Below are 222,423 nucleotides of genomic sequence, written 5' to 3' on the forward strand. Positions count from 1 at the left end.
GCACGCGGCGCCGACGAAGACGGCGTCGCGTCGCGTCGACCAGACCTCAGCGGCGCGGAACCCGCGGCTCTCTTGGCACGCACTGGACGAGTCGCGCAACGCCTCGGAGAACGCGAACGGGGAGTGACACGACCCGCGGTGAGGGCGAGGACGGGTACCGACCTCGCCGGTCGCTCCCTCGGGTCCCAGGTTCGGACGTGCCGCTCGACGTGATGAGCCGTCCACGACCGCCGGCCGCGACGCTCGCAAGCGAAGCGGTGTGTCGCGTCAAAATCGAAGTAACCGGTCGTCGTCGCCGCCGCGGCGACGCGAAATCGGCTTAGTTGCGGACGACGTTCGTCGCGCGCGGGCCCTTCGGGGCCTGTTCGATGTCGAATTCGATCTCCTCACCCTCCGTCAGATCCGGACCGCCAACGTCCTCCATGTGGAAGAACACGTCGTCGTCCTCGTCCTCGGTAGAAATGAAACCGTAGCCGCCAGTGTCGTTGAAGAAGTCAACCTTTCCGTTTGCCATTGCAAACAAGTGTACAGTCTCTCGCGGGATAACCCTTCCGAGGGTCGTGGTATCACGAGGGTTCGACCCGATCCGATCACGCCGTCCGCGGCCGTCGCCTCAGCGAACGACCGTCACCGGAACCGACGACCGCCGCGTCACCTTCTCGGCGACGCTGCCCATGAGCACGCGGGTGAGCCCCCTGCGCCCGTGGCTCCCCATCACCACCTGATCGATGTCGTCGCCCTCGTCGTCGAGGTACTCGAGGATGGACTGGGCGGGTCCGCCGACCAGCCGGACGGTCTCCACGTCGACGCCGCGGTCGCGGGCGCGCTCGGCGGCCGATTCGAGCAGTTCGTCGCTCGCCTCCTTCGCCGACTCCTCAAGCTCCTTCGAGTAGTACGGGTCCATGCCCTCGCCGTCGCCGGCGGACACCCACCGTGTGGGGTCGACGACGTTGACGAGCACGAGCGTCTCGTCCCCGTGGACCGCCAGCGCGTGGTCCAGCGCCTTCGTGGACTGATCGGACTGATCGAGCGCGACGAGAACGCGTCGTGACATATTCGCGACGACGCGGGGGAGGGACTCGGGCGTTTCGGTCGCGACGGCGTCGATGGCCGTCTTCGGGGGTCGCCCGGCGCTCACACCGCGCCGACGAGGACGGCCGCGAGCCCGACCGCGCCGCCCGCGATGAGGGTGTTGCCGGCGACGAAGGCGACGGCGCGACCGCGGTCGCCGCGGTCCCACAACTGCACCGTCGCCACCGAGAACGACGAGAAGGTGGTGAAGGCGCCGCAGGCGCCCGTCCCGACCAGCAGGAGCGCGTCGCCGCCGACGGGGTGGAAGACGAGCAGTCCGAGCAGGAAGCTCCCGAGGACGTTCACCGTCAGCGTCCCCAGCGGGAACGACTCGCGGTCGACCGCCGAGCCCAGCAGGTACCGGGCGACGGCGCCGACGGCGCCGCCGACGGCGACGAGCGCGGGGTCGGGAACCGCCGAGAGCCCGGCCGTCTGGAGGGCAACCCCGAGCGCGGTCGACTGGAGGACGCCCCCCAGCGCGGTCGTGTCGAAGGCGGCCCCGAGCGCGGCGGCGGTCGCGGAGCTCATACCCGCACCTCCCGGTCGGCGCGCGGGTCGACCCTGGCTGCGAGGTCGCGGCCGACGAGCGCGGCCGCGATCCCCAGTCCGTAGCTGGCGAGGAGGTACGCGACGCCGACGACCGGCTCCGCCCGCGCCGTCTCGACCATGAAGGTACTGTAGGTGGTATACGACGAGAGCACCCCCGTTGCCAGCAGCGTCCGCGTCCGGTCGCCCATCCGGTCGGTGCGAAGCGCCTCGTACAGGAGAACGCCCAGCAGCAGGCTCCCCGAGACGTTCGCCGCGAGCGTTCCCCACAGCCCCGGGAGGGCCCCGCCGACGGCGCGGCGGGCCGACGCGCCCGCAGCGCCGCCGACCGCGACGAGCGCGAGCGTGAGCACCCGAGGGTCCCGCGACATACGCGTCGCCTCTCGCGTGGGTCGTATCGGGTTATCGGTTCGCCGCCCGCAACCTGTGGCAACTAATACCAAATAAGGGCTTCTCAGGGGTAAAAACCCGTTATAGAATATTATCATTATAGTTCGTTACATTTATTGTGTCCTCCCGACTCGACGCAGGTGAGGCGACACAGCATGGGTGTACATCACCGCAAATCCGCAGCAGGACACGCACAGGCCGTTACGACCGACCGCGACCCGCCGACGCCACCCACACCACCCGAACGACCCACACCATGACGTTCAACCCGAACCCGAAGACCGACCTCGACGAGATCGACGACCGCGAACTGAGCCTGTTCTCCACGGAGGGCGACGACCGATGAGCCGTCGCGCCACCCGCCCCGCCGGCGGCACCCGGCCGTCCCGGGAAACCGACGCGCCGCTGGTTCCCGACCTGGGGACGCGAACGGGCCGCACCGACACGACGACCGACACCGCAGACATCGCCGACACCGCAGACAGCCGCAGCGACCGCGCCGAGCGCCGCCGTCGCCGCGACCCGTTCGAGATCGCGCTCATGGAGGACTCAGAATAATGCACCCCTCAGAACTCGACCAGGACGTCTTCACGAAGGACATCGACAACCCCCAGGGCGCGAAGCTGCGCCGGATGCTCGACGAGCAGGACTACGTCTTCGCCCCCGGGATGTACCACGCGCTCGACGCCCGGCTGGCGGAGATGGCCGGCCTCGACGCCGCGTACATGTCGGGCTACTCCACCGTCCTGGGGCAGTTCGGCTTCCCGGACCTGGAGATGGTGACGATGACCGAGATGGTCGAGAACGCCAAACGCATGGTCGAGGCGACGAACCTCCCGGTCATCGCCGACTGCGACACCGGCTACGGCGGCACCCACAACGTCCGCCGCGCCGTCCGCGAGTACGAGAAGGCCGGCGTCGCGGCCGTCCACATCGAGGACCAGACGACGCCCAAGCGCTGCGGCCACATCGCGGGCAAGCAGATCGTCTCCCGCGAGCAGGCGCGCTCGCGCTTCGAGGCGGCCGTCGACGCCAAGCAAAGCGAGGACACGGTCGTCATCGCCCGCACCGACGCCTACGGCTCGGCCAACGGCGACTGGGAGGAGCACCTCGAACGCGGGCGCATCTACGCCGACGCCGGCGTCGACCTCGTCTGGCCCGAGATGCCCGACCCCTCGCGCGAGGACGCCGTCGAGTACGCCGAGACGATCCACGAGACGCACCCCGACCTGGATCTCGCGTTCAACTACTCGTCCTCGTTCGAGTGGGGCGCCGAGGAGGACCCGCTCACGTTCGAGGAACTGGGCGATCTGGGCTACACCTACCAGTTCATCACCCTCTACGCGCTGCACTCGGGCGCCCACGCCGTCTACGAGGACATGCAGAACATCGCCGAGAACGGCGCCGAGGCGCAGTGGGACCTGGAGGAGCGCTACATCGGCCACGAGACCGAGAGCCACCACGCGCTCTCGTTCGTCGACCGCTACCAGGACATCGAGACGCAGTTCGACCCCGAGGCCGAGGAGCGCATCGAGGAGTCCGCCGGCTTCGCTGAGGACCGCTCGGAGCCGATCACCTCGAACGACGACGACTGACCGCGGCGCGCCGTCCGTTCCCCACCCTCACCGTCTTTTTCGGTCCGTTTCGTCCCCGCTGCGGCTCCCACCACCGCCGGAACTACGTGCACCCGCCCTCAGACCCGACCGATGACCGACAGCGACGCACCGGGGCGCCGACACGACGACGGGGGTGTTCCGGACGATGACGGGGATGCCCCGAACGAACCCGATCCTACCGGGGCGACTGAACCGACCGTCGAGGACCTGATCGAGGACCTGGAGACGTTGGAGGGGGTCGTCGACGACACGGACGAGCGCCGGAAAGTGCGCGAGGCGATGCGGACGGCACGGACCCTGTCGCCCCCGAGGTCCTCGGTGTTCGGGAAGGTCGTCCGCGGGTTCGACCGCGGCGACATCGCGGAGGCGTTCCTCGGGAGCGTGCTGTTCGGGGTCCCGATGCTCGTCGAGGGCGGGACGACGGAGGTCGGGGCGTACCTGGCCGCCAACCCGGCGTATCTCGTCGGAACCGCTGTGGTGACGGTCCTGTTGGTCGTCGGTATCATCTACGTCGCGGACTTCCAGGACGTGCGCGTCCACCGGCCGATCCTCGGCGTCGTCCCCCGGCGGCTGGTCGGCGTCCTCGGCGTCGCCGCGCTCACGGCGGTCCTCGGCCTGACCGCGTGGGGGCGGGTCGACTGGGCCGACCCCGCGGTCACGCTCGGGAGCGTCCTCGTCGCCGCGGTTCCGATGGCGGTGGGTGCGGCGCTGGGGGACCTGTTGCCGGGATAGTCGCGGGGCGTGGGACCCGCCGCGTCCGTCGCGACGCGGGTCGGGAGAAAGCCGCGCCGGTCCGTTACGCCTCGATCGGGTCGGCGCGGTCGCCGTTGATCCGCGTGAGGCCGTAGTCGCAGTCGTTGCAGCGCCACTTCGTCTTCTCGCCCAGGTGCAGCGTCATCGCGGCGACGCGCCAGAAGTCCTGCGGTTCGCCGCAGTCGGGGCAGTGGAACTCCATCTCGAGGCTCATATCTCCCGATCTGTGTGCGGACACTTTCAAGACACCGGTCCCAGCCGACGCCGCACCCGTGGTCGCGGAACGATAGCCCGAAATCCCCGGCCGCCGACCACCGCGTATGACCTTCGAGACGACGGTTCCGGTCCGCTACCGCGACCTCGATCCGATGGGCCACGTGAACAACGCCGTCTACGCGACCTACTTCGAGGCGGTGCGCACCGCCTTCTTCCGCGAGGTGGTCGGCATCGAGCTCGCCGACTCGCAGGCGGCGCTGGCGTCGCTCTCGATCGACTTTCGCGCCCCCATCGAGGGGACCGGGACGGTCCGTGCGGTCCTCGACGTGACCGACGTGGGGACGACCAGCCTCACGTTCGGGTACGAACTGCACTACGAGGACCGTCTCGTCGCCGAGGGCCAGACCGTCCAGGTCGCGGTCGGCGAGGACGGCCCCGAGCCGCTTCCGGAGTCGGTTCGCGAGGCCGGCGAGCGGCACCTCGTCGAGTAAGCGGCGCCCCCGAGATCCGGCGTCGATCAGGCTATGAACCCCGCCCGACCGGTGAACGCGAGATACAGCGAGAACGCCGTGATGAGGACCGCGAGGGCCATCTCGGCGTACAACACGATCCGCCCCCACCGGTACCAGTCGTCGGCCTCCGGGGCGGAGTCGCCGTCCCGTTCGGGCCCCGAATCGGCGTCCAGTTCGGGCCCCGAATCGGCGTCGACCATCAGTCGTCACCTCCCGCGGCTGCGACGCCGTCGCCGTCACGGTCGCCGAGCCAGCGCCGTGCCGAGCCGATCCCGTGATCGCGCGGGTCGTCGTCGTGGCGCATCGCCCACACGTAGAAGGCCATGATCGGGACGAAGAAGACCACCGCCACGACGGCGTAGCCCGCGTGGATGTTCGGGACGTAGCCGTACACGAGCGGGTAGACGATCCCGCCGCTCGTGGAGACCCCGCCGACGAACCCCGAGGCGGTGCCCGGGCGGTCCTCGAAGAGCACGGGCACGATGGCGAACACACCGCCGGTGCCGAAGCTGACGGTCACGCCGAAGACGGCGAGCACGACCACCGAGACGGGCAGCAGGCCCGCCAGCCCGGCGGCCGTCAGCGCCAGCATCGCGACCGTGATACAGATCAGCGCCGTCATCAGCCAGTGGACCCGCGGCGAGTACTCCTGGCTCGTCGAGAGAACTGGGTACGGCGTCCACCCCTTGCGCTGCCACAGGTCGGACATGTACCCCGAGAACGGCCGAAACAGCGAGGCGTTGAACGACTGAACCGCCGCGAACGTCCCCGCGGCCGTCTGGACGGCCGCGACGCCCTCGAAGCCCAGATCCGAGATGGGGCCGGCGAACCCGTCGGCGTAGTAGGTGGGGAGCCACGAGTTCATCGCGATCTCCAGCCCGAACGACATCGCGTACGCCAGCATCAGCCCGACGGCGGCGTAGCGCGTCCAGACGTACAGCGTGTCCCCGAGCGACGTGTTCTCCCTGGCCGTCTCGGCGGTCGCACGGTCGCGGGCGGCCCGCCCGCGCCACTTGTAGACCACGGCGATCCCGATCGCGACGAGCCCCAGATGGAGGAACGCCTCCGAGAAGTTCGTCCCGTAGATACGCGGGAGCAGCAGCGCGCCGACGCCTGCGCCGACGTTGCCCGTCCCGGCGTACAGCCCCTCGGCGGTGCCGATCTCGTGTTCGTCGAACCACTGGGCGACGTGCTGGATGCCGACGACGAAGGTCGCGCCCGCGCTGGCGACGACCATCCGCTCGACGAACAGCACCTCGAACGCCGAGAGGAACGCCACCTCCGAGGCGTACGCCGACAGCACCGAGACGCCGCCCGTCGCCGCCAGCACGAACGCGAAGACGTTGTGCGCGCCGAAGCGGTCGGCGGCCCAGCCGGCGAGCACGCGCCCCGGCGGCGACAGCCAGATCGCCGAACTCGCCAGCAGCGCCAGCTGTCCCGTCGTCAGCCCGTAGAACTGCCCGATGCTGGGCGAGAACGCGGCCGTCGAGAACCACATGAGGAACGCCCAGAAGAACGCGACCGTCGCCAGGATCAGCTGCTCGATCTTGTTAGTCATCGCCGATCACCTCCGGGTCGGCCGCGGCGGCGTCGCGCGCGGCGGCGTCGGTCGACTCGCCCGTCCCGGACGCCGCCGGCGCCAGCCGAACCGCGCACTGTTTCAGGTTCGGCTCGTCGGACTTCGGGTCCGTCTCCGGCAGCGTCAGCTCGTTCGTGCGCGGGTGGTGGATCGGCAGCCAGACCAGCCCGCGCGGGACCGCCGGGTCGGCCTCCGGCCGCACCGGCACCGCCCCGCGGCGCGAGGCGACCGTCGCGGTCGCGTCGCCCTCGGCGGTATCGTCGCCGTCGGCGGTCGCATCGCTGTCGACGGTCGCGTCCCCGTCCAGCCCCGCCTCCGCGAGGGTGTCGGGATGGGCCCGCGCGAGCGGCGCGGGGTCGGTCACGTCCCCGCGCGAGCGGACGCCGGTGTTGTAGCCGTCGGCCTCGCGGGCGGTGGTCAGCGTGAGCGGGTAGTCATCGTCGACCGGCTCCGCCAGCGCGCCGTCGACGGCCGAGGAGAAGCGCGCGCGACCCGAGGGCGTCTCGAACGCCCAGCCGGCGTCGTCGCTTCCGGCGTCCTCGCCCCTGCCTTCGTCGCCGTCACCGTCCCCGTTTCCGTCGCCGTCGCGGTAGCGGTAGCCGCCCTCCGAGCGCGCGTCGGGTGCGGGCCACCGCACCGCGCCGGCGTCGTCGAGGCGGTCGTAGGAGATACCCGAGCAGTCGGCCGGGGTGCCCGCCGTCAGCGCGGCGAACTCATCGAAGACCGCCTCGGGTTCGGTCGCGGGGAACAGCCCCGGGGCGAGGCGCTCCCCGAGCGTCGTGATCGTGTCGAGGTCGGTGCGCACGTCCGGCGGGAGGGCGGTCGCGGGCCGCACCCGCGACACCCGCCGCTCCATGTTCGTCGTCGTCCCCGAGGACTCCCCCCACGTCGCCGCCGGCAATACCACGTCCGCGAGGGCGGTCGTCTCGGTGTGGAAGGCGTCCTGCACGACGAGGAAGGCGTCAGAGAGCCGCTCGCGCACCGCGCCCGCGTCGGGCATCCCCGCGACCGGGTTCGTCGCGACCGCGTACACCGCCTCGACGGGGCCGTCCTCGATGGCCTCGACGGTCCCGACCGGGCCGGGCCCGGGGTCGTCGGGGAGGCGGTCGACGGGTACGTCCCACGCCTCGGCCAGCAGGCGGCGCTCGGCCGGGTCGTCGAACGGGCGCTGGCCGGGCCAGGAGCCCTTCGAGGAACAGATCCGCGTCCCCATCGAGTTCGCCTGTCCCGTCAGCGAGAACGGACCCGTTCCCGGGCCGAGGTTCCCCGTCGCGAGACAGAGATCGATCAGTGCGGCGGCGGTGTCGGTGCCCTGCACGCTCTGGTTCACGCCCATCCCCCAGTAGATCAGGGTGGGGTCCGTGAGGGCGGCGGCGAGGTCGTCCACGACCGCGGGGTCGAGGCCGGCAGTCGCGGCCGCCGACTCGACCGACGGGAGCGACTCCCGTAGGGACTCGAAGCCGGTCGTCGCCCCGGCGACGAACTCCTCGTCCACCTCGTCGCGCTCGACGACCCGGGCGAGCACGGCCCGCGCGAGCGCGAGGTCCGTCCCGGGATCGGAGGCGACGTGCGCGTCGGCGACGCCCGCGGTCTTCGTTTCCACCGGGTCGACGACGATCAGCCGGGCGTCGTCCTCGCGGGCGCGCTGTTCGATCCACCGGAACATGACCGGATGGGCGACCGCGGGGTTGGCGCCCCAGACGACGTGAGTGACCGCGTCGTCGATGTCGTCGTAGGTGCATGGCGGCGCGTCGCTGCCGAAGGCGTCGTAGTATGCCGTCACCGCGCTCGCCATGCACAGCGTCGTGTTGGCGTCGTAGTAGCGCGTGCCGAGGCCGCCGCGCGCGAGCTTCCCGAGCGCGTACGCCGCCTCGTTCGTCTGCTGGCCGCTGCCGAGCACGGCGACGCCGTCGGGGCCGCCGCCGCTGGCCGCACGCAGCCCCGCGACCGCGCGGTCGAGCGCCACGTCCCACGTCGTCGGGTGCAGGTCGCCGTCCTCGCGCACGAGCGGCCGGGTGAGCCACTCGCCGTCGGGGTCTGCCGACTCGCTGATCCCGCGCTGGCACGCGAGGCCGCGGTTCACGGGGTGGGACACGTCGCCGCGGACGGAGTCGACGCCGTAGCCCGCGTCGACCCCGATCTGGAGGTGGCCGCAGCCGACCGCACACCGCATGCAGGTCGTGGGGACGGGATCGGTCACGCCTCCTCCTCCGTCGATGGCGCCGTCGTCGTCGGCCCGGTCGCATCCGCGGGGGTCGTCCCCGTGTCACCGCCGCCGAACAGTTCCGGCGCGGCGTCGGCGGGCGCGTTCGTGGGCGCCCTGCCGTCGCTGTCGGCCCCGCGGGCGTCGGCCGCCGGGGCGTCGTCCTCAGTCATCGCTCGGGAGGGGGTCGCCGCTGGCGTCCGTCGGGGCGGGGCTCTCGCCGTCGGCGAAGGGGTACCAGGACTGCTTCGCGTCGGCGAGGCAGGGGTCCTCGTAGTCGGTCTCCTCCGGCTCGGCGAGTTCGACGAGCGTCTCGTGGCCGGTGGCGTCGACCCACTCGCGGAACGACTGCCCCTCGGTGCGCAGCGCGGCGAACGCCTCCACGAGGTTCCGGATCAGCCCCGGCACCTCGTCGGCGGGGACGCGCTGGCGCGTCCACTCGATGAACGACGGCTCCGGCCCGAGGCCGCCGCCGACGCCCACGTCCATCGCCTCGACCATCTCGCCGTCCTTGCGGGCGCGCATCCCCTGCAGGCCGATGTCGGCGGTCATCGCCTGCCCGCAGTCGGCGGTACACCCCGAGAAGTGGACCTTCAGTTGTGTCACGTCCTGGGGTACCTCCACGTTGCGCCGGAGCCACCGGAGCATCACGGCCATCCGCGCCTTCGTCTCGGTGAGCGCGAGCGAGCAGAACTCCGTCCCCGTGCAGGCGACGGCGCCGCGGTCGAACAGCGTCGGCTCGGGTGTGTGCGTCTCCAACAGCGGCTCGTCGAGCAGGTCGTCGAGCGCGTCGTCGGGCACGTCCACGATCAGGGGGTTCTGCCGGCGGGTGAGCCGCACCTCGCCCGAGCCGTACTCGTCGGCCAGATCGGCGAGTTCGATGGCCTCCTCGGCGCCCATGCGGCCGACGGGGACCGACAGGCCGACGTAGTTGCCTCCGTCCGCCTGCCCGTGGACGCCGACGTGGTCGTGTTTGCCGCGCGCGGGCGACCGCCCCGCGTTGTAGGTGTACTCGTCGCGGAGGTTCGTCCCCGCGTGTGACAATTCGACGTCGACGCGCTCGGCGAGCGCCTCGCGGATCGCGTCGGTGCCGTGCTCGTCCACGAAGAAGCGGCCGCGGTTCTTGTTGCGGTTCTCGCGGTTCCCCTCCTCGTGGTAGTACTCGACGAACGTCCGGACGACCTCGTAGGCGTGCTCGGGCCGGACGAACACGTCGAGCGATCGGGCGCGACGCGGCTCGCGCCCGCCGAGCCCGCCGCCCGCGCGGACGTTGAAGCCGCGGATCTCCTCCCCGTCGATCAGCTTCCGCGCGGGCTCCAGCGCCACGTCGTTGATCGCGTCCTGCGCACAGCCCTCGCGACAGCCCGTCACCGAGATGTTGAACTTCCGGGGCATGTTCGCGAGCGCGTCGTCGTCGCGCAGGTCCGTCTGGATGCGGTCGAGCAGCGGCCGCGTCTCGACGTACTCGCCGGCGTCCTTCCCGGCGACCGGACAGCCGGTGACGTTGCGCATGGTGTCGCCGCCGGCCGAGCGCGAGGAGACGCCGACTGCCTCCAGCTTCTCCCAGATCTCCGGGATGTCCTCCAGCTTCAGCCAGTGCAACTGGATCGACTGGCGCGTCGTGAGGTCGACCCACGCGTCGCCGAACTCCGGGTTCGAGACGGGGCCGGACGCGTACTCGCGGGCCACCTCGCCGATGGCGCGCAGCTGCCCCGGCTCCAACACGCCCCCGCAGTTCGTCAGCCGCAGCATGAAGTAGCTCTCCTGGCCGCCGCGGTGGTGGAACACCCCCCAGAACTTGAACCGCGAGAACCACTCCTCGCGCTCCTCCTCGGGGATCGACTCCCACCCCTGCTCGGCGAACTCCTCGATCTTCTCGCGCACCGCGTCGCCGTACAACTCGTCCTTCCAGCGTTCTTTTTTGTTTGACATGGTCGAGTGCCCGAACAGTCGGGAATAGAGCGCGATTGCGCCCGAACGTATTCGATGTACGGATAATTCGGGCACGATCGTCGGTAAAAAGTCCTGTCCTGTACCGTCCTTAATCACATCCGATGACTTGTGATCCGCCACCGAACGGACGATCAACGGTACGTATTACCATGACTAGTCGATGATGAACACGGATCGTCCAGTTCTGTGGGTACCCGACCGCCGGTTCGCGACCGTCCGTTGGATCCGGCCGCCGTCGACGCCGCCGCCGGCACGGACAGCGCCCGTGTGTCCCAGACCCACGACGCTCAGTGACGCACGGAACCGCGGTACGGAAGGGTTATCAGTACTCCTCGTCTCGAACGGGTATGGCGAAAGGGAAGGTCGACTTCTTCAACGACACTGGCGGCTACGGTTTCATCGCGACTGACGACTCCGACGACGACGTCTTCGTCCACATGGACGACATCGAGGGCGGCGATCTGGAGGAGGGCGAGGAGCTCGAGTTCGACATCGAGACGGCCGAGAAGGGCCCGCGCGCGACGAACGTCACCCGACTGTAAGGCACTACCCACGAACGACCGCGCCCTCGGGCGCGACCCGATTTTCGGTTCTTTCACACTCCACAGCAGCGGCTCGCTCGGCGGCCTCGACGCCGGCCATACAGTTATCGCGAGCGACGGCGACGGTGTACGCGACCGACCATGAGTCACGACACACAGCGGGCAAGGGCGCGGGCGTTTCTGGATCTGCACACCGACACAACGGACGGACCGCTCCTGCTCGCGAACGCGTGGGACGCCGCCAGCGCCGTCGTGTTCGAGCGCCTCGGCGTCGCCGCCGTCGGCACCTCCAGCGCCGGCGTCGCGGCGTCGCTCGGCTACCCCGACGGCGAGCACGTCCCGCGCGAGGAGATGATCGCGGCGATCGACCGGATCGCCGGCAGCGTCGCCGTCCCCGTCAGCGCCGACATCGAGGCCGGCTACGGCGACACGCCCGAGGCCGTCGCCGAGACGGTCGCGCGCACGCTCGACGCCGGCGCCGTCGGCGTCAACCTGGAGGACGGCACCGGCGACCCCGAGAACCCGCTGCGGCCGACGGCCGAGCACGCCGCCCGGATCCGGGCGGCCCGCGAGGCCGACGACGACGTGGGGGTCCCGGCGGTCGTCAACGGCCGCACGGACGTGTTCTGGGCCGGCGTCGGCGACGAGGCGGACCGGCTCGACCGCGCGGTCGAGCGCGCGAACGCCTACGTCGACGCCGGGAGCGACTGCGTGTTCGTCCCCGGCGTCGCGGACGCGGAGACGATCGATGCGCTCGCGACGCGGATCGACGCGCCGCTGAACGTCCTCGGGGGCCCCGGCGCGCCGTCCGTTCCCGAGCTCGGCGACCTGGGCGTCGCGCGCGTCAGCGTCGGCTCCGGCCCGATGCGTGCGACGCTCGGGAAGCTGGAGTCGATCGGCGAGGAACTGCTGGAAACCGGGACCTACGAGGGGATGGAGGGCGGGGTGCCGTACGGCGACCTCGCGGAGTTGCTGTCGGCGGCGCGGGCGCGACGCGAGGAGTGAGCACCGGGGTCGGGCGGCATTCGATGTCGCCGCCGTGCGTGGTTCGTCTCAGTCGCTCGGTTCGCTCACTCGTCTACGCTCTCCGTGGGCGGCTCGGCACAGAGACCTCGCCGCCGTTCTCCGTTGCCTCGCTCACTCACTTCGTTCGTTCGCGTCGGCAACGCTCTCTTCCTGCGTCTCGAACCACTCCGTCACCTCCTCGATGCGATGGGTCGCCCGCTTGGGCGTCCCGATGTTGTGGTGCTCGTTCGGGTAGATCACGAGCTTCGCGTCCACGCCCTGCTTGCGCACGCTGACGTACAACTGCTCGGCCTGCGTCGGCGGACACCGCCAGTCCTCCTCGCCGGCGGTGATCAGGAGGGGCGTGTCGATCTCGTCGACCCGGGTGATCGAGGAGATGTTGCGGTACAGCTCCGGGTTCTCCCACGGCATCCCGAACTCCCACTGGTGCCAGTTATGGTTGTCGTCGGTCCCGAAGTTGCTGTAGAAGTCGTAGATGCCGTGCTCGGGCGCGGCGGCCGCGAACATGTCCGTCCGTGTGACGGCGTGCGCCGTCGTGATCCCGCCGTAGCTGAAGCCCGTGCAGAACAGCCGGTCGGGGTCGGCGACGCCCTCGTCGACCAGGTGCTCCATCGCCGCGATCACGTCGTCGGACTCCAACTCCCCGCGAGTGCCCTTCAGCGACTCCGAGAACGCCCGACCGTAGGAGGTCGACCCCCGGTAGTTCGGCTTCGCGACGACGTACCCCTTGGTCGTCCAGTAGGTCACGTCGAACCGGAAGCCGGGCGCGTCGTAGCTCATCGGCCCGCCGTGGATCGCACAGATCGTCGCCGCGGGGTCGTCCGCGTCGGCGTCGAAGTCGGCGGGGTAGTAGACGACCGCCTCGATCTCCTCGCCGTCGGGGTTCTCGTAGGCGACGACCTCGCAGTCCGGGAGCGCGTCGGCGCGCTCGTCGAACCACTCGGCGTTGAGCGCCGAGAGTCGCTTCGTCGGGCCGCCGGCCTCGTTCTCCCGCAGTTCGGCCCCCGGAACGGTGTACACGTCCGGCGGCTGGTCGGCGGCCGTGAGGCCGAGCGCGACGGCGTCGCCGGCCATGTCGAACGCCGTGATCGTGCGGTCGCGACCCTGCCGGGAGAACGCCCGCCGCGGCTCCCCGTCGAGCGGGCACACCGCGAGCCGGGTCCACGCCTCGTCGGCGATCGGCACGACGACGGTGTCGCCGTCGAGCCAGCGGGGGGCGGCGCCGCGAGCGAGCGTCCGGTCCAACGCGGCGGAGACGGACCGGACGTCGGCGTCGGCCTCGTCGGGCGCGACGTACGCCTCGTTGGGCTCGTACCAGTTGTCGTAGTTGCTGCCGTCGAACGCCAGCCGGTCGCCCTCGGGCGACCACGTCGGCGAGGCACACCGGAGGCTCCCGTCGGTGACGACCCGGCGGTCGGAGCCGTCGGGGGCGATCGTACACACGTCGTAGGCGCCGGAGTCGTCGGGGTCGTCGTCGACGCAGGTGGTGTACGCGATGCGGTCGGTCGGCCCCCAGGCGGGCTGGAGCCCCGCGAGCGGCTCCGCCGAGCCGGCGCCGTAGGCGTCGTCGAGGCGCTCGAACTCGGCGGCGTCGGCCCCGTCGGCGTCCACGTCGCCGACGAACAGGTAGGTGGTCACGTCGTCGAGCCAGCCGGCGCCGTCGCGCTTGTGCTGGAGCCGCGTCACCTCGATGGGCCCGCCGTCCTCGCGCCGGTCGAGGTACTCCTCTTCCTCCTCGGTCGGGTCGCGGGCGGCGACGACGAGGCGGTCGCCGTCGGGCGCGAGGTCGAACTCCTTCACGCCGCGTTCGAAGGCGGTCAGTTGGCGCGCGTCGCCGCCGCGCGCGAGATCGAACGCCCACACCTGCGGCTTCGGCTTCTCGTCGCCGTTCCCGCCGTCGCCTCCGTTCCCGCCGTCGCCTCCGTTTCCGTCGTCACCGTCGTCCTCGTCGGACTCCGCCTCGTTCGTCTCCTCCGTCTTGTCACCCTCGTCGTCGCGGCCGCGTGTGCGGTCGAGGTCGTCGTCGCGCGCGGCGATGAAGGCGAGCGTGTCGCCGTCGGGCCCCCACGTCGGCGACGAGGCGGACGACGCGCGGGTGAGCCGGTGCGGGTCGCGACTCCCGTCAGCCGGCGCCACGTACAGCCCCGTTCGGTGTTCGTCGGCCGTCGGGTCCGACTCCTGAGCGGTGAACGCGACGCGCTCGCCGTCGGGGGAGACCGACACCGCCGCGAGCTGTCGCAGGTCGTAGTACGACTCGAGATCGATCCCGTGCTGCATACGCGCCGGTGTAGTGAGGATCACTTCACCGTTCGGGAACCGGCCGGGGGCGCGGTCGACCGGCGCACGCCGCCGTCGCTCCCGTCCGCGATGCAGTCGGGGACGCCGGCCGTGACAAGCTACTTGCCGGCAGCGACCCACGGTCCGGACATGTCCATTACGCTGTACGCGCTGGACGGCTGTCCGTGGTGCGAGAAGGTCCACGACGCGCTCCAGGAGGCCGATGTCGAGTACGAGACGATCTGGACCGAGGCCCTGCACTCGAAGCGCGACGAAGTCGCCCGCGTCAGCGGGCAGCGCGGCGTCCCCGTGCTCGTCGACGAGGAGCGCGGCGTGACGATGAACGAGTCGGCGAACATCCTCGAATACGTCGAGCGAACGCTCGCCTGAGGCCCGATCCGATGCCCATCTACACCGGCCGCGGCGACGAGGGTAAGACCGACCTCCGCGACATGTCGCGGGTGTCGAAGACCTCCCCCCGCATCGAGGCGTACGGCACCGTCGACGAGGCGAACGCGCTCATCGGGACGATCCGCCCGACGGGGTACGACGACGTGGACGAGATGTTGCGCGCGGTGCAGGACCACCTCCACGTCCTCCAGGCGGACTTCGCCAACCCCGACCCCGACGAGGGCGACCCGGTCGTGCGCGAGCGCCACACCGACCAGTTGGAGGAGTGGATCGACGAACTGGACGAGGAGCTGGAGCCGCTCCGGAGCTTCGTGCTCCCCTCCGGAAGCGAGGCGGGCGCGAAGCTCCACCATGCGCGGACGGTCGTGCGCCGGGCCGAGCGGCGCGCGGTCGACCTGGCGAACGACGAGCCGGTGAACGCCGAGGCCGTGGCGTACCTCAACCGTCTGTCGGACGCGCTGTTCACCTTCGCCCGGGTCGTCAACGCCCGCGACGGCGTCCCCGAGGACGCCCCGGACTACGAGTAGTCGAGAGCGGGTTCCGCCGCTCACCATCCGTCACACCGCCCGCCGCCGGCCGCGACCCCCACAAACGATTTATTCGTCCTCCGGCAACGAACAGATATGTCCAAGCACTTCGAGGACGCGCGATACTACCTCGGCCGTGCGGCGGACCACGCGAAGGAGGGGGTCAAAGAGGAGCTCGAACCGGTCGAAGACCGCGTTCGCGAGATCGTGGGCCGCGAGAAGGAGCCGGAGCCCTCGCGGCTCGACCGGCTCGAAGCGGACCTGACGGAGCTGTCGAAGAAGGCGGAGGGCGAGGCGAAGGAGGCCGTCCAGCAGGCGCGCGAGCGCCTCGACGAGTACCGGTCCGGTCGAAGCGCGGAGTAACGCGGTCGCTCTTTCGCGGTCGGCGTCGAATTCGGGTCGGTCGATCGAGAATCAGAAGGTCGGCTCGTCGCCCATGTCGTCGTCGAGGGCGGCGGGGTCCTGTTGTTCGTCGATGGCGTCGGTGAAGAGGTCGCCGTCGGCCTCCCCGTCGCTGCTCGGGTCGTTCTCGACGTCGTACGCCTTGAGGCCGCGGGTGAGGAAGTCCTCGATGGCCTCCTTGCGGTTGAGGAACTCCCCCTGCTCGGCGAGCCGCGAGATCTCGCTGTCGATTCGGTCGGGCAGGTCGACTTCGATCTTCGTCACGCCCGCTCGTCCGTGGTCGGACGGGATTAATCCTCGGGTCGCTCGCGGCGACGCCGACACGGACGGTAAGCCTTAAGCGTGCCACCGGGATACGTTTCGATGCGGGTTGGTGGTCTAGTCCGGTTATGACGGCTCCTTCACACGGAGCAGGTCGGCGGTTCGAATCCGCCCCAACCCAGTTCTGTCGACACACCGACTGCGAGCGATGGCGAGCGGTCCGTGCCGACTGGATCGGTCTCGGGGGCGATTCGAATCAGGGAGTGAAGCGAGCGACCGCGAGTGGAACGACCGCGGTTCGAATCCGCCCCAACCCAGTTCTGCGGCGGCACGTCGCGACGACGACTCGCTCGTGAGTCGACGAGCCGTGCCGTCGGACACCGACCCACTCGTACTCCCGACGCGACTCACCGACAACAGCGCCGTCGCGTCAGCGGGATTTACTACCCCGGTCCCGGTGCGTTCGCACGATGCCCGGGCCGTCGACGATCGATCTCGCGGGCGAGACCGTCGCCTACGATGTCCGATATAGTGCGCGCGCCGAACGCTCCCGCATCGACGTGGGGCTCGCCGGCGTGACCGTCGTGATCCCCGACGGCGCGGTCGTCGACCCCGCCGAGGTGCTCCGCTCGCACGCCGAGTGGGTCGTCGACCGCGAGCGCGAGGCCGCGGCCCGGCGGGCGGACCTCCCGGACCGCCGCTTCGAGCCCGGGGCGGCGTTCCCCTACCTCGGCGTCGACCGCGAGGTCGTCGTCGAGACGCGGCCGTACTCGGTCGTCGACGGCGCCACGATCCGGCTGGCGGCCCACCACGTGGACGAGACCTCGGTGAAGCGCGCGCTGGAGACGCTGTATCGGCGGCTCGCTCGTGAGCGGTTCGAGTCGCTCGCCGAGCGCCACGCGGCGGCGATGGGGGTCGACTACGACCGGATCGAGGTGCGAAACCAGCGGACGAAGTGGGGAAGCTGCTCGACGACGGGGACGATCAGCCTCAACTGGCGGTTGATGCTCGCGCCGCCGCGGATCAGCGAGTACGTGGTGGTCCACGAGCTCGCGCACCGCCGGGAGCTGAACCACTCCGAGGCGTTCTGGTCGATCGTCCAGGAGCACGACCCGACGTACGAGGTCCACCGCGAGTGGCTGCGTGAGAACGGCCTCCGGCTGGTGTTCGATCCGTCCGACCTGTGACTCCGGGTACCCGGGCTACGACGCGAGCGCGCTCTCGACCTCCGAGCGCAGCGTGTCCTCCTCGACGGGCTTCGTGACGTAGCCGTCGGCGCCCGCCTTCACCGCCTGCTTCATCTGGTCGCGCTGTTCGACGCTGGTGCACATCACGACGCACGTGCCGGGGTCGCGCTCCTTGATGTCGCTGGTCGCCTCGATGCCGTTCACCTCGGGCATCATGATGTCCATCGTGACCAGGTCCGGCCTGGTCTCCTCGAACAGCTCGACCGCCTCCGACCCGTTCTCGGCCTCTCCCACGACCTCGAAGTCGTCCTCGAGGATCCCCCGGATGAGCGTGCGCTGGAACCCGGAGTCGTCCACGATGAGGATCCGTCTCGCCATGGACGACACTCCTCCGTCCCGCGGATAAGCGTTCACCCGACGGATCCAGGCGTGAGATTTTGGACGGGCCGAGTCGGGTCGGGACGAGTCGGGACGAGTCGGGTCAGGCCGGGCTGGATCGGCCACGCGACTCGACCGCGTCGGCGACTCCCTCGGCCGACTCACGGACGGCCCCGGCCGATGGTACGGAAAGCTTAGTAACTCAACCGCCTTCAGTTAATACATGGGCGTCGTCAGCGTCTCGATGCCGGACAGCCTCGTCGACCGGATCGACGAGTTCACCGAGGAACACGGCTACACCGGGCGAAGCGAGTTCCTCCGGGAGGCGGCCAGGGACCTCCTCGGGGAGTTCGAGGACCGCAAGCTCGAGGACCGCGAGCTGATGGGGATCGTCACCGTCGTGTTCGATTACGAGGGCACGGCAGTCGAGGAGCGCATGATGCGGCTGCGCCACGAACACGAGGAGATCGTCGCCTCGAACTTCCACAGCCACGTCGGCGATCACAACTGCATGGAGCTGTTCATCCTCGAGGGGAACCTGGAACAGATCTCGACGTTCGTCGGGAAGATCCGCGCCACGACCGACACCAAGACGGTGGACTACTCCGTCACCCCCATCGGCGACGCCGAGGGGATCGTCTGAGCGCGCGGGCCGACGCGACGAGTGTGGGGGATGAGAATTGTGGATTTGACGAATAACTGCGTCCGCGTGCGACGAGTTCTCGTGGGCATCCCCGATCCGGTTCACACGCGGTAGTGTCCGGGTTTCGGATGATCTCCCCCGGGATATCCGCCCCGATCAGGTCGCTGTCGGCCGATCGTTGCGATCGCATTGCTATTCGATCACACACCGCCAGTCGCCGGGATCCGAACCAACCTTCAATATCAGGGGGATCGTATCCCCGTGATGGAGTTATGGACATTTCAAACATCGCCGTGCCGGAGTTCGTCGAGGTGGACGCGGGCAAACGACTCGGAAAGATCCGCTCCATCTTCGAACGCGAGAATCCGAAGGGAATCATCGTGATGGAGGACGGCGAGTACGCGGGCGTCATCGGCGAACGGGAGCTGATCAACTCCCGCGTCGACGACGACACGCGGGCTGCGGCGCTGATGAAGTCCGCCCCGGAGGTCGCCCGCACCGAGGACGTCCGCGAGGTCGCGCGCGTGCTGGTCGAGGGGAACGTCAAGGTCGCGCCCGTCTACGAGGGCGAGAAGCTGTACGGCATCGTCACCGTCGACGCCATCCTCTCGGCGGTCCTCGACAACCTGGACGCGCTGACCGTCGACGACATCTACACCGAGGACGTGGTCACCGTCACGGAGGACGCCCACGTCGGCCAGGCGATCAACCGCCTGCGCGAGAACGGCATCTCGCGGCTCCCGGTCGTCAACGAGAGCGGCCGCCTGGAGGGGATCCTCACGACCCACGACATCGTGGACTTCGTCGTCCGCGACGGCGAGCGCCAGGGTCGCGGCGACCGGCGTGGCGACCTCGACCGCATGCTCGATCTGCCGGTGTACGACATGATGTCCTCGCCGGTGCGCACCGTCACCGCCGCGAAGTCGGTGCGCGAGGCGGTCGAGCTGATGATGGACAACGACATCAGCGGCCTGGTCGTCACACCGGAGGAGCGCGACGACCTCGTCGCGGGCGTGCTCACCAAGACCGACGTGCTGCGCGCGCTCACGTTCACCGAGGAGGACGCGATGGACGTGCAGGTGACGAACGTCCGCCTGCTGGATACGCTCTCGCGCGAGGACATCCGCAACTCGATCGGCCAGGTGTCGGACAAGTACCAGGAGATGCGCGTGCTGCACGCGCACGTCCGCTTCCACGAGCACAAGGAGAAGCTCCGGGGCACGCCGCTCATCCAGGCGCAGATCCGCCTGCGCACCACGCACGGGCAGGTCGCCGGCTCCGGCGAGGGGTACGGCGCCGAGCACGCCTTCCACGTCGCGCTCGACAAGCTGGAGCGCAACGTCCTCGAGGTGAAGGGCGTCACCGCCGACGAGCGCTACCGCGGCCAGCTCCTCCGGAAGCTCGGCGAGCTGTAAGCCGGTAGCCCCCACGAGCCGAACCAGCACGGCGAACCCGCGGCGGCACGGTCCCCGCCGTCTCTCGCTTTCTCGCTCTCTCGGTCTCGCGTCCGCCGAGGGGTCCGTGTCCTCGCGTTGCCTCGCGCCCTACCGACCGAACAACCGCTGTAGCGTCCCGCTCGTCCGCTCGTCCCCGACCCCGGCTTCCGCACGGAACCGCTCGATCGCGTCGTCGTCGACGCCGCCGGCATCGACGCGGAGCGTGTCGGCCTCGCCCTCCGTCTCGACGACGACCTCGCGGCCCCGGGTTCCCGCGTACACGCCCATCAGCGCCACCCCAAGCAGCAGCGAGACCGCGCCGGCGACCCGGAGCGCGTCGTCGACGAGCGAGAGCACGGAGAGCACGCCGTCGACCATCGAGAGGAGCCCGCCGACGCCCGTCGCGCCGGCGCCGTCGGGCGTCGTCGCGCTCATCGAGTCGAGCGACACCATCGAGCCGCCCAGCACCATCGCGAGCCCGCCGATGACGGTGTACGCGATGGGGCGAACGAGCCAGTCGGTCGCCGTCGACGACGGCGACACGTCCGTCACGTTGACGCGGTGGACCGCGCGGAGGGTTGCGCGTTTCTCGGGGTCCGCCTGGGGCGCGTGTGCGAGTACTCGGTGGCTCGTCGCTACGAGTCGTCCGTCCGCGACGGGGAGGCTCGCGCGGACCTCCTCCCCGGCGTACAGTAGCGGCTCGACGGGGTCTGACTCAGCGGTCGGAACCGTACCGTCGCCGCCGGCGTCGTCAGGTCGCTCCCCGCTTCGGTCGCGGTCGCTGACGGAGTCACGTGTCGAACCGAGAGAACCGGGGTCGTCGAGCGGCGACGGCTCGGCGGGCGAGACGACCGTGTCGGCGCCGTCGGTGCCGTCGGCGCCGAACGAGACGCCGTCGTCGGCCGGCGGGTCGCGGTCGTCGTCCGCGTCGCCCCCGAAGTCGAAGCCGCCCATCGGCCCCTTACTGGCCGGCGAGCTTCTCGGCGATGCGCCGAGCGCCCTCCGCGGCCGCGAGGTCGGGCTCGTCGGGCACGACCACGTTCACGTCGCGGTCGAGCTCCGCGCTGAGCCGGCGCTCGAACTCCTCGGCGAGGCCTGGGATGCACGCCATGCCGCCGGTGACGGCGATGTCGTTGTTCAGCGAGAGCTGGTACACCTTCATGTAATCGTTGGCGAGTTCGGGGAGGAACTCGTTGGCGACCTCGTCGACGGCGGCGTCGAGGTACCAGTCGAGGGCGTCGACGACGCTGTCCTCGATGGTGAACTCGTGGGAGCCGCCGCCGGGCTGCTGGATCACGTCCGAGAACGGCTCGAACTCCCCGACGTTGCCGTGCTCCTCCTTGTACTCGCGGGCGGTCGTCAGGTCGACGTGGACCCGGCCCTGCGTCTCCTCCTCGACGTTGGCGACGATGCGGCGGTCCACGTCGTTGCCCGTCACCGAGCCGGTGGAGAAGGGCACGAGCTGGTCGCCGCGGCGGTACGCGCACGCCTCGAGGTTCGTCGACCCCATGTTCACGGAGATGAACACGTCGTCGACGGCCTCGACGCCGTCGCCCATCGCGGGGATGGCCCCACACAGCGACTCGGGGTACGCGCGCATGGTGTGGGCGCCGATGTCCGAGGACTCGATGACCTCGGTGAGGTTCTCCAGCCCGGCGTCGTTGTCCATCGTCGGGATGGCGTACACGACCGCCGAGTCCGAGGGGACGCCGTTGGCCGAGAGCAACTCGCGGAAGAACCGGCCCGCCAGCTCCGCGCGGTCGTCGTCCTCCGGCAGTCCGGAGCGGAGCATGTACTCGACGCGGTCGGGGTACTCGGCGGCGGCCTGCTCCCCGAACAGGGCCTTCTCGCTCCCGGTGATCGCGTCCTCGTACAGCGCGAGACACGTGAGCGTTCGCACCGTGGTGAGGTCGTCGCTCTCGGGCTCATCGGGGTACCGAAGCACGGTCCGCGTGGACCCGAGCTTCACGCCGATGGGGGTCGGATTACTCGACTCGAAACTGTCGTCGTCTGCGGATTCGGATTCTGCTGCCATGGTTATCGGAGCGCGGCGAGGCGGGCGACGAACAGCAGGCTCGTGCGATGGTGGCCGACGGTGAGCCGCGAGCCGTCGGTGTCGTCGAAGGCTTCGAGGTACGCCGCGAGGGCGTCCTCGACGGACTCGTCGAGCCACTCCACGTCCCGATAGAAGGCGAGCGCCTCGCGGGCGCGTTCGCGCCCGCCGACGCCGACGAGGTAGCGTAACCAGTCGAGCACGAGCTGGGTCCCGACCACCGAGTCCGGAAGACTCGGCAGGTAGGGCCTGCTCGCGCCGCCGGCCGCCGCCTGAAGGAGGAAGGCGTCTTCCACCTGCGCCGCCCGCACGCGCGCGTCCGCTCGACCGAGGAAATCGTCCGGCTGCGTCCACCGGTCGGGTTCCTCGTCGGCGTGCGTCGGCGCCGCCGCTCCCGTCAACGCTCGCAACTCCTTCGGGTCGTAATCGCTCGGTCTGAGCATGTCCTGGTTCGTCCGCACTCCCTGTGCCGCTACCCTCCCCTATCCGGAAACGGTGTAAATATGTACCCTCCCGAATATCACGGTTGAAATCGTCGGTGCGTCGGCGTCGTCGCCGCTCCCGATCTCCTTACGTGTCCGCGAGCGTGAACTCCACGCGTTCCTTCTCGCCGCCCTGCGTCGTCCGCCCCTCGACGGTCACCTCGCCGATCGCGTCGGTCGCGTCGACGTGGGTGCCCGCGCAGGCGGTCCGGTCGAACGGGGCGTCCGCGTCGCCCGCTCGCGGGTCGGTCCCCTCCCCGCTCGCGTTCCCCGGGGCGCTTCGCGCCCCGCCGATCTCCACGATCCGAAGCTCCGTGATCGAACTCGGGAGCAGATCGATCCGGGTGCGCTCGGTGTCCAGTTCAGCCTCCGCGACCTCCCGGTCCATCGTGTAGTGGCGCACGGGGAGCGCGTCGTCGACGAGGGCGTTCATGCGCGCCTCGATGTCCGCCAGGTCGGTCTCGGAGAACTTCGGGTACTCGGCGTCGAGGCGCGCGCGGTCGACGTACAGCTGGTTGCCGACCGTCCGCGCGTCGAACTCGTCCAGCAGGACCGCCGAGAGGAGGTGCTGTGCGGTGTGATACCGCATGAGAGCGTGCCGGCGGTCCCAGTCGAGGACGCCGCGGACGCGCGCGCCCTCGGGCGGCGCCGCGCCGTCGAGGTGGTGATAGACGGTGTCGGTCTTCTCCACGTCGGTGACGGCGAACTCGTCGCCGGCGGCGTCGTTGGCGACCTCGGCGCCGCCGCCGTCGCCATCGTCCCGATTCGCGTCGCCGCCGTCCCGATCCGCGTCGTCGCCGCCCCCGTCGAGCACGCGGAGCGTCCCCGTGTCGTTGGGCTGGCCGCCGCCGGTCGGATAGAAGTGCGTCCGGTCGAGCACGACGCGCTCGTCGAGCGCGCGCTCGACGGTCGCCTCGAACTCCCCGACGGTGCTGTCGGCGAGATACAGCTGTTCGGTCACGGCCGAACGTGGGCGACGGGCGCACTTAGCGGTTCGTGAGCCGGCCGTCCGGGCCGCGGCCGGCGTCGGCTCGCCGGGTCCGACCTGTCGTAACGACTAAGGACGAAACAGGCCGTATCGTTCCGTAATGAGAACGACATTCGTCTCTTCCCGACTCGATCTTCACAGGGGGTGGCCGCAGTGGGCGTCGAAATAAAGGGCTCGAGCGTCACCGCCGAGGAGTTCGCGGACATGGAGCACTTCGTCCGCGAGTACCTCGCGGCGTCCGTCGAGAGCGAGGACGACGGCGGCCGCATGCGGTGGTACCCGTGGCACTCCGCGGAGTACCGATTCAACCACATCCTGAACGTCGTCGACATCGCCGAGCGGATCGCGGCCAAGGAGGGCGCCGACGCCGACGTGGTGCGCGTGGCCGCGCTGTTTCACGACGTGTCGAAGCTGGAGGCCGATCAGGACGTCCACGCCGAGGAGGGCGCCCGCGTCGCCCGACAGTACCTCGAAACCCACGGCGACTACCCGGAGTCGTTCGTCGCCGAGGTGTGCTCGGCCGTCGAGGACCACTCCTACCAGGGGCCGCTGTCGGACCTGTCGCTGGAGACGCAGTGTCTCATCGAGGCGGACCTGCTCGACAAGGTCGGCGCCAACGGCACCGCGCTCATGATCCTCCGGATGGGCTACGAGGCGCGCACGCACATGGACGCCGCCGAGATGGTCCAGCGCGTGCTGGAGCGCGGTCGCGAGCACGCCTCGCGCGTCGAAAGCGACACCGCCGAGTCCATCGCCCACGAGCGCATCAAGCGCGTGAAGTGGTTCCGCGAGTGGCTGGAGGACGAGGTGAGGGAGATGAGCCACGAGCGCGAGTTCGACGAGGTCTGAGGCGGCGACGGAGGCGAGGCGGAGGCGACCGCGCACGCACACGGCCGCCGGTGCCTCCGCCGTCCCGCGAGCGCGCCGCCGTCAGCGACGCCGGAAGCACCGTCGTCAGCGACGCTTGAATCGCCGTTGTCAGCGACGCTTGAATCGCCGTCGTCAGCGACGCTTGAATCGCCGTCGTCAGCGACGCCGAAAGCGACGGCACTGCACTCACAGCGTGTCGAGCACGCCGAGCACGCGCTCCTCGGCCTCGCGGCCGGGGTCGTGTTCGCTCCCGTCGCGGTCGCTCTCGCGGTGCTCGGCGACGGTCCGCTCCATCGCCTCGCCGAGGGGCGTCGACTCCCAGCCGAGCGCCGCGAGCTTGTTCGTGTCGAGGACGTGCGGGTACTCGCGGTAGAGGATGAAGTCGTCGGGCGAGAGATCGGCCGCCGCGAGCTCGCGCTCGCCCGCGTGGACGACCTCCACGTCGGCGCCGCCGGCGTCGGCGATCAGGTCGACCATCTCCTCCATCGTCACGAGCCGGCGGTCGCCGACGTTGTACGCCTCGCCGGGCTCGCCCTCCTCGGCGACGACCCGCAGGGCGCTCGCCACGTCCTCGACGTACGCGCGGTGCCAAAGGTTCTGGCCGTCGCCGGGGACGACCACGCGGTCGTGGTTCAGCACGCGGTCGATCCAGTAGTCCAGCCGCTCGGTGTAGTCGTGGGGGCCGTAGACGATGCACGGGCGGACCGCCATCGCGTTCACGCCGTCCTCGGCGGCCGCGAAGATCTCGCGGTCTCCCTCGGCCTTGCGCGGGCCGTAGGAGTCGTGGGAGTCGTCGGTCGCCTGCTCGTCGGTGCACTCGCACAGTTCCGTCTCGCCCTCGCGCTTGGGGATCTCCTCGACGCCGTAGGCCGCCCCCGATGAGATGTACGCGTAGCCGTCGACATCGGAGAACACGTCGGTCGCGACGCGCACGTCCTCCGGGTAGTAGGCGACGCAGTCGATCACGATGTCGGGATCGACGGAGAGCGCCGCCGCCTTCAGGTCCGTGTCGTCGCGGCGGTCGCCCTCGACGTGAGTCACTTCCTCGCGCTCCTCGAACGGGTTCTCGTGGGTGCCGCGGTTGAAGATCGCCACCTGGTAGTCGTGGTCGAGCAGGTCGTCGACGACGTGTCGCCCGATGAATCGGGTGCCGCCGATGACGAGCGCGGTGTTTACCATACGCGGGACGTCGCGCGCGGCGGTCGAAAAGGCCGCGATCCCGGGCGGGCTCGCCGGTTCGTCGTGGTCGTGTCGGCGGGGCGAGTCGGTCGCGGGGGCGTCCCGCGAACCGGGGTCGGAGCCTCAGATGATCGAGCTCCAGATCGGCTCGACGAGGAAGAACAGGGCCTGGTACCCGGCGTACGCGATCACGAGGGCCGAGGCGACGATCGCGCTGTTGGGTTTGTCCATCTCCAGGTCGTTGCGCGCCTCGACGCGGCGGGACTCGTACTCGAAGAAGTCGGAGATGACCATCCCGACGACGAGCACGGACAGCACCATCCCCCCGTGCGGTTCGACGATCATGAACGCGAACGACAGCAGGACGAGCAGGCCGTTCACGATCTCGTGGGGGAGGAACCGGCTCAGCGCCTCGTCGTCGTCCCCCTCGGCGGCGGCCCGCTCGAAGCTCCGCTGTGCGAGCAGCCTGGTGACCACGTTCACGAGCACGACCGCGAGGATGGCGAACGGCAGCACATCCGCCACGGACTCCAACGCCCCGAGCGGGACGAGGAACTCCAGCGGTGACGGTAACATAGAGGGAAATCGGTCCACGACTCATTAGAAGCTTTCCAATCCCGTGCGGGGGGACGCGTCCCCCTCAGCGCCGCGTCCGCCGGGGTCGTTCGGAGAGCGGCACCCGGAGGAACGGCACGGCGCCGTCGACGGCGACGCGGACGTCCGCGTTCGGCTCGACGACGCCGACGGCCTCGCCGTCGACGATCAGGCGCACGTCGCAGTCGTCGCGCTCGACGCGCAGGACGACCTCGTCGTCGAGCACCCACGTGTCGGCCGTCGTCGCGAACGGCGAGACGGGAACCACCGACAGTCCGGCTCCGGGCGAGAGCACGGAGCCGCCGGCGGCGCGCGCGTATCCGCTCGACCCCGCCGGCGTCGCGACGACGACGCCGTCCGACCGGACGCGGGCGACCGGCTCGGGGTCGTCGTCCGCGAGGACGGCGTACTCGGAGATACGCGCCGGCTCGGCCGTCATCAGCGTGGCGTCCAGCACGGCACGCGCGCGTCGGTCGCCGCCGACGGTCACCGACAGCGTCGCCCGCGACTCCGTCCGGCCCGCCCCCTCCGCGACGGCCGCGAGCGCGGCTTCGGCGTCGACCCGCGGGATCGAGTGGCGGCCGCCGCCGCCGTCGACCGGCAGGATCGGCGCCCGCGGGTCGCCGAGCGCCGCCTCGACGAGCGCGCGCTCGCCGAGGGCGACGACCGCGTCCGGGTCGGCGTCGGCGGCGACGACCGCGCCGCCGGCGGCCTCGACGGCCTCCCGAAGGGTCCCGTCGTCGCCGGCCAGCGCCGCGCGGAAGTCGGTCATGGTGTCGGGGGTAGTTCGGGTGTGGACTTAACCGACGGGGTATCCCCGCGGCGGGTCACCCGACGACGTTCCCGTCGTCGTCGTAGGGCCAGTCGCCGATCACCTTCATTCCGGTCGCCTTGTCCTCCGCCTCCAGTGCGGCGGCGATCTCGCTCGGATCGCGGCGCGCGATTTCGGTGTCGGCATCCGCGAGATCGGCGACGAGCGCGGTCAGCAGGATCGCCTGCTCGCGGAGGTTCCGGCTCTCCAGCTTCTCCAGCGTGTCCGCCTCGGTGTGGCCCCATCCCCGGCCGCTCCCCTCGGTCTCGCCGGCGACCATGTAGCCCGGGACGCCGTGGATCACGAACGGCCAGTGGTCGCTGTGGGGGACCAGCTCCTCGCTGGTCGAGATCGGGTGATCGAACCGGTCGGCGAGGCGGTCGGCCGCCGCGGCGAGGTCGTCGAACCCGTGGGTCGACAGCGACAGCGTCCGGCCGAAGACGTTGGAGTCGACGTTGACGATCGCAGCGATGGCGTCGCGGTCCGCCCGGTCCGCCTCCACCGACGAGCCGACGAGGCCGACCTCCTCGGCGCCGTAGGCGACGAATCGAACCCGGGTGTCCAGTTCGTCCTCGATCCCGGCGAGCGCGTTCGCCACCTCGACGATCGTGGCGGTTCCGGCGCCGTTGTCCATCGCGCCCTCGGCGATGTCGTGGGCGTCGACGTGCGAGGAGACCAGGATCTCCTCGTCGGTGTCGGGGCCTAACTCGGCTATCGCGTTGCCGCTGGTCGCCTCGGGCGTCTCGCAGTCGACCGCGACGGTGACGGAGTCGCCCTCGGCTCGGCGCGCGAGGCGCGCGCCGACCTCCGAACTCACGCCGACCGCGGGGATCTGCCCGATCGGGTCGTCGTCGGTGCCGACGGAGCCTGTCGGCGGGAGACACCCCTCCACGTGGTTGCGGAAGACGAACGCCGCGGCGCCGTGCTCGACCGCGTAGTAGTACTTCTCGCGGCGGTGGATGAAGCGGTCGACGTCGTCGGGCGTGTCCGAGGACACCATCACGACGTTGCCGTCCACGTCTCCCTCCTCGAAGTCCGACGGGAGGCCGTAGCCGAGGTCGACGAGCTCGGCGGTCGCCTCGCCCGCCGGGGAGCGCGGCAGCGCGATGCAGCGCTCGTCGCGCCCGGCGGCGCGGAGGCCCGAGTCGCCGCGCTCCCACCCCTGCAGGTCGAACTCGTCGATCCGGGCGTCGCGACAGCCGGCGTCCGCGAGGGCGTCGCATACGAGTTCGAGCCCCTCGCGCTCGCCGGATTGGCCCGCCATCCGGTTGCCCACGTCGACGAGGTCCTCCAGCAGGTTCCACCCGGCGTCGCTCGTGAACGCGTCGCCGATCCAGTCCGTCCGCTCGCTGAGGTCTGTCACGCTCGTTCCCTCCGCGTGTCCGGGCAAAGAGGTTCGGAAGCCGGCCGGCCGGGCCGGGAGTCGCGGGTCGTCGGCGGTGCGGTCGGCGAGCGACGACGCGCCTGGACGCCGCCTCCCACGGGCGACGCGGAGCCGTTATCGCGCGACGCGGACGAACTCGTAGGCGTACACCCAGTTGAGCAGCACGTAGGTGACGACGCCGAGCGTCAGCGAGACGATCCACGTGCCCGCGGCGACCCGGCCAACGCGCCTGTGGGGCGTCTCCGTGCGCAGTTCCTCGGGGGTGTGGGTCCACCCGAGCACGATCGCGTACAGGACGACGGGGACGGTCACCACCGACAGCAGGATGTGGATCGCGAGCATCGCGAGGTACGCGACCTCGACGGCGCCCGCGTACGCGCCGAGGAACGCGGTTTCCCGGATGACGATGTGTTTCTCTCCCGGGCCGCCGCCGACCCGCGCGAGGTACATGACGAGAAACACCATGATGAGGCCGAAGGCGGTGCTCATCGCGGCGGCGTGCTTGCGCACCTCGCCCGCGCGGATCCAGCGCCACCCGAGCACGAGCAGCACGGTCGTCACGGCGTTGACCGCCGCGATCGCGTGGCTCAGGATGTTCACCTCCCCTTGCGTGAGCGACGGGAACACGGAGTCGGGGACGACGCCCGCGAACGTGCCGATGACGAGCGCGTAGCCGACGACCGACACCACCGCGACCGTCGCGCGCGGGTACTCCTTCACGGTGCCGAGCGGGCCGCTCGCGTCCGCTGTTTCCATTGGCCGCGGTTGGGTCGGCACCGACTTGCGTCTTCGGGTTCGGGTCGCCGACGCGGGCCGGTCGTCGCGACGGCGGCCGCGATCCCGTCTCCGGCAACCGTGATCCCGTCTCCGAGGACCGTGACCACGCCCCAGGCGATCGCGAACCCGATTCCGGCGAAAGGCCTACACGCGCCGGCGCGGACTCGACTCCTGTGTCCCCCGCTCCTCCGATCTCGTCGCCCGCCCTCCCCTCCCCGCTGCCGGCGACGCTTTCGTGGGCGGCCGACTGGTGGGAGCTGTGGGCGCTCATCGCGGCCGGCTTCCTCGGGGTTCGCCTCGCGCCCGTGTTGGTCTCGCGCACCGAGCGACCGGACGCGCTCCCCGACGAGGTCGCCCGCGCGGTCGGACGCGCCGGCGTCCCCGCCGACCGGGTCGGCGTCCTCCGACGCGACGGACGGGTGGTCGCGTACGCCGCCGGGTTGACCGCCGGGCACGGCCGGGTGTTCGTCTCGACGGGCCTCCTGCGCGAGCTCGATCCCGAGGGCGTCGCGGCGGTCGTCCGCCACGAGCACGCCCACCTCGCCCGGGGGCACGTTCCGATCCGGGTCGGCATCCCCTGCGCGTACGCGGTCGCGTGGGCCGTCGACGCGACGCTGTTCGGGCAGGCGGGGCTCGTCGCCGGCGCGGCGCTGGCGATCCCGCTGGCGTACCTCTCCGTGCGAGTGGCGCGTTGGACCGAGTACGACGCCGACGCGGTCGCCGCCCGCGGGACTGGCGACGACTACCGGGAGGCGCTCGCCCGGCTCGCGGCCGGCGGCCACCTCGGCCGACACGCGCCGGCCGGCGGGCGGCTCCGGCGGCTGCTCGCGTCGCTGTCGATGCATCCGCCGCTGGGCGAGCGGCTCGATCGCCTGGACGACAGGGGGGGTACCCGGGCGGACGCCCGGATCCCGGCCGGCCCGACGACGCGCGCGACCCGCGGCGACGACTAGTCGCCGGCGTCTCGCGACCGCGTTTCCTCTCCTCTCCTCTCCTCTCCTCGCTCTCGCTCGACTGCCGAACCTCAGATGACGCCCGTGAACGACGCGACCTCGATGGCGGCGTCCTCGTTGACGCCGTCGCCGAGGATCGTGTAGCGGTCGCGGATGGTGTGTGCCGTGGTCAGCGCCTCGATCACGGTCTCGTCGTCGATGCCGAGCTCGGCCGCGGTCGTCGGCGCGCCGATCGCCTCCAGGGCGTCGCGGATGGCGCGCCACTGGCCGTTCTCGCCGGTGTGGAGGAACTCCGTGAGGATGGAGCCGACGCCGACCTGATGGCCGTGCAGCGCCGGCGACTCGGCGATCCGGTCCAGTTGGTGGGAGAACAGGTGTTCGGCCCCCGACGCCGGACGCGAGGACCCCGCGATCGACATGGCGACGCCCGAGGAGACCAGCGCCTTCGAGACGATCCACGACGACTCCTCGAGCCCCTGTTTGATCGAGTCGGCGTTGTCGACGAGCATCTCGGCGGTCATCTCCGAGAGCGCGCCCGCGTACTCGCTGTACTCGACGTTCTTCAGCCGGCGCGCGAGGCGCCAGTCCTTGACGGCGGTGTAGTTGGAGATGATGTCGGCGCAGCCGGCGGTCGTGAGGTCCCACGGCGCGTTCGCCATGATCTCGGTGTCGGCGATAACCGCCAGCGGCGGGTCGGCCGCGACCGAGTGGCGCGTGTCGCCCTCGGGGATCGACGAGCGCCCGGAGACGATACCGTCGTGGCTCGCGGCCGTCGGCACCGAGACGAACCCGACCCCGAGCTCGTCGGCGGCCATCTTGGCGAGGTCGATCGGCTTGCCGCCGCCGAGCGCGACGAGGAACGTCGCCCCGGCGTCCTCGGCGGCCTCGACGATCTCCGCGACCGCGCCGAAGCTCGCCGAGTCCACCGTGACGGTCTCGGCGCCGTCGAACTGTGCCCGCAGGCGGTCGCCCGCGAGATCGTTCGGGCTCGGCGAGGTGACCAGCAGGGGCGACCCGGCCAGCGACAGCTCCGCGACGGCGGTCCCGACGTCGTCGAGCACGCCGTGTCCGACGAGGACGTTCCGTGGGAGCTTGATCCACGTCGACTTCGCGAACATGACCGGTGGTTCCGCGTGGGGGTGTAAAGGGGTTGCCGTGTCGCCGGGATTCGGCGACCGTCGACGCCACGAGCGACCGTCACGGGACGAGGGTTTATCGCCGATGACGGGGCCAGCGTCGCCGATGCGGTGACGAGCGACCCGGCGCGCCAGCGGGTGTGCGACCACGCGCGTCGGGGCGACCCGGTCGCCTGTCCGCCCCTATCCCACGCAGCGACGGCGCTGGCCCCCGCGTCACTAGTATCACGTCACACTACTCGCGACACGTCACACCAGCGGGCCGAGCGTGCGCGCCGCATCGAGCAGGAACGCGGCGCCGAACCCCGCCAACAGCAGCGCCGATAGCGCGGCGACCGCGGGCGCGAGCGACTCGACGCGCCGTTTCGCCGCGACGAGCGCGCCCGGGAAGCCGGTCACCCACAGGCCGATGCCGCCGAAGAAGCCGACGATCAGCGCGGGGCTCCCCGTCTCGACGACGAGCGTTCCCGCCAGCTCGCTCACCTCGGCGGCGCCGAACACGTCGATCTCCCCGGGTTCGAGCAGTCCGACGCCGACGGTGAGCCAGAACAGCACCTGGTAGGGGTTCGCCAGCGCCAGCGCCAGCGCCTTCCGGAACCCCGCCGACTCCTCGTCCACCAAGTCGGTGTCGACGTTGAGGAAGGAGCCGCCGATCTCGCGGGCCGCGCCGTAGGCGTAATACAGCATGAGGACGCCGCCGACGCCGACCATCGCCCCACGGAGGAGCGGCGCGTCGTTCAGAAACCCGACGACGCCGACGAGCGACAGCACCAGGAAGATCGCGTCCGCGGTCGCCGCACCGAGGCCGGCACGCACGCCGGCGGTCCACCCGCGGAGCACGCTCTCCTCGGCGATGACGGCGTTCATCGGTCCCGGCGGCGCGGCCAACGCGAGGCCGAACACGACGCCGGCGGCCAGCGAGGCGACGACTGTCACGTCCGGTATCGAGGCGCGCTGCCGTGAACAATGCGCCGGTTCGTGCTCGCCCCGTCTCGACACGCTCCGACCGCGCTACACGAGCGCCAGGACGGCCGACGAGACGGCACCGACGACCGTCTCCCAGACGGAGAACCCGGTCGCCAGCGCCAACACCGTGTCGAGCCCGAAGAACGCGAATAGCGCGGCGCCCGCGAGGTGCGCCTTCCGCACGTCGAAGCGGTGGCTGAACCGGTGGAACAGGTACGCGTTCGCGAGGCTCACCGGGATGATGACGGCCATCTCGCCCACCCAGATGGCCGGAGCGGCGCCGTACTGCGCGGCGAGGCTGATCGTCACCAGCTGCGTTTTGTCGCCGAACTCGCCGGCGGCCATCATCGAGAAGATGGAGAGGAAGCTTCCGAGCCGCCCGGATATCTCCCGGCCGAACAGGTTCACCGATCCGTCGACTCCGGGCAACACCTCCCCGCCGTCGGTCTCGACGGCGTGTACGCCGGCGTCGGCACCGGGCGCAGACCGGAACAGCAACACGGCGAACACGAGGAACATCGCGGCCGTGAACGCGTCCAGCATCGCTCCCGACAGCATCGACTGGAGCGCGGCGCCGAACCCGATCTCCAGCGCCGTCCAGCCGGCGAACGCCGTCCCCGCGGCGCCGACGACGATCGCCGGGCGGTACCGCGTCGACAGCCCGGCGATGATGAACTGCACCTTCTCGCCGGGGAGCACCGCCAGCTGCGCGACGGCCGCGACGACGACGATCTCCCAGAAACTCACGCCCCGCCCACCCCCGCGTCGGTCGCGGCGGTGCCGTTCACCTCCTCGACCGGGCGGACACGGACTGCGGCGGCGATCGTCTCGGGGAGGCTCTGTTCGCGGTCGTCGCCGTCATCACCCGTGTCGCCGCCGTGCGACTCTCCGACGGGCTCGACGGCGACCGTCACCATCCCGAACGGCGCGATATCGACCACCTCGACGGTCGTTCCGGGGGTTATCCCCGCGCGGTCGAGGTACTCCAACTCCTCGTCGTCGCGGTCGCTGACGCGTGCGATGACGACCCGCTCGCCGACGGCGACCTCGGTGAGCGGGCGGGCGTCGTCGTCGGCCGGCGGCTCGAGATCCGCACCCGGGATCGGGTCGCCGTGCGGGTCGACGGCGGGGTCGCCCAGCGCCGCGGCGACGCGACGCTCGAACTCCTCGCTGATGTGGTGTTCGAGCGCGTCGGCCTCCTCGTGGACCTCGCTCCACGAGTAGTCGAGGTGCTCCGCGAGATACGCCTCCAGCAGGCGGTGGTGCCGCAGCACCTCCAGCGCGACGGTCCGCCCCTCCTCGGTCAGCTCAGTCCCCTTGTACTTCTCGCGTTCGACGAGCCCGCGCTCCTCCAGCGTCTCCAGCATGCTCGTCACCGTCGGCGGCGTCTTCCCGACGCGCTCGGCGATCGCCGAGGTCGACACGGGCGGCCCGTTTTCGGTCTGGAGCACGTAGATGGCCTTCAGATAGTCCTCCATCACGTCGCTCAACATCGGTTGCGGAAATTAGACGTGTCTAACTGATATATGCTGTGGCTCGAATACACGGGACGGCGGCCGACGGCCGGCGGTCGGTTGTCGGCGGCAGCCGGCGGTAGACGACCGGCGTCCTGCGGATCGGTGGATATCCGGCGACCGTCGATTTCCCGGTCAGATCCCCTTGCCCATGAGGTGGCTCCGGAGCACGTCGGGCGTCTTCACGCCCGCGTCCGGGTTCACGACGACGACCTCGTCGTCGGGGCCGAGTGCGCCCGACTCCGCGAGCTGCCAAGCGCCCGCGAGAGCGACGCCGCCGGCGCCGCCGACCTCGATGACCTCCGTCTGCGCGACGGTGACGGCGCTCTCCAGCGCGTCGTCGTCCTCGACGGTCAGGGCGTCGCCGTCGACGCGGTCCAGCGCCGCGAGCGCCAGGTCGCCCCCGGCGGGCTCTTCGATCTCCAGCTCGCCGACGATGGTGTCGGGGCCGGTCCAGGCCTCGACCGCGTCCGCGCCGGACTCGAACGCGGTCGCGATGGGCGCACAGCCGGCGGCCTGCACGGCGTACACGTCCGGGACTTCCTCGGCGAGTCCGAGGTCGAGGAGGTCCTCCAGCCCTTGGACGACCCCGACGACGAGTTCGCCGGTGCTCGCGGGGAGGACCACCGCGTCCGGGAGCGGGGAGTCGACCGCATCGAGGAGTTCGTACGCGACCGTCTTCGCCCCGTCGTGGCGGTACGGCGTCGTGAACTCCTGTAGCGAGTGGTACTCGGCGGCCAGTTGGTCGTCGACGGCCGCGGCGGCGTCGCCGTAGCGCCCGCCGACGACGCGCATCTCCCCGCCGTGGACGTTCACCATCGCCTTGTTCGAGAACGCCGTGCGCGAGGGGACGAACGCGTACGAACGCAGGTCGGTGCGGCCTGCGTAGGCGGCCGCCGACTGCCCGGCGTTGCCGGCGGCCGCGAGCGCCAGTGGCTCCAGTCCGCGCTCCGCGGCGGCCGTCACCGCGGGGCTCATTCCGCGGTCGACGTAGGTCCCCGTCGGGTTGCGTCCCTCGTCTTTCACGTACGCGGCGGCGACGCCGAGCTCCTCCGCGAGGCGGTCGGTCCGCACGAGCGGGGTGGCGCCCTCGCCGGCGGTGATCGCGGTTTCGGCCGGGAACGGGAGGAGGTCGCCGAAGCGGTACTGTCCCGGGCCGTCGCGGTCGCCGAGGGCGTCGGCGTCGACCGCGTCGAGGTCGTACGTCGGCGACAGCGGCGCCCCGCAGTCGGGACAGCGGCCGTGGTCGTCGACGCCGAACGACTCCCCGCAGCCGGTACACGACAGGCCGTCGAACGCGTCCGTCGTCTGCATTTGCTCGCGGTTGGGACCGCCGCCGCATGGATGTGCTGGTTCGGGCCGGCTTCGAAGGCGGCCGGCGACGCGGCGACGACACGACCGGGGGCGACCCGGCGACGCACCCCCGAGGATCCGGCGACGCGACCGGGTACGCCTTTGTGTCACCCGAACCAAGCGCGGGTATGTCGGATTCCCCGAACGTCGTCGTCGCGGGCGCGGGACTCGCGGGGCTGGTCGCAGCGCGGCACCTCGCCGACGCGGGCACCGAGGTCACCGTCTACGAGCGCCGCCCCGTGGTCGGCGGCCGCGTCCGGACGCGACACGAGGACGGGTTCACGCTCGACCGCGGCTTTCAGGTGCTGTTCACCGGCTACCCCGCGGTGCGGCGCGAGCTCGACGTGGGCGCGCTCGACCTCCGCGAGTTCCGCCCCGGCGCCGTCATCTGCTCGACGGGCGAGGGCACCCGAAGCGTCCTCTCGGACCCCCTCCGGGACCCCCGATCGCTGGTCGAGTCGGCGTTCAACCGCCGGGTGACGACGAGCGACAAGCTCCGGACGCTCGCGCTCCGCCAGGACCTCTCTGGGCGCGATGAGTCGTGGTTCTTCTCGGGCCCGGACGCGAGCATCCGCGAGTACCTCCGCGACTGGGGGTTCTCCGAACGGTACGTCGAGAACTTCGTCGCGCCCTTCTACGGCGGCATCACGCTCGACCGCTCGCTGTCGACCTCGAAGCACGTCTTCGCGTACACCTTCCGCGCGCTCTCGGAGGGCCGGATCGGCGTCCCGGCCGAGGGGATGGGCGTGATCCCCGAACAGCTCCGGGCGTCGGCTGAGGCCGCCGGCGCGACCGTCGTCACCGGCGAGGGCGTCGAGGGGATCGAGCGCGGCGGGGCCGGTTCGGGTGCGGGCGTCGGGAGCGACGGTGCCGCGGGGGTCACCGTCGAGACGACCGACCGCGCCGTCGACGCCGACGCGGTCGTCGTCGCCACCGACCCGAAGGCCGCCCGCGACCTGACCGACGTGGACGCGATCCCGACCGAGGGCGCCCCGTCGACGACGCAGTACTACCGGCTGTCGGACGCGACCCCGGTTTCGACGGGGAAGAAGATCCTGCTCAACAGCGACGAGGCGTCGCCCAACGTCGTCGTCCCGCTCACCGACGTGGCGCCGGAGTACGCGCCCGAGGGCGAACAACTGCTGTGTGCGACGTTCCTCGGCGACGACGCGCGCTTCCGGGACGCCGAGGACCTCGCGGCCGACACGCGCGCGGCGCTGTCCGCGTGGTACCCCGAGCGGAGCTTCGGCGGCCTGGAGCCGATCCACACCGACCGCATCGAGTTCGCGCAGTTCGCCCAGCCGCCTGGCGTCCACGCGGAGCTGCCGGACGCGACGGATCCGGAGGGGCCGGTGTACCTCGCCGGCGACTACACCGAGTGGTCGTCGATCCAGGGGGCGATGAAGAGCGGGCGCGTCGCCGCCGAGGCGGTTCTCGACGGGAGATAACACGAGGGGATCGCGCTGGACCGCGCCGGTCGGGAGCCGACCGGGTCCAACCTGCTCCGACAGGCTCCGGTCGGGAGCCGACCGGACCGAGCCGGACTACTTCTCGATCGGCCGCGGCGACACGTCGAACGTCGTGAGGAAGCGCTGCACCGCCTCGTCGGTGCCGACGATCACCAGCCGGTCCTCGGCCGCGATCGTCCGATCGGGATCGAGGCTCGTGGTGAGTTCGCCCTCGTGTTCGAGGGCGATGACGCGACAGCCGGTTCGCTCGTAGATCCCGCTCTCGGCGAGCGTCTTCCCGGCGAACGGCTCGGCCGACACCCGGTCGATCCGGATCTGGCTGCCGGCGCCGAGCACCTCCTCGCCGCGAAGCTCCCGGGCGACCATCCGGGCGCTGATCCGCGGGACCGAGAGCACGTAGTCGGCGCCGGCGCGAAGCGCCTTAGTCGTCGCCTTCGCGTCGCTCATCCGCACGAGGATCTCGATGTCCGGGTTCAGCGACCGCGCGAGCACCGCGGTCAACAGCGCCGTCGAGTCGTTCGGGACGCACACGAGGATCACCCCGGCGTCCTCGATGCCCGCCTCCCGGAGCGTGTCGCGGGAGCTCACGTCGCCGACGACGTCGACCTCCGGACCGTCGTCGATATCGATCGTCGTGGCCGGGATGTCGCCCTCCTCCTCGACGACCGACAGCGCCGCCCGTCCGACCTCGCCGAGTCCCGCGACGACGACGCCCTCCTCGCGGCCTCGGGGCCGGACGGGGCGGGCGGTCTCCCCGAGTTCCTCCAGCGCCTCGTGGTCGCCGGACACGAGCAGCACCGTGTTCGCGCCGATGACCGCGTCGGGGTCCGGCGGGAGCTGGAGCTCGCCGTCGATCCACGCGCCCACGACGTTGGCGCCCGTCCGCTCGCGGATGCGCGAGTTCCGGATGCTCGTCCCCTCGAGGGGGCTGCCGCGGCTGACGGATATCTCTGTCACCTCCAGCCCCTCGGCGATGCCGACCGTGTCGTGCAGCTCCGAGGTGTACAACGACATTGCCTTCCGCGCGAGACGCTGGCCGAGGACCGCACGCGGGGAGACGACGCTATCGGCGCCGGTCGCGAGGAGCACGTCCCGCAGGGTGCTGTCGTCGGTCAGCGTGATGATCTCCACGTCGGAGCGGACCGACCGAACCGTGAGGATCGTGTCGACGTTGGCCTCGTCGGCGTCGGTGATGACCGCCCGGGCGCTGGCGATGCTCGCGCGTTCGAACGTGGCTTCCTCCTGCGGCGACCCGTGGATCGCCGAGTACCCCTCGTCGGAGAGGTCGATCGCCTCCTCCTCGTCCGAGGAGATGAGCACGTAGTCGATCCCGAGCTGTTCGAGCTCGTCGAGCAACACCGCGGAGTCCCGGTCGTACTCGCAGATGACGACGTGGTCGTTCTTCGGCGACAGCCGGCTGTCGAGGTCGACCTCGGCGCCGGTGAACAGCGGGATGACGATCACCCGGAGCGTGAAGAAGCCGACGCCGATGCCGCTGAGCTGCATGAACACGACGAAGAGGTTCATGATCGGCGTCTCCCACGGGGAGTCGGCGCCGTACCCAGTCGTCGTCATCGTCTCGGTGACCGTCTGGAACGACCGGAAGATCGACTGCGGCCGCCCCTCCAGCACGCTCATCCCGGTGTTGTAGATGACCGTGTACGTCAACACGAGCGCGGTCAGCCCGATCAGGTAGTAGATGACAAGCCGATGCCGGCGCGAGAGGTCGCCGGTCCGGATCGAGCGAGGGAGGAGCGACATGACGCGTTGCCCTCGATTCAGGGTGGGGCCACGAAACGTTTTCTGTCGATCCGCCCGGCACGGTCGTCGGCCCGGGGGGCGGTTCGGTCGCCGGCCCCCCGACTACTCCTCGCGCAGGAACGCGTCCTCGCCGTGACGCTCGATCGCCGCGAGCAGCCCCTCCCGCTGGCGCTCCAGTTCCGGCGTCGTCTCGGCGTAGACGTCCGCGAACATGTCCGCGGGGTCGGCCTCGAAGTCCTCGGCGGCGTCGATGACCTCGGCGACCCGGTCGTCCGCCGCCTCGCGTACCGACTCGATCAGGTCGTCGTCGGCGATCCCCTCACGGCGGAGGAACCCCTCCATCCGCGGGATCGGGTCCCACGCGCGCCACGGTTCGGCCTCCTCGTTCTCGCGGTACTGGCTCGGGTCGTCCGCCGTGGTGTGGGCGCCGAAGCGGTACTCGACAGTCTCGACCAGCGTGGGTCGGTGGCCGTAGCCGCCGGCGTCGGGGTTGTCGTCGGCGCCCTCGGCGTCCGCGGTACCCGGGCCGTCGCCGCCGGCTCGCGCCTTCCGGGCCGCCTCCGCGACGACCGCGTATACGGCGAGGGGATCCATCCCGTCGACGCGGACGCCCTCGAAGCCGTAGGCTTCGGCCTTCTCCGCCAGCGTCGGGCTCGCGGTCTGCTCGTCGCGGGGGATCGAGATGGCCCACCCGTTGTTGTGACAGACGAAGACGCTCGGCGGGTCGAACACGCCCGCGAAGTTCAGCGCCTCGTGGAAGTCGCCCTCCGAGGTCGCGCCGTCGCCGAAGTGGGCACAGGCGACGCGGTCGTCGCCGCGGTAGTCGAACGCCATCGCCGCACCCACGGCGTGCGGGATGTGCGCGCCGATGCCGATGTTCAGCGGGAACACGTCGATGTCCGCGAGGCCGGCGGTCCCGGACTCGTGGCCCATCCAGTAGGCGAGGTACTCCGGCGGGAACCCGCGGGCGATCACCGCGCCGTGTTCGCGGTACTGGTAGAAGATCGGGTCGTCCTCGCGCAGGGCGTGCGTGGCGGCGACGGAACTGGCTTCCTGCCCCTCGATGGCGGCGTAGGTGCCGATCCGTCCCTGTCGCTGGAGGCTGATCGCCCGCTCGTCGAAGCGGCGCGCGGTCACCATGTCGCGGTAGATGTCGACCAGCGTCCCCTCGGGGAGGTCCGGCACCTCGCCGACGACCTCCCCGTCGGGGCCGAGCACGCGGTACACGTCGCCCATCGGGTCCGGCGGGGCGTCGGTGTCGCTCTCCCCGCCCGAACCGGATCCGGCGTCGGCGTCGCTCATACGGGCGTGTCAGAGTGCAACAGGGTAGCCGTTTCGGCACCGGCACCGACTGACCGGCGCCGGTACCGTCCGGGAGAGTGCCTCGCCTCAGGGGGTGATGACCGCCCGCCCCTCGATCTCGCCGTGTTCGAGCCGTTCGGCGACGGTGTTGATCTCGTCGAGCGGGTAGCGACTCGTCCGCAGCTCGACCTCGCCGCGGTCGACGAGCGCGACGAGTTCCTGCAGCTCGGTGTAGCGGCCGACGAGCGTCCCCTTGTAGCTGAACTCGCCGTCGACGAGCGACTGGGCGGGCTCGTGAATGTGGCCGCCGTAACCGATCACGTGGTGGTCGCCGCCGGCGGCGACGATGTCCGGCGCCAGCGCGGTCGTCTGGTCCGCGCCGACGAAGTCGAGCACCTGCTGGGCGCCCACGTCGTCGGTGAGGTCGGTGACCACGCCCGCAACGTCCTCGTTCGCTGGATCGACCGTGTGGCGTGCGCCGAGTTCCGCGGCCAGCTCCCGCGCCGACTCCTTGAGGTCGAGCGCGACGATGTCGGCCGCGCTCATCGCGTCGAGACACTGCAGGCCGATGTGACCGAGCCCGCCGACGCCGATGACGACGGCGGTGTCGCCGGGGTTCAACTCGCGAACGGCCTTCTTCGTCGCGTGGTACGCCGTGATCCCGGCGTCCGCGTGGGGTGCGATGTCGGTGGTGTCGACGCCGCCCGGGAGGGGGATCACCGCGCGCTCGTTCGTGTGGAGGAACTCCGCGAAGCCGCCGTCATGGGTGAGCCCCGGGAAGCGGACGTTCTCGCAGTACATGTCCTCGCCCTGGCGGCACGGCCGACAGGTCCCGCAGGTCATCACCGGGTGGCAGATCACGCTGTCGCCGACCTCGACCGTGTTCACCTCCGAGCCGACCTCGACGACGGTGCCGGCGTTCTCGTGGCCCAGCGTGAGCGGAAGCTCCTGCGGAACGTACTCCTGCCACATCCCCTCGATGATGTGATTGTCAGTCTGACACCACCCCGCGCCCTCCACCTCGACGATCACGTCGTCGGACGCCTCGGGGGCCGGTCGATCCACCTCGTCGATGCTGAGGGCGGTCGCCATGTCGTCGGTGTAGTCGTGGAGTCTGGCTGCTTGCATCCTGTTAGCACCTATCAGGGGTTCGAAAGCTGAGACCAAAAAGCCACGCGGTCGTGTGAACCGCGCCTCCGTCCTCTCGGGAGCGTCGCGGTTCCGGCCGACGAGGTCGGAGCGTCGGCGACGGGCGTCCGCCCCGATAACTGTGCGAAACAATCATGATGTATGGAAACAAGTCACATACGGACCATGTACGTCACCGACGACGGGGAGGAGCTGTTCGTGATCGACTCGCACGTCCACCTGTGGGACGCGAGCGAGGAGAACATCACCCACGAGGGAGGCGAGCAGTTCATCCAGTGCTTCTACGACTACCACACCGGGTTCACGCCGGAGGAGAAGCAGTGGGACCTCGACGAGTACCGGCAGTACGGCGCCGACCGGATGGCCGAGGACCTGTTCGGGAACGCGGCCGTCGACATGGGGATCTTCCAGCCGACGTACCTGAACGACTTCTACGCGGACGGGTTCAACACCATCGACGACAACGCCGAGTTGGCCGAGCGCTATCCGGAGCGGTTCGTGCTCAACGGTCGGTTCGACCCCCGCGACGGCGAGGCGGGCATGCGGGAGCTGGAGCGCCAGAAGGAGGAGTACGACATCCAGGGCGTGAAGCTGTACACCGCCGAGTGGAACGGCGACTCGAAGGGCTGGCGCCTCGACAGCGAGGAGTCGTTCAGGTTCCTCGAGAAGTGTTCCGAGCTGGGCATCGAGAACATCCACCCGCACAAGGGGCCGACGATCCGCCCGCTCAACCGCGACGCCTTCGACGTGGCCGACGTGGACGACGCGGCGACCTCGTTCCCGGAGCTGAACTTCGTCGTCGAGCACGTCGGGCTCCCCCGGCTCGACGACTTCTGCTGGATCGCCGCCCAGGAGCCGAACGTCTACGGCGGGCTCGCGGTCGCCGCGCCGCTGGCGGTCCACCGGCCGCGCAAGTTCGGCGAGATCATGGGCGAACTCCTCTTCTGGCTCGGGGAGGATCGGTTGCTGTTCGGCTCCGATTACGCGCTGTGGAACCCCGACTGGCTCGTGGAGACGTTCATGGACGCGGAGCTCACCGACGAGCAGCGCGACGAGTACGGCGTCGAACTCGATATCGAGACGAAGCGGAAGATCCTCGGCGAGAACGCCGCCGAGCTGTACGACATCGACATCGAGGCGAAGAAAGAACAGTTCCGCACCGACGGCGTCGCCGACGACTTCGACCTCGGGGACCACTACGCGGGCGGAACGAGCGCAACGCCCGCGGACGACTGATGTCCTCGGAGCACTCGCCGTCGGAGCACTCGCCCTCGACCGACACGGAGCCGGCCGCCGCGACGACGCCGGCGGCGGTCCGGGAGCGACTCGACCGCGTCACCGACCCGGAGCTGGACACTTCCATCGTCGAGCTGGACTACGTCGAGGAGATCCAAATCCACCCCGCCGGCGACGAGGGGAACGCCGACCGCACGGGGGACGCCGACGGCGACGAGGTGTTCGTCGCGTTCACGCTCCCGACCGCGTGGTGTTCGCCAGCGTTCGCCTGGATGATGGCCGGCGACGCTCGCACCGAGGTCGAGTCGCTTCCCGGCGTCGCCCGCGCGGCGATCGAACTCCGCGACCACATGCACGAGCGAGAGATCAACCGCGGCATCAACGAGGGGCTTCCCTTCGAGGAGGCGTTCCCCGACGCCGACGGAGGCGTCGAGTCCGTCCGGCTGGAGCTGGACCGCAAGGCCCGCACCGCCCGCCAGCACGACGCCACCGGCGCGCTGCTGGAGGCGGGGCTGACCCGCGAGCAGCTCGCCGGGGTGACCCGGTCGGACCTCGACTTCGGGGACGCGCCCGAGGGCAGGGTCCGCGTGTGGGTCCGCGAGGGCGCGGTCGCGGTCGAGACGGACGCCGACCCCGTCGAGCGATACCTGCGGAAGGCCGAGGCGACCGGCGTGCTCGACGACGAACATCCCGAGCTGTTCCGGACGCCCGAGGAGGAGCCGTTCGACGGCGACGAGGTGGAGCTCGTGCGCCAGCGGACCCGGCTCGCCGGGGTCAACATGGGCGGACAGGGGACCGTCTGCGACGCGCTCAACGACGCCCGCCACGCCGAGGACCGCCCGCCGCTGTCGATGCGTGAGGGTACGCCGGTTCGCCCGAGCGAGGAGGACCGGGCGGACGCCGACTGATCAGAAGCCGAGCAGTCCCTTCGGCCCCGGCGGCGGGCCGCGCGATCCCCCGTCGCGGTCGTCGCCCGCGCCGTCACGGTCGGCGTCGCCCCCGTCCTCCGGTTCGCCGTGGCCCTCCTTCGCCAGCCCGTAGCGCCCGCGCTCGCTGAACTCGGCCGGGCTCCACCCGCACTCGGGGCAGTCGCCGTCGCTGTGGTCGAAGTCCACGCCGCACCCGAGGCACTCGTTGATCGCGGCCATCGGTAGCACGTGACATGCCTCGACGCAAAAGCGTTGCTCGCACGGCGCGCTCACCGACGACTCACAACAGTCGCCGGAACTCGCGGAGCGGCGGGAACGTCATCGCCTCGCCGTCCTCGCGGGCGACAACGGGGCACAGCGCGCCGGCGTCGGTGACGAACGGCGACTGGAACTCCCGGGCGGTCATGCCGTTCACCGTGACGCCGGCGGCGAGGCGTGTGAACGCCGGGAGCATGAGCACGTCCGCGTCGCGGAACCCGCGCTCGGCGTAGAGCCAGCAGGGGTGGCGCTTCCCCTCGATCTCGATGGTCGGGTGGTCGTGGCCGACGACGTACAGCCCCGCGGACTCGTCCTCCGGAGGCGCCTCGTGGCCGTGGCGGACGACCACGGGAGCGCCGCGAACGTTCCCGTCGAGCTCGTACGCGTCGTGGACGGGGGCGTCCCAGGCGTTCGAGGCCGTCGCGTCGCCGACGGCCGTCCCGCCGAGAGCCCCGTCGTGGTTGCCGCGGACGAACACGGGTCGCGCGCCGGCGTCCCGGCAGACGTCGACCAAGCCGGCGAGCGACCGTTCGGCGGCGACAGAGACGCGGTCGAAGCGGTGGAGCGCGTCGCCGGCGACCACGACCTCGCTGGGCTCGAACCGATCGAGCAGCGATCGGAGACGGCCCGACAGGTCCGACGCCTCGCCGAGCGGGTACGACACGTCGGAGGCTTCCGCGCGACCGACGTGGAGGTCCGCGACGACGAGCGTGTCGGCCGCCCGAATGTACGCGCCGCGGTCGTGGAAGGCGGCGTTCAACACGGGATACCGTCCGGCGTGCTCGGGGGTAGCGTTGACGGCTCCGGGCCGCAGCGGTATCTCACCCGTTGGACCGCTGGTCGGCGTCCGGTGGCCGGTCGGAGTCTGGTTCGCCGCCGTTCCCGTCGTCAGTTCGGGGTTCGCCGTCGAGCCGGTGATCGTCGCGACCGCCTCGGTCGCCGCCGTCGCCCGCGAACGAATCGGGGGGCACCGCGTCGGCGTCGACTCGGCGGACGACGAAGTACGCCGCCACGAGCACGCCCAACAGCAGCGCGAACGCGACGGCGGCGACGAACGCGTCATTGATGTTGGCGTACTCGCCGGGCCGGAACGAGATCACCTTCCGGGTGATCGCGATCAGCGCGGCGCTGATGACGATCCGAACGACCGGCTCGTCGCGCGAGAACGCCACCACGGTCTGGTGGATCTCGACGATGATCAGCAACACGAGCACGGTGTCGATGATGTCGATCACCTGGCTCGGGTCGGTGAACTCGCCGCTGGCGAGCAGCTCGACGAGCACGAGGATGAGATCGAGAAAGCCGATGGCGAACAGCACCAGCAGGAAGTACGCCGTCCCGACCTCGAGCAGCTTCATCCCGCGCTCGGACGGTTCGACGGCGTCTTCGATCCGCACACCGGCTCATCGGACTCCCCGCGAGTAAACCCTACGGGCCAGCGAAGCGACACGCGCTTGGCCCTCGGGCCGGTTGCATCGAGCATGGACGAGCCCGACGACGAGCCTGACGCCGTCGACCCGTGGGCCGGCGACGGCGACGACGATTGGGTCGAAACCGCGGACGGCGCCACGACCGACCCCGACGGAACCGCAGCCGACGCGGGATCGGCGGACGCCGCGGGCGCGGAGGACGTCGCCGACGGTTCGACCGGCGCCGGCTCGGACCCCGCCGCATCGACGGACGCCGACGGCCTCGGCCCCCGACGCTACCGCGTGCTCGACCGCGCCGACGGGTCGCTGGTGTTCGTCGATCTCGACACTCCCGAACCCGGACCGGGACCGGAACCCGACGAGGGGTTCGAGCCGGTTCGGGTCGCCGCCGACAGCGACGCGGCCGACCGCGACGACGAGTCCGTCGCCGACGCGGTCGCGGAGCTGGAACCCGGGTACGTCGTCACCGCGACGCTGCGGTGGCCCGACTCGACGGCCGGTGGCGACGGGGCCGCCGACGGCGACAGCCCCCTCGCGCGCGTCGAGTCGCTGACCGTCGAGCGCGAGAGCCGCTACCGCTTCATCGACGACGCGGAGCCGATGTTCGAGGCCGCCCGCGACGCGTGGCGCGACGCCAATGCCGCCGGCGACGGCATGGGCTCTCGCGTCACGCGCGACACCGACGGCGAGCCCAACGGCGCGCTGTACGTGTTCGGCGAGGCCGGCGCCCGCGACCTGTTCGGGGAGTTCCGCTCGGGGACGACGCCGCTGGAACCGCTGGTCGAGCGCGTGAACGACGACCTGGACGACGACCCACGCGAGGTGTTCGTCCTCCGCCCGCCGGACGGCGCGTTCGTCGCCGTTTATATCGCCTTCGAGAAGGACGGACTGCTCGCGCGGACCGTCCGCGACACGTATCTGTGAGCGTCGCCGGCTGCGTCGAAGCAGGGGTGGCCTGACGCTCCTCGCAATGCGCCGCTACAACTGGGCCCAGAGGGATTCGAACCCTCGACCGCCCGGTGTCCCATCCGACGGCCGAAGCCGATCGGAGTATGAGCCGGGTGCTATACCAGACTAAGCTATGGGCCCTCGTCGCCGTCATTGTCGGGCCGCAGTCAAGTAGTTTCCCTTCCGGCGAGCGCGTGCGCGTGTCGGCCTACCTCCGGCTCACGGGTCGGAACGAAATCGAGGAAGCGCCGAAGCCAGGACTCGAACCTGGGACCACCTCGTTTCTGCGGGAGACAGGGGACCTGAATCCCGTAACAGCGAGGCGCTCTACCAGCTGAGCTACTTCGGCTCGCACCTGCATATACTGGAGTGAATTTGAAAGTGCTTTCGTTTCGCCCCGACGCGAGCGGGTGATTCGCACACCGATTCGGTCCCCGGGTTCAACGGGCTGTGCGCCCCTCGCCGCGCGACCGACACGCTCGTTACCCGTCCGGCGGAACCCCGTCGTATGACCGACCCGGACGCCGAGGCCGACGGCGACGTGGACGCCCACGATCCCGGCGACGAACCCGCCGCCGGCGACGACCTCGACGCGGTGCTTGCGGCGGTGTGCGAGCGGGTCACCCCCGACGCCGACGAGCGCGCGCGGATGGAGGCGGCCGCCGCCGACCTCGCCGAGCGCGCCCGCGACGCCGTCGCGGAGCTCCCCTCGCCCGCCGACGAGGCCGACGTGCTCACCGTCGGGTCGACCGCCCGCGGCACGTGGCTCGCGGGCGACCGCGACATCGACCTGTTCGTCCGGTTCCCGACGGCCCTCTCCCGGGAGGACCTGGAGCGGCTCGGCCTGCGCGTCGGCCACGCGGTGCTCCCCGACGGCGAGGAGGAGTACGCCGAACACCCGTACGTCGTCGGCGCCGTCGACGGCTTCGACGTGGACCTGGTCCCCTGCTACGGCGTCGACGCCGCCACCGAGATCCGCACGGCCGTCGACCGAACGCCGTTCCACAACGAGTACCTCCGCGACCGGCTGACCGACGACCTCGCGGACGACGTTCGCGTCCTCAAGGCGTTCCTGAAGGGCGTCGGCGTCTACGGCAGCAACCTCCGTACCCGGGGCTTCTCCGGGTACCTCACCGAGCTGCTCGTGCTCGAACACGGCGGCGCCCGCGGGACGCTGGAGGCGGTCGCCGACTGGCACCCGCCGGTCCGGTTCGACCCGGAGGACCACGGCACCGCCGAGTTCGACGACCCGCTCGTCGTCGTCGACCCGACCGACCCCGAGCGCAACGTCGCGGCCGTGCTCTCGGGCGACAACCTCGCCCGTCTCCAGCATCACGCGCGCGACCTGCTCGCGGACCCGCGGACGGACCCGTTCTTCCCCGAGCCGACCGAGCCGATCTCGCCCGAGGAGGTCCGCGAGCACGTCCGCCGCCGCGACACCGCCCCCCTGGCGGTCGCGTTCGACGCGCCCGACATCGTCGACGACCAACTGTACCCGCAGCTCCGCCGCTCGCTGGCGGGTATCGAGCGTGAACTCGACGGACTGGGGTTCGACGCGCTCCGGTCCGCGACGTTCGCGGCCGAACGCGACGACGCCGGCGGCGACCGGCGCGCGGTGCTGCTCGTCGAACTCGCCGACCGGGAACTCCCGGCTATCGAGCGCCACGAGGGGCCGCCGGTCCACGTCCGCGAGCACGCCGCCGGGTTCCACAGGAAGTACGCCGACGACCCCGACGCGTACGGCCCGTTCGTCGCCGACGGCCGCTACGTCGTCGAGCGCGAGCGCGACCCCGCCGAGCGCGACGCGGTCGCCGTCCTCGAATCCGGGCGGGTCTTCGACGCCGCCCTCGGCGCGCGCGTGGAGTCGGCGCTGGAGCGCGGGTACGACGTGCTCGCCGGCGAGGCGGTCGCGACGCTGGCCGACGAGTTCGGCGCGGACCTGCGAGAGTACTTCGAGCCGTCGGTGTAGCCAAGAGGCGGCTACGGCTGCTGTCGCTACAGCGGCCGCATGGGTCGACCCGGCGGGATCGACGGATCAGTCCAGATCGAACCGCTCGCGCAGGTCCTCGACCAACGGTGCGCTGCTCGACTCCGGCTCTTTGTCCGGCTCGATCGGCGGCCGACCGTCGAACGTCTCGTGGACCATCGCGACGCCTTCCGACAGCGTGTCGAGCCCGTAGCCGCCCTCCAGCACGAACCCGAGGCCGGCGTCGACCTCCTCGGCGATGGTACGCACGCGATCGGTCATCAGCGCGTACCCCTCCGAGGAGACGCGCATCCGCGAGATCGGGTCGTGGCGGTGGGCGTCGAAGCCGGCGGAGACGAGCAGGAGGTCGGGATCGAAGCGGTCGAGCACGGGGTCGAGCAGGTCGTCGATCGCGAGCAGGAAGTCCGCGTCGCCGGCGCCGGCGGGCAGCGGGACGTTCAGGGTCGTCCCCTCGCCGTCGCCCTCACCGACCTCGGTTTCGTCGCCGGTGCCGGGGTAGAGGCCGTCCTCGTGGATCGACGCGTACAGCACGTCGCCGCGGTCGTAGAAGATGTCCTGCGTCCCGTTGCCGTGGTGCACGTCCCAGTCGAAGATCGCGACGCGGTCGGCGCCGGCGTCGTCGAGCGCGGACTGGGCGGCGACGGCGGCGTTGTTGACGAAACAAAAGCCCATGGCGTCGTCGTAGACTGCGTGATGGCCCGGCGGCCGGCCGAGCGCGAACGGGGTGTCGCGGCCGGGGGCGCCGGCGTCCGCGAGCGCCTCCTCGGCGGCCCACTGCGCCTGGCCGGCTGCCGCGCGGGCGGCGTCCCAGGTGCCGCCGGAGGCGACGGTGTCGGGGTCCCAGTTGCCGCCTCCCGATTCGCAGAAGTCGACGACTTCGTCGACGTAGTCGGACTCGTGAACCGCGTCGATGGCGGCCCGCGAGGCGGGGTCGGCCTCGACGTACTCGACGCCGTGTTTGCGCTTGAGCCCCTCCCTGATCGCGCGGAGGCGGTCCGGATTTTCGGGGTGGCGATCCCCGGTGTCGTGGTCGAGACACGCCTCGCTGTAGCCGAACCGCATCGCTACCCCTCGAACAGCGCGAAGTACGTCTCGATGTCGTCGGCCTGGACGGTTCTGCGGTCGGCGTGGCGCGCGAGGAGGGCGGCCGCGCGGGCGACGTTGTCGGCGTAGTCCTCGAGGATGTCCGCGAGCGCGATGCGGGCGTCCATCGAGACGCGGTAGGAGTCGTCGATGTCGAGGCGCGCGATCCGGTCGACGGGCGCGATGGGCAGCGTCAGCGTCGAACGCTCGACCACCTGCTCGACGCCGAAGTCGGCCGGCATCAGCGTCTTTCGTCCGTCCGCGGCCGCCCGCTCGGCAGCGTCGGCCGCCAGCGACGCCCCGTGCCGTTGCACGCGTCCGGCCAACTCCTCGGCCGCGCCGGCGCTGACCCGGAGGTCACCCGCGTTCCGTCGGATGACGTCGTCGACGGGCGCGAACGGCAACTCGACAGTCATACACATACGCCGGTGTGTGGCGTGTATAACGCTTTCCGTTGGCGTGGTTACCGCCCCCACGCGGCCGGCGGATCCGACGCGGCGAGTCGCAGACCCAACTCAGAACACGTCGTCGGCGTCGATGGTCCCGTCGCGCTCGACGCCGCGGACGGTGACCTCCTCGCCGAGACGGAGGTTCGCCGAGGTCTCGACCGACCGCGTCTGCGTCCCGTCGTCGAGGACGATCGGGTCGCCCGCCTGCACGACCGTCCCGGTGAACTCCACGACGCCGCCGTCGTCGCTCGCGTCCGCGCCCGTCGCCTCGTCGCCGTCGGCCTCGGCCGTCGCCGCGGCGGTCGACTCGGACGAACTGTCGGCGGACGAACCGGTCGACTCGAAGGAATCGAGGCCGCCCTGACCCGCGTCGCGGCCGCTCGCCCCAGCCGCGTCGTCGGCGGTTCCGCCGGCGGCGTCCTCCAGCACGGTCACCGAGGAGCGCCAGCCGGCGGAGGCTTCGAGGTCGTCCTGCCAGCCGTCCTGGACCTCCACGTCGGTGAAGACGACGCGGTCCGCGAGGTCGATGTCGCGGTCGGCCTTGTCGCCCCACAGGGCCACCCGGATCTCGCCGGTGTCGTCCTTGATTCGGACGTTCCTGACCTGTCCCTGCGAGCCGTCGTCGCGGTCGAACGTACGCTTCTCGCTCGTCTCGATGACGCCGCCGGCGATGTCGACCACGTCCTCCAGCTCCAGGTCGTCGATGTCGGTCGTCTCGGGGACGTACTCCACGTCCTCGTCGACCTCCTCGATGGCGCCCCGGGAGCCGACGTGGAGCTCGAGGTCGCCGTCGCGCTCGCGGACGTAGCCGTCGACGACCTCGACCGTCGTGCCGGCCGCCAGTTCCTCGACGCGGTCGGCCATCTCGTCCCACATGGTGACGCGCACGCGGCCGGTCTCGTCGCCGACGGTCATGTTCGACACCTTCCCCTCGGTGCCGTCGTCGCGGTCGAACGTCCGGACGGTGTCGGTGTCGAGGATCACGCCCAGCAGGTCCACGTCGGAGGCGCCCATCGTGAGGTCCTCGACGCGGTACTGTTCGACCGCCTCCACGTCGACCTCGGCGTCCGGGTCGGGTTCGACCTTGTCGACGGCGACCTCCAGCCCGCTGTACCCCTCCTTCGGGCGACCCATGATCCGGAGCACGTCGCCCGCCTGGAGGTTCTCCTTCGCGTCGACGGCGACCTGGTCCCACAGCGAGATGGTGATCCGGCCGGACTCGTCGGCGACCTCGACGTTGAGGACGTGGCCGTCCTCGTCCTCGCCGTCGCGCTCGAAGGTGCGCACCTCGCCGACGGTCATCACCTTCGCGAGGAACTTCACGTCGTCCATCCCCGGCTCGATGTCGGCGACGCTGTTGACCTCCTCGTCGCGCAGCTCGTGGGCGATGAGCATCGCCGCGGTCTCCTCGTCGGCCAGCCCGCCCATGTCCTCGACCTTCTGCTCGACGGCGGCCTCGAACTCCTCGAAGGGGACGTCGGCGTCCAGGTCGTCGTAGACGTCCTCGATAGCGCCCATAGTCGTACCGGGACCCAGGCAACTCCCGCGCATAAGGGTTCTCGTTCGTCCGGATCCCTCGCTCGCGCTGTCGGCCCCGGCGTCGTCGGCGGCACCCGCGATCGGCGACTCGTCGGTCATACGCGGGCTGTGTCGGGATCGTATTTGAGGCTACGCGCTCACCGCGTCACGTCGGTCACGGTTCGGACCTCGTCCATCGACTCGTGTTCGACGACGACGCTCGCCGGGAGGCCGCCCTCGAAGGCGACCGTCGCCTCGTAGCCGCGGTAGACGATCTGCTGGGTGCAGACGTCCCCGCCCTCCCGGACCGTTTCCACGCGGACGCGGAGTTCGTCGGCGTCGGCATCGTACTCGGCCGCCTTCAGCGACGCCTGCATGCAGCCGTTCTTGCCCGAGATGACGCCCGACACCGTCACCGCGTCGTCGCCGAACGCGACGCTGGCGGACTCGCCGGGCTCGCTAACGTCGCCGGTGCGGGCGAACGACCGGTCGACGACCGACGGCGATCCAGTCTCCGTGCCGGTCGGCGTCCCCGTCCCGATCGGCGTCTCCGTGGGCGACTCCGACGGTTCGTTCGTCGGCTCCTCGCCGCCGCCCGATCCACCGCCGCCGGTGCAGCCCGCCAGCGCGGTCGACCCGGCACCGGCCACGAGCCCGAGGACGGTGCGTCTGTCCATGTTTCACCGGTCATCGGCTGAACGCAAAAGTCCGACGTAGGCACAAGCGGGCCTTTGTGCCACGGCGGTCGGTCGCACGGGTCGGTCGGATCGGAATCCCTTTACGTGGCCCCGGCGTCGGTTGAGTTGAGTCCGGGTAGGGTAGTGGACTATCCTCTTGGCTTGCGGAGCCAGGGACCGGAGTTCAAATCTCCGTCCGGACGTTTTCGAGGCGCAACGACGACGAGCGAAGCGAGTCGTCCGCGCCGAATTTTAGTCTATACACGGAGATTTGAATCGAACAGTCGCAGCCCGCGAGCGAGGCGAGCGGGACCGTCTGTTCAGAGTTCAAATCTCCGTCCGGACGTTCCTTCACTCACTTCGTTCGTTCAGTCACGTCCGGCCGTGTTCACACTCGCTCGTTCACGGGTCGCTTCGCTCCCCGTTCACAGTCGCGGTCTCACTGCGTTCGACCGCGCACCGCTCGCGTGAACTCCGTCCGGACGTTTTCGGCGAGACAACGCGACGAGCGGAGCGAGGAGCCGTGTCGCCATTGGAGTCTATACACGAGTTGCGCACCGAACGAGCGACCGCCACGGACAGACTGAAACGCGCGCCCGTCCGAGTTCCGCTGTGACCACCAGCGACGCCCCGGCTCCGGACGACTCCGCTCGCGTCGCGGCGCTGCGTGCCGGCCTCGCGCTGTACGCGGCCGGCGAGTACCACGCCGCCCACGACCCGTGGGAGGCGGTGTGGCTCGACATCAGGAGCGCCGTCGCCGGGGCTGGAGACGACGCCGGCGACCCGGACGCGTCCACTAACACCGCCGATGACGCGGCGACCGACACACTCGCCAGCGACGAGGCGCTGTTCCACGGGCTGATCCAGTTCACTGCAGCCCAGTACCACGCCCGCGAGCGCAACTGGTCGGGGGCGGTCGGCCTCGCCGAGAGCGCCCGCGGGTACCTCGCCGACGTGCCGGACGACTACCGCGGCGTCGACGTGGCGGCCGCGCGCGACGCGCTCGCCCGACTGCGGGCCGACCCGGAACGCGTCGAACGCGAGACCGCGCCCCATCTACCCCACGAGGGCGAGCGCGTCGCCGCCGAGTCGCTGTCACTGACGGCCGTGGGACTCGCGGCGGAGGCGCTCGCCGAGGAGCACGGACTCGACGCCGACGCGGTCGCGGACGCGGCGCGGTTCGCCCGCGTGGAGGAGGCGGCCGGCCGCTCGCGGTTCGCGGCGCTGCTCTTCGACTTCGTCCGCGCCGGCGACGCGGGATCGCGGGGGATCGTGTACGACCGGCTCACGGGGCTGGTCGAACAGGAGCGGCGCAAGGAGGAGGACGTGGAGGGACTGTTCTGAGCGTCGTCGCGTCGGGGATGGCGGCGCGGATCGAGGGCGACTACGCCGAGTCCGGCTCGACTTCCTCCCGCGGCTCCCCGCCGAAGGTGTACTCCGCGGAGTTGTCCTGCGGATCGTAGCCGAGCACCTCGCGGGCGCGCTCGATGGAGTAGTACTTGCGGTCGTTGTCGGAGATGCCGTAGACGATCTCGTAGCCGTAGTCGGCCGCGAGACAGCGGTCGAACAGGTGCGCGCAGTCACGGTGGGAGAGCCACATCGCCTGTCCGCGCTCGTACTCCTTCGGCGGGTGACCCTTCGTGAGGTTGCCGATGCGGACGCACGCGACCGTCAGGTCGTGCGTGTCGTGGTAGTAGCGTCCGAGCGTCTCGCCGGCGGCCTTCGAGACGCCGTAGAGGTTCGACGGTCGGGGAAGCTCCGAGCCGTCCAGGCGGAACTCGTCGTCCTTGCGGTACATGTGGGGGGTCCGGTCGTCGGTCTCGTAGGCGCCGACGGCGTGGTTCGAGGAGGCGAAGACGAACCGGTCGACGCCGGCGTCGACGGCGGCCTCGAACATCGTCTGCGTGCCGTCGATGTTGTTTGCGAGGACGGAGTCCCACGGCGCGTTCGGCCGCGGGTCGCCCGCGAGGTGGACGACCGCGCCGACGCCCTCGACGGCCTCGCGGACGCCGGCGTCGTCGGTCACGTCCGCGACGAACACGTCGTCGTCCGTGACGCCGTCGGGCAGCGCGTCGGCGGCGACGGGCTCGCGGTCGAGGAGTCGCCAGTCGTACGCCTCCCCGATGCCGGCGAGGATGGCGCGGCCGACGCGGCCGCCCGCCCCGGTGAGCAGTACCGGTTCGTCCATTCGGTGAGATATCCGACGAGCGCGGGTAAGTAAGGTGCGGTTCGACCGGCGTTCTCATCCCGGCTGACACGTCGCTCGGACGGACGACCCGCGGGTTCGGACGCAGTCACTCGGTACGCCTTTGCCCGAGCCCCGTCCACCGTCGGCCATGGCTACCGACGCCCAGCAGGCGTGTTTCGAGGCCGGCATTAAGTTCGGCTCGCTGTACCATCAGTTCGCGGGAACACCCGTCTCCCCCCGAAGCACGCGCTCGCTGGAGACGGCGATCGCCGAGTCGATCGAGAACCAACCGTACTGCGAGTCGGTGACCGTCGCCATCGACGACGACGCCGTCGCGGCGGACATCGACCACGAGAACGGCTACACCGAGCTGTCCGGCCACCTGATGGAGGTCGAGATGCGCGTCGCGTACGAGGGGGTCACCGTCCGCACGCGCATGGAGATGGAGGACGGCTACCCGCTGATGAAACTCGTCGAGGTCGTCGAACCGGACGACTGACCCGCGGATTCGACCGGCTCGGTCCGCGCCGCCGCCGATTTCACTTTCACTTTCGGGCGACCGCTTAAGAAGGTCCCCGGCGAACCCGGAGGTATGCCGCAGTCTACCTTCGACGACGACGACCTGTTCGGGGAGGCGGCCGACGAGATGCGCGAGGACGTGGAGACGCACCTCCGGGCCGCGAAGGCGACGCTGCCGGACGCCGACGCCGTCTGGGAGACGGACGCCGACAACGTGCTCGGCGCCCTCAACGGGCTCCGGTCGGCGCTGGACACCGGCGACGCCGTCGAGGAGCTCCGACAGGCGAAAAAGCAGTACGTGCTGGGCGAGCGCGCCGGCGCCTTCGAGGACGACGAGGAACTGGCCGCGGAGATCGACGAGCTGCAGGAGCTGGTCGAGACGCTGGAGGAGGCACACGAGCAGGTCGGCGAGCTGACGAGCGTCGTCCCGCAGATCAAAGGCGACCTGGAGGACGCCCACGCCGAGGGCGTCGACCCGGACGCGGACGCCGACGACGTGGAGGAGGCGGAGGCGTAACCGTCGACCCTCGGCCGGCGGTCCCCGCCGTTCTCAGCGCTCCCGGTCGACGACCGCACGGGCGACATCACACAGCGCGTCGCTCGCACGCTCCAGCAGTTCCGCTCCGAGCTCGGCCGTCCCCTCCGTCGGGTCGCCGACGACGCCGTTCCCGGTGAACTCGTCGCTGTCGTGCGCAAGGTTCACCCCGCGAACCCACTCCCCCCAGCGGTCGCTTCCCCCGTCGCGCGCCTCCTCGACCCGGTCCTCGCGGACGAGATCGGGGGCGACGTGGCGCACCATTGCCGTCTCCAACGGCCCGCCGTGGCCCATCCTGCTCGCGTGCTCGCCGACGGCCTCGAACCACGTGAACGAGACCGCGTAGGCGTCGGTCGCGTCGTCGCGCGAGACGCGGCGGGCGACCTCCGCGAGCGCCTCGACGTTGCCGCCGTGGCCGTTGACGAGGACGACCCGGTCGATCCCGTGACTCGCGAGGCTCTCCACGGTCTCGCGGACGTACGCGCGGAACGTGTCGGGCGACACCCACAGCGTGCCGTCGAACGCGCGGTGCTCCTCGGCGACGCCGACGTGGACCGGCGGCGCGACGAGCAGGTCGCCGCCGGCGACGGAGTCGTCCGCGTCGCTCGGGTAGCTGTCCGTGTCGCTCGCGCGGTCGTCCGCCCACTGCACGGCGGCCGCGTCGGCGACGACCTCGGCGGTCAGTGCGTCGGTTCCCAGCGGCGCGTGCGGGCCGTGCTGTTCGGTGCTCCCGACGGGGAGCAGCGCGGCGGCGAGGTCGGCGTCGCGGACCGCCGTCCACGTCGCCTCCGAGAGCTTCATGTCCGTCCCTCCGTCCCGGTCCGACTTGTAGGCGGCTATGCCGAGCGATGCCGACGCGCGCGTCGCCCGGATCTCACGTTCCCTCGCCCGGACGGGGTTCCGTGGGGGTTATGACCGGCCCGTCCCAACGCGAGCGCAATGGGTATCCTCGAGGACAAGGACAACGCGCGGCTGTTCTACCGGTACTTCTCGCGCGTCTACGACACGATCAACCCGTACATCTGGGACGACCGGATGCGAAACCAGGCGCTAGAGTGGTTCGACGCCGACCGCGACGACCGCGTGCTCGACGTGGGCGCGGGCACCGGATTCGCCACCGAGGGGCTGCTCAACCACGTGGACGAGGTGTACGCCCTCGACCAGTCGCGCGGCCAGTTCGAGCAGGCGTTCCGGAAGTTCGGCAAGCACGGGAAGGTCCACTTCCACATGGGCGACGCCGAGCGCCTCCCGTTCACGGACGACAGCTTCGACAAGCTCTGGTCGTCGGGCTCCATCGAGTACTGGCCCGACCCCGTCGCCGCGCTGCGGGAGTTCCGCCGCGTCGTCAAGCCCGGCGGGACAGTACTCGTCGTCGGCCCCGACTACCCGAAGCTGCGCGTCTTCCAGAAGCTCGCCGACGCGATCATGCTGTTTTACGACGCCGAGGAGGCCGAGGAGATGTTCAGCGAGGCCGGCTTCGAGGGGACCCGCCACTTCATCCAGCAGCGACACCGCGGCGCCCCGCGGGCGATCACGTCCGTCGCGACGGTGCCGGAGTCTGACGAGCCGAACGACGGCTGAACTACCCGTCGCGCGTTCGCTCACGTCGCCGCCGCGGTCGGCGCGGCCAACCGGTGGGACCCGACGAACAACGTCACCTCGACGGTCGTTCCCGGCCGGATCCGCGGGCGGTTCGTCCCGGCTGGCGTCACCGTCGTGGACTCCCCGGCTGACCACGCGTGGTCGCTGGCGAGGTTGAACGGCCCCGTCGGCCCGCTCACGAACCCCCGCGCCGCGAAGAACGGCACCGGCGGCTGGTGACGGAGGCGCGTTCCGTCGACACGGATCACGACGCGGAGTCGGCGCACGTCGAGAGTGTCGCCGCCGCGGTGCGTGAGCGTGATCGTTCCGTCCGCGACCGTGACTCCGATGACGGCGGCGACCGGGGCCGACCGCGGTTCCGACGCGGCCGGATCCCCCGATCCGTCCCCCGTGGTCGCTTCGCCGACCCCGGCGGTCGACAGCGTCGCCGCCCCGACCGTCGCCGAGAGCGCGACCGCGGCGAGTACTAACAGGACGACGCCGACCGAGGAGGCGGCGGCTCGCCGGTCACGGTCGCCCGCGGAACCGCGTGCTGTCGAACCCGCCGTGGCGTCTCGATCCATCGACGGCCGAAGGTGGTGCCGGTATCGGTGATAAACGATCGCCGCGGACGACGAACACCCGGGCGTCGGTTGTCACCCGGTGGCGTTCGACGATCCGGAATCGTCGGCGGAGGTGAACGCCTCGTCGACGGTGACGGCGTCGGTCGGGGCGACGTTGATCGTCGACACCTCGGTCGAGCCGACCTCGACGACGGTGACGACGAACTCTCCACGGGGAGAGACCGTCCAGAGGACTCCGTCCGTGCCCGTCGTCCCGACGTCGGTGCTCTCGCCGCCCTCGCGACCGATCTTCACGACCGCGTCGACGGGCTCGCCGGTCTGCGGGTCGGTGACGGCGACGCGAAGCGGGCCGCCGGGGAACGTCCGATTCACGGTCAGCGCGAGATCGAGCGTTCTCGTGACGGCCTCGCCGCCGGAGACCGCCGCGAGGTCGACGCGCTGGTGTTCCATGAACACCCGCTCGGTCCCGCCGCCGACGAACGCGGTCAACGTTCCGTTCGGGTACGAGAGATCGAACAGGAACGTCCCGCCGGACCCCTGCCCGGCGACCGAGCCGCCGGTGGCGGCCCACACCTCCGGGTAGCTCCGCGCGGTGACGTTCTGGGCGGTCTCCTCGTCGATGCTCGTGTCGTCGCGTTCGCGGAGGTCGCCGCGGAACGCCTCGCGAACGTACCGGCCGTCCGCGACCGTCGAGAGGACGATCCCCGACTCGGTCGCCTCGACGTACACCCGCGTCGACGCCCCGGGCTCGCCCTCGAGCGCCGCGGTGGTGCGCGAGCGTACGGGCCCGTCGAACGTGCGGAGGTCGTACACCACGGGGAACACGCGGCTGTCGTCCAGGGCGAAGTCGTCCGTCTCCTCGGCGAGCCGGTCGAGCATACGCACCCGATCCTCGAGGACCGCCGCCTCGGCGCGGACACGCGCCAGCTCGATGAGGAACTCCCGCGCGGAGATCTCGCCCGCGTGGTAGGCGGCGACCGCCTCGCGGTGACGGCTGTGGAGGGTGATGAGGTCCTTGTCGACCTCGTTCAGCCCGTCGAGGATCCGTATCTGGCGCTCGTCGCTGGTGTTCGCGCTCGCGATCCGCTCGCGCAACGCGATCGTCTCGATGCGTTCGGCCGAGGCGTTCGCGCCGAAGGTGGTCGCGGTTCCCGCGTCGACGGTCACCACGTCGATGTCGGAGGCGACGCTGCCGTTGCCCTCCAGCGAGAGGACGCGGATCGGCGCCGTCCCGTTGATCGCGGCCACGGTGGCCGTGGACGCCGATTCGGCCGCGTCGGGCGTCTCGGTCGCCGTTGTCGTGGTCGGGCTGTCGGGGACGGCGGATGTCGTTCCGCCCCGGTCGGGGACCGCGAGCGCGCCGCCGACGGCGACGGACACCAGGAGGACCGCAACGAGGACGGGGATGACTCGCATCGGTGGTGAGTACCGAGTCATCCGATAAAAAACCGGTCCACACGAACGGGGATGGGGCCAAGACCGACGGCCGCCCGGGATCGACGTCCGTCGTCACCCTTCGGCCGACAGCCCGGAAGTCGGTGGTGGCGCCGCGATCGCGACCCCCGATGGAAAGGGTTTTGCCAAAACGCCAAGAGTCGCATACACAGCATGCGGTACGTCGCCCTCCTCGCCGCGCTCGCCCTTCTCGTCTCGCTTGTCGCGGGCGCGACGACCGCGGCAGCCGTCCAGCCGGCGAATTCGCCGCCTCCCGCGGACCTCCACGCCGGCGGGGCCGATGCCGGCCACGCGATCGCGCCGCCGGCGGACGGCACGCCCTCCCAGCTCGCCTCGACCGTCGGCGCGCCGCGAACGAACTTCACCGTCTCCCTCCGGGAGGACGGCTCGGCCCGGTGGACCGTCGAAACGCGGGTCCGGCTCGACGACGAGCACGCCCGCGACGCCTTCCGTGAGTACGCCCGCGCGTACGAGGCGGGCGAGGCGGCGGGTGGACCGACGGTCGAGCCGTTCGAGAACGCCGCGGCCGCAGCCGCGGAGGCCACCGGCCGCGAGATGTCGATCGAGCGGGTGAACCGGACGGCGACGCTGGCGAACCGATCCGGCGTCCTCAGGCTGCGGTTCACCTGGACGAACTTCCTCGAAACGGGCGACGACGGCGTCCTCGCGCTCGGGGACGCGTTCCGGACACCGAGCAACGGCACGTGGTTCGGCTCGCTGTCGGCCTCCCAGCGGCTCGTCATCGAGCCGCCCGCGGACTACGAGGTCAGCGACGTATCGCAGGGATTCAGCTACTCGATCAGCGACCGCCGGATCGTCGCCGAGGGTCCCCAGCAGTTCGAGGCCGACGACATCTCGGTCCGGTACGAGCCCGGCGATCCCGAGCCGGAGTCGTCGTTCCTGCTCGAACTGCTCGCCGGGGCCGGCGTCGTGCTGCTGTTCGCCGTCGCGGTGTTGGCGTACCGCCGCGGCGGCGTCGCCGGCGGGAGCACGGACGCCAACGCCGACACCGGGACGGGATCGACGCCCGAAGGCGCCCGTCGCCCGACCGAGGGCGCCGCCACGGACGGGCGCGATGGTGGATCCGCGGGCGCCCCGCCCGATCGAGCGGAGGGCGGCGAGGGATCGCCGCGCAGCGCCGGTACCGGCGGCGCGACCGCCGCGAGCGACGGGACGGACCGCGACGGTACTGCCGCCGCCGGCGCGGACGGGACCGACGGCGCCGCGGAACCCGAGGAGGATCTGGAACTCCTCTCGGACGAGGAACGCGTCGAACGGCTCCTCGACGCTCACGGCGGTCGGATGCGCCAGGGGACCATCGTCGACGAGACGGGGTGGTCCGACGCGAAGGTGTCGCAGCTGCTGTCGGCGATGGCCGACAACGGCCGCGTCGAGAAACTGCGGCTCGGCCGGGAGAACCTCATCTCGCTGGTCGACGACGACGGTGGCGACGACGACGGGGAGAACGGGAACGGCGATGACGGGTCGGGCGGGGACGGATCGGACGGTGACGGACCTGACGGGAACGGAACGGCGAGATAACGGGACCGTCGACCTCGACCGACGCCTCGCCCGTTGCCGGCGGTTCCGAAACTGTTTACCCCCGACCATGGCAACGTTTGCGCGATGAAGATCCTCGTCACGGTCAAGGAGGTCGCGGAGGCGGCCGACGACTTCGAGATCGAGGGGACAGACATCGGGGAGCAGTTCCTCGAGTACGACCTCAACGAGTGGGACGACTACGCCGTCGAGGCGGCCGTCCAGCTCTCGGAGGAGTACGACGACGTGGAGGTCGTCTCGGCCACCATCGGCCCGGAGCGCTCCGAGGAGACGATCCGGATGGCGCTCGCGAAGGGCGTCGACCGCGCGATCCGCGTGTGGGACGACGACGTCGCCGCCGCCGATCTGGACGTGGCCGCGAAGACGCGGCTGTTCGCGTCCGTCGTCGAGGAGGAGGAGCCCGACCTCGTGCTCTCGGGCGTGCAGGCGGCCGACGACGGCTTCGGCGCCACCGGCGTCTCGCTGGCCGACGAGATCGGCTTCGACTGGGCGGCCGTCGTCAACCGCCTCGACACCGACGACGACCTGTCGACGGCGCACGTCCACCGCGAGCTCGAGGGCGGGATCGAGGAGCTGACCGACGTTGACCTCCCCGCGGTGCTCACGATCCAGACGGGGCTGAACGAGCCGCGATACGCCAGCCTGCGCGGCATTCGCCAGGCCCAGGGCAAGGAGATCTCCGAGTTCGGCCTCGCCGACCTCGGCCTCGACGCCGACGCGGTCGCCTCGCCAATCGAGCGCACCGCGATGTACGAGCCCGAGACGGAGTCGGACGCGACGTACTTCGACGGCTCGGCCGACGAACAGGCGGCGCAGTTGGCTGACGTGCTCCGCGACAAGGGGGTGGTGTCGGAATGAGCGACGTGCTCGCGGTCGCCGACCACCGACGCGGCGAGCTTCGGGACGTGAGCTTCGAGATCGTCCGCGCCGGACGCGAGCTGGCGGCCGACCTCGGCGGCGACCTCCACCTCGCGGTGATCGCCGGCGACACCGAGGCGTTCGCCGACCGGCTCTCGCTTGCGGGCGTCGACGCGATCCACACCGTCGACGCGGGCGCCGAGTTCAACCACGACCTGTACGCCGGCGCGACGGCCGCGCTGTTCGAGGAGCTGTCGCCGACGGCGGTCCTGATGCCCAACTCCGTCAACGGCCTCGACTACGCGCCCGCGGTCGCCAACCGGCTCGACGTGCCGCTGGTCGCCGACGCGGTCGGCCTCGCGTACGACGGGGGGTTGGAGGCGACCCGCGAGATGTACGGCTCGAAGGTGGAGACGGCCGTCGAGGTGAGCGAGGAGCCGTTCGCCGTCACCGTCCGCGGGGGCGAGTGGGCCGCCGTCGAGGAGACGGCCGACGTGCCCGTCGAGACGTTCGACTACGAGTTCGACGAGTCGGCCTCCGGCGCCCGCGTGCAGGGCTTCGAGGAGGTCGGTGCCGGCGACGTGGACATCGCCGACGCGGAGTTCCTCGTCTCGATCGGTCGCGGCATCGAGGAGGAGGAGAACCTCGAACTCATCGAGGAGCTCGCCGAGGTCACCGGCGCGACGCTGTCGTCCTCGCGGCCGATCGTGGACAACGGCTGGCTCCCGAAGAACCGGCAGGTCGGCCAGTCCGGCAAGCAGGTGACGCCGGACGTGTACCTCGCGATCGGCATCTCCGGGGCCGTCCAGCACGTCGCCGGGATGAAGGGTGCCGAGACGATCATCGCGATCAACACCGACCCGAACGCGCCGATCTTCGACATCGCCGACTACGGGATCGTCGGCGACCTGTTCGACGTGGTGCCGGCGCTGATCGAGGAGTTCAATTGAACCTCTTTTCTGACGGGGGTTTCCTCGCTCGCTGACGCTCGCTGCGGGAACCCCCGTTGAAAACCCGTTCATGTCGTCGGATTCCGCAGGAATCCGACTGCTGACGGGAAATCTTCGATTTCCCGTAATGCCAAAACTACCGCTCGCTCGCCAGCCTGGCGGCTGGCTCGCTCGCGGTGCAGCGCGTAGTGTCACCGCCGACCGCGACCGCCGGCGACCCCCGCTCCCGCATCCGGTACCCTCTTTTCCGACCGGACCCGAACACGCGTCAATGGAGTATCTGGAGCGTCGGGTCGCGATGGCCGACGAGCGCCTCGCGGAGGTGACCGGGGCGATCGAGCCGTCGGAACTCGGCGAGGAGATCGAGCACGTCGCGCTCGCGGGCGGCAAGCGCGTCCGCCCGACCGTGACGCTCCTGGCGTGTGAGGCCGCCGGCGGCGACCCCGAGGACGCCGTCGACTTCGCGGTCGGGGTCGAGCTCGTTCACAACGCCTCGCTGGTCATCGACGACATCATCGACCGCTCGGACGTGCGCCGCGGCACCCCCTCCGCGTGGGCGGCGTTCGGCTACGGTCCCGCGATCGTCGCCTCCGACGGCATGCTGGGGGAGGCGTTTCACCTCTTCTCCGCCAACGAGCAGGCGATGCAGGTCGTCGCCGAGGCGATGGTCGAGCTCGGCGAGGGCGAGGCGACGGAGCTGGTCGCGAAGCCCACGAACGAGGAGGAGTACATGACGCTCGCGCGCCGCAAGACGGGCGCGCTGTTCCGCGCGGCCGCCGAACTCGGCGCCGTCGCCGCCGGCGCCGACGGCTTCACGATCGAGGCGTTCGGCGAGTACGCCGAGCGCGTCGGCGTCGCCTTCCAGATCCGCGACGACGTGCTCGACGCGACCGCCGACGCCGACGAGTTGGGCAAGCCCACCGGCGTCGACGAGGCCGTCGACCGCCCGTCGCTGCTACAGGTGACGGACCTCACCCCGGAGGAGGCCGACCAGCGCGCCCGCGACCAGGCCGATGCGGCGCTGGAGGCGCTGGAGACCGCGGGGATCGGCGAGTCGGACGCTCGCGGGTACCTGCGGGATCTGGCGGAGTTCGTCGTGGTTCGGGAGCGGTAGGCCCCGGGCCGGAATCGCGACGGCCGAACTCCCGTCGTACCGGGGAGAAGACACCGCGGATCGACGGTGCGAGGGATCTCCCCGGGTAGGAACGGGTAGCCCATGCACCGTCGTTTAAGCATAGACCGTTCCAGTGTCCTGTATGGGTCCGTCGGCGCCGAGTCCGAAGTTGAACTCCGGCCTCGTCTCGGCACTCTGTTGGGTTCGTGGCCACGACTGGCCGGACGACGCCGACGGCGACGAGTGTCCTTCTCCGGTCCGGTGTCGGTTATGTAACAAACGAAAGCAGTGACGCGGTCGAGGGAATCGCCGGCAGAAGGTACTGTGAACCACGAGATCGGGCGATCTATCGACCAGTACTCTCGGAATTCAGCGGAGCCCCTACGTACCGTACCGCGAGCGAGCCAGCCGACAGCTGGCGAGCGAGCGGCCTTTTGATCATCATCAGAATCGCTTCGCGATTCTGATTAGCAGTCGGATTCGAAGAATCCGACCGCATCGACGGGTTTTGGCGGGGGTCGAGCGCCGAAGGCGCGAGGCCCCCGTGAAAAGTGGTCGGTTAGTAGAACTCTCTCACGAGGTCCATCGCGCCCTCGGGGGCGCCCTCGTGGTCGATGTCGCTCATGTTCGAGTCGAGGCCGTGGGTCTGCTCGTACGACTGGCTCTCCTCGTCCTGATAGAGCACGCCCATGTACTCCTTGTCGGCGTCGAGAACCTTCTCCTTGGCCGCCTCGCGGTCGGTCGGGTCGTAGTCCTCCTCCCCGAGGTCGACCAGCGAGTCGCGGAAGTAGTCGTAGGTGTCCACGTCGTTGAACGTGACACACGGCGAGAACACGTTGACGAAGCCGAAGCCGTCGTGCTCGATCGCCTGCCGGACGATCTCCTGGTGACGCAGGGCGTCGCTGGAGAACGACTGGGCGATGAACGTCGCGCCCGAGGCGAGCGCGAGCGCGAGCGGGTTGACGGGGGGCTGCTGGGGCCCCTCCGGCGTCGTCGAGGTCTCGAAGTCCTCGCGCGAGGTCGGCGAGGCCTGCCCCTTCGTCAGCCCGTAGATGCGGTTGTCCATCACGACGTAGCTCATGTCGACGTTCCGGCGGACGGCGTGGACGAAGTGCCCCGCGCCGATGGAGTAGCCGTCGCCGTCGCCGCCCGCGACCATCACTTCGAGGTCGGGGTTGGCCATCTTCACGCCCGCGCCGACCGGGAGCGCACGGCCGTGGACGCCGTGGATCGCGTAGCTGTGCATGTACGTGCCGATCTTGCCCGAACAGCCGATGCCGGCGACCACGAAGGTGTTGTCGGGGTCGTTGCCCGTCTCCGCGAGCGCCTTCATCATGCCGTTCATCGTCCCGAAGTCGCCGCATCCGGGACACCACGTGGGCTGCTTGTCGGATTTGAAGTCGGTGAACCTGACCTGGGAACTCATGCTTCCACCTCCTGGCCCTCGTCGGGGGCCAGGGTCTCCTTGATGTCGTCGGCGAGCTCGTCCGCCTTGAACTGCACGCCGTTGTACTTGTTAACCCGTTTCACGCGCTGGAGCGTGTCGTGCTCGACCACGTCGGCGAACTGTCCCGTCGCGTTACACTCGACGACGACGACCTCGTCGGCCGCCTCGAACTCCTCGGTGAGATCCGGACGCGGGAACAGGTACGGCACCGAGAGGATCCGCACGTCGATGTCCTCCTCCTCGAGGAACTCCAGCGCCTCGACGAGGGTCCCCTCGTTGGACCCCCACGTGACGACGAGGTTGTCCGACTCGGGGTTGCCGAACTCCCGCGGCGAGAAGTCCTCGCGCTCGCGGGCGGTCTCGACCTTGCGGTTGCGCTTGTCGACCTGCTTGACGCGCATCTCCGTGTCCTCGGTCCGGCGGCCCTGCTCGTCGTGCTCCAGGCCGGTGGACATGTGCGCGCCGCCCTCCGTGCCGGGGAACGCGCGCGGGGAGACGCCGTCCTCGGTGAGCTCGTGCGGCTTGAAGCCGCCAGACTCGGTCTGGTGGTCCTCGATCGTGTCCTCGTCGACGACCTTGCCGCGGTCGATCTCGACGGCGTCCATGTCGAAGGCGTCGGGCTCGAACGTCTGCTCGGTGACCGCCATCGCGAGGTCGGCCGCGAGGTAGACGGGCGTCTGGTACTTCTCGGCGAGGTTGAACGCCTCGACGGTCTTCCAGAAGCACTCGTCGACGGTCGTGGGCGCGACGACGAACCGCGGGATCTCGCCGTGCCCGCCGTACAGCATCATGTTGAGGTCGCCCTGCTCCTGCTTGGTCGGCATCCCCGTCGAGGGACCCGAGCGCATTACGTCGACGATGACCAGCGGCGTCTCGGAGGTCGCGACCAGGCCGAACGTTTCGGTCATCAGGTCGATGCCGGGCCCGGAGGTCGCCGTCATCGAGCGCGCGCCGGCGCGCGCGGCGCCGAGCGCCAGGTTGATCGCAGCGAGCTCGTCCTCCGCCTGGACGACGTGGCCGCCGAAGTTCTCGATGCGGCCCTTCAGGTACGTCATCACGTCCGTCGCGGGCGTGATCGGGTAGCCGGCGTAGTACTTGCAGCCGGCCGCGATGGCGCCCATGCCGATCGCCTCGTCGCCGTTGAGCAGGACGTAGTCGTTGTCGGTGGTCTCCAGGTCGTAGTCGAACTCGATGTCGGAGTACTCCTCCTGAACGTACTCCTGGCCGAGGCGGGCCGCCTGCTTGTTGTTGTCGACGAGCGCCTGTCCCTTGTCGCCGAAGCGCTTCTTCAGCGAGGAGTCGAGGTGCTCGATGTCGAAGTTCGTCGCCTCGCAGGCGGCGCCCAGCGCGACGACGTTGCGCATGATGGCGCCGCCGGCGTCCTCCGCGAGGCTCTTGAGCGGCACGTCGAGCCCGATCATCCCGTCCGGGATCTCGACGTCGGCCATCGTCGTCCGCTCGCCGTCGTAGATGATGACCGAGCCCTCGTGGAGCTCGTCGAGGTTCTCCTCGATCGTTCGGGGCGTGAGCGCGACGAGGACGTCCAGCCGGTCGACGACCGACCGGACCTTCTCCGTGGACGTGCGCACCTTGTACGCGGTGTAGCCGCCCCGGATCCGGGAGGCGAAGTCCTTCGACGTGAAGACGTGTCGACCCGCCCGGGAGAGCGCCTGCGCGAAGATCTTCCCGGTGGAGTCGATGCCATCGCCGGCCTCCCCGCCGATGGCCCAGTTGAAGTCCGCTGGCATACTGGTCACACCTTCCCACGGTCGGTGGAAAAGCCTTCTGAATGGGGGGAGGACGGGACACTTGTGGATCGTCGGATAGTTCACCGCTTCAAACGACGAATGTAAGTTCTTCTCGGCTGATAGCGGCGATTCGACGGACGAACGATCGGTTTTCGTTGTCTCGCGGCACGGGTCGTGCCCTCGGGCGAACGCCCCCGATTCCCGGTACGACAGGCGTATTAGCGGGGTTCGACGGGTGACGACGATCCGGCGACGGTGCACGGGATACCCGGACCGGGGATCCGGGATCGGGGATCGGGACTCCCGCCACGTGGCGTCGGGGCTCCGGAAGCGACACCTTCGGGTACCCCCGCGCGCAACCGACGCGCATGGACGCCACAGTCGCGGTGCGGTCGGTCGCGGAAGTCGGTCCCGATACGGTCGCGGTGACGCTCGATTCGCCCGCGGAGTTCGACGGGAGACCGGGGCAGTTCGTGAAGCTCACCGCCGTCGTCGACGACGAGGAGGTGTCGCGCTTCTACACGATCTCCTCGCCCGACACCGACGGCGAGTTCGAGACGACCGTCGGCCTCGACGGCGGCGACTTCTCGGCGTACCTCGCGGCCCTGGAGGCCGGCGACGAGATCGAGATGGCCGGTCCCTTCGGCGACGACTACTACCGGGGCGAGGCGCGCGCGGTCGTGCTCGCGGGCGGCCCGGGCGTCGGCCCCGCGGTCGCCATCGGGGAGGCGGCGCTGGAGGCTGGCAACGAGGCCGCCGTCGTCTACCGGGACGACGCGCCGGCACACACCGAGCGCCTCGACGCCCTGCGCGAGCGCGGCGCGAGCGTCGTGGTCACCGACGGCGACATCGCCGACGCGGTCGCCGAGGCGATCACGGGCGCCGACGGCGAGCAGGCGTTCGTCTACGGCTTCGCCGACTTCGTCGACACGGCGACCGCGGCGCTCTCGGCGGCGGGGTACGCGGGCGACGCGAAAGTCGAGAACTTCGGGTAATCGAAAACGTCGGATACCCCGTCGGTCGACGGCCGACCGACTCAGACGAGGCTGGCGCCGTCGAAGTCCGCGCGGGCGTAGTCCACGTCCATCAGGTCGAGGATAGTCGGCGCGATGTCGAGCAGGTCGGCGTCGGCGATCGTCGCGTCGGGGTCGTCGACGAACAGGGTCGCGTTCTCGAAGCTGTGCATCCCGTTTCGCGGCCCCGTCGAGAACACGCCGTCGTCGTGGGGCTTGAACTTCGCCTTCAGGTCGAAGCCGTGGTTCGGAATGATCGTCAGGTCCGGCGCGATGTCGTCGTGGTCGCCGCGGAACGCCTCCTCCTTCTCGACGACGCGCTTGGCGACGGGCGTGCCGTCGGGGCCCTCGAGCGCCTCGATGTCGGCCTTCAGTTCGTCGCGGACCGCCTCGTAGTCCTCCTGGGGCACCGACCCGCGGGGCTCGCGGCCCTCCAGGTTGAGGTACAGGCGGCCGGGAATGAGCGAGTACGCGCGCGCGCTGTCGGCGATGTCGCCCAGTTCCTCGTGGTCGTCGTCCTCGAACTCGAGCCACCCCTCGTTCTGGAGCCACCGGTTGATCTCGACCTCGTAGTCCTGCACGGTGAAGCCGTGGTCGGAGGCGACGACGAGCGTCACGTCCTCCGGGAGCAGCTCGCGGATCTGCCCGACGTAGTCGTCGACCTTCTCGTAGAACTCCATGAACTCCTCGTAGTACTCGCCGTCGCGGGCGTAGTCCTCGAACAGGAAGTGGTTCACCCGGTCGGTCGTCATGAACACGCCGAAGAACAGGTCCCAGTCGTCCTGCTCGATGTAGTGGGTGAACGCCTCGAAGCGCTTGTCGAGGGTCTCATGCGAGACCTCGAGGAACTCGCTCTTGTCGTCGTTGTGCCCGAGCTTCGCGTTCGTGTCGATCCGGTAGTCGATCGACTCGAGGTACTCCCGGAGGTCGTCGGGGTAGGCCGCCTTGTCGACGCCCGGCGAGAGGAACCCCGAGACCATCCGCTGGACGTTGCGCTGGGGCGGGAACGTCACCGGGACGTTCAGCACGCTCGCGTCGCGGCCGTCCTCGGCGACCCGGTCCCAGATGCGCGTCGCCTGCACGTCCCGACCCATCGGGACGTACGTGTCGTAGCTCCCGACCTCCCGGTCCTGGAAGCCGTACACGCCCGTCTCGCCGGGGTTGACGCCGGTCGTGAGCGCCGGCCAGCACGCCGACGACTCCGGCGGAACGATGGAGTCGATGGCGGCGGACGAGCCCTCGTCGGCGAGCGCGGCGAAGTTCGGGAACCGGTCGGGGTGTTCCGCCAGCAGCGAGTTGGGCACCCCGTCGATACCGATGAACGCGACTCGGGGATCGTCGTCCCCGCGGAGCCGGTCGAATAGTCCCATAGGGGGCTCATCTGCGGGGGCGCGTAAAGTAATTCAGGTTCTGTCGGTCGGTGCCGACGCTCGCCGACGCCGGCGATTCTCGCCGGTGGGGGCGCGGCGGTGTCGCACCGATCGCCGCACGCGGTCGGCCGTCGCGACCGCGGGCGACCGCGGGCGATCACAGCCGACCGCACCCGGTACGGTTTTGCACCCGCCACCCGCAGTCGTCGGTGATGCCGGACGATTCCGGGGCGGGCGTCGACGCGCCGACCGACACGGACCCCGAACCGGACCCCTTCGACTCCTTCCGGCAGTTCGCCGCCCTCCCGGGCGACGTGTTCGTGCTCTCGCTTGCGATGTTCGCGTTCAGCCTCGGCTTTCAGGCGACCGGACGGTACCTGCCGCAGTATCTCGCGGTGCTCGGCGCCTCCAGCCTCGCGCTCGGCGCCTACGGCTCGGTCGGCAACCTCATCTCCGCGGTGTTCCCGTACCCGGGGGGCGCGCTGTCGGACCGCCTCGGCTCGCGCACGTCGCTGACGCTGTTCGGCCTCGCGTCGACGCTCGGGTTCCTCGTGTGGTGGGCGGCCGACCCGTTCCGGACGGTGCCCGTCGGCCCGACGAACCTCGCGGTCGTCATGATCTTCCTCGGGCTGTTCCTCTCGCAGGCGTGGAAGTCGTTCGGGCTGGGCGCGACGTTCGCGGTGGTGAAACAGTCGGTGCCGACCGACCGGCTCGCCTCCGGGTTCGCCGCCACGGAGACGTTCCGGCGGACGGCGTTCCTGCTGGGGCCGCTGCTCGTCGCCGGCGTGCTCTCAGTGTACGCGTTCACCGAGGGGTTCCGCCTCGTCCTGCTGGGCGCGGCCGTCGTCGGGGCGATCGCGACCGTCGCGCAGTTCGTCCTCTACGACGCCTCGAACGACTCGATCGGCAAGTCGTTCCAGGGCGTCGGCATGGTACTCGAAGACCTTCGGTCGCTGCCGGAGACGCTCGGCCCGCTGCTCGTCGGCGACACGCTGGTGCGGTTCGCCAACGGGATGGTGTACGTGTTCTTCGTGCGCGTCGTCGTCGACGTGCTCGCCGTGGGCGCGACGCTCCCGGTCGTGGGCGAGCTCTCCCCGGAGGCGTACTTCGGCGTCCTGCTGGGGATCGAGATGGCGGTCGCCCTGCTCACGATGGTGCCGGTCGCACGCCTCGCGCGGTCGGTCGGCCTCAAGCCCGTGGTCGCGCTCGGGTTCGCCGTCTACGCCGTGTTCCCCGCGATGTTGATCTTCGCGCCGCCGGACGCGACGGTGCTGGCGGTGCTGTTCGCGTTCTCGGGGCTCCGGTTCGCGGGCCTGCCCGCGCACAAGGCGCTCATCGTCGGGCCGGCCGAGGCCGACGCCGGCGGGCGCGTGACGGGCACGTACTACCTCGTCCGCAACGTGATCACCGTCCCGAGCGCCCTCGTCGGCGGCTGGATCTACGGCCGCTCGCCTGAGGTCGCGTTCGCCCTCGCGACGGTCGTCGGCCTCGTCGGCGTCGGATACTTCCTCCTGCGCGGACGCGAGTTCGAGGCGTACGCGAGCGCCTGAGCCGGCTCCGACGGCTTACGACGATCCGCTCGGTTCGGTCCCGTCGGTCGCCGTCGCCCGCGACACGGTCCGGACGAGTGCATCCAGCGCGTCGAGGCCGTGACGCTTCGAGATGGTCCCGTCGACCCCGGCAACGTCGTCGAGGTCGTCGAGGGCGCCCGAGAGCGCGACGACCGGAACGCCGTCGTCGACGCGGCCGACCGCCGTCGCCACCTCGGCGGCGTCGGTCAGAGGCGGGCGATGGTCGGTGACGACGCAGTCGACGCCCGACCGGGCGGCCGTGAGCGCGTCGGCGACGCCGTCCGCGTGTACGAGTTCGATCTCGGGGTACGACCGTCGGAAGTACGCGTCCGTCAACGTCGCGAACTCCTCGTCGGATTCGACGTGCACGACCCGGAGCGACCTCGCCGTCCCATCGTCGCCCCGGCTCTCGGCGCCCCGGTCCGCCGTCCCCGTTCGGGTCGAGTCGTCCGTCGACATCCTTGGGACGCTCCCCAATGCCATGGCACTACTTAACATGATCGGCACCGTCAACCGCTGCGGGAACTGGCGCGGCGACCATCGGTGTCCGTGCCGTGGGGCGATGGGGATTTGAGGCGGGGGCCCCAACGCGGGTCGTGAGCGAGCAGTCACGTGATACCGGCGACGAGTCCGCCCCCGCCGAGTCGCGCCCGGATCGTCCCCCGATCACCGGGCTGGTGGAGACGCTGTCGGTGAAGCGAAACGTGGCCGTCGGGGCGGCCGTCGGCGTCGCGCTCGCGGTCGCCGTGTACGCGGTGCGTGCGCTCGAACTGCTCGGCCCGGTCGGCGGCACCCGCGAGTATCCCGTGTTGGGTCCGGACGGCTACTTCCTGCTGCTCGCGTTCGTGCTCGCGTCGTCGACGACGCTGCTCGTCGCGTCGGTGCTGACCGTCGTCTCCGCCGTGCGCGCGCTCCGCGCGCCCGACACCTCCTGAGGGACGCGACGGGCCGGCTGAGAGACGCGACGGGCCGGCGCCGTAACGATAAGGGCTGTGCGGTGCGTGATCGATCCGCATGGCCGCGAGCACGGCCGAGGCTACCGTCCGGCTCCTCCTCACGGGGGTGTTGTGTCTCGTCCCGACGGTCGCGTACCTCGGGCTGCTTCGGCTCCTCGACCGGCTCCGAAGCGACGTGCTCGTCGAGCACACGATGCGGATAGCCGCCGAGGAGGAGGCATCCGAGGTGGCGGGCGACGACTGGGACGACCCGCGACGAGCCCGTCGGCTCGTGTTGTGTTCCGACTGCGCGACGCTGCGCTCGCCCCGTCCCGGGTCGTGTCCGACCTGCGGAGCGTCGCTCGAGGAGGTCGCCGATCGGCCGGCTTTCGACCGCGGCCCGCGGGGTTCGTGAGCGCGGCGTCAGTCCACGTCGAACTCCTCGGGCGAGCCGGCCATCGCCGTGAACCGCTCGGCGCCCGCGCGGGTTCCCTTCGCGATGAGTACGTCGCCGGCGCGCAGTCGCGTCCCCGCGCCCGGCGAGACGATCCACTCGCCGTCCCCGTTCTCCTCGTCGTCCGATCCGTCGGCCGCGTCGCCGTTCGCACGGCCGTTCACGTCGCCGTCGGCGGATCCGTCGCTGTCGCGGTCGTCCCGACGACCGCGGCGGACGGCGATGACGCGCATGCCCGTCGCGGTCTTCACCTCGCGGTCGCCCAGCGTCGAGCCCGCGAGTTCCGATCCCGCGGCGACGACCGCGCGGACGATCACCTCGTCGGACTCCTCGACGGCCTCCGCGATGACCGGGTGCGCGTCCAGCCCGCGGAGGACGCCCTCGCTGATCTCGACGGCGGCGTCGCTGATCTCCTCGGTCGCGACCGCGAGGTGGACGAGCCCGCGGAGGCTGACCGGGTCGTCGACGCGCGCGGCCGCCCGGAGCGTCCACGCCTCGAAGCGCGACTTCAGCGCGTCGACCTCCGCCTCCAACTCGGCGACCTCCTCGGCGACGCCGCGGCTGTCGAACAGCACCGCGCCGTACGCCAGGTCGACGGCCAGCTCGCTCATGTTCTTCATCAGGACGATCGAGTCGACGGCGCGCTCGAGGTCCTCGACGGCGGGGTCCGGCGACTCCGGTGACTCGTACGCGTCGCCGGAGGCCGCCTCGTACACCTCCCGCAGCCCCTCCTCGAATCCGCGGAGGATCAGCGTGTCGCCCGTGCGGAGGTCGGTGTCGCGGTCGGGGTTGGTGATCCAGCGGGCCTTCCCGGTGGCCTGATCGCGGCGGACGGCGATGACGCGAACGCCCGTCTCCGTCTCCATGTTGATGCCTGCGAGGGTCCGACCGACGTACGGCGACCCGTCGGCGACGGGGACGCGAACGAGCGTCTCGACGGCCTCCGGCAGCGCCGCGCGCATCGCCTCGGGGAGGCCGACCTCCTCGAGAACGATCTTCGCGATGTCGCCGGCGGCGTCGCTGATCGTCTCGGCGGCGCCGACGACGCCCAACACGGGTGCCAGGTCCTCCACGTCCTCCGGCGAGCGCGCGGCCATCATCACGCTCATGCGCGCCTGCAACTGGAGCACGTCCATCCGGGACTCCAGCGCCAGCACCTCCGCCGCCAGGTCGGGGCTCCCGTGGAGCACCGCCGAGTACGACAGGTCGATGAGCAGCTCCGCGGTGTCCTTCATCTCGGCCAACACGGCCTTCACGCTCACCGGCTCGTACTCGACGGGCTCGTCTCGGTGCATCCGATGGTGGAGCGGTTCGACGGGCCGGCGGAAAAGGGTTGCTCGGGGCTATTCCCGGTCGGCGTCCCGGAACAGCCGGTAGGAGGTGCGGCCGACGGCCACGTCCTTCTGCTCGCCGTCCGGGGCGACGCTGGAGACGAGCGTGTCGGTGAAGCCCATCGAGCCGCCCGCGCGCAACACCTCCGCCTCGACGCGGAGGTCGTTCGTCGCGGGACGGAGGTAGGTGACGTTGAGGTCCGTCGTCGCCAGCGACCCGGTCGTCGGCTCGTCGAACGTCGACCGCAGGGCGAACCCGGAGGCGGTGTCCACCAGCGTCGCCGCGATCCCCCCGTGGATCGAGCCCACCGGCGACCCGGGATTGACGAGCTTCTCGTCGTACGGGACCGACATGACGATGCGGCCGCGGTCCAGCTCCTCGACGGTCAGATCGAGCCACGAGAGGAAGCCGTGGCTCTCGATGAACGCCTGCAACAGGTCGACGTGGTCGTCGTCGATGTGTGCGGGGTCGTCGCTCATGTCCCGAGTGGCGCCGTCGCAGCACTTCACCGTTCGGTTCGGCCGCGACGACGCGGACTCCGTTAGCCGTGGTTCAGTCGTCGGACCCGGCCTCGGTCACGTCGCTCAGGCTGGTCTCGTCCGGCGGTGACCTGCTTTCCCCCTCGCCGAAGCCGGCCGAGAGAATGCGCGTGAGCGCCTCCTCGACCTTCTCGTCGGTCTCGGTGAGGTCCTCGGATTCGATCTCCATGACGAAGCCGGTCGTGATGTTCGGCGCCGTCGGCATGAACACGACTTCGCGGCCGTCGGCGGTCGTCTTGCCGGTCTTGAACGCGGTCATGCGCATCCCGTTCCACGGCTCGATCTTCACCGGCGTCTGGAGGTCCTCGGTCCCCGTGAGCGCGGTTTCGACGGCCAGCTTCGAGGCGTTGTAGATGACGCGCAGCCCCGGGACCCGGTTGATCGCGCCGTCGATCACCCCCTCCGCGAGTCGGCCGGCGGTCGTCCGCATGAGATACCCCGCCGAGAACACGAGCAGAACGAACACCACGAGCGCGGTGATCACCTCCGCGAACTCGTACAGCGCGAGGTAGTCCGGGTTCGGGTTCTCGGGGGTTATCGTGGGGACGAACGGCAGCGTCGACAGGAGGTTGTACAGCCAGTTCGCGACGAAGAGGATGACGAGAAGCGGCGTGACGACGACCAGTCCGCTCGCGAAATCGCGCTTCCACGTGGACATTCGAGGTTCACCCGTTCATCGGGGACGAGGGCATATCAGCCCTTCTACACGGGGATGGGCGAGCCTGTCGGGGTCCCCGTACCGGAGACTGCCGCTACCGAGGCGCTCGCGGCCGCTCAGACGCCGACGATCGCACGGATCGCGAACAGCGCGTTCTCCTTGCGCTCGCGAACGCGGCGGTAAAAGTACGACATCCACTTGTCGCCATAGGGGGCGTACTGCCACGTCTCGACGCCCTCGTCCGCCAGCCGGCGCTGTTCGACCTCGCGGACGCCCATGAGCATCTGCACCTCGTAGTCGGCGCCGTACTCGGCCGACAGTTCGGCCGCGAGGGAGATCATCTTCGGGTCGTGGCTGCCGACGGCGATGCCCCCCTCTCGCTCCTTGAACAGGAACTCGAGGTCCTCGCGGTACGCCTCGTTCACGTCGGCCTTGTCGGTGTAGGCGATCGACTCGGGCTCGTCGTAGGCGCCCTTCACGAGCCGTATCTTCCCCGGAACGTCCGCCAGCCGGTCGAGGTCCTCGCGGGTGCGACGGAGGTTCGCCTGCACGCACTGCCCGACGCCGCCGTCGAACTCGCGGGTCAGCTCCTCGAAGGCGTCGAGCGTCGCGTCGGTCGTGTCGGCGTCCTCCATGTCACACCAGACGAACACGCCGTGTTCGTCGCCGGCCTCGACGACCCGGCGGAGGTTCCCGTGGAACACGTCGTCGCCGATGTCGATCCCGAGCTGGGAGGGCTTCACCGAGACGCAGGCGTCCAGGTCCGATCCGCCGATATCGCGGATCAGGGAGACGTACGCCTCGGCGTCGGCGGCGGCGGCCGAGCGCTCGCGGTAGTGCTCGCCGAGGAGGTTGAGGATCACCTTCACGCCGTCCTCGTTGGCGCGGCGAACGTGGTCGAACGCCGCGGCCGGCGTCTCGCCCGCGACGAAGCGGCTGGCGATGGGCGGGATCATGTCGGTGGCAACGCTTGCCGGTCGCGTGTCTTGAGTTCCGCGGATCCGCGTCGACCGCCGGTGCCGCGAACGTGGCGTCGACCGCCGCGCGGGTCGACGGTGCGGACCCGCGACGTTCGTCACACGCCGGCGCCCCGGAACCCCGCCCACTTAACACCGAACGCGAACCAGCCTCCGACGATGGCCGGACTCGTCGAACTCGTCGCGGGCGCGCTGTGGGCGATGTTGCCGGCGTACGTTCCGAACAACGCCGCCGTGCTCGCGGGCGGGGGCGCGGCGATCGACGGCGGGCGGACGTGGGGCGGCCGCCGCGTGCTCGGCGACGGGAAGACGTGGCGCGGCACCGCCGTCGGCACGCTCGCGGGCGTGGCACTCGCGTTCGCACTCAACGCGGTCGCGGACCCCGTCGGCGCCGCCGTCGGCGTCGACCTCCCGACGTTCCCGCCGCTGGCGGCACTCGGACTCGCGCTGGGCGCGATGCTCGGCGACATCGGCGCCTCGTTCCTCAAGCGTCGGTCGGGTCGCGAGCGGGGCGCCTCCTTCCCCGGGCTCGACCAGCTCGACTTCGTCGTCGGCGCGCTGGTGCTCGCGCTGGCGCTGGCGCCCGCGTGGACGCTCGCGACGTTCACGCTCGAACGCCTCGCCGTCGTGCTCGTCGCGACGCCGCTGTTGCACGTCGCGACGAACGTCATTGCCTACCTGATCGGCGTCAAGAACGAGCCGTGGTAGAACCCCTGTAGTCGACGCGAGGACGACGCCCAACCCGAATTCACTCGTGAGAATCGGGCCGGTGCGGTTTTGAGGGCTCCCCGCGGCGGTCGGGACGTGAGCGACTCGGACGTCTCGGAGTCGAGCGACCCTCCGGAGGGAGTCGAGGAGGAGGGCGAGCTGTCGCCACGCGAGCACGTCCGGGTCATGTTTCCGAGCATCGCGCTGGCGTTCATGTTGCTTGCGGCCGCCAGCGTCGCGGGGATCGGCGGCGTCGTCGCGACGGGTCTCGGCGGCGAGCCGATCGACCGGCCCGAGGGGTTCTCCTTCTCCGTCGACGGCGAGGGTGACGACACGGCCATCGTGGTCACCCACCCCGACGGCGCCGTCCCCTCCGAGGAGCGCGTCGTCGTCGTCGACGAGGCGGGCACGAAGGTTCCGTGGACCGACCTCCGGACCGACACGGGCGAGGCGGAGATCACCGGCCGCAGCGCGCTCGCGTGTCCGACCCAGGGGGCGACCTACCGCGTCGTCTTCGAGGGTCGCGCGGCCGACCACACGGTCGGCGCCTACGAGGTCGACGCGCCCATCCCCGCGAGCGTCGTCGAGCGGTGCGAGGCGGCGAACTGATAGGCCGAGGCGGCGGACCACGGTCCCGCTGCGACGACCTTCGGTGGCGGCCGCGGACCGATAGCCTTTCGCGGCGGCGCGCGCCTCACTCGGGTATGCGCGACTCCACCGACGACGCCGTCACGGACGCGGAGCTGATCGCCGCGCTTCGGGAGGCGGAGGCCGTCCTGTTCGGCGAGTTCGAGCTCGCCCACGGGGGGACGAGCGACTACTACGTCGACAAGTACCGCTTCGAGACCGACCCCACCTGTCTGGGGCTCGTCGCCCGGGCGTACGCCGAGCGCGTCGGCGACGCGAAACTCGCGGGCGTCGCGCTCGGCGCCGTCCCGCTCGTGGCGGCGACCGCCGTCGAGACCGGCTCGCCGTACGTCATCGTCCGCAAGGCCGCCAAGGAGTACGGCACCGGGAACCGGATCGAGGGGGCGGTCGACGAGGGCGAGGAGGTCGTCGTGTTGGAGGACATCGCCACGACGGGGAAGTCCGCCCTCGACGCCGTCGAGGCACTGCGCGAGGCGGGCGCGACCGTGAACAGGGTGCTCGTCGTCGTCGACCGCGAGGAGGGCGCCGCGGAGCTGCTCGCGGACCACGACGTGGAGCTGGAGTCGCTGCTGACGGCGACGCGCCTGCTCGAGGACAGGTAGCGTCCCGCCGCGCCGGAAGCGTTTCTTCGCCGGAATCTCGCTCGGGGTTCGTCTCGTCAGCCGTCGTACCCGGTCGGTGTCGCCGGTCCACAGCGAGGTAGCCACACATACGCAAGACTGGCTGATCGAGGAGTGATCGAATTCGAAGTGTTCATACTTGCACGAACGAGCATAGATCTATGAACAGGGCCGAGAAGGCCGCCCTGCAGTTGCAGGCGGTCGCCGTGTTGCGGACGCTGAAGGAGACGCGAACGTACGACGAACTCGCCGAGGTGACCGGCCTGCCGGCGGGCGACCTGAACCGCTACGTCAACGGGCACGTCCTCCCGGGCGCCGAGCGCGCCCAGGAGGTCGTCGGCGGCATCGGTCACGAGACGCTCGCGGCCGAGCTTGAGGCCCGCATCGGCTTCGACGACGAGGGGTACGTCGACAACTCCGGTGTCGTGTTCGACCAGCCGTTCCTGGACCTCGTGGCGCCCGTCGCCGCCGAGTCGTTCGAGTTCGAGACGCCGGACGTGGTGCTCACGGCCGCGACCGACGGGATCACCCTGGGCGCGGCGATGGCGAGCCACTTCGACGCCCGCGTCGCCTACGCGAAGAAGTCGAAGGAGACGGCAGTCGAGGAGTTCATCGAGTCGCGCCAGCGGCTCGCCTCCGGGATCGAGCTGACGTACTACCTCCCCGCGGGCGCCATCGACGCCGGCGAGTCCGTGCTCGTCGTCGACGACCTCATCCGGTCGGGCGAGACGCAGGAGCTGCTGCTCGACATCGCGCTTCAGGCCGACGCCGACGTGGCCGGCGTGTTCGCGCTCATCGCCGTCGGCGACGAGGGGACCGACCGGGCGTCGGAGATCACCGACGCGCCGGTGGGTGCGTTGACGCGGTTCGAGTAGGGCGAGGCGCGAGCGAAGCGAGCGCCTCGGACAGACGGCGGCGAGGTCTTCGTGCCGAGCCGCCCAGAAAGGAAGCGAGGCGCGAACGCTCCGCGTCGCTGTCGGCGTCGCCGCCACAGTCAGTTTGTTTCGTGTCGCCGTCGGCGAGACGGACGGATCGGGACAACGTACTGACGCTTCCCCTCCGACTAATATCCACATTAGTGCATATATTGTCGTGAAAAAGCCGAACGCTTAAGCCAAATATGCACAAGTGTGGCGACATGGGGCTGCAACAGCAGTTGGCGGAGTACTTCAACTTCGACGAACTCGGGACGGATCTCCGGACCGAGGTCGTGGCCGGGATCACGACGTTCCTGACGATGAGCTACATCGTCATCGTCAATCCGAGCATCCTCGCGGTGGCGATCGTGAACGGGCCGGGGCCCGACATCGGCCGGTCGTTGCCCGAGGTACAGCAGATGATCGCGGTGGTGACGCTCATCTCCGCGGCGGTCGCGACGCTCGTGATGGCGCTGTACGCGAAGCGGCCGTTCGGGCAGGCGCCCGGGCTCGGCCTGAACGCGTTCTTCGCGTTCACGGTCGTGCTCGGGCTCGGCGTCCCGTGGAACACCGCGCTCGCGGCGGTCGTCGTCGAGGGGATCGTGTTCATGCTTCTCACCGCGGCTGGGGCGCGTGAGTACGTGATCAAGCTGTTCCCCGAGCCGGTGAAGTTCGCGGTCGGGGGCGGTATCGGGCTGTTCCTCGCCATCATCGGGCTGGAGGCGATGCGCGTCGTCGCCTCCGACCCCGCGACGTACCTCCAGTTCTCGCCGGTGTTCGCGCAGGACCCGGTCGCCGTGTTGTCGGTCGTCGGCCTGTTCCTCACGTTCATGCTGTACGCCCGCGGCGTCCCGGGGAGCATCGTCTTCGGGATCCTCGGAACGAGCGTGCTCGGCTGGATCGTGTCGACGCTCGGCTACTCGGCGTACTCCGTTCCCGACGACGCCGGCTTCGTCCTCGCCGACGCGTCGCTGTCGCCCGCGCTGGACACCCTGACGTACTCGGCGGCTGGCTATGACATCTCGCCGCTCGTGGGGGCGTTCCTCTCCGGGTTCTCGAACGTCGACGCGTTCGCGTTCGCGCTGATCGTGTTCACGTTCTTCTTCGTCGACTTCTTCGACACCGCGGGGACGCTCGTCGGCGTCTCGCAGGTGGCCGGCTTCCTCGACGAGGACGGCAACCTCCCCGACATCGACAAGCCGCTGATGGCCGACGCGGTCGGCACCACCGTGGGCGGCATCCTCGGCACCTCGACGGTGACGACGTACATCGAGTCCGCCGCCGGCGTCGAGGAGGGCGGTCGCTCGGGCATGACCGCGCTGGTCGTCGCGGTGCTGTTCGTGTTCTCGCTGGCGGCCGTGCCGCTCGCGGCGGCCGTCCCGATCTGGGCGAGCCACATCGCGCTCGTCGCCATCGCGGTGCTCATGCTGCGCAACCTGGTCGACATCGACTGGGCCGACTACACCAACGCGGTGCCCGCCGGGCTGACGATCCTCGTGATGCCGTTCACCTACTCCATCGCGTACGGCATCGCGGCGGGCATCGTCTCCTACCCGCTGGTCAAGGTCGCCGCCGGCGAGTACGACGACGTCCGCCCGGGCCACTGGGTGCTCGCGACCGCGTTCGTCGCCTACTTCTTCGTCCGGACGGGCGGCGTCCTCGGCGGCGCGCTCTGAGGAGCGAACCTCGGCCAGGGTCGGGACCCCCGACCCGATTCCCGCCGCGCCGTGACGGAGCACAAGAGTTTCCACCCCGCACCCCTCCGTTCGCAGTATGGCTACCTCCCTCCCCGTCTCCCGGCGGACAGCCGCGCGGGCGCTCACCGCGCTCGTCGTGCTCGGGCTGTTCGCGCCCGCTGCCGCCCAGGCGATCGCCCCGGGCGACACGGGCACGCCGGGAACTGTCGGCCTCGAGTCCGGAACGATCGACTCGGAGGCGGACAACTCGACCGTGGTCGCGATCCAGGGCTTCCACTTCCAGGGACAGGGCTCACAGAAGAAACCCGCCCGGCTCGTCCAGGTGACGCCCGACGGCTCCACCGACTGGGTGTACGACGGCTCGAACCTGAACGCGCGGTGGTTCTACGACGTCGACCCGTTGGCGAACGGCAACCTGCTCGTCGTCGGCACGAACCCCACCGGGACGGTCGTCGCCGAACTCGACCGCGAGACGCGAGAACCCGTGTGGACCGAGCGCTTCGACTTCCACGACACGCACGACGTGGAGATGCTCCCGAGCGGGAACCTGCTGATCGCGAACATGCGCAACTGGAACGAGGAGGAGCAGCGCTCGGACGACCGCATCCTCGTTTACAACCGCTCGACCGAGGAGATCGACTGGGAGTGGACGTTCCGGAACCACTACCCCAACTCGACCGACGGCGGCTTCAGCGAGGACTGGACGCACGTCAACGACGTGGACCGCATCGGTGAGGGACAGTACCTCGTCTCCCCGCGTAACTTCGATCAGGCGATCGTGGTGAACCGCTCGACCAAGGAGATCGATTACCGCCTCGGCGAGGACGACGACCACGATATCATGAACGAGCAGCACAACCCCGACTGGCTCGTCAGCGAGGACGGCAACCCGACGATCCTCGTCGCCGACTCCGAGAACGACCGCGTCGTCGAGTACGAGCGCCGCGACGGCGAGTGGGTCGAGGTGTGGGAGGTCGGCACCGGCCAGCTCTCGTGGCCCCGGGACGCCGACCGCCTGCCGAACGGGAACACGCTCATCACCGACTCGCTCAACCACCGCGTCATCGAGGTGACGCCGCAGGGGGAGATCGTCTGGGAGTACTACGCCACCTGGGGCCCGTACGACGCCGAGCGCATCGGCACGGGCGCCGAGTCCAACGGCCCGACGATGGCCGACCAGGGCGTCTCCGGGAGCTACCAGATCTACGGCTCCGCGGGCCTCATCGAGGGCACGGGCGGCTCGCTGACGTTCGCCGGGGCGGTGCAGAACACGTTCGCGGGCACCCCCCTGGGCGGCCCGGCTCAGGAGTTCGCGACGCGGTGGGCCCACGTCACGCCGTGGATCCGCCCGGCCTGGATGGGCTCGTGGGCGTTCGCCGGCGCCCTCGCCGGCACGATCCTCCTGTTCGGCTGGGCATTCGGGGAGGCGTTCGCCGAGCGCGACTCGATCCGACGGGGCATGCAGAAGGCGGCGCGAGACATCCGCGCGCGCTGAGCGCAGGCGGCGCGGTATTCGGTCGTCTCGGCCGTTCGCTCCGCTCACTCGCTCGACGACGCTCACTTAATGGGCGGCTCTCCCACAAGCTCGACGACGCTTTCTCTGTGGGCGGAGCGGCACAGGGACCGCTCCGCCGTTGGTCGTCGTTTCGCTTCGCTCACGGCTCACATTCGTTCGCCGTTCGCTTCGCTCGACGACGCACACTTGATGGGCGGCTCGGCACGGGGACCTCGCCGCCGTCCCCCGTCGTCTCGCTCGTTCGCTCCGCTCACTCGCTCGACGACGCACACGACGCACGCGTTCCGCAAACACCTTATATCGACGTGGGCAAACCCACAGACGACGAGTATCCATGCCGAGACCCGAAGTTCTCGAACGCGTGAAGGAGGCCGAAGCCGATGCCGAGGAGATCGTCGCCGAGGCCGAGGCCGACCGCGAGGCGCGGATCTCGGAGGCCCGGTCGGAGGCCGACGAGATCGTCGCCGAGGCCGAAGCCGAGGCCGACCGCATCGAGCAGGAGCGCCTCGACGAAGCGCGCGAACAGATCGAGGAGAAACGGGAGGAGACCATCGCGGCGGGCCGCCGCGAGCGGAACGAACTCGTCGACGAGGCGAGCGACCGGATCGACGAGGTCGTCGAGTTCGCGGTGGAACGGTTCGAGGAGGCGGTACATGCTCAGGCCTGAGCGGATGAGCAAGGTCTCGGTGACCGGCTCCAAGGCGTACATGGAGTCGGTCATCGAGGCGGTTCACGAGCTGAACCTCCTGCACGTCACCGAGTACGGCGGCGGCTGGGAGGGGTTCGTCCAGGGTAACCCGCAGTCGGGCGCGGAGGACGCGGCCGACAAGCTGGTCACCGTCCGGTCGCTGAAGTCCATGCTCGGCGTCGAGGACGACGAGGCGGGTCCGACCCGCGTGCTCGACGACGACGAGCTGACGGGCGAGCTCGAGGAGCTCCGCGAGGAGGTCAACGCGCTCGACGACCGGCGCGACGAGATCCGCTCGCAGCTCCGGTCCGTCGAGGAGCGCATCGAGGCGGTCGAGCCCTTCGCGGAGCTGGGTATCGACCTCGACCTGCTGCAGGGGTACGACTTCCTCCAGGTCGCGGTCGGCGAGGGCGACCGTGACGCCGTCGAGCGCGCCGTGCTCGACGCGCCCGGGCTCACCGAGTACCAGGTGTTCGGCGACGACGTGATCGCCGTCTTCGCGCGCCCCGAGCGTGACGCCGACGAGAGCGCCCTCACGGACGCGCTGGTGAGCGCCGAGTTCGCCGCCCACGAGGTACCCGACGTCGAGGGCGACAGCGTCTCGCCGGAGGCGTACGTCGACGACCTGGAGAGCCAGCGACAGTCGCTGGAGTCGGACCTCGAATCGGTCGAGGCCGAGATCGAGGCGGTGCGGGCGGACGCGGCCGGCTTCCTGCTGGCCGCCGAGGAGAAGCTCGCTATCGAGGTACAGAAGTCGGAGGCTCCCCTGTCGTACGCGACGACGCGCAACGCGTTCGTCGCCGAGGGGTGGATCCCCACCGACAGCTACACCGAGTTCAAGTCGGCGGTGCAGGACGCCATCGGTAGCCACGTCGAGATCGAGGAGATCGAGCGCGCGTCCTTCGGCGCGGACGGCGAGGTGCAGGTCCGCGAGGACGTGCCGCCGGCCGTCGAGGACGCCGGTCCCGAGGAGGGCGCCGAGGCGACCGCCGACGGCGAGTCCGAGCAGCGACGCGCGGTCGCGGACGGCGGCGGCTCGGTCGTCATGCGCAACGACGACCCGCCGGTCGTCCAGGACAACCCCGGGCTCGTCTCCCCGTTCGAGGTGCTCGTGCAGGCGGTCGGGCGCCCGAACTACCGCGAGTTCGACCCGTCGGTGATCCTGTTCCTCACGTTCCCGGCGTTCTTCGGGTTCATGATCGGCGACCTCGGGTACGGGATCCTCTACACCGCGATCGGCTACTTCCTGTACTCGAACTTCGACTCGAAGGCGTTCAAGTCCATGGGGGGCGTCACCATCGCCGCGGGGCTGTTCACCGCGGTGTTCGGCGTCTTCTACGGCGAGTTCTTCGGGCTGCACGTCATCTCGACGTACTTCTGGGAGGGCGTCGTCGGCCTCTCCAGCGCTCCGATCCACAAGGGGCTCCAGCCCGCTGACATCTACTGGGCGCAGGCGTGGCTCGTCGTCTCGACGGTCGTCGCCCTGTTCCACCTGAACATCGGGTACGTCTTCGGCTTCCTCGAGGAGCTCGAGTTCCACGGGGCGAAGGCGGCGATCACCGAGAAGGGCTCGTGGCTGCTGGGCATGAACGGCCTCTGGCTGTTCGTGTTCAGCCGGCTGTACGAGGCGAAGAAGCCCGCGTTCATCTTCACCGTCTTCGACGGCTCGGGCGCGGCGCCGGAAGCGTCCGGCGAGTTCGCCTCCACGGCGTTCGCGCTCGGCTTCAACGGGTTCTCGCCGACCGTCGGCATGCTCGGGCTCGGGCTGTTCGCCCTGGGCGCGCTCCTGCTGGTGCTCGGCGCGCCGGCGGAGATCCTCGAGATCTTCGACGTGCTCGTGAACGTGCTGAGCTACACTCGTATCGCCGCGGTGCTGCTCGCGAAGGCGGGGATGGCGTTCGTCGTCAACCTCCTGTTCTTCGGGGCGTACCAGACGGCCGACGGCGAGTTCCACTTCATGCTCACCCACGGCCCCGAGTACTACGCCGCCGAGTACGGTCGCGAGGCGATCATGTTCGGCGGGCTGGTCCACGGCGGCGCGGCGGCGCTCGTGGGCGGCCTGGTGATCCTCGTGCTCGGGCACCTGCTCGTGCTCGCGCTGGGCGTCACCTCCGCCGGCCTACAGGCGGTCCGTCTCGAGTACTACGAGTTCTTCTCGAAGTTCTTCGAGGGCGGCGGCACGGAGTACGAGCCGTTCGGCAGCGAGCGGCGCTTCACCGTCAACGAGTAAGCGTCGCGTCGGGGGTCGCTCCCGAGGCGACCCGCGCCCACGTTGCGGCTTCGGTCGGGCCGATCGGATGGGGTTGGTTGACACGGTAGCGACGCGTGACGACCGTGTATTCGGCCGTCTCGTCGTTCGTTTTGGGAAGCTTTATGCACTCCACAGGTGCAACCACGACTTGTCCGGAGTTAGGCATCCGCCTACCGAATACCATGCTCGAAATCGCACCCGAACTCGCTAACGTTGTACTGCAGGAAGGTAGTAACGCCCCGGCCATCCCGTCCGCGTCCGCCGCGGCGCTGGCGGTCGGTCTGGCCGCCTTCGGCGCCGGCTATGCCGAGCGCGGCATCGGCTCGGCCGCCGTCGGCGCCGTCGCCGAGGACGAGGACCTGTTCGTCACGGGCCTGATCTTCACGGTCCTGCCCGAGACCCTCGTCATTCTCGCACTGGTCACTATCTTCCTGGTCTAAACCGCCCCCTCCCTTTCCACCATGAGTCTGGAGACAGTCGTCGAAGACATCCGAGACGAGGCCCACGCGCGTGCGGAGGACATCCGTGAAGAGGCCGAAGAGCGCGCCCAGGAGATCGTCGCGGAGGCCGAGGAGGAGGCCGAGAGTATCGTCGAGGAACGAGAACAAGCGGTCGAGCGGCAGATCGAACAGGAGCGTGAGCAGACGCTCTCCGCGGCGAAGCTGGAGGCGAAACAGCAGCGACTCGAGGCGCGCCGGGACGTGCTCGCCGACGTGCGCGAGCGGACCGAGGCGGCCATCGCCGACCTCGAGGGCGAGGAGCGCGAGGAGCTGACCCGCGCGCTGCTCGATGCGGCGGCCCCCGAGTTCGACGACGGCGAGACGGTCTCCGTCTACGGGCGCGCCGACGACGAGGACCTGCTGACCGACGTGCTCGACGACTACGACGGCTGGTCGTACGCCGGCGAGCGAGAGTGTCTCGGCGGCGTCGTCGTCGAGAGCGAGGAGTCGCGCGTCCGTGTGAACAACACGTTCGACTCGGTCCTCGAGGCGGTCTGGGAGGACAACCTCAAGGAGCTGAGCGACCGACTGTTCGACGATGAGTAGCCGCGCCGGCACGTCGAACCCCGAGTACGTGAACGCCCGCGTCCGATCGCGACGGGCGTCGCTGTTCGAGGAGGACGACTATCGGAAGCTGGTCAGGATGAGCCCGGCGGAGATCGCCCGGTTCATGGAGGAATCGCCGGCGTACGAGGAGGAGATCAACGCGCTCGGGTCGCGGTTCTCGGGCGTCGACCTCATCGAGTACGCGCTGAACGCGAGCCTCGCCGACGACTTCGAGGACATCCTCCGCTGGTGTGAGGGTGAGCTGTACGGGCACGTCGCCCGCTACCTCCGCAAGTTCGACGCGTGGAACGTGAAGACCGTTCTGCGGGGCATCTACTCGGACACCGAGCGCGAAGCCGTCGCCGACGACCTCATCCGCGCCGGCGAGTTCGACGACCGGCTGCTCGACCGGCTCCTGGACGCGGGGAGCATCGAGGAGGCCGTCGAGGTGCTCGATCGGACCGTCTTCGGCGACTCGCTCGCGGCCGCGCTCGACGACTACAAGTCGTCTGGCGTGCTGGTGCCGCTGGAGAACGCGGTCGACCGCGCGTACTACGAACTGCTCCGCACGGACGACCTCTCCGGCGAGGCGCTGTCGGAGTACCGCGAGTTCCTCGAGGCGGAGATCGACTTCCGCAACGCGATCAACGCCCTGCGGCTGGCCCGCTCGGGCGCCGACCTGAACCCCTCGCAGTACTTCATCGAGGGCGGCGTCCTGTTCTCGGCGTCCGAGCTCCGCCAGCTCGCGTCCAACACCGACGAACTGATCGCCCGTATCCGCGAGTCGCGGTACGGCGAGCAGCTCTCGGACGCGTTGACCGAGCTCGAGGAGGCCGAGAGCCTCATCGGGTTCGAGCACGCGCTGGAGGCGGCGCTGTTGGAGTACGCGGACTCGCTCGGGCTGGTCCACCCGCTGTCGGTGACACCCGTCGTGTCGTACGTGCTCGCGAAGGAGCGCGAGGTCGACAACATCCGCGCCATCGCGCGCGGGAAGGAGGCCGGCCTCGGCCCCGAGGAGATCGAATCCGAGCTGGTGATCCTATGAGTCAGGAGATCGCGGTAATCGGCAGCCCCGAGTTCACCACCGGCTTCCGGCTCGCCGGCGTCCGAAAGTGTGCGAACGTCCCCGAGGACGAGAAGGACGACCGCCTCGACGAGGCCGTCGAGGAGACGCTCGCGGACGACGACGTCGGCATCGTCGTGATGCGCGACGCTGACCTCGACCACCTCTCGCGGACCGTCCGCAGGGACGTGGAGGGGAGCGTGGAACCGGTACTGGTCACGCTCGGCGGCGGCGCCGGGAGCGGCCTACGCGAACAGATCAAGAGAGCCATCGGGATCGACCTGATGGACGAGGACGAGTGAACACATGAGTCAGGCAACCGAAACCGAGACGACCGAAGGAACCGGACGCATCAAGAGCGTGAGCGGCCCGGTCGTGAAGGCCGTCGATCTCGACGCCCGGATGAACGACGTCGTCTACGTGGGCGACGAAGGGCTGATGGGCGAGGTCATCGAGATCGAGGGCGACGTCACGACCATTCAGGTGTACGAGGAGACTTCCGGGGTTGCCCCCGGCGAGCCCGTCGAGAACACGGGCGAACCCCTCTCCGTCGACCTGGGCCCCGGCATGCTGGACGCCATCTACGACGGCGTGCAGCGCCCGCTCGACGTGCTGGAGGAGAAGATGGACAGCGCGTTCCTCGACCGCGGGGTCGACGCGCCCGGCATCGACCTGGAGAAGGAGTGGGAGTTCACTCCCGAGGTCGAGGCCGGCGACAGCGTCGAACCCGGCGACATCGTCGGCGTCGTGCCCGAGACGGTCACCATCGACCACAAGGTCATGGTGCCGCCGGACTACGAGGGCGGCGTCGTCGAGAGCGCCGAGGAGGGCGAGTTCACCGTCGACGACCCCGTCGTCACGCTGGAGAACGGCGAGGAGATCGCGATGCGCCAGGAGTGGCCGGTGCGCGAGCAGCGCCCGACCGTCGAGAAGCGCACCCCGCGCACCCCGCTGGTGTCGGGCCAGCGCATCCTCGACGGCCTCTTCCCCATCGCCAAGGGCGGTACCGCGGCGATCCCGGGGCCGTTCGGCTCCGGAAAGACGGTCACCCAGCACAGCCTCGCCAAGTTCGCCGACGCCGACATCGTCGTGTACGTCGGCTGCGGCGAGCGCGGCAACGAGATGACCGAGGTCATCGAGGACTTCCCCGAGCTGGAGGACCCGAAGACGGGCAACTCGCTGATGGCCCGCACCTCGCTCATCGCGAACACCTCGAACATGCCCGTCGCCGCCCGCGAGTCGTGCGTATACACCGGCATCACCATCGCCGAATACTACCGCGACATGGGCTACGACGTGGCGCTCATGGCCGACTCCACCTCGCGGTGGGCGGAGGCCATGCGCGAGATCTCCTCCCGGCTGGAGGAGATGCCCGGCGAGGAGGGGTACCCCGCGTACCTCGCCGCGCGCCTCGCGGAGTTCTACGAGCGCGCCGGCTACTTCGAGAACCTCAACGGCACCGAGGGCTCCGTGTCGGCGATCGGCGCGGTCAGCCCGCCCGGCGGCGACTTCTCCGAGCCGGTCACCCAGAACACGCTGCGTATCGTGAAGACGTTCTGGGCGCTGGACGCCGACCTCGCCGAGCGTCGGCACTTCCCGGCGATCAACTGGAACGAGTCGTACTCGCTGTACCAGGACCAGCTCGACCCCTGGTTCAAGGAGAACGTCGCCGAGGACTGGCCGGAGAAGCGCCAGTGGGCGGTCGACGTGCTCGACGAGGAGGGCGAGCTCCAGGAGATCGTCCAGCTCGTCGGGAAGGACGCCCTGCCGGAGGACCAGCAGCTCACCCTCGAGATCGCGCGCTACCTGCGTGAGGGGTACCTCCAGCAGAACGCCTTCATCGACGTGGACATGTACTGTCCGCCCGAGAAGACGTACGCGATCCTCTCGACGATCCAGACGTACAACGACGAGGCGTTCGACGCGCTCGACGCCGGCGTCCCGATCGAGGACATCACGTCCATCGACGCGGCGCCGAAGCTCAACCGGATCGCCACCCAGGAGGACTGGGAGGAGTTCGTCGAGGAGCTTCAAGCAGACATCACCGAGCAGCTCCGCTCGCTCTACTAACCATGAAAGAGTACCAGACAATCACGGAAGTCAGCGGCCCGCTGGTGTACGCCGAAGTGGACGAGCCCATCGGCTACGACGAGATCGTCGAGATCGAGACGCCGAGCGGCGAGACGAAACGCGGCCAGGTCCTCGAATCCGAGGAGGGTATCGTCGCCATCCAGGTGTTCGAGGGCACCACCGGCATCGACCGCAACGCCTCGGTTCGGTTCCTGGGCGAGACGCTGAAGATGCCCGTGACCGAGGACCTGCTCGGTCGCGTGCTCGACGGCTCCGGCAACCCGATCGACGGCGGCCCGGAGATCGTTCCGGACGAGCGCCGCGACATCGTCGGCGCCGCGATCAACCCGTACAGCCGCGAGTACCCCGAGGACTTCATCCAGACGGGCGTCTCGGCCATCGACGGGATGAACACGCTCGTGCGCGGCCAGAAGCTCCCGATCTTCTCGGGCTCCGGCCTGCCGCACAACGACCTCGCGCTCCAGATCGCCCGCCAGGCGACCGTCCCGGAGGAGGAGGGCGAGGGCGACGACGACGAGTCGGAGTTCGCGGTGATCTTCGGCGCGATGGGTATCACGCAGGAGGAGGCCAACGAGTTCATGCAGGACTTCGAGCGGACGGGCGCACTGGAGCGCTCGGTCGTCTTCATGAACCTCGCGGACGACCCCGCAGTCGAGCGGACGGTCACGCCGCGGCTGGCCCTGACGACCGCGGAGTACCTCGCGTTCGACAAGGGGTACCACGTGCTCGTCGTCCTGACGGACATGACCAACTACTGTGAGGCGCTCCGAGAGATCGGCGCCGCCCGCGAGGAGGTGCCCGGCCGGCGTGGCTACCCCGGGTACATGTACACCGACCTGGCACAGCTGTACGAGCGCGCGGGTCGCCTCAAGGACCGCGAGGGCTCGGTGACGCAGATCCCGATCCTCACGATGCCCGGCGACGACGACACCCACCCGATCCCGGACCTGACCGGGTACATCACGGAGGGGCAGATCATGATGGACCGCCCGCTCCACAGCCAGGGCATCAAGCCGCCGGTCAACGTGCTGCCCAGCCTGTCGCGGCTGATGGACGACGGTATCGGCGAGGGCCTCACTCGCGCCGACCACGCCGACGTGTCCGACCAGATGTACGCGGCGTACGCGGAAGGTGAGGACCTCCGTGACCTCGTGAACATCGTCGGCCGCGAGGCGCTCTCCGAGCGCGACAACAAGTACCTCGACTTCGCTGACGCCTTCGAGGAGGAGTTCGTCCAGCAGGGGTTCGACACCGACCGCACGATCGACGAGACGATCGAGCTCGGTTGGGACCTGCTGTCGACGCTCCCGAAGACGGAGCTCAACCGCGTCGACGAGGAGCTCATCGAGGAGCACTACCGCGAGGACGCCGCGGCCGCCGGCGACGAGGCCGAGGAAGTCTCCGCGGACTGACGAGCGAGCGCGAACACCGCGGACACCGACTTCGGTTCACTTCTTTCGACCGCCCGACCCGCGAGCCGCGGCCGTGTCGTCGACCGACCGCCTCACGCGCGCACGCCGACTAACAAGGATTAACACCCTCGCCGCGCAACCGTCTGGCAAGACTATGGCGGAGGACGTCAAGCCGACCCGGAAGAACCTCATGGAGATCGAGGACCGCATCGATCTGTCCGAGCGCGGTCACGACACGCTCGAACAGAAGCGCGACGGGCTCATCATGGAGTTCATGGACATCCTCGACCAGGCGCAGGACGTCCGCGACCAGCTGGAGTCCGACTACGACACGGCCCAGGAGAAGATCAACAAGGCCCGCGCGATGGAGGGCGACGTGGCCGTCCGCGGCGCCGCCGCGGCGCTGAAGGAGCACCCCGAGATCACGACCCAGTCGAAGAACATCATGGGCGTAGTCGTCCCGCAGATCGAGTCCTCGAAGGTGCGCAAGGACCTCGACGAGCGCGGTTACGGCGTGCTCGGCTCCTCCGCCCGCATCGACGAGGCGGCCGACGCCTACGAGGAGCTGCTGGAGTCGATCATCCTCGCCGCGGAGGTCGAGACGGCGATGAAGAAGATGCTCGAGGAGATCGAGACGACGAAGCGCCGCGTCAACGCGCTGGAGTTCAAGCTCCTGCCCGAGCTCAACGAGAACAAGGAGTACATCGAGCAGAAGCTCGAGGAGCAGGAGCGCGAGGAGATCTTCCGCCTCAAGAAGATCAAGGCCAAGAAGGAGGAGGAGGAGAAGGCCGAGGAGGAGCGCGAGGCCGAAGCGAAGGCCGAGGCCGAGGCGCTGGAGGCCGGCGTCGCCGAGAGCGACGACTGACGGCGCGACACCGTCCCCTGTCGACGGAGCGCTCGTTTCGGTTCCGTTCGCTTCGTTCCATTCGCTTCGTACCGTTCGCTTCGTTCCATTCGCTTCGTACCGTTCGCTTCCGTTTCTCGTCGTTTCGACCCCCATCGTCTCTCCCCGATGTTTATGAGCCGGCGGGGGTCACGCGGTGTATGAACTGTCCCCACTGTGACGCCGCGGTCGTCGCGTTCGCGGTGCCGGCGGACCTCCGCGAGCACGCCCCGGAGTCGGCGTCGACGGCGACCGTCTGTCCGAACTGTCTCGCCGTCGAGCCGGCGAACGCGGACACCGCCGAGGCGGATCCCGAGTTCTCTCGAGTGCACGACTCGTTCCCCGACGGCGACGGCGGCGTCGCGTTCGCGCTGTTGATCGGAACGCTACCCTCGATCGTGTTGAACAAGGCGTCCGCGCGGGCGCTTCGCGAGCGCGCCGAACACGAGGGCGTCGACACCGCCCTCGCGTTCGACCGCCTGATCGACGCCGTCCACGACGCCGAGATCGTGCCCGAGTTCGACCTCCAGCGGCGGGTCCGACAGCTCGACTCGCTGTTGGACCGTTCCTGAGCGGGCGCGCCGGTTCCCCGCCCCCGATCGGCCGAGGTGTTGGACCGTCCCCCAATCGGACCGGGGCGAACGGCAAGACGTATCCCGGCGGTCGGCCTCCGATCCGAACACGAACCGATGGACAGCGACAGGGTCGGCAGTCTCCTCGTGCTCGCGTCGGCGGCCGCCTTCGGCACGCTCGGCGTGCTCGGCGAGGTCGCGTTCCGCGAGGGGCTGTCCGTGCCGTCGGCGCTCGCCTTCCGCTTCGTCCTCGGCTCGTTCGTCGTCTGGGTCGGGGTTCTCGGCTACCGCGCGACGACCGGCGGCGACGCCCCGGCGCTCGGGTTGCCGCCCCGCGAGGCGGTCACCGCGATCGCGTTGGGCGCGGTCGGCTACGCGGGCGTCAGCTACGGCTTCTTCGTCGGCGTCGAGCGGATGAGCGCTGGACTCGCCGCGGTGATCCTCTACACGTACCCGCTGTTCGTCGTCGCGCTGGCGGCGACGTTCCTCGACGAGCGCGTGGGCCTCCGGACCGCCGTCGCTGCGGGGCTCACCCTCTCGGGGGTGGTGCTGATCTCGTGGACCGGAGCGGGAGCGTTCGACCCACTCGGCGCTGCCGCGACGCTCGCGGCCGCGGGGCTGTACGCGGCGTACATCGTCGTCTCGCGGGTGATCTTGGAGTCGGCCGACGAGCGCGTGCTCACGGCGTACGTCGCCCCGGCGGCGGCCGCGTCGCTGGCGCTCGTCGCGACCGCGACGGACGCGGTCACGTTCCCGACGACCGCCGTCGGCTGGGGGGCCATCGCCGCCCTCGGCGTCGTCGCCACCGCGTTCGCGATGTTCGCGTTCTTCGCCGGGCTGGCGCGCGTCGGCGCCGGGCGCGCGGGCGTGCTCTCGACGGCGGAGCCGACGGTGGCGGTCGCGCTGGGCGCGGCCTTCCTCGGCGAGCCGGTGACGCCGGCGATGCTCGCGGGCGGATCGCTGGTCGTTGTCGGCGTCGTGCTGGTTCAGACTGCCGAGGAGTGAGAGCGACGCGGGTGAGGGGGACGAGGAGGGGTCAGTCGTCGGGGGTTACACGCCCGTGGAGTAGCGGAGAATGCCGGCGACGCCGCCGAAGGCGTCCATGAGCTGGTCGCCCTTCTCGAAGTCGGTGGAGATGAACTTCGTCTCGGTGCCGCGCTGCTCGGCGATCTCGATGAGGTGCTCGACGATGTCCTCGCGCTCGCCGGCCTCGTTCGCCGAGACCGTCTCGCCGCACTCCCCGCACTCGTGGTCGGGGGTCGAGTGGCGGCGCTCGACGACCTCGCGCTCCTCGTGGCCGTTCGGGCACTCGTAGGTGATCACGTCGTGGTGGAGGTCCTCCGAGAGGAGGAGGCGCTCGACCGAGCCCATGATCAGGTTGCGGCGGGTCTCCTCGAAGCCGTAGGTGGCCTTGTCGCCGCTGTGGAGGTTCTCGAAGAACTCCTCCATCTCCCGCTTGTCCTTCATCACTTCCTGGTCGGCGAGCACGTCGCTCGCGGCGTCGACCAGGTCGTACAGGCCCGACTCGTCGGTGTATGCCACGTCGAACTTCCCGATGACGTGGTCCTGCAGCTCGTGGTGGAGGTAGTCGCCGTCGAGGAACTCGTCCTTCGTGGGCGAGGGGCCGCCCACGAGGATGCCCTCGAGGTCGTGGCGCTTGTCGACCATCAGGTCGTTCGCCATCCCCGCGACCTCCTGATAGAAGTTGTCGATGGCCTCCAGGCGCAGGCGGGCGAACCGCTGTGCCGACTGACCACCCTTCCGCTGCTTCCCGGGCACGAGCGAGGAGGCCGACTTGACGGGCTCGACGCGCTTGCCCTTGAGCCAGCCGACGTTCGCCTCCCGCCGGTCGAGGACGATGAGCCCGAACAGGCCCTTGTCGGTCATCATGTCCTCCAGCGGCCCGGTCAGGAAGTTCGAGTCGCAGTGGTAGCGGAACGACTGGATCGGTTCGGGCGGCGACTCCAGCACCTTCGTCACCATCTCGGTTTGTCCGCCGCCGGAGTCGACCGCGCCCGAGAAGATCACGATGCCGTTGTCCGGCGGGTAGACGTCGTAGTAGCGCAGGCGGTCCTTGATGCTGGTGAGCGCGTCCTGCACGGCCGTCCGGGTCTGCTTGGACTTGATGTTGGACGCCTCGCTGTGCTCCTGGGTGACGTGAGCGACCACGTCGGAGATCTGCTTGTCGTCGGGGATGTAGATCGTGACGAGCTGGGTGCCCGAGCCCTCGAAGTCGTCGAGCTCGTCGAGGACCTTCCGGAACTCGTACTTCCGGCGGTCCTCGCTCGCCTGCCCCTCCTGGGCGTCGCTGCTCATTACGCTCTAGTTCGCCGGCCGCGGGGTAAGTACCTGTTGAATACCACGGTGACACACCGCATGCGCGCCGCCGCCGGCCGGATCGTCGGCCGCAGATCGTGAAGCCGCTCCGGCTCCGGGGGAGAGCGACGGGACCCACATTTATCACGTGTGACCGCAGTAGCAACGGTAAATGCCGAAGATCTACGCCGTCGCGAGCGTGAAGGGGGGTGTCGGCAAGACGACGACGGCCGCCAACCTCGCGGCCACGCTCGCGGCCGCCGGCTACGAGACCGTCGCGGTCGACGCCGACCTCGGATCGGCCAGCCTCGGCCCGTCCCTGGGCGTCGACCCGGAGGGGACGACGCTGCACGACGTGCTCGCGGGCGAGGCCGACCCCGCCGAGGCGACCCGCGAGGGGCCACACGGCCTCGCGGTGCTCCCCGGGGGCGACAGCCTGGAGCACTTCCGGAAGGCCGAGCCGAGCGAGATCGTCGACGTGCTGGAGGAGATCACGGGCGTCGACTACGTGATCGTCGACACGGGCGCCGGGTTGACCCACCAGACGGCGCTCCCGCTGTCGGTCGCCGACGGCGTCCTCCTGGTGTCGACGCCGACGCGCGACGGACTCGCGAACACCCGCAAGACCCAGGACCTCACCGAGAAGCTTGAGGGCGAGGTCGTCGGCCTCGCACTCAACGAGGCCGAGGGCGACGAGGAGACCGGCGACATCGACGTGCCCGTGTTGGGCGCGATCCCGGACGATCCCCTGGTCGCCGAGGCGCAGGCGGCCGGCAGTCCCCTCTCGGCGTACGCCCCCGGCAGCGACGCCGCGGCGGCGTTCCGGTCGCTGGCGTCCTCGCTCACCGGCGAGCCGATCCGGCCCGCGGTGACGCCGGACAACTCGGAGGCGACGCCGGAGGACCCGGCGTACGACACGATCCCCGCGGCCGACGAGGCACCCGAAGCCGCGCTCGACCTGCCCGAGGTCGACGAGGAGGCGGACTCGGCGGATGAGACACCGGAGGAGACGCTCACGGAAGCCGAGTCAGTCGTGGAAGCCGAGTCGGACGTGGAGGCCGACGCGGAAGCGGAAGCTGACGCGGAAGCGGAAGTCGACCCGGACGCGGACGCCGAAGCGGAAACCGACGCGGACGCGGAGGTCGACCCCGAGCCGGATGTCGACGACGCCGTCATCCTCGACGACGAGCCCGCCGGCGACGACGCCGAGGACGACGCGGCCGTCGCGGCCCGGACGACGGTGCTCGACGAGGCGGAGTACGACGCCCGCCGGAACGACGACGAGGACGAGGTCGCGACCGTCGAGGACGCCGAGTCGGGCGAGTCCGCCGACATCGGCGAGGACGTGATCCCCTTCGCCCAGCAGAGCAAGGAGCGCACGGAGGAGGCGAAACAGCAGCGCGACGGCGACGAGAAGGATGAGAGGGACGACGGCCGCGACGGGGGCGGCTTCCTCGGTCGGCTGTTCCGGTCGTCGTAGGCCGCCGCGGGAGGCGGATCGGGAGTTTCTTTTCGTCGCCGCCACCTCTCGGGAGTATGAGCGAAGCAGGCAACGACTCCGTGCCGATCTGGTGGATCCTCGTCTTCATCGTCCTCGCGCTCGGGCTGGGCGCTATCGCGGTGCTCTCGGTCGGCGGGAGCCTGATCGATCCGGCGATGCTGCTGCCGCTGGCGTAACGACGAACCCAACGACGACCGGAACTGGCAACGACGGCTACGACGACGACTCTTTCCCCCGTCTCACTCGGAGATATCGCCACGAGAGCACGAACGCGACGCCGCCGGCGAGCCCGGCCACCGCGACGGTCGAGGCGACGCTCGACAGCAGCGCGTCGGCGACGACGAACACGAGCAGCCAGATCGTGACGACGGCGAGCGACTCGCCGGAAACCAGTTCGGAGGACACGCCATTCGCGCCGGGGTCGGTCATGCCGGCGGCACATCAGGAGGCCGTATCAGCTTTTTGGCCTGCCACCCCCGTCTCGCCCCGCCTTACATCGACTCCGGCGCCTCGACCCCGAGCACGTCGAGGGCGTTGGCGACCGTGTGGCGCGCGGCGGCGACGAGCGCGAGGCGCGCCTCCCGGGTCGCCTCGTCGTCGGCCGTGAGCACCGGACACTCCCGGTAGAAGGCGTTGAACGTCTCCGCGAACTCGCGGGTGTAGGTGGCGATCCGGTGGGGTTCCAGGTCCTCGGCGGCCTCCTCGACGACCGCCGGGAAGCGCGCGACGACCTTCAGCAGGTCGCGCTCCTCGGGCGTGGACAGCGCCTCCGGGTCGACGGCGGCGTCAGGGGCCAGTCCCTCCTCGCCGGCTTCCGAGACGATCCCGCAGCAACGCGCGTGGACGTACTGGACGTACGGCGCCGACTGGGCCTCGAAGTCGAGCGCACGGTCCCACTCGAAGGTGATCGACTTCGTGGGCTGCTTGCTGACGATGTCGTAGCGGACGGCGCCGATGCCGACCTGCCGGGCGATGCGTTCGACGTCCTCCTCGCTCAGGTCGTCGTCGCGGATGCGGTCGTCCATGCGCGACTCCACCTCCTCGCGGGCGCGGTCGATCGCCTCGTCGAGCAGGTCGTCGAGGTTCACCGCCGTGCCCGCGCGCGTGGACATCTTCCCCTCGGGGAGGTTCACGTACGAGTAGAACATCGACTGCAGGCGGTCGGTGTCGTTGCCGAGGAGCTCGAGCGCGGCCTGAAGCTGGCCGGCCTGGAGCTTGTGGTCCTCGCCCAGCACCGTCACCGCGCGGTCGTAGTTCTCGAACTTCCACTCGTGGTGTGCGAGGTCCCGCGTCGTGTACAGCGAGGTACCGTCCGAGCGGAGGAACACGAGCTTCTTCTCGTAGCCGTGCGCCGAGAGGTCGACCTGCCAGGCGCCCTCCTCGAGGACGGACTCGTCGAGGTCCTTCAGGCGCCGTGCCACGTCGTCGCAGGAGCCGTCGCGGATGAAGCGCGTCTCCTTGACGAACTGGTCGAACTCGGCGGGCAGGCGCGCGAGCGACGCCTCCATCCCCGAGAGCACCGTGTCGACGACCTCGCCGACGCGCTCGTAGGTGTCCTCGTCGCCCGATTCGAGCCCCTGGAGGATCGAGGCGATCTCCGCCTCGGCCGCCTCCACCGTCTCCTCGTCGCCCTCCTCCAGCACCTCGTTGCCCTTGCGGTAGTAGCGCACGAGGTCGTAGTCGGGCTTGTCGCGGGCGGGCTCGGGGAGGTCGGACTCGTCGAACGTCTCATAGGCCCACGTGAAGATCGCCATCTGGCGGCCGGCGTCGTTGACGTAGTAGTGGCGGTCCACGTCGTAGCCGGCGTATTCGACGGCGTTGGCGACTGCGTCGCCGATGATGGGGTTGCGCGCGCGGCCGACGTGAACCGGGCCAGTCGGGTTCGCGGAGGTGTGCTCCACGACGACGGACTCGTCCTTCCGCGGGAGTCGGCCGAACTCGGCGTCACGGGCGGCGTCGAGCGTGTCCGCGAGGTAGGCGTCGTCGACGAAGAAGTTCACGTACGGGCCGCTGGTGTCGACGCGCGCGAGGTACTCCGTGGCCGCCACGTCGACCGCCTCGGCGACCTCGCCGGCGACCTGCGGCGGCGGCGCGCTCGCCTCGCTCGCCAGCCGGAAGGCGACGCTGGAGGCGAGCGTCGCGTCGACGCCGTCGGGCGGGTCCTCGATTCCGAGGTCGTCGGTCGGGTAGCCGAGGTCGGCGAGCGCGTCCGAGAGCGCCGCCGCCACGGCCGACCGGAACTGTCTGAACATGCGCGTGGCTTTCCCCGCCGCCGATAAATGGGTTTCCGAACCGCACCGCCGACCGCGGCGGCAACCGCGTCCCGTTCTCGTTCCCGTTCACCGGACGCGACCCGGCTCGCCGGCACCGACGCCTTTTGGTGTATCGCGCCCACAGCATCGGTACGAATCCCGGTCGCGTGACGCTCCGTAACGATTCTGTTATGCATACCGAATTCGGTATGCTTTTGGGTCGCGCCCCCCGAACTGTGGGCAATGAGCACTTCCACGACCGCCGTCGGCCACGACGAGGTGGCCGCGCTGAAGACGGTCGCGCTCCGGGGCGGGCTCCGCGAGCCGGTGAAGGTCTCCTGTTCGACGCTCGGCGAGCGCCTCGACGCCTCCAGCCAGACGGCCTCGCGGCGGCTCCAGCGGCTCGAATCCGCCGGACTGCTCGAACGCGACGTCGTCGGCGACGGGCAGTGGGTGACGGTGACCGACGCCGGCGAGCGTCGCCTGCGCGGCGAGTACGCCGACTACCGCCGCCTGTTCGAGGGCGAGGCCGGCCTCTCGCTGTCGGGGACGGTCACCTCCGGGATGGGCGAGGGCCGCCACTATATCCAGCTGTCGGGCTACCACGAGCAGTTCGTCGAGCGCCTCGGCTACGAGCCGTTCCCGGGCACGCTGAACGTCGAGCTCTCGGAGGCGGCCGTCCGCGCCCGCGCGGGGCTGGACTCCGTCGACGGGATCCCGATCGACGGCTGGGAGGACGAGGAGCGCACGTTCGGCCCGGCGACGTGTTACGCCGCCGAGGTGCGCGCCGACGGCGACGCGTTCGCGCCGGCGCACGTGATCGTGCCCGAGCGCACCCACCACGACGAGGACCAGCTCGAACTCATCGCGCCCGCGAAGCTGCGCGAGGAGCTGGACCTGGCCGACGGCGACGAGGTGCGCGTGCGCGTCACCGACGCCGAGCGCGCCGACGAGCCGGCCCCGTCGGCCGAGGCCGCTGACGCCGGGGGGTCGGCGTGAGCCGGCAGGCCGGCCGGTTGGACCGCGCGCTCGCCGCCTTCCGCGCTGGCGAGCCGGTGCTCGTCCACGACTTCGACGACCGCGAGGGGGAGACGGACCTCGTGTACCCCGCGGGCGCCGTCGAGCCGGCGGACGTGGCGCGCATGCGCAACGACGCCGGCGGGCTGATCTGCGTGGCCGTCTCCGACGCCGTCGCCGACGCCGCCGACCTCCCGTTCCTCGAAGCGGAGATCGACCACCCGGCGGCCGCGAGCCACGACCTCGCGTACGACGACCGTTCGTCGTTCTCGCTGCCGGTGAACCACCGCGACACCTTCACCGGGATCACCGACGACGACCGCGCGCTGACGATCACGGAGCTAGCCTCGATGGCCTCCGCCGTCGAGGCGGGCGTCGAGTACGGCCCCGACGAGTTCGCCGCGGAGTTCCGCGCGCCCGGCCACGTTCACGTGCTCCGGGGCGCCCCCGACGGGCTCTCGGACCGACTGGGGCACACCGAGCTGGGGCTCGCGATGGCCGCCGAGACCGGGCAGCCGCCGGCGGCGGTCGTCTGTGAGATGCTCGACGACGAGACCGGCCGGGCGCTGTCGACGCGGGCGGCCCGCGAGTACGCACAGCGCCACGGGTTCCCGTACGTCGAGGGCGAGGAGCTGGTCGAGGCGCTGCGGTAGCGTCCACGTTCCCGCCGCCGGCGACTCAGCCGAGCAGCCCGAACAGCCCGAGTACCCATCGACCGATCTCCGACCCCGCGAACAGCGCGCCCTCCGGACGGGAGAGCCGTCGCCCGGTCCACAGCGCGGCGACCATCAGAACCGTGACACCGGCCAGCCACGCTAACGTCTCCAGCGCGTTCGCGGACACGGCCAGCGGCCGGACGAGCGCCGCCGCCCCCATGATCCCCGTGATGTTGAACACGTTGCTGCCGACGACGTTGCCGACGGAGACGCCGAGGCTCCCCCGGCTCAGCGCCACCAGCGACACCGCGAACTCCGGAGTCGACGTGCCGGCGGCGACGATGGTCCCGCCGATCACCCACTCGGAGATCCCGGCCCCGCGCGCGAGCGTCGACGCCGCGGCGACCATGTAGTCGCCGCTCACCAGCACCAGCGCCAGCCCGCCGACGAGCACCAGCGCGTCGCGACCGCGGAACGACACTCGCCCCGTGATGTCGGTCGTCGCCGCGTCGCCGGGGAACGTCCCCGGATCGGATCCGGGTTTCACGTCCGAGGGGGCGGAGCCCGCCTCGGGCTCCACTTCCGGCTCTTCGTCCTCGGTCTCCGCTCCCGCCGCCGTGGACCCGCCTTCGGCCCGGAGCAGATAGGCGGTGTACGTGACGAACAGCCCGGCGAGCACGGCGCCCTCGACGCGGGAGATGGCGAGGTCGACCAGCGCGATCCCGCCGACGGCGGTGCTCGCGAGCAGCGCGAGGCCGTCCCGGTGAACCAGCGTCTCGGCGATCGGGATCATTCGGATCAGCGCGACGACGCCGAGGACGAACGCGAGGTTGTAGACGTTCGACCCGAGGACGTTCGCGACGGCGATGTCGCCGAGGCCGTTGGTCGCGGCGTCGAGCGAGACCGACAGCTCCGGCGTCGACGTGCCCATCGCGACGACCGTGAGGCCGATGGCGAGTTCGGAGAGCCCGAACCGCCGGGCGAGCCGTATCACCGCGTCCACGAGGAGGCGCGCGCCGATCCACAGCCCCAGCACCGACACGACGATGACCCCGACCTGCACGAGCGTCCCGCCCTGTATCATCGTTCGACCGTACCGTCCGGATGTCGAGGAATCAACCTTCGGGCCGGGGGAGCGTGGTCGCCGGTCGAGATCCGGGACCGGGCGGTCGGAACGCCCGCGTCGTTCCCGGGGGACCCCTCCGGTCGACCTTGTGTCGGTTATGGGCGGAGCGGCACAGGACCGCTCCGCCGTACTCCGAGACGCTCGGCTTCGCCTCGCGTCGCGCCCGATTCGTGCGCGGCTCGGCCCGAAGACCTCGCCGCGGTTCTTCCGAGACGCTCGCTTCGCTCGCGTCTCGCCTCAGTCGTCCGCGGGAACGGCCCCCGCCGGCGCCTCCGTCGGCGTCGTCGCCCGCCCGGCCAGCGCGAGCCCGACCAGCGCCAGCACCGACAGCGGCCCGAAGAAGTAGTACGGGACGAACGCCCACGACGACTCGAAGCCGAGCGCGGCCGCCATGAAGACCGCGCCGGCGTGCCACGGGAACAGCGGTCCGGTGGGGGTGCCGGCGGCCTCGACGGCCCGCGAGAGGTCACGCGAGTCGAGCCCGTACTCGTCGTACAGCCCCCGGAGGCTCACGCCCGGCACGACGATGCTCATGTACTGCTGGGCCGTGAACGCGTTCGTGAGCAGTGCGGAGGCGCCGGTGCCGACCACGAGGGAGTTGCGTGACCACACCACGTCGGCCAGGCGGTCGGCGACGACCGCGAGCACGTCGGTTCCCTCCAGCAGCCCGCCCAGCGCCAGCGCCGCCACGACGACGGCGATCGTCCAGCCCGAGCCCGCGAGCCCGCCCGTCGCCAGCAGGCCGTTGACGAGCTCGCTTCCCGTCTCCGGGGCGGTGCCGTTCAGGAAGGCGTCCCAGGCGGCGGTAAAGGAGCGCCCCTGCGCGAGCACTGTCGTCCCGGCGCCCGCGAACACGCCGGCGATCAGCGCCGGCAGCGCGGGGTACCCCCGGACGGCGAGGCCGAACGTGACCACCAGCGGAAGGAACACCAGCGGGCCGAGCGCGTACGTCGACGCGAGCGGCCCGGTGATCGCCGAAGGGTCGCCGCCGGAGCCGGTCACGGCGTACGCGCCGAGGACGGCGTAGCCGACGACCGAGAGGCCGAACGCGACGGCGGTGCCGAGGCGCATCGCGTTGATGTGGTCGTACAGGTCGGTGTTCGTCACCGCGGCCGCGAGGTTCGTCGTGTCCGACAGCGGGCTCTGCTTGTCGCCGGCATACGCGCCCGAGACGATCGCGCCGGCGGTCATCGGCGCCGACACGTCCAGTCCCGAGCCGATGCCGATGAAGGCGACGCCGAGCGTCCCGACGGTCGTCCACGACGAGCCGATCGCGAAGGCGACGACGGCCGCGAGCACGGCCGTCACGGGGAGGAACACCGCCGGCGACAGCAGCCCGAGCCCGTAGTACATGAGCCCCGGGATCGTGCCGGCGCTGGTCCACGTCGCGATCAGCCCGTAGATGACGAACAGGATGAGGATCGCCTGCATGCCCATCCGCAGGCCGCCCTCGGCGGCGTCGTACACGCCGTCCCAGTCGTAGCCGAGCCGGTAGCGCGCGAACAGCCCGGCGAAGGCGATGCTCCACAGCAGCGGTCCGTGCGGGGCCAGGCTGAGCAGCCCCGAGCCGACGGCCAACGAGGCGACGACGACCGCGAGCGGCACGAGCGCCTCCCCGAACGTCGGCCGCCGCGCGTCGCCGTGGGGCTCGTCGGCGCGTGGCGGTTGCGTATCCATCACCGGTCCGTAATTCACTGAGGTAATTAAACTACACGTCTTTATTATTCATGGTCGTAAATGGGGGTCGTTGCCGGCGAAACCGGGACTGTGTCGATGCGGTGACGGGGAAGTGACGGAGCGGCGAGGCGGCGACGGAACTGTGACGCCGCGGGGACGCCGCGGCGGCGACGCGGGCGGGGGAGACGAGCAGGGGGTGGACGCCCGGTGTTTCTGTGGTATTTATTGTCCGGCAAATCCTGCGACCGCGTATGGCTGGCTTCGCGGAGATGGACGTCGACACCATCTGGCAAAACGGCGAGTACGTCGACTGGGAGGACGCGACCACGCACGTCCTCACGCACGGATTACACTACGGCACGGGCGTCTTCGAGGGCGCGCGCGCGTACGACACCGAGAAGGGGACGGCGGTGTTCCGCTGGGAGGAGCACCTCGACCGCTTCTTCGAGTCGACGAAGCCGTACGACATGGAGATCCCCTACTCCCGGGAGGAGCTCACCGAGGCGACGATGGAGGTCATCCGCCGCAACGACCTCGACTCGGCGTACGTCCGCCCCATCGCCTACTACGGCTATCACAGCCTCGGCGTCTCGCCGGGCGACTGTCCCACCGACGTGGCGATCGCGGCGTGGCCGTGGGGCGCGTACCTCGGCGACGACGCCCTGGAGAACGGCATCAAGGCGATGGTGTCTTCCTGGCGCAAGCACTCCTCCTCGCAGATCCCGACGAACGCGAAGACGACGGGGCTGTACGTCAACTCCCTGCTCGCGGGCGAGGAGGCCCGCCGCAACGGCTACAAGGAGGCGATCGTCCTCAACAAGGAGGGCAACGTCGCGGAGGGTCCCGGCGAGAACATCTTCCTCGTGCGCGACGGCGAGATATTCACGCCCGGGCTCTCGGAGTCGATCCTCGACGGCATCACCCGTAACACGGTGATCGAGCTGGCGCGCGAGCGCGGCTACACCGTCCACGACAACGTGAGCATCTCCCGGGGCGAGCTGAACACCGCCGACGAGCTGTTCTTCACCGGCTCGGCTGCGGAGGTCACCCCGATCCGGCAGGTCGACAACGTCGAGATCGGCAACGGCTCGCGCGGGCCGGTCACCGAGGAGCTGCAGACCGCGTTCTTTGACCTCGTGGAGCGTCGCACCGACGACCACGAGGAGTGGTTCACGTACGTGTAGATCGGGTCCCTCCGATCTCGGTCGAGGTCACGGCCCCCTCAGCGTGACCGACCGATCTACCGCTCCAGTTCCTCGTCCACGCACTCGCGCACGGGCTCGACCAGTTCGTCGGCGACCGTGTACGGGTCCGTCTCCCTCGCCAGCACGCGGTCGGCGAGCGCCTCGATCCCGCCGCGGGCCTCGATCACCTCCTCGAGCAGGCCGGCGGTGTCCGCCCGCACGAGCTGTCGGATCTCCTCGGCGTACCGGGTGCGCGCCCGCTCGTCGATCCGGCCCGTCTCGTGGAGCCACTCGGCGTGCTCGCCGAGCGTGTCGAGCAGCTCGTCGACCCCGGTGGCGTCGGTGGCGACCGTCTCGACGACCCGCGGGTCCCACGCCTCCTCGTCCTGCTCGTCGAGCGCCACTTCCGCCATCTCCTCCTCGTCGACGGGGCCGTGGTGGCCCGTGTCCAGCCCCGCTGCGGGGTTCTCGCGCATGTGGATCATCTCCTCCAGCTCGGCGACGGTGCGCTCGGCCCCGTCCATGTCGGCCTTGTTGACGACGAACACGTCGCCGATCTCGAGGATGCCCGCCTTCAGCATCTGCACGTCGTCGCCCGACCCCGGCTGGACGAGCACGCACACCGTGTCGGCGGTCTTCACGATGTCGACCTCGTTTTGCCCGGCGCCGACCGTCTCGATGATCACCTTGTCCTTGCCGAAGGCGTCGAGCGCCTTTACCGCGTCCGCGGTGGCCGTCGAGAGCCCGCCGAGGGTCCCCCTCGCGCTCATCGACCGGAAGAACACGTCCATGTCGCCGACGTTGGAGGCCATGCGGATGCGATCGCCCAGCACCGCCCCGCCGGTGTACGGCGAGGAGGGGTCGACCGCGATGACGCCGACCGTCTCGCCGCGGTCGCGGTACGACTTCGCCAGCTTGTCGACGAGCGTCGACTTGCCGGCGCCGGGGCTGCCCGTGATCCCGATCACGTCCGCGGTTCCGGTGTGGGTGTGGAGCGCGGAGACGATGTCGCGGTACCCCGGCGAGCGGTTCTCGATCTTCGTGATGACGCGCGCGAGCGCCCGGTGTTTCCCGTCCAGCAGGTCGTCGACCAGCGACGACTCCGTCCCTGTGACCGTCATCACTCGCGGTCGTGGACGTTCTCGCGGACGAACTCGATCGTCTCCTCCATCGGCGTCCCCGGCCCGAAGACCGCGCCGACGCCCATCTCGAGGAGCTCCTCGCGGTCGTCGTCGGGGATGATGCCGCCGACGAGGATCAGGGTGTCCTCGAAGGCGTCGTACTCCTTCAGGCCGTCGACGATCTTCGGGACGAGCGTGTTGTGCGCCCCCGAGAGAATGGAGATGCCGAGGACGTCGACGTCCTCCTGGACGGCCGCCTGGACGATCTCGTCGGGCGCGCGGTGGAGCCCGGAGTAGATGACCTCGAAGCCGGCGTCGCGGAACGCCCGCGAGATGACGTGTGCGCCCCGGTCGTGCCCGTCGAGGCCGACCTTCGCGATGAGACAGCGGATCTGGCGCCCCGTCTCTCGTTCTTGCGTACTCATGCGATCCGGTTGGACGCCGCCGGTGTTGACTTTAACGGACGTCCATGACGTGTCGCCGGCGGGGAGTCGTCCGGATCGGCGGCCGTCCGCCGGCCCCGCGTGGCGTCCTACGGGAACTCCACGTCGGCGGCGTACAGCCCGAACGCGGCGGTCTCGACCCCCGAAAGGGGGATCGGGACCGCGCCGACGATCAGGTCGGCCGGTCCGTCGGTCGTCTCGCGTGTGATGTCGCGGTGGACGACCTCGTCGGGACCGTCGAAGCCGAACAGTTCCCGTTCGGTCTCGGTCGGGAACCCCTCCGACACCGGGTTGCCGACGCCGTCGGCGCCGAACAGCGCCTCGTAGGCCGTGTTCACCTCCACCAGGACGGGCTCGTCGCCGTCGGTCGACTCCACGTACACGGCCGGCGATTTGATCCCGTCGAAGAAGTAGTGGAGGCGGTCGCGTTCGACGCGGAGGTCCGCCTCCCGCTGGAGTCGCGCGAGCGCCTCCGCCGCGTGGGAGGCGACGATCTCCAGGAACTCGGCGTCCTGCTGGTCGAATGCCCCCTCACGATCGGTCGTCACCTGGAGAACGCCGTGGTCGCCGACGGGGGTACTCAGCACCGAGGCCACGTCGTCCGCGTCGCGGATCTTGTCGGGGTCGGCGTCGTACTCGTTGACGATCTGCGTCTCCTCCGTCCGGTACGTGCGTCCGATGACCCCCTCGTCGGTGTCGGCCTCGACGTCGTAATCGTTCGGGAGCGTATGGCCGTACGGGAAGAACGTCCCGTCGTCGAGCATGGCGAGGACGACCTCCTCGTGGCCGAGGGCGTTCGTGACGGCCTCGACCACGGTGTCGCTCACCTCGCGGACGGTCTCACAGCCGGTCAGCTCGCGGGTGTACGTGTTGAGCGCCGAGAGCTTCGTGTTCGCCTCGGCGAGCGCGTCGCGTTCGCGGGCGCGCTCGATGCGCTCGGAGACGCGGCGCGCGAGCAGGTCCGTCCCGCCGTCGGTGGCGACGACCTCGTCGACCGGAACCGACGGCACCTCGTCGCCGTACACTACCAGCGGCACCTCCCCCGCCGCCGGCGCCAGGTTCTCGACGCACGACGACCGGTCGGACACGGCGACGACGCAATCGAGCGTCGGCCCGAGCTCGCGGAGGTACTCCGTGGCGACGGAGCCGCGCTTGCTCAGGACGGTCGCGTTCAGACCGGCTTCGATCGCCTCGACGACGTCCCCACCGTAGTCGCTCGGCGTCCGATCCGACACCGCGACGAGGACGCGCGCGTCGTGTACGGTGGCCATCGATCGTCCCGTCGCTAATGAAGGATCCCAAAGAGATAACTCATTCGTCTACCCGGGCTCGCGCCGACCTGCCGCCGGCGGTCGTCCGAATCCTCACACGTGCTCGTTCAGGAACTCCACGATCGCGCGGTACGCCTCGATCCGGTTCTCCAGCTTCGAGAAGCCGTGTCCCTCGTCCTCGAAGATCAGCTTCCGCGTGGGGACGTGCTCGCTGGCCTCCTCGACGATCTGTTCGGCCTCGCCGACGGGAACCCGCGGGTCGTTCGCGCCGTGAAGGACGAACAGGGGCGCCGCGATCTCGTCGACGTGGTTGATCGGCGAGACCGATTCGAGGAACTCCCGGTCGTCCGCCAGGCTGCCGTACTCGGCCTCGCGCAGCTCGCGGCGCCAGTCGCCGGTGTTCTCGAGGAACGTCACGAAGCTGGCGATGCCGACGATGTCGATCCCGGCGGCCCACAGGTCGGGGTACTCCGTCATCGCCGCGAGCACCATGAACCCGCCGTAGCTGCCCCCCATAGCGACGATCCGCTCGGGGTCGACGACGGGGTGATCGTGGAGCCACTCGACGGCCGCCTCGATGTCGGCGACCGAGTCCATCCGGTGTTCCACGTCGTCGAGGTGGCTGTACGCCTTCCCGTACCCCGAGGAGCCGCGGACGTTCGGCTCGAACACGGCGTAGCCGTTGTTGAGGAAGTACTGCTTGACGGCGTTGAACGACGGCCGGCGCTGGCTCTCGGGCCCGCCGTGGATGTCGACGATGACGGGCGTGTCGCCCTCGCCGGCGTCATCGGGCGTCGAGAAGAACGCCGGGATGTCCCGCCCGTCGAAGGTCGGGTAGTGGACCAGCTCGGGCTCGACGAACGTCTCCTCGGGGATGCCCGCGGTCGCGGCGTGGGTCCACCGCGTCGCCTCGCCCCGTTTCACGTCCACGACGTACGTGTTCGTGTTCACGGTGCTGCCGGTGACGGTGACGGCCAGCCGGTCGGCGTCGGGGCCGAAGGAGACGCCGCCGGCGACGCCCCTCGGGAGGTCCGGCTCGGCGAACGGGTCGATGCGGTCGGGCGCGGTGAGCTCCCCGACGGTGATCTCCGTGTAGCCGTCGACGTTGCGCGAGTAGGCGACGCGGCCGGTGTCCTCGTCGACCGCGACGCCGTCGACGTTCCAGCCGTCGCCGTCCTCGACGACGAACAGGTCCCCGAGGGTCCCGCCGCCGTCGGCGTCGCTCGCGCCGCCGGCTCCGCCGTCCCCGTTGTCGCCGGTTCCGTCGCCATCCCCGCCGCCGGTTCCGCCTCGGTCGCCGCCGGCCTCGTTGCCGAGCGCGATCCGCTCCAGCCGGAGCGTGTCGGAAGCGTGGTCGGTGCACACGTACACGCCGTCGCCGTCGGGCGCCCACTCGGGGCTCTGGAACCGTGCCTCGGTCGCGTGCGGCGTCAGATGGGTGAGTTCGCCGGTCTCCACGTCGAGCACGTGAAGGTCGTGGTCGAAGCTCGCGTGGGCCTCGTGGACGAGCACGCGCGTGTCGTCGGGCGACCAGCCGGCCACCGAGAGCCAACCGTCGCCCTCGTACACCAGCTCCGCCTCGTCGCCGGTCTCGTCGCGCCCCTGCACGTACACGTCGAAGACGGACTCGTCGCGGCGGTTCGAGGCGAACGCGAACCGCTCGCCGTCGTGGGACCAGCCGCCCCAGCGGTGTTTCGCCTCGGGCATCCCCGTCAGCTCGGTGACGACGCCGGAATCGGGGTCGAGCCGGTACAGCTGCATCCGCTCGTCGCCGCCCTCGTCCATCCCGAAGGCGAGTTCGCGGCGCTCGGGCGACCAGTCCACGAACGTGACGCGCTCCTCGTAGAAGGTGTGCTGCTCAGGCCAGGCGGCCGGCTCGTCGAGGCTCCACACCTGCGGCGTGCCGGTGGTGTCCATCAGGAACGCGAGGGTGCCGTCGGGGGCGAACGCGGCGCCGTGGGCCGAGCGCACGTTGAGGTAGCGCTCGATGTCGTAGGTCGGGTCGCTCATGGCGTAGTAGTCCCCGCCGCGCATCGAAAACGTTCGGGTCGGCGAACAGGTTCGGTCGCGCCGGCAGGGCGCCGCCGGCGGCCGCCCGACCCCGGGGGAGTATCGCCTCCCTTTTTATTCCCCCACCGGTACCGGATCGCACAATGCGCGTCGCGGTGGTCTCGATGGACACGGTGGCGACGCGGGACGCGCCCGCGGTCCGCCGGACGCGCCGCGTCGCCGCCGGGCTCGCCGCCGCCGGACACGACGTCCACTGGCTGTGTGCGCAGTGGTGGGGCGGCGAGATCGAGCACTTCGAACAGGACGGCATCGAGTACCACGCGGTGACCGATCGTCCCTCGTCCGGACGGTTCCGGTCGAAGCTCCCGTTCGTCCTCCGCCGCGTCGACCCGGACGTCGTCCACGCCGTGTCGGTGCCGCCGGGTCACGCGACGACCGCCAAGACGACCGCCGCGATGCTTCGGGTCCCGGTCGTCCTCGACTGGTGGGAACGCGACCCCGACCGCGGTTCCGGCCGACAGTACCGGAAGGCCGCGACGCGCGCCGACCGGGTGATCGCGCCCTCCGAGACGGTCCGCACCGCCGTGCGCGAGCACGGCGCCAGCGACGTGAACGCCCGGGTGATCCCCGAGAGCATCGACATGGACCTGGTGCGGTCGGCCGACGCGGACGACCGCTTCGACATGGTGTGGGGGCGCGACCTCGACGGCGACGCCAACGTCGGCGAGTTCCTCCTGGCGCTGGCGGAGCTTCGCGACCGCGACTGGACGGCGGCGATCGTCGGCGACGGGCCCGCCCGCGACGACGCCGAGCGCATGGCCGCCGACCTCCGGATCGACGACCGCGTCCGGTTCCTCGGCGACCTGGACGAGGCGGAGTTCGTCCCGGTGTTGAAGGGGTCGCACGTGTTCGCCCAGACGGCGACGTACGAGCCGTTCGCGACCGGGTTGCTGTGGGCGCTGGCGTGCGGCTGCGTCGGCATCGTGGAGTACCAGGCGGGCTCGTCCGCCCACGAGCTCGTCGAGGGGCTCGACCGCGGCCGGCTGGTCACCTCCCCGCAGGAGTTGGCCGACGAGATCGTCGCCTGCGGCTCGCTGCCGGAGTGGGAGACCAACGACGGGTTCGCCGGCTTCGACCACGACGAGGTGCGCTCCGAATGGGTCGAGTGCTACGAGGACGCGATCGAGGGGCACGGCTGGCTCTGAACCGCTTTTCACGGGAGCCTCGCGCGCCTCCGGCGCGCTCGACCCCCGCCAAAACCCGTTCATGATCAAAAGGCCGCTCGATCGCCAGCCTTTCGGAAGACTCGCTCCGCTCGTCTTCCGTACTCTCGTTCGCTTCGCTCACGAGAGTGCCGGCTGGCTCGCTCGCGGTATAACTGCCAGTGACTTCCGCACCGCATCCGCATCGCCGCGTCCGCACCGTTGCCGCCACCGCCGCCGCGCCGCCACCGTTCCGCCTCTCCGCCGTCCCGCCACGGATTCGATCGACGGATATACGTTCGGGAGACGCCAAGCCGCGTGCATGGAAGACGACACGCTCAGCCGGCGGAGCTTCCTCCGCGGAGCGGCGGGCGCGACCGCCGCCGCCGGCGCGGTCACCGCGGGATCGGGGACCGCCGCCGCGCAGGCGACGGCCGACGGCTCCGGCACCGTCGAGGTGGGCGCCGGCAGCGACGGCCTCAAGTTCACCCCCGGAACCGACGAGCCCCTGTACGTCACGCCCGGCACGACCGTGACCTTCGAGTGGGTCTCCGGCGGCCACAACATCGCCGTCGACAGCCAGCCGGAAGGCGCCTCCTGGGAGGGTCACACCCCGATCGAGGACGAAGGCTTCTCCACGGAGTTCACGTTCGAAACGGTCGGCGTCTACGAGTACGTCTGCGAGCCCCACGCGTCCGTCGGGATGGTCGGGACCATCGAGGTCGTCGAACAGCTCCCGACGCCGACGGCGACGGCCGCCGGCCCGCCGGAGGTCCCCGACTCCGCCAAGAGCCTCGGCATCGCCTCCTTCATCGCGATGGTGTCGACGCTCGGCCTCGCGTTCTTCTTCACCAAGTACGGCGGCGACTACGAGCCGCCCGAGGAGTAACCGAAGGGACCCGCCGTCGGATTCGGCCGACGGTACACATCGTTCCGACCGCCGTTCTCGATCCCGCTCTCGTCGACGAGAGACCGGGCCCCCTGATGCGACACGGAGAGGCGTCAATCGTCGTCGCCGGCGGCCACGCCGACTCCGTCGCCGACGCGCGACCCGTCGTCCGCGGCGGTGTCGGCTCGTCGGACGGCCGCCCGGAGTCCGGCCTCGGCGATCGCCGCGCCGTGGTCGGCGGTCCGGCCGACGGCGTTCACGGCCGCGGTCAGCCGGGGGTCCGCCCTGTCCGACTCGAACAGCCGGCGGTCGAGCGCCTCCGTCGCCTCGCGGAGGTCATCGCGCGCGACCAGCGCCTCGCGGGCGGACGCGATCCCCCGCTCGTCGACGACGGCGTCGACCGCCGCCTCGACGACGCCGCGCGCGTCGCGAGCGCACTCGCGGAGGTCGTCGGCGACGCGCTCATCGACACAGTCGTCGAGCCGGCGTGCGGTCTCGGCCAGCTCCGTCGCGCGGCTTGCGACGCGTTCGAGCTCCCGGCTCGTCGTCCACAGGTCGAACAGCTCCGGCCGGGTGAGCCCCAGCGCGTCCACCTCGTCGAGCCGCGAGAGGCTGCGGCGGAAGTGCCGGTCGACCAGCGCGTGGAGGCGGCGCGCCTGGTCGCCGCGGTCGACGACGGCGTCGTTGCTCCCCCCGTCGAGCACGGCCGCCGTCGCGTCGCGGTGCGTCGACAGCGCGACGAACGACAGGTGGCGCACCGACTGCCGGATCGACACCTCCGACGGGTCCAGCGGCGTGGCCGCGGTGATCGCCGAGTCGGTTCCGTCGGCGACGGTCGTCCCCGTCAGCCCCCTGGCGGTGCGTTCGAGTTCGCGGCGCGTCTCGACGGAGAACCCGTCCTCCGCCTCGATCGTCGCCCGGTCGACGCCCGCGGCGTACGCCGCCCGGAGGAGCCGCCCCGCATGGGTCGGATCGGCGCCGTCGACCGGGAGGTCGACAGGGCCGCGGCCCGCCGGCTCGTCCGCCGCCGCGTCCGTCTCCACGACGAGCACCCCGTCGAGGTGGGCGTGCAGCGAGACCTCGTCGCCGGGGTCGACGCCCTGCGACTCCGCCCACGCCTTCGGCAGGGAGACGCTGTAGGTGCCGCCGCCGACGAGCTGGATCTTGCGTCTCGTCATCCGTCCGGGCGGAGGGTGTCGGTCGGCGCGGTCGAGCGTGGCGAGCCCACGGCGATCACCCGAACTTGCCGCTGATGTACTCCTCGACGCGCTGTGACTCCGGGTTCTCGAATATCTTGTCGGTCGCGTCGTACTCGACGAGTTCGCCGCCGGTGAGGAAGACGGCGGTCTGGTCGGAGATGCGCGCCGCCTGCTGCATGTTGTGGGTGACGATGACGACCGTGTACTCCTCGCTCAGGTCGTCGATGAGGTCCTCGATCTTCGCGGTCGCGATCGGGTCGAGCGCCGAGGCGGGCTCGTCCATCAGGATGACCTCCGGGTCGACCGAAAGACAGCGGGCGATGCAGAGCCGCTGTTGCTGCCCGCCGGAGAGGCCGAGGGCGTTGTCGTCGAGGCGGTCGTTCACCTCGTCCCACAGGGCCGCATCGCGCAGGCACCGTTCGACGAGTTCGTCGCGTTCCTCCTGATCGGAGCGACCGAACAAGCGCGCGAGCAGGCCGGTTTCGAGGTCGCCGTGCTTGCGCGGGCCGTACGAAATGTTCTCCTCGATCGACTTCGGGAACGGGTTCGGCGACTGGAACACCATCCCCACGCGCTTGCGCAGTTCGACGAGGTTGACGCCCTCCTGGTAGATCTCCTTGCCGTCGAGCGACACGGAGCCGTCGACGCGCGCGGACTTGACACGGTCGTTCATCCGGTTGAGACACCGGAGGAACGTCGACTTCCCGCAGCCCGAGGGGCCGATGAGGGCCGTGACGCTGTTCTCGGGGATGTCCATCGAGACGTCCTTGAGGGCGTGGTCCTCGCCGTAGTGGACGTTCAGGTTCTCGACGGAGAGCTTCGTCGCTCCGTCGAACTCGAACTCGCGCCACTCCTCGCGGACCCGCTCGTCCGTCTCGCCGCTCGTCGTCTCGATCCCTTCGCCGGTCCGTTTCCGCTCGGTGTCGATGTCGCTCGGTTTCTGTGTGGGTTCGCTCATTGGTTGAGTTCCCTCCTGAAGTAGTATCTCGCCGCGATCCCGATCGCGTAGAACGACAGGACGACGACCAGCAACACGAACGCCGTCGCCCACTTGAACTCGTCCGGGTTGCTCACGTTGCCCGAGGCGCCGACGCCCGCCGAGATGAGGGCGTACAGCTGGTACGGAAGCGCCGACGTCGCATCGAGCAGGACGGGGTTCTCCACGAACGGCGGCGAGCCGGTGAACCGGAACCCGCCGATCACGTCCGCCGTCTGGTTGCCCGGGACGAACACGCCCCCGGCCATCGTCAGCAGGATGGGCGCGGTCTCGCCCGCGATGCGGCCGACGCCGAGGATGATCCCCGTCACGACGCCGGGCAGCGCCGCCGGCAGAACGATGCTCCGGATGGTCTGCCACTTGCTCACGCCGAGGGCCGCGCTGGCGTCGCGATACTCGTCGGGAACGGCGAGCATCGCCTCGCGACTGGTGATGACGACCAGCGGGAGCAGCATGAACCCGAGCGTGATCATCCCCGCGAGCAGCGACTTGCCGTTCCCGAACCGGGGAATGAGGAACGCGAAGCCGAACAGGCCGAAGACGATGCTCGGGGTCGACCACAGCCCGTTGGTGGCGACCTCGACCACCTGCGTGAAGCGCCCGCGCTCGGCGTACTCGGTGAGGAAGACGGCCGCGCCGACGCCGAGCGGGACCGCGAACAGCACCGCGCCGACGACGAGCCACACCGTGCCGACGATCGCGGGGAGCACGCCGTTGAACTCGTTGGTGAGGCCGACGCCGTTCATCACGAACGGGAGGTAGAACGGCCACTCCCACGATATCGCGGTGCCGAACAGGACGACGGTCGACTCGGGGCCGACGCCGGGGCCGACCGCGAAGCCGTTGACCGCGCCGCTGAACCCCTTGTACACGGTGAACGCGACGAGCAGGAACAGCACCCCCACGATGGAGAGGGCGTTGAGATACACCAGGACGTACGCCCCGGTGTGTCGCCCGCGGGCGCCGAACCCGCCGTACGCCTTCGCCGCGGCCCAGCCGGCGATGAGCGAGACGAACAGCGTGATCACCGGGACCGTGAACTCGCCGGTGAAGGAGGCCTTCTGGGCCCATCCGAGGTTCCACACCCACCCGGGAGCGATGGCGCCTGTGAGGAAGACCAGCCCGGCGAACGCGGAGAGCGCCCCCGCGGGCAGCGTCGATCCGACGTCCTCGCGGGTCGCCGTCGACACGACGAAGACGCCGACGCCGACGAGCGCCGCCACGAGGAACCACCCGACGGTCCCGAGGCCGAGGGTCTGTGAGGCCACCAGGCCCGCGGCGACGAACCAGACGAACGCGAACGCGAGGCCGGCGACGATGCCCGCGCTCGCCTGCGGCTCCGTCTCGACGTAGCCGAGCCGGGAGCCGATCCCGAACGCCATCACGGCGCCGCCGAGCGCCACCAGCGCCCCGCCGGCGAGGGTGACGAGCGGGACGCCCGCCACGGTCGTGGTCAGCGCCAGCGCCTCGAACAGCGAGGCCAGCGAGAGGGCGAACAACACCGCCGAGAGCCCGACCGCGCCCGCCGCGACCGCCCCGGTCCCCTCGGTGCCGTCCTTGACCAGCGGGTCCCGAGTTCGCGTCCCAGTTCCGGTATCCGTTCCGATCGCCATCACTGCTCACCCCCGAGCTTGCTGCGCATCCGCGCCTCGATGTACTGCGAGCCGATCGAGAGGAACAATACGGTGACGAAGAGGATGATGCCGGCGGCGAACAGGGCGCTCAACTGGAGCCCGTCCGCCTCGCCGTAGTTCCGGGCGATGAGCGAGGTGAGCGTCTCCTGTCCGTAGAAGGCGTTGTAGATCGGGTCCGTGAGCCGGGGGACGCCCCGGAGCATCACGGTCGCGGCCATCGTCTCCCCGATCGCACGCCCCACGCCCAGCAGTACCGCGGCGGAGACGCCCGAGAACGCCGCCGGGAGCGTGATCGAGGTCATCGTCTGCCAGTCGGTGGTGCCCATCGCCAGCGAGCCGGACTTCATCGACTCCGGGACGCTGCCGATGGCGTCCTCGGCGACCGAGACGACGGTCGGCAGCGCCATCAGTCCGACCACGACGCCGACGAACAGGTACGTCCCCTGTCCGAGGATACGGAACTGGTCGGAGGCCCACGGGCTGAGGATGGTGAAGCCGATGAACCCGTAGACGATCGACGGGATGCCGGCGAGGATCTCCACGCCGGGCTTGACGGCCTCGCGAACGGGTCCGGGGGCGATCTCGGAGATGAACAGCGCGGCCGCGATCCCCAGCGGCGCCGCCACCGCCGTCGCGACGAGCGTCACCATCACGGTCCCGTGGATCATCGGCACCATCGAGAACCGGATCGGCGGGGAGACGGCGTCCCAGTTCGGCTGGATGAACATCCGGAGGCCGGGGACCGAGACGCCGAAGACGCTCGTTCGTTCGTACAGGAAGACGGGGATCGCCTCCCTGAAGATGAACGTCGTGATGAGGATCAGTATCAGGATCGTCGACACCGTCATCGCGAGCGCGAGCGTCTTCGCGGTCAGTTCTTGATGTCGGATCCAGCCGTAGCCGGCGGAGAGGACGAGTACCGCGACCGGGACGATCGTCAGCGAGGAGGCGACCAGGAATCCGGCCAGCGACACGAGCATCGCGCCGGCAACGACGCCGACGGTCGCGACGGCGGCCGGCTCCTCGTTGGCCAGGGAGTCGCGGACGCCCCGTAGGGTTCGGGCGACCCGTTCGATCCCCAGCTCGGATCTGTGTGGTTGTGCCATCGTGGGAAGTGTCGTATGTGTCGAAATTATGAAACAAAGGCGATGTGAAGGCGAGACGGAACCGACCGCGAGCGCCGTGACTACGGCCTCAGACCTGGTCGGGCAGCTTCTCGAACTCGTTCTCGATGTCCTTCGTCGGAAGCGGGATGTAGTTGTTCGCCTCGACGAACACCTGCTGGCCGAAGTCGGTCAGGAACATGTTCATGAACGCCGCCTCGCGCATGTCCGTTCCGCTCGGCGTGTCCTCGGTGATCTTCGTATACTGGTGCAGGTCGCGGTTGAGCGGATACGAGGAGTCGAAGATGGTGTTCTCGGCGTCCTTGTCGGGCTCGTACAGCGTGCCCTCGAACTCGATCCCGATGGGGCGGACGGACTCGCTGGTGAACGCCAGCGCCATGTACGCGATGGCGCCCTCGTTCTGCTGGACGGCCTGCGCGACCTGCTGGTTCTGGCCGAAGCGGGTGTCGACGCCGGGCATCGGCGCGTCGGCGGAGCCGAGCATGTTGAGGCGGAACGCGGTGTCGGTGCCCGAGCCCTCGGCGCGGCCGATGACGTAGATCTCCTGGTCCGGACCGCCGACCTCGCTCCAGTTGGCGATCTCGTCCTGATAGATCTGGCGGACCTCCTCGCCGGTGAGCTGCGTGACGCCGGCCTCGTAGATGTCCGAGGAGACGACGACCGGCTGGCCGTCGCGCCCGAGGACGTGGTCGACGACTTCCTCGTTCGCCTTCTCCTCGCTCCAGTCGAGTTCGGCCGTGATCGGACCCGAGGAGTTGCCGATGTCGACGAGGCCGTCGACGACCGACTTACAGCCGGTGCCCGAGTGGCTCAGGCCGACCGAGGTGGGGTACGGCGGCGTCGCCTGCTGACCCGTCGGTTCGAACCCGTACAGGCTGGCGAAGTAGTCCGCGAGGCGCATGTCCTCGGCGCCGTTCTCGGCGAGGGAGTCCCAGCCGGGGACGGTGTTGCCCTCCTCCTCGTTGCTTCCCCAGTACTCGCCGTCGCTGGCCGGCGGGTTGGAGTTCCAGTACGAGCTCCCCTTGTTGGCGATGGGATACACCGTCGAGGAACCCTCGGCGGTGAGCATCTGCACCGGGGAGCCCGAGCCGCCGTCGGAGCTTCCCTGGTCCGAGCCGCCGGAGCCCCCCGATCCGCCCGACCCGTCCGAGGCATCGGTGTTGGACCCCCCGCTGGAACCGGAACAGCCCGCGAGCCCAGTCGCGCCGGCCGCGCCGGCGGCGACGAGGAATTTCCTCCGCGAAACGAACTCGCTTCGAGCCGCTGTCTCCTTCGTCATCACCTGAACGCTTCCGGGATTAGTAAAAAGGGGTTTATAATAGGGGTACCCGGACCCGGGTACTCCGCCGGAGGACACGGGTGCGGTAGGTATCGATGAGAGCACCGCGTCCCGGTCACGTGGGATATATAGGACTCGGTGGGTGACGGAGTCGGTACGTATCCGAACGTATACACGTCAACTACACAAAATATTTGTCGCGGTAGCGGCGAGCCTCGACCGAGCATGGAACGTGCCGAGCGGTCCGAGGACGGCCGGATCGGGAGTCGAGCCGTCGAGGACATCGCCGAGACGGTCGCCGCGACGGACGGGACCGACGCGGGAGACCCCGAGGAGATCGCGGCGACGCTGCGGGGAGTCGCCGCCGACGGCGTCCTCACCGGGGAGAGCGTCGACTCGGCGATGGCGCACCTCTCGAAGGTCGTCTCGACGCCCGCCACCCGGGTGGAGCTGTCGGGGATGGAACTCGATTCCGCGCGCGAGGACGCGACCGAGATGGCCGACGTACCGAGCGTCGCCGCCCGGCTGGACGGGTTCGCCGCACGCGTGGGGTCGATCGAGTCGGACGTGGAGACGCTGGACGCGGACCTCCGGAACCTCATCGACCGTGCCGAGGACACGGCCGTTCCGGCGGACCCCTCCGAGAGCGAGGGAGTCGAACTGTACCGGATCGCCGCCGAGGATCGACGGATCCACGCCGAGGCGACGCGACTCCAGGGGGAGGCGGACGAACTGACGACGGAGATCGAGTCGTTCGGACGGTGGATCGCGCGGCCCTCGGTCCGACACGACGAACTCCGGACGGACGTCGAGGAGCTGACCGCCGCGGTCGGGGCACTGGAGGACGATGCGGCGTCCCTTGCCGACGCGGTGGACGCGGTCGACGCTGACGACGCGCAGGACGCCGCCGACGCTGACGAGGCCAACGATGCCTCCGACGCTGACGGCGACGACGGCGTCGACGACACCTTCGCCCGAACGTGGTTCGACTGCACGCTCCGCCGCCGCGTGTTGGAACTGCAGGCCGCTGACCTGCGCGCGGCGGCCGCCGATGTGGCGACCGTCGACGAGAGACTCGGGGCCGAGCCCGAGGCCCCCGCCCACGAGGCCGTCCGGGACCTGACGGCCGACCTCGAGGACCGCCTCGCCGCGACCGCCGACCGCCTCGACGAGCTCGCCCGGCAGTCCTGGCACGACCGGTACGACCGGAACTTGCGGGCGATCGACGAGGACATGGCGACGGTCGAACCGCCGGTCGAGTGGGGAAGCGTGCTAACGGCGCTGGAGGAGGCTCGGGCGAGCTAATCGGGAGTTTCGGCCACCGTCGTGACGATACTCGATCGACATCCGGAAACTACTGTCTCAAAAACAACACGTTCATGAGCGAGTGCCCGAACGGTCGGTCGGGGGGAGAAGGAGGGTTCACGGGGGGATCCGGGAGTTCACGGGGGGCGGGGAGTTCACCGAGGGACCGGGAAGTTCACTGGAGGCACCCGACGTGCCGCCGACCGATCAACCGGGGGGATCGGTCGCGGCGGCCTCCGTCGGAGCCAACCGGTCCGCGTCGGTTCACCTAGAGCGAGTAGTCGTGGCCGCCGTCCTCGCTCGCGAGGAACGCCGTCAACAGGTCGATCGTCGAGCGGATGTCGTCGCCGTGGGCGGTCTCGGTGACCGTGTGGAGGTACCGCGTCGGGATCGAGATCGCGCCGACGGGCTTCGCGCCGTTGGCCTTCTGGAAGGCGGCGGTGTCGGTGCCGCCCGAGGGAAGCACTTCGAGTTGGTGCTCGATCCCCTCGGCCTCCGCCACGTCGCGCAGGCGGCGCGTCACCTTCGGGTTCGTGATCACCGAGCCGTCCTTCAGTTTCACCGCCGTGCCCTCGCCCAGCCGGGTCACCTGTTTGTCCTCGGCGACGCCGGCGGTGTCGGAGGCGATCGTCACGTCGAGCGCGACCGCCAGATCCGGGTCCACGTCGACGCCGAGCGCCTGAGCGCCCCGGAGGCCGACCTCCTCCTGGACGGTCGCACAGAAGTGGACCGTCGCCTCCGGGTCCTCCAGTTCTCGGGCGGACTCCAGCATCGCGAACAGGCACACGCGGTCGTCGAGCGCCTTTCCGGTGACCGTATCGCCCATCTTCACCGTCGACTGCTCCATCGTGACGAGGTCGCCGACGGCGACGATCTCCTCGACCTCGTCGGCCTCGCGCCCGAGGTCGATCACCACGTCCTCGACGGCGTCCTCCGTCTCGCGTTCCTCCTCGGAGAGCGTGTGCGGCGGCACCGAGCCGATGACGCCCGTGAGGTCGCCCTGCTGGGTGTGGACGCGGACGCGCTGGGCGCGCAGCACGCGGGCGTCCCAGCCGCCGAGCGCGTCGACCTTGAGGAAGCCGTCGTCGGTGACGTGTTTCACCATGAAGCCGATCTCGTCCATGTGCGCGGCGACGGCGACCTCGTAGTCGCCGGAGCCCTCGACGGTCCCGATCACGTTGCCCATCGAGTCGGTGCGCACCTCGTCGACGGCCCCCTCGAACACGGTCCGAACGCGGTCGCGGACGCGGTCCTCGTAGCCGGGGACGCCGCTCGCCTCGGTCAACTCGCGCAGCAGGTCGAAGTCGAAATCGAACGCCATGGCCGCCCGTTCGGCACGGCCCCGATTAATCGCGGGGGTTCCGGCCCGGACCGCCGGGTGTGGGAACTCTCCCGGAGTTTCCTGTGGTTCCGGAACGTTTTTGCGGTCGTCGCCCCGCGGTCTGGGTATGTCAGACGACGTCGAAGCCGACCTCCGCGAGCAGTTCACGGACGCGTTCTCGGGCGCCGACTTCCCGGTGTCGAGCCAGATGGACCTCGTGCCCGCGCTGCCGCAGGGCCCCGGGACGAAGTTCGAGTCCGGCGACTTCTCGGTCACCGCGATGGAGCTGGCGGCGAAGCTGGGCTCCAGCCAGGACTTCCCCTACGATGACGTCGAGTCCCTCGTCGACGACGTCATCGAGGGCCTGAAGGACAACGGAATGATCTGAACGGCGACGACGACCCGCCCGTTTCACGCTGTCTCGATCCCGCGCTGGCGACGGCGTCGGCTATCGCGCCGGTGACCGCGTGGGCGACCGCACCGGTGACCGCGTCGGAGGTCGCGCCAGCGACCGCGTCGGCGGATCGGCCCGGCCCGGCCCGGCCCGGACCGGCGAGGGGTTCAATAGCGACCGTCGCCAATCGCGGGTGTGATCGGTGAGTGGCTCGCGGCGCTGCCGGGATGGCTCGTATGGGGCGTCGCCGCCGGCGTGGTCGCCTCCGCCGGCGTCGCGGGCGTCTTCCTCGCGGCCAACCGCCTGTTCCCGGACCCCCCCGCGCGGACCGGTTCCCGCGACCAGGGGTCGCTCCGGCGGAAGGCCGAGATCCGCGACTACCTCCGGCGCATCGACGAGCGGTTCGTCGAGAACGCCGACCTCGACGGCACGCGCGTCGAGTTCTACCTGCCCGAGCGGGACGTCGCGCTCACCTTCGACGTCCACGCGTACTTCGGCATCCGCGACGACGAGGACCGACACACCCGCGTGATCCTCTGTGAACACGAGATGCCGGGCCGCCACCTCGGGCGGCGCCTCCCGTTCGAGGTGCCCGACCTCCACCTCGGCCCCGACCCGACGGCGAGGCCGGTGACCGCCGCCTTCGACACGCTCGAACTGCCGGCCACCGCCGACGAGGAGTCCGTCGAGCGGGCCTACCGCGAGAAGGTGAAGGAGACCCACCCGGACCAGGGCGGGAGCCGCGAGGCGTTCTCGGAGGTCCGGGAGGCGTACGCGACCGCGCTGGATCACGCCGAGGAGTCGTCCGGGACCGGTCGCGGACGCGCCTGACCGAGCGCTCGTCCTACCGCGAGATCCCGCCGTCGCCCTCGGCGACGACGCGCTCGACCTCCTCGGGGGTGACGACCGCGAGGTCGCCGGCGATCGTCCGCTTGAGCGACGCGGTCGCGGCGCCCCACTCCAGGGCGGCGTCGATGTCGCCGCCGATCGCACGTTTCGCGAGGAAGCCGCCGACGAACGCGTCGCCGGTGCCGATGGCGTCGAGCGTGTCGGCCTCGTACACCGGCTGCTCGAACACCTCGCCGTCGTGGAGCGCGAGCGCGCCGCGGTCGCCGCGGGTGACCACGACGGTCTCGAAGCCGAAGTCGGTCGCCAGCCCGTGGGCGACCTCGACGGCCTCGCCGTCGCGGTCGAGTACCGCCTCCGCGTCGCGCTTGGCGACGAACAGCGCGTCGACGTGCTCGAACAGGGCCGTCAGGGTCTCGCGGGCCTCGGCGTGGCTCCAGAGCTTGCTCCGGTAGTTCAGGTCGAAGCTCGTCGTCGCGCCCGCCTCGCTCGCGCGTTCGAGCACCGCCCGGGTCGTCTCGGCGGCGGCATCGGACAGCGCCGGCGTGATCCCCGTGGTGTGGAACGCGGTCGCGTCGTCGAGCACGCCCAGCGGGATCTCCTCGGGCGCGACGGTCGTCACCGCCGAGTCCGCGCGGTCGTAGATGACGTTCGTGCCGCGGGGCTCGCCGCCGTGTTCGAGGTAGTAGGTGCCGAGGCGCGCGTCATCGTCCCACGCGACTCCGGTGCGGACGCCGTGGGCGCGCAGTTCGCTCACGACCCGGCGGCCGAGCGGCGAGCGCGGGAGCTTCGACAGCCACACCGAGTCCAGTCCCAGCGACGCGCCCGCGACGGCGACGTTGCTCTCGGCGCCGCCGACGCGCACGTCGAACTCGTCGGTCGTCTCCAGCCTGGTCCCCTGCGGCGGGGAGAGTCGCAGCATCGTCTCCCCGAACGTGACGAGGTCGGTCATGCGCGAGGCGACGGCGGGGGCCACCAAGAAGGGTCTGGAAGCGCGGCGGCGACGAGTCGATCTACTCCGCGCGCCGGCCGCCGTGGCCGGGATAGTCGCGCTCGAACCGATCTTCGATTTCCCCTCGGCCGAACTCCACGAGCACGGGCCGTCCGTGCGGGCATGCGTATGGGTTCTCGCAGGCGTCGAGCGCGTCCAGCAGGTCGGCGACGCTCCCCTCGGTCAGCGAGGTGTTCCCGGTCACGGACGGGTAGCAGGCCAGGTCGGCGAGCAGCGCGTCGGCGACCTCCGAGACGGGCCGGTCGCCGGCGGTCACCTCGTCGGCGAAGGCAGCGAGCACGTCCCGCAGCAGGTCCGGGTCCAGCGTGGCGTCGAACACCGCCGGCACCGCCGTCACCGCGACGACGTGGGTCGGGGGGTCGTCGCCGCGGTCGCCGTCGGAACCGCCATCGCCGCCCTCGTCCCCGCCGCGCTGCTCGACGCGCTCCGCCCGGAACCCGACCTCGCGCAGCGCCTCGCGGAACGTCTCGAACAGCTCCGACTCGCGGGCGGTCAGCTCCAGTTCGACGGGCGTCGCGAGCGTCTGTGCGGGCGCGCTGTCGCCGACGGCGTTCCGGAGCCGCTCGTAGTTGACGCGCTCGTCGGCCGCGTGCTGGTCGACGAGGACGAGGCCCTCGTCGGTCTCGCAGACGACGTACGTGTCGTCGTACTGCCCGAGCACCCGCATCGACGGCAGCCTGTCGCGCTCGGTTCGATCGTCGGTGGTGCCCCCCGCCAGGGTCGACTGCGAGGGCGCCCCCCACGTCCGGGATCGATCCGACGGCGTCGCTTCCGAGGTGCCGGGGTCGGAGCCGGCGCCGTCGGCCGGCCCGTCCGCGGGCTCGCGGTCGTCCGCCCCGTCGTCGGACTGCCACGCCCGCGGCGACGGCGCCCCGCCGGCGGTCGCGTCCGTCCGTCCGCGCTCGGGGTGGTCGGTCGGTCGGTCGTCGTCGGTGCTCCCGCCGAGGTCGACGCGCCAGGCCGCGTCGTCGTCGGTCGCGGCGTCCGTGTCGGTCGCGTCGGCCATGCCGTCCGCCCCATCCGCGTTCGTGTCGCCCGTGCCGTCCTCCGGCGGCGTCACGCCGTCCGTCGGGGCGTCCGCCGGATCCTCGGGCGTCGAGTCGTCGGGCCCGCCCCAGGCGTCGAGTACGGAGGAGGTGGTCTCGGCGCCGGCGCTCGTCGCGTCGGCGGTTTCGGGGTCGGCGTGGCCGTCGTCGGGGTCGGTGGTTCCGTGACCGCCGTCGTCACTGTCGTCGTCACCATCGTCGTCCTCCCGGCGCTTGCGCGCGGCGTGTTCGTGGTCGGTGCCGGCCCCGCCGACGATCTCCGGGTCGACGGCGGCCTCGTCGGGAGCCGAGCGCCCCCGCGGTGCCGACGAGCGCACGAGACCGTGCTCCAACAGCGCCGCCCGGACCGCCTCGCGGACGGTTCCGATCACGTCCGCGTCCTCGTCGAAGCGCACCTCCGTCTTGCGCGGGTGGACGTTCACGTCGACGGCCGGCGCGGGCACGTCGACGAACAGGACGGCGAACGGGTAGCGGTCGGTCGCCAGTTGACCGCCGTAGGCGTCGACGACGGCGCCGCGGAGATCGCCGTCGCGCACCCAGCGGTCGTTCACGTACGTGGTGAGGTACTCCCGGCCCACGCGGGTCGTCTCCGGATGTGAGACGAGCCCCGAGACGGACACCGCTCCGGAGTCGGACTCGTATGCGACGTCGACCATCGACTCGGCGACCTCGCGGCCGTAGACGGCGAGGACGGCCGAGCGTCGGTTGCCGTCGCCGGGGGAGGCGAACACCTCGCGGCCGTCGTGCTCCAGCGAGACCGCCACGTCGGGGTTCGCGAGCGCGTACGCCGAGACGACGCCGCTGACGCGGTCGAACTCCGTGGCGGGCGTCTTGAGGAACTTCCGGCGCGCGGGCGTGCGCCCGAACAGGTCGCGTACCTCGACGGTCGTCCCGACGGGGCAGCCCGCCGGCTGCACCTCGCGCTCGTCGCCGTGATCGACGACGAGTTCGGCGCCGGTGTCGGCGTCGGGGGTGCGCGAGCGCACGGTCAGTTCCGCGACCGCGCCGACGGAGTGGAGCGCCTCCCCGCGGAACCCGAGCGTCGCGACGCCCGAGTCGAGGTCGTCCATGCCGTCGAGCTTGCTGGTGGCGTGTTTCGCCACCGCCATCGGGATCTCCTCGGGGGGGATGCCCGCGCCGTCGTCGCGCACGCGGATGCCGTCGATGCCGCCGTTCTCGACGGCGACGGCGACGCGGTCGGCGCCGGCGTCGAGGGCGTTCTCGACGAGCTCCTTCACGACGGAGGCGGGTCGCTCGACGACCTCGCCCGCCGCGATCTCCCGGACGGTGCGGTCGTCGAGCGCGCGGATCTCCCCGGTCATCGCTCGAACGCTCGGGGTCGAGGGGTATCAATCCCGTGTTCGGACGCACCCCCACGTTCGACCCGCGACCGACCACGAATTCCCCGTCACCGAAATTCTACGCGCTGAGAACTCCGGCGGACTGATTAAATACACCGTCCGCATCCGAGGGGATACGCAGATGAGCAGGAGTGGGACGCAGGAGGGAGTGGGACCCCGAGCGGTCGAGCGGGAGCGCTCCTCGAAGGCCGAGTTGGTGTTGACGCCGCCGGGACCGGACCGACGAACGATGCTGAAGCGCCAGGCGGTCTCGGGGTACGTCGATCACCCCACGGTCGTGGAGTTCACCTACGACTCCGATCCGGTGGCGCTGCACGAGCGCTGGCGCGCCGAGGTCGGCGCGCCGCCGTGTCATATGATCGTCGACGCGTCCGGAACCGGCGAGGTCCCCGGGCCGCGCGTCGCCGCCGACGGCGGATCCTTCGCCGTCGAGGGCGCGCACCCGCGGGATCTCACGGGACTGTGCATGAAGTGGCAGGACGCGCTGGCGGAGGCTCGCGGGCAGGGGAACCTGTTCGTCGCGTTCGACTCGGTGACCGCGCTCCTCCAGTACGCCGATCTCAGCGTCGCCTATCGGTTCCTCCACACCCTCGTCGCCGGCGTCCACCGCGTCGGCGCCCGCGCGCAGTTCTATCTCGACCCGGAGGCGCACGACGACCGGACGGTCTCGACGATTCAGGGGCTCTTCGACGCCGTCCGACGGATCGGCTGACCGGACGGCCGCACTCGCGACACCCTGATAGACCGTCCCCGCGTTCGGGACGGTATGGATCTCCGACGACGATTCGCCGACCTCGACGTGTTCTGGGAGCGCCACGCCAACCCCAAGAGCGGGTGGTCGCGGCTGCTCGCGACTCCCCTGATCCTCCTCGCCGTGTACCTCAGGAGCAAGCGGATCCTCGCCCTCGCGCTCGGGTGGACGGTCGTGAACCCGGTGCTCTTCCCCAGAGTCGACCGGGAGGTCGACCACCCCTCGATCATGACACGCGGCGTCGACGCCGAGCGCGCGTGGCTCCGCGGCGACCTCGACCCCGGCGCCTGGGAGCGACTCAACGGGCTCTCGGCGGCGCCGTTCGCCTACGCGCTGTACGCCGCCTACCGCCGGCAACCCGTTCGCGCCGCGGTCGCGGGCGCGGTCTCGATGGCGCTGAAGCTCGCGTTCGTGTTCGGGATCGCCCGGCGCGACGTGAGGCGACTCGACGCCGCGCGCGACGACTGAGCGCCGGTCGGCGCGGGCGGGGCGAGCCGCGCCGGCGACACCCTCCTGTGACCCTTGACGAACCGCTGGTGTTTACCGCGGAAGTTCCACTTCCTCCCCGTCTCGCGGTTTCACCGCTCACGGGTCACTCCGTCCCCGTTCGCTTCTCGTGGCCTCTCTTCGGTCGGCCACGCACCGCTCGACTTACGGGAGGTCTACGACCTCCCCCGCTCACGGCTCCGCGGCTCACGGGTCACTCCGTTCCCCGTTCGCCTTCTCGTGGCCTTCCTTCGGTCGGCCACGCACCGTTCGCGTTATCGAGGAAGTTCCACTTCCTCGCCGTCCGCCCACACGGTCGGCTCCGTCACGATCCCGTCGAGATGCAGCGGCGCGTCCGTGTCGCCGCCGATGCCCGCGTCGTCGCCGATGGCGATGTGGACCGTGCCGGCGGCCTTCTCGTCGAGCAGCACCGACCCGACGAGATCCGTGACGCCGACGTTCGTCCCGATGCCCAACTCAGCGAGGTTGTACGCGTCGCGGCCGACCTCCTCGGCGGCGGCCTCGACCTGCTCGCGAACCTCGTCGTCCGAGATGTCGGTGACGAAGCCGTCCTCGACCTCGAAGCGGAGCTCCCGTCCCTCCAACAGGCCGTAGGGCATCATCGTCCCGTCGACGACGTAGGTGCCGTTCGCGTCCTCGGGGCTGACGAACACCTCGCCCGCGGGGAGGTTCGAGAACGAGCCCGCCTCGCTCACGTCGCCGGTGTCCGCCAGAAACTCCCGGTCGCCGGGCTCGAAGGTGATGTCGGTGCCGGCCTCGGTGGTCACGCGGATCTCCTCGGCGTCGCCGACCTGCGCCAGCACCTCGTCGCAGTGGCGGGCGATGGCGTCGTAGTCGGCGTCGAGGCCGGTGACGAACACCTCGCGGGTGATCCCCGGGAGCGTCGCGCCGCGGGCGCCGGCGTCGCAGGCGGCGCCGCGGGCGCGGGTGTGACTCAGGCTCTTCGTCGTCGGCGCGAGGAAGGCGTCGGCCTCACGCATCGCGGCGGCGACGGGCGCGGGCGGCTCCTCGCCGTGCTGGCTCGCGGGCGGATAGCGGACGATACTCGCGTCGTCGGTCACCTCGCTGGCGACCGCGTACAGCGCCTCGCCGATCTCGGCGCGCTTGTCGTCGGTGACGACCGCGAGCGACTCGTCGTCCCCGAGATCGAGACACTGGTGGATCGCCGTTTCGGCCGCGGCACGGAGGTCGTCGTCCATACCGACGCTGCGACCCGATCCCGTTTGGGCCTGTCGGAGCGACAGCGACGCCGATATCGTCGGAGCGATTCCGCCGAATTCGGGGCGCTTACTCGGTCTGTAGTTGTTTTCTGGTTATTCGACCCGTAACGATTAACCCCGGGCACGAAGGAGCATTTTACAATGATCCAGGTGGGCGTCAACGGGTACGGCACGATCGGGAAGCGCGTCGCCGACGCGGTGGCCGCACAGCCCGACATGACGCTGACGGGCGTGGCGAAGACCCGCCCGAACTACGAGGCCGAGGCGGCGATCCGGAAGGGGTACCCGCTGTACGCCGCGATCCCCGAGCGGGCGGACCTGTTCCACGAGGCCGGGATCGACCTCGCGGGCGAGGTCGAGGACATGGTGATGACCGCCGACGTGGTCGTCGACACGACACCCTCCGGGATCGGCGCCGACAACCGGGACCTGTACGAGCGCTACGACACGCCCGCCGTCTTCCAGGGCGGCGAGGACGCCGACGTGGCCGACGTGAGTTTCAACGCCCGCTCCAACTACGACCTGGCGAGGGACGACGACGTCGAGACCGCCCGCGTCGTCTCCTGTAACACGACCGGGCTCTCGCGGCTGCTCACGCCCCTGATCGAGACCTACGGCGTCGAGAAGTCGCGCGTCACGCTCGTCCGCCGCGGCGGCGACCCCGGACAGACCTCCCGCGGCCCGATCAACGACATCCTCCCGGACCCGGTCACGGTGCCCTCCCACCACGGCCCGGACGTGAACACGATCCTCCCCGACGTGGACATCGACACCCTCGGCGTGAAGGTGCCGGCGACGCTGATGCACCTCCACTCGGTGAACGTCACCCTCGATGCGTCACCGTCGGCAGAGGAGGTTCGCGAGCTGTTCGGGGACGAGCCACGGCTGTTCCTCGTCCCCGAGGAGACCGGCATCGACGGGACGGGGAAGCTGAAGGAGTTCGCGATGGACACCGGCCGCCCGCGCGGCGACCTCTGGGAGAACTGCATCTGGGAGGAGTCCATCTCGATGGAGGGGAACGACCTGTACCTGTTCCAGTCGATCCACCAGGAGTCGGACGTGATCCCCGAGAACATCGACGCGGTCAGGGCGCTGCTCGACTGGGAGGACCGCGGGACGAGCATGGCGACGACCGACGAGACGCTGGGCGTGGGGCTGGAGTCGCTGTTCGACGGCCAGCGCCAGCGCGTGGTACCGAAGCACAACGGCGACGATTGAGGCGAGACGCGAGGAAGCGAACGTAGTGAGCGACTGAGCGTCTCGGAAGAACGGCGGCGAGGTCGTCTGGCCGAGCCGCCCACAAATGAGGCGAGACGCGAGGAAGCGAACGGAGTGAGGCGACGGGAAACGGCGGAGCGGTCCCCGTCCCGTGCTTGTTATCCCAGGTCGCGGACGGTTACGTCCCCGGACGCCGTATCAACGAGCATCGCCGTGGGCGCCTCCTCGCGGCCGGGGATCGGCACGCCGCCTGGGTTGAGGTGGACGGTCCCCTTGTGCTCCTCGTGCACGCGCTCGTGGGTGTGGCCCCGGAGGACGTAGTCGTAGCTCTCGCTGGCGATCAGGGCGTCGACGATCGGCTCGCTGGTGCCGTGGTAGACGGCGAACTCGGTTCCGTCGAGCGTCAGCGACGCGAACTCGCCGTGGTAGGTGCCGAACCCGCCCACGGCGTCGGCGAGCGCCCACTCGCCGTCGTTGTTGCCGCGGACGGCGTGAAACTCCCAGTCCGCGTCCGAGCCGTCGACCGCGTCCGGGTCGAACGGCGTCGCGGAAAACGGCGCGACGATGTCGCCGCAGTGGATCACGGCGTCGGCGCCCGCGTCCGCGAACGCCTCGACCGCGGCCTCGACGTACTGTGCGTTGTCGTGGGTGTCGGAGACGACGCCGACGAGCATGGACGGGGCGTCACTCCGCGGGCTAATCAACTGTCCGCCCGCACCGCGGGGCATGGCGACGCCGGATCGGCGAACCTACGCGTCGCGCTCGGCGCTCCGGATCAACAGTTCGACCGCGGGCAGCGGCTCGCCGGTGAGCGCGCGGATGTACGCGCCGCCGGCGATGGAGACGTGCGAGAAATCGTCCTCCGCCATCCCGTACATCGTGATCGCGCGGGAGGTGTCGCCGCCGCCGACGACCGAGAAGCAGTCGGTGTCGGCGATGGCCTCCAGCACGCCGACGGTGCCGACGCTGAAGCGCTCGTCCTCGAAGACGCCCAGCGCGCCCTTCACGAACACGGCCTCGGAGTCGCGGATCGCGGGCTCGTAGTCCGCGACGGTCCCGGAGCCGATGTCGAGGAACGCCTGCGTCTTCTCCACGATGTCGTCCATGTCAATCTCGGCGCGCTCGCCCTCGGCGTCCTCGTACGCCAGATCCGACGCGAGCGTAACCTGCTCGCGGCGCTCCTCGAGCACCGACCGGATCGTCTCCTCGTTGGCGTCCCACTGCTCGTCGAACAGCTCGGTGTCCACGTCCTCGCCGACGGGGTAGCCCGCCGCGCGAAGGAACAGCTCGCCGGCGACGCCGCCGAGCAGGAACCGGTCGACTTTCTCGTCGAGCGCCTCCATGACGCCGATCACGTCGGTCGCCTTCGTCCCGCCGACGACCATCGTCACGTCGCCGTCGAACTCGCGCTCGGCGATGGCGGTGTTGGCCTCGTACTCGGTCTGCATCACGCGGCCGGCGTAGCTCGGCAGCCGGAGCGGGAACCCCACGAGCGACGCGTGCTTTCGGTGTGCGGCCGAGTAGGCGTCGTTGACGTAGGCGTCGAACTCCGGCGCGAGCGTCCGGACGAAGTCGCTGTCGGCGTGCTCCTCGGGCTCCTTCTCGGGCAACTCGTCGTCCGTCATCCGGGTGTTCTCCAGCAGGAGCACGTCGCCCGCGTCGAGGTCGCGGACGGCGGCGAGCGTCTCGTCGCCGAACGTGTCGGCGACGAAGTCCACGTCGACGCCGGCGTGCTCGGCGAGGATGTCGGCGTGCTGTTCCAGCGAGACGAAGGTGTCCCTGCCCGGGCGGCCCTGATGGGCCATGAGCGCGATGCGGTGCCCGGTCTCGGCCAGCTCAGAGACGGTCACGGCGTGGCGGGAGAAGCGTCGGTTGTCCTGTACGACGCCGTCCTCGACCGGGGAGTTGAGGTCGAGGCGGACGAGGACACGCTGCTCGGCGGGCAGGTCGTCGAGGGTGCGGAAGGAACGCATCACGCGGACAGTCGCCCGACTGCTACTTAGAAGGTGAGGACCCCCCGACGCCGACGTCGCAGGGTCACGGTTTCCCGCCCAGACCGAGCACCGCGAACCGACCCAACTCGCCGTCGACCTCGACGATCACGTCCGGGAGCTTCGTTCCCGTGATCGGGGTGTCGAGCGGCGTCATCCGGTACTCGTCGGCGAGGTCGCCGTCGAGGACCCCCCTGACGGTGTAGCGGCCGACCGTCAGGGTCGGGCCGTCCCGGTCGTATCGCTCGCCGGCCGGCATCTGGATCGCCTCGTGGAACCGCTCCGTGCCGTCGTCGGCGACGATCGACAGATCGACCTCGTGGTCGTCGTCGTCGTGATTGTTGACGTGGATCCGGACCGCGTCCTCGAACAGCCCGGTCCGCCACAGACAACCGGCCGTTCCGGCGATCCCGATCGTTCCGACGGCCGCGGCGACGGTCCGTCTGGAGGGCATTGCGAGCGCGTTCTCGTGGGCGGCGCAAAAACCTACGCCGCGGCCTCGAGCTCCCTCGATCACGTTGAGCGCGACGGCGACCCGACCGCTCGCCGCTGTTCCCGTGATCTTCTCGCCGTCGCCCGTCGGCCTCACGTTGTTCGTGGGCGGCTCGGGTCGCGCGGCGCCGGCCTAATCGTCGCTCGCTTCCGCCTCGGTTCGGGAGGCGCGCTTCGCCGCGCGGTCGATGAACTCCTGGGGCAACTCGTCGATCTCCCCGGCCTGCACGCCCCACAGGTGGGCGTACAGCCCGTCCTCGTTCAGCAGCTCCTCGTGGGTGCCGCGCTCGGCGATCTCCCCCTCCTCGAGAACGACGATCTGGTCGGCGTCCTTGATCGTCGAGAGGCGGTGGGCGATGGCGAAGGTGGTGCGGTCCGCGGTGAGTTTGTCGATGGAGCGTTGGATGAGCATCTCCGTCTCGGTGTCCACGTCGGAGGTCGCCTCGTCGAGCACGAGGATCTCGGGGTCCTTCAGGATCGCGCGGGCGATCGAGAGCCGCTGACGCTGGCCGCCCGACAGCTTCACGCCGCGCTCGCCGATCTCCGTGTCGTAGCCCTCCGGGAGGTTCGTGATGAACTCGTGGGCCTCCGCCGCCTTCGCGGCCTCGACGATGTCCTCCTCGTCGGCCTCGAAGGTGCCGTAGGCGATGTTGTCACGGACCGTCCCGTAGAACATGAACGTGTCCTGGCTCACGTAGCCGAGCGACCGCCGGAGGCTCGGGATCGTCACGTCGCGGATGTCCTGTCCGTCGATCTCGATGCTCCCCTCGTTCACGTCGTACATCCGCAGGAGCAGCTTCAGCACCGTCGACTTCCCGGCGCCGGTCGGGCCGACGAGCGCGAGGGTGTCGCCGCCGTCGACCTCGAAGGCGATGTCGTCGACGATGGTCTCCCCCTCGTCGTAGCCGAACGTCACGTCGTCGTAGACGACCGTCCCGTCGTCGACCACGAGGTCCTCTGCGGCCGGGTCCTCGACGATCCGCGAGGGCGTGTCCATCAGGCCGAACAGGCGCGCGCTGGATGCGCGGGCGCGCTGGTACATGTTGATGATGGAGCCGAACTGGGCCATCGGCCAGATGAACCGCTGGGTGTAGAGGATGAACGTAGCGAACGTCCCGGGGCGCAGTTCAGCCCCGCCCGTCAGCCACAGGGGGGCCAGCCCGAGCACCCACAGGCCGCCCACGGCGAAGGTGATAACGAAGCCGACCCCGGCGATGACCCGAAGCGCGGGGAAGAACTTGATCCGAGTCGTGATGGCGTCCCAGTTGGCGTCGTAGTACTCGCCGGAGACGTCGTCGACGCGGTCGGACTCGAAGCTCTCGGTGTTGAACGTCTTGATCACCTTGATGCCGCCGAGGTTGTTCTCCAGCCGGGAGTTCAGGTGGCCGACCGTCTTGCGCACGTCGGCGTACTTCGGCTGGATCACGTCGATGAACTTCCACGTCGTCACCGCGATAATGGGGACCGGGATCAGCGAGATGAGGGCGAGGCGGGGGTTCAGCCAGAACATGATCCCGGCGATCCCGAGGACCATCACCGACAGCCGGAACGCGGAGTTCATGCCGTCGTTGAGGAACCGCTCCAACCGGTTCACGTCGTTCGAGAGGACGGACATCATCTCGCCGGTCTGTTTCTCGGCGAAGAAGTCCATGTTCAGCCGCTGCATCTTGTCGTAGGTGTCCGTCCGGATGTCGTGCTGGATGTTCTGTGCGAAGGAGTTCCAGCCGAAGTTCCGGATCCAGTGGAACACCGAGCCGCCGAAGAACGCGAACGCGATGATGCCGACGCTGAACATGAGCTGACCGCGCGGCTCCGGCGGGATGACGCTGTCCGGAACCAGCGGTAACTCGAACGGTGCGTTCTGCAGGAAGATCGCGTCGATGGCGAGCCCCAACAGCAGGGGCGGGAGGAGGTCGAGGATCCGCGCGGCGACGCTCCCGAAGAATCCCAGCCCGAAGAACCGGGAGTTGGGGACGCCATACTCGGAGAACAACCGCTTCATGGGATTATCCGTCTTCTCACGGATATCCTCGAAGGGGTCGTCCTCGTCGGAGGGATGGCTCATTACATACTCTCAGCGACACCAGTACCCTAAACGGTTCGCTTCGAATCGAAATACCCGGAGACGGCGCAGTCGGCGCCCGTCTCCGTCGGTTCTCCCCGCCGCGGCTCAGTAGTCCCCGGCGATCTCGACGGTGTCGCCCTCGCACACGTCGTGATCGTTCGTCCAGCCGTGGGGCACTTCGAGCACGTACTTCCCGGTGCCGCGGTACCGCCGGAGCTCGGAGTCGTTCGTTCCCTCCGGCGGGAGTTCGGCGTGGTGGATGCGGGTGATCGTGCCGTTGGCGGCGATGAACACGATGTCGATCGGGAACGACATCTCGCGCATCACGTACGCGTACCGGTCCTCCTCGTCGTGGACGAACAGCATCCCCTCGTTCTCGCCGAGCGATTCGGTGTCGGAGAGTCCGGTGTAGCGCTTGCTGTAGGTGTCGGCGACGCGCGCGTCCACGGCGCCGAGTTCGGCACCGTCCTCGTCGACGACGGTGACGGTCGTCCGGTCGTACTCGCCGTCGTTCGCGACGTTGGTGACGGCGCCGGTGCAGCCGGCGAACACGACCAGCAGCGCGAGGAGGGCGACGGCGGGGAGACGGCGCGCGGCCATGGTATCAGTGTGGGGCGGGCGGCGGGAAAGGGTATCGGGCAAAAGGTAAGCGTTATTCGAACGCGGGCGGTGTATCCGGGTACGGGCTCGTGGTCTAGTGGTTATGACGCTTCCCTTACAAGGAAGAGATCGGTGGTTCAACTCCGCCCGAGCCCAGTTCTGCCGCCGACACGGCGAGGAGCGGAGCGACGAGCCGTCGTCGGCGTCTGGCGTGTCAGGAGTTGAACCCTGCAAGTCGCGCGCAACGAGCGAAGCGAGTGAGCACGTCTTGCTCCGGTTCAATTCCGCCCGAGCCCATTCGAGTGCCCGAGCCGGTTCTGCCGCCGACACGGCGAGGTTCCGGCTAAATGAGCTACTGCGCGGGGGCTGGGGCGTGGGTCGCCTCGGCGTACGGGAAGTTCTCGATCGTCTCCTCGCGGAACGCCTCCTCGTCGAAGGAGTATTCGCCGTCGAAGAAGTCCATCAGCGTGTGCGTGTCGCGCATCGCGTTCTTCAGGCACGTCGAGGCGCCGGGCGACGGCGTGATGTTGAAGATGATGTCCTTGCCGACGATCTTCGCCTCGCCCATGTCGAGCGAGCGCTTCTCGGTGTCGACGATCTGCGGGCGGACGCCGCCGTAGCCCTCGGCGCGCTCGATGTCGTCGAGCTCGACGCTCGGGACGACCTTCCGGACGTGCGGGAGGAACTGCTTGGGCCCGACGGACGGGAGGTCGTACACGAGGTTCCGCAGGACGTACGGCAGAAGGATGCGGTCGGCGAGGATGTTGGCGTAGCTGAGGAACGCCGCCACGTTGAGCCCGAACACGTCGAGGAAGTCGGGCACCGTCGAGATCCGCCCGCGTTCGAGCGTGGGGACGAGCTTCGCGGTCGGACCGAACCGCGTGACGTTGCCGTCGTGCACGTCGGCGTCGCCGTGGACGGCCGCGAAGGGGAGCTTCTTCATCTGCAGCGTGTAGACCTTCCCGTTCAGGAGGTCGTCGGCGAGGAAGAAACTGCCCGCGACGGGGAGCAGGACCTTGTTCTGGCCGTATCCAAGCTGCTTCGCCATCTGAAGGCTGTGGGAGCCGGCGGCGACGACGGCCGCCTCCGACTCGATAGTGCCGGCGGTCGTCTCGAACGAGTAGCCGTCGGGCGTCGGCTCGACGGATTCGACGGCCGTCCCGGTTCTCACGTCGACGGTCGCCTCCTCGCGGGCCTGCTCGACGAACGACTTCGTCGTCTCGCCGTAGTCGACGACGTAGCCGTCGGGCGTCTGCAGCGCGAACATCTCCGTGTCGGGGTCGCGTCCCTCAACGACCTTCGGCTCGATCTCGGCGATCTCGTCGCGGCCGATCGGCCGAAGCTTCGGGAAGAGGTCGCCGAATCCCTCGTCGTGGTACCGCTGCTCCAGCTTCTCGACCTCCTCGTCGCCGACCCCCAGCACCATCTTGCTGCGCTTGGCGTGCATCTCCCGGTCGGCGTCCTGGTTCTCGAGGTAGCCGGCGAGCAGCTCGGCGCCCTCCTTGACCTCCCCGGCCTTCTCCAGGGTGTAGTTGGTCTCGATGTCCCCGAAGTGAAGCGTCTGGGAGTTGTTCGTGTGGTGGGAGTTGATCGCGGCGATCTCCGGCTCCTTCTCGATCAGCGCGATCGACTCGATATCGGTGAACTTCGCCGTCGTGTACAACAGCGACGCACCGCTGATACCTCCGCCGACGATAACGAGGTCGTACGTGTCGGACATTGTGTGAAGGTGCTACCTACACTGCGATACTGGAGGCAGATAACTCATCTTCTTTGCGTCCGTCTTCGTCCCCCCGCCGTCGGCCACCGGACGGTGGTCCCTCGGCCGTATTCTCTCATATTTCGTCCGAGATACGATTTACACCGGTTCGAAGGAATCTTCTGTGTCAGCGGAATCCCTCCGGACGAACTATGAGTGACCGAGAGACGTGGACGTCACGAGTCGGCTTCATTCTCGCCGCCGTCGGCAGCGCGGTGGGGCTCGGAAACATCTGGTCGTTCCCCTTCCAGACCGCCTCCAACGGCGGTGCGGCGTTCCTCGTCGTGTACCTGTGTGCGGTGTTCCTGCTCGGGTTCCCCGTGATGCTCGGCGAGTTCGTCATCGGGCGACGGAGCGAACGAAACGCCGTCGAGGCGTTCCGGTCGCTCGGCTTCGGCGAGTGGTCGGTCGTGGGCGGCCTGGCGGTCGTCTCGTCGTTCGTGACGCTGGCGTTCTACAGCGTCGTCGGGGGGTGGGTGTTGAGCTACATCGTCGGCAGCGTCACCGGCGGCTACCTCGGCGACGCGGGCGCGTACTTCGGCGCCGTCTCCGCGGGTCCGATCGCCGTCGGCGCCCACGCGGCGTTCATGGCGCTGACGATCGGGATCGTCGCGCTCGGCGTCACCGACGGCATCGAGCGCGCGACGAAGCTGATGGTGCCCGCGATCTTCGTCCTCATGGGCGGGCTCGCCGTCTGGGTGAGTACCTTCGAGGGCGCGGCCGCGGGCTACGCGTACTATCTCTCCCCGGACGTGGGCGTGATCGCGGACAACATCGCCGGGATCGTTCCGCCGGCCGTCGGACAGGCGTTCTTCACGCTCTCGCTGGGGTTCGGCGTGATGATCGCCTACTCCTCGTATCTCGGACGGGACGACAGCCTCCCCGCGGACGGGTCGGCGATCGTCGTCGTGAACACGCTGGTCGCCCTCATCGCGGGCTTCGTCGTCTTCCCCGTGCTGTTCGCCATCGAGGGGTCGGTTCCGGACTCGGGCGGGGCCGGCACGGCGTTCACCGCACTCGCCGGCGCGTTCAGTCAGATCCCGGGCGGCCAACTCATCGGTCTCGGCTTCTTCGTCGTGCTCCTGTTTGCCGCGCTCTCCAGCTCGATCAGCCTCCTCGAGGTGCCGACGGCCTTCGTCGCCGACCGGACCGGGTACGATCGGACCGCGACCGCGGTGGGCCTCGGCGCGTTCGTCGCGCTCGCCGGCGTGCCCACCGCGCTCGACACCGGCATCCTCGGTTGGTACAACGACATCGTGTTCGAGCTCCTGTTGCCGCTTGCGGTGCTGTCCCTCTCGCTGTTCGTCGGCTGGGTCGCCGACGACCAACTGGCTGTGGAACTGAACCTCGGCAGCTCGTTCGGGAGCGGCTTCTCGACGGTCTGGCTGTGGTGGATCCGGATCGTCATTCCGGTCGCCATCGGGGGAACGCTGTTGCTCGGGATCCAGTCGCTGCTCGTGAAAGCGGGGATCCTCGCGGCCCCGATCGTCCTCGGGTAGCCGGTCGGTCCCCCGTAGGCTCGCCTCGACGACGCGCTGCCGTCCCCGTCTTAACTTCGGGTTACTTCGAGTTGAGTCGACTGAACAGCCACCCCTCCTTTTGTTCGTCGGGACGGTACGGGCGCTCGATGCACGAACGCATTCGCGGGGGGAAGCCACGATGAGCCTGAAGACCGTCGCGGTCGTCGGCGCCGTCGTCGCGGTCGTCGCCGTCGGCGGCGCGGCGGCGTTCATCGCCGGGATCGGGCCGCTGGGTGATCTCGGCGGCGGCCAGTCCGACACCGTGACGGAGACGCCGGAGTCGACCGGGACGGTGTACGACGGCTCGGGCGGATCGTCCGGCGGTGGCGACGGCGGAGGCGGCGAGGGTACCGCATCCGACGGGTCCGGCGGCGACTCGCTGCCGCCGTACACGTTCGCCGTCACGTCGATCGAGGAGTGCGGGCAGACCTGCCGGGACGTGACCGTTCGCCTCGACAACAACCGGGACGAGACGGCGACGGGGATCAGCGTGTACACGCGGATCTTCGCCGGCAACTCCACCGCCTCCAGCGACAAGGTGTGGGAGGAGAAGCGCGACGTGGGGAGCCTCGAGGCCGGCGGATCGACCACGGAGACGAGTCGCGTGAAGCTCTCGTACTCGGAGGGGTTCCAGATCCAGCAGGAGGACGGGTGGATCACGATCCTCACGACCGTCGAGTCGGACGACGTGACGATCACGTTCAAGGAACGACGCGACGTGCTGTGACCGCCACCCGACGTGGCGATTCGAAACGCTTTTTCATACTGCCGGGGTTCGTTGAGATGCGCCGCCTTAGCTCAGATTGGGAGAGCACTCGACTGAAGATCGAGCTGTCCCCCGTTCAAATCGGGGAGGCGGCATTTTCCGAACCATCGTCGCGAGCGAAGCGAGCGACCGGATTCGGAAAATCCATCGCGAGTCGATTTGAACACGAACGTCACAGCCCGCGCATCGACGGAGGAGCTGCCGTCCCCGTGAATCCGCTCCCGAATCGGGGATCAACGCTTTTGCACTGGTCGCCGAGCGTCTGTTCGAATGACCGACGACTCCGACTCCGAACTCGCTCGGCTGAAACGCCCGCTCCTGTACCTGATGAGTCTGCTCTACGTCGTGGCAGGCGTGGCGCACTTCCTCGCGCCGGCCCCCTTCGAACGGATCGTCCCCCGGGAGTTGCCCGCGTCGCGCGCGCTCGTATCCCTCTCCGGGTTCGCCGAGGTCGCGCTCGGGATCGGCGTGCTGATCCCGCGATCGCGCCGGATCTCTGCGAAGGGACTGATCCTGCTCCTGCTGGCTGTGTTCCCGGCGAACGTCAACATGGCCGTCCGCGACGTGGGCGCGAACCCCCTCCCCGAGCGCGCGGAGGGACTCTACGACGCGGCGCTGTGGATCCGACTCCCGCTCCAGGGCGTCCTGATCGCGTGGGCGTGGTGGTACGCGCGGGGTGACCCCGGAGCGTCGGCCTGACGCTGTCGCTCGGAGCACCCTCTCAGGCGGGTGGTCGTCCGGCCCCACGTCTCTTATCACCTCGCTCGCCGAAGGCGAGCCCGACCATGACGAAGCTCGCGATCACCCTCGATCGAGGCGAGGACTGGACGGTCGAGGAGTTCCGAGAGTACTACCGGGAGGAACACGCGCCCCTCGCGGCCGACCTGCCCGGACTCGAGCGGTACACCGTCTCGTTCCCGGCGGACCCCGAGTCGGCGTCCTACGACGCGCTCGCGGAGCTGTACTTCCCCGACGACGAGACCATGGCCGCGGCGTTCGACTCCGAACGCGGCCGGGAGGTGACCGCCGACGCCGAGACGTTCGCCGACATGGATGCCGCCGAGCGCGTCGTCCTCGACGAGGAAGTCGTCGTCGACTGACCGCGTCGTTCCCCACGAGAGGACCGTCGGCGACGGGAAGAGACGGATATATCGGGCGGTAGGAACCGACTCGGGGACGATCTCGGCGCCGCGAGTGGGTCGTTCACACGCGCGGCGGCGACTCGGAAGGGTTAACCGTCGTCCTCCGCTCGTGTCGTGTATGGCAACTGGGAAGGTCGACTTCTTCAACGACACCGGCGGCTACGGATTCATCGAGACTGAGGACGCGGACGAGGACGTTTTCTTCCACATGGAGGACGTCGGCGGCCCCGACCTGGAGGAAGGTCAGGAGGTCGAGTTCGATATCGAGGAGGCCGAGAAGGGCCCCCGCGCGAAGAACCTGCAGCGCCTGTAAGGCTTCGACGAGTCGGTCGCGAGACCGAGCCGCAGTTTTCACCGTTTTTCACCCGACAGCGAGCGACCGCGCCGCCGTTCGGTTCGGCCGAACGCGCCGGCGTCGGATCGCTCGCCAGCGGCACAGATGGCGACACCGACGCGTCGCCGGAGGGTCGCCGAAGCGTCGCCGGCGCGACACCGGGACATCGCCCGAGGATCGTCGGCGCGTCGCTTATTTCCGCCCGCGCCGAACCCGTCGACGTGAACACGGTTCGGCGACCGTCGCGTCGGCGGTGGTCGCGGTGACGGCGACGACGCTCCACGAGCCGGCCCACCGCGAGGCGCTGTGGGAGCTGGAGGCGGCGTTCGACCGCGGCGACCTGGTTACGCTGTTCGGCACCTGCACGGTCGAGTACGACGGCCGCGCCGCCTCCTCGCTGGGGCCGGGCGCCCGCCTGCTCGTGCTCAAGCCGGACGGCTCGGCGCTGGTGCACACCGACGAGGGGCGCACGCCGGTAAACTGGCAGCCGCCGGGGTGTGAACACCGCGCGGCGGTCCGCGACGGGCGGCTGCGAGTACGCAGCGTGCGTACGTCGCCCGCGGAGACGCTGGACGTGCGCTTCTCGGCCGTCGACCAGCTCGCCGCCTACGGCGTCACCGGCGGCCGGTCGGTCGAGGTCGTCGGCAGCGAGGCCGACCTCAAGCGGCGCGTCCTCGACGACCCCGAACTCGTCGAGCCGGGGTTCGAGCCGCTGGCGACCGAGCGAGCGTCCGACGCCGGACCGATCGACGTGTTCGGTCGCGACGCCGAGGGGCGGCCGGTCGTCGTGGAACTGAAGCGCCGACGCGTCGGCCCGGACGCGGCCGGCCAACTCGCGCGCTACGTCAACGCCGTCGAACGCGAGGAGCCCGACGGCACCGAGGTCCGCGGGGTGCTGCTCGCGCCGTCGATCACCGACCGCGCTCGCGACCTGCTCGACGACGAGGGGCTCGAACACGTCGCCGCGGGGCCGCCCGAGGGCGACGCGGCGGACGACCCCGCCGGCGACGACGCGTGACCTGCGAGCCACGGGTGGACACTCGACCGAGGCCGCGTCGGACCGATCCGATCGCCCGTGAGGAGCGGCCACACGCGCGGCGGGCGAAACGTAGGCTTTAACCACGCCACCGCCGTCGACTCTGACAAGTAACCATGTCCGACAAGCCGGCTTCCATGTACCGGAACATCGACAAGCCGTCGTACACGCGACGGGACTACGTCACCGGTATTCCGGGCTCGAAGATCGCACAGCACAACATGGGCGACCTCTCCTCCGACCCCGAGGACTACCCCGTTCACATCTCGCTGGTCACCGAGGAGGACGTCCAGATCCGCCACGGCTCGCTTGAGTCGGCGCGCCTGTCGGCCAACCGCCACCTCATCCGCGAGCTGGGCGAGGGTAACTACAAGATGGTCCTGCGGAAGTTCCCGCACCAGATCCTGCGCGAGAACAAGCAGGCGACCGGCGCGGGCGCGGACCGCGTCTCCGACGGGATGCGCCAGGCGTTCGGCAAGCCGGTCGGCACCGCAGCCCGCATGGGCGCCGGCGAGACCGTCTTCACGGCCTACGTCGACGTCGACCAGGCCGACGCCGTGAAGGAGGCGTACCGCCGCGCGTACAACAAGATGTCCCCGCCGTTCCGCGTCGTCGTGGAGAAGGGCGAGGACCTGCTCGTCCGGTAACTCGGACGCGTCGCGGTCGGAGCGGTCGTTCTCACCGCGTTCACCGTTCTCATCCTCGCGAGCGACGGCGCCGTCGTCCGCGACGGCCGGTTTTCCCGTCGACAAACGACAACCCGAATCCGAGTGAAAACGCCGTGCTTCGGCGGCGAAAACGCGAAACTCCGGCAGGTCTTTGGCCCGCGGGCGAGCATCCACACCACATGACAGGAGTACGAGTCGCGGGGGTCGGGCTGACGCCGTTCGGCGAGCACGCCGGGCGGACGGGCCGGGACCTGTTCGCGGAGGCGGCGCTCGCGGCGCTCGACGACGCCGGCGTCGCCGGCGACGACGTGGAGCACCTCAACTACGGCAACTTCATGGGCGCGCTCGCCGAGCGCCAGGGCCACCAGGCGCCGCTGATGGCCGAGGCCGCGGGGCTGCGCTGTGCGGGCACCCGGTACGAGGAGGCGTGCGCCTCCGCCGGCGTCGCCGTCCGCGAGGCGGTCCGCGCGGTCCGCTCGGGCGAGAACGACGTGATGCTCGCCGGCGGGATGGAGCGCATGACGAACCTCTCGACGGCGGAGGTGACCGAATCCCTGGCGGTCGCCGCCGACGAGCTGTTCGAGGTGCGCGCGGGCGTCACCTTCCCCGGCGCGTACGCGCTGATGGCGCGCGCCTACTTCGACGAGTACGGCGGCGGCCGCGAGGACCTCGCGCACGTGGCCGCGAAGAACCACGCCAACGCCGTGAACAACGAGTACGCGCAGTACCAGCGGGAGATCACCGTCGAGCAGGCGCTCGACTCGCCGGCGGTCGCCTCCCCGCTGCACCTGTTCGACGCCTGCCCGATCACCGACGGCGCGAGCGCGCTCGTGCTCGTCTCCGAGGAGTACGCCGAGGAACACGATCTGGACGCGCCGGTCGCGATCACCGGGACGGGACAGGGCGGCGACCGCGCCGCGCTCCAGGACCGCACCGACATGGCCCGGACGCCCGCCGCCGCCGACGCGGCCGCCGAGGCGTACGGCGACGCCGGTGTCGCCAGCGACGAGGTGGACGTGGCGGAGGTCCACGACTGCTTCACCATCGCGGAGGTGATGGCGCTTGAGGCGCTGGACTTCTTCGACCCCGGCGAGGGGATCGGCGCCGCGCGCCGCGGCGACACCACCCGCGACGGCGACCTCCCGGTGAACCTCTCGGGCGGGCTGAAGGCGAAGGGCCACCCGGTCGGCGCCACCGGCGGCTCGCAGATCGCCGAGATGACCCGCATCCTGCGCGGCGACCATCCCAACAGCGACGCCGTGCCCGACGCGACCGTCGGACTGACTCATAACGCCGGCGGGACGGTCGCCAGCGCCGTCGTCCACGTGCTGGAGGTGGCAGAATGAGCGACCCGGATCCGGACGCGCCCGCCGACACGGGCTACGACGAGTGGGCCGACGCGCTCGCCGAGGGCGGTTACTACATCGAGTGTGCGAACGGGCACGGGAACCTCCCGCCGCGGCGCGTGTGCCCCGACTGCGGGAGCACCGACCTCTCCGAGGAGCCGCTGCCCGACGTCGGCGCGGTCGCGACGTTCTCGGAGGTCCACGTCGCGCCCTCCGGCTTCGGCGAGGAGCCGCCGTACGTCACCGCTGTCGTCGATTTCGGCCCCGTCCGCGTCACGGGGATCGTCCGGGAGCTGTCGGCCGACGAGATCGAGATCGGGACCGCCGTGCGGCCGGACGTGGAGCACAACGACGCGACGGACAAGCGCCTGGTCGTGTTCCGGCCGGCGTAACCGTCGGGATCGCGTTCGTCCGTTCCGCCGGATCGCCGACCACCGACCGGGGAACTCAGAACTGATTCCCCGAGGGGAACACCTATGTCGGACAGCGACGCCCGCTCGCTCGTGTCCCTCCGGAACGCCGTCGGGGTGCCCGATCGGACGAACCGCCGGATCGCGGCCGAGCTGTCGACCCTCACCGCCGCGCTCGTCGGCCTGTCGCTCTGGCAGCGCGCCGTCTCGGCGGCGTTCGCGTCGTCCCCGCCGTTCGGCGGAGTGCTGGTGGGCGGCCTGGTCGCGGGCGGGGTCTTCGTCGCCGGCGTCGCGGCGTTCGCCGGCGCGTACGCGTCCGTCCGCGGGATCGGTCCCGGCGTCCGGCTCCCGTCGCGGCGCGATCTGCCGCTCGCGGCGGCCGCGGTCGCCGTTCCCGTCGCCCTCGTCGCCCTCACCGAACTCGTCGGCACGGTCACCGGCGTCCCGTACAACTCGTTGACGAAGACGTCCGTCGCCGCCGACGCGTCACTGACGCCGGTGGTGCTGGTGACGGCGGTCGGGGCCGTCGCCGCCGTCCCCGCCCTCGTGATCGTCTGTCACGTTCTCGTCCAGGGGAGCCTCGCACGTGCGGTCGACGACGGCACGGCCGTCGTCCTGACGACGCTCGTGGCCGGCTTCGTGCTGGTCGGCGGGACCGGCGGACTGGTCCCCGTCCCCGACACGGGCAAACTCGTCGGCGCGGTCCTGTTCACGCTCCTCGTAGGGGTCGGGGTGTTCGCGGCCGACCGCGTCGAGCGCGAGCGGGTCAAGTTCCTGGCGTACGTCCCGCTCCTGTCGTTCGGGGCGGTCGTTCTCCTCTCGGGGGTCGCCGGGATCGGGTCGGTCGCGGGCGGCATGTTCGCGGGCACCCGGCTCGCGGTTCTCGGCGTCGCCGCGTACACGTACGACCGCACCGACTCGCTGCTCGTTCCGGCGCTCGCGTACACCTCTCTGCTGGCAGCGGACCGAGCGGTGGTGGTCGTCCTCGAGGCGGGGATGCACAGCTGGTGAGGCCGCCGCGAACCCGGTATCAGCCGTGGCCGACGGACCCGCCGGTGGCTCTCGGGCCAGCGGTCGATGTATCGGGCGGCTACGCTCCCTCTCCCTGCTCGACGGTCACCGTCTCGTCGGGGCGGTCGCCGGCGACGACGCCGACGAACTGCTCGCCGAACTCCACGTGCGGGAGCAACATCGCGTCGTCGAACACGACCAGCTCGCAGCCGGCGGCGTCCGCGAGGTCACGCCCCTCGGCGAGCGGCGGGAGGTCGGCCTCCCGTCCCCACACGATCGTCGTCGGCGCCTCCAGCGCCGCGAGCGCGTCCGCGAGGTCCACGTCGCTGTTCAGGAACCCGGAGACGAACGACGCGGGGGCGAAGCGCGCGTTCTTCTGGTGGGTCGTGCGCCACTCGTAGTCGGGCCAGTCGTCGCCGGCCTTCTCGGGGTCCCAGTAGCCGTGGTCGGCGTTGAAGTAGGCGATGGAGGGCTTGGAGGCGAGCAGCCCGAAGACCGCCTCGCCGACGATCGGCGCCCGGATCAGCTCCCGCACCGCGGTCTTGGGCGGCTCGGGCCCCGCGACCGCGGTCGGGCACACGAGCGTGAGATCGGCGAGGTCGAGGCCGTCGGCGACGGCGGCGACGTACGCGCCCGTCAGCGACGAGGCGACCACGCGCGGCTCGTCGTACTCCGCGAGGAAGTCGCGGACGAAGTCCTCGTACAGCGCCGCCGAGTACCGCAGCGGCGGGCGATCGGAGCGCCCGAACCCGGGGAGGTCCGGGGCGACGACGTGGTACTCCTTCGAGAGCGCGGCGAAGACCTCGCGCCACTCGCCGGCGGAGCCGGCGGCGTTGATCCCGTGAAGGAGGACGAGCGTCTCGTCGTCCCCGTCGCCGGCCTCGGTGTAGGCGATGTCCATCCCGCGCCAGCGATAGGTGCGCTGGACGCCGCGAAGCGGCGGTTCGAGCTGACCCGCCTTCGCGCGCAGCGCGCGCGTCGCCGCGACTGTGATCCCCGCGCCCAGCGCGACGTACTTGATCGTCGAGGAGAGCTTCGATCGAAGAGTCATGGAGGATCGTAGGACCGCCGTGAACTTAGTTCGCGTGGCAGCCGACCGACATGGCGGTCCGCGCCGGCGACACGGCGATCGGACCCGCCGGCGACCCGATATCGACTCGACGACGACGCGACGACGACTCCGCGATGGACGGTCGATCGGTCGGCCGGGTCTCGCGGAGTTACAACGGCTCCTCGCCGTCGACGATCCGGAGACACCGCTGTGCCAACGCCGGCACCCGCGTCTCCATCGTCGGGTACAGGGGGTCGTCGCTGTTGCCCTCCAGGTATCGCCGGTAGAACATCTCCCCGAGGGCGGCGAGCTTGTACACCGCGAGCGTCCGGTAGAAGCGGTCGTGCTCGTAGGCGATCCCGGTCGCGTCCTCGTAGCGCGTGACGAGGTCTCGGCGGCTCGGGTACCCCTCGCGCTCCATGACCGTCGAGGTGAGTTCCGGCGTCGCCGGCGCGGGGTCGCCGGGGTCGCGCCAGAAGGAGAGCATCCAGCCCAGGTCCGTGAGCGGGTCGCCAAGCGCCGACAGCTCCCAGTCGAGGACGGCGACCAGCTCCGGCGGCGTTCCGGGCGCGAACATGACGTTGTCCAGCTTGTAGTCGCCGTGGACGAGCGCGTGCTCGTGGTCGGCTGGGACGTTCGCCTTCAGCCACTCGGTGACCTCGGCGATCTCGGGCACCTCACGGTCGTCGGCGGTCACCTCGAAGGCCCACTGGAACTGCTTCGCCCAGCGATCCACCTGCCGCTCGGTGAAGCCCGCGGGGCGGCCGAACTCGCCGAGGCCGACCGCACCGGGGTCGACCGCGTGGATCGCCGCGAGGGCGTCGACCAGCTCCCCCCCGACGCGACGGCGGTGCTCGGGCGCGGCGAAGCGCTCGGGTTCGTCATCGCGGAGCACGTCGCCCGGAGTGCGCTCCATCACGTAGAAGTCCGAGCCGAGCACGTCGTGGTCGTCGCACCCGAGCACCGTCTCCGGAAGCGGGACGCCGGTGTCCTGGAGCGCGTCCATCACGCGGTACTCCCGGAGCACGTCGTGGGCGGTCTCGGCGGTCTCGCCCGGCGGCGGCCGGCGGATCACGAGTTCGCGGTCGCCGTGGGTGACGAACAGGGTCTCGTTGGAGTGGCCCTCCGGGTGGCGGCGCACGTCGAACTCGTCGGCCGGGTCCAACTCGGCCGCGAGGTACGAGCGGAGGCGCTCGGGGTCGACGAGGCGTCGGACGTACGCCTCGGAGTCGTCGGACATGCGAGTCGGTTGCACACCGGCCACGAAAAACGCCGGGGGTCGCGAGCGCGCGGCCGTCGCCCCGCCCCGTCGGGCGGTTCGGGTTGACGGTTCGGGCGGGCGATTCTGGCGGGCGTTCGGGGGTAGTGTTTTGCCTCGGCGGTCGGACCCCGTGGTATGGAATACGACGACAGCGAGGCGGCGCGCGCGCTCGCCGAGCGAACCCGGGAGTTCGTCGACGAGGAGGTCATCCCCGTGGAACGGGAGGTGCTCGGGGACGGCCCCGTGAGCGACGAGCGGCTCGCGGAGCTCCGCGAGGCGGCCCGCGAGTACGACGTGTTCTGCCCGCAGATAGACGAGGAGTTCGGCGGCATGGGGATGGCCTTCCGCGACGTGCTCCCGATGTTCGAGCAGGCTGGACGGTCGCTGTTGGGCGCTGCGGCCTGCCGCGTCGACGCCCCCGACGAGGGGAACATGCACACCCTGGAACTGCTGGGCACCGACGAGCAGCAGGAACGGTGGCTCCGCCCGCTCGTCGCCGGCGAGGTCTCCTCCGGGTTCTCGATGACCGAGCCGATGCAGGGCGGCGGGTCGGACCCGAAGATGATCCGGACGACGGCCGAGAAGGAGGACGACGAGTGGGTCATCGACGGCCACAAGTGGTGGACCACCGGCGGCACCGAGGCGGACGTGCTCATCGTGATGGCGCGCACCGACCCCGACGCACACCCCTACGAGGGAACCTCGCTGTTTCTCGTCCCCGCGGACACGCCGGGCGTGAACGTCGTCCGCGACATCCCCCACGTCGGCGGCGGGGTGACCGGCGTCGGCCACGCGGAGATCGAGTACGACGGCGTCCGCGTCCCCGAGGAGAACCTCCTCGGGACCCTGAACGAGGGGTTCGCCCACGCACAGCAGCGTCTCGGCCCCGCCCGGCTCACGCACTGCATGCGATTCGCCGGGATGGCCGAGCGAGCGCTCGACGTGGCGAAGGCCTACACCAGCGAGCGCGAGGCCTTCGGCGGCCCGATCGCGGACAAGCAGGCCGTCCGCCACGACGTCGCCGACGCGGAGACGGAGCTGCACGCCGTGCGGACGATGGTGCGCGACGCCGCCGACCGGATCGACCGCGGCGAGGAGGCGCGCGTGCAGGTCGCGATGAGCAAGACGTTCGCCGCCAACACGGTCCAGGACATCGTCGACACCGCGCTCCAGCTGTGCGGCGCCAACGGTATCGGAAAGGACCTCCCGATCGGGGACTTCTACGAGTCGGTCCGACAGTTCCGCATCATCGACGGCGCCGACGAGGTCCACCGGCGCGTCATCGCCCGCGACGCCTTCTCGGACGTGGACGAGTCGGAGTTGGCGAACGCGACGCGCTACGGCGAACCGAACGGGTAGGGATCCGGCGAAAAACCGCCCCCGACCGGAAGCCGCCGCGGCCGAACCGTCGCCCCGATTTTTGTCCCCCGCGGGCGACGGGGCTTCCATGGTGACAGTCGACGCGGACCACGAGGCGTGGACGGCCGCCCAGTCGGAGACGACGGCGGTCGTCGACGGCCGGGAGCTGGACGTGGCGTACTACGAGGCCGGCCGCGACAACGGCGGTCCGCCGGCGATCTTCCTCCACGGGATCCCGACGTGGTCGTTCCTGTGGCGGGGGATCGCCCCCGCGGTCGCCGAGGACAGACACGTGATCGCCCCCGACCTCGTCGGCTACGGCAACTCCCAGCGTACCGACGACTTCGACCGGTCGATCCGCGCGCAGACGGGCGTGCTCGCCGAACTGATCGCCGACGCGGGGTACGAAGAGGTCGACCTCGTCGCCCACGACATCGGCGGCGGGGTCGCGCTGCGGTTCGCCGCCGCCCGCCCACGACAGGTGCGGAAGCTGGTGCTGTCGAACGCCGCGTGCTTCGACTCGTGGCCGGTCGAGTACATCAACTCCCTCGGCGTGCCCGGCGTCGTCGAGGGCTGGGACGACGCGGAGTTCGAGGAGAACATGGAGTTCCTGTTCGCCGAGGGCGCCCACGGCGACGCCGACCCGTCGTTCGTCGCGGGGATGCGGGCGCCGTGGGCCCGCGAGGGCGGCCGGCCGGCGCTTGCGCGGGCGGCGGTCGCGACGAACACCAACCACACGACCTGCATCAACTACGGGGCGATCACCGCCGAGACGCTGTGTCTGTGGGGCGCCGACGACGTGCTCCAGCCGATCGACAACGCAGAGCGCCTCGCCGACGCCGTCGCCGGCGACGCCGAGGTCGTCGGTCTCGACGACGCCTACCACTGGGTCACTCACGACCGCACCGAGGCGTACCGCGAGCGGGTGCGGACGTTCCTCGCGGACTGACCCGAACCCGTTCGCGGCGCTCGCGGACGGACGGGAACCGGCGGTGGCTATTTAGCGATGGAAACTCCAGAGCCGCCATGTCGTTCCAGCTTTCGAGCGAACAGGAGGCGATCCGCGACGTGGTCCGGGAATTCGGGGAAAACGAGATCCGACCCGTCGCGCGCGAACACGACGAGTCGCGCGAGTACCCGCACGACCTCGTCGAGCAGGCCGCACAGTACGACCTGGTGGCGCCGACGATCCCCGAGGAGTACGGCGGCGCCGGGATGGATCTCCTGACCTCGGCGGTCGTTACCGAGGAGCTGTGGCGCGCGGACCCCGGGATCGGCTCGGCCATCGGCTCGCGCGGCTTCGGCACGACGATGATCCGGGAGTTCGGCGACGAGTGGATGAAAGAAGAGTGGCTCCCGAAGGTCGCTGCCGGCGACGCGGCCACCTGCTCGTGCATCTCCGAGCCCGCGCACGGCTCCGACGTGGCGGGTATCGAGACCCGCGCGGAACTCGACGAGGAGGCCGGCGAGTGGGTGCTCGACGGCGACAAGATGTGGATCACGAACGGGACGATCGCCGACGTGGCGGTCGTGATGGCGAAGACCTCGCCCGGCGAGCGCCACCGGGGCATCACCGCGTTCCTCGTCGAGGCCGACCGCGACGGCTTCGAGCCGACGAAGATCGACAACAAGCTCGGTATCCGCGCCTCCGACCTCGCGGAGATCCGTCTCGACGACGTGCGCGTCCCCGAGGACAACGTGATCGGCGCGGTCGACCAGGGCTTCTACCAGCTGATGGCGTTCTTCGCCGGCGGGCGCACCTCCGTGGCCGCGCAGGCCGTCGGCGCCGCCCAGGGCGCGCTCGACGCCGCCGTCGAATACGCCGGCGAGCGCGAGCAGGGCGGCAAGACGATCCAGGAGTACCAGGCGATCTCCCACAAGCTCGCCGAGATGGCTACCGACGTGGAGGCGGCGCGGTCGCTGACGTACCGCGCGGCGTCGGTCGTCGACGCGGACGGCAACGACCAGCTGGCCGCGAAGTTCGCGTCGATGGCGAAGCTGTTCGCCTCCGAGCGCGCCGTCGAGGTCGCCGACGAGGGGATCCAGGTCCACGGCGGCGCCGGCTTCGTCACGGACCACCCCGCCGAGCGCTTCTACCGCGACGCACGGATCACGAAGATCTACGAGGGGACCTCCGAGATCCAGAAGAACATCATCTCGGATCAGCTGCTGTGAGCGCGCGAGGAGGGAGCGGTCAGACGGACGGTCGCAACGGTTCGTCGGCACGTTCGCGGACGAGTGCCGCCCGGCATCGGCCGGGGAGCATCAGCCTCAGACTCGGCCTCGGTTTCGGCCTCGGACTCGGATACGGCGCCGAGAGGGGTGGGGAATGAGCGACGACGCCGGCGACCACCCCGGCGGCGACGCCCCGGACTGGGACTTCTCCGAGCGCGACGTGGCGATCCTCGAGGAGGTCGCCGACAACCCGGGCATCTCCTCGCGGGAGCTGTCGCGGGTGCTGGAGGCCGATTACGGCATCGAGGTCTCGCACGTCACCGTCAGCGAGACGCTCCGGAAGATGCGCGAGCGGGGCGTGTTCCGCGACGCCATCGTCCCGAACGAGGACTACTACGCCTTCGGCCTGTTCGAGTTCAAGTTCGACCCCTCCAACTTCGCGGAGGAGTGGCGCGCGGCGATGGAGTACATCCGCGACGATCCTCACACGCTGCTGTACTTCCTCTCTGACGGCGAGTACCAGTGGAAGTCGGTGATGATGTTCCCCACCCGGGAGGCCCAGTCGAAGTGGATCCACGAGTTCTACAAGGAACACGGCGCGGTCGTCTCGAACCTCCGGAACCACGTCGTCCACAACGTCCTCAAGTTCCGCACCGACCCGGAGATCTTCCGGACCTTACGCGAGGAGTAGAGGACTGGACTGTCGTCCACCCTTCGACCCGTCGCTCGTTATACCACGGGGACCCGAGGGCCGACCGATAGGTGTACCGCCGCGAGCTTACCAATGGTAAGTTTCGGCCGGGTTCGCCCCCCGGGATTCATGGGATTCCGCCCCCGACCCACTGTCGATGACACGACACACTGACCCACACGACGCGGAATCGCATCACATGGACACACACGACACGGATCCCCACGGAAATCCCCGCCCTCCCGCCCGCACCCGTGCGACGACCCCGACGCCCTCGTCCGGCGGGTGGTCGGCGTGAGCGACCCCGGCGACGACGCCGCCCGCCGGATCGCCGACCGCTTCTCGCTTTCGGGCGAGGTGGCGGTGGTCACCGGCGCCTCCAGCGGGATCGGCCGCGCGATCGCCGAGGAGTTCGCCGCCGACGGCGCCGACGTGGTCGTCTGCTCGCGCGAGCAGGGGAACGTCGACCCCGTCGCCGAGGCGATCAACGAGGCCGCGGAGGCCGACGCCGACACGGACGGCGATGCCGAGGGTGACGACGAGCCGGGTGCGGACCCCGCTCACGGTCGCTGTCTCGCCGTCGAGTGCGACGTGACCGACCGCGACGCCGTCGACGCGCTCGTCGAGGCGACCGTCGAGGAGTTCGGCGGGCTCGACGTGCTCGTGAACAACGCGGGCGCGTCGTTCATGGCGGCCTTCGAGGACATCTCCGCGAACGGGTGGGAGACCATCGTCGACATCAACCTCCACGGCACGTTCCACTGCACGCAGGCCGCCGGCGACCATCTCGCCGACGGCGGCGGCACGGTGGTCAACCTCGCGAGCGTCGCGGGCCGACGTGCCGCTCAGTACATGAGCCACTACGGCGCGGCGAAGGCGGGCGTGATCAACCTCACCGAGACGCTCGCGCTGGAGTGGGCCGGCCGGGACGTGCGCGTCAACTGCATCGCTCCCGGGTTCGTGGCGACGCCGGGCGTCGAACAACAGATGGGCGTCTCCGCCGACGAGGTCGACCGCGGCGACGTGGACCGCCGGATCGGTACGAGCGAGGAGATCGCCGACATCGCCCGCTTCCTCGCGAGCGACGCCGCCAGCTACATGACCGGCGAGACGGTGGCGGCCCAGGGCGTCCCGCAGGGCGAGGAGCTCCCGCAGCAGTAGCACGACCCGCTCGATTGCGGGTACTACGCGCTCTACTGCGAGTCCCCGGACGGCCTGAAGGTCGAGGTCGTCGCCCCGGGTGCGTAGCTCACAGCGCGATGCTGGCGAGGCCGAGCGCGGCGACGGCGGTGACCGCGAGCACTGCCGCGGTCGCGAGGCCGAGTCGGACGCGAACGGCGGTCTCGGTGCGCATACCTCGACCTCCGGGACGGACTACTTCAACCTACGCCGCCGGTTATCGGAAGTGAAAACATCTACGGCTCGCGGGACGCGTCGACGACTTCGTAGGAGACGGCGGTCTCGCGGAGCCCCTCGGCGTGTGCCGCGAGGTCGCCGGCGACGACGACCAACAGCACGTCGAGCCCGCGCATGGCGGCCTCGCGGACGGCGTCGACGGTACCGAAGCGCACGTCCGGGTCGCGGTCGATGCGACCCAGTGCAGCCAGCGCCTCGGTCCCCGCGGCGACGACCAGGTCGGCGTCGCCGGCGAGGTCCCGCAGTCGGTCGGGGTCGATCGCGCCGCTCCCGCCGTCGCGGACGCCGGGGACGGTGACGGCCGTGACGGCGCCCAGCTCGTAGTCGACGACGCCGTCGAACTCCGCGACGCCGACGTCGTCGCCCGACTCGCCGGACGTGACGGCGACCGCGGTGGCGCCGGCGTCGTCCGAGCCGCCGGACGCGGCGTCCGTGTCGGGAGCGTCGCCGTCCGCGTCGGCGACCCGGCGCGCGTGGAGGACTCCCTCGCGCATCGAGAGGCCGACGTGATCACCCTCCTCGACGGGGCCGTCCGCGAGAGCAGTCTCGACCTCCACGTCGCCCAGCACGTCGTTCGTGACGTGATCGAGGTACTCGCTGAGCTCGTCGGTCCGGGAGATGAGCCAGTCGACGCCCTCCTTGGTGACGCGGTAGCGCCCGCGACCCTCGCGGTCGACGAAGCCGCCGTCGGCGAGGTCGCCGAGGTGTTCGGAGACCGCCTGGGCGGTGATCCCGATGGCGTCGGCGATCTCGCGCTGACTCACCGCCGGTTGGCGCTCGGCGATCTCGACGAGGATGCGGTACCGCGTCGCGTCGCGCTTGTGTCGGAGGACGCCGAGGTCGGCGTCGCCGTCCGTACCGTCGCTCACGGTCGATATACGGGGACGAACACAAATAGAGTTGCGGTCCCCGTCCGGAGATCGCGGCCGAGGGCCGATCACCCTCAAGCGGAGTTGTGCTCGCGGTCGGGTGGGTGCCCGCGATCAGACGCCCTCTAAGAGCCGCTGGAGGTGCTCCGGCGGCACCGCCCCCCGGGCGGCGTGGCCGTCGGCGACGAACGTCGGCACGCCGGTGACGCCGCGCTCGCGGGCCGCCTCGAACTGCGACTCCAGTTCCTCGGCCAGCCGCTCGTCGTCGACCGCGTCGCGGACCTCCGCGCCGTCGAAGCCGACCGACTCGGCCAGCTCCGCGAGGGTGTCGAGGTCGTCGATCTCGCGGCCGTCCTCCCAGTGGGCCTCGAGGACGGCGTCGTAGAACTCGCGGAACGTGTCGAGGTCGTACGACTGCTTGACGTACAGCGCGGCCTGCTGGGCGTCCCAGGAGTCGGCGTCGTGCACCTCGTCGAACGCGAGCATCTCCTCGGCGTCGTACTCCTCGCGCAGGCGCACGACGTTCTCGCGCACCTGATCGTAGTAGTCCTCGTCCTTGCCGTCGTTCACGTCGTCGCGGATCTCGCCGTCGGGGCCGCGCTTGTGCCCGCGGAGGTCGAAGAACTGCCACTCCACGTCCACCTCGGGGAGGTCGCGCTCGGCGCGGTCCTCGCGGTACTGTCGCAGCGACGCCCGCCCGAGATAGCAGAACGGACAGACGAAGTCGGAGTAGATCGTGACCGGTCGTCGCTCGCTCGCGTCGTCGGCCGGGTCGTCGGCGGATGCGTCGTCGGTGCTCACGGCCGTCCAAAGGACGCCCCCGGTTTAGGGTTCGTCGCTCCCGGCCGTTCTCCGCGCACGACCGGGGCCGGGGCGGCGACGGAGCCACGGCCGGGTCCGCGGTACCGGCGGGTTTTTCACGGGTGGGCCACCCCTGTGGAGGTATGAATCTCCCCCGTCTCGGCGGCCCGACGGGTCGCAAGCGACCGTGGCTCGCGGTCCTCCTCGCGCTCGCGGTCACCGGGCTGGGTCACGCGTATCTCCGCCGGTGGCTCCGCGGGTTCGCTTGGCTGGCTGTGACCTTTGCAGCCGTTCTTCTGTTTGCACCAGTTGACATGTTTGAGTCTGTTGTGGTTTCAGACCCCCAAACATATCCTATGATGCCTCCTGAAGTCACACTGGTAGTTATTGCTAGCGTAGTAGATGCGTATTTTGTGGCCCGGAGAATCAATTCTACCTCTCAAAGTTCTAAACCTGATATAGAAAACGAGTACCAATCCGAAGAAAATTCGCTAACATGTCCCAACTGCGGGAAGGACCTCGACGCCGACCTCGACTTCTGTCCGTGGTGTACGGCCCGGATCGACTGGGGCGGTCCCGGGACGTCCGAGGCGGCCGGCGGCCCCGACGACGGGTCGAACCCGTAGGGCGCCGCCGTCGGCCCGAGCCGCCGTCACGCTTTCCCCGACGGCCGACGGACTCGGCGCATGGTCGCAGCGATCGACTCGCTCGTCGTCTTCGTCGTGAGCGCGCTGGTGGGGGGAATCGGCATCCACGCGGGGGCGCTGGTGTTGTCGGACGCCCGGAGCTACGAGCACGCCGTCTGGACGGCGCTCATCGGGGCGCTGGCGTGGGTCGTCGCGAGCGCGCTGTTCGGCTGGCTGCCGTTGCTCGGAACCGCGCTCACGTACCTCGCGTACCTCGCGGTGATCAAGTGGCGCTACAGGGGTGGCTGGATCACCGCGGCGGGGATCGCGCTCGTCGGGTGGCTCGCGGCCTCGCTCGTGTTGTCGCTGCTGTCGGCGGTCGGCTTCGGCGGCTTCTCCGCGCTCGGGATCCCCGGGGCGTGAGTTGCCGCGGCGGGTCGTGAGCCGCCCGCGGGACCGGCGGGTCCCACATGCTTTCGAGGCGAAACGTAGAAGCGGCCCCCGAAACGCAGTAGTGACCGTCGCCGCTTCTCCGCGGGCGTCGGGTAGGGGCGTCGCCCCGGGCCGCGGCGGCGATACCGTCGGCGAAGCGGGACCCGTAGCGTTTTACCCGGACACGGCACCATCATCGACCAGACAATGACGACCGACGCCGGCGGCATCGTGGGCGAGTTCCTCTCGCTGAAGGAGTCCACGGACGCGGACGTGCTCGCGATGCAGTGCGGCGACTTCTACGAATTTTTCGCCGACGACGCCGAGCTCGTCGCCGACGAGTTGGATCTCAAGGTGTCCCAGAAGTCGAGCCACGGCTCCTCGTACCCGATGGCGGGCGTCCCACTCTCGGAGCTGACGCCGTACCTGACGGCGCTCGTCGAGCGCGGCTACCGCGTCGCCGTCGCCGAGCAGTACGAGACCGACGACGGCCACGCCCGCGAGATCGAGCGCGTCGTCTCCCCGGGAACCGTCGTCGACCCCGACGGCGCCGAGGCGCGCTGGCTCGCGGCCGTCGAACACGACGCCGGCGCCGACGGCGCCGACGACGAGCCGTGGGGCGTCGCGTTCGCGGAGGTCACCACCGGCCGGTTCCACGCCGCCGCCGTCGCCGACCTCGACGACGTGCGCGCGGAGCTTCACCGCTTCTCCCCGGTCGAACTGCTCCCCGGGCCGGGCGTCCGGGACGAGGACGCCCGGCTCGCGGATCTGCGGGAGTCGACTGACGCTCGCCTCACGCTCCACGAGGCCGAGGCGTTCGCGCCCGGTCGCGCGCGGCACCGCCTCGGCGACCACTTCGGGACGCAGGCGCTCGACGCCGTCGGACTCGACGCCGACCCCGCGGTCGCCGCCGCCGGCGCCGTCCTCCAGTACGTCGACGACACGGGCGCGGGCGTGCTCGCGTCGATGACCCGGCTCGGCGGGCTGGACGCGGGCGGCAGGGTCGCCCTCGACGCGACGACCCAGCGCAATCTGGAGCTCGTCGAGACCATGCAGGGCGAGCACACCGGCACTCTGCTGGACACCCTCGATCACACCGAGACGGCCGCCGGCACGCGCCTGCTGCGCGAGTGGCTCACCAGACCCTGGCGCGACCGCGGCGAGTTGGAGCGACGCGGTGCCGCCGTCGAGGCGTTCGCCGGCGCGGCGCTGGCGCGCGATCGCCTGCTCGACACCCTCGACGGAACCGCCGACCTCGAACGCCTGGCCGCGCGCGCGACGAGCGGCTCGGCCGGACCGCGGGATCTGGTCGCCGTCCGGTCGGCGCTGGGGCGGCTCCCGGAACTGGCCGCCGCCATCGACGGCACCGAGCTCGCGGACTCGCCCGTCCCCGACGTGCTCGCGCGCCCCGACCAGGCGGCCGCCCGCGACCTCCATGACGAACTGCGCGAGGCGCTGGCCGAGGAGCCGCCGGGGAGCATCGGCGGCGACGGCGGCGTCATCGCCCGCGGATACGACGAGGAACTGGACGAGCTGGTCGAGGAGTACGAGGAGGCCCTCGAGTGGCTCGACACGCTCGCGGAGCGCGAGAAGCACCGACACGGCCTGAGTCACGTGTCGGTCGACCGCAACAAGACGGACGGGTACTACATTCAGGTGGGCAAGTCCGTCGCCGGGCAGGCGCCCGAGCACTACCGCGAGATCAAGACGCTGAAGAACTCCAAGCGGTTCGTCACCGAGGAGTTGGAGGAGCGCGAGCGCACCGTCCTCCGCATGGAGGAGCGCCGCGAGGAACTGGAGCGGCGCATCTTCGAGGAGGTTCTCGAGCGGGTCGCGAGCGAGGCGGAACTCCTCCAGGACGTGGGGCGCGCCCTGGCCGAGTTGGACGTGCTCGCGGCGCTGGGCCACCACGCCGCGACGAACGACTGGACGCGCCCGGAGTTCACCGACGGCGACGAGCTTCACATCGAGGCCGGGCGACACCCGGTCGTCGAGCGGACGACCGACTTCGTGCCCAACGACCTCCGGATGGACCGCGAGCGCGGCTTCCTCATCGTGACCGGGCCGAACATGAGCGGGAAGTCCACGTACATGCGCCAGTGTGCGCTGATCTCGCTGCTCGCGCAGACCGGCTCGTTCGTCCCCGCCGATTCAGCGACGCTCCCGCTCGTCGACGGCGTCTACACCCGCGTCGGCGCGCTCGACGAGCTCGCGCAGGGACGCTCGACGTTCATGGTCGAGATGCAGGAGCTGTCGAACATCCTCCACTCGGCGACGGAGGACTCGCTTGTCATCCTCGACGAGGTCGGCCGCGGCACGGCGACGTACGACGGCATCTCCATCGCCTGGGCCGCCACCGAATACCTGCACAACGAGGTGCGCGCGAAGACGCTCTTTGCGACCCACTACCACGAGCTGACCGCCCTCGCGGAACACCTCCCGCGGGTCGCGAACGTCCACGTCGCCGCGGAGGAGCGCGACGGCGACGTGACGTTCCTCCGGCGCGTGCGCGAGGGGCCGACCGACCGCAGCTACGGCGTCCACGTCGCCGACCTCGCGGGGGTACCCGACCCCGTCGTCGGCCGCGCGGACGAGGTGCTCGACCGCCTGCGCGAGGAGAAGGCGATCGAGGCGAAGGGCGCCGAGGGCGGCGACGGGGGCGGAACCGGGACGAAACAGGCGGTGTTCGACCTCTCGGCGGGCGAGTTCGCGTCCGGCAGCGGGGACGCCGGGGCCGCCGGGGACGCCGGCGACGCTGGGGCCGAGGGCGACGCGGACCGATCGGCGGCTCGTGCACCCGCCGGCAACGGGGCCGCCGCGGCGACGGCCGACGCTGACGTGGAACTCGACCCCGAGACCGAGGCCGTGCTGTCGGCGCTGCGGGGGACGGACGTGAACGAGACGCCCCCCGTCGAGCTCATGGCGAAGGTGCAGGAGTGGCAAGACCGGCTCGACGGGGGGTAAGTTGGGGCGCGACCGGTCGCGCCCGGATCCCGCTTCGACCTACTCGGCGCCGTTTCACCGCCCCTCCGGGTCGTCCGGCGGCCGGTTGAACAGCATCGTGATGCGGTTTCCCTTCCCCGGACCACAGTCGAACCGGATCTCGCCGTTCGAGAGGTCGACCAGCCAGTGGACGAGCCAGAGTCCGAGCCCCGAGCCGTGATTGAGGCTGTCGATCTCGGTGTCGCCGGCGAGGACGGCGTACTCTCCCTCGGGGATCGGGGGACCGTCGTCGGCGACCGCGATCCCCACGCGGTCCCCCTCCTCGACGGTCGAGACGGACACCCGCGGTCGGTCGGTCTCGGCGTGATTGACGGCGTTCGTCAGGAGCTCCTGCACGGCGATCGCGAAATCCGGCAACGCGATCGCCTCGTGGCCCTCCTCGACGCTCGTGGTGATCGTCGCCTCGGGATGTTCCGCGCGGACCTCCTCGGCGGCGAACCGGACGGCCGCCGCGAGATCGACCACGACGCGTTCCTCGGTCTCGGCCAGCGTCTCGACGATGAGTCGCTCCTTCTCGGCGGTCGCGAGGAGCGACTCGGCCGTCTCGACGATCGACGCCACGCTCGCGTCGGTCGGGACCTCCTCGCGGTGTTTCAGTAGCTCGACCCGGCCGAGGATCACGTTGAGGTCGTTGCGGAGGTTGTGCCGGAGGAGCCGCCCCATCACGCGCAGGTGTTGCTCGCGCCGGCGTCGGTCGGTCACGTCGCGGACGAAGCCGACGATCCGGACGACCTCGCCGTCCTCGAACACGGGTCGACCCTGCACCCACACCCAGCGCCGGAAGCCGGTGTCGGGGGCGACGCGGTACTCGATGTCGACGGCCTCGCCGGCCGACAGCTCCCGCATCGCCGCCCGGACGCGGTCGCGGTCGTCCGGGTGGACCCCCTCGAGGAAGACGCGGGGGTCCTCGCGGAGCCGCTCGACCGGGATCCCCCAGAGGTCCTCGAAGGCGTCGTTGACGAACAGCACCTCCGACCAGTCGGCGTCGAACATCCACAGCACCTCCGTCGTGTTCGCGGCGAGCTCGCCCAGCCGCGACTGGGCCTCCTCGTGCTCGGCCTCCGCACGTCTGCGTTCGGTCACGTCGGTCGAGCTGACGACGTAGCCGTCGAGGCGGTCGTCCGTCGAGTTCATCACCCGGCTCCGCAGCCACACGTACCCCCCGTCGGCGGTGCGGTGGCGGTACTCGACCTCCGTCGTCGCGCCCGGGTCGTCGCCGATGACTGTCTCGAACGTCGACCGCACGCGGTCGCGGTCGCCCGGGTGGACGTACGCGAAGCTGGCCGTCCCCACGATCTCCGACGGCTCGTACCCCACGACCCGCTCGGCCGCGGCGTTCGCGTACCGGTAGACGCCGTCGTCGTCGATGACGACGATCTTGTCGTGGGCGTTGTCGAGCAGCGCGACCAGCTCCTCGGACCCGTACACGTTCGGTACCGTGGAGGCCACCACACAAAAAACACGGCTCGCCCCCGATACGCACGCGACGCTCGCGGTTCGGCGCTCTCGGTATTCCGGTAGGGCGGACGGTGCCGGTCCTCCAGTCGGTCGGGCAGTTCCGGATCCCCGCGCCGTCCCCGACCGCTTCTGCCCGTCCGCTTCGTTCCCGCCCCCGCCGGTTCCGACAGCCGGCGGGGGAACGCCCTCCGCGCGGTGAGTTTAACAGGAGTCGGGAGGTAGACTCGGACGGAACACATGGACATCGACGCACACGCCGAGGAGCTCGCCTCCGCTCTCGGCGAAGACACAGAGGAGGTCAAGCGCGACTTGGAGAATCTCCTGGAGTACAGCGTTCCCATCGACGAGGCCAAGCAGTCCGTGCGCCGGAAGTACGGCGGGGGGGGCGGCGGCGACGCGGCGCCCTCGTCGGTCGACATCGCCGAGATCACGCCCGACTCGGGCAACGTCACGGTCACCGCGCGCGTGCTGACGGTCGGGCGGCGGTCGATCCGCTATCAGGGCGACGACACCGTCATCCGCGAGGGCGAACTCGCCGACGAAACCGGGACGATCAGCTACACCGCCTGGCAGGACTTCGGCTTCGAGGCGGGCGACACCGTCACCGTCGGCAACGCGAGCGTCCGCGAGTGGGAGGGCGAGCCCGAACTCAACCTCGGGGAGTCCTCGTCGGTCGCGATGGAAGGGGAGACGCTCGAGGTACCCTACGAGATCGGCGGCGAACGCGACCTCGTCGACCTGGCCGCGGGCGACCGCGGTCGCACGGTCGAGGCGAAGGTGCTCGAACTCGAACAGCGCACCATCGACGGCCGCGACGGCGAGACGACGATCCACTCGGGCGTCATCGGCGACGAGACCGCCCGGCTCCCGTTCACCGACTGGCAGGCCCGCGAGGCGGTCGTCGAGGGCGCCGAGCTCCGGATCGAGGACGTGTACGTCCGGGAGTTCCGCGGCGTCCCCTCGGTGAACCTCACCGAGTTCACCGAGGTGTCGCCCGCGAGCGTCGAGGTGAGCGACGAGGCGCCCCGCGTGAGCGTCGGCGAGGCGGTCACCTCCGGCGGGATGTACGACGTGGAGGTGCTCGGCAACGTGCTCGAGGTGCGCGACGGCTCCGGGCTCATCGAGCGGTGTCCCGAGTGCGGCCGGCTCGTCCAGAACGGCCAGTGCCGCAGCCACGGGCAGGTCGACCCCGAGGACGACCTCCGCGTGAAGGCGATCCTCGACGACGGCACCGCGACCGTGACCGCCATCCTCGACCGGGAGTTGACCGAGGAGATCTACGGCGGCACCCTACAGGATGCGCTGGAGGCCGCCCGCGACGCGATGAGCCGCGAGGTCGTGGCCGACGACATCGCCGAGACGCTCGTGGGGCGGGAGTACCGCGTGCGCGGCCATCTCTCGGTCGACGAGTACGGCGCGAACCTCGACGCGACCGAGTTCGAGCCCAGCGAGGACGACCCGGCCGCGCGTGCCGCGGACCTCCTCGCGGAGGTGGACGCGTGAGTTCGAGCGACGGCGACGACGACGGGGGCGACGGGGGCGACCCCGGACCGGGCAGCCGCGAGGTCGCCCACCGGCTGTTCGCCACGGAGTTCGACGACGCCGACCTCGAACACTCCGAGAGCGACGAGGAGCGCGCGCCCAACTACGTCGTCACCCCGACGGGCCTGCGCGTGAACCGGCTGTTCGCGGTCGGGGTGCTCACCGAGGTCGAATCGGTGAACGAGCAGACGCTTCGCGGACGCGTCGTCGACCCGACGGGCGCGTTCGTCACCTACGCCGGGCAGTACCAGCCCGACGAGGCGGCGTTCCTCGACCGGACGACGCCGCCGGCGTTCGTCGCGCTCACGGGGAAGGCACGCACGTTCCAGCCTGAGGACTCCGATCTGGTGTACACCTCCGTGCGCCCGGAGAGCTTCGCGACCGTCGACGCCGACACGCGCGACCGCTGGGTCGTCTCCGCCGCGGAGGCGACGCTCCGGCGGGTCGCGGTGTTCGCCGAGGCGCTCTCGATGGACGAGCGCGGCGACCGCCTGCGCGCCCGCCTGGAGGACGCCGGCGTCCCGACGGCGCTGGCGGCGGGGGTCCCGCTGGCGATCGACCACTACGACACGGGGACGCGGTACCTAGAGGCCGTCCGGACGGTCGCGGTCGACGCGCTCGAGGTCGTCGCCGACGAGCGCGAGGAGGTGCGCGCGCTCTCGGCCGATCCCGGCGACCGCGGCGAGGCCGACCTCGGCCCGCTCCCCGAGGTACCCTACGACTTCGCGGGCGCGACCGCGCCCGACCCCGAACCCGAGTCCGAGCCCGTCGAGTCGGCCGAGTCCGTCGACGCGGCGGATGCGGACGCGTCGGAGGCCGACACGGGAGCCGCCGACGATCCGGCTGCGGCGGGGACCGACGCGGCGGCCTCGACGGCGTCGACCGTCGACGAGTCCGGCGCCCACGACCCAGACGAGGCCGGCGAACCGGCGGAGGCGGCTGACGCGACCGACGACAGCGTCGCCGTCGCGGAGGCCGATCCCGGCGCGGGCGCCGAACCGGAGCCCGTCGAGTCCGCCGACGCCGGCGCCGAGGTGGACGGGGCTGACGACGACGAGCCGACCGCGGCCGACGCCGCGGACGAGGGCGACGGGGACGCCGCCGCGGCGACCGAACCCGCGGACGCGGCCGGAGACCCCGACACGGAGGCGTCGGTCGCCGAGACCGATCAGGGCGCGAGCGCGGAGCCGGAGCCCGCCGAATCGGGTGGCGTGGACGATCTCGGCGACTTCGAGGACGCCGACGGCGACCTCGGCGAGTTCGACGCGGAGGCGGACGACTCGGCCGTCGACGCCGACGCGGACCCCGAGGACTTCGAGGACGCCCTCAGTGACGAGGAGCGCCGCGAGGTCGAGGAGGAACACGGCGTCGAGTTCTCCACGGGGAGCGAGGTGCCCGACGCCGGCGAGTCCGGCATCGAGACGCCGGAGCCGGACGACGACGGAACGGACCCCGCGGAGGCTTCCGAGCCGGCCGCCGATTCGACGGACGGATCGGCGGACACCGGTGCCGCCGAGGACGCGTCCGCCGGTAGCGACGACGTGTCCGCCGGTAGCGACGATGCGTCCGCCGACGGCGACCTCGGCGAGTTCGATGCGTCCGACGAGGAGGACGCCGCGACCGACGGGGAGGACGACGCCACCGCGGACGTGGACCTGGAGGACGCCGTCGTCGACCTGATGGCGGAACTGGACGAGGGCGACGGCGCCGACCGCGAGGCCGTCGTCGCGGCCGCGGTCGAGCGCCACGGCGTCGACCCCGGGGACGCCGAGGACGCCATCCAGGAGGCGCTGATGAGCGGCAAGTGCTACGAGCCGGCCGACGGGGCGCTCAAGCCGATCTGATGGCCGGGGGCGCGGACCGGGACCCGCCGTCGGACCGGCGGTCGTCGCCGCTCGTCGAGCCGGTGCCGGACGCGCCCGCCGCCGTCGCCGACTTGGGCGGGGAGACCGGACTGCTGATCGCCGACTACCACGCCGGCATCGAGGCCGGCCTCCGCTACGAGCGCGGCGTCGAACTCGACAGCGCCGGCGACGAGCGTCGCGAGCGCGTGCTCGACTTGCTCGCGCGCACCGGCGCCGACCGGCTCGTCGTCCTCGGCGACCTGAGTCATCGGGTCGGCGGCGCCGGCGACGCAGAGCGCGAGGAGCTGGCGGCGTTGCTGTCGGCGGTCGGCGTCCCCGTGACGCTCGCGCCCGGCAACCACGACACCGGGATCGCCGAGTCGTTCGGCGACCGGATCGAGACAACGCCGCCCGGCGGCGCCCGTCTCGGCGACGTGGGCGTGCTCCACGGCCACACGTGGCCGTCGCCGGAGGTGCTCGGCGCGATGGTCGTCTGTATGGGCCACGAACACGTCGCCGTCAGGCTGGAGGACGATGTCGGCGGCGCGCGCGCGGAGAAGGCCTGGCTGCGCGGACCGCTCTCGCGTGCGGCCTTCGACGGTAGTGTTGATCTCGCGAGCGCCGATGTGGAGTGGCGGGACCCGGAGTTGATCGTGTTTCCGGCGTTCAACGACCGATCGGGCGGCACGTGGGTGAACGTCGAGGGGAAGGGCTTTCTCGCGCCGTTCCTCCCGGACGCGCTCTCCGACGGCGAGGCGTACCTCCTCGACGGCACCCGGCTTGGTTCGTATCGCCGGATCTGACGGAGGACGCCCCGTCGGAACCGGATCCGCCGCGTTCAGATCCGCCGCGTTCAGATCCGCCGCGTTCGGATCGGCCGGTTCCGGATCGGCCGAACGAGCCCCGGCGTGTGAGCGGATCACACGTTCCCGGCGGTATGAGGGCCCCTACCACGCGTTTTCGCCCCGAAACAGCGAAGGAGTTATATACGGAAACCGTATATGTACAGGTACCAGAACGCCTTCGGGCGTGGTGGCATCGATCGCTGAATGACACGGTGTTTTCACCCCCAGACGGACGCAGGCAGTCGCAGAGCGTCCGCTGAGTCCGAAGCAGTATGGTGTCGAGGTAACGAACCATGGTAACGAAAGAGGAAGTTCTCGAAGAGTACGGTCTCGATCAGTTGGATGAATCACGAAACGTCTCCCTTTCCGAGGAGGAACTGGAGAACGATTCGAAGGGCCAGCTGATCAAGAAGGCCGGTCAACTCCGCGACCGACGTAACGAGCTCAACCAGATGGCGTCCGAGCGCGCATCCAAGCGCGACGACCTGAACGCGAAGACACGCGAGAAGGTCGACGAGGCGCAGGAGCATCGCGAGATGCGCGACGAGCTCAACGAACAGGTCCAGGAGCACAAGGAGTCGCGCAACGAGCTGAACGCCGAGGCGAACGAGCTGTTCGACGAGGTCGAGGAGATGAAGCAGGACCTCGAGCTCGGCTCGGGCAAGTCCATCGAGGAGCTCAAAGAGGAGATCGAAGACCTCGAGTTCAAACAGCAGACCGAAGTCCTCGGCACCGACGAGGAGCGCGAACTCATCGAGAAGATCGAGAACAAGCGCGAGAAGCTCGCCGAGAAGAAGGGCAAGGTCGACCAAAGCGACGAGCTGGAGGAGCTCATCGAGGAGGCCGAGGAGGTCCGCTCGGAGGCGTCGACGCACCACCAGAAGGTGACCGAGCTGGCCGACGAGGCCCAGGAGCACCACAACCAGATGATCGAGGCCTACCGCGAGGCCGACGAGATCCGCGACGAGGCGGACGCCATGCACGAGCTGTTCGTGGAGGCACAGGAGTCGGCCGACCAGCACCACGAGGACTTCGTCCGCGTCCAGAAGCGCCTGCGCGAGCTGGACAAGGAGGAGGAGGAGGAGAAGAAGGAGGAGCGCGAGGCCAAGATGGAAGAGGAGCGCGAGGAGGCCGAGGAGATCTACCAGAAGTTCAAGGAAGGCGAAACCCTCGACACCGAGGACCTGATGAAGCTCCAGAAGACCGGGCTTCTCTGAGCGCGGGATCCGACGCGCCGACGGTCCGAATCGCGATCTGACGTTCTGCGGTTTTCCCATACCCGAGAGCCGCCGCGCCCGTTCGCCGGCACCCGACCTTATTTCGCTCCCGTTCGAAGCGAGGCCATGGCAAACACCACTGGGAGATCCGTCCTCGGCGTGGCCGTCCTCGTCGCCGCCGCCGTGATCGCGGCGCTGGTCGGCTACGTCCTGTTCGTGGTCGTGCCGGGCGACCTCGCGGAGTTGATCGGGGTCGTGCTCACCATCGCAGTCGTCGCGGTCGCGCTCAAGGTCGCCGGCGGGACGCTGGCGTCGCGCTTCGCCGACTACACGGTCGCCGAGGTCGCCGTCGAGGGACCGATCACCCGCGACGGGGGCGGCGGCGGGCTCCCCTCGTCGCCGACGACCCCCGGCGCCGACGAGGTCGTCGACCAGATCGAACGCGCCGACGATGACCCGAACGCCGAGGCGCTGCTCGTGAAGCTGAACACGCCCGGGGGCCAGATCGTCCCCAGCGAGGACATCCGGCTGGCGGCCGAGCGCTTCGACGGCCCGACGGTCGGCTACGCGACCGACACCTGCGCCAGCGGCGGCTACGCGATCGCGGTCGGCTGCGACGAGCTGTGGGCCCGCGAGGGCAGCGTCGTCGGCTCCATCGGCGTCATCGGTTCGCGCCCGAACGTCCACGAGCTGGCCGACCGCCTCGGCGTCAGCTACGAGCAGTTCACCGCCGGCGAGTACAAGGACGCCGGCCTCCCGCTGAAGGAGGTCACGCCCGACGAGCGGGCGTACCTCCAGGGCATCGTCGACGACTACTACGACCAGTTCGTCGAGCAGGTGGCCGAGGGTCGCGACATGGACGAGGAGGCGGTCCGCGAGACCGAAGCGCGGGTGTTCCTCGGAACCGAGGCGCACGAGCGCGGCCTCGTCGACGGGCTGGGGGACCGCGAGGCCGTGCTCGACCGGATCGAGGAGTTGACCGGACACGAGGCAGTCGTCGAGGAGTTCACGCCCAGCTCGGGGCTCATGGGACGCCTCCGCGGCGGCGCCGCCGCGACGGCGTACGCCCTCGGCGCCGGCGTCGCCGACGCCGTCGCCGGGGACGGGAGCACGGGCGGGAACGGCGCCGGCGATATGCGCTTCCGACGGTAAGTCGCTGCGGCGGTCCGGCAGTCCGGCGCTCCGGCGGTATCCACGTCGATCGTGAACCCCCGCCATGGTGGCCTTTTTCACCCGGGGGGCCATCCCGACACACGTGACGACGCTGGTCCTGTGCGTGGACCGTTCGAACGACGTGGGCCGGAAGGCCGGCGTCGACACCCCGGTCGTGGGGTGGGAGGCGGTCAGATCGCTCGTGACGGATCTCGGCCTCGCGGACCCCGAGGACGCCGGCGTCAACTCGCTGCTGGAATCGCTCCGGGTCGCCCGCGACCTCTCCGACGAGGGCGAGGAGGTCGCCGTCGCGGTCGTCTCGGGCGCCGGCGACTCCGCGGTGCGGGCCGACCGCGCGCTCGCACGCCAGCTCGACGACGTGCTCGCGACGAACGAGTTCGACTCCGCGGTCGTCGTCATCGACTCCGCGGCCGACGAGCGCGCTGTTCCGATGATCGAGTCCCGGCTGCCCGTCGACGCGGTCGACCGCGTCGTCGTCCGGCAGGCGCGCGACCTGGAGTCGACGTACTACCTCCTCAAGCAGTTCATGGCCGACGAGGAGCTTCGCGAGACGGTGCTGGTGCCCATCGGTATCGGCCTGCTCATCCTCCCGGCGCTGCTCGTGTACTTCTCGCCGGCCATCGCGGTGGCGGCCGTGACGACGCTGCTGGGCGCGACGCTGTTGTACTACGGAATGGGGATGGACGAGGCCGTCGAGTCGGCCCCCGAGCACGCCCGCGAGGCGCTGTACTCCGGGCAGGTGTCGGTCGTGACGTACGTCGCCGCGCTCGGGCTGTCGGTCGTCGGCGTCTTCCTCGGCGTCCTCTCGGCGTCGCCAGTCGAGGGCGCGGAGTTCGTCGCCACACTCCAGTTCACGTACGCCGCGGTGCCGTGGCTGGCGCTGGCGGCGTTGACGGCGTCGTTCGGCCGGCTGCTCGACGAACTCATCCGCGACGAGGGCGTCCGGACACCGTACCTGAACCTCCCGTTCGGCGTGCTCGCCGTCGGGTTGCTGTTCCGCGGCTTCTCCGGCTACTTCCTCGAACAGGAGGCCGGGAAGGAGCCGCTCGTCCTCCTCGGGTACGCGCTGACGCCGACTCAGCGGCTCGCGGTGTTCATCGTCGGCGGCATCGCGCTCGCGCTCGTCGGCGTCCGCGTCGCCGCCAGCGTCTCCGACGAGACGCTCGACGAGGTCATCGACGAGACCGGATCCGGATCGACCGGCGACGCCAACATCGGCGGAAACCGCGGCGACGGCGGTCGTGGATGATCGCAACCGGACGCGAGTGATCGGAACGAGGTGAGCCTTCTCGTGGTCGGTCGCCGCCAGCCCGGTCTGCGGTCCGGGGTCGACCGCTGCCGGCCGTTCAGATCCGCGCGCTGGTTCCGGTCTCCCGCTTCGGCCGGATCACGTCCGCGAGCGCGACGAGCAGTCCGAACAGCCAGCCGACGGGCACGGAGATGCCGACCCACATCAGCACGTAGGCGGTGCCGCGCAGGTCGAACCGCGCGCGGATGAGTTCGTTGAGCCCGCCGACCGCGAGCGGCCCGTCGAGGATCCACACCGCGAGCGACGTGGTGTTCGGGAAGACAACGTCCGCCAGCGCCGGGGAGTATAGCGCCGCGACGACCGGCGGGAGGAGGAACGCGGTCACGGCTGCGGGGTAGGCGACTAGGACGCTCGTCCCCCGGCCGCCGACGCGGGAGGCGCCGACGGCGACCGCCGCGGCGACGGTCGCGACCGCGCCGGCGGCGCCGACGGCGATCAGGCCGCCAGTCGAGAACTCCCGAACCCAGGCGGCGACGGTGAGCGCCCCCCACGCGACCAGCGAGAGGAGGACGACGCCGACGACGCCGAGGCGCGTCGCCGCCGAGTCGACCCTGTTGACGTAAACGCGCGCGGCGAACCCGAACAACAACAGCGGGTAGCCGACGGCGACCAGCGGCACGCCGACGGCCGCCCAGAGATAGTACGCGACCGACTGCGGGGTCGTCTCGGGCGTCCACTTCCCGACGACCCTCCCGGGGTCGAGCTGGCGGGGGAACGCAAGCTCCATCCACGTGGCGTGGAGCCTCGCGATGTCGATCCGGACGGCACCCAACAGCCCCGTGGAACGTTGCTCCATCGAGCGAGGGATTCTCCGGCCGCCGATTGAAAGTTTCGCTCGTCCGCGGTTCCTCTCACACTTCCGACGCTTCCGACGCTTCCGACGCTTCCGACGCTTCCGACGGTTCGACCGTGAGGAGCCGGGGACCGGAAGGCCGGGCCCGTCGCCTCAGTTCCAAGGCGCGAACCCGGGGTCGACGCGGCGGTCCTCGCGGTCGATGGCGTCGATGGCCGCCACGTCCTCGTCGTCGAGCGTCACGCTCAGCGACTCCCAGTTGTCGCGGATGTGCGCCTCGCTCGTCGCCTTCGGGATGGCGGTGACGCCCTTCTCGCGCAGCCACGCGAGGCTCACCTGCGCCTCGCTGGCGCCGTGTTTCTCGGCGATCTCGGTCAGCTCGGGCACGTCGAACACCTCGCCGCGCGCGAGCGGCGAGTACGCGACGACCTCGACGTCGTGCTCGGCGCACGCCTCGCGCAGCTCCGCCTGCTGGAGCAGCGGGTGACACTCGAACTGGTTGGCGAACACCGGCGCGTCGCTGATCTCGACGGCATCGGCGACCTCTTCGGGCTCGAAGTTGGAGATCCCGATGCGGTCGATCAGGCCGTCGTCGTACAGCTCGTTGAACGCGTTCAGCGTGGGCTCGGGGTCGTACTCGCGCGCCGGCCAGTGGACGTACATGAGGTCGACGGCGTCGACGCCGAGGCGGTCGAGGCTCTCCTCGGTCGTTCGGCGCACGTCCTCGGGCGCGAGGTTGTCGATCCACACCTTACTCGCGAGGAACACCTCATCGCGGTCCACGTCGGCGCGGGCGATGCCGTCGCCGACCTCCGCCTCGTTGCCGTAGATCTGGGCGGTGTCGATGTGACGGTACCCCATCTCCAGGGCGGTCGCGACGGCGTTTCGACACGCCTCGGGGTCGGTGTTCTCCCAGGTGCCGAGGCCGAGTCGCGGCATGCCGTTGGCGGACGGAACGTCGTCGGGACCGAACGACTGCTGGTCTGTCATCGATCGATCGGAGGCGACTCGCGCGAAAAGGCGTTGTGGCAGGCGCGCGGGCTGCCGGTATCCGGGCGGGTCACGACCTCGCCCGACCGTGTCGCGAGGACGCCGCCACCGGGCCGTCGTCGCCGCGCCGGCGTCCGATCGGCCCCTCGTCAGCCGATGTAGCGCAGCTCGTCCTCGCTGGGCATCCCGCCGCCGCCGCTGCCCTGCATCTCCTGGATCTTGCCGACGACCTCCTCCATCTCCTCGGCACGCTCCTCCAGGTCCGAGAAGTCGACCTCGATGTCGAGCAGGTTCTGCAGCACTTCGAGCACGGCCTGCGCGCTCTTGGGGTCGACGAGGTAGCCCGAGGTCTCGCCCATGAGACACGCCGCGGAGAGCCCGCGTCGTGTGCCCAGCCCGAGCACCAGCCCGGAGACGCCGACGATGCCGCCGGCGGGCTCGTTCTCGCGGAACTCGACGCCCGCGGCCTCCAGCTCCTCGCGGTCGGTGTCGCCGGTGCGGGCGGCGAGCACGTCGTACTCGTCGTCCTCGATGAGCTCGCCCGTGGGCACCCCGCCGAGGGCGAACGCGCGCCCGCAGCCGAACTCCTCGGCGATGTCGAGGAACGCGGTCGTCAGGGTATAGTGGCCCTCGTTGCTCGCGGCCTGGTGATCGCCGGTCAGAACAACGAGATCCTGGCCGTCGGCGTCGACGTGGTGGAACTGCGCGTGCGTCAGCTCGGCGACGCCGTCGTCGTCGACGGTCACCTGCGGCGGGAAGTCGGTCGTGTACACGCGCCTGACGAGCTCGCCGTCGAACTCCTCGACGAGGTGCTCGGCGACGAGCTTGCCGACGTGGCCGACGCCGGGCAGCCCCTCGATGAAGACGGGGTCGGTGAGATCGGGATCGCTCACGACCTCGATGTCGATGTCGTCCATGCTCGTTGCTGGCGGGCGGGGGAGGTAAAGACGCGTCGGCTCGATCCGTTCGATCCGTCGGGACCGGCACTGTCGATCCCGACTGAGACGTGACGACGACCGCGGAAGCCCCCGTGGCTGTCGGCTCGGGCGACTCGCTGCGCGTGGTTCGAAAGGCGCTTCGCGCCTTTCGTCATCACGAGAGACGCGAAGCGTCTCTCGAACGACTTCGCTCGCGCCTCCGGCGCTCGCTCCAGTGCTTGCGTCGTCGGCCGTCGCCGACAGCCACGGCCCCTTCCAGTCCCACCCGTAGTTCTGACGGGCGTCGTCGCACCCGTTCGCGCGGTGTGCACGCCCGCGGCTGGTCGGGGTCGTTGTCGCCGAAAATCGGCCCTCGCTACTCGTCGTCGCCGTCGCGGTCAGCGTCGCCGTCGCGGTTCCGCACTCGCGCGCGCCGTCGGTACTCCCCGTGGGGGTCCTCGGGATTGAACGGCGCGGGCGCGGAGTTGACGGCGTCGGCGCCGCACTCGGGACAGGCGTCGCCGAGGGTGTAGACGGGCCGCTCGTGGGCCGTCTCCCAGTCGCCGCACACGCGGATGTCGGACTTCACGCGTCGGGAACGGGGTTACTCGTCCTCGGTCTCGCGCTCGCGGTGGAAGCGGCCGGTGCCGCCCTTCGCCTCGATCGCCTCGCGGGCGCGCTCGGCGGACGCCTCCAGCTCGGTCTCGGCGGTCTTGTAGTCGGGCGCGCGCACCTTGATGCGGTACTCGGGGGAGCCGACGTACGACACGTCGAGTTCGATCTCGTCGGGGACCTCGCCGTTGCCCTCGGCGGCCTCCAGCGCGGCGCGCACGTCGTCGACGCCGTCGTGGCCCGGCGACGAGAGGTCGACGTAGCCCGTGACGTTCACGTACGGGACGGAGACGTTCTCGCGGGCGGTCTCGACGATGGCCTCGATCTGGTCGTCGCTGAGGTCGGTGTCCTCCAGCGCCTCCTCGCCGTGGATCGCGGCGGCCTCGAAGCCGTCGTACATCGAGCCGAACTCGGCGTACAGCGCCTCCGCGACGGCGGTGTAGGTGTCGTCGTCGACGTCCTCGCCGAAGGCGATGCCCATCCAGTTGTCGGCCTTCCGCTCGTTCTTCCACTCCTGGATCTTGTCCGAGCGCTGGTGGTCGTTGACGTCCTTGATCGACAGGTCGATCTGCTGGCTCGATTTGTCGACGTCGAGCACCTTCGCGACGACGCGGTCGCCGACGTTCACGTGGTCGCGGATGTTCTTGATCCACCCGGAGGCGACCTCCGAGACGTGACACAGTCCGCGCTTGTCCTCGTACTCGTCGAGGTCGACGAACACGCCGAAGTCCGCGATCTCGTCGATCTCTCCCACGACGAGTTCGCCTTGCTCGGGCCAGCCGGTGAATTTCATACGCGAGTGTTCCCGACCGAGCCTAATACCGTTTGTCAATCGAGGGGCCGATACCTCGCGGTGCGGGCTGTCGGATTGTCGGGTTGTCGCGTTGTTGGACCGCCGTGTGGGACTGAAACGGGCCGGCAGGAGGGTTCGAGGACGGCCTATCAGAGGCTAAGCACAACAGAACTCAGCGCCGATTGCACGACGGGAACCCTCACTCGAACAGACGGGCAGTCGATACTCGATCGAAGAACGACTTCAGCGGCCCTGCTGAATACACAGCGCGAATCGGCGATCGGTTGGTCGCCACCATCGGTCGCGATGAGTAATGGTGACTGTCCCACGTTCTCTCTGAGTGAAGGCTACTCGAGGCTGTACTCGTTTGACCAGTAGGCGATGAGTGGGACACCGAGGAGGGTCGGCCAGAGCCACGCCGACACGCCGATCAGTGGCGTCAGATTGACCGCCGAGACCGCACTGACTGTCGCGATGAACGCGGCGATCATCCGCTGAAGGTGGCTTACCATCCACTCGTCCGTCCCGTCGCTGCGAAACGCTCGGATATCGATCGCGCCGAACACGATCCCGATCGCACCGAACACCGCCATCACGATCCCGAACGACCGCCCGTCGAGATACCAACTGAGGCCCCACACGCCCAGGACGAGACAGGCGAGAACGACCGACCCCGTCGCGATCCAGTCGATCGAGTGTGCCCGGTGGCTCGGTCGCTTCCGGGAGAGCGCCCGATATCCCGAGAACGCGAGGTAGCCGCTGAAGACCGCGACGAGCGTGAGAACGATCCGGAGTGTTGTCGGATCGAACGCCAGCAGGACGAACACGGTCGCAACGACGACGCCCATCGCCAGCAGGAACACCTTCCCGGCCGTGCGATGTCGCGTCCCCCCCTTGGCCGTCACGAGCGCACCGACTCCGGCGAAGACGGCGACCGCTCCCGCGGCGATGTGCAGCCAAAGCGTCCACGCTTCGACTGCCGCCATATCGACACCTGTGGCGGGTATTTAACTAAAGGTGTGGGGCTTTCAGAGTGATCCCGTTCGTTCGGTATGAGCCCTCGATAGATACGCACGCAACTCGTCTCCACTGTGGGGGTTCAACCGAGCCGAAGGCATCGCCACTCCGCACCGACGAGAAACCGCGAACCGCAGAACCCGACGTTACCGCGCTTCGACGGTCTCGACGACCTCGCCGGCGAACTCGGCGTCGCCGCCGGTGGGTCGCGCGAGCGTCGTCCCGCAGACGGCGCAGTTGACCTCGCTCGCGGCCTTGCCGAAGACGACCTGCTCGTTCTCACAGTCCGGGCACGTGACGCGGAAGAAGCTCCCTGCCATGCTTACTCCTGGAAGGTGAGCCGACCCGCGCGCCATCCCTCGCGCATGTGGGCCTTGCCGCAGTCGCCGCAGCGGTACTTGAGGTGGGTCTTCTTCGTGGGCTTGTCCCCGCCGGGCACCTTCGAGAACTTGCCGGCGTTCCCGATGACGGACGTGCCGCGGGCCTGCTGGCGGTCGGTCCACTTCATGCCGGTCTGGCGACCGGTTCGGACCTTCTCGACCTCGTGTTCGTGGTGGGCGTTGCAGTGCGGACAGTACGTGTTCATCCGGCGTGGCATCTCCATAGCGGAATCTCCTCTTGGAACACCGTTCAGTGTCGGCGCTTAAAACCCATACGGTACGGAGTTGCCGCGGGCGGGAGGCCGTCACAGTCGCCGCCGGGGAGATTCGGGATGAAACCGCGGAAGAACTGCGAGGGTGAACTGCGAGAGAACCTGCGGAAGAACAGCGAACGGGAGCTGCGGCGAGGTGGGGCCCCGAACGGCGTCGGTCGTCAGTACTTCGGATCCGCGCCGGAAACCGCGTACAGGTCGTCCATGAGCGAGTCGCGCTGCTCCTGCCAGCCCTCGAACCCGCCCGGTCGCTCCGGGTAGCGGTCGTAGTGGTCCTTCAGGTCGCCGGCGATGCCGCGGACCTTGTACAGCTCCCGCAGCGTGTCCCAGTGGCCGTACGTGTCGAACACCGTCTTCAGCTTCAGGCGCAGGCTCATCGAGGTCTCGCCCTTGGTCATCGCATTCAACAGCTGTTGGGCCGGGAGCGTGGTGATGATGTCGGTGAGCTCGTCCACCTCGTGGGCGGTCCCCCAGATGTTGTACACGTCCATCGCGGCGAAGCGCTTCCCGAAGTCGGTCATCACGTCGTGGTTGTACCGCCAGAGGCGCTCCTCGGTCGCGTCGCCCTCGACGACGGCGTCGATCGCGCGCTTGACCGCCCAGTGGGCCGACTTCGCGGCGCCCGGAATGCCGCCGCCGGTGGTGGGGTTGACGTGGCCGGCGGCGTCGCCGACGGCGACGAAGCCGTCCGCGACCGCCGAGTCGTACGGGCGCCGGGTGGGGAGCGCGGCGCCGAGCTTGTCCTTCACTTCCGCGCCCTCGAACTCAGGACGGCGGCTCATGTCGCGTTTGAGCACCTCCACGAGCTTCATCGGCGGCTCGGTCATCTGGAAGCCGAGGCCGGCGTTGATCTCGGTGCCCGTGCGCGGGAAGTACCAGAGGTAGCCCAGCTCCTCGGTGGGCTTGAACACGATGGCGTCCTCGTAGTCGACCGGTTCGGGCACCTCGACGACCTCGCGGTAGGCCGAACAGAACTGCGAGTACGAGACGTTCGTGTCGAAGCTCGCGTCGCCGAACTCGCCCTTGTCCTGGAGGATCGACAGCGCGCCGGCGGCGTCGACGGTGAGCTCCGCCTCGTAGGTGAGGGGGTCGCCGTTTCGCTTCGCGCGCACGCCCGTCACCTTCCCGTCGTCCGCCTGCACCACGTCCTGAACGACGGTGTCGTAGTGGATGTCGGCGCCGGCGCGCTCGGTCTCCTCGAGGATCACCTCGCCGTAGCGCTTTCGGTCGACCACCGCCCCGGCCTGGCCGAACGGCACGTCGAGCTCCTCGCCGGTCTTGGGGTTCTCGAACACCGCGCGGCGGATGTTCTGGTTGGTGAACGACTCCTCCCGGAGGTAGTCGAGGTCGATCACGTCCGGGAACGTCGACTTCCCCTTGATCGCGTCGCCGCAGGCGATGTGGCCCGCCTCCTCCTCCGGCTTTCGCTCGAGGACGACGACGTCGAGCCCCTCGCTGGCGGCCGTCGAGGCGGCGAAGGCTCCCGCCGTGCCCGCGCCGACGACGACGATATCGTACGAGTCCGATGCCGCAGACATAGCCTCCCCTTCCGAATCGGCCCCCAAAAAAGGCGCGTATCCGCCGCGGCCCGAACGGGTTCGGGTCCGGATCGACCCGTCCCGTGTTCGGGTCCCCGGCCTCAGATCGCGCCCGTCTCCCCCTCGCGGTCGCCGTCGCCGTCGGGCTCCTGCGGGAACCACGACTCCGCGACCGCGAACGTCAGCGTCGAGAGGACGCCGATCAGCGTCCCGGCGGTGAGCGCCAGCGCGAGCCGCGCGAGCGACAGCGGCGCCGTCCCCGCGTCCGGCACGTCGGGGAGGAAGTACCCCGACAGCCCGTACAACACGATCGCGATCGCGGCGACGTAGAACGGGGCGTTGAGGTACCGCCAGCGGAACCGCTCGGCGAGGTACTCGTCGGTCACCTGCCCGAGCGAGGACGTGACGCCCGCGGCCGCGGCCCACTGCACGGACGCGTGAACGAACACCGCCAGCCGCTGGGCGATCGGGATCTCGCCCGTCTCGGCGGCCTCGGCGACCGCCAGCGCGTCGAGCCCCTGGACCCCGCCGATGACCAGCAGCGCCAGGGCGACGAGGTAGGTGACGATCGTGACGCGCCCGGCGTACAGCCCCGTGCGTGCGCGCTCGGCGATCCCGTCGACGGTCTCCTCCAGCCCGAGGCCGCGCCACAGCGAGTACAGCCCCAGGAGCGTGGATATCGAGCCGAACACGACGGCGCCGGGCAGCTCCAGCATCCCGGCGATCACCGAGAAGGGGTACACGAGCAGGAGGACGCCCAGCGGGATGAGGATCGTCCCGCGGGTCTCCGGGTCCGACAGCACCTGCTTCATCGTGTAGTAGATCGATTCGAGGTCCTGCGCCTGCCGGACGACGACGCGGCGGACGCCGTCCAGCGGGACCCGCGAGCGGATCACCGGGAGCACCGACTCGTCCTGTGCGCCGTCGGTGATGACGATCGCACGGACCTCCTCGCCGGTCGACAGCGCCGCGAGGACGGTGTCGATCTCCTCACCGACCGCGCGGTTCGCCTTCACGTCGCCCTCGTTGACGCCGGTGACGGCCGCGACGGCGACCTCCTCGTCGACGGTCGGGTCTGCCCGGAGGTCCTCGTAGGCGTTGATCGCCTGAAAGAGGACGTTCACGTCGGAGTCCTCCGGGTCGGCCGTCGCGAGCTGCACCGCCGCGTCCTCTACCTCGTCCCGGCCGATGACCGGCGTGCGGACGCCGGTCTTGCGGCCGAGGTCGTCGTCGAGGTCGACGGGGAGGACGAGGATCATTGCCGTGCGGCGGATTGACTCTCCGGGTATATCTGCCTTCGGGCGATCGTCGGGATCCGTTGACTGGACGGTGGTCGGGTTGACCGTGGCGGCGACCGTCACAACCAATCCGACGGTGGCCTCGAAAGCCCCTGCCGGCCTCGTGGGCTGCGGCTCGCTGCGCTCCTCGGTTCGCTCCTTCCAGTCGCTCACCAGCGGTGCTTGCGTCGCCTCGCCTCACGAGACCGGCAGCCCCTTTCAGTCCCACCCGACCGCACCGCACCACGGCCTCCCCAGCCGACTCGCTCGGCTCACGCTGTTCGCCTCGCTCGCCCCTCGCACGCTTCCGGCGGGCACAGAGGCCCGCCGCCGCGCGCCACCGCCAGGTGCGGTTCGTGCACACCGTGCAGCGGACTACGACGCTCGACCCGTCCGAGCCACGGGCGGGAATGAAAGGGGCCGCGGCTGTCGGCGAACCCCGGTCCCTCAAGCACCGGAGCGCGAGCGAAGCGAGGCCGACCGCAGGGAGGCCTCGAAATGCGAACGGCGAACGGGGTGAGCCGTGAGCGAAGCGAGCGCGAGGAGCGCAGAGTGGACCGGGGCTCGCCGACAGCCGCGGGGGCTTTCGGGGCCTGCTGCTTCGTGTTCCCCCTCTCACAACCGAAGCCCGATGATCGCAGGAACCGACGCAGTCAACACGCCGCCCGCAGAACCAACGCCCAACGATCATGAGAGCGGCGCTCGTCATCCTCGACGGCTGGGGCCTCGGCGACCACGACCGACGCGACGCGGTGAAGGCCGCCGACACCCCGAATTTCGACCGCCTCCGCGAGGCGGGCGCGTTCGGGACGCTCACCGCCCACGGCCGCGACGTGGGGCTCCCGAACGACCAGATGGGTAACTCCGAGGTCGGCCACATGAACATCGGCGCGGGCCGAACCGTCTACCAGGAGTACACCCGGATCAACGACGCGATCGAGGCCGGCGAGTTCGTCGAGGGAACCGCCATCGAACGCGCCTTCGAGTACGCCGACGCGAACGACGGCCGCGTCCACCTCCTCGGGCTCGTCAGCGACGGCGGCGTCCACAGCGACCAGGCGCACCTCCATGCGCTGATCGACGCCGCCGCGGACAGGGGGATCGAGGCGGTCACCCACGCGTTCACGGACGGCCGCGACACCGCCCCGAAGTCCGGCCGCGACTTCCTCGCGGATCTGGAGGCGCACGCCGCCGCCCGCGGCACCGGCGACGCCGCTACCGTCTCGGGACGCTACTACGCGATGGACCGCGACCGCAACTGGGAGCGCACGAAGCGCGCCTACGACGCGATCGTGAACCGCGAGGCCGACCACGGCGCCGCCTCCGCGGTCGACGCCATCGAGGCGAGCTACGGGCGCGGCGACACCGACGAGTTCGTCGAGCCCACGGCGGTCGACGGCGAGCCGGGGATCGAGGACGGCGACGGCGTCGTGTTCTTCAATTTCCGGTCGGACCGCGCGCGCCAGCTCACCCGGATGCTGGCCGGCATCGACCCGGAGCTGTGGGAGGCCGAGGGGATCGAGACGAGCCCGCCGGAGGTGGAACTCGTGACGATGACCGAGTACGACGAGGAGTTCGGGCTGCCGGTCGCGTTCCCGCCGACCCAGCCGGCGGACACCCTCGGGGAGGTGCTCTCGGCGGCCGGCCTCACGCAACTGCGGATGGCCGAGTCCGAGAAGTACGCCCACGTCACCTACTTCCTCAACGGCGGCCGCGAGGTGGAGTTCGACGGCGAGGTGCGGCGGATCATCGAGAGCCCGGACGTGCCCACCTACGACGAGACGCCGGCGATGAGCGCCGAGGAACTCACCGACACCGCGATCGACCTGATCGGAACCGAGGACCCCGACGTGCTCGTGCTCAACTACGCGAACCCGGACATGGTCGGCCACACCGGCGACTTCGACGCCGCCGTCGCCGCCGTCGAGGCGGTCGACCGGGAACTCGGACGGCTCGCGGAGTCGATCCGCGTGGCCGGCGGTCACCTGCTCGTCACCGCCGACCACGGCAACGCCGACGACATGGGGACGCCGGATGACCCGCACACGGCCCACACGTTCGCACTCGTGCCGTTCATCTCGGTCACACCCGACGGCGACGACGGCGGGCAGACCGTCCGCGGCGGCGGGTCGCTGATCGACATCGCGCCGACGCTGCTCGCGCTCGCGGGCGTCGAGAAACCGGCTGCGATGACGGGCGAGTCGCTGCTGGTCGAGGCAGTCGAGGCCGGCAACGAGACGTAAGCCGACTCGGCGTCGCCGACGTGTTCGCGGTCGACTACGCCGACAGCATCCGGTCGGCGGTGACGACGCGGACGCTCGCGGGTCGTTTCACGTACTCGCCCTCCGAATCGGCGACGATCTGGTCGATCCCGCGCTGGGCGGCGACGTCGAGCACCCGCTGGGAGAGTTCCCCGTCGAGCACCAGCGCGACCGGCGACCCGTCGGCGTCGGAGACGGCGTCGAACACGTCGGCCGCGGGCACGTCCTCGAGGACGCCGCAGTCGGCGTCCAGCAGCCGCGCGCGGTTCGTCCCCTCGCCGACGACCGCCGCGACGTGGTCCCGCAGGGACCGGGGTCGATCCGTTTCGCGGGTGGATCCGTCGGCGGACTCGGCGTCCGCGGCGTCGGTGTCCGCGGTCTCTGCGTCGGCAGCCGCTCCACCGCTCGCGTCGGCGTCGGTCTCGCTCGTGTCGTCGCCGTCGAGTTCATCGGCCCGTTCGTCGCCGTCGCGTTCGTCGCCACCGAGGTCGTCGCCGTCGACGAGCTCGTCGGGCACGCTCGGCGCATCGGGCGTCGACACGCCCTCCGGGGACTCGCCCGCGGCGGACGGGGGGGCGTCCGGAGCGGGCGCCGCGCTGCCGTCGGTGGCGACGCCGAGGCCGGACGCGTCGGCGTCCTCGCGGTCGTCCGCGGACGCGTCGAGATCGAGGGAGTCGAACGGCACCTTCTCGCGGAGCGCGGCCATCAGCTCGTGGCGGGAGAGGTCCTCGACCGAGTGGCCCTCCGGGGCGAACGCGACGTAGTCCACGTCGCCTACCTGCGAGAGCTCCCGGAGGATGAGCTCGCCGCCGCGGTCGCCGTCGAGGAACGCGGTGACCGTTCGCTCGGCGGTGAGGTCGGCCACGGCGTCGGGGACGTTCGTGCCCTCGACGGCGACGCCGTTCTTGATGCCGTACTTCAACAGCGTGAGCACGTCCGCGCGCCCCTCGACGACGACGATCGCGTCGGAGTCGTGGACCCGCGGACCGGCGGGGAGCCCCCGGTACTCGTCGATGCGCTCGACGCGGTTGGCCTCGCGCACCTCCGAGAGGATCTCGGTGGAGTCCATCACCGACTCGTCGAACGAGGAGGTGAGCAGCTCCTTGGCTCGCTCGACGACCTCGCGGCGCTTGGCCGTGCGCATGTCCTCGATGTCCGAGACCTCGACGCGCGCCTCGCAGGGGCCGACGCGCGTGATCGCCTCGAGGCTGGCCGCGAGGATGGAGGTCTCGACCTTGTCGAGGCCGGAGGCGATGGTGATCTCCCCGAAGCTCTGGCCGTTCTCGCTGTCTATCTGTACGTCGATACGTCCGATCTTCGACGACTGTTGGAGATCGCGGAGGTCCAGCTCGTCGCCGAGCAGGCCCTCCGTCTGTCCGAACACGGCGCCGACCACGTCGCTCCGCTCGACGACGCCGTCGGCCGTGATCCTGGCGTGAATGAGGTATTTGGCTGAATCGTCCATGTGATGTCCCCTCCATGGGGCTGATGGTGATGTGAGGGCGGCGGGAACCGCCGACGAGTATATAAGTGCCGCGGGGTGGAAATACCTGTCGTCACGCCCGCCCTCCTGCCCGAACGGGGAGTCGCGGTCGCCCCACGCGAGCCGTTCTGGACGAGCGATCACCGACGGACCCCCGGACGAAAGAGCCATACGCGGAGGATTCGTCCCTCCGGCATCGACAGAACCGGCCGATCCGACCGCCGGCCGGCGCCGAACCCATGAACGAACCACACCTCCAGTCGCTGTGCGATCAGGAGACGATGATCGAGCGAGCGCGGGCCGACGACGCGCCGGAGTGGCTCACCCGCCACGTCGAGACGTTCACCGGCGCGCTCACCGGCGAGCGAAACGGGACCCCGTTCCCGTGTCACTTCGGGACCAACGCCGTCGAGCGCGGGGACCTCCTGTACGCCGCGGTGCCGTCGCTCACCGACCCGGACGCGCTGTTCGGGTTCCGGGACGCGCTCTTGGAGTACCTCGACACTTACCAGTCCCACGCCGAACTCGCACCCCTGGTGACGTTCTTCGCGCCGCCGGAGGCCGTCGGGGAGGGCGGGGGGGTCGAAGCCGTTCCGGAGGCCGACTGGCACGAGGCGCTGTGGCACGTGCTCCAGTTCCTCCACGTCAACGACCCCGAGCCGTGGCCCGAGGACGTCCCCACCGATCCCGACGACCCACACTGGGAGTTCTGCTTCGGCGGCACGCCCATGTTTCCGACCTCACGGGCGCCCTTCTACGACGACCGCCGGAGCCGCTACTGCCCGGTCGGGCTGGAGATCACGTTCCAGCCGCGGGACGTGTTCGACGGCCTTACCCACGACACCGAGGCCGGCGCCCGCGCCCGCGAGGTGATTCAGGGCCGCCTCGGCGACTACGACGGCGTCTGTCCGCACGCCGATCTGGGCGACTACGGCGTGGAGGGCGACCGCGAGTGGCGCCAGTACCTCTTCTCGGCCGACGAGTCGCAGTTCCCCGACGAGTGCCCGCTCACGGTGACGCGGGAGGTGACGGCGCTGGACGCCGACCCCGGCGGCGTCGGGGCCGACTGATGGGGGCAGACCTCCCCGCGCTGCTCCTGGTCGACCTCCAGACCGGGTTCGACGACCCGGGATACGGCGAGCGCAACAACCCCGACGCGGAGGCGAACGCCGAACGACTGCTCGACGCCTGGCGCGAGCGCGACGGGGCGGTGTTCCACGTCCGCCACGACTCCACGGAGCCGGACTCGCCCCTGCGCGGCGACGCACCCGGGTTCGCGTTCAAGGAGCCGTTCCGCCCCCGCGAGGGCGAACCCGAACTCGTCAAGCGCGTCAACTCGGCGTTCGTCGGCACCGACCTCGAAGCCCGGCTCCGCGAGGGCGGCCACGAGCGACTGGTCGTCGCGGGGCTCACCACAGACCACTGCGTGTCGACGACGACGCGGATGGCGGAGAACCTCGGCTTCGAGCCCACGGTCGTCACCGACGCGACGGCGACGCACGCGCGGACCGGCCCGGACGGCGAGCGGTTCGACCCCGAGACGGTTCACCGGACGGCGCTGGCGCACCTGCGCGGCGAGTTCGCGTCGATCTCGACGACCGAGGAGCTGCTGGCGTCGCTGGCGGCGGAGTGAGCGTCGTCCCCGACCGGGCCGCTCAGCCGTCGTAGCTGATGAAGCTCGCGGCGTCGTCGGCGAAGGCGACCGCGTCGGGGCCGAAGGAGTCCGCATAGCGGACGACGAGCGCGATGACCGCCTCCGGTCGGGCGACCCGATACCCCTCCTCGGTGTCGAGCAGGCCGGCGTCGGCGAGTTCGCCCGCGTACGTCGAGACGGTCGGCCGCGACACGTCGAGCGCGCGCGCCAGGTCGGCGCCGGAGGCGTCGGGCGTGCGAAGCAGCCCGAGGATCATCCCCCGCGGCGTCTCGCGCCGGAGGTACCCGAGCGCGCGGCGTTCGAACGCGGAGAACCGGCCCGCCGGGAAGTAGCGGCGGTAGTCGCCGTCCTTCTGGGAGATCACCTCGCCCCCGGACTCCAGTCGCTTGAGGTGGTGCTGCGTCTCGCCGGTCGCCAGCGAGAGGTCGTCCCGGAGCTTCGAGAAGTGCGCGCCGGGCGTCGTGGCGAGGTAGCCGCGGATGGCGTCGCGGGCGGCGGAGTCGTCGTCGCCGTCGGCGGCAGCGTGCGTCCGGCCGCCGGCCGCCAGGGGCGTCGCGGCCCCCAGCGCGGCGAAGCGCCGAAGGGTGGCGCGCTTGTCCGCGTCGACCTCGCGTGTCACACCGAACCGTAGCGAGGTGCCGGGCAAAAGGGTGTCGTTGTGGCAGGCGGTGACAAGCCGACTGACGCGCGGTAGCGAGCCTGCAACAACCGGATCAGCGATCGACGGCAACCGAGCCGACCGCGACGGGCACCGGCGTGGCCCCCGGCGACGGTCCGTTCACTCCGTCTCGGTCTCCGGCTCCTCGCCGCCGGCGCCGTCGTCGGCTTCCGCGACCACGTCGTCCGCGGATTCCATCGTGTCCTCCTCGTCGGCCTCGGCGACGACCTCGTCGGCGGACTTGATCGTGCCGCCGATGTCGCCCTCCTTCACCGCGGCGGCCTCCTGTTCGAGCGCCTCGGTGTCCATCTGGGCGGCCTCGTCGATCTCGCCGAGGATGTCCTCGATGTCGTCGAGCCCGAGCATCTCGCGGGTCTCGCTGTCGAAGTCGAGCGAGTCGAGCCCCTCGGAGTCCTGCACGTCCGAGCCGGTCAGCTGCTTGCCGTAGCGGCCGACGAGGCTCGTGAGCTCCTGCGGGAGGACGAAGGTGGTGGAATCGCCCTGGCCGATGCGCTCCAGCGTCTCCATCCCCTTGTCGATGATGGCGCGCTCGCCCATCGACTCGGCGGACTTCGCGCGGAGGACCGTCGAGATGGCGTCACCCTGCGCCTCCAGGATCTGGCTCTGCTTTTCACCCTGGGCGCGGATGATGTTCGACTGCTTCTCGCCCTCGGCGGACTCGACGGCGGAGCGGCGTTCACCCTGCGCCTCGAGGATCATGGCGCGGCGACGGCGCTCGGCGGAGGTCTGCTGCTCCATCGCCTGCTGGACGTCCTTCGAGGGATTGACCTCGCGCACCTCGACGGACTCGACGCGGATCCCCCACTCGTCGGTGGGCTCGTCGAGCTCCTTGCGGATCCGCGCGTTGATCTCCTGGCGCTTGTTCAGCGTGTCGTCGAGCTCCATGTCGCCCAGCACGGCGCGGAGGGTCGTCTGGGCGAGGTTGGAGACGGCGACCTTGTAGTCCTCGACCTCGAGGAACGCCTTCTTCGCGTCCATCACCTTGATGTAGACGACGGCGTCGGCGGTCACCGGCGAGTTGTCGCGGGTGATCGCCTCCTGGCGAGGCACGTCGAGCGTCTGCGTGCGCATGTCGAAGGTGTACGTCCGCGAGACGAACGGCGGGACGATGTTGATACCCGGTTCGAGCAGCTTTCGGTACTCGCCGAACACCGTGAGGGCCTTCTTCTCGTAGGCGTCGACGATGACGATCGCCTGATAGACGGCGACGATCGCGACGATCAGGAACAGCAGTCCGACGATCGCCGGACCGATCCCGACGATCTGCAGTGGGAGGACCATGGCTAGCGCTTCGACCGTCGGGGCTTAAGGGTTCTCCCGCTGTCACGCTCCGAGTGGCCGACGGCGGCTCACTCGCGCTCGGATTCGGTCTCCCGCTCGGCCTCGTCGTTCCCCTCGTCGTCCGCGGCTGGGTTCGGGTCTACCTCCACGTCGTTGGCGTCCGCGCGCTCCGCCTCCCGGCGCCCCTTCGCCAGCTCCCGGTCGATGTCGTCGACGCCGCCCGCCAGCGACTCGACGGTGAGAACGTTGCCGCCGCCGGGGTCGACGACGAGCACCTCGGTTCCCTCGGCGATCTCGCCGTCGACAGAGCGCGCCGAGTAGTACGGATTGAACCCGCCTTCGTCGAGCTTCACCTCGCCCCCGGTGGGCGTGACGGTCTCGGTGACGCGGGCGGTCGACCCCCGAAGCGACCGGGAGTCGGAGGTCTGCGCCTGGCCCTTCCCGCCGTACAGGTCGAACTCGTGGTAGCCGTAGAACGCGAGCGCGCCGAACACGAGCACGAGCAGGCCGAGCACGAACGGCCCGGCCAGCGGCCCGAGCGCGAGCCCGACGAGCCCGGCCGCGAGCAGCGCGACCCCGATGACGACGAAGTGTGCGCCCGGGGCCAACGCCTCGGCGATGGACAGCACGAGCCCGGCCGCGATCAACACGAGCGGCAGGGTCTCCGGGGCGACGAGGCCCGATTGGAGCAACATGGGCGGGTCTTGGGGACGGCGGGGTTAAAGCGTCACCGAGAACACCAACAGGAGCGTCCCGAGGACGCCCGCGACGACGAACAGCGCGTTCTCGGCGTCGATCGACTCCGGCTCGATCGGCGGGTTGCGCGCGGCCTCGCGTGCGGCCTCCGCCTCCGGTCCGACCTCGTCGATGGCGAAGCGCCACTGCTCTCCGTCGTCGCCCGAGTCGCCGTCGGGATCGACTCGGCCGCCGGCGTCGGTGCGGGGATCGTCCGACATGAACCAGGCTAGCCGTCGCGGTGGTAAAGAGGTGTCGGGGACGGCGAGAGCGCGAGCCGCGTACGGTCGTCAGTGGTCGGCGGCGGTCGTCGCCGGTCGGCGACGGCTCACTGCCGTCGCGCGTGCCCGATCACGTCGCCCTCGTAGACGACCCCGCGCTCGGCGTCGACCGTCACGGTCGTGTCGTCGACCACGTCGTCGGCCAGCGGCGCGCCCGACACCATCGGGATGCCGACCTCGCGGGCGACGAGCGCGGGGTAGCCGGTCATCCCCGCGCGGGCGTCGATGATGCCCCCGAGCGCCCCCGTGTCGCCGACGAACTCGGCGTCGAATCCCGCCGGGAGGTACGCGATCGTTCCCTCCGGCACGTCGGTGAGGTCGCCGTCGGGGAGCCGGCGCAGCGGCCCGGAGACGCGCCCGCCGACGACGTGGCGCCCGGTGGCGATCGTCTCGGCCGCGACGTGGAGCTTCAGCGTGTTCGTCGTGTTCGTCCCCTCAAGCTCGGTCATCATGCCCGAGAGGACGACGATCGTGTCGCCCGACTCGGCGGCGCCGGTCTCGAGGGCGGCCGAGACCGCCGAGTCCATCACCTCCTCGATGCTGCTGTGGTAGTCGGCGTACATCGGTCGGACGCCCCACGAGAGCGCGAGCTGACGGCGAACGCGGTCGCTGGGCGTCGTCGCGACGACGGGCACTGCCGGCCGGAACTTCGCCGTCTTGCGGGCGGTGTAGCCGGACTCGGAGGCGGCGACGACCGCGGCCGCGTCGGTGTCGCGAGCGAGGAAGCGCGCCGAGCGCGCCAGCGGCTCCGTCCGCGACTCCGTCTGCGCCAGCGGGACGCGGTCCTCGCGCGTCTCGGCGTACTCGTCGCTCGCCTCGATCCGGCTGACGATCCGGTCCATCGTCTCGACGACGCGAACCGGGTGATCGCCGATCGCCGTCTCGCCCGACAGCATCACCGCGTCGGTGCCGTCGAGTACCGCGTTTGCAACGTCCGAGGCCTCCGCTCGCGTCGGGCGTCGCGAGTGAACCATCGAGTCGAGCATCTCCGTCGCGGTGATGACGGGGGTGCCGGTCTCCATGCACTTGCGTATGATGCGCTTCTGGACCATCGGGACGTCCTCCAGCGGGCACTCGACGCCGAGGTCGCCGCGGGCGACCATCACGCCGTAGGCGGCGTCGACGATCCCGTCGAGGTTCTCGACGGCGTCGGCCCGTTCGATCTTCGCGACGACCGGTATGTCGCTCGCGCCGCGCTCCTCCAAGGCGTCGGCGACGGCGTACACGTCGCCGGCGTCGCCGATGAACGAGGCGGCGACGAAGTCCACGTCGTGGTCGACGACGAGGTCGAGTTCGCGCTCGTCGGCCGCGGTGATCGTCGGGAGATCGAGGTCGACGCCGGGGATGTTGACGCCCTTGCGCGAGCCGAGTTCGCCGCCGGAATCGATCCGGGCGCGCACGCCGTCGTCGGTCACCTCGATCACGGTGGCCTCGATCCGCCCGTCGTCGAGCAGCACTCTGTCGCCGGAGTCGGTTTCGACGAGCGCGTGGGTCACGCCGATCCGCTCGGGGGTCGCCGTGTCGTCATCGACGAACAGCACCTCCGAGCCGGTCGCGACCTCGATCGGCTCGTCGATCTCGGCGGTTCGGACCTCCGGTCCCTGGAGGTCGAGCATCGCCGCGAGCGGTTCCTCGGTCGCGTCGTCGACCGCGCGGATACGGTCGATCACCTCGCCGCGGTGGTCGGTGTCGCCGTGGCTCGCGTTGAGCCGGGCGACGGACATCCCGGCGTCGGCGAGCGCCCGAATCGTCGCTCGGTCGTCGGAGGCGGGACCGAGCGTACAGACGATCTTGGCTCGTCGCATAGTCTTACCCGGAGGTGACGCGCGCCAGTATAAAGGGCTGCGGAGAAAACTCGGGTTCGAGTGAACAGTTGACGAACGTCGATCCCGTTACTGCGTAACCATCCAGGTCGTGCCCGAGGAGTAGCCCCACTTCTCCACGTCGATGTCGACGGCGGCGTCGACGACCGCGGACATGTTCGCGCCGACCTCCTTCGCGGAGAGGCCGAGCTCCTCGGCGATGAGCCGGGACTTGAAGTACGTCTGCTCGGCGGCGTGCTCGCGGAGGTACGCGAGGATCCGGTGTTGCTTGTCGCTGAGGTCGGCGCTCGCCTCGACGGCCGCGGTCTCCTCGGTCCCGATCGACTCGACGGTGCTCGTCGCGCTCATATCTCCGTGAACGAGCTATCGGCTCATAGGGGGTTTGGTACGCGGGGTTAACACGCCGCAGTCGGGCGATCGTCTGATCGTGTCGACCGCGATCGGCGTCCCGAACTCGCCGCGTCGGTACGGTCGCCTAACATGGTCGCGCCCCGCCGGAATGACAGAAGGTTCTTACCCGGTCGACGGCCACCGAGAGGGTAATGAGTAGTCCGGACGGGCGCCCCGATCCCGACCCCGACGGCGTGGACCGCGCCGGCGTCGGCACCGCCGCCGGCGACGCCGCCGCCGACGGGATCCGCGTCAGCGTCGTGCTCCCCGCGTTCAACGAGGCGGCGACCATCGAGGGGACCGTCCGGACGACCGTCGGGACGCTGGAGGGGTTCCTCCCGAACGACGCCTTCGAGGTGATCGTCGCCGAGGACGGCTGCGACGACGACACTCCCGAGATCGCCGACCGGCTCGCCCGCGAGGACGACCGGGTGCGCCACTTCCACAGCGACCGGCGGCTTGGTCGCGGCGGCGCCCTGGAGTTCGCGTTCGAGCGCGCGGCCGGCGACACGCTCGTGTACTTCGACACGGACCTCGCGACGGACATGGGCCACCTGGAGGAGTTGGTGGCGAAGATCGACCGGGAGGGGTACGACGTGGCAACGGGGTCGCGGTGGATCCCCGGCGACGAGGCCGACCGCCCGGCAAAGCGCGGCGTCCCCTCGCGCGGGTTCAACCTCATCGTTCGGACCGTCCTCCGGTCCCGGCTGCGCGACCACCAGTGCGGCTTCAAGGCGCTCTCACGGGAGGCGTTCGAGGAGCTCCACGAGGCCGTCGAGGACGACCACTGGTTCTGGGATACGGAACTCCTCGTGCGCGCCCAGCGCAGGGGGTTCCGGGTCGCGGAGTTCCCCGTCGAATGGGAGCCGCAGGGCGACTCGAAGGTCGACCTCGTTCGCGACGTGTTCGGCATGGGGAGCCAGATCGTTCGGCTGTGGTGGCAGCTGTCCGTGTCGCCGCGGATCACTCGCACCAGGACGGTCGCCGCCGGCGTCGTCCTCACGGTCGCCGCGCTCGCGCTGATGACGGTGTACCTCGACCCCTCGGCGGTGCTGGCGGCGTTCGAGGGCGCCGACCCCGCGCCGGTGGCCGCCGCGACGCTCGTGTACCTCCTCTCGTGGCCGCTGCGGGGGCTGCGGTACCGCGACATCCTCACGGAACTCGGCTACCGCGAGAAGCTCGGGTTCCTCACGGGCGCGGTGTTCATCAGCCAGACCGGCAACCTCGTGTTCCCGGCGCGCGCCGGCGACGCGGTGCGCGCGTACGTCGTGAAGGCGCGCCGCGGGATCCCGTACCCGACGGGCTTCGCCTCGCTGGCGGCCGAGCGCGTGTTCGACCTGCTCACCATCACCGCGATGGCCGGCGCGGTGCTGGCGGGGCTGCTCGTCACCGACGGGACGAGCGCCGTCGCCGCGGCGGTGTCGGCGAACGTCCCGGGCGTCCCGCCGGCCGCCGTCTCGCGGGCGATCCAGGTCGCCGCCGGCATCGGCGTCGTCGCGGTCGCCAGCCTGTTCGTCATCGTCGCGACCGCCCGCAGCGACCGCAACTACGTTCGGGACGTGGTCTCCCGGTTCTCCTCCGATTCGTACGTCGACTACGTCGCCGGCGTGATCGAGGAGTTCACCGCCGGCGTGCAGACGGTGGCGGGAACGCGCGCCTCCTTCGCCCGCGTCGGCGGCGTCTCCGTGGTCGTGTGGACCCTCGACGTGGTGACGGCGCTGCTCGTGCTGGCGGCGTTCCCCGCCGCGGTCGAGTCGATGACGGTCACCCAGCTGGTCGTCGTCGGCTTCTTCGCCGTCTCCGTCGGCAACCTCGCGAAGGTGTTGCCGCTGTCGCCCGGCGGCATCGGGCTGTACGAGGCCGCCTTCACCGCGCTCGTGGTCGGACTCGGCGGCGTGCCCGCGGCCGTCGCGTTCGCGGCGGCGGTGCTGGACCACGCGGTGAAGAACGCCGTCACGGTCGCCGGCGGCGTCGTCTCGATGATCGGGTTCAACGTCTCGCTCACCGACGCCGTCGACGAGACGGCCGAGCTGGACGAGGAGGGCGAACCCGAGGGGAGCGAGTTCCCGAGCGACGACGACTGAGCACTCGACTCTCGGTCCGAGCGTTCGCGACGCCGCTCAGTACAGGTCCGTCACGAACGGGCCGAGCGCGCCCGCGACGGCGGTCCGAAGCGCGTCGGTCCGGTCGACCCGTCCGTCGGTGAGCGCGCCCGCGGCGCCCTGGTTTCTCGCCACGTCCGACTCCCCGAGCACGTCGTCCATCACCGGTCCGAGTTCCTCGCCGTCCCGGACGCGCGCGGCGATGGATCCCGGCAGCGCGAGGCTCGGGCCGGTGCCGACCCCGACGCGCTCGCCGTCGGCGACGGCCGCCCACATCACGAGAAAGAGCCCGTCGCTCCCGGCGTACTCCGCGACGCCGCCCTCGATCCCGACGCCGAGATCGTACGCCCCGGCGTCCGCATCGAGCACCGCGTTCGCTCGGTTCACCGCCCCCGTTCGGGTTTCGTCGTGCCCGAACGGCTGCTCGGAGACGCCCGAGGGGACGGGACACGCCTCGACGACCGTGCCGTCGCCGAGGCCGTCCGCGTCGCCGGCGAGGCCGTCTCCGTTCCCGCCCGAGCCGCCCGCGCCCGCTACCGCCCGTTCTGTCGCCTCGCGTTTCACCGGATTGCCGGAGCCGACGCCGATCCGCATACCCGCGGGTTCGCGTCGCGGTACGTGTGTCTTGCCTTCCGCCGCGACGGCGTACGTCGGCGAGGGTTGATGTACGATGCCGAGGCCAGTCCCGGCGATGGCCGGACAGTCCACCGCCGCCGAGCACGTCCGCGAGACGCTTCGGGCCCTTGCGGTCGGTCCGCCAGAGCACACTGGGGGCGCCCGCGGCGACGGCGCCGCGCGGGAGGCGACCGCCGAACAGCGCGACCTCGTCAACGAGGCCGAGCGGGCGCTGGCGAGCGTCGAGGCCGCAGCGGCGTTCGCGGACGACGACGGGTTCCGCCGGACTGCGGGGGTCGCGGAGACGACAGTCGACCCGGCGCTGGCTCGCCGGGCCCGTGCGGTCACCGAGACGATCGAACGCTACCGGGCGGCGTACCGGGACGCGGCTCCCGGTGGTGTGACGACTTCCGCAGGCGTCGCGGACCACTTTCACTCCGGTCGCGATAGGCATATCCCGACGGCGGAACAACCCGCCGACAACTGATGACGCGGGTTATCCACACCGGCGACACCCACATCGGGTACCGCCAGTACCACTCGCCCGAGCGGCGAGCGGACTTCCTCGACGCCTTCGAGCGGGTCGTCGCCGACGCGGTCGACGACGACGCGGAGCAAAGCTCCGCGAGCAGCCGGACGCAGTCCGGCGACGACGTGGACGCGGTGGTCCACGCCGGCGACCTGTTCCACGACCGCCGGCCCGACCTCCCCGACCTGCTCGGCGTGCTCTCGGCCCTCCGGACGCTGGACGACGCCGACATCCCGTTCCTCGCGGTCGTCGGCAACCACGAGTCCACGCGCGGCGGACAGTGGCTCGACCTGTTCGAGTCGATGGGGCTGGCGACCCGGCTGGACGACGAGCCCACCGTGATCGGCGACACGGCGTTCTACGGGCTCGATCACGTCCCGGAGAGCAGGCGCGACGAGCTCGACTACGAGTTCGCGCCCCACGACGCCGACGCCGCCGCTCTGGTGAGCCACGGCCTGTTCGAGCCGTTCGCGTACGCCGACTGGGACACCGAGGAGCTGCTGGAGCGGTCGACCGTCGACTTCGACGCGGTGTTGCTCGGCGACAACCACACGCCCGACACCGCGCAGGTGTCGGGCACGTGGGTGACCTACTGCGGGTCGACCGAGCGCGCGTCCGCCAGCGAGCGCGACCCCCGCGGCTACAACCTCGTCCGCCTCGGCGCCGACGCCGAGGCCGGCGACGACGCGGTCGACATCCGCCGCCGGGCGCTGGAGACGCGCCCGTTCGTCTTCGTCGACGTGGAACTCGCAGACGGCGAAGGCCTCGACCGCGTTCGTGACCGTGTCCGCGAGCGCGATGTCGAGGACGCGGTCGTCATCGTCCGGGTCACCGGCGACGGCGAGCCGATCGCGCCCGCGGCCGTCGAGGAGTTCGCCGCCGAGCGCGGCGCGCTCATCGCCCGCGTCACCGACCGCCGCGAAGTGGAGGCGGAGACGGAGCTGTCTGTGAGTTTCGCCGACCCCGACGAGGCGGTTCGCGAGCGCATCGGTGAACTCGACCTGTCGGAGGCCGCCCGCGAGGTCGACGACGTGGTCCGCGGCGATCTCCCCGACTCGAACGTTCGCGAGGAGGCGAAACGGCGGATCGAGAACCGACTGGACGGCGGCGACGCGGCGGACGGTGCCGACGACGGGGCGGCCGCGGACGAGGCAGGCGGCGACGACGGTGCCCAACCGGACGACGCGGCGGCCACAGACGATGAGGCGGCGGCGGACGATGGTACGGTCGCTGACGACGCGACCGGCGGGGACGGCGATGCCGCGGAGGAGGGACCCCCGCCGGCCGACGCCGAGGGCGACGACGGGCAGCTCACCCTGGGTGATTCTCAGTGAGGTTCGACCGCCTGCGGCTGCGGAACTTCAAGCCGTACGCCGACACCGACCTCCGCCTCTCGGACGGCGTGACGGTCATCCACGGGCTCAACGGCAGCGGGAAGTCCTCGCTGCTCGAGGCGTGCTTCTTCGCGCTGTACGGCTCGAAGGCGCTCGACGGCACCTTGGAGGACGTGGTGACCAACGGCGCAGAGGAGTGCGAGGTCGAGCTGTGGTTCACTCACGACGGCCGGTCGTACCACGTGCGCCGGGAGCTGAAGCGCTACGGCGAGCAGATCCAGACGACCACCTGCACGCTCGAATCAGACGACGAGACGGTCCACCGCGACGGCGCGACCGACGTTCGGTCGTTCGTGGCCGACCTGCTGCGCATGGACGCGGAGGCGTTCGTCAACTGCGCGTACGTCCGGCAGGGCGAGGTGAACAAGCTCATCAACGCCACGCCGACCGAGCGCCAGGACATGATCGACGACCTCCTCCAGCTGGGCACGCTGGAGGAGTACCGCGAGCGCGCCGGCGACGCGCGCCTCGGCGTCGAGGACGTCCGCTCGACGACGCGGGGCGCGCTCGAGAGCGTCGAGGAGCAGGTGGCCGAGAAGGAGGACCGCGACCTGCACGGACGGCTCAACTCGCTGGAGTCGACGCTCGCGGACGTGGACGAGAAGATCGAGAACTACGAGCAGCAGCGCGAGAAGGCGGCGTCCACGCGCGAGCAGGCCCGCGAGGTCCTCGACGAGTACGAGGAGCGTCGCGAGGAGCTGTCGGAGCTGGAGTCGGACATCGAGGACCTGGAGGCGACGATCCGCGAGGACGAGGCCGAGCGCGAACGGCTCGGCGACCGGGTCGCCGACCTCCGTGACCGCGTCGAGGACGCCGAGGCGACCCTGACGGAGCGGCTCTCGGCCGTCGACGTCGACGACGCGGACCCGGAGACGCTCGACGCGCGCCGCGAGGAACTCGACGACCGCGAGGACGAGTTGCGGGAAAAGCTTCGGGAGACGCGCTCGCGGGTGAACGCCCTCACGAACCAGTCGACGAACCTCGCGGAGAAGGCCGAGGAGGCGGCCGAGCGCGCCGACGAGAAGCGCGCCCGGGCGACGGAGCTCGACGAGGAGGCCGAGGCCGCGGCGGAGACGCTCGCCGAGCGCGAGGAGTCGCTGGCGGAGCTGGAGACCGAGCGCGAGCAGCTCCGGGCGAAGTTCGATAACGTGCCCGTCTCGGTTGGCGGGGCGTCCGCCCACCGCGAGTCGATCCGCGATGACCTCGAGGCGGTCCGCGCGGAGATCCGCGAGACGAGCAACGAGGTGAGCGCCGCACGGTCGAGCGTCGAGGAGGCCGAGCGGCTGTTGGAGGAGGGGAAGTGTCCCGAGTGCGGTCAGCCGGTCGACGGCTCGCCGCACGTCGACGGCCTCGACGACGAGCGCGAGCGCGTCGCCGAGCTGGAGGCGGAACTCGACGACCTGACCGAGCGCGAGACGGAGCTGGAGGAGGCGCTCGACCGGGCCGAGGAGCTCGTCGAGGCGGAGAACCGGCTCGGGCAGATCGCGGACACACACGAGCTGATCGAGGACGGCATCGCAGAGAAGGAGGCGGAGATCGAGCAGGCGGGGGAGCGCGCCGCCGAGCTGCGCGAGGACGCCGACGATCTGGAGTCGCAGGCCGAGGAGAAGCGCGAGGTCAGCGAACGGAAGGCCGAGGAGGCCGAGGAAGCGCGAGCGGACGTGGAATCGTTGGAAACGGACCTCGAGGCGGTCGAGACCGCCCGCGACCGGATCGACGCCGTCGAGGCGGCGCGCGAGGAGGTCGCCGACGCCGAGTCCGAGATCGAGCGGTTAACCGAGAAGCGCGCGGACATCGCCGACCGCAACGACGAGCGCCGGGAGTTCCTCGCGACGAAGCGTGACCGGCGCGACGACCTCCGCGACGCGTTCGACGACGAGCGGGTGGCGTCCGCCAGGGAGCGCCTCGAGAACGCCGAGGAGTACATCGAGAAGGTCGACGACGCCCTTTCGGACCTGCGCGAGCGACGCGACGACCTCACGAGCCGGATCGGCGCCGTCGAGAACGAACTCGACGAGCTGGAGGCGCTGCGCGAGCGACGCGACGAGCTGGCCGAGCGGGTCGCCGAGTTGGACGCGCTCCACGAGGAGACCGAGGAGCTGGAGACGATGTACGGCGACCTCCGGGCGGAGCTTCGCAGGTCGAACGTCGAGAGCCTCGAACGGATGCTCAACGAGACGTTCGAGCTGGTGTACGGCAACGACGCCTACTCGCATATCGAGCTCGACGGCGAGTACGAGCTCACCGTCTACCAGAAGGACGGCGAGCCGCTGGACCCCGAGCAGCTCTCGGGCGGCGAGCGCGCGCTGTTCAACCTCTCCTTGCGCTGTGCCATCTACCGGTTGCTCGCCGAGGGGATCGAGGGCGCGGCGCCGACGCCGCCGCTCATCCTCGACGAGCCGACGGTGTTCCTCGACTCGGGGCACGTCTCGCGGCTGGCGGACCTGATCGACGAGATGCGCGGCTTCGGCGTCAGGCAGATCCTGATCGTCAGCCACGACGACGAGCTCGTCGGCGCCGCCGACGAGCTCGTGCGCGTCGAGAAGAACCCCACGTCGAACCGGTCGACGGTCGAACGGATGGCCGATCCGTCGCTGTCGGCGGTCGAGCTTCCGACGGGCGAGGCCGAGCACGCCGACGACTGAGAGGCCGGATCGCCGGAGTCGGGAACCGGCGCCGGTCAGTCGCGGAACCGTTCGACGACTCGCAGCGCCGCCTCCGTGGGCTCGTAGCCGCGCTCGCCGGCGACGGTGGTCTCCGCGAGCAGCCCCGCGGCTTGAAACTCCGCGAGCACCCCGTGGAGGTCGGATTCACACAGGTCGTAGGCGTCCAACAGGGTTCGAACCGACACCGGCCCCCGGTCCGCGAACTCCACGAGCAGCCCGAGCGCGCGCTCGTCGCGACACGCCAGCACCGCCCGGCGAAGTTCGGACGGTAGGCCGTCGGCGGCCGCCGACAGCGGCGACTCGCCGTCGGGTTCGAGGTCGTCGTTCGGGACGTAGCGCTCCTCGCCGGTCGCCGGGTCGCGCACGAGACTCGACTCCGACGACCGCTTGACGATCAGGTACCGGGTTCCGTCCGCGTCCCGAACCGACTGCATGGGTGGCGAAAGCGGCCGCACGCGAAAAGTCGTGTCGGTGGCGGCGGGTAGTGGAGCGGTGGCGTCGGTGGCGGCGGGTAGTGGAGCGGTGGCGGTCGTCAGTGGATGGTGACGGCGGTCAGCGGTCCTCGGAATCGGGAGTCGCGACCGTCGACGCGGGAGCGTCTTCGTCCGCGCCGGCATCGGTATCCTCGTCCGTGTCACGCTGTTTGAACGAGCGAACCGTCTGATAGACGCGAACGCCGGCGAGTACGCCGATCACGATAGACGCGCCGCCCAGTCGCCAGTCGCCGCGGAACCCGACCAGCATCAGCCCCAGCGAGACGCCCAGCAGCGCGACGTTGGCGTACACGACGGCCGTGACGAACGCCCGCTGGATGGCGGGATCGACCGTCGACGGGTCGGGCAGCGAGTCGGACGGGTCGTCGACGGACGGAACATCGACGCGGGGGCCGCGCCCTTCGGCCTCGCTGGCCTGTCGCTCGAGGTCGAACAGCTCCCCGTCGTCGTCGTCCTCGCCGAGCACGTCGCTCGGTTGGCGATCGGCGGGGAAAAGGGTTGTCAGACCGCGCGGTTCACGGTTGTCTCGGAGGGGATATCGGCGACGTTACGCCGCGTCCGCGAGCGTGACCGCCTCGCTCGCCTCCACCCACGCGAGGGGGTTCTCGGCGTCGTACAGCACCGTTCGCCCGTCGTCCTCGTACGCCTCGACCGTCTCGACGGCCTCGTCCGGGCTCGAGCCCGAGCGCTCCAACGGGGTATCGGATGCGTGGGTCATCTCCGAACCGTGGTATGTAATGGCACGGTATATGCCTTTCCGTGGCGGTGTTCCTCGCCATCGCCGCCCCGGCGTGCGGATCGTGGACGAGATCGGGACCACGTCGGCGACCGAGTACGGCGGCCCTACCGGGGCGAAGGCCGACGTATTCGGTCGGCCTCGCCGACGCCGGCCGTCCACGGCGAGGACCGGTGCACGAAAGGGAGGTTTTTACCGGCGAACGGCAAAGACCCGTCAATGAGCGATTCGCAGGCGGGCCTCGACCAGTTCGCCGGCGGCGGGGACGCCGACGACGGGAGCGGCGACCGCCCCGCCGCGGAGGCGGCGCACGTCGCCGGCGCGGGACAGGGGCGAGTGAGCGCGGTCGTGGACCGCGAGGACATCGTCGTGCCGGACTCGACCGGCACGGTCGAGTTCATGGTTACCGCCGTCGACTACACCGTCGAGGGGAGCGGCGCCGAGGAGTACCCAGTCGTCCACGTGTTCGGCCGCACCGCCGACAACGAGCCCGAACACGTCCGCGTGCTCGGGACCGAGCCGTACTTCTACGTCCCGACGGTCGACATCGAGGGCCGGGAGCTCGTCGAGGAGTACGACGTGATCCTCGACACTCGCGAGGAGGGGCCCGACGGCGAGCGCTTCGAGTCGATCCGGGGGGAACCGGTGACGAAGGTCGTCGCCCGCACGCCCCGCGACGTGGGCCAGATCCGCGACGACTTCGAGCGCACCTACGAGGCGGACATCCTGTTCCCGAACCGATTCCTCATCGACCACGGCGTCACCTCCGGGCTGCGCGTCGAGGAACGACGGCTCGACGCGCGCGACGGCGAGAACCGGGGTCGGCTGCAGGTAACGCCCGATCACGTCGAGCCGTGCGACGTTGACGCGGACATCCGCGTGAACACCTTCGACATCGAGGTCGACGACCGCAACGGCTTCCCGGAGGACGGCGAGGAGCCGATCGTCTGTCTCACCTCCCACGACTCCTACGAGGACGAGTACATCGCGTGGCTGTACGACGCGCCAGTCGGCGGCGTCGACGCGCCCGCGGTCCTCGACGACTACGAGCAGATCGGCGACCGCGACAGCGACATCGAGGTGCGGACGTTCGCCGAGGAGGACGCGATGCTCGACGCGTTCGTCTCGTACATCGAGGAGACGGATCCGGACGTCCTCACGGGGTGGAACTTCGAGGACTTCGACGCGCCGTACTTCATGGACCGCTGTGAGGAACTCGACCCGCGGAGCGACCACGACCTCTCGCCGGACCGGCTCTCCCGCGTGAACGAGACGTGGCGCTCGGGCTGGGGCGGCCCGGACGTGAAGGGTCGCGTCGTCTTCGACCTGCTGTACGCCTACCAGCGCACCCAGTTCTCCGAGCTGGAGTCGTACCGGCTCGACGCGGTCGGCGAGCTCGAACTCGACGTGGGCAAGGAGCGCTATACGGGCGACATCGGCGACCTGTGGGAACAGGAACCCGAGCGCCTGCTGGAGTACAACGTCCGCGACGTGGAGCTGTGCGTCGAGATCGACCGCAAACAGAAGATCGTCGCGTTCTGGGACGACGCGCGCAAGTTCGTCGGCTGTCAACTGGAGGACGCCCCGACGCCCGGGGACGCGGTCGACATGTACGTCCTCCACAACGCCTACGGCGACTTCGTGCTCCCGACGAAGGGCCAACAGGAGGGCGAGGACTTCGAGGGCGGCGCCGTCTTCGAGCCCATCTCCGGCGTCGAGGAGATGGTGTCCGTGCTCGACCTCAAGTCGCTGTACCCGATGTGCATGGTGACGATCAACGCCAGCCCCGAGACCATCGTCGAGGACCCCGACGCCTTCGACGGGGAGACGTACCGCGCGCCCAACGGCACGCGGTTCCGCAAGGAGCCCGACGGGATGATGCGTGAGATGGTCGACGAGCTGCTCACCGAGCGCGAGCGCCTCAAGGGCCAGCGCGACGAGCACGAGCCGGGCTCCGACCCCTACGAACAGTACGACCGCCAGCAGGCAGCGACGAAGGTGATCATGAACTGCTTCACGCCGGACACCGAGGTCGTCACGCCCGACGGCGTCCGGGGGGTCACCGACCTCGACGTCGGCGACGAGGTGTACTCGCTCGACCCGGAGACGATGCAGATGGAGGCGAAGCCGGTCGTCGAGACGCACGCCTATCCGGACTACCGCGACGAACTGGTCGACGTCGAGACGAGCAAGATCGACTTCAGGGTCACGCCGAACCATCGGATGCTCGTCCGGAAGAACGAGACGAACGGCATCTCGTGGGACGGGGACGACTACCGGTTCGTCGAGGCCGGCGACCTCGACAGCGCGACGAACTACGAACTCCCGCACGACTGGTCCGGCCCCGACGGGGAGCGGATCGAGGAGGTCGACCTCACCCGACTGCTCGACGACGGCTACGAGGTCTGGGCGAACAACGACGTCCACGGCCACACGCTCGCGGCCGAGCTGGGGTACTACCCGAAGAAGGTCGTCAAGAACGACGTCGGGACAACCGGCTACGTGTTCTCGGCCGCGGAGTTCGAGGAGCACCGCGACTATCTCGACTCGGTCTGTTCGGACTTCTACGTCCACAGCGAGCCGAACAGGAAGTGGATCCCGCGGACGTACGACGGTGACGACTTCCTCGACCTCTTGGCGTGGTACGTCACCGAGGGGAACGTGTACACGTCCGAGGAGAAGCGGTTCGGCGATCAGCTCCGAGGGTCCGCCACGACGGTCAAGATCGCACAGAACGCCGTCGCGGATGGCGGGACGTCCCACCACGCCTCCATCGGCGACCTCCTCGACCGGATGGGGTTCGACACGTACGTCGACGACCGAGCGTATCAGTTCACGTCGAAGCTCCTCGGCGAGGCGTTTCGGGAGCGCTGCGGTGCGGACAGCTTCGAGAAACGGATCCCGGACCTGGTGTTCGAGGCGAGCAGCGAGCAGAAGCGGCGGTTCCTCGACACGCTCATCGCCGGCGACGGCGACCGGGGGTCGGCGACCTCGTGGCGCTACACCACGTCCAGCGACCGGCTCCGCGACGACGTGCTTCGCCTGTGTGCTCACCTCGGACTCACCGCGAACTACAACCGCGACAGCGGGTCGTGGCGGATCTACTGCACGGAGGACTCGAAGAACACCCTCCGGATGAACCGGAGCGGCGGTCGGAGTACCGCCGAGGAGGGGGTCTACTGCGTCACCGTCGCCGACAACCACACGCTTCTCGCCGGCCGGAACGGCAAGTTCCAGTTCGTGGGTCAGTCGCTGTACGGCGTCTCCGGCTGGGAGCGCTTCCGCCTGTACGACAAGGACAACGCCGCCGCGATCACCGCGATGGGTCGTCGTGTCATCGAGTTCACCGAGCAGGCGGTGGGCGAACTCGGCAGGGAGGTCACATACGGCGACACCGATTCGGTCATGTTGAGCTTGGACGGCATATCCGACGAGGAAATCGAGGAGGCCACCGTCTCCGAGAACATGGCCGAGATCCATCCGGAGATGTCGGACCACGAGCTCCTCAGGCTGGCCGCCGTGATCCGGCTCTCCCAGGAGATCGAGGAGCACATCAACGGCCGCTACGACGACTTCGCGCGCGACGAACTCGACGCCGAGGAGCACCGCTTCGAGATCGAGTTCGAGAAGCTCTACCGGCGGTTCTTTCAGGCGGGCAAGAAGAAGCGCTACGCCGGCCACATCGTCTGGAAGGAGGGGAAGGACGTCGACGACATCGACATCACGGGCTTCGAGTACAAGCGCTCGGACATCGCGCCCGTCACAAAGCGCGTCCAGAAGCGCGTCATCGAGATGATCGTCCACGGGGAGGACACCGAGGACATCGCCGACTACCTCCACGCGGAGATCCAGAGCTTCCTCGACGGCGACGCCGACCTCGACGAGGTGGGGATCCCCGGCGGCATCGGCAAGCGCCTGGAGAGCTACGACACCGACACCGCCCAGGTGCGGGGCGCGAAGTACGCGAACCTCTTGCTGGGCACGAACTTCCAGCGCGGGTCGAAGCCCAAGCGCCTCTACCTGGAGAAGGTCCACCCGGACTTCTGGGCCCGCATGGAGGAGGAGCACGGACTCGACCCACAGACCGACCCTCTGTACGGCGAGTTCAAGCGTGACCCCGACGTGATCTGCTTCGAGTACGCCGACGAGGTCCCCGACGAGTTCGAGGTCGACTGGGACAAGATGCTGGACAAGACGCTCAAGGGACCTATCGCCCGGATCATCGAGGCGCTCGGGATGTCTTGGGAGGAGATCAAAAGCGGCCAGGAACAGACCGGCCTCGGCAGCTTCATGTGACCGAGTCGGGACCGGTTCGTCCACCTCGATTTTCGCATCCGACAAACGATTTTTCGGATGTGAGAAAGACACGCGTGCGGATGCGAAACCTTCATGCGTCGAACGACCCCATTCACCCGTAGAGGCGTATACACGAACATGGCGACACTCGAACTCGAAAATCTCCAGGCGGAGGTCGCAGAGACGGGCGAAGAGATCCTCCGGGGCGTCGACCTCGAAGTGAACAACGGCGAGATCCACGCCCTGATGGGGCCGAACGGCTCCGGGAAGTCCACGACCGCGAAGGTCATCGCGGGCCACCCGGCCTACGAGGTCACCGGCGGCTCGGTGACGCTGACCCTCTCGGAGGCCGACGTCGAGGACATCGACGCGGACATCGACGAGGAGGACCTCACCTGGGAACTGCTCGATCTCGAACCCAACGAGCGCGCTGCGCTCGGCATCTTCCTCGGGTTCCAGTATCCCGCCGAGATCGAGGGCGTGACGATGGTGAACTTCCTCCGACAGGCGCTCAACGCCAAGCTCGACGAGCGCGAGGAGCTCTTCGAGGACGAGGACGACGAGGCGGAGGCGGACGCCGAGGACGACTCGGGCTACGAGACCTCCCCGATGGAGGGGCCCGCCGACGACGGCGACGTGGGCGTCGCCGAGTTCCAGCAGCTCATGAAAGAGAAGATGGAGCTGCTCGACATGGACGAGAAGTTCGCCGAGCGCTACCTCAACGCCGGCTTCTCCGGCGGCGAGAAGAAGCAGAACGAGGTTCTCCAGGCGGCTATTCTGGAGCCCTCGATCGCCGTGCTCGACGAGATCGACTCCGGGCTGGACATCGACCGCCTGCAGGACGTCTCGAAGGGCATCAACGCCCTCCGCGACGAGCAGGACACCGGCATCCTCCAGATCACCCACTACCAGCGTATCCTCGACTACGTCGAGCCCGATCACGTCCACGTGATGATCGACGGGAAGATCGCCAAGTCCGGCGGCGCCGAGCTCGCCGAGGAGCTCGAGGACAAGGGGTACGACTGGGTCCGCGACGAGGTCTACGGCACGGCATAACCGATTATGGTTACTGAACAGGCTAATGCGTACACACCCGTAAACACGATCAACACATGAGTTCCGAACAGGACCATTTGAAGGAGACCGACACCGAGGAGCGCTTCGACTTCAAGAAAGACTCGAAGGCGGCGTTCGCGGCGGAGAAGGGTCTCACCGAAGAGACCATCCACGCGATCTCCGAGGACAAGGACGAGCCCGAGTGGATGCTCGAGCGGCGCCTGCGCGCCCTCAAGCAGTTCCAGGAGATGCCGATGCCGACCGACTGGCCCGGCCAGCCGGACCTGAGCGAGGTCGACGTCGACGAGATCGTCCCGTACATCCGCCCCGACGTGGACGTCCGCGCGGGCGTCGACGACTGGACGGAGCTGCCCGACGAGATCAAGGACACCTTCGACAAGCTGGGCATCCCGGAGGCCGAGAAGAACGCCCTCTCGGGCGTCGGTGCCCAGTACGAGTCGGAGGTCGTCTACCAGAACATGCAGGAGCGCTGGGAGGAGAAGGGCGTCATCTTCTGCAACATGGACCAGGCGGTCCAGGAGCACGAAGAGATCGTCCGCGAGCACTTCATGACGACGTGCGTCCCCCCGAGCGACAACAAGTTCGCCGCGCTCCACGGCGCCGTCTGGTCGGGCGGCTCGTTCGTGTACGTCCCCGAGGACGTCACCGTCGAGATGCCCGTGCAGGCGTACTTCCGGATGAACTCCGAGGGGATGGGCCAGTTCGAGCACACGCTCATCGTCGCCGAGGAGGGCTCGGAAGTCCACTACATCGAGGGCTGTTCCGCGCCGAAGTACTCGGCGATCAACCTCCACTCCGGCGGCGTCGAGGTGTTCGTCGGCGAGGACGCCCACGTGCAGTACTCGACCGTGCAGAACTGGTCGAAGAACACGTACAACCTCAACACCAAGCGCGCGCTCGTCGAGAAGAACGGCCGGATGGAGTGGATCTCCGGGTCGATGGGGTCGAAGGCGACGATGCTGTACCCCTCCTCGATCCTCAAGGGCCGCGGCGCCTCCGACAACCACATCACCATCGCCTTCGCCGGCGAGGGCCAGAACATCGACACCGGCGCGAAGGTGTACCACAACGCGCCGAACACGAAGTCGACCATCGAGTCGAAGTCCATCTCGAAGGACGGCGGCCGCACGAACTACCGCGGCCTCGTCCACATCGCCGACGGCGCCGAGGGTTCCTCGACGGCCGTCGAGTGTGACGCGCTGATGTTCGACAACGAGTCCACCTCCGACACCATGCCGTACATGGAGATCAACGAGTCGACGGTGGACGTCGCCCACGAGGCGACCGTCGGGAAGATCGGCGACGAGGACGTGTTCTACCTGCAGTCGCGCGGCCTCGACGACGACGACGCCAAGCAGATGATCGTCTCGGGCTTCATCGAGCCGATCACGGAGGAACTGCCCATCGAGTACGCCGTCGAGCTCAACCGGCTCGTCGAACTGGAGATGGAGGGCTCGCTCGGGTAACCCCCGGCGCTCCGTCACCACCCACTCACCACACACAATGAGCACACAGCTACCCGCAAGCATCTCCGAGGAGACCGTCGACGAGATCTCCGCGGAGCGCAACGAACCGGACTGGCTCCGCCGGACGCGCCTGGACGCGCTGGCCGCGCTGGAGGAGTCGGAGATGCCGAGCGTCATCGAGACGCCCGGCCGCCGCTGGACGAACCTCGAGGACCTCGACTACGAGTCGATCGTCGACCCGCTCGACCAGCGCGACGAGACCGAACGGATCTCCGCGGAGGGCGCGGCGGTCCTCGACTTCGAGACGGCGCTCGAGGAGCACCCCGAGCTCGTCGAGGAGCACTTCGGCTCGGTCACCGACCCGCAGACGAACTACCTGACTGCGCTGTCGACGGCGCTGTTCACCACGGGGACGGTCATCTACGTCCCCGAGGGCGTCGACGCCGAGGACGTGAAGGTGCGCGCCGAGATGAACAGCACCTCGCTGTTCAGCCACACGCTCGTCGTCGCCGAGGACAACGCCTCCGCGACGATCCTCGAGCGGATCTCCAACGGCTCCGAGGTCGACGGCGACCGCTACTTCAGCAACCTCGTGGAGATCGTCACGGGCGAGAACGCGTACGTCCAGTACGGCTCGCTGCAGAACCTCGACGAGGACGTGTACGACTTCACGCTGAAGCGCGGCGACGCGAACCGGTACGCCACGATCGACTGGATCGAGGGGAACATCGGCTCCCGGCTCACCCGCTCTGACATCGAGACTGAGCTGAACGGCGACTCCTCGGAGACGAAGATCGTCGGCGCGTTCTTCGGGCACGACGACCAGCACTTCGACATCAACGCCCGCGTGTGGCACAACGCCGAGCACACGACCGCCGACCTGGTCACGCGCGGTGTCCTCGACGACGAGGCCCGCTCTGTGTACGAGGGCGTTCAGGACGTGGGTCGCGACGCGTGGGACACCAGCTCCTACCAGCGCGAGAACACGCTGATGTTGAGCGACGACTCCGAGGCGGACGCCTCGCCGAAGCTCATCATCCACAACCACGACACCGAGGCGTCGCACTCGGCGACCGTCGGGCAGGTGGACGCGGAGGACATGTTCTACATGACCTCCCGCGCCATCTCGGAGAACACCGCGCGCAACATGCTCGTCGAGGGCTTCTTCGTCCCCGTCCTCGAGGAGGTCGAGGTCGACGAACTGCGCGAGGACATCGACGACCTGATCGTCGCGCGCCTCGACTGAGGCCCGCGACACTCGCGGCGTTCGCGGCACCCGCGTTCGGAACTCACTGCCGCGGTTTTTCGGCGTCCGCTCCAGCACTCACAGCGACGGCACCGTCGAGTCAGTCGCCGCCGCTGAAGACCGCCGTCCGTCCGCTTCGTCGACCCAGCCGCACCAGCGCCGGCAGCGTCGCAACCGCGAGGAGGAACTCGCTGCCGCCGGCGACGACGAACGCGGCCCGGAAGCCGAACTCGGCGGCGACGGCGCCGCCGACCAGCGACCCCGCGAGGAAGCCGAGGCTGCCGGCGGCGTTGAACCCCGCGACCGCGGCGCCGCGGCCGTCGTCGCCCGCGAGGTCCACGACGAGCGCGAGCGTCGCCGGCGCCATCAGCGCGCCGAGGACGCCAACGACGACCATCGTCGCGGCGACCGTAGGCACCGTCGGCGCGAAGCCCACGGCGATCACGACGAGGCCGAACACCGCCGACCCGGCGGCGACCGGGACGACCCGGCCGATCCGGTCAGAGAGGAGGCCGAAGGGGTACTGCAGCAGCGCGAACGGCGCGAAGAACGCCGCCAGCAACAGGCCCGTCGCGCCCGGTCCGAGCCCGAACGCCTCCCGGAAGTACAGCGTGCCGACGAGCGCGAAGAAGCCCGCGACGAGCCGGTCGGCGAACGCGAACGCGTACGGGATCGCGAGCTCGCGCCGGTCGCGCACCCCAGCGAGCAGCGCCCCGAGCCCGCCGTGGCCGCCCTCGTTGTCGGCCCCGCTGTCGGAGCCGACCGCCGCCGACTCCGCCGGCTCCGGCGGTCGGTCGGGGATCGTGAGCGACCCCGCGGCGGCCACGCCGAGCAGGCCGGCGGCGGCGTACAGCGGGACGGTCGCGCCGACCTCGAACAGTTGGCCGCCCAGCGGCGCGCCGCTGGCGGTCCCGAGGCCGATCGCGATGCCGGCGACGCCCATATTTCGCCCGTTGCCGCCCGACCGGTCCGCGAGCGCGGAGATCGCCAGCGAGAGCGCGCCGACGGTCATCGCGCCCTGAAGTCCTCGAAGCACCAGCGCCGCGAGGAAGGGGAGGTCGCCTCCGGCGACGACCGCGAGCGCGAGGTAGCCGGCCGCGCCGCCGGCGGCCGAGAGCGCGACGAGCCGCCGGCGTTCGCCGAGCCGGTCCGACAGCGTCCCCCAGGGGCCGGCGAACAGCGCGAAGGCGGCGAACTCGACGGCGAGAAACAGCGTCGGCCCGGCGACGCCGCCCCCGCCGAACTCGGCGGTGAGCAGGTCGACGCCGGGGTACACGAGCGTCTGCGCGAGCAACACGGCGTACACGACGAGCGCGAGCGCGACCCGGTCGCGGCGGTCGCTGTCGGGGGTCGTCCTCGCGGGTGACGTGTCGCCGGCGGCTGCCATCGGGGGGCGTTGGACCCCCGCCGGCTTGAGCGTTCGGCGTCGGCGCCGTGGCCCTCGTGCGGTCGACGCCGCCGCGGCCGTCGCCGTCGGTGTCGCCGCCGCCGCTGTCGTGGTCACCGCTGTCGTCGTCGCCGCTGTCGGCCACGGGGAGCAGGCCGGCGGGAGGGGAAGGCTTACGGTCGCCGTCCCCGGACGCTGAAGCGATGACCGTGGAACAGGTCGACGACCGACCCCTCGCCGTCGCGCGGACGGGTGGTCGCCCGTGAGCGTGGGACAGCGGGTCACCTCCGACCACCAGCTGGCCCGGCTCCTCCAGATCGGCGTGGTGCTCGAGGAAGTCGTGGAGGCGCGCTCCACCCAACACCACCGCGAGATGGACGGCGACTTCGACGACGAGGTCGAGGCGTTGCTGCGACACGCGGCCGAGGAGTCGGCCGACCACCGCGACCGACTCGAGGGGCTCATCGACGAGCTCGACGCCGAGTCCGTCTCCTACGAGGAGATCGAGGCGCTGGTCGAGGCGCAGTACGGGAAGACGAAGCCGGAGGACTTCGACGGCGTGTTGTACGACCAGTTGTGTAACGAGGAGACCGCCTACAAGTTCTACGACGACCTCATCGAGGCGATCGAGGGGAGCGACTCGTCGTTCTCCGTCGACCGCGACCGGGTGCTCGACACGCTCCGGGGGATCCGCGCGGAGGAGGAGGAAGGCGTCGAGGAGGTAACGGAGATCATGGAGCGGCGATAACGATGAACACGGCAGACCAGTATCTGAAGGCGATTTACCTCGTGCAGGAGACGGAGGACGGCCCCGCCTCGACGGGCGCGGTCGCCGACGCGCTCGACGTGAGTCCCGCCTCCGCCAACGAGATGATCGGCAAACTCGAGGAGCGCGGCCTCGCCGAACACGAGAAGTACAAGGGCGTCTCCCTCAGCGACGAGGGGATCGTCAGGGCCCGTGAGGCGCTGTCGAACTACTGCATCATCGAGCGGTTCCTCGCGAACGTCCTCGAGGTCGAGGAGTTCCGCGCGGAGGCGCGCTCGCTGGAGGCGGTCATCGACGACACCGTCGCCGAGCGCCTCGACACCATCATCGACCGCTCCTCGGAGTGCCCCGACTGTTTCGACGCCGAGACGGACGCCTGCAAGTACATCGCGGAAGTCGAGTCGGAGAACCCGGCCGACTGACCCGCGTCGCCGCCGCGTCGTTCGCCCGGACGTGTCGGTCCGCGGCGACCCGGCGGGATTAAGTGGGGGCCTCCGGTAGACCGGGTCCATGGGTAGCGGGGTGACCGATCGGATCAGGTCGTTCGTGGGGGCGGACGACGACGACGATCACGACTTCGAGTGTGCCGGTTGTGGGCGAGGGTTCGACGCGAACAGACAGCAGTGTCCCGAGTGCGACGGCTTCGACATCCGTCGGACCTGACCGGAGGCGCGGAACGGTTCGGCCGGGGCTCGGACGAGTGTGGAAGGCAATCCTATTGTACGTCGGTCCAGTACGCTCGGTTGCGCAGTCCCGTGGTGTAGTGGCCAATCATGAGGGCCTTTGGAGCCTTCGACGGCGGTTCGAATCCGCCCGGGACTATTCTGTGCGAACGAAGTGAGGACGGACAGTCGCACCGCGGATTCGAAGCAGGGAACGGAGCGAAGCGGAGTGACCGCGGTTCGAATCCGCCCGGGACTATCCTCAGTCGTCCTGCGCTCGCGTCGATAAGCCGACCGTCGGACGGCGCTTCACGTCGCCGGCGGCGGACGCGCCGGCGACGTTTTCACTCCCCACTCCCTGCGATCGACCGTGACGCTCACCGTTCACGACATCCGCAACGGCATCCGGGGCGGCGTCGGTCGGTTCAAACGCGAGGCGACCGCGACGTTCACGAAGGAGGAGCTGGCGGCGCTGGCCGACGCGCTCGACGTTCCCGCGGGCGACCGGTCGACGAACGAGTCGACCCGTGCTGCCGTCAGGGTGGCCGTCGGGCTGGCCGAGACGACCGAGGAGGCCGACACGGGGAGCTTCTCGAAGCCGGAACTGTTGACGATCGCCGACGCCCTCGGCGTCGACCCCGTCGAGGGCGACGAGCCGGAGCCGCTGTATTGAGTCGGGGGGCGGAGTTCTCGCGTCGGATCGCGTCAGATGAACGAGACGGCGTACGCGAGCGACGAGAACACCATCAAGCCGACGAGAACCAGCGCGAGCACCTGCTGGCGGTCCATGGCATCGAATTCGACGGGACCGACAAAACGGTGACGTTCACAGAGTGAACAGGAGGTAGGGAACGCCGAACAGCAACGCCGTCATGACGGCGAGGATCGCGCCGTAGCCGAGGGCGGTCCCGACGGCCGCGCGGAACGACTCGTGATCGAGGTGGCCGAGGTCCATACAGACGGCTCCCACGGCGGCGACAAAACCGTTCCCCCTTCGTTCGATTCACCGCCTCACGTGCTCCGCCCCCCGCCCTCCGGCCTCCGCGGTCGACCGCCACGGAGCCGTCCGGCTTCGAACCGTTGAAGCGGCCGGGGTCGGTGGATCGCGTATGGGAACGCCGCTGGACTCCCGGGAGGCGCAGGTCGACGAGGTGCTCGACCGCCTCTACGAGGAGTACCCCGACACGGACATCTCGCTGAACTTCTCGACCGAGCTGGAGCTGCTCGTCGCGGTCGTCCTCTCGGCGCAGTGCACCGACGAGCGGGTCAACGAGGTCTGCGAGGACCTGTTCGAGAAGTACCGCACGGCGGAGGACTACGCCGAGGCCAGCGAGGAGGAACTCGCCGACGACATCTACGGCATCACCTTCCACAACAACAAGGCCGGCTACCTGAAGGGGATCGGCGAGATCCTCGTCGAGGAACACGGCGGCGAGGTCCCGGACACGATGAGCGAGCTGACCGACCTCCCCGGCGTCGGGCGCAAGACCGCGAACGTCGTGCTCCAGCACGCCCACGACGTGACCGAGGGGATCGTCGTCGACACGCACGTCCAGCGCATCTCCCGACGCCTCGGGATCACCGAGGAGGAGCGCCCCGGCGCGATCGAGACGGACCTGATGGGCGTGGTCCCCGAGGACGACTGGCGGATGTTCACCCACCTGTTGATCAGCCACGGGCGGGCGACGTGTACGGCGCGGAACCCCGACTGCGACGAGTGTGTGCTCGCGGACGTCTGTCCGTCCGAGCGCGGGGACGCGGCCGTGGACCTCGCCAGCGGCGAGGCGTGGTAGACCGGAGATGGTCGAAGCCGGCGTTCGGCCACCGAGCTTACCCGTCGGAACAGTCAACCTGTAGCCATGTCCGACGACGGACACGGCACGGACGTCGAGGAGGACACCGACCTCGAAACGGCCGAGGACGCCACGTCGTCGAGGGACGCGGACGACGACGCTCCCGAGGACGCGATGCCGGATCAGGAGCCGGGACGCGACGACACGGACGGCGAGGCGCGCGAGGAGGAGGCCGCCGAACAGGAGAACCCCGACGCCCACCGCGACGAGGAGCCGTACCAGTAGCGATCGAGGTCGCCGCCTGAGACTTCTTCGCCGGTCACGCGATGTACAGCCCGTAGTAACGGTACAGCCCGACGACGTACGCGAAACACCAGAACAGCACGTATCCGAACACGCCGATCCGGAGGCGACCGCGCCACGCGGCCATGTTCTCGTGGAGGTCGTTGAGGCTCGTGTCGGGGTCCTCGATCTCGTAGAGGTCCGCGCCGCGTTTCACCTGGAAGATGCGGACGATGCCGGTTAGGCCGAACGCGAGCAGGGCGTACGCCTGGAGCCCGAGGAACGCGTGGATCGCGGCGGCACCGCCGAACTGGTCGAACAGCCGCGGCGCCATCCAGAACGCGACGGGGACCGTGTTGAGCACCAGCCCCGGAACGATGACGCGGAGGTGGCGCATGAGCCGGTCCCAGGTGACGTGATCCTGGTCGCGTCCGACCATGATCCACGCCCCGTAGAGGTAGAAGGGCAGGCTCGCCGTCACCATCGCCGCGGCCACCGTCGCCGTCGTCGCCTCCGAGACCATCCGTCCGCCCATCGGACCGGGGAACCCCTAAGCCCTCCGACGGCGGTCGGTCGGTCGCGTCGACGACGACCGAGTGCTTACTCGTCGCCTTCGCCGTCGTCGTTCCCGGTGCCGTCGTCTCCGCCGTCATCGTCGTCCCCGCTGCCGTCGTCCCCGGTACCGCCGCTTCCCTCGCCGCCGTCGGAACCGGCCCCCGACTGCACCGAGTCGAGCGACTGCCACTCGACCGTTCCGGCCTCCACGATCGCCGACGGCTGTAGCGCGGGGTCGGTAAGCGTCACGCGCGCGAGTCCGACCGGTCCCGCCCTCGGCTCCGGGAGCGCGGACGGGTCCTCGGTCTCGAAGGGGGCCTCCGGATCGTCCCCGACGACGACGCGCATCGCCATGCCGAACCCCTCGTGGGGCGAACAGAGGAGGTCGTACACGCCCGGCGTGTCGAAGCTGTGCAGCCACGTGTCGGGGACCGGCCCGTCCCCCCCGTCATCGTCGGTGTCGTCGTCGCCGCCGTCGTCACCCTCACCCGGGCCCATCGTCTCCGCGGGCGGATCGACCATGTCGCCCGGGATGGAAGACGGCGCCCAGCCGAGCAGCGGCGAGGAGAACGCCTCGACCCCGATCGGCACGCGGCGGCGCATCCCGTACGCTGGATGGTACCCGACGACGTTGTGATCGGGGGTCGCGAAGACGAACCTGATCACGTCCCCCGGATCCACGTGGAGCCCCGTCGGCTCGTAGTAGAAGTCCGCCGGTCGGTCGGGATTCGTCGGCGGACCGCCGATCACGGTTCGGACTTCGTGTACCGTACCGGCACCTGACCCGTCGGGGACGGTACCCGGTTCCTCGTCGTCAGTTTGGGCTCGGACCCCGCTGTCGCCGGTCCGGGCGGCCGCGGTCCCTCCGGCAACCGACAGGCCCGCTCCGACGCCGAGCGCCTTCATCACGTCACGTCGCGACTGTCCGTGCGTTGGGTCGTTGCTGGTACCCATAGGAGTTCATCGACGGCCGACGGGTTCGTTACTCGCCGAGTGCGGTCCCGCAAGCCGACCCTGTCGACCGGCGGTCGCCCGAACTCGATCGCTCGTCGATCCGGCGCCTCGGCGGGCTGGTTCGTCACCCGGACCGGACGCGACCGGTTCCGGTTTCAAGCTGTCACGAAACGAGAACATACCCGGATCACGTTCGGGTACGGTCGACCAACGTGTCGCCGTCGAGGCCGGCCCGCGCCGTCGAACGTCGCGGCGCTTATGCGCCTACGGCCCGGACGTGGAGGGGATGACCGACGCCGCGGACGAGCCCGAGCGTGCCCGCGCTGTCGACACCGGTTCGGTCGAGGACGCGTCCGACGACTCGATCGAGGCGCTGCGGGCCGAAGTCGAGGAGAAGTACGACTTCGACGACTTCGGCCCGGCGGACATGGCGGAGATGACCGAGGCCGAGTGGGACGCGGCGTTCGACCCGGACGCGTGGATCACCGGTCGCGACTTGCTCGACCGTGTCGAGCGGGACCTCCGAAGCCAGATCGCGTCCCGGGAGGTGTTCGCGGTGCTCGACCGCCGGAACGACCCCCCGTCAGTCGTCGCGTACTCCGACGAGGGCTGGGCCGTCGTCTACGATGACGGGAGCGTCGAGGGGGAGGGGACCGTCCTCAGGGACGTGAAGCCGACCGTGGCGCTGTGCTCGATGGACTCCTACGAGGTCCGAGACCCGCCCGAGGAGTACGAGCTCCCGACGCCCGAGGAGGTCGAGTCCGGGACCGGCGAGTTCGGGAACCTGATGATCCAGGTGGTCGCGGCGATGCAGATCCTCGGCGGGTTGGGGCTGTTCGTCGCGTGGCTGTTCCTGGGCGTCGAGACGATCGTCGCGCCCGTCATGGGCGGGTTCTTCCTCGTCGTGGGGGTGCTGTTGTTCGGGCTGGTCGCGAACGCCAGGCTGTCGGACCGGTTCCGCGCCGAGGAGTACCGCGACCGGCTCCGGGCGGCCGGCATCACCGATCCCGGCGACGACGCGGAGTTCGTCCCGTTCGAGGAGGTCGCCGAGGAGGCGCTGGCGGCCGCCCGGGGAGAGGGGCCGGATCCGCCCGAGACGACCGTGTCGCCCTCGGGCGACACGGAGGGGTCGGCCGACGCGGCCGCGGGGGCGACCGGACCCGACGCACGGACCGGGGCGACCGGCGACGAAACCGACGGATAGCGGGCCGTTGTCCCGGCAACACGCCGGCCGAGAGGTCGGTGGGTTTATGCGCGCCCAACCCCGACCCTGAAACACCCATGAAGAGGCGGGACTTTATGCGACAGGCCGGCGGTGCGACGGCCGCCATCGGGGCGGGCGCGACCGCGACGGCCGGCACCGCCGCGGCCCAGGAGGGCGGCGGCGGCCAACGGCCCGACTTCGGCGGCTACACCGACGGTGCCAAGGGCGGCACGTATCAGGACGCCCGCGGCAGCTCCGAGGTGACCGTCGAAGTCGGCGGCGGCGGGGGCCTCGCGTTCCTGCCGACCGAGCTGTGGATCGACACCGGAACGACCGTCACGTTCGAGTGGGTCTCAGGCGGTCACAACGTGCTGTTCGATGACAATCCCGGCGACGTCTCCGGCCACGAACCTCTGGAGGACGAGGGGTTCACGTTCGAGGTGACGTTCGAGTCGGGCGGGATCTACACGTACTACTGTGACCCCCACCGGTCGCTCGGGATGCTCGGCGGGATCGCCGTCGGCGAGGACGTGCCGACGGTGTCGACGGGGGGCGGCGGCCGGAAGGAACTGCACGACCTCGGGGTCGCCATCCAGGCCCACTGGGTCGGCGCGGCCACCATCCTCGGCATCATCATGAGCGTGATCTTCACGTTCTACCTGGTGAAGTACGGCGAGTCCGCACACACGGGGACCGGGAGGTGACCTGAGATGTCCAGTACCGGATCGACCTACGGCGACATCCACCGCTACGAACCGGCCCGCGAGAGCACGGCCGCGGCCATCGCGATCGTCCTGCTGACGGTCGTGGAGGTCGTGTTCGTGTTCATGTTCACCTACGGCCTCGTCAACGGCTGGGGCCTCTCGGACACGGGGAACATGTTCCTCGGCGGCATCCTCGCGGTGATCTTCATCGACCTCGCGTTCATTCTGGCGCTGTACCGCAAGGAGTTCCTCCCGGACGTCGTGATCGTCAAGAAGCGGCGTCGCAAGTGGGAGGACCTCTACATCCGCGAGGAGGACGTCGACGGCGAGACCCTCGGAACCGACGCCTGGGAGCAGGTGAAACGCGCCGTCTACCCCTACTACAAACGGTGAGACGATGAGTCTGGAAAAGAAAGACGAGTACGACCACGAGAACTGGCTCGAGAGCAAGGACCTCACGCCGGTGGAGGCGACGTTCCTCACCGCGCTCATCTGGGTCGACAAGCGCCTCCGCATCGTGGATTACCTCGAACTGCTGGAGTCGCTGTACTACCGGTCGAACCTCCAGATGCCGAAGTCGCACACGGAGCAGTACGACCTGGACAACAAGTTCTGGTACTGGTACGCGCTGTACACGCTGGGCTTCTTCAGCACCCTCGCGTACGTCGTGGCGGCCATCTCCGGGGCTTTACTGGGATTCTACTACGTTCCGGCGGTCGGCTCTGCGGGCCCGGGAGAGGCGTCGATCGCCTACAGTCAGATCGCGTTCATCATGCGCGACCTCCAGTTCGGCTTCATGCTGCGCTCCATCCACCGGTGGTCGGCGCAGGTGATGACCGCCGCGGTGTTCCTCCACATGCTGCGCGTCTACTTCACCGGCGCGTACAAGGAGCCGCGCGAGCTGAACTGGCTGCTCGGCATCGTGCTCATCTCGCTGACGATGGTGTTCGGCTACACCGGATACCTCCTGCCGTGGGACCAGTTGGCCTTCTGGGCCGGCCAGATCGGCGTCGAGATGGCGCTGTCGATCCCGCTCATCGGCGAGTGGGTCGCCCAGCTGATGTTCGGCGGCTTCTCGCTGAGCCAGGCGACGCTGATGCGTATGTACATCATCCACGTGTTCCTGCTCCCGTTCGTGGTGACCGCCCTCATCGCGATCCACATCGGCATCGTGTGGGTGCAGGGCATCGCGGAGCCGCACTAAGACAATGAGCGACGAACCCACCACCAACACGGACGACGAACCGCGGACGGACGGCGGCGGCACCGGCATCGTCGCGCCGGACGACGAGACCCCGACGTGGCGCGAGCGCAAGGAGCGCACCGAGGGGCTCTCCCGGCTGACGTACGAGTACTTCGAGCGCGCGCGCAGCGAGGACGAGTCGCTTCGCCGCGAGTCGGACTACGTCGAGCGCGACGTGCTCGCGTTCCCGACGTGGCCCCACGAGACGGTGCGCAACCTCGCGCTCACCAGCTTCTTCGTCGGGATGATCATCTTCCTGTCGGCGACGCTGCCGCCCCACATCGGCAGCCCCGCGAACCCGAACTCGACGCCGGCGATCATCCTGCCCGACTGGTACCTCTACTGGTCGTTCGGCCTGCTCAAGCTCGGCCCGCTCAACCCCGAGCTCGCCATCCTCGGCGGCCAGAAGCTGATGGCCGACCGGACGTACGGCGTGCTCGCGAACGGCATCGTCGTCGGCGCCATCGCGATCGTCCCCTTCATCAACAAGGGCTCGGCCCGGCGCCCCGTCGAGCAGCCGTTCTGGGCGGCCGTCGGTATGTTCGGCGTGACGCTGGCGTTCACGCTGTCGATGCTGTCGGTGAAGAACCTCATGCCGATGAACGTCGACCTGCTGTTCGACCTGACGTTCCTCCTCCCGCCGATCGTCGGGGTCATCACCTACGCGGTGTTGAAGACGATGCGCGAGGGGTACATGTACGACCTGAACCGCCGGTACTACCGGCTGCGCCCCCCGAAGTAGGCGCCCTCGGTCGCGCCGGTCCGGACGCTTCGGTTCGCTCCTCGTCTTCTCGCCGGTCCCGCCGCTTCCGCCGCTATCGTCCCCGACCTCCTCGCGAGTGTCGCCGCGGGCGCCGACCCGGAACGGTTCTACACGGTCGCCCACGGCGACCGATGCCGCAGGACATAGTACCGTCGAGCCCCTCCCGCGAGGTATGAGCGATACGTCCCGCGAGGGGGATGCCGCGGCCGACGACGGCCCGCCGGGGACGACGGCGAGCGCCGACGGCGCGACCGCGGGTGGGGACGCGTCAGAGCCCGACGGGCCGGCCGCGAGCGGCGAGGGCCGCGCCCGCGACGTGGTCGTGCCGATCGCGGTGTACAAGCGGGTGACGGCGTACTCGACGCTGGCGGCGGTGGTGACGGTCGTGCTCGGGTTCGTCATGCTCGATGCGGCGACGCTGAACGTGTCGCTGACGCGGCAGCTCGTGGTGGGCGTGTTCGGCGCCGTCGGGGTCGTTCCCTCGGAGACGCTCCTGACCGCGCTGTTCTCGCTCGCGGGCCTGGGCCTCATCGCGTTCGGCGCCGGCGTGTACGTGTTGGGATCGCGGTTTCGGGCGCCGGGGATGACCGGCGAGAACGGAAACTCTCAAGACGACGACCCCGAAGTATAGGACAATGGCAGACGAGTTCATCAAGGGCCTCGGGCTGTTCTGCGGCGCGGGCCTCGCGTGGATGGTGCTCGCGGGCTGGTACCGGACGCCCTCGTTCGAGAGCCCCCGGCAGCTGATCGCGGCACCGCCGGAGCCGAACACCGTCTTCGACGCGATCGGCATCTTCCTCAACGACGTGTTCTTCTGGACGGCGATCATCGGCGCGCTGACGTTCTGGGTGGTGATCCCGGCGATCAACCAGTTCCGCGGCTCGGCGTCGGGCGCGTAACGGGCTCGTCGCCGGCGACGGCTCCCCCGCCGATTTCGACTCATCGTCCCCGCCGGTCCACGGCGGAGCGCTTTTCATCGCCCGCAGTCCCACTCCCGGTATGGATCGCAGGGCGACCGTCCGCCGCGTCGGCGTGGTCATTCTCGGCGTCAACCTGGCGTTGGCGGTCGCGAAGGCGCTCGTCTGGCAGGCGACCGGGAGCCTGGCCGTCGGGTCGGAGGCGGTGAACTCCGTCGCGGACGTCGCCTACTCGGCGGTCGTGGTCGCCGGACTGTATCTCACCACGCAGCCGCCGGACTTCGAGCACCCCCACGGCCACGAGCGCATCGAGCCGTTCGTCTCGCTGTTCGTCGCCGCGGGGGTGTTCGTCGCCGGGATCGGCGTCGCCTACTCCGGGGCCACGGCGCTGTTGTCGGCGGGGCCTCCGCGGACGATCACCGGCGGTCCCCTCGCGGTGGGGGTGCTCGTCGCCACCGGCGCGGTGAAGCTCCTCCTGTACCGCTACTGCCTGCGCGTCGGTCGCCGGCGGGACTCGCCGGCGCTGGTGGCGACCGCGCTGGACAACCGCAACGACACGCTCACCGCGGCGGCGGCGCTGGTCGGCGTGCTCGGGGTCGCCGCCGGCTATCCCGCCCTCGACGCGCTGGCGGCCGTGGCCGTCTCCGTCGGTATTCTCTACACGGGCTATGAGATCGTCCGCGACAACGTCGGCTACCTCGTGGGCGCGGCGCCGCCGGAGGACCTCCGCGGGGAGATCCTCGACCGGGCGCTCTCACATCCCGAGGTTCGTGGCGCCCACGACGTGGTCGCCCACTACGTCGGCCCCGAGGTCGACGTGAGCCTTCACATCGAGGTGGAGGGCGAGCGGTCGCTGTTCGAGGCCCACGACATCGAGACCGAGGTGGTCGAGTCGATCCGCGCGCTCCCGGCCGTCGACGACGTGTTCGTCCACGTCGACCCGAAGGAACTGGGCGAGTGGAAGGAGGCCGACGACGCGCGCATCGCCGCCGAGGAGGCCGACGGGACCGAGGCGGACGTTCCTCCCCCGGACGCCGCCGATCAGTAGAAGTTCACCCGGCGGTCGTCGTCCCCCGACAGCGACACCGACGGCTCCGCCCGGTCGACGGTCGCCTCGCCCGACGCGCCCGTCTCGATGCGGGCGGCCGCGCGGCCCGCCGCACGGAGCGCGGCCTCCAACTCCGCCCGTCCGTCGCCGGTCGTCGGGACGCCGGCGACGACGGTCCGCCGGCCGGCGACGCGGTCGCGCTCGTGGACTGCCAGCGCCTCACCCTCGCCGGCGCCGGCGTCGGTGATCACGAGGTCGCGGGGGTAGTCGCCGTGGCCGAGCGTGACGCCGTCGGCCGGGAGGCGGTCCTCGAACTGCACCACCTCGGTGCCGACCCGCCACCCCGCGGGGACGAGCGCGTCGACCGGAAGCTCGTGGAGCGTGTCCCGAAGCGTGTGCTCGGTGCGGGTCGCGCTCAGGTCGCCCGCGCGGTCGCCGCCGCGAGGCCGGGTCATAGCTGTCAGTACGTTGCCGTCCGCTATCAATCCGACGGCCCCGATGGCGCGCTCACGACGAGGCGAGAGCGTTCCCCGGTCCCCCCGAGGGCCCCGTCCGCCGCCCGCGGTCACTCTCCGGCGAGCGTGAGCCGGATGTGGCCGAGCATGGGGATCCTAACGCGCGCCTCCGACCGGATCCGGTCGCGGGTGACGATGGGGGAGTTCCCGTTCACCTGGTCGTAGCGCGCGTTCGCGTCGCCCTTCGTGATGAACCCCGACCGGGGCGCCGGGCAGTCGGTGAGATCCGCACACGAGTCGACGCCCGGCGGGAGGTACTCGGGGTTCGCCTCGTCGTACCAGTTCTCGCCCGCCTCGACGTGGAAGTGCGCCCGGTGGATGATCGGCGTCCCCGGCAGCGCGGGCGAGGAGAACACGATCACGTCGCCGCGCGCGCCGAAGGTCCGGTGCTCGGCCGGCGCCTCGTGTGCGGTTCGGACACCGGCGACGCCGTCGTCGCCGAAGCGCGTGGGATCGGAGACGACGATCAGGTCGCCGCGTTCCATGTGCGGCTCCATGCTGCCGGACTCGACGGCGACCATCGGCGGCCACACGCCCACGACGGCGAACAGCAGCGCCGCGACGAGAGCCACCCCGAGCGCAGTGCTCGCGGCGTCGCGGGCGGCCTGTCGGAGGGCGCGGATCACGACGGAACCTGCGGTCGAGAGAGAATCAGTCTTCGGGTCCGGATCCCGGTTCCAACTCGGCCCGTCGTCAGCACCGGTCAGACCGGGTCGCCGAAGGCGTACATCGTGTTCTGGCCGGTGATCTCAACGTCGAGGAAGTCGCCGGGTTCGACGCCGCGCGCGTCGGCCTCCTGCACGATCACCTGCCGGTAGGCGCCGTCGCGACACTTGACGGAGTCGCCCGTGCCCTCCTCGACGACGAGGACTCGGCGTTCGGTGCCGACCATCGACTCGTACGCCTCGCCGACGATCTCCCGCTTGGCCGCGCTCATCTCCTTCGAGCGGTCCTTCTTCGTCTGGCCGCCCAGCCCCTTCATGTCGGCCGCCTCGGTGCCGGGGCGCTTGGAGAACCGGGTGACGTTCACCTTCTCGGGGCGCACCTCCCGCAGCAGCGCCATCGACTGCTCGTGGTCGTGGTCGGTCTCTGTGGGGAAGCCGACGATGAAGTCCGTCGAGAGCGTCCACTCGTCGAGGCGCTCGTCGAACGTCTCGACGATCTCGAGGAACTCGTCGACGCGGTGCTGGCGGCGCATGTCCTCGAGCACGTCGTCGCTGCCGGACTGCACCGGCAGGTGGATGAAGTCGTACAGCTTCTCGTGTTCGGCGAACACGTCCGCCAGTTCCTCGCGGATGCCGTGGATCCCGCCGGGGTTCGCCATCCCCACGCGCACGCGGAACTCGCCGTCGATGTCGCAGACCCGGTCGAGCAGCTCGGGGAGCTTCCGCTCGCCCTCGTCCCAGCCGTAGACGCCGGTGTCCTGGCCGGTGACGCGGATCTCGCTGGCGCCCGCGTGGACGAGCGCGCGCGCCTTCTCGACGTTCTCCGCGACCGGCGGGGAGTCGATGCGGCCGGTCGCGAACTTCGTGATGCAGTACGAGCAGTTGCTCATGCAGCCCCGCGCGATCGGGAGGATGCCGACCTCCCCGTCGAGGACGGGCGCGGTGCCCTCGGTCGGTGTCGGGCACTCGCCGTTCATCACCGCGGTCGGCACGTCCTCCCAGTGGAGGACCTGCGCGTCGACGTCGGCCTCGGCGAACTGCTCGCCCTGCGCCAGCGCCATGCAGCCGGTGACGATGAGGTCGGCCGTCTCCTCGGACAGCTCCTCGGCGCGCCGGAGCATGTTTCGCTCGGTCTTCTCGACGACCGTGCAGGTGTTGAGGATGGCCACGTCCGCCTCGGCGGGTCCGTCCACGGGGCGGTGGCCGCCGTCGCGGAGCCGGCGCTCGATCTCGCGGCTCTCACCCCGGTTGGACGTGCAGCCGTAGGTCTCGATGTGGTACGTCGCCATTCGCTTGTCACGATCCTGCCCGCGCGCGAGGTTAAGGGGTACGGTCCGGGGCGACCCGCGGGCGACCCGCGGCGTTCGGTCCCGCGGATGGGAAACGGATATACGCCGTCCGTCGAAGGATCGGTCGAACCGATGCCCTCGCGCCGCCGGCTACTCTCCGGGATCGCCGCCGTCGGAGCCGCGGGGCTTGCGGGCTGCTCGGGGAACGGACCGAACGCGACGACGTTCTCGCCGGGCAGGGAGTCGAACACGGAGTGGCCGCTCCCCGGGCACGGCCCGCGCGCGAGCGGCTACGTGGCCGACGCCGTCGCGCCGCGCACGCCGCCGACAGAGCGCTGGCGCGCGGAGACGGGACTGTCGGTCGGGAGAATCGTCGTCGCGGACGGGACGGCGTTCGTCCCCGCCGAGGACGGCCTGTACGCGCTCCGGCTGCGCGACGGCGACGAGCGCTGGCGGGCCTCGATCCGCCCGTACGGCGTCTCGGTCGCCGACGGCGTCGCCTACGTCTCCAGCCGCGACGAGCCGGCGGTGTACGCCCTCGAGGTCGACTCCGGGGAGGAGCGCTGGCGCGTCGAGACGAGCGGGGACTTCGCGGCCGCGCCGCTGCCCGCGCCTGACGGCGACGCGGTGATCGTCGGCGACACGGACGGACGGGTCGCGGCGCTGGCGCCGCGCACCGGGGAGCCCCGCTGGACGTTCGAGGCGTTCACCGGCGTCTACTCGCTGGCCGCCCGGGAGGACCGGATCTACGTCGGGACCACCGGCGGCGAGGCCTACGAGCTGCACGTCGTCGAGAACGAGGACGAGGAGCCGCGCGGCGTCCCGCTGTGGCGGCGCAAGCTCCCCGGCACCGTCCGCGCGCTGACGGCGGCGCCCGGGTCGGTGTACGCGGCGACCTTCGGCGGCGGCGTCCTCCGACTCGCCACGGGCGCGGCCGCCGGGCGCACGGAGTGGCACGCGCGGGCGGCGCCGACGGTGACCGACGCGCTCGTGCACGCCGGCGGGCTCGTCGCGGGCGCGGGCTCGGAGGGCGTCTCGGCGTTCGACGGCGGCGACGGGGACCGGCGCTGGCGCGTCGCCGTCGACCGGGTCGCTCCGGTGTCGCCGGCGGTGGCCGCGGGCGACACGCTGTACGCCGGCGTCGGCGGCGCGCTCCGGGCGTACGCGCTCGGCGGCGGCGTCGGCGTCGGCCCCTACCGCGTCGACGTGGAGCGCTGGCGCCGCAGCCTGTCGGTCAGGAACCTCGCGATCGCCGACGGCGCGCTCGTCGTCGCCTCCGACGACCTCGACGGGTCCTCCGGCGTCGTCGTGTTGGAGTGAGGCGACGGGACTCGGGAGCGGTCGGCCGCGACCTGCAGCTCGGGCTCAGGCGTCCGGATGTCCCTCGACGATCGCGACGCCCGAGGAGGCGCCGATGCGGACGGCGCCCGCCTCCAGCATCGCGATCGCCTCCGCGTAGCTGCCGACACCGCCGCTGGCCTTCACGGGGAGGTACTCGCTCATCAGCTCCACGTCGGCGACGGTCGCGCCGGCGCTCACGGCGTCGCCGTTCGCACGTTGCGTCTCCGACGCAACGCTGTCGGCGAACCCGGTGGACGTCTTCACCATCGCGGCGTCGGCGTCGCGAGCTGCCGCACACGCCCGGCGCTTCTCCTCGTCCGACAGCAGCGCCGTCTCGATGATCACCTTCACCGGGACGGGGACGGCGGCGACGACCTCGGCGATCTCCTCGCGGACGGCGTCGTCCTCGCCGGCCCGCAGTCGACCGACGTTGATCACCAGGTCGAGTTCGTCGGCGCCCGCGCGCCAGGCGTCCTCGGCCTCGTCGCGCTTCGCCTCGGGCGTGTGCTGGCCGTGGGGGAAGCCGATCACGGTCGCGAGCGTCACGTCGGGGGCGTACTCCGCGGCCTCGGCGACGTAACACGGCGGGATGCAGGCGTTCAAGCCGTGCTCGGCCGCCTCGTCGAGGAGGGCTTCCACGTCGGCGAGCGTCGTCTCCGGGCCGAGTACCGTGTGGTCGATCGTCGCGGCGAACGCCGCCGGCGACAGCGACGCGGGGTCGTCGATCGCGGACGGGCGCTCGGGGTCGTGTGAGCGGTCGGTATCACGCGCGTCGTCGGCATCGTGCGCGTCATCGGCGTCGGTCGCGTCGTGCGCGTCGTCGGTCATACGTGCCTCTCCGGCGGGACGCCCGGAAAAGCTACCGAGTATCGCCGCTCACGCTTCGGCGCGACCGATCGCGAGGTACGCGACCGGAACGGCGACGAGTGATCCCCCGAGTCCGACGAGGATCGGCGTCGTTCCGGTCGGGTCCGGCACGAGGACGAACGACAGCGCCAGGAGCAACGGTACTACACCGAACGCGAGGAGAGCACGAACGAGCGGGTGCACGGGTCCGCCGGACGGGGGCGCGCCGCCTAACGGTGTCGGTGCGGTCGGGCGGAATCGGGTGCATCCGGTTCGGGTGGATGCGATCGGGTGTGGCCGGGTGTGGCCGGATGCGACCGGATGCGGCCCGGTGGAGACGAGTGGGTTCGCATGCGACCAGCCGGCAGGGTCGGCCCGCTCGTCGACCGCGGCGGCGACGATTCCCCCAACGCTTTCATCCGGCGGGCCGCCCGCACGATCATGACTCCCCTCGCCTTCGCGCGGTCGGTCGCGCTTCCGGGGCAAGTGCTCTCGGAGCAGGTGCTCCCGGGGCAGGTGCTTCCGGCCGGCTTCGGCCTGCCGCCGCTCCCGTACCTCCTCGCGCTCGGGGTCGCGCTCGGGGGCGTCGCCGTCGGCGTCCGGCGCCGCGACCCCGCCTTCGGCGGCCGGCACGTGCTCGCGCTGGTGCCGTGGATGTGCGTCGGCGCCGCCGGCCACGTCCTGTACGGCCTCGGCGCGCTCCCTGCCGCGCTCGCGCCGCTGTTCGGCACGCCGAGCGCGTACCTCACGACCGCGGCCGTCGCCGGGGCCGTCTGGCTCGCGACCCTCTCGATCGGCGGCGACGACGCCCGCGCGCTCGGGGTCGCCGGCGCGGTCGCGCTCCTCCCGGCGGTCGGCGGCGTCGTCGCTTACGGCGTCGCGAACGGCACGCTCTCTCCCGTGCTCCCCGCCGCCGGGCTGGTCGGCGGTGCCGCCCTCGGCGTCGCCGTCGGGGCGCTGCTGTACCGCCTGCGCGAGGACGCCGCGGTCGCTGGGCGCGCGGGGCTGCTCGCGGTCGCCGCCCACGGCGTCGACGGTGTGACGACCGCCGTCGGGGTCGACCTGCTCGGGTTCGGCGAGCGCACGCCCGCCTCGCGGCTGATCCTGGAGTTCGCGGCCGGGCTCCCCACGGCGGAGGCGCTGGGCGCCGGCTGGCTGTTCGTGCTCGTGAAGCTCGCCGTCGCCGCGGTCGTCGTCCTCGCTGTCGCGCCGACGGTGCGCGAGGAGCCGCGCTACGGGTACGCGCTGCTCGCGCTCGTGACGGCGGTCGGGCTCGGACCGGGCGTGCACAACGCGCTGCTGTTCGCGGTCGAAATCGCGTAGGAACGGGAGTATAGACGGGACGACGGGGCGAGGTCGAACCCTTCCGGCTACTCCGAGGTCGCGACGCTCGTTTGCATCCCCTCGGAGTTGTACGCAGATCCCGCGCCCCCTTCGTCAAGGACGATTACGCCCGCCGACGAGCCGGTCAGTTCGCCGAACTCCTCGATCGCTCGATCCGCGGCCGCCTGCGCGTCCAGCCCGTTCTCTAGGTGTCGCACCGCCCGGCACGTCAGCGTCGCCTTCGCGATGTCCTCGCCGGCGCCGGTGGCGCTCGCGCCCCCGGCGGGCGCACAGAAGAACCCCGAGCCGATCTGGGGCACGTCGCCGACGCGGCCCGCGAGCGCGAATTTGCGCCCGCCGGTGGAGGTGCAGGCCGCGAACGAATCCGTCTCCGGGTCGTGTGCCACGGCGCCGACGGTGTCGTGGTCTCGCGGCCCGAGGCCGCTCGACTGATCCGCGTCGCTCCGCGACGCGCTCCCCCCGAACTTCTCCTCCAACCACTCCAGATGTGACTTCGGCCCGGCGTCGTGGCTCGGCGGGTCGGCATCCTCGTAGGACTCGCGGCCGTCGTCGGTCAGCAGGTCGCGCTCGACCTCGATCCCGAAGTCGTCGGCGAGATCGACCGCGTGCACCCCCGAGACGAACACGTGGGGTGTCTCGTCCATGACGACGCGCGCGACCGCCGCGGCGTTCGCCACCCCCGGCATCGACGCGACGGCTCCGGCCTCGCGCTCGTCGGTCATGAGCCCCGCGTCCGTGCGGACGACGCCGTCCGACTGGACCGCGCCGCCGTAGCCGGCGTTGAACCGGGGGGACTCCTCCAGCACCTCGACGGCGGAGACGACCGCGTCGACCGCGTCGGACTCGGCCGCGCCGGTCTCGGCGGCCTCGTCGAGGACCGCCTGTCTCGGCTCCGGTTCGTCGGGGACGCCGCCCGCGCCGCCGTGGCAGATAACTCGCATGGGAGTCCCGGCGGCGTCGGCCCGCATCAATCCACGGAAACCGGCCGGCCAGGGCGGCACCGAGACGAGCGGCGCGTTGTCGTTCCCGGCGTCAGTCGTCGGCAGGATCCGCACCGTCGCTCGTCGCGCCGGCGTCGGTGTCGCCCTCGGCGTTGCCGGTGCCCTCGGCGCGCCCGCCGTCGAGGTGCCCCGCGACGACGAGGTAGTCGCGCGCGAACACCGCCAGCGAGGGGACGAGCACTGCGACCGCGACCGCGGCGACCACGGACGGCGGGAGTATCGGCGCGAGCGCGACGGCGATGAACGCCATCTGCGTCCCCGCGAGCGGTCGGCGAACCCGACTGTCTGGCAGGTCAAACACGGGGAGGCCGCGGCGGCGACGCCGCCAGCGACCCAGCTTGAACAGGTAGCGCGCCGCCGACAGCGAGAGGTACCAGATCGGCAGGCGCCCCCACGCGACGCCGACCAGCGGCGCGACGAGGAACCCGAGCGTGTCGATCCCCATGTCGAGCTTCTCGCCGAGCACGGTCCGGCGGCCGAGGCTCCGGGCGATCGCTCCGTCGACGGCGTCCAGGGCCGCGCCCGCCCCGTACAACAGCGCCGGCGTCCACGCGAGCACGCCCGCGAGCGGCCCGGTCAGGAGGAACCCCGCGACGCCGGCGTACAGCAGCCCCCGCGTGAGCGTCACGGCGTTGGCGAGCCCGACGCCACCGGAGACCGCCGCGGGCTCGCCGGGCGGATGGTTCAGCCCCCGTCGCCGGAGCAGGAATACGCACTCCCAGGCGACGACGACGGTCGCCGGGACCAGCCACGCGCCGGCCGTGTCCGGGTCAGCGACCGCGGCGAGCGCGCCGGCGCCGACCCCGACCCCGACCGACAGCACCGCAACCCCGACCCAGACCGGGGCGCTCGCGCCCGGCGACGCCGGGTCGACCGCGACGGGGTCCGCGTCGGCGTCGCTCATCGCTCGAACTCCGGGTCCGCGAGGCCGTCCAGCCGTCGGCGCTGCGCCGGGGAGAGCTCGATCCGCGCGGCCGCGAGGTTGTCGACGACGTGCTCGGGGTCGTTGCTGGCCGGGATCGGGACGACGCCGGCGGCGACGTTCCACGCGAGGACGACCCCGGCGGGGGTCGCGTCCGACTCCTCGGCGACCGCGGTCACGACCGGGTCGTCGAGCAGCCCCGGCGCCGACAGCGGGGAGTGTGCGATCACCCGGATCCCTCGGTCGTGACACCACTCGACCAACTCGCTCCGCGGCGTGTACGGGTGGCGCTCCACCTGCACCAGCGCCGGCTCGATGCCCGTCTCGGCGACGAGGCCGCGCAGGCGGTCGAGGTCGACGTTGCAGATGCCGATCGTCCGGACGAGTCCCTCCTCGCGCAGCGACGCGAGTTCGCGCCACGTGTCCGCCAGATCGCGGTCGGCGGTCGCGCGCTCGCCGTCGTCGTTTTCCGGGAACGCGAGCCGCTCCTGCTCATCGACCGGGCGTTCGGCCAGCCCGCGGAGGGGTTCGGTGTACGGCCACGCGTCCGGCCAGTGCAGCGCGTAGCAGTCGAAGGAGTCGATCCCCAACTCGGACAGCGACCCCTCGCAGGCCTCCCGGAGGCGGCCGTGGTTCGTGTTCCACGCCTTCCCGAGCAGGAACAGCCCCTCGCGGTCGGGAGTCCCGGGCGACGCGAGCAAGTCGCCGATACGCGACTCGTTACCGTACAGCTCCGCCGAGTCGAGCAGGCGGTAGCCCGCATCCAGCGCCGTCGCGATCGAGTCGATCCGGTCGACGTACTCGTCGCCCTGATAGCGCGAGCAGCCGAACCCGACCGGCGGGAGGCGGAGCGCGGACCCGGAGTCGCGCCCCCACGCCGGCGGCCGGACCGCGGGGGCCGACCGGGCGCCGACGGCGGCCGCAAGCTCGCCGGCGTCGCCGCCGTCGCCGCCGCGGGCGCCGACCGCCCGCCCGGTCCCGTCCGGGTCGGTCGCCGCCGCCTCGATCGCAGCGCAGACGGCGACGACGTGTGCAGCGCGCCGCGCGGACGCCCGTGGGCGGTCGCCGCGCCCGATCCCCCGAGCGACCCGTTCGGGGCCGTCGAGGTGCGAGCGCTCGCGTCGCGGACGCGGGTGCGGCGCGGGCACCGAGTCGCGGTCGCCGCCGCGGACCCGGACCGCGTCGCGGTCGGCGGCCATCGCGCCGGCGTCCGCGAGATAGAGGGTGCCGTCGTCGCCGTGGCACTCCAGCGAGTAGAACTCCCGGCTGCGGTGGTCGGCGTACAGGCTCGCGCGCAGGGAGACGACCGGCCCGTCGGCGAACTCGACGGTCGCCTCGACGTGCGCGGGCGCCTCCGGTCGGCGGGGCTCCCGCTCGGGCCACGCGTCGACGGCGTCGGCCGAGCGCACCCGCGCGACGGGGCCGAACCAGTCGACCAGCACCGACAGCGGGTACACCGCGCCGTCGTACAGCGGGCCGACCGACAGGAAGGAGTCGGGCCGATCGTGCCACTCGGTCACCCGGCCGACGTGGGCCGTCGCGTAGACGAGGCCCACGTCGCCGAGGCGGCCGTCCGACAGGAGCGTCCGGGCGTGGCGCTGGGGGTCGCAGTCGGGGGCGATGGGCGCGCAACCGAGCGCGAGATCGCG

General features: G+C 70.3%; 225 protein-coding genes and 7 tRNA genes (2 of these 232 only partly in view). 119 read left to right on the plus strand and 113 right to left on the minus strand.

The annotated features are described in order from the left end of the window. Nucleotides 1-127, plus strand: the end of a protein-coding gene (gene gcvPB, locus K6T50_RS12810) for an aminomethyl-transferring glycine dehydrogenase subunit GcvPB (RefSeq protein WP_222606971.1). The gene continues 1,436 nt to the left of window position 1, outside the view; 127 of the gene's 1,563 nt are visible here — the last part of the coding sequence; the start codon falls outside the window, past its left edge; the stop codon is at nt 125-127. 192 nt (nt 128-319) lie between these two features. Here the strand turns inward: gcvPB and K6T50_RS12815 are convergent, their stop codons facing one another. The 4 genes from K6T50_RS12815 to K6T50_RS12830 all read right to left on the minus strand — a co-directional run bounded on the left by K6T50_RS12815 (nt 320) and on the right by K6T50_RS12830 (nt 1,988). Continuing rightward, nucleotides 320-514, minus strand: a complete 195-nt coding sequence (locus K6T50_RS12815) for a cold-shock protein (RefSeq protein ID WP_073306691.1) — start codon at nt 512-514, stop codon at nt 320-322. Nucleotides 515-613: 99 nt separating this feature from the next. Beyond that, a complete protein-coding gene (locus K6T50_RS12820; protein WP_222606972.1) occupies nt 614-1,054 on the minus strand; it encodes a universal stress protein in 441 nt (146 codons plus the stop codon). An 80-nt stretch (nt 1,055-1,134) separates the two neighbouring features. Then, the gene (gene crcB / locus K6T50_RS12825; RefSeq protein WP_222606973.1) at nt 1,135-1,599 is read right to left on the minus strand and encodes a fluoride efflux transporter CrcB; all 465 of its coding nucleotides are present in this window, start codon (nt 1,597-1,599) and stop codon (nt 1,135-1,137) included. Next, the gene (locus K6T50_RS12830; RefSeq protein WP_222606974.1) at nt 1,596-1,988 is read right to left on the minus strand and encodes a fluoride efflux transporter FluC; all 393 of its coding nucleotides are present in this window, start codon (nt 1,986-1,988) and stop codon (nt 1,596-1,598) included. Before K6T50_RS12830 ends, crcB begins: the two co-directional genes overlap by 4 nt. 361 nt (nt 1,989-2,349) lie before the next feature. Here K6T50_RS12830 and K6T50_RS12835 point away from each other — a divergent pair, with 361 nt between their 5' ends. The 3 genes from K6T50_RS12835 to K6T50_RS12845 all read left to right on the plus strand — a co-directional run bounded on the left by K6T50_RS12835 (nt 2,350) and on the right by K6T50_RS12845 (nt 4,355). Next, the gene (locus K6T50_RS12835) at nt 2,350-2,565 is read left to right on the plus strand and encodes a hypothetical protein (protein ID WP_222606975.1); all 216 of its coding nucleotides are present in this window, start codon (nt 2,350-2,352) and stop codon (nt 2,563-2,565) included. After that, a complete protein-coding gene (gene aceA, locus K6T50_RS12840; protein WP_222606976.1) occupies nt 2,565-3,602 on the plus strand; it encodes an isocitrate lyase in 1,038 nt (345 codons plus the stop codon). Before K6T50_RS12835 ends, aceA begins: the two co-directional genes overlap by 1 nt. Nucleotides 3,603-3,713: 111 nt before the next feature. After that, nucleotides 3,714-4,355: a DUF2391 family protein gene (locus K6T50_RS12845; RefSeq protein WP_222606977.1), complete on the plus strand. Its 642-nt coding sequence runs from the start codon at nt 3,714-3,716 to the stop codon at nt 4,353-4,355. A 64-nt stretch (nt 4,356-4,419) separates the two neighbouring features. On the opposite strand, the gene K6T50_RS12850 is transcribed toward K6T50_RS12845, so the two are convergent. Next, a complete protein-coding gene (locus K6T50_RS12850) occupies nt 4,420-4,590 on the minus strand; it encodes a DUF7838 family putative zinc beta-ribbon protein (RefSeq protein ID WP_222606978.1) in 171 nt (56 codons plus the stop codon). Between the two features lie 106 nt (nt 4,591-4,696). Here K6T50_RS12850 and K6T50_RS12855 point away from each other — a divergent pair, with 106 nt between their 5' ends. After that, complete coding sequence (locus K6T50_RS12855) at nt 4,697-5,083, plus strand: acyl-CoA thioesterase (protein ID WP_222606979.1); 387 nt, start codon at nt 4,697-4,699, stop codon at nt 5,081-5,083. 26 nt (nt 5,084-5,109) lie between these two features. Here the strand turns inward: K6T50_RS12855 and K6T50_RS12860 are convergent, their stop codons facing one another. From K6T50_RS12860 to K6T50_RS12880, 5 genes are read right to left on the minus strand one after another with little or no spacing between them, the layout of a single operon-like run. After that, entirely contained in the window at nt 5,110-5,304 is a 195-nt protein-coding gene (locus K6T50_RS12860) for a hypothetical protein (protein ID WP_222606980.1), read from the minus strand. Next, nucleotides 5,304-6,662, minus strand: a complete 1,359-nt coding sequence (locus K6T50_RS12865; protein ID WP_222606981.1) for an MFS transporter — start codon at nt 6,660-6,662, stop codon at nt 5,304-5,306. The genes K6T50_RS12860 and K6T50_RS12865 overlap by 1 nt, the downstream gene beginning before the upstream one ends. Then, nucleotides 6,655-8,883, minus strand: coding sequence for an assimilatory nitrate reductase NasA (gene nasA / locus K6T50_RS12870; RefSeq protein ID WP_275673104.1), 2,229 nt, complete (start codon nt 8,881-8,883; stop codon nt 6,655-6,657). Before nasA ends, K6T50_RS12865 begins: the two co-directional genes overlap by 8 nt. Next, nucleotides 8,880-9,059 (minus strand): hypothetical protein, encoded by a 180-nt coding sequence (locus K6T50_RS12875; RefSeq protein ID WP_222606982.1) that lies wholly within the window; start codon nt 9,057-9,059, stop codon nt 8,880-8,882. The genes nasA and K6T50_RS12875 overlap by 4 nt, the downstream gene beginning before the upstream one ends. Continuing rightward, on the minus strand, nt 9,052-10,818 hold the full coding sequence (locus tag K6T50_RS12880; protein WP_222606983.1) for a nitrite/sulfite reductase: 1,767 nt from the start codon (nt 10,816-10,818) through the stop codon (nt 9,052-9,054). Before K6T50_RS12880 ends, K6T50_RS12875 begins: the two co-directional genes overlap by 8 nt. A gap of 368 nt (nt 10,819-11,186) precedes the next feature. Here K6T50_RS12880 and K6T50_RS12885 point away from each other — a divergent pair, with 368 nt between their 5' ends. Both K6T50_RS12885 and K6T50_RS12890 read left to right on the plus strand, forming a co-directional pair. After that, nucleotides 11,187-11,381, plus strand: a complete 195-nt coding sequence (locus K6T50_RS12885) for a cold-shock protein (RefSeq protein ID WP_222606984.1) — start codon at nt 11,187-11,189, stop codon at nt 11,379-11,381. 141 nt (nt 11,382-11,522) lie between these two features. Continuing rightward, entirely contained in the window at nt 11,523-12,386 is an 864-nt protein-coding gene (locus tag K6T50_RS12890; protein WP_222606985.1) for an isocitrate lyase/PEP mutase family protein, read from the plus strand. A gap of 132 nt (nt 12,387-12,518) precedes the next feature. Here the strand turns inward: K6T50_RS12890 and K6T50_RS12895 are convergent, their stop codons facing one another. Then, complete coding sequence (locus K6T50_RS12895; RefSeq protein ID WP_222606986.1) at nt 12,519-14,684, minus strand: S9 family peptidase; 2,166 nt, start codon at nt 14,682-14,684, stop codon at nt 12,519-12,521. 150 nt (nt 14,685-14,834) lie between these two features. Here K6T50_RS12895 and K6T50_RS12900 point away from each other — a divergent pair, with 150 nt between their 5' ends. From K6T50_RS12900 to K6T50_RS12910, 3 genes are all read left to right on the plus strand, one after another. Further along, complete coding sequence (locus tag K6T50_RS12900; RefSeq protein WP_222606987.1) at nt 14,835-15,074, plus strand: glutaredoxin family protein; 240 nt, start codon at nt 14,835-14,837, stop codon at nt 15,072-15,074. Nucleotides 15,075-15,085: 11 nt separating this feature from the next. Then, entirely contained in the window at nt 15,086-15,622 is a 537-nt protein-coding gene (locus tag K6T50_RS12905; RefSeq protein ID WP_222606988.1) for a cob(I)yrinic acid a,c-diamide adenosyltransferase, read from the plus strand. 96 nt (nt 15,623-15,718) lie between these two features. Beyond that, on the plus strand, nt 15,719-15,985 hold the full coding sequence (locus K6T50_RS12910; RefSeq protein ID WP_222606989.1) for a DUF7553 family protein: 267 nt from the start codon (nt 15,719-15,721) through the stop codon (nt 15,983-15,985). Nucleotides 15,986-16,036: 51 nt separating this feature from the next. On the opposite strand, the gene K6T50_RS12915 is transcribed toward K6T50_RS12910, so the two are convergent. Then, nucleotides 16,037-16,288, minus strand: a complete 252-nt coding sequence (locus K6T50_RS12915; protein WP_222606990.1) for a DUF7120 family protein — start codon at nt 16,286-16,288, stop codon at nt 16,037-16,039. A gap of 103 nt (nt 16,289-16,391) precedes the next feature. Here K6T50_RS12915 and K6T50_RS12920 point away from each other — a divergent pair. Both K6T50_RS12920 and K6T50_RS12925 read left to right on the plus strand, forming a co-directional pair. Further along, nucleotides 16,392-16,466: transfer RNA gene (locus K6T50_RS12920), tRNA-Val, on the plus strand. A gap of 289 nt (nt 16,467-16,755) precedes the next feature. Next, nucleotides 16,756-17,472, plus strand: a complete 717-nt coding sequence (locus K6T50_RS12925) for a M48 family metallopeptidase (protein ID WP_222606991.1) — start codon at nt 16,756-16,758, stop codon at nt 17,470-17,472. 15 nt (nt 17,473-17,487) lie between these two features. Here K6T50_RS12925 and K6T50_RS12930 read toward each other — a convergent pair whose 3' ends face one another. After that, nucleotides 17,488-17,850, minus strand: coding sequence for a response regulator (locus K6T50_RS12930; protein WP_222606992.1), 363 nt, complete (start codon nt 17,848-17,850; stop codon nt 17,488-17,490). A 223-nt stretch (nt 17,851-18,073) separates the two neighbouring features. Here K6T50_RS12930 and K6T50_RS12935 point away from each other — a divergent pair, with 223 nt between their 5' ends. Together K6T50_RS12935 and K6T50_RS12940 are read left to right on the plus strand one after the other, a co-directional pair. Further along, nucleotides 18,074-18,493 (plus strand): CopG family ribbon-helix-helix protein, encoded by a 420-nt coding sequence (locus K6T50_RS12935; RefSeq protein WP_222606993.1) that lies wholly within the window; start codon nt 18,074-18,076, stop codon nt 18,491-18,493. A gap of 272 nt (nt 18,494-18,765) precedes the next feature. Beyond that, on the plus strand, nt 18,766-19,908 hold the full coding sequence (locus tag K6T50_RS12940; RefSeq protein WP_222606994.1) for a CBS domain-containing protein: 1,143 nt from the start codon (nt 18,766-18,768) through the stop codon (nt 19,906-19,908). 129 nt (nt 19,909-20,037) lie between these two features. Here the strand turns inward: K6T50_RS12940 and K6T50_RS12945 are convergent, their stop codons facing one another. From K6T50_RS12945 to K6T50_RS12960, 4 genes are all read right to left on the minus strand, one after another. Further along, nucleotides 20,038-20,883: a hypothetical protein gene (locus K6T50_RS12945; RefSeq protein WP_222606995.1), complete on the minus strand. Its 846-nt coding sequence runs from the start codon at nt 20,881-20,883 to the stop codon at nt 20,038-20,040. A 7-nt stretch (nt 20,884-20,890) separates the two neighbouring features. Then, nucleotides 20,891-21,964, minus strand: coding sequence for an actin-like salactin (locus K6T50_RS12950; RefSeq protein ID WP_222606996.1), 1,074 nt, complete (start codon nt 21,962-21,964; stop codon nt 20,891-20,893). Nucleotides 21,965-21,966: 2 nt separating this feature from the next. After that, nucleotides 21,967-22,425 carry a FlaD/FlaE family flagellar protein gene (locus tag K6T50_RS12955; protein WP_222606997.1) on the minus strand — a complete coding sequence of 153 codons (459 nt, stop codon included), beginning with the start codon at nt 22,423-22,425 and terminating at the stop codon, nt 21,967-21,969. A gap of 127 nt (nt 22,426-22,552) precedes the next feature. Continuing rightward, nucleotides 22,553-23,425, minus strand: a complete 873-nt coding sequence (locus tag K6T50_RS12960) for an alanyl-tRNA editing protein (RefSeq protein WP_222606998.1) — start codon at nt 23,423-23,425, stop codon at nt 22,553-22,555. A 180-nt stretch (nt 23,426-23,605) separates the two neighbouring features. Between K6T50_RS12960 and K6T50_RS12965 the strand changes: the two genes are divergently transcribed. After that, complete coding sequence (locus K6T50_RS12965; RefSeq protein WP_222606999.1) at nt 23,606-24,301, plus strand: HD domain-containing protein; 696 nt, start codon at nt 23,606-23,608, stop codon at nt 24,299-24,301. Nucleotides 24,302-24,508: 207 nt separating this feature from the next. Here the strand turns inward: K6T50_RS12965 and K6T50_RS12970 are convergent, their stop codons facing one another. From K6T50_RS12970 to K6T50_RS12990, 5 genes are all read right to left on the minus strand, one after another. Further along, nucleotides 24,509-25,501, minus strand: coding sequence for an NAD-dependent epimerase/dehydratase family protein (locus K6T50_RS12970; protein ID WP_222607000.1), 993 nt, complete (start codon nt 25,499-25,501; stop codon nt 24,509-24,511). A 123-nt stretch (nt 25,502-25,624) separates the two neighbouring features. Further along, on the minus strand, nt 25,625-26,077 hold the full coding sequence (locus tag K6T50_RS12975) for a DUF7313 family protein (RefSeq protein WP_222607001.1): 453 nt from the start codon (nt 26,075-26,077) through the stop codon (nt 25,625-25,627). A 64-nt stretch (nt 26,078-26,141) separates the two neighbouring features. After that, on the minus strand, nt 26,142-26,867 hold the full coding sequence (locus K6T50_RS12980; RefSeq protein ID WP_222607002.1) for an NAD(+)/NADH kinase: 726 nt from the start codon (nt 26,865-26,867) through the stop codon (nt 26,142-26,144). Nucleotides 26,868-26,922: 55 nt separating this feature from the next. Then, the gene (locus tag K6T50_RS12985) at nt 26,923-28,269 is read right to left on the minus strand and encodes a M28 family peptidase (RefSeq protein WP_225935321.1); all 1,347 of its coding nucleotides are present in this window, start codon (nt 28,267-28,269) and stop codon (nt 26,923-26,925) included. 135 nt (nt 28,270-28,404) lie between these two features. Further along, nucleotides 28,405-29,046 carry a DUF420 domain-containing protein gene (locus K6T50_RS12990; RefSeq protein ID WP_222607003.1) on the minus strand — a complete coding sequence of 214 codons (642 nt, stop codon included), beginning with the start codon at nt 29,044-29,046 and terminating at the stop codon, nt 28,405-28,407. 194 nt (nt 29,047-29,240) lie between these two features. Here K6T50_RS12990 and K6T50_RS12995 point away from each other — a divergent pair, with 194 nt between their 5' ends. After that, complete coding sequence (locus tag K6T50_RS12995) at nt 29,241-30,020, plus strand: M48 family metallopeptidase (protein WP_222607004.1); 780 nt, start codon at nt 29,241-29,243, stop codon at nt 30,018-30,020. Nucleotides 30,021-30,091: 71 nt separating this feature from the next. Here K6T50_RS12995 and K6T50_RS13000 read toward each other — a convergent pair whose 3' ends face one another. From K6T50_RS13000 to K6T50_RS13020, 5 genes are all read right to left on the minus strand, one after another. Next, nucleotides 30,092-31,138 (minus strand): NAD(P)-dependent glycerol-1-phosphate dehydrogenase, encoded by a 1,047-nt coding sequence (locus tag K6T50_RS13000; protein ID WP_222607005.1) that lies wholly within the window; start codon nt 31,136-31,138, stop codon nt 30,092-30,094. A gap of 267 nt (nt 31,139-31,405) precedes the next feature. Further along, nucleotides 31,406-32,092 (minus strand): LysE family translocator, encoded by a 687-nt coding sequence (locus tag K6T50_RS13005; RefSeq protein WP_222607006.1) that lies wholly within the window; start codon nt 32,090-32,092, stop codon nt 31,406-31,408. A gap of 75 nt (nt 32,093-32,167) precedes the next feature. Further along, nucleotides 32,168-32,869: a TMEM165/GDT1 family protein gene (locus K6T50_RS13010; protein WP_222607007.1), complete on the minus strand. Its 702-nt coding sequence runs from the start codon at nt 32,867-32,869 to the stop codon at nt 32,168-32,170. Continuing rightward, nucleotides 32,866-33,615 carry a metal-dependent transcriptional regulator gene (locus tag K6T50_RS13015; protein WP_222607008.1) on the minus strand — a complete coding sequence of 250 codons (750 nt, stop codon included), beginning with the start codon at nt 33,613-33,615 and terminating at the stop codon, nt 32,866-32,868. Before K6T50_RS13015 ends, K6T50_RS13010 begins: the two co-directional genes overlap by 4 nt. A gap of 156 nt (nt 33,616-33,771) precedes the next feature. Continuing rightward, a complete protein-coding gene (locus K6T50_RS13020) occupies nt 33,772-34,950 on the minus strand; it encodes a threonine synthase (protein WP_222607009.1) in 1,179 nt (392 codons plus the stop codon). 167 nt (nt 34,951-35,117) lie between these two features. On the opposite strand from K6T50_RS13020, the gene K6T50_RS13025 reads away from it, so the two are divergent. Further along, on the plus strand, nt 35,118-36,437 hold the full coding sequence (locus K6T50_RS13025) for an FAD-dependent oxidoreductase (RefSeq protein WP_222607010.1): 1,320 nt from the start codon (nt 35,118-35,120) through the stop codon (nt 36,435-36,437). A 96-nt stretch (nt 36,438-36,533) separates the two neighbouring features. Here K6T50_RS13025 and K6T50_RS13030 read toward each other — a convergent pair whose 3' ends face one another. The 3 genes from K6T50_RS13030 to K6T50_RS13040 form a co-directional block, all read right to left on the minus strand. Next, nucleotides 36,534-38,219, minus strand: coding sequence for a potassium channel family protein (locus K6T50_RS13030; protein ID WP_222607011.1), 1,686 nt, complete (start codon nt 38,217-38,219; stop codon nt 36,534-36,536). A gap of 102 nt (nt 38,220-38,321) precedes the next feature. After that, a complete protein-coding gene (locus K6T50_RS13035; RefSeq protein WP_222607012.1) occupies nt 38,322-39,521 on the minus strand; it encodes a thiamine pyrophosphate-dependent enzyme in 1,200 nt (399 codons plus the stop codon). 87 nt (nt 39,522-39,608) lie between these two features. Next, nucleotides 39,609-40,649 (minus strand): NAD(P)-dependent alcohol dehydrogenase, encoded by a 1,041-nt coding sequence (locus K6T50_RS13040; protein ID WP_222607013.1) that lies wholly within the window; start codon nt 40,647-40,649, stop codon nt 39,609-39,611. A 186-nt stretch (nt 40,650-40,835) separates the two neighbouring features. Between K6T50_RS13040 and K6T50_RS13045 the strand changes: the two genes are divergently transcribed. Both K6T50_RS13045 and K6T50_RS13050 read left to right on the plus strand, forming a co-directional pair. Next, entirely contained in the window at nt 40,836-41,906 is a 1,071-nt protein-coding gene (locus tag K6T50_RS13045) for an amidohydrolase family protein (protein WP_222607014.1), read from the plus strand. Further along, nucleotides 41,906-42,814, plus strand: coding sequence for an iron-sulfur cluster assembly protein (locus tag K6T50_RS13050; RefSeq protein WP_222607015.1), 909 nt, complete (start codon nt 41,906-41,908; stop codon nt 42,812-42,814). The genes K6T50_RS13045 and K6T50_RS13050 overlap by 1 nt, the downstream gene beginning before the upstream one ends. On the opposite strand, the gene K6T50_RS13055 is transcribed toward K6T50_RS13050, so the two are convergent. The 3 genes from K6T50_RS13055 to K6T50_RS13065 all read right to left on the minus strand — a co-directional run bounded on the left by K6T50_RS13055 (nt 42,815) and on the right by K6T50_RS13065 (nt 44,490). Continuing rightward, nucleotides 42,815-43,054, minus strand: coding sequence for a hypothetical protein (locus K6T50_RS13055; RefSeq protein ID WP_222607016.1), 240 nt, complete (start codon nt 43,052-43,054; stop codon nt 42,815-42,817). A gap of 61 nt (nt 43,055-43,115) precedes the next feature. Beyond that, the gene (locus K6T50_RS13060; protein WP_222608948.1) at nt 43,116-43,856 is read right to left on the minus strand and encodes a metallophosphoesterase; all 741 of its coding nucleotides are present in this window, start codon (nt 43,854-43,856) and stop codon (nt 43,116-43,118) included. A gap of 58 nt (nt 43,857-43,914) precedes the next feature. Continuing rightward, nucleotides 43,915-44,490: a phosphate-starvation-inducible PsiE family protein gene (locus tag K6T50_RS13065; RefSeq protein ID WP_225935322.1), complete on the minus strand. Its 576-nt coding sequence runs from the start codon at nt 44,488-44,490 to the stop codon at nt 43,915-43,917. An 84-nt stretch (nt 44,491-44,574) separates the two neighbouring features. Here K6T50_RS13065 and K6T50_RS13070 point away from each other — a divergent pair, with 84 nt between their 5' ends. Continuing rightward, complete coding sequence (locus tag K6T50_RS13070; protein ID WP_222607017.1) at nt 44,575-45,447, plus strand: DUF6663 family protein; 873 nt, start codon at nt 44,575-44,577, stop codon at nt 45,445-45,447. A 61-nt stretch (nt 45,448-45,508) separates the two neighbouring features. Here K6T50_RS13070 and K6T50_RS13075 read toward each other — a convergent pair. Both K6T50_RS13075 and K6T50_RS13080 read right to left on the minus strand, forming a co-directional pair. Further along, nucleotides 45,509-45,612 (minus strand) — tRNA-Ile (locus K6T50_RS13075). A gap of 105 nt (nt 45,613-45,717) precedes the next feature. Next, a tRNA-Asn gene (locus tag K6T50_RS13080) sits at nt 45,718-45,820 on the minus strand. 159 nt (nt 45,821-45,979) lie between these two features. Between K6T50_RS13080 and cca the strand changes: the two genes are divergently transcribed. Continuing rightward, on the plus strand, nt 45,980-47,440 hold the full coding sequence (gene cca / locus K6T50_RS13085) for a CCA tRNA nucleotidyltransferase (protein WP_222607018.1): 1,461 nt from the start codon (nt 45,980-45,982) through the stop codon (nt 47,438-47,440). A gap of 66 nt (nt 47,441-47,506) precedes the next feature. Here the strand turns inward: cca and K6T50_RS13090 are convergent, their stop codons facing one another. The 4 genes from K6T50_RS13090 to K6T50_RS13105 form a co-directional block, all read right to left on the minus strand. After that, nucleotides 47,507-48,520, minus strand: coding sequence for a histone deacetylase family protein (locus K6T50_RS13090; protein ID WP_222607019.1), 1,014 nt, complete (start codon nt 48,518-48,520; stop codon nt 47,507-47,509). 2 nt (nt 48,521-48,522) lie between these two features. Further along, the gene (locus K6T50_RS13095) at nt 48,523-48,957 is read right to left on the minus strand and encodes a histone family protein (protein WP_222607020.1); all 435 of its coding nucleotides are present in this window, start codon (nt 48,955-48,957) and stop codon (nt 48,523-48,525) included. 99 nt (nt 48,958-49,056) lie between these two features. Continuing rightward, the gene (locus K6T50_RS13100) at nt 49,057-50,508 is read right to left on the minus strand and encodes a single-stranded DNA binding protein (protein ID WP_222607021.1); all 1,452 of its coding nucleotides are present in this window, start codon (nt 50,506-50,508) and stop codon (nt 49,057-49,059) included. 158 nt (nt 50,509-50,666) lie between these two features. Continuing rightward, nucleotides 50,667-51,185 carry a hypothetical protein gene (locus K6T50_RS13105; protein WP_222607022.1) on the minus strand — a complete coding sequence of 173 codons (519 nt, stop codon included), beginning with the start codon at nt 51,183-51,185 and terminating at the stop codon, nt 50,667-50,669. Nucleotides 51,186-51,315: 130 nt separating this feature from the next. Here K6T50_RS13105 and K6T50_RS13110 point away from each other — a divergent pair. After that, a tRNA-Arg gene (locus tag K6T50_RS13110) sits at nt 51,316-51,388 on the plus strand. A 409-nt stretch (nt 51,389-51,797) separates the two neighbouring features. Then, nucleotides 51,798-52,529, plus strand: coding sequence for a DUF309 domain-containing protein (locus K6T50_RS13115; RefSeq protein ID WP_225935323.1), 732 nt, complete (start codon nt 51,798-51,800; stop codon nt 52,527-52,529). Between the two features lie 40 nt (nt 52,530-52,569). Here K6T50_RS13115 and azf read toward each other — a convergent pair whose 3' ends face one another. Then, nucleotides 52,570-53,373: an NAD-dependent glucose-6-phosphate dehydrogenase Azf gene (azf, locus tag K6T50_RS13120; RefSeq protein ID WP_222607023.1), complete on the minus strand. Its 804-nt coding sequence runs from the start codon at nt 53,371-53,373 to the stop codon at nt 52,570-52,572. Between the two features lie 148 nt (nt 53,374-53,521). On the opposite strand from azf, the gene K6T50_RS13125 reads away from it, so the two are divergent. Continuing rightward, nucleotides 53,522-53,872, plus strand: coding sequence for a dihydroneopterin aldolase family protein (locus K6T50_RS13125; protein ID WP_222607024.1), 351 nt, complete (start codon nt 53,522-53,524; stop codon nt 53,870-53,872). A gap of 93 nt (nt 53,873-53,965) precedes the next feature. After that, the gene (locus K6T50_RS13130; RefSeq protein WP_222607025.1) at nt 53,966-54,409 is read left to right on the plus strand and encodes a DUF5790 family protein; all 444 of its coding nucleotides are present in this window, start codon (nt 53,966-53,968) and stop codon (nt 54,407-54,409) included. Nucleotides 54,410-54,442: 33 nt separating this feature from the next. Here K6T50_RS13130 and K6T50_RS13135 read toward each other — a convergent pair whose 3' ends face one another. Then, nucleotides 54,443-55,228: a creatininase family protein gene (locus tag K6T50_RS13135; RefSeq protein ID WP_222607026.1), complete on the minus strand. Its 786-nt coding sequence runs from the start codon at nt 55,226-55,228 to the stop codon at nt 54,443-54,445. Nucleotides 55,229-55,366: 138 nt separating this feature from the next. Between K6T50_RS13135 and K6T50_RS13140 the strand changes: the two genes are divergently transcribed. Further along, nucleotides 55,367-56,008: a methyltransferase domain-containing protein gene (locus tag K6T50_RS13140; RefSeq protein ID WP_222607027.1), complete on the plus strand. Its 642-nt coding sequence runs from the start codon at nt 55,367-55,369 to the stop codon at nt 56,006-56,008. 20 nt (nt 56,009-56,028) lie between these two features. Here the strand turns inward: K6T50_RS13140 and K6T50_RS13145 are convergent, their stop codons facing one another. Together K6T50_RS13145 and K6T50_RS13150 are read right to left on the minus strand one after the other, a co-directional pair. Further along, a complete protein-coding gene (locus K6T50_RS13145) occupies nt 56,029-56,592 on the minus strand; it encodes a type IV pilin (RefSeq protein ID WP_225935324.1) in 564 nt (187 codons plus the stop codon). Between the two features lie 72 nt (nt 56,593-56,664). Beyond that, on the minus strand, nt 56,665-58,008 hold the full coding sequence (locus K6T50_RS13150) for a DUF7094 domain-containing protein (protein ID WP_222607028.1): 1,344 nt from the start codon (nt 58,006-58,008) through the stop codon (nt 56,665-56,667). A 192-nt stretch (nt 58,009-58,200) separates the two neighbouring features. Here K6T50_RS13150 and K6T50_RS18945 point away from each other — a divergent pair, with 192 nt between their 5' ends. The 4 genes from K6T50_RS18945 (at nt 58,201) to K6T50_RS13170 (ending at nt 62,529) form a co-directional block, all read left to right on the plus strand. Continuing rightward, nucleotides 58,201-59,589 (plus strand): DUF7345 domain-containing protein, encoded by a 1,389-nt coding sequence (locus tag K6T50_RS18945; protein WP_225935325.1) that lies wholly within the window; start codon nt 58,201-58,203, stop codon nt 59,587-59,589. Nucleotides 59,590-59,673: 84 nt separating this feature from the next. Beyond that, nucleotides 59,674-60,465: an electron transfer flavoprotein subunit beta/FixA family protein gene (locus tag K6T50_RS13160; protein WP_222607029.1), complete on the plus strand. Its 792-nt coding sequence runs from the start codon at nt 59,674-59,676 to the stop codon at nt 60,463-60,465. Beyond that, nucleotides 60,462-61,415, plus strand: coding sequence for an electron transfer flavoprotein subunit alpha/FixB family protein (locus K6T50_RS13165; protein WP_222607030.1), 954 nt, complete (start codon nt 60,462-60,464; stop codon nt 61,413-61,415). The genes K6T50_RS13160 and K6T50_RS13165 overlap by 4 nt, the downstream gene beginning before the upstream one ends. A 271-nt stretch (nt 61,416-61,686) precedes the next feature. Continuing rightward, entirely contained in the window at nt 61,687-62,529 is an 843-nt protein-coding gene (locus K6T50_RS13170) for a polyprenyl synthetase family protein (RefSeq protein ID WP_222607031.1), read from the plus strand. Between the two features lie 559 nt (nt 62,530-63,088). On the opposite strand, the gene K6T50_RS13175 is transcribed toward K6T50_RS13170, so the two are convergent. Then, nucleotides 63,089-63,955 carry a 2-oxoacid:ferredoxin oxidoreductase subunit beta gene (locus K6T50_RS13175; RefSeq protein WP_222607032.1) on the minus strand — a complete coding sequence of 289 codons (867 nt, stop codon included), beginning with the start codon at nt 63,953-63,955 and terminating at the stop codon, nt 63,089-63,091. Next, the gene (locus K6T50_RS13180) at nt 63,952-65,724 is read right to left on the minus strand and encodes a 2-oxoacid:acceptor oxidoreductase subunit alpha (protein WP_222607033.1); all 1,773 of its coding nucleotides are present in this window, start codon (nt 65,722-65,724) and stop codon (nt 63,952-63,954) included. The genes K6T50_RS13175 and K6T50_RS13180 overlap by 4 nt, the downstream gene beginning before the upstream one ends. A gap of 368 nt (nt 65,725-66,092) precedes the next feature. Between K6T50_RS13180 and K6T50_RS13185 the strand changes: the two genes are divergently transcribed. Then, complete coding sequence (locus tag K6T50_RS13185; RefSeq protein ID WP_222607034.1) at nt 66,093-66,719, plus strand: FAD-dependent oxidoreductase; 627 nt, start codon at nt 66,093-66,095, stop codon at nt 66,717-66,719. 41 nt (nt 66,720-66,760) lie between these two features. Here K6T50_RS13185 and K6T50_RS13190 read toward each other — a convergent pair whose 3' ends face one another. Next, on the minus strand, nt 66,761-68,107 hold the full coding sequence (locus K6T50_RS13190) for an alkaline phosphatase family protein (protein ID WP_222607035.1): 1,347 nt from the start codon (nt 68,105-68,107) through the stop codon (nt 66,761-66,763). A gap of 212 nt (nt 68,108-68,319) precedes the next feature. Here K6T50_RS13190 and K6T50_RS13195 point away from each other — a divergent pair, with 212 nt between their 5' ends. Continuing rightward, on the plus strand, nt 68,320-69,657 hold the full coding sequence (locus K6T50_RS13195; protein ID WP_222607036.1) for an MFS transporter: 1,338 nt from the start codon (nt 68,320-68,322) through the stop codon (nt 69,655-69,657). Nucleotides 69,658-69,672: 15 nt separating this feature from the next. On the opposite strand, the gene K6T50_RS13200 is transcribed toward K6T50_RS13195, so the two are convergent. Further along, nucleotides 69,673-70,137, minus strand: coding sequence for a DNA-binding transcriptional response regulator (locus K6T50_RS13200; protein ID WP_222607037.1), 465 nt, complete (start codon nt 70,135-70,137; stop codon nt 69,673-69,675). Nucleotides 70,138-70,274: 137 nt separating this feature from the next. Between K6T50_RS13200 and K6T50_RS13205 the strand changes: the two genes are divergently transcribed. Together K6T50_RS13205 and K6T50_RS13210 are read left to right on the plus strand one after the other, a co-directional pair. After that, nucleotides 70,275-70,613 carry a DUF7536 family protein gene (locus K6T50_RS13205; protein ID WP_222607038.1) on the plus strand — a complete coding sequence of 113 codons (339 nt, stop codon included), beginning with the start codon at nt 70,275-70,277 and terminating at the stop codon, nt 70,611-70,613. Nucleotides 70,614-70,692: 79 nt separating this feature from the next. Continuing rightward, the gene (locus K6T50_RS13210; protein WP_222607039.1) at nt 70,693-71,028 is read left to right on the plus strand and encodes a hypothetical protein; all 336 of its coding nucleotides are present in this window, start codon (nt 70,693-70,695) and stop codon (nt 71,026-71,028) included. A gap of 8 nt (nt 71,029-71,036) precedes the next feature. Here K6T50_RS13210 and K6T50_RS13215 read toward each other — a convergent pair whose 3' ends face one another. The 4 genes from K6T50_RS13215 to K6T50_RS13230 all read right to left on the minus strand — a co-directional run bounded on the left by K6T50_RS13215 (nt 71,037) and on the right by K6T50_RS13230 (nt 74,552). After that, the gene (locus tag K6T50_RS13215; RefSeq protein WP_222607040.1) at nt 71,037-72,362 is read right to left on the minus strand and encodes a potassium channel family protein; all 1,326 of its coding nucleotides are present in this window, start codon (nt 72,360-72,362) and stop codon (nt 71,037-71,039) included. Between the two features lie 48 nt (nt 72,363-72,410). Further along, nucleotides 72,411-72,878, minus strand: a complete 468-nt coding sequence (locus K6T50_RS13220) for a PaaI family thioesterase (RefSeq protein WP_222607041.1) — start codon at nt 72,876-72,878, stop codon at nt 72,411-72,413. Nucleotides 72,879-72,951: 73 nt separating this feature from the next. Further along, entirely contained in the window at nt 72,952-73,596 is a 645-nt protein-coding gene (locus K6T50_RS13225) for a DUF502 domain-containing protein (protein ID WP_222607042.1), read from the minus strand. 116 nt (nt 73,597-73,712) lie between these two features. Next, complete coding sequence (locus K6T50_RS13230) at nt 73,713-74,552, minus strand: proline dehydrogenase family protein (RefSeq protein WP_222607043.1); 840 nt, start codon at nt 74,550-74,552, stop codon at nt 73,713-73,715. Nucleotides 74,553-74,732: 180 nt separating this feature from the next. Here K6T50_RS13230 and K6T50_RS13235 point away from each other — a divergent pair, with 180 nt between their 5' ends. The 17 genes from K6T50_RS13235 to K6T50_RS13315 all read left to right on the plus strand — a co-directional run bounded on the left by K6T50_RS13235 (nt 74,733) and on the right by K6T50_RS13315 (nt 91,690). Continuing rightward, a complete protein-coding gene (locus K6T50_RS13235; protein ID WP_222607044.1) occupies nt 74,733-75,281 on the plus strand; it encodes a CDP-2,3-bis-(O-geranylgeranyl)-sn-glycerol synthase in 549 nt (182 codons plus the stop codon). Nucleotides 75,282-75,377: 96 nt separating this feature from the next. Then, a complete protein-coding gene (locus K6T50_RS13240) occupies nt 75,378-75,890 on the plus strand; it encodes a hypothetical protein (RefSeq protein WP_222607045.1) in 513 nt (170 codons plus the stop codon). A 95-nt stretch (nt 75,891-75,985) separates the two neighbouring features. Next, nucleotides 75,986-76,531, plus strand: coding sequence for an orotate phosphoribosyltransferase (gene pyrE / locus K6T50_RS13245; protein WP_222607046.1), 546 nt, complete (start codon nt 75,986-75,988; stop codon nt 76,529-76,531). Nucleotides 76,532-76,710: 179 nt separating this feature from the next. Then, entirely contained in the window at nt 76,711-77,424 is a 714-nt protein-coding gene (locus K6T50_RS13250) for a phosphoribosyltransferase family protein (RefSeq protein WP_222607047.1), read from the plus strand. A gap of 263 nt (nt 77,425-77,687) precedes the next feature. Next, on the plus strand, nt 77,688-79,142 hold the full coding sequence (locus tag K6T50_RS13255; RefSeq protein WP_222607048.1) for an NCS2 family permease: 1,455 nt from the start codon (nt 77,688-77,690) through the stop codon (nt 79,140-79,142). Nucleotides 79,143-79,239: 97 nt separating this feature from the next. Then, on the plus strand, nt 79,240-80,658 hold the full coding sequence (locus tag K6T50_RS13260) for an aryl-sulfate sulfotransferase (RefSeq protein WP_222607049.1): 1,419 nt from the start codon (nt 79,240-79,242) through the stop codon (nt 80,656-80,658). Nucleotides 80,659-81,013: 355 nt separating this feature from the next. Continuing rightward, complete coding sequence (ahaH, locus tag K6T50_RS13265) at nt 81,014-81,346, plus strand: ATP synthase archaeal subunit H (RefSeq protein ID WP_222607050.1); 333 nt, start codon at nt 81,014-81,016, stop codon at nt 81,344-81,346. After that, nucleotides 81,333-83,597, plus strand: coding sequence for a V-type ATP synthase subunit I (locus K6T50_RS13270; protein WP_222607051.1), 2,265 nt, complete (start codon nt 81,333-81,335; stop codon nt 83,595-83,597). Before ahaH ends, K6T50_RS13270 begins: the two co-directional genes overlap by 14 nt. Before the next feature lie 203 nt (nt 83,598-83,800). After that, nucleotides 83,801-84,058, plus strand: coding sequence for a F0F1 ATP synthase subunit C (locus K6T50_RS13275; RefSeq protein ID WP_073306769.1), 258 nt, complete (start codon nt 83,801-83,803; stop codon nt 84,056-84,058). 21 nt (nt 84,059-84,079) lie between these two features. Beyond that, a complete protein-coding gene (locus K6T50_RS13280) occupies nt 84,080-84,664 on the plus strand; it encodes a V-type ATP synthase subunit E (protein ID WP_222607052.1) in 585 nt (194 codons plus the stop codon). Then, a complete protein-coding gene (locus K6T50_RS13285) occupies nt 84,657-85,709 on the plus strand; it encodes a V-type ATP synthase subunit C (RefSeq protein WP_222607053.1) in 1,053 nt (350 codons plus the stop codon). Before K6T50_RS13280 ends, K6T50_RS13285 begins: the two co-directional genes overlap by 8 nt. Beyond that, nucleotides 85,706-86,029 carry a V-type ATP synthase subunit F gene (locus tag K6T50_RS13290; protein WP_222607054.1) on the plus strand — a complete coding sequence of 108 codons (324 nt, stop codon included), beginning with the start codon at nt 85,706-85,708 and terminating at the stop codon, nt 86,027-86,029. The genes K6T50_RS13285 and K6T50_RS13290 overlap by 4 nt, the downstream gene beginning before the upstream one ends. Nucleotides 86,030-86,033: 4 nt before the next feature. Beyond that, nucleotides 86,034-87,797 (plus strand): ATP synthase subunit A, encoded by a 1,764-nt coding sequence (locus K6T50_RS13295; RefSeq protein ID WP_222607055.1) that lies wholly within the window; start codon nt 86,034-86,036, stop codon nt 87,795-87,797. Nucleotides 87,798-87,799: 2 nt separating this feature from the next. After that, nucleotides 87,800-89,230, plus strand: coding sequence for an ATP synthase subunit B (locus K6T50_RS13300; RefSeq protein WP_222607056.1), 1,431 nt, complete (start codon nt 87,800-87,802; stop codon nt 89,228-89,230). Between the two features lie 154 nt (nt 89,231-89,384). Beyond that, nucleotides 89,385-90,095 carry a V-type ATP synthase subunit D gene (locus K6T50_RS13305; protein WP_222607057.1) on the plus strand — a complete coding sequence of 237 codons (711 nt, stop codon included), beginning with the start codon at nt 89,385-89,387 and terminating at the stop codon, nt 90,093-90,095. Nucleotides 90,096-90,274: 179 nt separating this feature from the next. Further along, nucleotides 90,275-90,685 (plus strand): DUF6276 family protein, encoded by a 411-nt coding sequence (locus tag K6T50_RS13310; protein WP_222607058.1) that lies wholly within the window; start codon nt 90,275-90,277, stop codon nt 90,683-90,685. Between the two features lie 117 nt (nt 90,686-90,802). Further along, complete coding sequence (locus K6T50_RS13315; protein ID WP_222607059.1) at nt 90,803-91,690, plus strand: DMT family transporter; 888 nt, start codon at nt 90,803-90,805, stop codon at nt 91,688-91,690. A gap of 45 nt (nt 91,691-91,735) precedes the next feature. Here K6T50_RS13315 and prf1 read toward each other — a convergent pair whose 3' ends face one another. After that, a complete protein-coding gene (gene prf1 / locus K6T50_RS13320; RefSeq protein ID WP_222607060.1) occupies nt 91,736-93,001 on the minus strand; it encodes a peptide chain release factor aRF-1 in 1,266 nt (421 codons plus the stop codon). A 172-nt stretch (nt 93,002-93,173) separates the two neighbouring features. Here prf1 and K6T50_RS13325 point away from each other — a divergent pair, with 172 nt between their 5' ends. Beyond that, nucleotides 93,174-94,481, plus strand: a complete 1,308-nt coding sequence (locus tag K6T50_RS13325; protein WP_222607061.1) for a P-loop NTPase — start codon at nt 93,174-93,176, stop codon at nt 94,479-94,481. A gap of 56 nt (nt 94,482-94,537) precedes the next feature. Continuing rightward, on the plus strand, nt 94,538-94,678 hold the full coding sequence (locus tag K6T50_RS13330; RefSeq protein WP_222607062.1) for a hypothetical protein: 141 nt from the start codon (nt 94,538-94,540) through the stop codon (nt 94,676-94,678). A gap of 37 nt (nt 94,679-94,715) precedes the next feature. On the opposite strand, the gene K6T50_RS13335 is transcribed toward K6T50_RS13330, so the two are convergent. Then, complete coding sequence (locus tag K6T50_RS13335) at nt 94,716-94,931, minus strand: hypothetical protein (protein WP_222607063.1); 216 nt, start codon at nt 94,929-94,931, stop codon at nt 94,716-94,718. A 62-nt stretch (nt 94,932-94,993) separates the two neighbouring features. Beyond that, complete coding sequence (gene argS, locus K6T50_RS13340; protein WP_222607064.1) at nt 94,994-96,754, minus strand: arginine--tRNA ligase; 1,761 nt, start codon at nt 96,752-96,754, stop codon at nt 94,994-94,996. A 243-nt stretch (nt 96,755-96,997) separates the two neighbouring features. Between argS and K6T50_RS13345 the strand changes: the two genes are divergently transcribed. After that, nucleotides 96,998-97,753, plus strand: a complete 756-nt coding sequence (locus K6T50_RS13345) for a DUF120 domain-containing protein (RefSeq protein ID WP_222607065.1) — start codon at nt 96,998-97,000, stop codon at nt 97,751-97,753. Further along, complete coding sequence (gene ribB, locus K6T50_RS13350; protein WP_225935326.1) at nt 97,750-98,424, plus strand: 3,4-dihydroxy-2-butanone-4-phosphate synthase; 675 nt, start codon at nt 97,750-97,752, stop codon at nt 98,422-98,424. The genes K6T50_RS13345 and ribB overlap by 4 nt, the downstream gene beginning before the upstream one ends. Before the next feature lie 25 nt (nt 98,425-98,449). Here the strand turns inward: ribB and K6T50_RS13355 are convergent, their stop codons facing one another. Together K6T50_RS13355 and arcD are read right to left on the minus strand one after the other, a co-directional pair. Beyond that, nucleotides 98,450-99,511: a calcium/sodium antiporter gene (locus tag K6T50_RS13355; protein ID WP_222607066.1), complete on the minus strand. Its 1,062-nt coding sequence runs from the start codon at nt 99,509-99,511 to the stop codon at nt 98,450-98,452. Between the two features lie 279 nt (nt 99,512-99,790). Continuing rightward, nucleotides 99,791-101,230, minus strand: coding sequence for an arginine/ornithine antiporter ArcD (arcD, locus tag K6T50_RS13360; protein WP_222607067.1), 1,440 nt, complete (start codon nt 101,228-101,230; stop codon nt 99,791-99,793). 251 nt (nt 101,231-101,481) lie between these two features. On the opposite strand from arcD, the gene K6T50_RS13365 reads away from it, so the two are divergent. Next, the gene (locus tag K6T50_RS13365; protein WP_222607068.1) at nt 101,482-102,414 is read left to right on the plus strand and encodes a branched-chain amino acid transaminase; all 933 of its coding nucleotides are present in this window, start codon (nt 101,482-101,484) and stop codon (nt 102,412-102,414) included. A gap of 56 nt (nt 102,415-102,470) precedes the next feature. On the opposite strand, the gene meaB is transcribed toward K6T50_RS13365, so the two are convergent. From meaB to K6T50_RS13385, 4 genes are all read right to left on the minus strand, one after another. Then, entirely contained in the window at nt 102,471-103,535 is a 1,065-nt protein-coding gene (gene meaB, locus K6T50_RS13370; protein WP_222607069.1) for a methylmalonyl Co-A mutase-associated GTPase MeaB, read from the minus strand. Further along, complete coding sequence (locus K6T50_RS13375; RefSeq protein ID WP_222607070.1) at nt 103,535-103,960, minus strand: cobalamin B12-binding domain-containing protein; 426 nt, start codon at nt 103,958-103,960, stop codon at nt 103,535-103,537. Before K6T50_RS13375 ends, meaB begins: the two co-directional genes overlap by 1 nt. 107 nt (nt 103,961-104,067) lie before the next feature. Continuing rightward, on the minus strand, nt 104,068-105,249 hold the full coding sequence (locus tag K6T50_RS13380; RefSeq protein ID WP_222607071.1) for a GAF domain-containing protein: 1,182 nt from the start codon (nt 105,247-105,249) through the stop codon (nt 104,068-104,070). Between the two features lie 93 nt (nt 105,250-105,342). After that, on the minus strand, nt 105,343-107,259 hold the full coding sequence (locus K6T50_RS13385; RefSeq protein ID WP_222607072.1) for a S9 family peptidase: 1,917 nt from the start codon (nt 107,257-107,259) through the stop codon (nt 105,343-105,345). A 143-nt stretch (nt 107,260-107,402) separates the two neighbouring features. Between K6T50_RS13385 and K6T50_RS13390 the strand changes: the two genes are divergently transcribed. Next, on the plus strand, nt 107,403-108,464 hold the full coding sequence (locus K6T50_RS13390; protein WP_222607073.1) for a glycosyltransferase family 4 protein: 1,062 nt from the start codon (nt 107,403-107,405) through the stop codon (nt 108,462-108,464). A gap of 319 nt (nt 108,465-108,783) precedes the next feature. Continuing rightward, nucleotides 108,784-109,350, plus strand: a complete 567-nt coding sequence (locus tag K6T50_RS13395) for a plastocyanin/azurin family copper-binding protein (RefSeq protein ID WP_222607074.1) — start codon at nt 108,784-108,786, stop codon at nt 109,348-109,350. A gap of 113 nt (nt 109,351-109,463) precedes the next feature. On the opposite strand, the gene K6T50_RS13400 is transcribed toward K6T50_RS13395, so the two are convergent. The 5 genes from K6T50_RS13400 to K6T50_RS13420 form a co-directional block, all read right to left on the minus strand. Then, nucleotides 109,464-110,528, minus strand: coding sequence for an AbrB/MazE/SpoVT family DNA-binding domain-containing protein (locus K6T50_RS13400; protein ID WP_222607075.1), 1,065 nt, complete (start codon nt 110,526-110,528; stop codon nt 109,464-109,466). Between the two features lie 55 nt (nt 110,529-110,583). Then, nucleotides 110,584-111,507: a phosphate ABC transporter ATP-binding protein PstB gene (pstB, locus tag K6T50_RS13405; protein WP_222607076.1), complete on the minus strand. Its 924-nt coding sequence runs from the start codon at nt 111,505-111,507 to the stop codon at nt 110,584-110,586. Next, nucleotides 111,504-113,159 carry a phosphate ABC transporter permease PstA gene (pstA, locus tag K6T50_RS13410; protein ID WP_222607077.1) on the minus strand — a complete coding sequence of 552 codons (1,656 nt, stop codon included), beginning with the start codon at nt 113,157-113,159 and terminating at the stop codon, nt 111,504-111,506. Before pstA ends, pstB begins: the two co-directional genes overlap by 4 nt. Continuing rightward, nucleotides 113,159-114,286, minus strand: coding sequence for a phosphate ABC transporter permease subunit PstC (pstC, locus tag K6T50_RS13415; protein ID WP_222607078.1), 1,128 nt, complete (start codon nt 114,284-114,286; stop codon nt 113,159-113,161). Before pstC ends, pstA begins: the two co-directional genes overlap by 1 nt. Before the next feature lie 88 nt (nt 114,287-114,374). Continuing rightward, on the minus strand, nt 114,375-115,583 hold the full coding sequence (locus K6T50_RS13420) for a substrate-binding domain-containing protein (protein ID WP_222607079.1): 1,209 nt from the start codon (nt 115,581-115,583) through the stop codon (nt 114,375-114,377). A 225-nt stretch (nt 115,584-115,808) separates the two neighbouring features. Here K6T50_RS13420 and K6T50_RS13425 point away from each other — a divergent pair, with 225 nt between their 5' ends. Next, nucleotides 115,809-116,888, plus strand: coding sequence for a hypothetical protein (locus tag K6T50_RS13425; protein WP_222607080.1), 1,080 nt, complete (start codon nt 115,809-115,811; stop codon nt 116,886-116,888). A gap of 268 nt (nt 116,889-117,156) precedes the next feature. On the opposite strand, the gene K6T50_RS13430 is transcribed toward K6T50_RS13425, so the two are convergent. Then, nucleotides 117,157-118,209 carry a M42 family metallopeptidase gene (locus tag K6T50_RS13430; protein ID WP_222607081.1) on the minus strand — a complete coding sequence of 351 codons (1,053 nt, stop codon included), beginning with the start codon at nt 118,207-118,209 and terminating at the stop codon, nt 117,157-117,159. Nucleotides 118,210-118,336: 127 nt separating this feature from the next. Here K6T50_RS13430 and K6T50_RS13435 point away from each other — a divergent pair, with 127 nt between their 5' ends. After that, a complete protein-coding gene (locus K6T50_RS13435; protein ID WP_222607082.1) occupies nt 118,337-118,597 on the plus strand; it encodes an MTH865 family protein in 261 nt (86 codons plus the stop codon). Nucleotides 118,598-118,798: 201 nt separating this feature from the next. Continuing rightward, the gene (locus K6T50_RS13440; protein ID WP_222607083.1) at nt 118,799-119,434 is read left to right on the plus strand and encodes a J domain-containing protein; all 636 of its coding nucleotides are present in this window, start codon (nt 118,799-118,801) and stop codon (nt 119,432-119,434) included. A 13-nt stretch (nt 119,435-119,447) separates the two neighbouring features. Here the strand turns inward: K6T50_RS13440 and kdgK1 are convergent, their stop codons facing one another. After that, a complete protein-coding gene (gene kdgK1, locus K6T50_RS13445; RefSeq protein ID WP_222607084.1) occupies nt 119,448-120,401 on the minus strand; it encodes a bifunctional 2-dehydro-3-deoxygluconokinase/2-dehydro-3-deoxygalactonokinase in 954 nt (317 codons plus the stop codon). Between the two features lie 61 nt (nt 120,402-120,462). Continuing rightward, on the minus strand, nt 120,463-122,829 hold the full coding sequence (gene mutL, locus K6T50_RS13450) for a DNA mismatch repair endonuclease MutL (RefSeq protein ID WP_222607085.1): 2,367 nt from the start codon (nt 122,827-122,829) through the stop codon (nt 120,463-120,465). 160 nt (nt 122,830-122,989) lie between these two features. On the opposite strand from mutL, the gene K6T50_RS13455 reads away from it, so the two are divergent. Both K6T50_RS13455 and K6T50_RS13460 read left to right on the plus strand, forming a co-directional pair. After that, on the plus strand, nt 122,990-123,580 hold the full coding sequence (locus K6T50_RS13455; RefSeq protein ID WP_222607086.1) for a DUF7504 family protein: 591 nt from the start codon (nt 122,990-122,992) through the stop codon (nt 123,578-123,580). A gap of 54 nt (nt 123,581-123,634) precedes the next feature. Beyond that, entirely contained in the window at nt 123,635-124,087 is a 453-nt protein-coding gene (locus tag K6T50_RS13460) for a DUF6653 family protein (protein WP_222607087.1), read from the plus strand. 293 nt (nt 124,088-124,380) lie between these two features. Here K6T50_RS13460 and K6T50_RS13465 read toward each other — a convergent pair whose 3' ends face one another. Further along, nucleotides 124,381-125,325: an aminopeptidase gene (locus K6T50_RS13465; protein WP_222607088.1), complete on the minus strand. Its 945-nt coding sequence runs from the start codon at nt 125,323-125,325 to the stop codon at nt 124,381-124,383. A 162-nt stretch (nt 125,326-125,487) separates the two neighbouring features. Between K6T50_RS13465 and K6T50_RS13470 the strand changes: the two genes are divergently transcribed. After that, entirely contained in the window at nt 125,488-126,564 is a 1,077-nt protein-coding gene (locus K6T50_RS13470) for a type II glyceraldehyde-3-phosphate dehydrogenase (RefSeq protein WP_222607089.1), read from the plus strand. A 158-nt stretch (nt 126,565-126,722) separates the two neighbouring features. Here K6T50_RS13470 and K6T50_RS13475 read toward each other — a convergent pair whose 3' ends face one another. From K6T50_RS13475 to K6T50_RS13495, 5 genes are all read right to left on the minus strand, one after another. Beyond that, a complete protein-coding gene (locus K6T50_RS13475) occupies nt 126,723-127,238 on the minus strand; it encodes a metallophosphoesterase (RefSeq protein ID WP_222607090.1) in 516 nt (171 codons plus the stop codon). Nucleotides 127,239-127,313: 75 nt separating this feature from the next. Beyond that, nucleotides 127,314-128,537, minus strand: a complete 1,224-nt coding sequence (locus tag K6T50_RS13480) for a phosphoglycerate kinase (RefSeq protein ID WP_222607091.1) — start codon at nt 128,535-128,537, stop codon at nt 127,314-127,316. A 64-nt stretch (nt 128,538-128,601) separates the two neighbouring features. Further along, nucleotides 128,602-129,009 (minus strand): hypothetical protein, encoded by a 408-nt coding sequence (locus K6T50_RS13485; protein WP_222607092.1) that lies wholly within the window; start codon nt 129,007-129,009, stop codon nt 128,602-128,604. Between the two features lie 171 nt (nt 129,010-129,180). After that, on the minus strand, nt 129,181-131,112 hold the full coding sequence (locus K6T50_RS13490) for an ABC transporter ATP-binding protein (RefSeq protein ID WP_222607093.1): 1,932 nt from the start codon (nt 131,110-131,112) through the stop codon (nt 129,181-129,183). Nucleotides 131,113-131,217: 105 nt separating this feature from the next. After that, on the minus strand, nt 131,218-131,712 hold the full coding sequence (locus K6T50_RS13495) for a DUF192 domain-containing protein (protein WP_222607094.1): 495 nt from the start codon (nt 131,710-131,712) through the stop codon (nt 131,218-131,220). 83 nt (nt 131,713-131,795) lie between these two features. On the opposite strand from K6T50_RS13495, the gene K6T50_RS13500 reads away from it, so the two are divergent. After that, nucleotides 131,796-131,868, plus strand: a tRNA-Val gene (locus K6T50_RS13500). A 196-nt stretch (nt 131,869-132,064) separates the two neighbouring features. Here K6T50_RS13500 and K6T50_RS13505 read toward each other — a convergent pair. After that, nucleotides 132,065-133,432 carry an FAD-dependent oxidoreductase gene (locus K6T50_RS13505; RefSeq protein ID WP_222607095.1) on the minus strand — a complete coding sequence of 456 codons (1,368 nt, stop codon included), beginning with the start codon at nt 133,430-133,432 and terminating at the stop codon, nt 132,065-132,067. Nucleotides 133,433-133,623: 191 nt separating this feature from the next. Here K6T50_RS13505 and K6T50_RS13510 point away from each other — a divergent pair, with 191 nt between their 5' ends. From K6T50_RS13510 to K6T50_RS13560, 11 genes are all read left to right on the plus strand, one after another. Further along, nucleotides 133,624-134,970, plus strand: a complete 1,347-nt coding sequence (locus tag K6T50_RS13510) for a sodium-dependent transporter (protein WP_222607096.1) — start codon at nt 133,624-133,626, stop codon at nt 134,968-134,970. A 160-nt stretch (nt 134,971-135,130) separates the two neighbouring features. Further along, complete coding sequence (locus tag K6T50_RS13515; protein WP_222607097.1) at nt 135,131-135,718, plus strand: hypothetical protein; 588 nt, start codon at nt 135,131-135,133, stop codon at nt 135,716-135,718. A gap of 60 nt (nt 135,719-135,778) precedes the next feature. Next, nucleotides 135,779-135,852 (plus strand) — tRNA-Phe (locus K6T50_RS13520). A gap of 175 nt (nt 135,853-136,027) precedes the next feature. Further along, nucleotides 136,028-136,456 carry a DoxX family protein gene (locus K6T50_RS13525; protein WP_222607098.1) on the plus strand — a complete coding sequence of 143 codons (429 nt, stop codon included), beginning with the start codon at nt 136,028-136,030 and terminating at the stop codon, nt 136,454-136,456. A gap of 86 nt (nt 136,457-136,542) precedes the next feature. Then, nucleotides 136,543-136,857: an EthD family reductase gene (locus tag K6T50_RS13530; RefSeq protein ID WP_222607099.1), complete on the plus strand. Its 315-nt coding sequence runs from the start codon at nt 136,543-136,545 to the stop codon at nt 136,855-136,857. A 160-nt stretch (nt 136,858-137,017) separates the two neighbouring features. After that, nucleotides 137,018-137,212, plus strand: a complete 195-nt coding sequence (locus K6T50_RS13535; RefSeq protein ID WP_073307057.1) for a cold-shock protein — start codon at nt 137,018-137,020, stop codon at nt 137,210-137,212. A gap of 283 nt (nt 137,213-137,495) precedes the next feature. Continuing rightward, nucleotides 137,496-138,251, plus strand: a complete 756-nt coding sequence (nucS, locus tag K6T50_RS13540; RefSeq protein ID WP_222607100.1) for an endonuclease NucS — start codon at nt 137,496-137,498, stop codon at nt 138,249-138,251. A 134-nt stretch (nt 138,252-138,385) separates the two neighbouring features. Further along, a complete protein-coding gene (locus K6T50_RS13545; RefSeq protein ID WP_222607101.1) occupies nt 138,386-138,916 on the plus strand; it encodes a 50S ribosomal protein L16 in 531 nt (176 codons plus the stop codon). 200 nt (nt 138,917-139,116) lie between these two features. Continuing rightward, entirely contained in the window at nt 139,117-140,283 is a 1,167-nt protein-coding gene (locus K6T50_RS13550; protein ID WP_222607102.1) for a thiolase domain-containing protein, read from the plus strand. Beyond that, entirely contained in the window at nt 140,280-140,675 is a 396-nt protein-coding gene (locus K6T50_RS13555; RefSeq protein WP_222607103.1) for a Zn-ribbon domain-containing OB-fold protein, read from the plus strand. The genes K6T50_RS13550 and K6T50_RS13555 overlap by 4 nt, the downstream gene beginning before the upstream one ends. A gap of 84 nt (nt 140,676-140,759) precedes the next feature. Then, a complete protein-coding gene (locus tag K6T50_RS13560; protein WP_222607104.1) occupies nt 140,760-141,704 on the plus strand; it encodes a hypothetical protein in 945 nt (314 codons plus the stop codon). Nucleotides 141,705-141,783: 79 nt separating this feature from the next. On the opposite strand, the gene K6T50_RS13565 is transcribed toward K6T50_RS13560, so the two are convergent. Both K6T50_RS13565 and K6T50_RS13570 read right to left on the minus strand, forming a co-directional pair. Continuing rightward, nucleotides 141,784-142,755 carry an alpha/beta fold hydrolase gene (locus tag K6T50_RS13565; protein WP_222607105.1) on the minus strand — a complete coding sequence of 324 codons (972 nt, stop codon included), beginning with the start codon at nt 142,753-142,755 and terminating at the stop codon, nt 141,784-141,786. A 169-nt stretch (nt 142,756-142,924) separates the two neighbouring features. After that, complete coding sequence (locus K6T50_RS13570) at nt 142,925-143,995, minus strand: phosphotransferase family protein (RefSeq protein WP_222607106.1); 1,071 nt, start codon at nt 143,993-143,995, stop codon at nt 142,925-142,927. A 156-nt stretch (nt 143,996-144,151) separates the two neighbouring features. Between K6T50_RS13570 and K6T50_RS13575 the strand changes: the two genes are divergently transcribed. The 5 genes from K6T50_RS13575 (at nt 144,152) to K6T50_RS13595 (ending at nt 149,402) form a co-directional block, all read left to right on the plus strand. Beyond that, nucleotides 144,152-145,375, plus strand: a complete 1,224-nt coding sequence (locus tag K6T50_RS13575; protein WP_222607107.1) for an acyl-CoA dehydrogenase family protein — start codon at nt 144,152-144,154, stop codon at nt 145,373-145,375. An 88-nt stretch (nt 145,376-145,463) separates the two neighbouring features. Further along, nucleotides 145,464-146,324: an alpha/beta fold hydrolase gene (locus K6T50_RS13580; RefSeq protein WP_222607108.1), complete on the plus strand. Its 861-nt coding sequence runs from the start codon at nt 145,464-145,466 to the stop codon at nt 146,322-146,324. A 77-nt stretch (nt 146,325-146,401) separates the two neighbouring features. Next, on the plus strand, nt 146,402-147,550 hold the full coding sequence (locus K6T50_RS13585; RefSeq protein ID WP_222607109.1) for an acyl-CoA dehydrogenase family protein: 1,149 nt from the start codon (nt 146,402-146,404) through the stop codon (nt 147,548-147,550). Nucleotides 147,551-147,704: 154 nt separating this feature from the next. Then, nucleotides 147,705-148,241, plus strand: a complete 537-nt coding sequence (locus tag K6T50_RS13590) for a winged helix-turn-helix domain-containing protein (RefSeq protein ID WP_222607110.1) — start codon at nt 147,705-147,707, stop codon at nt 148,239-148,241. A gap of 294 nt (nt 148,242-148,535) precedes the next feature. Continuing rightward, on the plus strand, nt 148,536-149,402 hold the full coding sequence (locus K6T50_RS13595; RefSeq protein ID WP_225935327.1) for an SDR family NAD(P)-dependent oxidoreductase: 867 nt from the start codon (nt 148,536-148,538) through the stop codon (nt 149,400-149,402). Nucleotides 149,403-149,656: 254 nt separating this feature from the next. On the opposite strand, the gene K6T50_RS13600 is transcribed toward K6T50_RS13595, so the two are convergent. Together K6T50_RS13600 and K6T50_RS13605 are read right to left on the minus strand one after the other, a co-directional pair. Then, complete coding sequence (locus K6T50_RS13600; RefSeq protein WP_222607111.1) at nt 149,657-150,526, minus strand: DUF7839 domain-containing protein; 870 nt, start codon at nt 150,524-150,526, stop codon at nt 149,657-149,659. Between the two features lie 114 nt (nt 150,527-150,640). Next, on the minus strand, nt 150,641-151,327 hold the full coding sequence (locus K6T50_RS13605) for a DsbA family oxidoreductase (RefSeq protein ID WP_222607112.1): 687 nt from the start codon (nt 151,325-151,327) through the stop codon (nt 150,641-150,643). 143 nt (nt 151,328-151,470) lie between these two features. Here K6T50_RS13605 and K6T50_RS13610 point away from each other — a divergent pair, with 143 nt between their 5' ends. The 3 genes from K6T50_RS13610 (at nt 151,471) to mutS (ending at nt 155,349) form a co-directional block, all read left to right on the plus strand. Further along, on the plus strand, nt 151,471-151,953 hold the full coding sequence (locus K6T50_RS13610; protein ID WP_222607113.1) for a zinc ribbon domain-containing protein: 483 nt from the start codon (nt 151,471-151,473) through the stop codon (nt 151,951-151,953). 60 nt (nt 151,954-152,013) lie between these two features. After that, nucleotides 152,014-152,376 (plus strand): hypothetical protein, encoded by a 363-nt coding sequence (locus tag K6T50_RS13615; protein WP_222607114.1) that lies wholly within the window; start codon nt 152,014-152,016, stop codon nt 152,374-152,376. A 216-nt stretch (nt 152,377-152,592) separates the two neighbouring features. Further along, nucleotides 152,593-155,349 carry a DNA mismatch repair protein MutS gene (gene mutS / locus K6T50_RS13620; RefSeq protein ID WP_222607115.1) on the plus strand — a complete coding sequence of 919 codons (2,757 nt, stop codon included), beginning with the start codon at nt 152,593-152,595 and terminating at the stop codon, nt 155,347-155,349. Nucleotides 155,350-155,403: 54 nt separating this feature from the next. Here the strand turns inward: mutS and K6T50_RS13625 are convergent, their stop codons facing one another. Further along, the gene (locus K6T50_RS13625; RefSeq protein WP_225935328.1) at nt 155,404-156,840 is read right to left on the minus strand and encodes a PAS domain-containing sensor histidine kinase; all 1,437 of its coding nucleotides are present in this window, start codon (nt 156,838-156,840) and stop codon (nt 155,404-155,406) included. 243 nt (nt 156,841-157,083) lie between these two features. Between K6T50_RS13625 and K6T50_RS13630 the strand changes: the two genes are divergently transcribed. The 6 genes from K6T50_RS13630 to K6T50_RS13655 all read left to right on the plus strand — a co-directional run bounded on the left by K6T50_RS13630 (nt 157,084) and on the right by K6T50_RS13655 (nt 164,716). Then, entirely contained in the window at nt 157,084-158,349 is a 1,266-nt protein-coding gene (locus tag K6T50_RS13630; protein ID WP_222607116.1) for a Single-stranded DNA binding protein, read from the plus strand. Continuing rightward, nucleotides 158,346-160,232 (plus strand): hypothetical protein, encoded by a 1,887-nt coding sequence (locus K6T50_RS13635; protein ID WP_222607117.1) that lies wholly within the window; start codon nt 158,346-158,348, stop codon nt 160,230-160,232. The genes K6T50_RS13630 and K6T50_RS13635 overlap by 4 nt, the downstream gene beginning before the upstream one ends. Continuing rightward, entirely contained in the window at nt 160,232-161,035 is an 804-nt protein-coding gene (locus K6T50_RS13640) for a metallophosphoesterase (RefSeq protein WP_222607118.1), read from the plus strand. Before K6T50_RS13635 ends, K6T50_RS13640 begins: the two co-directional genes overlap by 1 nt. Nucleotides 161,036-161,370: 335 nt before the next feature. Continuing rightward, a complete protein-coding gene (locus K6T50_RS13645) occupies nt 161,371-162,294 on the plus strand; it encodes a coiled-coil protein (protein WP_222607119.1) in 924 nt (307 codons plus the stop codon). A 126-nt stretch (nt 162,295-162,420) separates the two neighbouring features. Next, nucleotides 162,421-163,446: a signal peptide peptidase SppA gene (gene sppA / locus K6T50_RS13650; RefSeq protein WP_222607120.1), complete on the plus strand. Its 1,026-nt coding sequence runs from the start codon at nt 162,421-162,423 to the stop codon at nt 163,444-163,446. A 103-nt stretch (nt 163,447-163,549) separates the two neighbouring features. Further along, nucleotides 163,550-164,716, plus strand: a complete 1,167-nt coding sequence (locus K6T50_RS13655) for a DUF373 family protein (protein WP_222607121.1) — start codon at nt 163,550-163,552, stop codon at nt 164,714-164,716. 97 nt (nt 164,717-164,813) lie between these two features. On the opposite strand, the gene K6T50_RS13660 is transcribed toward K6T50_RS13655, so the two are convergent. The 10 genes from K6T50_RS13660 to K6T50_RS13705 form a co-directional block, all read right to left on the minus strand. Beyond that, nucleotides 164,814-165,572 carry a hypothetical protein gene (locus K6T50_RS13660; RefSeq protein ID WP_425601387.1) on the minus strand — a complete coding sequence of 253 codons (759 nt, stop codon included), beginning with the start codon at nt 165,570-165,572 and terminating at the stop codon, nt 164,814-164,816. A 150-nt stretch (nt 165,573-165,722) separates the two neighbouring features. Further along, on the minus strand, nt 165,723-166,508 hold the full coding sequence (locus K6T50_RS13665; protein WP_222608931.1) for an aldo/keto reductase: 786 nt from the start codon (nt 166,506-166,508) through the stop codon (nt 165,723-165,725). A gap of 200 nt (nt 166,509-166,708) precedes the next feature. Beyond that, complete coding sequence (locus tag K6T50_RS13670; protein WP_222607122.1) at nt 166,709-167,476, minus strand: proteasome assembly chaperone family protein; 768 nt, start codon at nt 167,474-167,476, stop codon at nt 166,709-166,711. 376 nt (nt 167,477-167,852) lie between these two features. Then, nucleotides 167,853-168,065, minus strand: coding sequence for an RNA-protein complex protein Nop10 (locus K6T50_RS13675; protein WP_222607123.1), 213 nt, complete (start codon nt 168,063-168,065; stop codon nt 167,853-167,855). Nucleotides 168,066-168,080: 15 nt separating this feature from the next. Beyond that, on the minus strand, nt 168,081-168,881 hold the full coding sequence (locus K6T50_RS13680; RefSeq protein WP_222607124.1) for a translation initiation factor IF-2 subunit alpha: 801 nt from the start codon (nt 168,879-168,881) through the stop codon (nt 168,081-168,083). A gap of 347 nt (nt 168,882-169,228) precedes the next feature. Beyond that, the gene (locus K6T50_RS13685) at nt 169,229-169,867 is read right to left on the minus strand and encodes a hypothetical protein (protein WP_222607125.1); all 639 of its coding nucleotides are present in this window, start codon (nt 169,865-169,867) and stop codon (nt 169,229-169,231) included. A 177-nt stretch (nt 169,868-170,044) separates the two neighbouring features. Further along, complete coding sequence (locus K6T50_RS13690) at nt 170,045-170,218, minus strand: 30S ribosomal protein S27e (RefSeq protein ID WP_222607126.1); 174 nt, start codon at nt 170,216-170,218, stop codon at nt 170,045-170,047. Nucleotides 170,219-170,220: 2 nt separating this feature from the next. Next, nucleotides 170,221-170,502, minus strand: coding sequence for a 50S ribosomal protein L44e (locus tag K6T50_RS13695; RefSeq protein WP_073306840.1), 282 nt, complete (start codon nt 170,500-170,502; stop codon nt 170,221-170,223). 209 nt (nt 170,503-170,711) lie between these two features. Continuing rightward, nucleotides 170,712-172,088, minus strand: a complete 1,377-nt coding sequence (locus tag K6T50_RS13700) for a geranylgeranyl reductase family protein (protein ID WP_222607127.1) — start codon at nt 172,086-172,088, stop codon at nt 170,712-170,714. Between the two features lie 101 nt (nt 172,089-172,189). Then, nucleotides 172,190-173,347, minus strand: a complete 1,158-nt coding sequence (locus K6T50_RS13705; protein WP_222607128.1) for a DUF373 family protein — start codon at nt 173,345-173,347, stop codon at nt 172,190-172,192. Nucleotides 173,348-174,054: 707 nt separating this feature from the next. On the opposite strand from K6T50_RS13705, the gene gpmI reads away from it, so the two are divergent. Beyond that, nucleotides 174,055-175,608 (plus strand): 2,3-bisphosphoglycerate-independent phosphoglycerate mutase, encoded by a 1,554-nt coding sequence (gpmI, locus tag K6T50_RS13710; RefSeq protein ID WP_222607129.1) that lies wholly within the window; start codon nt 174,055-174,057, stop codon nt 175,606-175,608. A gap of 34 nt (nt 175,609-175,642) precedes the next feature. Here the strand turns inward: gpmI and dnaG are convergent, their stop codons facing one another. After that, nucleotides 175,643-177,091 (minus strand): DNA primase DnaG, encoded by a 1,449-nt coding sequence (dnaG, locus tag K6T50_RS13715; RefSeq protein WP_222607130.1) that lies wholly within the window; start codon nt 177,089-177,091, stop codon nt 175,643-175,645. A gap of 257 nt (nt 177,092-177,348) precedes the next feature. Here dnaG and K6T50_RS13720 point away from each other — a divergent pair, with 257 nt between their 5' ends. Further along, nucleotides 177,349-178,179 (plus strand): YqcI/YcgG family protein, encoded by an 831-nt coding sequence (locus K6T50_RS13720; RefSeq protein WP_222607131.1) that lies wholly within the window; start codon nt 177,349-177,351, stop codon nt 178,177-178,179. Further along, nucleotides 178,179-178,742: a cysteine hydrolase family protein gene (locus tag K6T50_RS13725; RefSeq protein ID WP_222607132.1), complete on the plus strand. Its 564-nt coding sequence runs from the start codon at nt 178,179-178,181 to the stop codon at nt 178,740-178,742. The genes K6T50_RS13720 and K6T50_RS13725 overlap by 1 nt, the downstream gene beginning before the upstream one ends. Nucleotides 178,743-178,764: 22 nt before the next feature. Here the strand turns inward: K6T50_RS13725 and K6T50_RS13730 are convergent, their stop codons facing one another. The 6 genes from K6T50_RS13730 to K6T50_RS13755 all read right to left on the minus strand — a co-directional run bounded on the left by K6T50_RS13730 (nt 178,765) and on the right by K6T50_RS13755 (nt 183,910). Then, a complete protein-coding gene (locus K6T50_RS13730) occupies nt 178,765-179,382 on the minus strand; it encodes a winged helix-turn-helix transcriptional regulator (RefSeq protein WP_222607133.1) in 618 nt (205 codons plus the stop codon). Between the two features lie 159 nt (nt 179,383-179,541). After that, nucleotides 179,542-180,723: an SPFH domain-containing protein gene (locus K6T50_RS13735; protein ID WP_222607134.1), complete on the minus strand. Its 1,182-nt coding sequence runs from the start codon at nt 180,721-180,723 to the stop codon at nt 179,542-179,544. A 68-nt stretch (nt 180,724-180,791) separates the two neighbouring features. Beyond that, a complete protein-coding gene (locus tag K6T50_RS13740) occupies nt 180,792-181,418 on the minus strand; it encodes an NfeD family protein (RefSeq protein ID WP_222607135.1) in 627 nt (208 codons plus the stop codon). 24 nt (nt 181,419-181,442) lie between these two features. Further along, nucleotides 181,443-181,679 carry a DUF7312 domain-containing protein gene (locus K6T50_RS13745; protein WP_222607136.1) on the minus strand — a complete coding sequence of 79 codons (237 nt, stop codon included), beginning with the start codon at nt 181,677-181,679 and terminating at the stop codon, nt 181,443-181,445. Nucleotides 181,680-181,786: 107 nt separating this feature from the next. Beyond that, nucleotides 181,787-183,544 (minus strand): pyruvate kinase, encoded by a 1,758-nt coding sequence (pyk, locus tag K6T50_RS13750; RefSeq protein ID WP_222607137.1) that lies wholly within the window; start codon nt 183,542-183,544, stop codon nt 181,787-181,789. 87 nt (nt 183,545-183,631) lie between these two features. Beyond that, on the minus strand, nt 183,632-183,910 hold the full coding sequence (locus tag K6T50_RS13755) for a DUF7123 family protein (protein ID WP_222607138.1): 279 nt from the start codon (nt 183,908-183,910) through the stop codon (nt 183,632-183,634). 194 nt (nt 183,911-184,104) lie between these two features. Between K6T50_RS13755 and K6T50_RS13760 the strand changes: the two genes are divergently transcribed. Next, a complete protein-coding gene (locus K6T50_RS13760) occupies nt 184,105-186,036 on the plus strand; it encodes a flippase-like domain-containing protein (protein WP_222607139.1) in 1,932 nt (643 codons plus the stop codon). Between the two features lie 36 nt (nt 186,037-186,072). Here K6T50_RS13760 and K6T50_RS13765 read toward each other — a convergent pair whose 3' ends face one another. Next, nucleotides 186,073-186,648, minus strand: coding sequence for a DUF84 family protein (locus K6T50_RS13765; protein WP_222607140.1), 576 nt, complete (start codon nt 186,646-186,648; stop codon nt 186,073-186,075). 97 nt (nt 186,649-186,745) lie between these two features. Between K6T50_RS13765 and K6T50_RS13770 the strand changes: the two genes are divergently transcribed. From K6T50_RS13770 to rad50, 3 genes are read left to right on the plus strand one after another with little or no spacing between them, the layout of a single operon-like run. Further along, nucleotides 186,746-187,156, plus strand: coding sequence for a DUF7966 family protein (locus tag K6T50_RS13770; RefSeq protein WP_222607141.1), 411 nt, complete (start codon nt 186,746-186,748; stop codon nt 187,154-187,156). After that, nucleotides 187,156-188,532, plus strand: a complete 1,377-nt coding sequence (mre11, locus tag K6T50_RS13775) for a DNA double-strand break repair protein Mre11 (RefSeq protein ID WP_222607142.1) — start codon at nt 187,156-187,158, stop codon at nt 188,530-188,532. Before K6T50_RS13770 ends, mre11 begins: the two co-directional genes overlap by 1 nt. Next, the gene (rad50, locus tag K6T50_RS13780; RefSeq protein WP_222607143.1) at nt 188,529-191,237 is read left to right on the plus strand and encodes a DNA double-strand break repair ATPase Rad50; all 2,709 of its coding nucleotides are present in this window, start codon (nt 188,529-188,531) and stop codon (nt 191,235-191,237) included. The genes mre11 and rad50 overlap by 4 nt, the downstream gene beginning before the upstream one ends. A 35-nt stretch (nt 191,238-191,272) precedes the next feature. Here the strand turns inward: rad50 and K6T50_RS13785 are convergent, their stop codons facing one another. From K6T50_RS13785 to K6T50_RS13795, 3 genes are all read right to left on the minus strand, one after another. Beyond that, nucleotides 191,273-191,692: a DUF7346 family protein gene (locus K6T50_RS13785; protein WP_222607144.1), complete on the minus strand. Its 420-nt coding sequence runs from the start codon at nt 191,690-191,692 to the stop codon at nt 191,273-191,275. Nucleotides 191,693-191,810: 118 nt separating this feature from the next. Next, nucleotides 191,811-192,218: a DUF7322 domain-containing protein gene (locus K6T50_RS13790; RefSeq protein ID WP_222607145.1), complete on the minus strand. Its 408-nt coding sequence runs from the start codon at nt 192,216-192,218 to the stop codon at nt 191,811-191,813. A gap of 81 nt (nt 192,219-192,299) precedes the next feature. Further along, entirely contained in the window at nt 192,300-192,470 is a 171-nt protein-coding gene (locus K6T50_RS13795) for a DUF7331 family protein (protein ID WP_222607146.1), read from the minus strand. Between the two features lie 237 nt (nt 192,471-192,707). Between K6T50_RS13795 and K6T50_RS13800 the strand changes: the two genes are divergently transcribed. From K6T50_RS13800 to sufD, 4 genes are all read left to right on the plus strand, one after another. Further along, nucleotides 192,708-196,784, plus strand: a complete 4,077-nt coding sequence (locus K6T50_RS13800) for a DNA polymerase domain-containing protein (protein WP_222607147.1) — start codon at nt 192,708-192,710, stop codon at nt 196,782-196,784. A 138-nt stretch (nt 196,785-196,922) separates the two neighbouring features. Next, nucleotides 196,923-197,840, plus strand: a complete 918-nt coding sequence (locus K6T50_RS13805) for an ABC transporter ATP-binding protein (protein WP_222607148.1) — start codon at nt 196,923-196,925, stop codon at nt 197,838-197,840. A gap of 56 nt (nt 197,841-197,896) precedes the next feature. Further along, nucleotides 197,897-199,327 (plus strand): Fe-S cluster assembly protein SufB, encoded by a 1,431-nt coding sequence (gene sufB / locus K6T50_RS13810; RefSeq protein ID WP_222607149.1) that lies wholly within the window; start codon nt 197,897-197,899, stop codon nt 199,325-199,327. A gap of 37 nt (nt 199,328-199,364) precedes the next feature. Next, nucleotides 199,365-200,573, plus strand: a complete 1,209-nt coding sequence (gene sufD / locus K6T50_RS13815) for a Fe-S cluster assembly protein SufD (RefSeq protein WP_222607150.1) — start codon at nt 199,365-199,367, stop codon at nt 200,571-200,573. 100 nt (nt 200,574-200,673) lie between these two features. Here sufD and K6T50_RS13820 read toward each other — a convergent pair whose 3' ends face one another. Continuing rightward, nucleotides 200,674-201,960, minus strand: coding sequence for an MFS transporter (locus K6T50_RS13820; RefSeq protein WP_222607151.1), 1,287 nt, complete (start codon nt 201,958-201,960; stop codon nt 200,674-200,676). Between the two features lie 262 nt (nt 201,961-202,222). On the opposite strand from K6T50_RS13820, the gene K6T50_RS13825 reads away from it, so the two are divergent. The 6 genes from K6T50_RS13825 to K6T50_RS13850 all read left to right on the plus strand — a co-directional run bounded on the left by K6T50_RS13825 (nt 202,223) and on the right by K6T50_RS13850 (nt 204,225). Further along, nucleotides 202,223-202,708 (plus strand): ferritin-like domain-containing protein, encoded by a 486-nt coding sequence (locus K6T50_RS13825; RefSeq protein ID WP_222607152.1) that lies wholly within the window; start codon nt 202,223-202,225, stop codon nt 202,706-202,708. A 2-nt stretch (nt 202,709-202,710) separates the two neighbouring features. Further along, nucleotides 202,711-203,148 (plus strand): metal-dependent transcriptional regulator, encoded by a 438-nt coding sequence (locus tag K6T50_RS13830; RefSeq protein WP_222607153.1) that lies wholly within the window; start codon nt 202,711-202,713, stop codon nt 203,146-203,148. A gap of 88 nt (nt 203,149-203,236) precedes the next feature. Beyond that, the gene (locus K6T50_RS13835; RefSeq protein WP_222607154.1) at nt 203,237-203,389 is read left to right on the plus strand and encodes a hypothetical protein; all 153 of its coding nucleotides are present in this window, start codon (nt 203,237-203,239) and stop codon (nt 203,387-203,389) included. An 86-nt stretch (nt 203,390-203,475) separates the two neighbouring features. Next, nucleotides 203,476-203,548: transfer RNA gene (locus K6T50_RS13840), tRNA-Gln, on the plus strand. Between the two features lie 210 nt (nt 203,549-203,758). Next, complete coding sequence (locus tag K6T50_RS13845) at nt 203,759-204,061, plus strand: hypothetical protein (protein ID WP_222607155.1); 303 nt, start codon at nt 203,759-203,761, stop codon at nt 204,059-204,061. Continuing rightward, the gene (locus K6T50_RS13850) at nt 204,058-204,225 is read left to right on the plus strand and encodes a hypothetical protein (RefSeq protein ID WP_222607156.1); all 168 of its coding nucleotides are present in this window, start codon (nt 204,058-204,060) and stop codon (nt 204,223-204,225) included. The genes K6T50_RS13845 and K6T50_RS13850 overlap by 4 nt, the downstream gene beginning before the upstream one ends. Here the strand turns inward: K6T50_RS13850 and K6T50_RS19165 are convergent. Next, complete coding sequence (locus tag K6T50_RS19165; protein ID WP_275673105.1) at nt 204,215-204,343, minus strand: hypothetical protein; 129 nt, start codon at nt 204,341-204,343, stop codon at nt 204,215-204,217. The genes K6T50_RS13850 and K6T50_RS19165 overlap by 11 nt on opposite strands. Nucleotides 204,344-204,497: 154 nt before the next feature. On the opposite strand from K6T50_RS19165, the gene nth reads away from it, so the two are divergent. Beyond that, nucleotides 204,498-205,181, plus strand: coding sequence for an endonuclease III (nth, locus tag K6T50_RS13855; RefSeq protein ID WP_222607157.1), 684 nt, complete (start codon nt 204,498-204,500; stop codon nt 205,179-205,181). 66 nt (nt 205,182-205,247) lie between these two features. Continuing rightward, nucleotides 205,248-205,466 carry a hypothetical protein gene (locus tag K6T50_RS13860; protein ID WP_222607158.1) on the plus strand — a complete coding sequence of 73 codons (219 nt, stop codon included), beginning with the start codon at nt 205,248-205,250 and terminating at the stop codon, nt 205,464-205,466. A gap of 34 nt (nt 205,467-205,500) precedes the next feature. Here K6T50_RS13860 and K6T50_RS13865 read toward each other — a convergent pair whose 3' ends face one another. Together K6T50_RS13865 and K6T50_RS13870 are read right to left on the minus strand one after the other, a co-directional pair. Beyond that, nucleotides 205,501-205,986, minus strand: a complete 486-nt coding sequence (locus K6T50_RS13865) for a DUF7321 family protein (protein WP_222608932.1) — start codon at nt 205,984-205,986, stop codon at nt 205,501-205,503. A 77-nt stretch (nt 205,987-206,063) separates the two neighbouring features. Further along, on the minus strand, nt 206,064-206,972 hold the full coding sequence (locus tag K6T50_RS13870) for a cupredoxin domain-containing protein (protein ID WP_222607159.1): 909 nt from the start codon (nt 206,970-206,972) through the stop codon (nt 206,064-206,066). A gap of 286 nt (nt 206,973-207,258) precedes the next feature. On the opposite strand from K6T50_RS13870, the gene K6T50_RS13875 reads away from it, so the two are divergent. The 8 genes from K6T50_RS13875 (at nt 207,259) to K6T50_RS13910 (ending at nt 212,851) form a co-directional block, all read left to right on the plus strand. Then, nucleotides 207,259-208,176 (plus strand): DUF7319 domain-containing protein, encoded by a 918-nt coding sequence (locus tag K6T50_RS13875; RefSeq protein ID WP_222607160.1) that lies wholly within the window; start codon nt 207,259-207,261, stop codon nt 208,174-208,176. A gap of 77 nt (nt 208,177-208,253) precedes the next feature. Then, nucleotides 208,254-208,880 (plus strand): plastocyanin/azurin family copper-binding protein, encoded by a 627-nt coding sequence (locus tag K6T50_RS13880; RefSeq protein ID WP_222607161.1) that lies wholly within the window; start codon nt 208,254-208,256, stop codon nt 208,878-208,880. A gap of 6 nt (nt 208,881-208,886) precedes the next feature. Beyond that, nucleotides 208,887-209,273, plus strand: a complete 387-nt coding sequence (locus K6T50_RS13885; RefSeq protein WP_222607162.1) for a DUF7318 family protein — start codon at nt 208,887-208,889, stop codon at nt 209,271-209,273. Nucleotides 209,274-209,277: 4 nt separating this feature from the next. Then, a complete protein-coding gene (locus K6T50_RS13890; protein WP_222607163.1) occupies nt 209,278-210,084 on the plus strand; it encodes a cytochrome b in 807 nt (268 codons plus the stop codon). 4 nt (nt 210,085-210,088) lie between these two features. Beyond that, entirely contained in the window at nt 210,089-210,865 is a 777-nt protein-coding gene (locus K6T50_RS13895; protein WP_222607164.1) for a cytochrome b family protein, read from the plus strand. 193 nt (nt 210,866-211,058) lie between these two features. Beyond that, complete coding sequence (locus K6T50_RS13900) at nt 211,059-211,517, plus strand: DUF7315 family membrane protein (RefSeq protein ID WP_225935329.1); 459 nt, start codon at nt 211,059-211,061, stop codon at nt 211,515-211,517. 4 nt (nt 211,518-211,521) lie between these two features. Further along, nucleotides 211,522-211,785, plus strand: coding sequence for a DUF7314 family protein (locus tag K6T50_RS13905; RefSeq protein ID WP_222607165.1), 264 nt, complete (start codon nt 211,522-211,524; stop codon nt 211,783-211,785). Between the two features lie 100 nt (nt 211,786-211,885). Beyond that, nucleotides 211,886-212,851 carry a cation diffusion facilitator family transporter gene (locus K6T50_RS13910; RefSeq protein ID WP_222607166.1) on the plus strand — a complete coding sequence of 322 codons (966 nt, stop codon included), beginning with the start codon at nt 211,886-211,888 and terminating at the stop codon, nt 212,849-212,851. On the opposite strand, the gene K6T50_RS13915 is transcribed toward K6T50_RS13910, so the two are convergent. From K6T50_RS13915 to K6T50_RS13925, 3 genes are all read right to left on the minus strand, one after another. Then, nucleotides 212,845-213,306 (minus strand): hypothetical protein, encoded by a 462-nt coding sequence (locus tag K6T50_RS13915; protein ID WP_222607167.1) that lies wholly within the window; start codon nt 213,304-213,306, stop codon nt 212,845-212,847. The two genes, K6T50_RS13910 and K6T50_RS13915, sit on opposite strands and share 7 nt — an antisense overlap. 110 nt (nt 213,307-213,416) lie before the next feature. After that, nucleotides 213,417-213,992, minus strand: a complete 576-nt coding sequence (locus K6T50_RS13920; RefSeq protein ID WP_225935330.1) for a S26 family signal peptidase — start codon at nt 213,990-213,992, stop codon at nt 213,417-213,419. Between the two features lie 77 nt (nt 213,993-214,069). After that, the gene (locus tag K6T50_RS13925; RefSeq protein WP_222607168.1) at nt 214,070-215,320 is read right to left on the minus strand and encodes a tRNA (N(6)-L-threonylcarbamoyladenosine(37)-C(2))-methylthiotransferase; all 1,251 of its coding nucleotides are present in this window, start codon (nt 215,318-215,320) and stop codon (nt 214,070-214,072) included. 132 nt (nt 215,321-215,452) lie between these two features. Between K6T50_RS13925 and K6T50_RS13930 the strand changes: the two genes are divergently transcribed. Next, nucleotides 215,453-216,640: an outer membrane protein assembly factor BamB family protein gene (locus tag K6T50_RS13930; protein WP_222607169.1), complete on the plus strand. Its 1,188-nt coding sequence runs from the start codon at nt 215,453-215,455 to the stop codon at nt 216,638-216,640. Nucleotides 216,641-216,685: 45 nt separating this feature from the next. On the opposite strand, the gene deoC is transcribed toward K6T50_RS13930, so the two are convergent. Together deoC and K6T50_RS13940 are read right to left on the minus strand one after the other, a co-directional pair. Continuing rightward, nucleotides 216,686-217,489: a deoxyribose-phosphate aldolase gene (gene deoC / locus K6T50_RS13935; protein WP_425601388.1), complete on the minus strand. Its 804-nt coding sequence runs from the start codon at nt 217,487-217,489 to the stop codon at nt 216,686-216,688. Nucleotides 217,490-217,537: 48 nt separating this feature from the next. After that, nucleotides 217,538-217,711 carry a hypothetical protein gene (locus K6T50_RS13940; RefSeq protein WP_222607170.1) on the minus strand — a complete coding sequence of 58 codons (174 nt, stop codon included), beginning with the start codon at nt 217,709-217,711 and terminating at the stop codon, nt 217,538-217,540. Nucleotides 217,712-217,948: 237 nt separating this feature from the next. Here K6T50_RS13940 and K6T50_RS13945 point away from each other — a divergent pair, with 237 nt between their 5' ends. Continuing rightward, nucleotides 217,949-218,830, plus strand: a complete 882-nt coding sequence (locus K6T50_RS13945; protein ID WP_222607171.1) for a DUF63 family protein — start codon at nt 217,949-217,951, stop codon at nt 218,828-218,830. A gap of 47 nt (nt 218,831-218,877) precedes the next feature. Here K6T50_RS13945 and K6T50_RS13950 read toward each other — a convergent pair whose 3' ends face one another. The 3 genes from K6T50_RS13950 to K6T50_RS13960 form a co-directional block, all read right to left on the minus strand. Then, on the minus strand, nt 218,878-219,792 hold the full coding sequence (locus K6T50_RS13950) for an isoaspartyl peptidase/L-asparaginase (protein WP_222607172.1): 915 nt from the start codon (nt 219,790-219,792) through the stop codon (nt 218,878-218,880). A 91-nt stretch (nt 219,793-219,883) separates the two neighbouring features. Beyond that, nucleotides 219,884-220,756, minus strand: a complete 873-nt coding sequence (locus K6T50_RS13955; RefSeq protein ID WP_222607173.1) for a CDP-alcohol phosphatidyltransferase family protein — start codon at nt 220,754-220,756, stop codon at nt 219,884-219,886. Beyond that, nucleotides 220,753-222,423: the 3' portion of an aldo/keto reductase gene (locus tag K6T50_RS13960; protein WP_222607174.1), read on the minus strand. 402 nt of this gene lie beyond the right edge of the window; 1,671 of the gene's 2,073 nt are visible here — the last part of the coding sequence; its start codon lies off the right edge, out of view; it ends in the stop codon at nt 220,753-220,755. The genes K6T50_RS13955 and K6T50_RS13960 overlap by 4 nt, the downstream gene beginning before the upstream one ends.

It is taken from the genome of Halobaculum magnesiiphilum (genome assembly GCF_019823105.1).
In the GTDB taxonomy this organism is placed as follows: Archaea; Halobacteriota; Halobacteria; order Halobacteriales; family Haloferacaceae; genus Halobaculum; species Halobaculum magnesiiphilum.

Bases quoted from the DNA above. Each gene is read 5' to 3' on its own strand.
- K6T50_RS13590 (WP_222607110.1), top strand. From the start codon at position 147,705: ATGAGCGACGACGCCGGCGACCACCCCGGCGGCGACGCCCCGGACTGG.
- argS (WP_222607064.1), bottom strand. From the start codon at position 96,754: ATGTTCAGACAGTTCCGGTCGGCCGTGGCGGCGGCGCTCTCGGACGCG.
- K6T50_RS13905 (WP_222607165.1), top strand. From the start codon at position 211,522: ATGGCAGACGAGTTCATCAAGGGCCTCGGGCTGTTCTGCGGCGCGGGC.
- K6T50_RS13670 (WP_222607122.1), bottom strand. From the start codon at position 167,476: ATGGACGACATCGACATCGAGGTCGTGAGCGATCCCGATCTCACCGAC.
- K6T50_RS12835 (WP_222606975.1), top strand. From the start codon at position 2,350: ATGAGCCGTCGCGCCACCCGCCCCGCCGGCGGCACCCGGCCGTCCCGG.
- K6T50_RS13455 (WP_222607086.1), top strand. From the start codon at position 122,990: ATGAGCAGGAGTGGGACGCAGGAGGGAGTGGGACCCCGAGCGGTCGAG.
- K6T50_RS13100 (WP_222607021.1), bottom strand. From the start codon at position 50,508: ATGGGCGCTATCGAGGACGTCTACGACGACCTGGACGCCGACGTCCCC.
- K6T50_RS13495 (WP_222607094.1), bottom strand. From the start codon at position 131,712: ATGGCCGCGCGCCGTCTCCCCGCCGTCGCCCTCCTCGCGCTGCTGGTC.
- prf1 (WP_222607060.1), bottom strand. From the start codon at position 93,001: ATGAGCAGCGACGCCCAGGAGGGGCAGGCGAGCGAGGACCGCCGGAAG.
- K6T50_RS13725 (WP_222607132.1), top strand. From the start codon at position 178,179: ATGGGGGCAGACCTCCCCGCGCTGCTCCTGGTCGACCTCCAGACCGGG.
- cca (WP_222607018.1), top strand. From the start codon at position 45,980: ATGACCGACCCGGACGCCGAGGCCGACGGCGACGTGGACGCCCACGAT.
- K6T50_RS12945 (WP_222606995.1), bottom strand. From the start codon at position 20,883: ATGGGCGGCTTCGACTTCGGGGGCGACGCGGACGACGACCGCGACCCG.
- K6T50_RS13700 (WP_222607127.1), bottom strand. From the start codon at position 172,088: ATGTCTGCGGCATCGGACTCGTACGATATCGTCGTCGTCGGCGCGGGC.
- K6T50_RS13210 (WP_222607039.1), top strand. From the start codon at position 70,693: ATGGCCGCGAGCACGGCCGAGGCTACCGTCCGGCTCCTCCTCACGGGG.
- K6T50_RS12980 (WP_222607002.1), bottom strand. From the start codon at position 26,867: ATGACCGACTTCCGCGCGGCGCTGGCCGGCGACGACGGGACCCTTCGG.
- pyrE (WP_222607046.1), top strand. From the start codon at position 75,986: ATGCGCGACTCCACCGACGACGCCGTCACGGACGCGGAGCTGATCGCC.
- K6T50_RS13125 (WP_222607024.1), top strand. From the start codon at position 53,522: ATGGCTACCGACGCCCAGCAGGCGTGTTTCGAGGCCGGCATTAAGTTC.
- K6T50_RS13950 (WP_222607172.1), bottom strand. From the start codon at position 219,792: ATGCGAGTTATCTGCCACGGCGGCGCGGGCGGCGTCCCCGACGAACCG.
- K6T50_RS13250 (WP_222607047.1), top strand. From the start codon at position 76,711: ATGAACAGGGCCGAGAAGGCCGCCCTGCAGTTGCAGGCGGTCGCCGTG.
- K6T50_RS13295 (WP_222607055.1), top strand. From the start codon at position 86,034: ATGAGTCAGGCAACCGAAACCGAGACGACCGAAGGAACCGGACGCATC.
- K6T50_RS13300 (WP_222607056.1), top strand. From the start codon at position 87,800: ATGAAAGAGTACCAGACAATCACGGAAGTCAGCGGCCCGCTGGTGTAC.
- K6T50_RS12850 (WP_222606978.1), bottom strand. From the start codon at position 4,590: ATGAGCCTCGAGATGGAGTTCCACTGCCCCGACTGCGGCGAACCGCAG.
- K6T50_RS13575 (WP_222607107.1), top strand. From the start codon at position 144,152: ATGGAATACGACGACAGCGAGGCGGCGCGCGCGCTCGCCGAGCGAACC.
- K6T50_RS13000 (WP_222607005.1), bottom strand. From the start codon at position 31,138: ATGTTCGCGAAGTCGACGTGGATCAAGCTCCCACGGAACGTCCTCGTC.
- K6T50_RS13755 (WP_222607138.1), bottom strand. From the start codon at position 183,910: ATGAGCGCGACGAGCACCGTCGAGTCGATCGGGACCGAGGAGACCGCG.
- K6T50_RS13215 (WP_222607040.1), bottom strand. From the start codon at position 72,362: ATGCACCGAGACGAGCCCGTCGAGTACGAGCCGGTGAGCGTGAAGGCC.
- K6T50_RS13690 (WP_222607126.1), bottom strand. From the start codon at position 170,218: ATGGCAGGGAGCTTCTTCCGCGTCACGTGCCCGGACTGTGAGAACGAG.
- K6T50_RS13165 (WP_222607030.1), top strand. From the start codon at position 60,462: ATGAGCGACGTGCTCGCGGTCGCCGACCACCGACGCGGCGAGCTTCGG.
- K6T50_RS13305 (WP_222607057.1), top strand. From the start codon at position 89,385: ATGGCGGAGGACGTCAAGCCGACCCGGAAGAACCTCATGGAGATCGAG.
- K6T50_RS13270 (WP_222607051.1), top strand. From the start codon at position 81,333: ATGCTCAGGCCTGAGCGGATGAGCAAGGTCTCGGTGACCGGCTCCAAG.
- K6T50_RS13805 (WP_222607148.1), top strand. From the start codon at position 196,923: ATGGCGACACTCGAACTCGAAAATCTCCAGGCGGAGGTCGCAGAGACG.
- K6T50_RS13550 (WP_222607102.1), top strand. From the start codon at position 139,117: ATGACAGGAGTACGAGTCGCGGGGGTCGGGCTGACGCCGTTCGGCGAG.
- K6T50_RS13770 (WP_222607141.1), top strand. From the start codon at position 186,746: ATGGCCGGACAGTCCACCGCCGCCGAGCACGTCCGCGAGACGCTTCGG.
- nth (WP_222607157.1), top strand. From the start codon at position 204,498: ATGGGAACGCCGCTGGACTCCCGGGAGGCGCAGGTCGACGAGGTGCTC.
- K6T50_RS13460 (WP_222607087.1), top strand. From the start codon at position 123,635: ATGGATCTCCGACGACGATTCGCCGACCTCGACGTGTTCTGGGAGCGC.
- K6T50_RS12900 (WP_222606987.1), top strand. From the start codon at position 14,835: ATGTCCATTACGCTGTACGCGCTGGACGGCTGTCCGTGGTGCGAGAAG.
- aceA (WP_222606976.1), top strand. From the start codon at position 2,565: ATGCACCCCTCAGAACTCGACCAGGACGTCTTCACGAAGGACATCGAC.
- K6T50_RS13560 (WP_222607104.1), top strand. From the start codon at position 140,760: ATGTCGGACAGCGACGCCCGCTCGCTCGTGTCCCTCCGGAACGCCGTC.
- K6T50_RS13865 (WP_222608932.1), bottom strand. From the start codon at position 205,986: ATGGTCTCGGAGGCGACGACGGCGACGGTGGCCGCGGCGATGGTGACG.
- K6T50_RS12955 (WP_222606997.1), bottom strand. From the start codon at position 22,425: ATGCTCAGACCGAGCGATTACGACCCGAAGGAGTTGCGAGCGTTGACG.
- K6T50_RS13130 (WP_222607025.1), top strand. From the start codon at position 53,966: ATGCCGCAGTCTACCTTCGACGACGACGACCTGTTCGGGGAGGCGGCC.
- K6T50_RS13025 (WP_222607010.1), top strand. From the start codon at position 35,118: ATGTCGGATTCCCCGAACGTCGTCGTCGCGGGCGCGGGACTCGCGGGG.
- K6T50_RS13685 (WP_222607125.1), bottom strand. From the start codon at position 169,867: ATGGCGGCAGTCGAAGCGTGGACGCTTTGGCTGCACATCGCCGCGGGA.
- K6T50_RS13615 (WP_222607114.1), top strand. From the start codon at position 152,014: ATGGTCGCAGCGATCGACTCGCTCGTCGTCTTCGTCGTGAGCGCGCTG.
- K6T50_RS13235 (WP_222607044.1), top strand. From the start codon at position 74,733: ATGGCCGGACTCGTCGAACTCGTCGCGGGCGCGCTGTGGGCGATGTTG.
- K6T50_RS13945 (WP_222607171.1), top strand. From the start codon at position 217,949: ATGACTCCCCTCGCCTTCGCGCGGTCGGTCGCGCTTCCGGGGCAAGTG.
- K6T50_RS13660 (WP_425601387.1), bottom strand. From the start codon at position 165,572: ATGGAGCAACGTTCCACGGGGCTGTTGGGTGCCGTCCGGATCGACATC.
- sufD (WP_222607150.1), top strand. From the start codon at position 199,365: ATGAGCACACAGCTACCCGCAAGCATCTCCGAGGAGACCGTCGACGAG.
- K6T50_RS13820 (WP_222607151.1), bottom strand. From the start codon at position 201,960: ATGGCAGCCGCCGGCGACACGTCACCCGCGAGGACGACCCCCGACAGC.
- K6T50_RS13175 (WP_222607032.1), bottom strand. From the start codon at position 63,955: ATGAGTTCCCAGGTCAGGTTCACCGACTTCAAATCCGACAAGCAGCCC.
- K6T50_RS13220 (WP_222607041.1), bottom strand. From the start codon at position 72,878: ATGAGCGACGACCCCGCACACATCGACGACGACCACGTCGACCTGTTG.
- K6T50_RS13800 (WP_222607147.1), top strand. From the start codon at position 192,708: ATGAGCGATTCGCAGGCGGGCCTCGACCAGTTCGCCGGCGGCGGGGAC.
- K6T50_RS13910 (WP_222607166.1), top strand. From the start codon at position 211,886: ATGGATCGCAGGGCGACCGTCCGCCGCGTCGGCGTGGTCATTCTCGGC.
- K6T50_RS13400 (WP_222607075.1), bottom strand. From the start codon at position 110,528: ATGACGAGACGCAAGATCCAGCTCGTCGGCGGCGGCACCTACAGCGTC.
- K6T50_RS13420 (WP_222607079.1), bottom strand. From the start codon at position 115,583: ATGACGAAGGAGACAGCGGCTCGAAGCGAGTTCGTTTCGCGGAGGAAA.
- K6T50_RS13665 (WP_222608931.1), bottom strand. From the start codon at position 166,508: ATGCCGCGACTCGGCCTCGGCACCTGGGAGAACACCGACCCCGAGGCG.
- K6T50_RS13545 (WP_222607101.1), top strand. From the start codon at position 138,386: ATGTCCGACAAGCCGGCTTCCATGTACCGGAACATCGACAAGCCGTCG.
- K6T50_RS13785 (WP_222607144.1), bottom strand. From the start codon at position 191,692: ATGCAGTCGGTTCGGGACGCGGACGGAACCCGGTACCTGATCGTCAAG.
- K6T50_RS13200 (WP_222607037.1), bottom strand. From the start codon at position 70,137: ATGTCGACGGACGACTCGACCCGAACGGGGACGGCGGACCGGGGCGCC.
- sufB (WP_222607149.1), top strand. From the start codon at position 197,897: ATGAGTTCCGAACAGGACCATTTGAAGGAGACCGACACCGAGGAGCGC.
- K6T50_RS12890 (WP_222606985.1), top strand. From the start codon at position 11,523: ATGAGTCACGACACACAGCGGGCAAGGGCGCGGGCGTTTCTGGATCTG.
- K6T50_RS13030 (WP_222607011.1), bottom strand. From the start codon at position 38,219: ATGTCGCTCCTCCCTCGCTCGATCCGGACCGGCGACCTCTCGCGCCGG.
- K6T50_RS12860 (WP_222606980.1), bottom strand. From the start codon at position 5,304: ATGGTCGACGCCGATTCGGGGCCCGAACTGGACGCCGATTCGGGGCCC.
- crcB (WP_222606973.1), bottom strand. From the start codon at position 1,599: ATGAGCTCCGCGACCGCCGCCGCGCTCGGGGCCGCCTTCGACACGACC.
- K6T50_RS13505 (WP_222607095.1), bottom strand. From the start codon at position 133,432: ATGTCCGACACGTACGACCTCGTTATCGTCGGCGGAGGTATCAGCGGT.
- K6T50_RS13470 (WP_222607089.1), top strand. From the start codon at position 125,488: ATGATCCAGGTGGGCGTCAACGGGTACGGCACGATCGGGAAGCGCGTC.
- K6T50_RS13890 (WP_222607163.1), top strand. From the start codon at position 209,278: ATGAGTCTGGAAAAGAAAGACGAGTACGACCACGAGAACTGGCTCGAG.
- K6T50_RS13285 (WP_222607053.1), top strand. From the start codon at position 84,657: ATGAGTAGCCGCGCCGGCACGTCGAACCCCGAGTACGTGAACGCCCGC.
- K6T50_RS13280 (WP_222607052.1), top strand. From the start codon at position 84,080: ATGAGTCTGGAGACAGTCGTCGAAGACATCCGAGACGAGGCCCACGCG.
- K6T50_RS12845 (WP_222606977.1), top strand. From the start codon at position 3,714: ATGACCGACAGCGACGCACCGGGGCGCCGACACGACGACGGGGGTGTT.
- K6T50_RS13895 (WP_222607164.1), top strand. From the start codon at position 210,089: ATGAGCGACGAACCCACCACCAACACGGACGACGAACCGCGGACGGAC.
- pstC (WP_222607078.1), bottom strand. From the start codon at position 114,286: ATGGCACAACCACACAGATCCGAGCTGGGGATCGAACGGGTCGCCCGA.
- K6T50_RS13170 (WP_222607031.1), top strand. From the start codon at position 61,687: ATGGAGTATCTGGAGCGTCGGGTCGCGATGGCCGACGAGCGCCTCGCG.
- K6T50_RS13335 (WP_222607063.1), bottom strand. From the start codon at position 94,931: ATGACCGACCCCGGCGCGAATGGCGTGTCCTCCGAACTGGTTTCCGGC.
- dnaG (WP_222607130.1), bottom strand. From the start codon at position 177,091: ATGGACGATTCAGCCAAATACCTCATTCACGCCAGGATCACGGCCGAC.
- K6T50_RS12910 (WP_222606989.1), top strand. From the start codon at position 15,719: ATGTCCAAGCACTTCGAGGACGCGCGATACTACCTCGGCCGTGCGGCG.
- K6T50_RS13585 (WP_222607109.1), top strand. From the start codon at position 146,402: ATGTCGTTCCAGCTTTCGAGCGAACAGGAGGCGATCCGCGACGTGGTC.
- K6T50_RS13195 (WP_222607036.1), top strand. From the start codon at position 68,320: ATGCCGGACGATTCCGGGGCGGGCGTCGACGCGCCGACCGACACGGAC.
- K6T50_RS13365 (WP_222607068.1), top strand. From the start codon at position 101,482: ATGGCTGGCTTCGCGGAGATGGACGTCGACACCATCTGGCAAAACGGC.
- K6T50_RS13275 (WP_073306769.1), top strand. From the start codon at position 83,801: ATGCTCGAAATCGCACCCGAACTCGCTAACGTTGTACTGCAGGAAGGT.
- K6T50_RS13640 (WP_222607118.1), top strand. From the start codon at position 160,232: ATGGCCGGGGGCGCGGACCGGGACCCGCCGTCGGACCGGCGGTCGTCG.
- K6T50_RS13345 (WP_222607065.1), top strand. From the start codon at position 96,998: ATGAGCACTTCCACGACCGCCGTCGGCCACGACGAGGTGGCCGCGCTG.
- pstA (WP_222607077.1), bottom strand. From the start codon at position 113,159: ATGGCGATCGGAACGGATACCGGAACTGGGACGCGAACTCGGGACCCG.
- azf (WP_222607023.1), bottom strand. From the start codon at position 53,373: ATGGACGAACCGGTACTGCTCACCGGGGCGGGCGGCCGCGTCGGCCGC.
- K6T50_RS12950 (WP_222606996.1), bottom strand. From the start codon at position 21,964: ATGGCAGCAGAATCCGAATCCGCAGACGACGACAGTTTCGAGTCGAGT.
- K6T50_RS13040 (WP_222607013.1), bottom strand. From the start codon at position 40,649: ATGCAAGCAGCCAGACTCCACGACTACACCGACGACATGGCGACCGCC.
- K6T50_RS13930 (WP_222607169.1), top strand. From the start codon at position 215,453: ATGCCCTCGCGCCGCCGGCTACTCTCCGGGATCGCCGCCGTCGGAGCC.
- mutS (WP_222607115.1), top strand. From the start codon at position 152,593: ATGACGACCGACGCCGGCGGCATCGTGGGCGAGTTCCTCTCGCTGAAG.
- K6T50_RS13390 (WP_222607073.1), top strand. From the start codon at position 107,403: ATGCGCGTCGCGGTGGTCTCGATGGACACGGTGGCGACGCGGGACGCG.
- kdgK1 (WP_222607084.1), bottom strand. From the start codon at position 120,401: ATGACCGACCTCGTCACGTTCGGGGAGACGATGCTGCGACTCTCCCCG.
- K6T50_RS13830 (WP_222607153.1), top strand. From the start codon at position 202,711: ATGAACACGGCAGACCAGTATCTGAAGGCGATTTACCTCGTGCAGGAG.
- K6T50_RS12865 (WP_222606981.1), bottom strand. From the start codon at position 6,662: ATGACTAACAAGATCGAGCAGCTGATCCTGGCGACGGTCGCGTTCTTC.
- K6T50_RS12855 (WP_222606979.1), top strand. From the start codon at position 4,697: ATGACCTTCGAGACGACGGTTCCGGTCCGCTACCGCGACCTCGATCCG.
- K6T50_RS12815 (WP_073306691.1), bottom strand. From the start codon at position 514: ATGGCAAACGGAAAGGTTGACTTCTTCAACGACACTGGCGGCTACGGT.
- K6T50_RS13425 (WP_222607080.1), top strand. From the start codon at position 115,809: ATGGAACGTGCCGAGCGGTCCGAGGACGGCCGGATCGGGAGTCGAGCC.
- K6T50_RS12830 (WP_222606974.1), bottom strand. From the start codon at position 1,988: ATGTCGCGGGACCCTCGGGTGCTCACGCTCGCGCTCGTCGCGGTCGGC.
- K6T50_RS13140 (WP_222607027.1), top strand. From the start codon at position 55,367: ATGGGTATCCTCGAGGACAAGGACAACGCGCGGCTGTTCTACCGGTAC.
- K6T50_RS13225 (WP_222607042.1), bottom strand. From the start codon at position 73,596: ATGTCCACGTGGAAGCGCGATTTCGCGAGCGGACTGGTCGTCGTCACG.
- pstB (WP_222607076.1), bottom strand. From the start codon at position 111,507: ATGAGCGAACCCACACAGAAACCGAGCGACATCGACACCGAGCGGAAA.
- K6T50_RS13385 (WP_222607072.1), bottom strand. From the start codon at position 107,259: ATGAGCGACCCGACCTACGACATCGAGCGCTACCTCAACGTGCGCTCG.
- K6T50_RS13230 (WP_222607043.1), bottom strand. From the start codon at position 74,552: ATGATCCCGCCCATCGCCAGCCGCTTCGTCGCGGGCGAGACGCCGGCC.
- meaB (WP_222607069.1), bottom strand. From the start codon at position 103,535: ATGACGGTCACAGGGACGGAGTCGTCGCTGGTCGACGACCTGCTGGAC.
- K6T50_RS12895 (WP_222606986.1), bottom strand. From the start codon at position 14,684: ATGCAGCACGGGATCGATCTCGAGTCGTACTACGACCTGCGACAGCTC.
- K6T50_RS13325 (WP_222607061.1), top strand. From the start codon at position 93,174: ATGCCGAAGATCTACGCCGTCGCGAGCGTGAAGGGGGGTGTCGGCAAG.
- K6T50_RS13485 (WP_222607092.1), bottom strand. From the start codon at position 129,009: ATGCCCTCCAGACGGACCGTCGCCGCGGCCGTCGGAACGATCGGGATC.
- K6T50_RS12905 (WP_222606988.1), top strand. From the start codon at position 15,086: ATGCCCATCTACACCGGCCGCGGCGACGAGGGTAAGACCGACCTCCGC.
- K6T50_RS13070 (WP_222607017.1), top strand. From the start codon at position 44,575: ATGGACGAGCCCGACGACGAGCCTGACGCCGTCGACCCGTGGGCCGGC.
- K6T50_RS13260 (WP_222607049.1), top strand. From the start codon at position 79,240: ATGGCTACCTCCCTCCCCGTCTCCCGGCGGACAGCCGCGCGGGCGCTC.
- K6T50_RS13290 (WP_222607054.1), top strand. From the start codon at position 85,706: ATGAGTCAGGAGATCGCGGTAATCGGCAGCCCCGAGTTCACCACCGGC.
- K6T50_RS13535 (WP_073307057.1), top strand. From the start codon at position 137,018: ATGGCAACTGGGAAGGTCGACTTCTTCAACGACACCGGCGGCTACGGA.
- deoC (WP_425601388.1), bottom strand. From the start codon at position 217,489: ATGACCGACGACGCGCACGACGCGACCGACGCCGATGACGCGCACGAT.
- K6T50_RS13310 (WP_222607058.1), top strand. From the start codon at position 90,275: ATGAACTGTCCCCACTGTGACGCCGCGGTCGTCGCGTTCGCGGTGCCG.
- K6T50_RS12885 (WP_222606984.1), top strand. From the start codon at position 11,187: ATGGCGAAAGGGAAGGTCGACTTCTTCAACGACACTGGCGGCTACGGT.
- ahaH (WP_222607050.1), top strand. From the start codon at position 81,014: ATGCCGAGACCCGAAGTTCTCGAACGCGTGAAGGAGGCCGAAGCCGAT.
- K6T50_RS13145 (WP_225935324.1), bottom strand. From the start codon at position 56,592: ATGGATCGAGACGCCACGGCGGGTTCGACAGCACGCGGTTCCGCGGGC.
- K6T50_RS12820 (WP_222606972.1), bottom strand. From the start codon at position 1,054: ATGTCACGACGCGTTCTCGTCGCGCTCGATCAGTCCGATCAGTCCACG.
- K6T50_RS13475 (WP_222607090.1), bottom strand. From the start codon at position 127,238: ATGCTCGTCGGCGTCGTCTCCGACACCCACGACAACGCACAGTACGTC.
- K6T50_RS13095 (WP_222607020.1), bottom strand. From the start codon at position 48,957: ATGACTGTCGAGTTGCCGTTCGCGCCCGTCGACGACGTCATCCGACGG.
- K6T50_RS13870 (WP_222607159.1), bottom strand. From the start codon at position 206,972: ATGGGTACCAGCAACGACCCAACGCACGGACAGTCGCGACGTGACGTG.
- K6T50_RS13645 (WP_222607119.1), top strand. From the start codon at position 161,371: ATGGTAACGAAAGAGGAAGTTCTCGAAGAGTACGGTCTCGATCAGTTG.
- mre11 (WP_222607142.1), top strand. From the start codon at position 187,156: ATGACGCGGGTTATCCACACCGGCGACACCCACATCGGGTACCGCCAG.
- K6T50_RS13380 (WP_222607071.1), bottom strand. From the start codon at position 105,249: ATGGCCACCGTACACGACGCGCGCGTCCTCGTCGCGGTGTCGGATCGG.
- K6T50_RS13150 (WP_222607028.1), bottom strand. From the start codon at position 58,008: ATGCGAGTCATCCCCGTCCTCGTTGCGGTCCTCCTGGTGTCCGTCGCC.
- K6T50_RS12970 (WP_222607000.1), bottom strand. From the start codon at position 25,501: ATGGTAAACACCGCGCTCGTCATCGGCGGCACCCGATTCATCGGGCGA.
- K6T50_RS12930 (WP_222606992.1), bottom strand. From the start codon at position 17,850: ATGGCGAGACGGATCCTCATCGTGGACGACTCCGGGTTCCAGCGCACG.
- K6T50_RS13430 (WP_222607081.1), bottom strand. From the start codon at position 118,209: ATGGCGTTCGATTTCGACTTCGACCTGCTGCGCGAGTTGACCGAGGCG.
- K6T50_RS13695 (WP_073306840.1), bottom strand. From the start codon at position 170,502: ATGGAGATGCCACGCCGGATGAACACGTACTGTCCGCACTGCAACGCC.
- K6T50_RS13680 (WP_222607124.1), bottom strand. From the start codon at position 168,881: ATGAAATTCACCGGCTGGCCCGAGCAAGGCGAACTCGTCGTGGGAGAG.
- K6T50_RS19165 (WP_275673105.1), bottom strand. From the start codon at position 204,343: ATGGACCTCGGCCACCTCGATCACGAGTCGTTCCGCGCGGCCGTCGGG.
- K6T50_RS13630 (WP_222607116.1), top strand. From the start codon at position 157,084: ATGGACATCGACGCACACGCCGAGGAGCTCGCCTCCGCTCTCGGCGAA.
- K6T50_RS13570 (WP_222607106.1), bottom strand. From the start codon at position 143,995: ATGTCCGACGACTCCGAGGCGTACGTCCGACGCCTCGTCGACCCCGAG.
- K6T50_RS12940 (WP_222606994.1), top strand. From the start codon at position 18,766: ATGGACATTTCAAACATCGCCGTGCCGGAGTTCGTCGAGGTGGACGCG.
- mutL (WP_222607085.1), bottom strand. From the start codon at position 122,829: ATGACCGGGGAGATCCGCGCGCTCGACGACCGCACCGTCCGGGAGATC.
- K6T50_RS13465 (WP_222607088.1), bottom strand. From the start codon at position 125,325: ATGGACGACGACCTCCGTGCCGCGGCCGAAACGGCGATCCACCAGTGT.
- arcD (WP_222607067.1), bottom strand. From the start codon at position 101,230: ATGGATACGCAACCGCCACGCGCCGACGAGCCCCACGGCGACGCGCGG.
- K6T50_RS13740 (WP_222607135.1), bottom strand. From the start codon at position 181,418: ATGTTGCTCCAATCGGGCCTCGTCGCCCCGGAGACCCTGCCGCTCGTG.
- K6T50_RS12975 (WP_222607001.1), bottom strand. From the start codon at position 26,077: ATGTTACCGTCACCGCTGGAGTTCCTCGTCCCGCTCGGGGCGTTGGAG.
- K6T50_RS13885 (WP_222607162.1), top strand. From the start codon at position 208,887: ATGTCCAGTACCGGATCGACCTACGGCGACATCCACCGCTACGAACCG.
- K6T50_RS13565 (WP_222607105.1), bottom strand. From the start codon at position 142,755: ATGACTCTTCGATCGAAGCTCTCCTCGACGATCAAGTACGTCGCGCTG.
- K6T50_RS13315 (WP_222607059.1), top strand. From the start codon at position 90,803: ATGGACAGCGACAGGGTCGGCAGTCTCCTCGTGCTCGCGTCGGCGGCC.
- K6T50_RS13035 (WP_222607012.1), bottom strand. From the start codon at position 39,521: ATGAGCGACGCCGACGCCGGATCCGGTTCGGGCGGGGAGAGCGACACC.
- K6T50_RS13045 (WP_222607014.1), top strand. From the start codon at position 40,836: ATGTACGTCACCGACGACGGGGAGGAGCTGTTCGTGATCGACTCGCAC.
- gpmI (WP_222607129.1), top strand. From the start codon at position 174,055: ATGAGAGCGGCGCTCGTCATCCTCGACGGCTGGGGCCTCGGCGACCAC.
- K6T50_RS13835 (WP_222607154.1), top strand. From the start codon at position 203,237: ATGGGTAGCGGGGTGACCGATCGGATCAGGTCGTTCGTGGGGGCGGAC.
- K6T50_RS13735 (WP_222607134.1), bottom strand. From the start codon at position 180,723: ATGGTCCTCCCACTGCAGATCGTCGGGATCGGTCCGGCGATCGTCGGA.
- K6T50_RS13510 (WP_222607096.1), top strand. From the start codon at position 133,624: ATGAGTGACCGAGAGACGTGGACGTCACGAGTCGGCTTCATTCTCGCC.
- K6T50_RS12925 (WP_222606991.1), top strand. From the start codon at position 16,756: ATGCCCGGGCCGTCGACGATCGATCTCGCGGGCGAGACCGTCGCCTAC.
- K6T50_RS12935 (WP_222606993.1), top strand. From the start codon at position 18,074: ATGGGCGTCGTCAGCGTCTCGATGCCGGACAGCCTCGTCGACCGGATC.
- K6T50_RS13135 (WP_222607026.1), bottom strand. From the start codon at position 55,228: ATGAAGCTCTCGGAGGCGACGTGGACGGCGGTCCGCGACGCCGACCTC.
- K6T50_RS13555 (WP_222607103.1), top strand. From the start codon at position 140,280: ATGAGCGACCCGGATCCGGACGCGCCCGCCGACACGGGCTACGACGAG.
- K6T50_RS13180 (WP_222607033.1), bottom strand. From the start codon at position 65,724: ATGCCAGCGGACTTCAACTGGGCCATCGGCGGGGAGGCCGGCGATGGC.
- K6T50_RS13185 (WP_222607034.1), top strand. From the start codon at position 66,093: ATGGACGCCACAGTCGCGGTGCGGTCGGTCGCGGAAGTCGGTCCCGAT.
- sppA (WP_222607120.1), top strand. From the start codon at position 162,421: ATGGCAAACACCACTGGGAGATCCGTCCTCGGCGTGGCCGTCCTCGTC.
- K6T50_RS13375 (WP_222607070.1), bottom strand. From the start codon at position 103,960: ATGAGTACGCAAGAACGAGAGACGGGGCGCCAGATCCGCTGTCTCATC.
- K6T50_RS13765 (WP_222607140.1), bottom strand. From the start codon at position 186,648: ATGCGGATCGGCGTCGGCTCCGGCAATCCGGTGAAACGCGAGGCGACA.
- K6T50_RS13705 (WP_222607128.1), bottom strand. From the start codon at position 173,347: ATGATCCTCGTCCTCCCCGTCGACCTCGACGACGACCTCGGCCGCAAG.
- K6T50_RS13760 (WP_222607139.1), top strand. From the start codon at position 184,105: ATGAGTAGTCCGGACGGGCGCCCCGATCCCGACCCCGACGGCGTGGAC.
- K6T50_RS13915 (WP_222607167.1), bottom strand. From the start codon at position 213,306: ATGACCCGGCCTCGCGGCGGCGACCGCGCGGGCGACCTGAGCGCGACC.
- K6T50_RS13105 (WP_222607022.1), bottom strand. From the start codon at position 51,185: ATGGACAGACGCACCGTCCTCGGGCTCGTGGCCGGTGCCGGGTCGACC.
- K6T50_RS13490 (WP_222607093.1), bottom strand. From the start codon at position 131,112: ATGAGCCATCCCTCCGACGAGGACGACCCCTTCGAGGATATCCGTGAG.
- K6T50_RS13050 (WP_222607015.1), top strand. From the start codon at position 41,906: ATGTCCTCGGAGCACTCGCCGTCGGAGCACTCGCCCTCGACCGACACG.
- K6T50_RS13355 (WP_222607066.1), bottom strand. From the start codon at position 99,511: ATGATACAGGGCGGGACGCTCGTGCAGGTCGGGGTCATCGTCGTGTCG.
- K6T50_RS13515 (WP_222607097.1), top strand. From the start codon at position 135,131: ATGAGCCTGAAGACCGTCGCGGTCGTCGGCGCCGTCGTCGCGGTCGTC.
- K6T50_RS13900 (WP_225935329.1), top strand. From the start codon at position 211,059: ATGAGCGATACGTCCCGCGAGGGGGATGCCGCGGCCGACGACGGCCCG.
- K6T50_RS13610 (WP_222607113.1), top strand. From the start codon at position 151,471: ATGAATCTCCCCCGTCTCGGCGGCCCGACGGGTCGCAAGCGACCGTGG.
- K6T50_RS13955 (WP_222607173.1), bottom strand. From the start codon at position 220,756: ATGAGCGACGCCGACGCGGACCCCGTCGCGGTCGACCCGGCGTCGCCG.
- K6T50_RS13880 (WP_222607161.1), top strand. From the start codon at position 208,254: ATGAAGAGGCGGGACTTTATGCGACAGGCCGGCGGTGCGACGGCCGCC.
- K6T50_RS13435 (WP_222607082.1), top strand. From the start codon at position 118,337: ATGTCAGACGACGTCGAAGCCGACCTCCGCGAGCAGTTCACGGACGCG.
- pyk (WP_222607137.1), bottom strand. From the start codon at position 183,544: ATGCGACGAGCCAAGATCGTCTGTACGCTCGGTCCCGCCTCCGACGAC.
- K6T50_RS13875 (WP_222607160.1), top strand. From the start codon at position 207,259: ATGACCGACGCCGCGGACGAGCCCGAGCGTGCCCGCGCTGTCGACACC.
- K6T50_RS13190 (WP_222607035.1), bottom strand. From the start codon at position 68,107: ATGGGACTATTCGACCGGCTCCGCGGGGACGACGATCCCCGAGTCGCG.
- K6T50_RS13530 (WP_222607099.1), top strand. From the start codon at position 136,543: ATGACGAAGCTCGCGATCACCCTCGATCGAGGCGAGGACTGGACGGTC.
- K6T50_RS12990 (WP_222607003.1), bottom strand. From the start codon at position 29,046: ATGGAAACAGCGGACGCGAGCGGCCCGCTCGGCACCGTGAAGGAGTAC.
- K6T50_RS18945 (WP_225935325.1), top strand. From the start codon at position 58,201: ATGCGGTACGTCGCCCTCCTCGCCGCGCTCGCCCTTCTCGTCTCGCTT.
- K6T50_RS13020 (WP_222607009.1), bottom strand. From the start codon at position 34,950: ATGCAGACGACGGACGCGTTCGACGGCCTGTCGTGTACCGGCTGCGGG.
- K6T50_RS13090 (WP_222607019.1), bottom strand. From the start codon at position 48,520: ATGCGGTTCGGCTACAGCGAGGCGTGTCTCGACCACGACACCGGGGAT.
- K6T50_RS13255 (WP_222607048.1), top strand. From the start codon at position 77,688: ATGGGGCTGCAACAGCAGTTGGCGGAGTACTTCAACTTCGACGAACTC.
- K6T50_RS13480 (WP_222607091.1), bottom strand. From the start codon at position 128,537: ATGCGTTCCTTCCGCACCCTCGACGACCTGCCCGCCGAGCAGCGTGTC.
- K6T50_RS13795 (WP_222607146.1), bottom strand. From the start codon at position 192,470: ATGACCCACGCATCCGATACCCCGTTGGAGCGCTCGGGCTCGAGCCCG.
- K6T50_RS13055 (WP_222607016.1), bottom strand. From the start codon at position 43,054: ATGGCCGCGATCAACGAGTGCCTCGGGTGCGGCGTGGACTTCGACCAC.
- K6T50_RS13330 (WP_222607062.1), top strand. From the start codon at position 94,538: ATGAGCGAAGCAGGCAACGACTCCGTGCCGATCTGGTGGATCCTCGTC.
- K6T50_RS13860 (WP_222607158.1), top strand. From the start codon at position 205,248: ATGTCCGACGACGGACACGGCACGGACGTCGAGGAGGACACCGACCTC.
- K6T50_RS13525 (WP_222607098.1), top strand. From the start codon at position 136,028: ATGACCGACGACTCCGACTCCGAACTCGCTCGGCTGAAACGCCCGCTC.
- K6T50_RS13160 (WP_222607029.1), top strand. From the start codon at position 59,674: ATGAAGATCCTCGTCACGGTCAAGGAGGTCGCGGAGGCGGCCGACGAC.
- K6T50_RS12875 (WP_222606982.1), bottom strand. From the start codon at position 9,059: ATGACTGAGGACGACGCCCCGGCGGCCGACGCCCGCGGGGCCGACAGC.
- K6T50_RS13580 (WP_222607108.1), top strand. From the start codon at position 145,464: ATGGTGACAGTCGACGCGGACCACGAGGCGTGGACGGCCGCCCAGTCG.
- K6T50_RS13395 (WP_222607074.1), top strand. From the start codon at position 108,784: ATGGAAGACGACACGCTCAGCCGGCGGAGCTTCCTCCGCGGAGCGGCG.
- K6T50_RS13925 (WP_222607168.1), bottom strand. From the start codon at position 215,320: ATGGCGACGTACCACATCGAGACCTACGGCTGCACGTCCAACCGGGGT.
- K6T50_RS13015 (WP_222607008.1), bottom strand. From the start codon at position 33,615: ATGTTGAGCGACGTGATGGAGGACTATCTGAAGGCCATCTACGTGCTC.
- K6T50_RS12880 (WP_222606983.1), bottom strand. From the start codon at position 10,818: ATGTCAAACAAAAAAGAACGCTGGAAGGACGAGTTGTACGGCGACGCG.
- K6T50_RS13720 (WP_222607131.1), top strand. From the start codon at position 177,349: ATGAACGAACCACACCTCCAGTCGCTGTGCGATCAGGAGACGATGATC.
- K6T50_RS13745 (WP_222607136.1), bottom strand. From the start codon at position 181,679: ATGTCGGACGATCCCCGCACCGACGCCGGCGGCCGAGTCGATCCCGAC.